General features: G+C 71.8%; 196 protein-coding genes, 4 pseudogenes and 2 riboswitches (1 of these 202 only partly in view). Of the genes and pseudogenes, 80 read left to right on the forward strand and 120 right to left on the reverse strand.

Annotated elements, in window-relative coordinates; genetic code table 11:
- Positions 1-90: 90 nt before the first annotated feature.
- On the reverse strand, positions 91-1,245 hold the full coding sequence (locus tag ACWD1U_RS20885; protein WP_451109436.1) for a cystathionine gamma-synthase: 1,155 nt from the start codon (positions 1,243-1,245) through the stop codon (positions 91-93).
- Positions 1,246-1,418: 173 nt separating this feature from the next.
- On the opposite strand from ACWD1U_RS20885, the gene ACWD1U_RS20890 reads away from it, so the two are divergent.
- From ACWD1U_RS20890 to ACWD1U_RS20900, 3 genes are all read left to right on the forward strand, one after another.
- Positions 1,419-2,537: a hypothetical protein gene (locus ACWD1U_RS20890; RefSeq protein ID WP_451109438.1), complete on the forward strand. Its 1,119-nt coding sequence runs from the start codon at positions 1,419-1,421 to the stop codon at positions 2,535-2,537.
- Between the two features lie 874 nt (positions 2,538-3,411).
- Positions 3,412-4,515, forward strand: coding sequence for an AI-2E family transporter (locus ACWD1U_RS20895; RefSeq protein WP_451109819.1), 1,104 nt, complete (start codon positions 3,412-3,414; stop codon positions 4,513-4,515).
- A 200-nt stretch (positions 4,516-4,715) separates the two neighbouring features.
- The gene (locus ACWD1U_RS20900) at positions 4,716-5,441 is read left to right on the forward strand and encodes a DUF4389 domain-containing protein (RefSeq protein WP_451109440.1); all 726 of its coding nucleotides are present in this window, start codon (positions 4,716-4,718) and stop codon (positions 5,439-5,441) included.
- Positions 5,442-5,660: 219 nt separating this feature from the next.
- Here the strand turns inward: ACWD1U_RS20900 and ACWD1U_RS20905 are convergent, their stop codons facing one another.
- Positions 5,661-6,044: a VOC family protein gene (locus ACWD1U_RS20905; protein ID WP_451109441.1), complete on the reverse strand. Its 384-nt coding sequence runs from the start codon at positions 6,042-6,044 to the stop codon at positions 5,661-5,663.
- 145 nt (positions 6,045-6,189) lie between these two features.
- Positions 6,190-7,230, reverse strand: a complete 1,041-nt coding sequence (locus ACWD1U_RS20910; RefSeq protein ID WP_451109443.1) for an NAD(P)-dependent alcohol dehydrogenase — start codon at positions 7,228-7,230, stop codon at positions 6,190-6,192.
- A gap of 176 nt (positions 7,231-7,406) precedes the next feature.
- Between ACWD1U_RS20910 and ACWD1U_RS20915 the strand changes: the two genes are divergently transcribed.
- Positions 7,407-8,318 (forward strand): helix-turn-helix domain-containing protein, encoded by a 912-nt coding sequence (locus ACWD1U_RS20915; RefSeq protein WP_451109444.1) that lies wholly within the window; start codon positions 7,407-7,409, stop codon positions 8,316-8,318.
- A gap of 13 nt (positions 8,319-8,331) precedes the next feature.
- Here ACWD1U_RS20915 and ACWD1U_RS20920 read toward each other — a convergent pair whose 3' ends face one another.
- From ACWD1U_RS20920 to ACWD1U_RS20940, 5 genes are all read right to left on the reverse strand, one after another.
- Positions 8,332-8,499 (reverse strand): hypothetical protein, encoded by a 168-nt coding sequence (locus tag ACWD1U_RS20920; protein WP_451109446.1) that lies wholly within the window; start codon positions 8,497-8,499, stop codon positions 8,332-8,334.
- 55 nt (positions 8,500-8,554) lie between these two features.
- Positions 8,555-8,902, reverse strand: a complete 348-nt coding sequence (locus ACWD1U_RS20925; protein WP_451109448.1) for a hypothetical protein — start codon at positions 8,900-8,902, stop codon at positions 8,555-8,557.
- Between the two features lie 77 nt (positions 8,903-8,979).
- Positions 8,980-12,234, reverse strand: a complete 3,255-nt coding sequence (locus ACWD1U_RS20930; RefSeq protein ID WP_451109821.1) for a S8 family peptidase — start codon at positions 12,232-12,234, stop codon at positions 8,980-8,982.
- A 509-nt stretch (positions 12,235-12,743) separates the two neighbouring features.
- Complete coding sequence (locus tag ACWD1U_RS20935; protein WP_451109449.1) at positions 12,744-14,009, reverse strand: L,D-transpeptidase; 1,266 nt, start codon at positions 14,007-14,009, stop codon at positions 12,744-12,746.
- 246 nt (positions 14,010-14,255) lie between these two features.
- Positions 14,256-14,588 carry a hypothetical protein gene (locus tag ACWD1U_RS20940; protein WP_451109450.1) on the reverse strand — a complete coding sequence of 111 codons (333 nt, stop codon included), beginning with the start codon at positions 14,586-14,588 and terminating at the stop codon, positions 14,256-14,258.
- Between the two features lie 109 nt (positions 14,589-14,697).
- Here ACWD1U_RS20940 and ACWD1U_RS20945 point away from each other — a divergent pair, with 109 nt between their 5' ends.
- Positions 14,698-15,012 (forward strand): hypothetical protein, encoded by a 315-nt coding sequence (locus tag ACWD1U_RS20945; RefSeq protein ID WP_451109452.1) that lies wholly within the window; start codon positions 14,698-14,700, stop codon positions 15,010-15,012.
- Positions 15,013-15,093: 81 nt separating this feature from the next.
- Here ACWD1U_RS20945 and hutH read toward each other — a convergent pair whose 3' ends face one another.
- From hutH to ACWD1U_RS20960, 3 genes are all read right to left on the reverse strand, one after another.
- Entirely contained in the window at positions 15,094-16,632 is a 1,539-nt protein-coding gene (hutH, locus tag ACWD1U_RS20950; protein WP_451109823.1) for a histidine ammonia-lyase, read from the reverse strand.
- A gap of 103 nt (positions 16,633-16,735) precedes the next feature.
- The gene (locus ACWD1U_RS20955; protein ID WP_451109454.1) at positions 16,736-17,884 is read right to left on the reverse strand and encodes a diguanylate cyclase domain-containing protein; all 1,149 of its coding nucleotides are present in this window, start codon (positions 17,882-17,884) and stop codon (positions 16,736-16,738) included.
- A gap of 133 nt (positions 17,885-18,017) precedes the next feature.
- Positions 18,018-18,818 (reverse strand): enoyl-CoA hydratase/isomerase family protein, encoded by an 801-nt coding sequence (locus ACWD1U_RS20960; RefSeq protein WP_451109456.1) that lies wholly within the window; start codon positions 18,816-18,818, stop codon positions 18,018-18,020.
- Positions 18,819-19,036: 218 nt separating this feature from the next.
- On the opposite strand from ACWD1U_RS20960, the gene ACWD1U_RS20965 reads away from it, so the two are divergent.
- Positions 19,037-19,732: a hypothetical protein gene (locus tag ACWD1U_RS20965; protein WP_451109458.1), complete on the forward strand. Its 696-nt coding sequence runs from the start codon at positions 19,037-19,039 to the stop codon at positions 19,730-19,732.
- A gap of 12 nt (positions 19,733-19,744) precedes the next feature.
- On the opposite strand, the gene ACWD1U_RS20970 is transcribed toward ACWD1U_RS20965, so the two are convergent.
- Both ACWD1U_RS20970 and ACWD1U_RS20975 read right to left on the reverse strand, forming a co-directional pair.
- Positions 19,745-20,851 (reverse strand): adenylate/guanylate cyclase domain-containing protein, encoded by a 1,107-nt coding sequence (locus ACWD1U_RS20970; RefSeq protein ID WP_451109460.1) that lies wholly within the window; start codon positions 20,849-20,851, stop codon positions 19,745-19,747.
- 316 nt (positions 20,852-21,167) lie between these two features.
- Complete coding sequence (locus tag ACWD1U_RS20975) at positions 21,168-22,034, reverse strand: biotin--[acetyl-CoA-carboxylase] ligase (RefSeq protein ID WP_451109462.1); 867 nt, start codon at positions 22,032-22,034, stop codon at positions 21,168-21,170.
- A gap of 110 nt (positions 22,035-22,144) precedes the next feature.
- On the opposite strand from ACWD1U_RS20975, the gene ACWD1U_RS20980 reads away from it, so the two are divergent.
- From ACWD1U_RS20980 to ACWD1U_RS20995, 4 genes are all read left to right on the forward strand, one after another.
- Positions 22,145-23,746 (forward strand): acyl-CoA carboxylase subunit beta, encoded by a 1,602-nt coding sequence (locus tag ACWD1U_RS20980; protein WP_451109464.1) that lies wholly within the window; start codon positions 22,145-22,147, stop codon positions 23,744-23,746.
- 24 nt (positions 23,747-23,770) lie between these two features.
- Complete coding sequence (locus ACWD1U_RS20985; protein ID WP_451109466.1) at positions 23,771-23,980, forward strand: acyl-CoA carboxylase epsilon subunit; 210 nt, start codon at positions 23,771-23,773, stop codon at positions 23,978-23,980.
- Between the two features lie 107 nt (positions 23,981-24,087).
- On the forward strand, positions 24,088-24,219 hold the full coding sequence (gene mmpB, locus ACWD1U_RS20990) for a morphogenic membrane protein MmpB (RefSeq protein WP_451109825.1): 132 nt from the start codon (positions 24,088-24,090) through the stop codon (positions 24,217-24,219).
- Positions 24,220-24,265: 46 nt separating this feature from the next.
- The gene (locus tag ACWD1U_RS20995; protein ID WP_451109467.1) at positions 24,266-24,886 is read left to right on the forward strand and encodes a Maf family protein; all 621 of its coding nucleotides are present in this window, start codon (positions 24,266-24,268) and stop codon (positions 24,884-24,886) included.
- On the opposite strand, the gene ACWD1U_RS21000 is transcribed toward ACWD1U_RS20995, so the two are convergent.
- Positions 24,855-25,331 carry a hypothetical protein gene (locus ACWD1U_RS21000; RefSeq protein ID WP_451109469.1) on the reverse strand — a complete coding sequence of 159 codons (477 nt, stop codon included), beginning with the start codon at positions 25,329-25,331 and terminating at the stop codon, positions 24,855-24,857. The two genes, ACWD1U_RS20995 and ACWD1U_RS21000, sit on opposite strands and share 32 nt — an antisense overlap.
- A gap of 374 nt (positions 25,332-25,705) precedes the next feature.
- Between ACWD1U_RS21000 and ACWD1U_RS21005 the strand changes: the two genes are divergently transcribed.
- Entirely contained in the window at positions 25,706-27,478 is a 1,773-nt protein-coding gene (locus ACWD1U_RS21005) for an acetyl/propionyl/methylcrotonyl-CoA carboxylase subunit alpha (RefSeq protein ID WP_451109471.1), read from the forward strand.
- Between the two features lie 626 nt (positions 27,479-28,104).
- Here ACWD1U_RS21005 and ACWD1U_RS21010 read toward each other — a convergent pair.
- Both ACWD1U_RS21010 and ACWD1U_RS21015 read right to left on the reverse strand, forming a co-directional pair.
- Complete coding sequence (locus ACWD1U_RS21010; RefSeq protein ID WP_451109472.1) at positions 28,105-29,079, reverse strand: DeoR/GlpR family DNA-binding transcription regulator; 975 nt, start codon at positions 29,077-29,079, stop codon at positions 28,105-28,107.
- A 165-nt stretch (positions 29,080-29,244) separates the two neighbouring features.
- Complete coding sequence (locus tag ACWD1U_RS21015) at positions 29,245-30,693, reverse strand: NAD(P)H-quinone dehydrogenase (RefSeq protein ID WP_451109473.1); 1,449 nt, start codon at positions 30,691-30,693, stop codon at positions 29,245-29,247.
- Between the two features lie 95 nt (positions 30,694-30,788).
- On the opposite strand from ACWD1U_RS21015, the gene ACWD1U_RS21020 reads away from it, so the two are divergent.
- The 3 genes from ACWD1U_RS21020 to ACWD1U_RS21030 all read left to right on the forward strand — a co-directional run bounded on the left by ACWD1U_RS21020 (position 30,789) and on the right by ACWD1U_RS21030 (position 34,114).
- Entirely contained in the window at positions 30,789-31,226 is a 438-nt protein-coding gene (locus tag ACWD1U_RS21020) for a gamma-glutamylcyclotransferase (protein ID WP_451109475.1), read from the forward strand.
- A 106-nt stretch (positions 31,227-31,332) separates the two neighbouring features.
- The gene (locus ACWD1U_RS21025) at positions 31,333-32,157 is read left to right on the forward strand and encodes a purine-nucleoside phosphorylase (protein WP_451109477.1); all 825 of its coding nucleotides are present in this window, start codon (positions 31,333-31,335) and stop codon (positions 32,155-32,157) included.
- 325 nt (positions 32,158-32,482) lie between these two features.
- On the forward strand, positions 32,483-34,114 hold the full coding sequence (locus ACWD1U_RS21030) for a phospho-sugar mutase (protein WP_451109478.1): 1,632 nt from the start codon (positions 32,483-32,485) through the stop codon (positions 34,112-34,114).
- A gap of 313 nt (positions 34,115-34,427) precedes the next feature.
- Here ACWD1U_RS21030 and ACWD1U_RS21035 read toward each other — a convergent pair whose 3' ends face one another.
- Positions 34,428-35,132, reverse strand: coding sequence for a PH domain-containing protein (locus ACWD1U_RS21035; protein WP_451109480.1), 705 nt, complete (start codon positions 35,130-35,132; stop codon positions 34,428-34,430).
- 144 nt (positions 35,133-35,276) lie between these two features.
- Here ACWD1U_RS21035 and deoC point away from each other — a divergent pair, with 144 nt between their 5' ends.
- From deoC to ACWD1U_RS21055, 4 genes are all read left to right on the forward strand, one after another.
- Positions 35,277-36,239, forward strand: a complete 963-nt coding sequence (gene deoC / locus ACWD1U_RS21040) for a deoxyribose-phosphate aldolase (RefSeq protein WP_451109481.1) — start codon at positions 35,277-35,279, stop codon at positions 36,237-36,239.
- 5 nt (positions 36,240-36,244) lie between these two features.
- Positions 36,245-37,681, forward strand: a complete 1,437-nt coding sequence (locus ACWD1U_RS21045) for an aldehyde dehydrogenase family protein (RefSeq protein ID WP_451109483.1) — start codon at positions 36,245-36,247, stop codon at positions 37,679-37,681.
- Complete coding sequence (locus tag ACWD1U_RS21050; RefSeq protein ID WP_451109484.1) at positions 37,674-38,561, forward strand: aldehyde dehydrogenase family protein; 888 nt, start codon at positions 37,674-37,676, stop codon at positions 38,559-38,561. The genes ACWD1U_RS21045 and ACWD1U_RS21050 overlap by 8 nt, the downstream gene beginning before the upstream one ends.
- A 336-nt stretch (positions 38,562-38,897) precedes the next feature.
- A complete protein-coding gene (locus ACWD1U_RS21055) occupies positions 38,898-39,602 on the forward strand; it encodes a uridine kinase family protein (RefSeq protein WP_451109485.1) in 705 nt (234 codons plus the stop codon).
- 168 nt (positions 39,603-39,770) lie between these two features.
- Here the strand turns inward: ACWD1U_RS21055 and ACWD1U_RS21060 are convergent, their stop codons facing one another.
- Positions 39,771-40,544, reverse strand: a complete 774-nt coding sequence (locus ACWD1U_RS21060) for a SigE family RNA polymerase sigma factor (protein WP_451109487.1) — start codon at positions 40,542-40,544, stop codon at positions 39,771-39,773.
- Between the two features lie 238 nt (positions 40,545-40,782).
- On the opposite strand from ACWD1U_RS21060, the gene afsQ1 reads away from it, so the two are divergent.
- The 5 genes from afsQ1 to ACWD1U_RS21085 all read left to right on the forward strand — a co-directional run bounded on the left by afsQ1 (position 40,783) and on the right by ACWD1U_RS21085 (position 44,745).
- Complete coding sequence (gene afsQ1 / locus ACWD1U_RS21065; protein WP_158101933.1) at positions 40,783-41,460, forward strand: two-component system response regulator AfsQ1; 678 nt, start codon at positions 40,783-40,785, stop codon at positions 41,458-41,460.
- Positions 41,358-43,061 (forward strand): ATP-binding protein, encoded by a 1,704-nt coding sequence (locus ACWD1U_RS21070; protein ID WP_451109827.1) that lies wholly within the window; start codon positions 41,358-41,360, stop codon positions 43,059-43,061. The genes afsQ1 and ACWD1U_RS21070 overlap by 103 nt, the downstream gene beginning before the upstream one ends.
- 95 nt (positions 43,062-43,156) lie before the next feature.
- Positions 43,157-43,789 (forward strand): hypothetical protein, encoded by a 633-nt coding sequence (locus tag ACWD1U_RS21075; protein WP_451109829.1) that lies wholly within the window; start codon positions 43,157-43,159, stop codon positions 43,787-43,789.
- Positions 43,790-43,884: 95 nt separating this feature from the next.
- Entirely contained in the window at positions 43,885-44,469 is a 585-nt protein-coding gene (locus tag ACWD1U_RS21080) for a VanZ family protein (RefSeq protein WP_451109488.1), read from the forward strand.
- Positions 44,470-44,532: 63 nt separating this feature from the next.
- Entirely contained in the window at positions 44,533-44,745 is a 213-nt protein-coding gene (locus ACWD1U_RS21085; protein ID WP_451109490.1) for a PspC domain-containing protein, read from the forward strand.
- 83 nt (positions 44,746-44,828) lie between these two features.
- On the opposite strand, the gene ACWD1U_RS21090 is transcribed toward ACWD1U_RS21085, so the two are convergent.
- Complete coding sequence (locus ACWD1U_RS21090) at positions 44,829-45,167, reverse strand: ATP-binding protein (RefSeq protein WP_451109492.1); 339 nt, start codon at positions 45,165-45,167, stop codon at positions 44,829-44,831.
- Positions 45,168-45,305: 138 nt separating this feature from the next.
- On the reverse strand, positions 45,306-46,463 hold the full coding sequence (locus ACWD1U_RS21095; RefSeq protein ID WP_451109493.1) for an adenosine deaminase: 1,158 nt from the start codon (positions 46,461-46,463) through the stop codon (positions 45,306-45,308).
- Between the two features lie 120 nt (positions 46,464-46,583).
- Here ACWD1U_RS21095 and ACWD1U_RS21100 point away from each other — a divergent pair, with 120 nt between their 5' ends.
- Positions 46,584-47,342, forward strand: a complete 759-nt coding sequence (locus ACWD1U_RS21100) for a prolyl oligopeptidase family serine peptidase (RefSeq protein WP_451109495.1) — start codon at positions 46,584-46,586, stop codon at positions 47,340-47,342.
- 41 nt (positions 47,343-47,383) lie between these two features.
- Here ACWD1U_RS21100 and ACWD1U_RS21105 read toward each other — a convergent pair whose 3' ends face one another.
- Both ACWD1U_RS21105 and ACWD1U_RS21110 read right to left on the reverse strand, forming a co-directional pair.
- On the reverse strand, positions 47,384-47,956 hold the full coding sequence (locus ACWD1U_RS21105) for a dihydrofolate reductase family protein (protein WP_451109497.1): 573 nt from the start codon (positions 47,954-47,956) through the stop codon (positions 47,384-47,386).
- 293 nt (positions 47,957-48,249) lie between these two features.
- Positions 48,250-49,212, reverse strand: coding sequence for a LysR family transcriptional regulator (locus ACWD1U_RS21110; RefSeq protein WP_451109498.1), 963 nt, complete (start codon positions 49,210-49,212; stop codon positions 48,250-48,252).
- A gap of 63 nt (positions 49,213-49,275) precedes the next feature.
- On the opposite strand from ACWD1U_RS21110, the gene ACWD1U_RS21115 reads away from it, so the two are divergent.
- From ACWD1U_RS21115 to ACWD1U_RS21125, 3 genes are all read left to right on the forward strand, one after another.
- Positions 49,276-50,547 carry an MFS transporter gene (locus tag ACWD1U_RS21115; protein WP_451109500.1) on the forward strand — a complete coding sequence of 424 codons (1,272 nt, stop codon included), beginning with the start codon at positions 49,276-49,278 and terminating at the stop codon, positions 50,545-50,547.
- Between the two features lie 101 nt (positions 50,548-50,648).
- Positions 50,649-51,797 (forward strand): DNA polymerase III subunit beta, encoded by a 1,149-nt coding sequence (gene dnaN / locus ACWD1U_RS21120; protein ID WP_451109501.1) that lies wholly within the window; start codon positions 50,649-50,651, stop codon positions 51,795-51,797.
- Positions 51,798-51,918: 121 nt separating this feature from the next.
- A complete protein-coding gene (locus tag ACWD1U_RS21125; protein WP_451109503.1) occupies positions 51,919-52,935 on the forward strand; it encodes a sigma-70 family RNA polymerase sigma factor in 1,017 nt (338 codons plus the stop codon).
- Here the strand turns inward: ACWD1U_RS21125 and ACWD1U_RS21130 are convergent.
- From ACWD1U_RS21130 to ACWD1U_RS21170, 9 genes are all read right to left on the reverse strand, one after another.
- The gene (locus ACWD1U_RS21130) at positions 52,819-53,205 is read right to left on the reverse strand and encodes an STAS domain-containing protein (RefSeq protein WP_451109831.1); all 387 of its coding nucleotides are present in this window, start codon (positions 53,203-53,205) and stop codon (positions 52,819-52,821) included. The genes ACWD1U_RS21125 and ACWD1U_RS21130 overlap by 117 nt on opposite strands.
- A 251-nt stretch (positions 53,206-53,456) precedes the next feature.
- On the reverse strand, positions 53,457-54,740 hold the full coding sequence (locus ACWD1U_RS21135) for a thymidine phosphorylase (protein ID WP_451109505.1): 1,284 nt from the start codon (positions 54,738-54,740) through the stop codon (positions 53,457-53,459).
- Positions 54,741-54,825: 85 nt separating this feature from the next.
- The gene (locus tag ACWD1U_RS21140; RefSeq protein ID WP_451109507.1) at positions 54,826-55,230 is read right to left on the reverse strand and encodes a cytidine deaminase; all 405 of its coding nucleotides are present in this window, start codon (positions 55,228-55,230) and stop codon (positions 54,826-54,828) included.
- The gene (locus ACWD1U_RS21145) at positions 55,227-56,492 is read right to left on the reverse strand and encodes an ABC transporter permease (protein ID WP_451109509.1); all 1,266 of its coding nucleotides are present in this window, start codon (positions 56,490-56,492) and stop codon (positions 55,227-55,229) included. Before ACWD1U_RS21145 ends, ACWD1U_RS21140 begins: the two co-directional genes overlap by 4 nt.
- On the reverse strand, positions 56,489-57,607 hold the full coding sequence (locus ACWD1U_RS21150; RefSeq protein WP_451109511.1) for an ABC transporter permease: 1,119 nt from the start codon (positions 57,605-57,607) through the stop codon (positions 56,489-56,491). The genes ACWD1U_RS21145 and ACWD1U_RS21150 overlap by 4 nt, the downstream gene beginning before the upstream one ends.
- Positions 57,607-59,178: an ABC transporter ATP-binding protein gene (locus tag ACWD1U_RS21155; protein ID WP_451109512.1), complete on the reverse strand. Its 1,572-nt coding sequence runs from the start codon at positions 59,176-59,178 to the stop codon at positions 57,607-57,609. Before ACWD1U_RS21155 ends, ACWD1U_RS21150 begins: the two co-directional genes overlap by 1 nt.
- Before the next feature lie 211 nt (positions 59,179-59,389).
- The gene (locus tag ACWD1U_RS21160) at positions 59,390-60,436 is read right to left on the reverse strand and encodes a BMP family lipoprotein (protein WP_451109513.1); all 1,047 of its coding nucleotides are present in this window, start codon (positions 60,434-60,436) and stop codon (positions 59,390-59,392) included.
- Between the two features lie 324 nt (positions 60,437-60,760).
- Positions 60,761-61,804 (reverse strand): BMP family lipoprotein, encoded by a 1,044-nt coding sequence (locus ACWD1U_RS21165; protein WP_451109515.1) that lies wholly within the window; start codon positions 61,802-61,804, stop codon positions 60,761-60,763.
- Between the two features lie 627 nt (positions 61,805-62,431).
- Positions 62,432-63,664, reverse strand: a complete 1,233-nt coding sequence (locus ACWD1U_RS21170; protein WP_451109832.1) for a M20 family metallopeptidase — start codon at positions 63,662-63,664, stop codon at positions 62,432-62,434.
- A gap of 299 nt (positions 63,665-63,963) precedes the next feature.
- On the opposite strand from ACWD1U_RS21170, the gene ACWD1U_RS21175 reads away from it, so the two are divergent.
- Entirely contained in the window at positions 63,964-64,656 is a 693-nt protein-coding gene (locus ACWD1U_RS21175) for a class I SAM-dependent DNA methyltransferase (RefSeq protein ID WP_451109517.1), read from the forward strand.
- A 571-nt stretch (positions 64,657-65,227) separates the two neighbouring features.
- Here ACWD1U_RS21175 and ACWD1U_RS21180 read toward each other — a convergent pair.
- The 4 genes and pseudogenes from ACWD1U_RS21180 to ACWD1U_RS21195 form a co-directional block, all read right to left on the reverse strand.
- Positions 65,228-66,283 (reverse strand): annotated as a pseudogene (locus tag ACWD1U_RS21180) (hypothetical protein); the annotation flags it as partial.
- A 47-nt stretch (positions 66,284-66,330) separates the two neighbouring features.
- Positions 66,331-67,269: an N-acetylneuraminate synthase family protein gene (locus tag ACWD1U_RS21185; RefSeq protein WP_451109519.1), complete on the reverse strand. Its 939-nt coding sequence runs from the start codon at positions 67,267-67,269 to the stop codon at positions 66,331-66,333.
- Between the two features lie 13 nt (positions 67,270-67,282).
- Positions 67,283-68,548 (reverse strand): cytidylyltransferase domain-containing protein, encoded by a 1,266-nt coding sequence (locus ACWD1U_RS21190; protein WP_451109521.1) that lies wholly within the window; start codon positions 68,546-68,548, stop codon positions 67,283-67,285.
- A gap of 44 nt (positions 68,549-68,592) precedes the next feature.
- The gene (locus ACWD1U_RS21195; protein WP_451109524.1) at positions 68,593-69,939 is read right to left on the reverse strand and encodes a DUF6716 putative glycosyltransferase; all 1,347 of its coding nucleotides are present in this window, start codon (positions 69,937-69,939) and stop codon (positions 68,593-68,595) included.
- Between the two features lie 198 nt (positions 69,940-70,137).
- On the opposite strand from ACWD1U_RS21195, the gene ACWD1U_RS21200 reads away from it, so the two are divergent.
- The 4 genes from ACWD1U_RS21200 (at position 70,138) to ACWD1U_RS21215 (ending at position 74,773) form a co-directional block, all read left to right on the forward strand.
- Positions 70,138-71,124: a glycosyltransferase family 2 protein gene (locus ACWD1U_RS21200; protein WP_451109525.1), complete on the forward strand. Its 987-nt coding sequence runs from the start codon at positions 70,138-70,140 to the stop codon at positions 71,122-71,124.
- Positions 71,124-72,455 (forward strand): alpha-2,8-polysialyltransferase family protein, encoded by a 1,332-nt coding sequence (locus ACWD1U_RS21205; protein WP_451109526.1) that lies wholly within the window; start codon positions 71,124-71,126, stop codon positions 72,453-72,455. Before ACWD1U_RS21200 ends, ACWD1U_RS21205 begins: the two co-directional genes overlap by 1 nt.
- A 179-nt stretch (positions 72,456-72,634) precedes the next feature.
- On the forward strand, positions 72,635-73,789 hold the full coding sequence (locus ACWD1U_RS21210) for an acyltransferase family protein (RefSeq protein ID WP_451109528.1): 1,155 nt from the start codon (positions 72,635-72,637) through the stop codon (positions 73,787-73,789).
- 63 nt (positions 73,790-73,852) lie between these two features.
- Positions 73,853-74,773 (forward strand): class I SAM-dependent methyltransferase, encoded by a 921-nt coding sequence (locus ACWD1U_RS21215; protein WP_451109529.1) that lies wholly within the window; start codon positions 73,853-73,855, stop codon positions 74,771-74,773.
- A gap of 9 nt (positions 74,774-74,782) precedes the next feature.
- Here ACWD1U_RS21215 and ACWD1U_RS21220 read toward each other — a convergent pair.
- From ACWD1U_RS21220 to ACWD1U_RS21230, 3 genes and pseudogenes are all read right to left on the reverse strand, one after another.
- Positions 74,783-74,971: pseudogene (locus ACWD1U_RS21220) on the reverse strand (TetR/AcrR family transcriptional regulator C-terminal domain-containing protein); the annotation flags it as partial.
- A 31-nt stretch (positions 74,972-75,002) separates the two neighbouring features.
- Entirely contained in the window at positions 75,003-75,650 is a 648-nt protein-coding gene (gene leuE, locus ACWD1U_RS21225) for a leucine efflux protein LeuE (protein WP_451109531.1), read from the reverse strand.
- A gap of 62 nt (positions 75,651-75,712) precedes the next feature.
- Complete coding sequence (locus tag ACWD1U_RS21230; protein WP_451109533.1) at positions 75,713-77,293, reverse strand: acyl-CoA mutase large subunit family protein; 1,581 nt, start codon at positions 77,291-77,293, stop codon at positions 75,713-75,715.
- 139 nt (positions 77,294-77,432) lie between these two features.
- On the opposite strand from ACWD1U_RS21230, the gene ACWD1U_RS21235 reads away from it, so the two are divergent.
- The gene (locus ACWD1U_RS21235) at positions 77,433-78,275 is read left to right on the forward strand and encodes a L,D-transpeptidase family protein (protein WP_451109534.1); all 843 of its coding nucleotides are present in this window, start codon (positions 77,433-77,435) and stop codon (positions 78,273-78,275) included.
- Between the two features lie 158 nt (positions 78,276-78,433).
- On the opposite strand, the gene ACWD1U_RS21240 is transcribed toward ACWD1U_RS21235, so the two are convergent.
- The 4 genes from ACWD1U_RS21240 to ACWD1U_RS21255 all read right to left on the reverse strand — a co-directional run bounded on the left by ACWD1U_RS21240 (position 78,434) and on the right by ACWD1U_RS21255 (position 82,005).
- Positions 78,434-79,456 carry a hypothetical protein gene (locus ACWD1U_RS21240; protein WP_451109536.1) on the reverse strand — a complete coding sequence of 341 codons (1,023 nt, stop codon included), beginning with the start codon at positions 79,454-79,456 and terminating at the stop codon, positions 78,434-78,436.
- On the reverse strand, positions 79,456-80,130 hold the full coding sequence (locus ACWD1U_RS21245; protein ID WP_451109538.1) for an RNA polymerase sigma factor: 675 nt from the start codon (positions 80,128-80,130) through the stop codon (positions 79,456-79,458). Before ACWD1U_RS21245 ends, ACWD1U_RS21240 begins: the two co-directional genes overlap by 1 nt.
- A 348-nt stretch (positions 80,131-80,478) precedes the next feature.
- Positions 80,479-81,252: a hypothetical protein gene (locus ACWD1U_RS21250; RefSeq protein ID WP_451109539.1), complete on the reverse strand. Its 774-nt coding sequence runs from the start codon at positions 81,250-81,252 to the stop codon at positions 80,479-80,481.
- Between the two features lie 135 nt (positions 81,253-81,387).
- Positions 81,388-82,005 (reverse strand): RNA polymerase sigma factor, encoded by a 618-nt coding sequence (locus ACWD1U_RS21255; RefSeq protein ID WP_451109541.1) that lies wholly within the window; start codon positions 82,003-82,005, stop codon positions 81,388-81,390.
- 216 nt (positions 82,006-82,221) lie between these two features.
- Here ACWD1U_RS21255 and ACWD1U_RS21260 point away from each other — a divergent pair, with 216 nt between their 5' ends.
- Entirely contained in the window at positions 82,222-83,388 is a 1,167-nt protein-coding gene (locus ACWD1U_RS21260) for an N-acetylmuramoyl-L-alanine amidase (protein WP_451109542.1), read from the forward strand.
- A gap of 2 nt (positions 83,389-83,390) precedes the next feature.
- Here ACWD1U_RS21260 and ACWD1U_RS21265 read toward each other — a convergent pair whose 3' ends face one another.
- From ACWD1U_RS21265 to ACWD1U_RS21275, 3 genes are all read right to left on the reverse strand, one after another.
- Positions 83,391-83,786: a hypothetical protein gene (locus tag ACWD1U_RS21265; RefSeq protein WP_451109544.1), complete on the reverse strand. Its 396-nt coding sequence runs from the start codon at positions 83,784-83,786 to the stop codon at positions 83,391-83,393.
- Between the two features lie 150 nt (positions 83,787-83,936).
- Positions 83,937-84,491 carry a hypothetical protein gene (locus ACWD1U_RS21270; protein ID WP_451109546.1) on the reverse strand — a complete coding sequence of 185 codons (555 nt, stop codon included), beginning with the start codon at positions 84,489-84,491 and terminating at the stop codon, positions 83,937-83,939.
- A 296-nt stretch (positions 84,492-84,787) separates the two neighbouring features.
- Positions 84,788-86,371, reverse strand: a complete 1,584-nt coding sequence (locus ACWD1U_RS21275) for a beta-N-acetylhexosaminidase (protein WP_451109834.1) — start codon at positions 86,369-86,371, stop codon at positions 84,788-84,790.
- A gap of 290 nt (positions 86,372-86,661) precedes the next feature.
- Between ACWD1U_RS21275 and ACWD1U_RS21280 the strand changes: the two genes are divergently transcribed.
- The 8 genes from ACWD1U_RS21280 (at position 86,662) to ACWD1U_RS21315 (ending at position 92,859) form a co-directional block, all read left to right on the forward strand.
- Entirely contained in the window at positions 86,662-87,135 is a 474-nt protein-coding gene (locus ACWD1U_RS21280; protein ID WP_451109547.1) for a 2-oxo-4-hydroxy-4-carboxy-5-ureidoimidazoline decarboxylase, read from the forward strand.
- A gap of 220 nt (positions 87,136-87,355) precedes the next feature.
- Complete coding sequence (gene sdhC / locus ACWD1U_RS21285) at positions 87,356-87,736, forward strand: succinate dehydrogenase, cytochrome b556 subunit (protein ID WP_037670267.1); 381 nt, start codon at positions 87,356-87,358, stop codon at positions 87,734-87,736.
- Positions 87,737-87,741: 5 nt separating this feature from the next.
- Positions 87,742-88,224, forward strand: a complete 483-nt coding sequence (locus ACWD1U_RS21290; protein ID WP_451109549.1) for a succinate dehydrogenase hydrophobic membrane anchor subunit — start codon at positions 87,742-87,744, stop codon at positions 88,222-88,224.
- Positions 88,225-88,243: 19 nt separating this feature from the next.
- Positions 88,244-89,998 carry a succinate dehydrogenase flavoprotein subunit gene (gene sdhA, locus ACWD1U_RS21295; protein ID WP_451109551.1) on the forward strand — a complete coding sequence of 585 codons (1,755 nt, stop codon included), beginning with the start codon at positions 88,244-88,246 and terminating at the stop codon, positions 89,996-89,998.
- Positions 89,998-90,777, forward strand: a complete 780-nt coding sequence (locus ACWD1U_RS21300; RefSeq protein ID WP_451109553.1) for a succinate dehydrogenase iron-sulfur subunit — start codon at positions 89,998-90,000, stop codon at positions 90,775-90,777. The genes sdhA and ACWD1U_RS21300 overlap by 1 nt, the downstream gene beginning before the upstream one ends.
- 391 nt (positions 90,778-91,168) lie before the next feature.
- Complete coding sequence (locus ACWD1U_RS21305; RefSeq protein ID WP_451109555.1) at positions 91,169-91,576, forward strand: hypothetical protein; 408 nt, start codon at positions 91,169-91,171, stop codon at positions 91,574-91,576.
- Positions 91,577-91,588: 12 nt separating this feature from the next.
- Entirely contained in the window at positions 91,589-92,098 is a 510-nt protein-coding gene (locus tag ACWD1U_RS21310) for a thiol-disulfide oxidoreductase DCC family protein (RefSeq protein ID WP_451109557.1), read from the forward strand.
- A gap of 17 nt (positions 92,099-92,115) precedes the next feature.
- Positions 92,116-92,859 carry a TetR family transcriptional regulator gene (locus ACWD1U_RS21315; RefSeq protein WP_451109558.1) on the forward strand — a complete coding sequence of 248 codons (744 nt, stop codon included), beginning with the start codon at positions 92,116-92,118 and terminating at the stop codon, positions 92,857-92,859.
- A 201-nt stretch (positions 92,860-93,060) separates the two neighbouring features.
- On the opposite strand, the gene ACWD1U_RS21320 is transcribed toward ACWD1U_RS21315, so the two are convergent.
- From ACWD1U_RS21320 to ACWD1U_RS21330, 3 genes are all read right to left on the reverse strand, one after another.
- The gene (locus tag ACWD1U_RS21320; RefSeq protein ID WP_451109559.1) at positions 93,061-94,617 is read right to left on the reverse strand and encodes an ABC transporter substrate-binding protein; all 1,557 of its coding nucleotides are present in this window, start codon (positions 94,615-94,617) and stop codon (positions 93,061-93,063) included.
- A 188-nt stretch (positions 94,618-94,805) separates the two neighbouring features.
- Complete coding sequence (locus tag ACWD1U_RS21325) at positions 94,806-96,353, reverse strand: metallophosphoesterase (protein ID WP_451109561.1); 1,548 nt, start codon at positions 96,351-96,353, stop codon at positions 94,806-94,808.
- Between the two features lie 22 nt (positions 96,354-96,375).
- Positions 96,376-96,615, reverse strand: coding sequence for an SCO4848 family membrane protein (locus tag ACWD1U_RS21330; RefSeq protein WP_451109562.1), 240 nt, complete (start codon positions 96,613-96,615; stop codon positions 96,376-96,378).
- Positions 96,616-96,706: 91 nt separating this feature from the next.
- Between ACWD1U_RS21330 and ACWD1U_RS21335 the strand changes: the two genes are divergently transcribed.
- Positions 96,707-98,014, forward strand: coding sequence for a D-alanyl-D-alanine carboxypeptidase family protein (locus ACWD1U_RS21335; RefSeq protein ID WP_451109564.1), 1,308 nt, complete (start codon positions 96,707-96,709; stop codon positions 98,012-98,014).
- Here ACWD1U_RS21335 and ACWD1U_RS21340 read toward each other — a convergent pair.
- From ACWD1U_RS21340 to ACWD1U_RS21355, 4 genes are read right to left on the reverse strand one after another with little or no spacing between them, the layout of a single operon-like run.
- Positions 97,962-98,879, reverse strand: coding sequence for a YihY/virulence factor BrkB family protein (locus tag ACWD1U_RS21340; protein WP_451109566.1), 918 nt, complete (start codon positions 98,877-98,879; stop codon positions 97,962-97,964). The genes ACWD1U_RS21335 and ACWD1U_RS21340 overlap by 53 nt on opposite strands.
- Complete coding sequence (locus tag ACWD1U_RS21345; RefSeq protein ID WP_451109568.1) at positions 98,867-99,319, reverse strand: GtrA family protein; 453 nt, start codon at positions 99,317-99,319, stop codon at positions 98,867-98,869. The genes ACWD1U_RS21340 and ACWD1U_RS21345 overlap by 13 nt, the downstream gene beginning before the upstream one ends.
- Positions 99,316-100,260, reverse strand: a complete 945-nt coding sequence (locus tag ACWD1U_RS21350; protein WP_451109569.1) for a decaprenyl-phosphate phosphoribosyltransferase — start codon at positions 100,258-100,260, stop codon at positions 99,316-99,318. The genes ACWD1U_RS21345 and ACWD1U_RS21350 overlap by 4 nt, the downstream gene beginning before the upstream one ends.
- Positions 100,253-100,774 carry a phosphatase PAP2 family protein gene (locus tag ACWD1U_RS21355; RefSeq protein WP_451109571.1) on the reverse strand — a complete coding sequence of 174 codons (522 nt, stop codon included), beginning with the start codon at positions 100,772-100,774 and terminating at the stop codon, positions 100,253-100,255. Before ACWD1U_RS21355 ends, ACWD1U_RS21350 begins: the two co-directional genes overlap by 8 nt.
- A gap of 133 nt (positions 100,775-100,907) precedes the next feature.
- On the opposite strand from ACWD1U_RS21355, the gene ACWD1U_RS21360 reads away from it, so the two are divergent.
- Positions 100,908-102,290, forward strand: a complete 1,383-nt coding sequence (locus ACWD1U_RS21360) for an FAD-binding protein (RefSeq protein WP_451109573.1) — start codon at positions 100,908-100,910, stop codon at positions 102,288-102,290.
- Between the two features lie 19 nt (positions 102,291-102,309).
- Positions 102,310-103,065, forward strand: a complete 756-nt coding sequence (locus ACWD1U_RS21365) for a decaprenylphospho-beta-D-erythro-pentofuranosid-2-ulose 2-reductase (RefSeq protein WP_451109575.1) — start codon at positions 102,310-102,312, stop codon at positions 103,063-103,065.
- Positions 103,066-103,077: 12 nt separating this feature from the next.
- On the opposite strand, the gene ACWD1U_RS21370 is transcribed toward ACWD1U_RS21365, so the two are convergent.
- Together ACWD1U_RS21370 and trpS are read right to left on the reverse strand one after the other, a co-directional pair.
- Positions 103,078-103,656: a 2'-5' RNA ligase family protein gene (locus tag ACWD1U_RS21370; RefSeq protein ID WP_451109577.1), complete on the reverse strand. Its 579-nt coding sequence runs from the start codon at positions 103,654-103,656 to the stop codon at positions 103,078-103,080.
- 187 nt (positions 103,657-103,843) lie between these two features.
- Positions 103,844-104,857 carry a tryptophan--tRNA ligase gene (trpS, locus tag ACWD1U_RS21375; RefSeq protein ID WP_451109578.1) on the reverse strand — a complete coding sequence of 338 codons (1,014 nt, stop codon included), beginning with the start codon at positions 104,855-104,857 and terminating at the stop codon, positions 103,844-103,846.
- Positions 104,858-105,086: 229 nt separating this feature from the next.
- Between trpS and ACWD1U_RS21380 the strand changes: the two genes are divergently transcribed.
- Positions 105,087-105,737: a hypothetical protein gene (locus ACWD1U_RS21380; RefSeq protein ID WP_451109836.1), complete on the forward strand. Its 651-nt coding sequence runs from the start codon at positions 105,087-105,089 to the stop codon at positions 105,735-105,737.
- A gap of 32 nt (positions 105,738-105,769) precedes the next feature.
- On the opposite strand, the gene ACWD1U_RS21385 is transcribed toward ACWD1U_RS21380, so the two are convergent.
- From ACWD1U_RS21385 to ACWD1U_RS21395, 3 genes are all read right to left on the reverse strand, one after another.
- Positions 105,770-107,251: a glycine hydroxymethyltransferase gene (locus ACWD1U_RS21385; protein ID WP_451109580.1), complete on the reverse strand. Its 1,482-nt coding sequence runs from the start codon at positions 107,249-107,251 to the stop codon at positions 105,770-105,772.
- Positions 107,251-107,360: riboswitch (ZMP/ZTP riboswitch) on the reverse strand. (Overlaps the previous gene by 1 nt.)
- A gap of 110 nt (positions 107,361-107,470) precedes the next feature.
- Positions 107,471-108,652 (reverse strand): glutathionylspermidine synthase family protein, encoded by a 1,182-nt coding sequence (locus ACWD1U_RS21390; protein WP_451109581.1) that lies wholly within the window; start codon positions 108,650-108,652, stop codon positions 107,471-107,473.
- 15 nt (positions 108,653-108,667) lie between these two features.
- Complete coding sequence (locus ACWD1U_RS21395) at positions 108,668-109,015, reverse strand: hypothetical protein (RefSeq protein WP_451109583.1); 348 nt, start codon at positions 109,013-109,015, stop codon at positions 108,668-108,670.
- A 123-nt stretch (positions 109,016-109,138) separates the two neighbouring features.
- On the opposite strand from ACWD1U_RS21395, the gene ACWD1U_RS21400 reads away from it, so the two are divergent.
- Positions 109,139-109,984, forward strand: a complete 846-nt coding sequence (locus tag ACWD1U_RS21400) for a hypothetical protein (protein ID WP_451109585.1) — start codon at positions 109,139-109,141, stop codon at positions 109,982-109,984.
- Between the two features lie 138 nt (positions 109,985-110,122).
- On the opposite strand, the gene pdxR is transcribed toward ACWD1U_RS21400, so the two are convergent.
- Positions 110,123-111,511, reverse strand: a complete 1,389-nt coding sequence (gene pdxR / locus ACWD1U_RS21405; protein ID WP_451109587.1) for a MocR-like pyridoxine biosynthesis transcription factor PdxR — start codon at positions 111,509-111,511, stop codon at positions 110,123-110,125.
- Positions 111,512-111,557: 46 nt separating this feature from the next.
- Between pdxR and ACWD1U_RS21410 the strand changes: the two genes are divergently transcribed.
- From ACWD1U_RS21410 to ACWD1U_RS21420, 3 genes are read left to right on the forward strand one after another with little or no spacing between them, the layout of a single operon-like run.
- Positions 111,558-112,079 carry a carboxymuconolactone decarboxylase family protein gene (locus ACWD1U_RS21410; RefSeq protein ID WP_451109589.1) on the forward strand — a complete coding sequence of 174 codons (522 nt, stop codon included), beginning with the start codon at positions 111,558-111,560 and terminating at the stop codon, positions 112,077-112,079.
- Positions 112,076-112,522, forward strand: a complete 447-nt coding sequence (locus ACWD1U_RS21415; RefSeq protein ID WP_451109591.1) for a carboxymuconolactone decarboxylase family protein — start codon at positions 112,076-112,078, stop codon at positions 112,520-112,522. The genes ACWD1U_RS21410 and ACWD1U_RS21415 overlap by 4 nt, the downstream gene beginning before the upstream one ends.
- Positions 112,519-113,238 (forward strand): isocitrate lyase/PEP mutase family protein, encoded by a 720-nt coding sequence (locus ACWD1U_RS21420; protein WP_451109592.1) that lies wholly within the window; start codon positions 112,519-112,521, stop codon positions 113,236-113,238. Before ACWD1U_RS21415 ends, ACWD1U_RS21420 begins: the two co-directional genes overlap by 4 nt.
- A gap of 6 nt (positions 113,239-113,244) precedes the next feature.
- On the opposite strand, the gene ACWD1U_RS21425 is transcribed toward ACWD1U_RS21420, so the two are convergent.
- From ACWD1U_RS21425 to ACWD1U_RS21465, 9 genes are all read right to left on the reverse strand, one after another.
- Entirely contained in the window at positions 113,245-114,201 is a 957-nt protein-coding gene (locus tag ACWD1U_RS21425; RefSeq protein WP_451109594.1) for an ABC transporter substrate-binding protein, read from the reverse strand.
- A gap of 1 nt (position 114,202) precedes the next feature.
- Positions 114,203-116,152: an ABC transporter permease gene (locus ACWD1U_RS21430; RefSeq protein WP_451109596.1), complete on the reverse strand. Its 1,950-nt coding sequence runs from the start codon at positions 116,150-116,152 to the stop codon at positions 114,203-114,205.
- Complete coding sequence (locus ACWD1U_RS21435; RefSeq protein ID WP_451109598.1) at positions 116,152-117,258, reverse strand: quaternary amine ABC transporter ATP-binding protein; 1,107 nt, start codon at positions 117,256-117,258, stop codon at positions 116,152-116,154. The genes ACWD1U_RS21430 and ACWD1U_RS21435 overlap by 1 nt, the downstream gene beginning before the upstream one ends.
- Positions 117,255-118,787 carry a GMC family oxidoreductase gene (locus tag ACWD1U_RS21440; RefSeq protein ID WP_451109600.1) on the reverse strand — a complete coding sequence of 511 codons (1,533 nt, stop codon included), beginning with the start codon at positions 118,785-118,787 and terminating at the stop codon, positions 117,255-117,257. The genes ACWD1U_RS21435 and ACWD1U_RS21440 overlap by 4 nt, the downstream gene beginning before the upstream one ends.
- Positions 118,788-118,934: 147 nt before the next feature.
- Positions 118,935-120,455 (reverse strand): aldehyde dehydrogenase family protein, encoded by a 1,521-nt coding sequence (locus ACWD1U_RS21445; protein WP_451109601.1) that lies wholly within the window; start codon positions 120,453-120,455, stop codon positions 118,935-118,937.
- 492 nt (positions 120,456-120,947) lie between these two features.
- Entirely contained in the window at positions 120,948-121,937 is a 990-nt protein-coding gene (locus ACWD1U_RS21450) for a malate dehydrogenase (protein WP_451109603.1), read from the reverse strand.
- 654 nt (positions 121,938-122,591) lie between these two features.
- Entirely contained in the window at positions 122,592-123,869 is a 1,278-nt protein-coding gene (locus ACWD1U_RS21455) for a DUF2690 domain-containing protein (RefSeq protein ID WP_451109605.1), read from the reverse strand.
- A gap of 369 nt (positions 123,870-124,238) precedes the next feature.
- Entirely contained in the window at positions 124,239-124,730 is a 492-nt protein-coding gene (locus tag ACWD1U_RS21460) for a DUF3017 domain-containing protein (RefSeq protein ID WP_451109607.1), read from the reverse strand.
- The gene (locus tag ACWD1U_RS21465; RefSeq protein ID WP_451109608.1) at positions 124,720-125,574 is read right to left on the reverse strand and encodes a bifunctional methylenetetrahydrofolate dehydrogenase/methenyltetrahydrofolate cyclohydrolase; all 855 of its coding nucleotides are present in this window, start codon (positions 125,572-125,574) and stop codon (positions 124,720-124,722) included. The genes ACWD1U_RS21460 and ACWD1U_RS21465 overlap by 11 nt, the downstream gene beginning before the upstream one ends.
- Before the next feature lie 265 nt (positions 125,575-125,839).
- Here ACWD1U_RS21465 and ACWD1U_RS21470 point away from each other — a divergent pair, with 265 nt between their 5' ends.
- Positions 125,840-126,556, forward strand: coding sequence for an RDD family protein (locus ACWD1U_RS21470; RefSeq protein WP_451109610.1), 717 nt, complete (start codon positions 125,840-125,842; stop codon positions 126,554-126,556).
- Between the two features lie 450 nt (positions 126,557-127,006).
- Positions 127,007-128,884 (forward strand): protein kinase domain-containing protein, encoded by a 1,878-nt coding sequence (locus ACWD1U_RS21475; RefSeq protein WP_451109612.1) that lies wholly within the window; start codon positions 127,007-127,009, stop codon positions 128,882-128,884.
- An 81-nt stretch (positions 128,885-128,965) separates the two neighbouring features.
- Here ACWD1U_RS21475 and purH read toward each other — a convergent pair whose 3' ends face one another.
- Positions 128,966-130,528, reverse strand: coding sequence for a bifunctional phosphoribosylaminoimidazolecarboxamide formyltransferase/IMP cyclohydrolase (purH, locus tag ACWD1U_RS21480; protein WP_451109613.1), 1,563 nt, complete (start codon positions 130,526-130,528; stop codon positions 128,966-128,968).
- The gene (purN, locus tag ACWD1U_RS21485) at positions 130,525-131,163 is read right to left on the reverse strand and encodes a phosphoribosylglycinamide formyltransferase (protein WP_451109614.1); all 639 of its coding nucleotides are present in this window, start codon (positions 131,161-131,163) and stop codon (positions 130,525-130,527) included. The genes purH and purN overlap by 4 nt, the downstream gene beginning before the upstream one ends.
- Positions 131,164-131,465: 302 nt before the next feature.
- Between purN and ACWD1U_RS21490 the strand changes: the two genes are divergently transcribed.
- Positions 131,466-132,242, forward strand: coding sequence for a hypothetical protein (locus ACWD1U_RS21490; protein WP_451109615.1), 777 nt, complete (start codon positions 131,466-131,468; stop codon positions 132,240-132,242).
- Positions 132,243-132,326: 84 nt separating this feature from the next.
- Here the strand turns inward: ACWD1U_RS21490 and ACWD1U_RS21495 are convergent, their stop codons facing one another.
- Entirely contained in the window at positions 132,327-133,973 is a 1,647-nt protein-coding gene (locus tag ACWD1U_RS21495) for a cell division protein PerM (RefSeq protein WP_451109617.1), read from the reverse strand.
- Positions 133,974-134,068: 95 nt separating this feature from the next.
- On the opposite strand from ACWD1U_RS21495, the gene ACWD1U_RS21500 reads away from it, so the two are divergent.
- The gene (locus ACWD1U_RS21500; RefSeq protein ID WP_451109618.1) at positions 134,069-135,532 is read left to right on the forward strand and encodes a helix-turn-helix domain-containing protein; all 1,464 of its coding nucleotides are present in this window, start codon (positions 134,069-134,071) and stop codon (positions 135,530-135,532) included.
- Positions 135,533-135,701: 169 nt separating this feature from the next.
- Here the strand turns inward: ACWD1U_RS21500 and sucD are convergent, their stop codons facing one another.
- From sucD to ACWD1U_RS21525, 5 genes are all read right to left on the reverse strand, one after another.
- On the reverse strand, positions 135,702-136,586 hold the full coding sequence (sucD, locus tag ACWD1U_RS21505) for a succinate--CoA ligase subunit alpha (RefSeq protein WP_451109620.1): 885 nt from the start codon (positions 136,584-136,586) through the stop codon (positions 135,702-135,704).
- Positions 136,587-136,607: 21 nt separating this feature from the next.
- Positions 136,608-137,786, reverse strand: a complete 1,179-nt coding sequence (gene sucC / locus ACWD1U_RS21510) for an ADP-forming succinate--CoA ligase subunit beta (RefSeq protein WP_451109622.1) — start codon at positions 137,784-137,786, stop codon at positions 136,608-136,610.
- Positions 137,787-139,105: 1,319 nt separating this feature from the next.
- Positions 139,106-140,272 carry a VWA domain-containing protein gene (locus tag ACWD1U_RS21515; protein ID WP_451109623.1) on the reverse strand — a complete coding sequence of 389 codons (1,167 nt, stop codon included), beginning with the start codon at positions 140,270-140,272 and terminating at the stop codon, positions 139,106-139,108.
- A gap of 136 nt (positions 140,273-140,408) precedes the next feature.
- A complete protein-coding gene (locus tag ACWD1U_RS21520) occupies positions 140,409-142,829 on the reverse strand; it encodes a DUF5682 family protein (RefSeq protein WP_451109625.1) in 2,421 nt (806 codons plus the stop codon).
- Between the two features lie 247 nt (positions 142,830-143,076).
- Positions 143,077-144,207, reverse strand: a complete 1,131-nt coding sequence (locus tag ACWD1U_RS21525) for an ATP-binding protein (protein ID WP_451109627.1) — start codon at positions 144,205-144,207, stop codon at positions 143,077-143,079.
- Positions 144,208-144,352: 145 nt separating this feature from the next.
- On the opposite strand from ACWD1U_RS21525, the gene ACWD1U_RS21530 reads away from it, so the two are divergent.
- Together ACWD1U_RS21530 and ACWD1U_RS21535 are read left to right on the forward strand one after the other, a co-directional pair.
- A complete protein-coding gene (locus ACWD1U_RS21530; protein ID WP_451109629.1) occupies positions 144,353-145,708 on the forward strand; it encodes an SWIM zinc finger family protein in 1,356 nt (451 codons plus the stop codon).
- Between the two features lie 151 nt (positions 145,709-145,859).
- On the forward strand, positions 145,860-147,536 hold the full coding sequence (locus ACWD1U_RS21535) for a DUF5691 domain-containing protein (RefSeq protein ID WP_451109631.1): 1,677 nt from the start codon (positions 145,860-145,862) through the stop codon (positions 147,534-147,536).
- A 239-nt stretch (positions 147,537-147,775) separates the two neighbouring features.
- Here the strand turns inward: ACWD1U_RS21535 and ACWD1U_RS21540 are convergent, their stop codons facing one another.
- On the reverse strand, positions 147,776-148,192 hold the full coding sequence (locus ACWD1U_RS21540) for a cobalamin B12-binding domain-containing protein (RefSeq protein ID WP_451109632.1): 417 nt from the start codon (positions 148,190-148,192) through the stop codon (positions 147,776-147,778).
- Positions 148,193-148,737: 545 nt separating this feature from the next.
- Between ACWD1U_RS21540 and ACWD1U_RS21545 the strand changes: the two genes are divergently transcribed.
- Both ACWD1U_RS21545 and ACWD1U_RS21550 read left to right on the forward strand, forming a co-directional pair.
- A complete protein-coding gene (locus ACWD1U_RS21545) occupies positions 148,738-149,592 on the forward strand; it encodes a lipase family alpha/beta hydrolase (RefSeq protein WP_451109634.1) in 855 nt (284 codons plus the stop codon).
- Positions 149,593-149,811: 219 nt separating this feature from the next.
- On the forward strand, positions 149,812-151,338 hold the full coding sequence (locus ACWD1U_RS21550; RefSeq protein ID WP_451109636.1) for a M23 family metallopeptidase: 1,527 nt from the start codon (positions 149,812-149,814) through the stop codon (positions 151,336-151,338).
- 71 nt (positions 151,339-151,409) lie between these two features.
- On the opposite strand, the gene pcrA is transcribed toward ACWD1U_RS21550, so the two are convergent.
- Complete coding sequence (gene pcrA, locus ACWD1U_RS21555) at positions 151,410-153,914, reverse strand: DNA helicase PcrA (protein WP_451109638.1); 2,505 nt, start codon at positions 153,912-153,914, stop codon at positions 151,410-151,412.
- 315 nt (positions 153,915-154,229) lie between these two features.
- Positions 154,230-154,402: riboswitch (cyclic di-AMP (ydaO/yuaA leader) on the forward strand.
- A gap of 8 nt (positions 154,403-154,410) precedes the next feature.
- Here pcrA and ACWD1U_RS21560 point away from each other — a divergent pair.
- Complete coding sequence (locus tag ACWD1U_RS21560) at positions 154,411-155,580, forward strand: NlpC/P60 family protein (protein WP_451109640.1); 1,170 nt, start codon at positions 154,411-154,413, stop codon at positions 155,578-155,580.
- A 76-nt stretch (positions 155,581-155,656) separates the two neighbouring features.
- Positions 155,657-156,586, forward strand: a complete 930-nt coding sequence (locus tag ACWD1U_RS21565) for an SLAC1 family transporter (protein ID WP_451109642.1) — start codon at positions 155,657-155,659, stop codon at positions 156,584-156,586.
- On the opposite strand, the gene ACWD1U_RS21570 is transcribed toward ACWD1U_RS21565, so the two are convergent.
- Positions 156,564-156,917 (reverse strand): hypothetical protein, encoded by a 354-nt coding sequence (locus ACWD1U_RS21570; RefSeq protein WP_451109643.1) that lies wholly within the window; start codon positions 156,915-156,917, stop codon positions 156,564-156,566. The genes ACWD1U_RS21565 and ACWD1U_RS21570 overlap by 23 nt on opposite strands.
- 422 nt (positions 156,918-157,339) lie before the next feature.
- Here ACWD1U_RS21570 and ACWD1U_RS21575 point away from each other — a divergent pair, with 422 nt between their 5' ends.
- Complete coding sequence (locus ACWD1U_RS21575; RefSeq protein WP_451109645.1) at positions 157,340-158,407, forward strand: NlpC/P60 family protein; 1,068 nt, start codon at positions 157,340-157,342, stop codon at positions 158,405-158,407.
- A gap of 9 nt (positions 158,408-158,416) precedes the next feature.
- Here the strand turns inward: ACWD1U_RS21575 and ACWD1U_RS21580 are convergent, their stop codons facing one another.
- Both ACWD1U_RS21580 and ACWD1U_RS21585 read right to left on the reverse strand, forming a co-directional pair.
- Positions 158,417-159,157, reverse strand: a complete 741-nt coding sequence (locus ACWD1U_RS21580; RefSeq protein WP_451109647.1) for a LuxR C-terminal-related transcriptional regulator — start codon at positions 159,155-159,157, stop codon at positions 158,417-158,419.
- Positions 159,154-160,446 (reverse strand): ATP-binding protein, encoded by a 1,293-nt coding sequence (locus ACWD1U_RS21585; protein WP_451109649.1) that lies wholly within the window; start codon positions 160,444-160,446, stop codon positions 159,154-159,156. The genes ACWD1U_RS21580 and ACWD1U_RS21585 overlap by 4 nt, the downstream gene beginning before the upstream one ends.
- Before the next feature lie 177 nt (positions 160,447-160,623).
- On the opposite strand from ACWD1U_RS21585, the gene ACWD1U_RS21590 reads away from it, so the two are divergent.
- Together ACWD1U_RS21590 and ACWD1U_RS21595 are read left to right on the forward strand one after the other, a co-directional pair.
- Positions 160,624-162,066 (forward strand): PspC domain-containing protein, encoded by a 1,443-nt coding sequence (locus ACWD1U_RS21590; RefSeq protein ID WP_451109651.1) that lies wholly within the window; start codon positions 160,624-160,626, stop codon positions 162,064-162,066.
- On the forward strand, positions 162,053-162,277 hold the full coding sequence (locus ACWD1U_RS21595) for a hypothetical protein (RefSeq protein ID WP_451109653.1): 225 nt from the start codon (positions 162,053-162,055) through the stop codon (positions 162,275-162,277). Before ACWD1U_RS21590 ends, ACWD1U_RS21595 begins: the two co-directional genes overlap by 14 nt.
- 30 nt (positions 162,278-162,307) lie before the next feature.
- Here ACWD1U_RS21595 and ACWD1U_RS21600 read toward each other — a convergent pair whose 3' ends face one another.
- The 3 genes from ACWD1U_RS21600 to ACWD1U_RS21610 form a co-directional block, all read right to left on the reverse strand.
- Entirely contained in the window at positions 162,308-162,841 is a 534-nt protein-coding gene (locus tag ACWD1U_RS21600; RefSeq protein ID WP_451109654.1) for a DoxX family protein, read from the reverse strand.
- A 262-nt stretch (positions 162,842-163,103) separates the two neighbouring features.
- A complete protein-coding gene (locus tag ACWD1U_RS21605) occupies positions 163,104-164,444 on the reverse strand; it encodes a hypothetical protein (RefSeq protein ID WP_451109655.1) in 1,341 nt (446 codons plus the stop codon).
- 454 nt (positions 164,445-164,898) lie between these two features.
- The gene (locus tag ACWD1U_RS21610) at positions 164,899-165,693 is read right to left on the reverse strand and encodes a class II aldolase/adducin family protein (protein ID WP_451109657.1); all 795 of its coding nucleotides are present in this window, start codon (positions 165,691-165,693) and stop codon (positions 164,899-164,901) included.
- A 190-nt stretch (positions 165,694-165,883) separates the two neighbouring features.
- On the opposite strand from ACWD1U_RS21610, the gene ACWD1U_RS21615 reads away from it, so the two are divergent.
- Positions 165,884-166,357 carry a pyridoxamine 5'-phosphate oxidase family protein gene (locus ACWD1U_RS21615; RefSeq protein WP_451109659.1) on the forward strand — a complete coding sequence of 158 codons (474 nt, stop codon included), beginning with the start codon at positions 165,884-165,886 and terminating at the stop codon, positions 166,355-166,357.
- Between the two features lie 3 nt (positions 166,358-166,360).
- Here ACWD1U_RS21615 and guaA read toward each other — a convergent pair whose 3' ends face one another.
- Entirely contained in the window at positions 166,361-167,941 is a 1,581-nt protein-coding gene (gene guaA, locus ACWD1U_RS21620; protein ID WP_451109660.1) for a glutamine-hydrolyzing GMP synthase, read from the reverse strand.
- A gap of 341 nt (positions 167,942-168,282) precedes the next feature.
- Between guaA and ACWD1U_RS21625 the strand changes: the two genes are divergently transcribed.
- Complete coding sequence (locus tag ACWD1U_RS21625) at positions 168,283-168,564, forward strand: chorismate mutase (protein WP_451109661.1); 282 nt, start codon at positions 168,283-168,285, stop codon at positions 168,562-168,564.
- 735 nt (positions 168,565-169,299) lie between these two features.
- Complete coding sequence (locus ACWD1U_RS21630) at positions 169,300-170,307, forward strand: LAETG motif-containing sortase-dependent surface protein (RefSeq protein ID WP_451109663.1); 1,008 nt, start codon at positions 169,300-169,302, stop codon at positions 170,305-170,307.
- Positions 170,308-170,398: 91 nt separating this feature from the next.
- Here the strand turns inward: ACWD1U_RS21630 and ACWD1U_RS21635 are convergent, their stop codons facing one another.
- The 7 genes from ACWD1U_RS21635 to ACWD1U_RS21665 all read right to left on the reverse strand — a co-directional run bounded on the left by ACWD1U_RS21635 (position 170,399) and on the right by ACWD1U_RS21665 (position 183,987).
- A complete protein-coding gene (locus ACWD1U_RS21635; protein WP_451109665.1) occupies positions 170,399-172,186 on the reverse strand; it encodes a GMC family oxidoreductase N-terminal domain-containing protein in 1,788 nt (595 codons plus the stop codon).
- A gap of 106 nt (positions 172,187-172,292) precedes the next feature.
- On the reverse strand, positions 172,293-173,930 hold the full coding sequence (locus ACWD1U_RS21640) for a succinic semialdehyde dehydrogenase (RefSeq protein ID WP_451109667.1): 1,638 nt from the start codon (positions 173,928-173,930) through the stop codon (positions 172,293-172,295).
- A 136-nt stretch (positions 173,931-174,066) separates the two neighbouring features.
- On the reverse strand, positions 174,067-175,743 hold the full coding sequence (locus ACWD1U_RS21645; protein ID WP_451109669.1) for a serine/threonine-protein kinase: 1,677 nt from the start codon (positions 175,741-175,743) through the stop codon (positions 174,067-174,069).
- A 375-nt stretch (positions 175,744-176,118) separates the two neighbouring features.
- Positions 176,119-177,288 (reverse strand): serine/threonine-protein kinase, encoded by a 1,170-nt coding sequence (locus ACWD1U_RS21650; protein ID WP_451109670.1) that lies wholly within the window; start codon positions 177,286-177,288, stop codon positions 176,119-176,121.
- Positions 177,289-177,380: 92 nt separating this feature from the next.
- Positions 177,381-179,096, reverse strand: coding sequence for a protein kinase domain-containing protein (locus ACWD1U_RS21655; RefSeq protein ID WP_451109672.1), 1,716 nt, complete (start codon positions 179,094-179,096; stop codon positions 177,381-177,383).
- 167 nt (positions 179,097-179,263) lie between these two features.
- Positions 179,264-181,798 carry a protein kinase gene (locus tag ACWD1U_RS21660; RefSeq protein WP_451109674.1) on the reverse strand — a complete coding sequence of 845 codons (2,535 nt, stop codon included), beginning with the start codon at positions 181,796-181,798 and terminating at the stop codon, positions 179,264-179,266.
- Between the two features lie 155 nt (positions 181,799-181,953).
- Entirely contained in the window at positions 181,954-183,987 is a 2,034-nt protein-coding gene (locus tag ACWD1U_RS21665) for a serine/threonine-protein kinase (protein ID WP_451109676.1), read from the reverse strand.
- A 171-nt stretch (positions 183,988-184,158) separates the two neighbouring features.
- Here ACWD1U_RS21665 and ACWD1U_RS21670 point away from each other — a divergent pair, with 171 nt between their 5' ends.
- A complete protein-coding gene (locus ACWD1U_RS21670) occupies positions 184,159-185,202 on the forward strand; it encodes a serine hydrolase domain-containing protein (RefSeq protein WP_451109678.1) in 1,044 nt (347 codons plus the stop codon).
- Between the two features lie 208 nt (positions 185,203-185,410).
- On the opposite strand, the gene ACWD1U_RS21675 is transcribed toward ACWD1U_RS21670, so the two are convergent.
- Positions 185,411-187,117: a glycerol-3-phosphate dehydrogenase/oxidase gene (locus tag ACWD1U_RS21675; RefSeq protein WP_451109679.1), complete on the reverse strand. Its 1,707-nt coding sequence runs from the start codon at positions 187,115-187,117 to the stop codon at positions 185,411-185,413.
- Between the two features lie 272 nt (positions 187,118-187,389).
- On the opposite strand from ACWD1U_RS21675, the gene ACWD1U_RS21680 reads away from it, so the two are divergent.
- Complete coding sequence (locus ACWD1U_RS21680) at positions 187,390-188,598, forward strand: nucleotide sugar dehydrogenase (RefSeq protein WP_451109681.1); 1,209 nt, start codon at positions 187,390-187,392, stop codon at positions 188,596-188,598.
- Between the two features lie 212 nt (positions 188,599-188,810).
- Here ACWD1U_RS21680 and ACWD1U_RS21685 read toward each other — a convergent pair whose 3' ends face one another.
- From ACWD1U_RS21685 to ACWD1U_RS21700, 4 genes are all read right to left on the reverse strand, one after another.
- Positions 188,811-189,935, reverse strand: coding sequence for a GuaB3 family IMP dehydrogenase-related protein (locus ACWD1U_RS21685; protein ID WP_451109683.1), 1,125 nt, complete (start codon positions 189,933-189,935; stop codon positions 188,811-188,813).
- Between the two features lie 105 nt (positions 189,936-190,040).
- On the reverse strand, positions 190,041-191,543 hold the full coding sequence (gene guaB / locus ACWD1U_RS21690; RefSeq protein ID WP_451109685.1) for an IMP dehydrogenase: 1,503 nt from the start codon (positions 191,541-191,543) through the stop codon (positions 190,041-190,043).
- A gap of 153 nt (positions 191,544-191,696) precedes the next feature.
- Positions 191,697-192,284, reverse strand: coding sequence for a sigma-70 family RNA polymerase sigma factor (locus tag ACWD1U_RS21695; RefSeq protein ID WP_451109687.1), 588 nt, complete (start codon positions 192,282-192,284; stop codon positions 191,697-191,699).
- A 469-nt stretch (positions 192,285-192,753) separates the two neighbouring features.
- Positions 192,754-193,365, reverse strand: coding sequence for a response regulator transcription factor (locus ACWD1U_RS21700; RefSeq protein WP_003948568.1), 612 nt, complete (start codon positions 193,363-193,365; stop codon positions 192,754-192,756).
- Between the two features lie 380 nt (positions 193,366-193,745).
- Between ACWD1U_RS21700 and ACWD1U_RS21705 the strand changes: the two genes are divergently transcribed.
- Entirely contained in the window at positions 193,746-194,075 is a 330-nt protein-coding gene (locus tag ACWD1U_RS21705; protein ID WP_451109689.1) for a WhiB family transcriptional regulator, read from the forward strand.
- Positions 194,076-194,141: 66 nt separating this feature from the next.
- Here ACWD1U_RS21705 and ACWD1U_RS21710 read toward each other — a convergent pair whose 3' ends face one another.
- On the reverse strand, positions 194,142-195,038 hold the full coding sequence (locus ACWD1U_RS21710) for a LysR family transcriptional regulator (protein WP_451109691.1): 897 nt from the start codon (positions 195,036-195,038) through the stop codon (positions 194,142-194,144).
- A gap of 80 nt (positions 195,039-195,118) precedes the next feature.
- Between ACWD1U_RS21710 and ACWD1U_RS21715 the strand changes: the two genes are divergently transcribed.
- The 3 genes from ACWD1U_RS21715 (at position 195,119) to ACWD1U_RS21725 (ending at position 197,501) form a co-directional block, all read left to right on the forward strand.
- A complete protein-coding gene (locus ACWD1U_RS21715) occupies positions 195,119-195,787 on the forward strand; it encodes an MOSC domain-containing protein (RefSeq protein ID WP_451109693.1) in 669 nt (222 codons plus the stop codon).
- 94 nt (positions 195,788-195,881) lie between these two features.
- Complete coding sequence (locus ACWD1U_RS21720; protein ID WP_451109695.1) at positions 195,882-196,655, forward strand: SDR family NAD(P)-dependent oxidoreductase; 774 nt, start codon at positions 195,882-195,884, stop codon at positions 196,653-196,655.
- A 138-nt stretch (positions 196,656-196,793) separates the two neighbouring features.
- Positions 196,794-197,501, forward strand: a complete 708-nt coding sequence (locus ACWD1U_RS21725; protein ID WP_451109696.1) for an ester cyclase — start codon at positions 196,794-196,796, stop codon at positions 197,499-197,501.
- Between the two features lie 72 nt (positions 197,502-197,573).
- On the opposite strand, the gene groL is transcribed toward ACWD1U_RS21725, so the two are convergent.
- From groL to ACWD1U_RS21745, 4 genes are all read right to left on the reverse strand, one after another.
- Positions 197,574-199,199 (reverse strand): chaperonin GroEL, encoded by a 1,626-nt coding sequence (gene groL, locus ACWD1U_RS21730; RefSeq protein ID WP_451109698.1) that lies wholly within the window; start codon positions 199,197-199,199, stop codon positions 197,574-197,576.
- Positions 199,200-199,314: 115 nt separating this feature from the next.
- Positions 199,315-199,623, reverse strand: a complete 309-nt coding sequence (gene groES, locus ACWD1U_RS21735) for a co-chaperone GroES (RefSeq protein ID WP_003974211.1) — start codon at positions 199,621-199,623, stop codon at positions 199,315-199,317.
- A gap of 343 nt (positions 199,624-199,966) precedes the next feature.
- The gene (locus ACWD1U_RS21740) at positions 199,967-200,692 is read right to left on the reverse strand and encodes a polysaccharide deacetylase family protein (RefSeq protein ID WP_451109701.1); all 726 of its coding nucleotides are present in this window, start codon (positions 200,690-200,692) and stop codon (positions 199,967-199,969) included.
- Positions 200,689-201,615 (reverse strand): polysaccharide deacetylase family protein, encoded by a 927-nt coding sequence (locus ACWD1U_RS21745; RefSeq protein WP_451109702.1) that lies wholly within the window; start codon positions 201,613-201,615, stop codon positions 200,689-200,691. The genes ACWD1U_RS21740 and ACWD1U_RS21745 overlap by 4 nt, the downstream gene beginning before the upstream one ends.
- Positions 201,616-201,731: 116 nt before the next feature.
- Between ACWD1U_RS21745 and ACWD1U_RS21750 the strand changes: the two genes are divergently transcribed.
- Positions 201,732-202,895: a class I SAM-dependent methyltransferase gene (locus ACWD1U_RS21750; protein ID WP_451109704.1), complete on the forward strand. Its 1,164-nt coding sequence runs from the start codon at positions 201,732-201,734 to the stop codon at positions 202,893-202,895.
- A gap of 3 nt (positions 202,896-202,898) precedes the next feature.
- Here ACWD1U_RS21750 and ACWD1U_RS21755 read toward each other — a convergent pair.
- The 4 genes and pseudogenes from ACWD1U_RS21755 to ACWD1U_RS21770 all read right to left on the reverse strand — a co-directional run.
- Positions 202,899-203,213 (reverse strand): annotated as a pseudogene (locus ACWD1U_RS21755) (RNA polymerase subunit sigma-24); the annotation flags it as partial.
- Between the two features lie 28 nt (positions 203,214-203,241).
- Positions 203,242-204,288, reverse strand: coding sequence for an LCP family protein (locus ACWD1U_RS21760; RefSeq protein WP_451109706.1), 1,047 nt, complete (start codon positions 204,286-204,288; stop codon positions 203,242-203,244).
- A gap of 72 nt (positions 204,289-204,360) precedes the next feature.
- Positions 204,361-205,713, reverse strand: coding sequence for an endo-1,4-beta-xylanase (locus tag ACWD1U_RS21765; protein ID WP_451109708.1), 1,353 nt, complete (start codon positions 205,711-205,713; stop codon positions 204,361-204,363).
- Positions 205,714-205,794: 81 nt separating this feature from the next.
- The gene (locus ACWD1U_RS21770) at positions 205,795-206,862 is read right to left on the reverse strand and encodes a LacI family DNA-binding transcriptional regulator (protein WP_451109710.1); all 1,068 of its coding nucleotides are present in this window, start codon (positions 206,860-206,862) and stop codon (positions 205,795-205,797) included.
- A 184-nt stretch (positions 206,863-207,046) separates the two neighbouring features.
- Between ACWD1U_RS21770 and ACWD1U_RS21775 the strand changes: the two genes are divergently transcribed.
- A complete protein-coding gene (locus ACWD1U_RS21775) occupies positions 207,047-209,356 on the forward strand; it encodes a beta-xylosidase/alpha-l-arabinosidase (RefSeq protein WP_451109712.1) in 2,310 nt (769 codons plus the stop codon).
- Between the two features lie 194 nt (positions 209,357-209,550).
- On the opposite strand, the gene ACWD1U_RS21780 is transcribed toward ACWD1U_RS21775, so the two are convergent.
- From ACWD1U_RS21780 to tsaB, 4 genes are read right to left on the reverse strand one after another with little or no spacing between them, the layout of a single operon-like run.
- Positions 209,551-209,808, reverse strand: coding sequence for a hypothetical protein (locus ACWD1U_RS21780; RefSeq protein ID WP_451109714.1), 258 nt, complete (start codon positions 209,806-209,808; stop codon positions 209,551-209,553).
- Positions 209,805-210,896: a tRNA (adenosine(37)-N6)-threonylcarbamoyltransferase complex transferase subunit TsaD gene (gene tsaD, locus ACWD1U_RS21785; RefSeq protein WP_451109715.1), complete on the reverse strand. Its 1,092-nt coding sequence runs from the start codon at positions 210,894-210,896 to the stop codon at positions 209,805-209,807. The genes ACWD1U_RS21780 and tsaD overlap by 4 nt, the downstream gene beginning before the upstream one ends.
- Positions 210,889-211,395 carry a ribosomal protein S18-alanine N-acetyltransferase gene (gene rimI, locus ACWD1U_RS21790; protein ID WP_451109717.1) on the reverse strand — a complete coding sequence of 169 codons (507 nt, stop codon included), beginning with the start codon at positions 211,393-211,395 and terminating at the stop codon, positions 210,889-210,891. Before rimI ends, tsaD begins: the two co-directional genes overlap by 8 nt.
- Positions 211,392-212,045, reverse strand: coding sequence for a tRNA (adenosine(37)-N6)-threonylcarbamoyltransferase complex dimerization subunit type 1 TsaB (gene tsaB / locus ACWD1U_RS21795; RefSeq protein WP_451109719.1), 654 nt, complete (start codon positions 212,043-212,045; stop codon positions 211,392-211,394). The genes rimI and tsaB overlap by 4 nt, the downstream gene beginning before the upstream one ends.
- A 113-nt stretch (positions 212,046-212,158) precedes the next feature.
- Here tsaB and ACWD1U_RS21800 point away from each other — a divergent pair, with 113 nt between their 5' ends.
- Positions 212,159-212,719, forward strand: a complete 561-nt coding sequence (locus ACWD1U_RS21800; RefSeq protein ID WP_451109721.1) for a hypothetical protein — start codon at positions 212,159-212,161, stop codon at positions 212,717-212,719.
- 24 nt (positions 212,720-212,743) lie between these two features.
- Here ACWD1U_RS21800 and ACWD1U_RS21805 read toward each other — a convergent pair whose 3' ends face one another.
- The 6 genes and pseudogenes from ACWD1U_RS21805 to ACWD1U_RS21830 all read right to left on the reverse strand — a co-directional run bounded on the left by ACWD1U_RS21805 (position 212,744) and on the right by ACWD1U_RS21830 (position 217,979).
- The gene (locus ACWD1U_RS21805) at positions 212,744-212,911 is read right to left on the reverse strand and encodes a hypothetical protein (protein WP_451109723.1); all 168 of its coding nucleotides are present in this window, start codon (positions 212,909-212,911) and stop codon (positions 212,744-212,746) included.
- A gap of 166 nt (positions 212,912-213,077) precedes the next feature.
- Complete coding sequence (tsaE, locus tag ACWD1U_RS21810) at positions 213,078-213,599, reverse strand: tRNA (adenosine(37)-N6)-threonylcarbamoyltransferase complex ATPase subunit type 1 TsaE (protein ID WP_451109725.1); 522 nt, start codon at positions 213,597-213,599, stop codon at positions 213,078-213,080.
- 89 nt (positions 213,600-213,688) lie between these two features.
- Positions 213,689-214,933, reverse strand: coding sequence for an alpha/beta fold hydrolase (locus tag ACWD1U_RS21815; RefSeq protein ID WP_451109727.1), 1,245 nt, complete (start codon positions 214,931-214,933; stop codon positions 213,689-213,691).
- Between the two features lie 147 nt (positions 214,934-215,080).
- Positions 215,081-216,250, reverse strand: a complete 1,170-nt coding sequence (gene alr / locus ACWD1U_RS21820) for an alanine racemase (RefSeq protein ID WP_451109729.1) — start codon at positions 216,248-216,250, stop codon at positions 215,081-215,083.
- A 13-nt stretch (positions 216,251-216,263) separates the two neighbouring features.
- Positions 216,264-216,524 (reverse strand): annotated as a pseudogene (locus tag ACWD1U_RS21825) (L,D-transpeptidase); the annotation flags it as partial.
- A 21-nt stretch (positions 216,525-216,545) separates the two neighbouring features.
- Complete coding sequence (locus ACWD1U_RS21830) at positions 216,546-217,979, reverse strand: NAD(P)H-hydrate dehydratase (protein WP_451109731.1); 1,434 nt, start codon at positions 217,977-217,979, stop codon at positions 216,546-216,548.
- A gap of 187 nt (positions 217,980-218,166) precedes the next feature.
- Here ACWD1U_RS21830 and ACWD1U_RS21835 point away from each other — a divergent pair, with 187 nt between their 5' ends.
- Complete coding sequence (locus ACWD1U_RS21835; protein ID WP_451109733.1) at positions 218,167-219,321, forward strand: hypothetical protein; 1,155 nt, start codon at positions 218,167-218,169, stop codon at positions 219,319-219,321.
- Here the strand turns inward: ACWD1U_RS21835 and ACWD1U_RS21840 are convergent.
- On the reverse strand, positions 219,306-219,578 hold the full coding sequence (locus tag ACWD1U_RS21840) for a hypothetical protein (RefSeq protein WP_451109735.1): 273 nt from the start codon (positions 219,576-219,578) through the stop codon (positions 219,306-219,308). The genes ACWD1U_RS21835 and ACWD1U_RS21840 overlap by 16 nt on opposite strands.
- Positions 219,579-219,597: 19 nt before the next feature.
- A complete protein-coding gene (locus ACWD1U_RS21845) occupies positions 219,598-219,969 on the reverse strand; it encodes a holo-ACP synthase (RefSeq protein WP_451109737.1) in 372 nt (123 codons plus the stop codon).
- 104 nt (positions 219,970-220,073) lie between these two features.
- On the opposite strand from ACWD1U_RS21845, the gene ACWD1U_RS21850 reads away from it, so the two are divergent.
- Genes ACWD1U_RS21850 through ACWD1U_RS21860 form a run of 3 tightly spaced genes read left to right on the forward strand, consistent with a single transcriptional unit; the run spans position 220,074 to position 221,199 of the window.
- Positions 220,074-220,256 carry a hypothetical protein gene (locus tag ACWD1U_RS21850; protein WP_451109739.1) on the forward strand — a complete coding sequence of 61 codons (183 nt, stop codon included), beginning with the start codon at positions 220,074-220,076 and terminating at the stop codon, positions 220,254-220,256.
- Positions 220,253-220,567, forward strand: a complete 315-nt coding sequence (locus ACWD1U_RS21855) for a hypothetical protein (protein ID WP_451109741.1) — start codon at positions 220,253-220,255, stop codon at positions 220,565-220,567. Before ACWD1U_RS21850 ends, ACWD1U_RS21855 begins: the two co-directional genes overlap by 4 nt.
- 14 nt (positions 220,568-220,581) lie before the next feature.
- Complete coding sequence (locus ACWD1U_RS21860; RefSeq protein ID WP_451109742.1) at positions 220,582-221,199, forward strand: hypothetical protein; 618 nt, start codon at positions 220,582-220,584, stop codon at positions 221,197-221,199.
- Between the two features lie 86 nt (positions 221,200-221,285).
- Here ACWD1U_RS21860 and glmS read toward each other — a convergent pair whose 3' ends face one another.
- The 3 genes from glmS to ACWD1U_RS21875 form a co-directional block, all read right to left on the reverse strand.
- Positions 221,286-223,133, reverse strand: coding sequence for a glutamine--fructose-6-phosphate transaminase (isomerizing) (gene glmS, locus ACWD1U_RS21865; RefSeq protein WP_451109743.1), 1,848 nt, complete (start codon positions 223,131-223,133; stop codon positions 221,286-221,288).
- 96 nt (positions 223,134-223,229) lie between these two features.
- Positions 223,230-224,039, reverse strand: coding sequence for an ABC transporter permease (locus ACWD1U_RS21870; RefSeq protein ID WP_451109745.1), 810 nt, complete (start codon positions 224,037-224,039; stop codon positions 223,230-223,232).
- Positions 224,036-225,040 carry an ATP-binding cassette domain-containing protein gene (locus ACWD1U_RS21875; RefSeq protein ID WP_451109747.1) on the reverse strand — a complete coding sequence of 335 codons (1,005 nt, stop codon included), beginning with the start codon at positions 225,038-225,040 and terminating at the stop codon, positions 224,036-224,038. The genes ACWD1U_RS21870 and ACWD1U_RS21875 overlap by 4 nt, the downstream gene beginning before the upstream one ends.
- Before the next feature lie 171 nt (positions 225,041-225,211).
- Here ACWD1U_RS21875 and coaA point away from each other — a divergent pair, with 171 nt between their 5' ends.
- Positions 225,212-225,663 carry the beginning of a type I pantothenate kinase gene (gene coaA, locus ACWD1U_RS21880; protein ID WP_451109749.1) on the forward strand. Its footprint extends 538 nt past the window's final position, so the window shows 452 of its 990 coding nt (coding positions 1-452); the start codon lies at positions 225,212-225,214; its stop codon lies off the right edge, out of view.

Raw genomic sequence — 225,663 nt, forward strand, 5'->3', positions numbered from 1 at the left:
TCGACACACCCGGCCTAACGCCGCCACCCCGGCCCGGGACACCCCCGGGCCGGTCACACCATACGAATCAGCGACCCGCGAAATACGGGTCTAGCCGAGCGCCTGCTGCAGGTCCTCCAGCAGGTCGTCGGCGTTCTCGATGCCGACGGACAGCCGCACCAGGTCGGCGGGGACCTCGAGGGCCGAGCCGGCCGCGGAGGCGTGCGTCATGCGGCCGGGGTGCTCGATCAGCGACTCGACGCCGCCCAGGGACTCGCCGAGCGTGAACACCTTCGCGCGGTTGCAGACCTCGACGGCCGCCCCCTCGCCGCCCTCGACCCGGAAGGAGACCATGCCTCCGAACGACTTCATCTGCTTGGCGGCGACCTCGTGGCCGGGGTGCTCGGGCAGGCCCGGGTAGAGCACGCTCGTCACGCGCGCGTGCCGCGTGAGCATGTCGGCGACCTTGGCGGCGTTCTCGCTGTGCCGGTCCATGCGCACGGCGAGCGTCTTGGTGCCGCGCAGCACCAGCCAGGAGTCGAAGGGCCCGGCGACCGCGCCCATCGCGTTCTGGTGGAAGGCCAGCTCCTCGCCCAGGTCGGCGTCGCCGGTGATCAGGGCGCCGCCGACGACGTCGGAGTGGCCGCCCATGTACTTGGTCAGCGAGTGCACGACGACGTCCGCGCCCAGGGACAGCGGCTGCTGGAGGTAGGGCGTGGCGAAGGTGTTGTCGACGACGAGGCGGGCGCCCGCGTCCCGGGCGACCTGGGCCACGGCGGCGATGTCGGTGATGCCGAGGAGCGGGTTGGAGGGGGTCTCCACCCAGACGACCTTGGTCTTCGGGGTGAGGGCGGCCCGTACGGCGGCCGGGTCGCTCGTGTCGGCGACCGACCACTCCACGCCCCAGCGGGCGACGACCTTGGCGAACAGGCGGAACGTGCCGCCGTAGGCGTCGTTGGGGATGACCACGTGGTCGCCGGGGCTGAGCAGCGCACGCAGCAGGCAGTCCTCGGCCGCCAGTCCGGACGCGAACGCGAGACCGCGGCGGCCGCCCTCCAGGGCGGCGAGGTTCTCCTCCAGCGCGGTCCTGGTCGGATTGGCGCTGCGACTGTACTCGTAGCCGCCGCGCAGGCCGCCGACGCCGTCCTGCTTGTAGGTGGAGACCTGGTAGATCGGCGGGACGACCGCGCCCGTCAGGGGGTCGGCGGTGTTGCCCGCGTGGATCGCGCGCGTCTCGAAGTGCTCACTGATGTGCCTGTCGCTCATGGGCACCGAGGGTAGTGCGCCGAAGCGAAGAGTGCCGGGGGACGGGACGACGCGGGCCACGGACCGGGCTTCCGGCGGGTTTCCACAGGGTTGAGGGGGCCGCGCGGCCGGGTTTTCCACAGGTTCGGGGAGCAGGTTGGCCAATTGTCGGCGTGGTCTGGTTCGCTTGTTGCATGGAGATTCTCTGGGTCCTGATCGCACTGGTCATGCTGGGCTTCGTGCTGCTCCCCTTCCTGCGGCGCGGGCGCGGTGCGGTCGGGCTGGTCTCACCGGGCCACCCGGACGCGGCGGACCCGGCGAACTACGGCTTCGTCCGCGAGGAGGAGCTCGACATCCGCATGCCCGGCCCCGACACGGACCTGCTGGACGTCCTGGACGTGGTGCAGCGCACGCAGGACTACCGCGCGGCCCAGCAGCTCCTCGCGGGCACGGAGACGGAGGGCGAGCGGCGCTGGCAGCGCGTGCAGGCCTTCGCGGGCGCGGCCTCGCTGGAGCTCGCGCAGCTGCCCGGCGGGGTGAGCGAGGCTCCGGGCGGGCAGTGGCTGCGGGTGTGGCGGGCCGAGGCGCCCAAGGACGCGGGCGGCGCGGCGGTGCACGCCGAGTTCCTGGTGCAGCAGGCGTGGCGGACGGCGACGCCCGGGACGGACGAGTTCCGGATCATCATGGAGGAGGCGAAGGCGGCGTGCGGCGACGCGGCGCTGCTGGCCCCCGGCGATCCGATCCCGTACATCGTCGAGTTGTCGGTGGCCCGTGGTCTGGGCTACTCCCAGAAGGACTTCGAGCAGCTGTGGCTGAAGATCCTGGACCGCGCCCCGGTCCACATGGGGGCGCATCTGGCCGCGCTGCACTACTGGTGCGAGAAGTGGCACGGCTCGCGGACAGAGGCGTACTCGTTCGCGGAGGCCGCGGCGGCCAGGGCCCCGCAGGGCTCCCTCCTGGCGGCCATGCCCCTCTTCGCGGTCTTCGAGCACCTTCCCGAGGTGACCCTGGTCAGCAGCTTCTGGCAGAGCGAGGTCGTCACGAAGGCGGTCCACGGTGCGCTGCACGCGGTGCACTCGGCCCGCCCCGACGACCCGATGCTGGCGCATGTGCGGCACATGCTGGTGTTCTTCCTGGTCCGCAGCGAGCGCTGGTCGGAGGCCATGAACCAGCTGGTGCACATCGACGGTCATGTGGGCGCCCTGCCCTGGACGCTGTCCGCCGACCCGGCGGCGGAGTTCGCGGTGTACCGGGCGCTGGCGGTGGCGGGCTACGAGGCGAACGGCGGCAGCCCGGCGAGCCTGCCGCACTGAGACGGGTCCGCGGCACGGAGGCGGGTCCGCGGGCGCCGAGGCGGGTCCGAGTCGCGCCCGCACCGGAGACTTGCGGAACAGTAGGTCTGCCAGTGCGGAGACATGGCGCCTTCCGGGATACGGAGCAGTCGGCTCGGCGGCTCAGGACAGCGGTGGGGGCGGAGGAGTGGGACAGACCGTGCAGGGCGAGGCACGAGGTCGTCTTCGTACTCACCCTCGCCAGGCGCGGGGACGTCATGCAGCAACCCCGCTGCAACCGTCTCGGCCTCGTTGCGCCAGTACAGGTTCGGCAGTACCGCTCCGGCTCGATCCTCCTCATGGATGAGGGCGCACCAGAGCAACTGCACCACATCCTTTCCCTGAGGAAATTCCAACCAGGGAACGTCACGGGCGAAGAGCTGGATCACCGGCACCATGGGCACCGCACCAGGCTTTGACTGCTCCCAGGAGGCACTGCCTGTGCCGTAGGCCCAATGCCCGGCCTGCGCACAGTACGGCCATGGTTCGTCAACCGGCCAGTGCAAGGGACCGCCCATGGAGCTGTGACGGAGGCCGAGCTCCCCACTCCTCGGATACAGCAGGATCGTCTCCCTGGCGAAGCTTGCAAACTCCGGTATCAGCTCCGCCATGTCGAAGGGTGGCGGGGCAAGCTTTCGGGGCACGGTGTGAATCCTCCAGGAACGAGCATGCCGGCGGGGCACTGGGCAACTTGCGCCCGAGCACTGACAGAGCACGATCACATGCCACAACAGGCTCGGCGGGACGGGCGCGTCCTGCCCGACGGTGCGGCACAGGCCGACCGCTGAGGACCGGTGGCGGTGCGAGGGCCCGCGGTGGGGCGGGCACCTAATAGGGTGCCTCCGTGACCGCGTCCCTGAGTTCCGACAAGTCCCGTGCCGCGTTGCGTATATCGGCGCGGGTTTCCGCCGAGTTGCTGCTGGTGTTCGCCGCGTCCGCCGTGGCTCTGTGGCTGCTGGGCCGGATGTGGGCCGTCGTGTGGCCGCTCGTCGTCGGGTTGTTGCTGACCACGCTCACCTGGCCCGCGGCCCGGTTCCTGCGTCGGCGCGGGTGGCCGCCCGCGCTCGCCGCGTCCGTGGTGACCGTGTTGTTCCTGCTGGTCGCCGCGGGGGTCGTGGCGTTGATCGCCGTGCCGGTGGCGTCGCAGTCCGGGGAGCTGACCGACGGTGTGGTGGAGGGGATCCAGCGGCTGCGGGAGTGGGCCGCCGGGCCGCCTCTGAACATCGGCGACGCGCAGATCAACAAGGCCTTCGACAGTGCCGTCGCCCGCGCCCAGGAGGGTCTCGGCAGCATGGTGGGAGCTGTCGTCACGGGCGTGAGCACCGTCGTGAACGGCGTCGTCACCGCGGTGCTGGCGCTGTTCTTGATGTTCTTCTTCCTCAAGGACGGGCCGCGGTTCCTGCCGTGGCTCGGCCGTCAGCTGCCCGGGCGGCTCGCCACCGACGTCCCGACCGTCTTCGCGCGCGGTTGGGCCACCCTCGGTGCCTTCGTGCGCTCCCAGGCGGCCGTCGGCCTGCTCGACGCCGTCCTGATCGGCCTGGGCCTGTGGATCCTGGGCGTGCCGCTGGTGCTGCCCTTGGCCGTGCTGACCTTCGTCTCCGCGTTCGTGCCGATCATCGGCGCGCTGTTCGCCGGTTTCGTAGCGGTCCTCATCGCGCTGGTCTACAACGGACTGGCGGACGCGCTGATCGTGCTGGCCATCATCGTCGTGGTGCAGCAGCTCGAGGGCAACGTCTTCCAGCCCATGATCCAGAGCCGGGGACTCGGTCTGCACGCGGCAGCAGTGCTGCTGGCGGTGACGCTGGGCGGCAGCCTCGCCGGCATCGTCGGCAGCCTGCTCGCCGTGCCCGCCGCCGCGCTGATCGCGGTGGTGTGGAACTACGTCCGCGAGCAACTCGTCGAGCCGGTGGGCGGACCGGACCCAGGCGACTCCGACACCACCGGCCCCGCCCCGTCGTAGCAGCCGCCGCCGTCGGGCACACCGCCGTGCACCCAGCAGGCCGCCGACACCACGGGGTGCGCCCGGCAGGCCGCCACCCCCGCACCGTGCGCGCGGCGGGCGGCCGGCCCCGCGCCAACGGACGCGCCGAGGTCGCGGAGCTCCACTCGGCGTGTGAGCCTGAACGCGCGGCCGGGGGGTGTGCGAAAGGAGTTCACCCCATGGTCCCCGTCACCGTGTCGCCCGTGCGCCTCGAGGCGTCCCTCGACGCCCGGCTGTCCCGGTGGATGTGGCTGGTGAAATGGCTGCTCGCCATCCCGCACTACATCGTGCTGGTGTTCCTCTGGGTCGCCTTCGTCGTCGTGACCTTGATCGCCTTCTTCGCCATTCTGTTCACCGGCCGGTATCCACGGTCCCTCTTCGGCTTCAACGTCGGCGTGCTGCGCTGGAACTGGCGGGTGAGCTACTACGCCCACACCGCGCTCGGCACCGACCGGTACCCGCCCTTCACCCTCGCCGACGTGCCCGACTACCCGGCCCGATTCGACGTCGCCTATCCGGAGCGGCTGTCGCGCGGACTGGTCCTGGTGAAGTGGTGGCTGCTGGCGATCCCGCAGTACATCGCCGTCGCGATCATCGCCGGTGGCGGTTGGGGCGGGGGCGGAGGAGACGACTGGCGGGGCGGCGGGCTGCTGCCCTATCTCACCCTGGTCGCCGTGGTCGTCCTGCTGTTCACCGCCCGATACCCACGGCACCTCTTCGACCTCCTGATCGGCCTCGCCCGCTGGGCGGCACGGGTGACGGCCTACGCCGCGCTGATGACCGACCAGTACCCGCCGTTCCGGCTCGACATGGGCGGGCAGGAGGCCCCACCGGCCTCGCCACCGGCGACCCCACCGCCGTCCCCGCCGACGTCCCCGCCGACGTCCCCGCTGAGCAAGGCCTGAGTCCAAGGCGTGCCGGAACCCGCGAAGACCTGAGCGGAAGCGATTCCTCCCGCCCCACGCTCCCTCGCATGGTTTCTCGGACGAGCGTTACGGGTGATCTCGGTCGTCGCCCTGGCCCTCGCGGGGACGGTCCAGGGCACGGCGCACGCCGCGGAGCCCGCACCGGCGGCCGGACGGCAGCTGCTGCTGCTCTACAACCATCGAGTGGGATGCCAGGATTCAGCCGCCGGTGCCGTACGGCCTCGTGATGATCTCCAGGCGGTGGCCGTCCGGGTCGTCGAAGTACACGCCCCGTCCGCCGTCGTGGTGGTTGATCTCGCCGGGACGGCTGTGGAACGGATCCGCCCAGTACGTCAGGCCGGCCTCCCGGATGCGGCCGAAGATCTCGTCGAACTCCTCCTCCGAGACGAGGAAGGCGTAGTGCTGCGGTGTGATGGCGCCGGGACTGTCCATGAAGTCGAGCGTCACGTCGTTGGATATCTCGACCGGGAGGAACGGACCGTAGGGCGGGCTGACCTCGAGTCCCAGGATGTCGGCGAGGAACCGGGCCGAGGCGCGCTTGTCGTGCGAGGCGACGATGGTGTGGTTCAGCTGCACGGTCATGGTGGGCCTCCCCTGACGAACGGCGCCCTCCTGATGCACTCCCCCTTGTGTACCCCGCATGCGACCCCTCGTGCACCACGAAATGCCCGGAGGGCTCCGGCGCGCGGCCGGGGCCCTCCGTGAGCAGATGCGAAACCGTCCGGTCTCAGATGGTCGCCGTGTCGATCACGAAGCGGTACCGCACGTCACTGGCGAGCACCCGCTCGTAGGCGTCGTTGATCTGCTCGCCGCGGATCAGCTCGATCTCGGCGCCGAGGCCGTGCTCGGCGCAGAAGTCCAGCATCTCCTGGGTCTCCGCGATGCCGCCGATCATGGACCCGGCGAGGGACTTGCCGCCGCCGATCACCGAGAAGAGGTTGAGGGAGACGGGCTCCTCGGGGGCGCCGACGTTCGCCAGCGTGCCCTCGGTGCTCAGCAGCGAGAGGTAGGCGCCGAAGTCCAGCGGGGCCGACACCGTGGACACGATCAGGTCGAACGTGCCGGCCAGTTCCTCGAAGGTCTTCGGGTCGCTGGTGGCGTAGTAGTGGTCGGCGCCGAGCTTCAAACCGTCCTCCCGCTTGCGCAGCGACTGCGACAGCACGGTCACCTCGGCGCCGAGCGCGTGCGCGATCTTCACGCCCATGTGGCCGAGGCCGCCCAGGCCGACGATCGCGACCTTCTTGCCGGGGCCGGCGCCGAAGCGCTTCAGCGGGGAGTACAGGGTGGTGCCGGCGCAGAGGAGGGGCGCGGCCTCGTCCAGGGCGAGCTCGTCGGGGATACGGAGGACGTAGTTCTCGTCGACGACGACCTTCTCGGAGTAGCCGCCGTAGGTGGGCTCGCCGTCCTTGCCGATGCCGTTGTACGTCGGGACGTTGCCCTTGACGCAGTACTGCTCACGGCCGGCCTTGCAGTTCTCGCACTCGCGGCAGGAGTCGACCATGCAGCCGACGCCCACGCGGTCGCCGACGGCGAACTCGGTGACGCCCGATCCGACCTCGGAGACGACACCGGCGATCTCGTGGCCGGGGACCATCGGGAAGATCGCCTCGCCCCAGCCCTCGCGGGCCTGGTGGATGTCGGAGTGGCAGATGCCGGCGAACTTGATGTCGATCAGGACGTCGTACTCGCCGACCGGGCGGCGTTCGATGGTGGTGCGCTCCAGCGGAGCCTTGGGGGCGGGAGCGGCGTAAGCGGCGACAGTGGTCATGCCGGGGGTTCTCCTAGCGACGTGATGTGCCCGGCTGCCTTCTGATCTTGCCCGGGCACACCACCAGCGTGCCCGGTCCACGCGCCTCTACCCAGACCACGGTTTTGCGTACGCACACGGTGCGTACCACTGGCGGGGTCAGGCTCATGGACGTACGACCGGGGATACTGGACGGCATGGACGAACAGCCCGAACCCACTCGGACAGCCGGCGGGGGCCTGGACCGGCGTGCCGAGCTCAGTGAGTTCCTGCGCACCCGGCGTGCCCGGCTGAAGCCGGAGGACGTGGGACTGCCCGACTTCGGGCGGCGGCGGGTGCCGGGACTGCGCCGTGAGGAGTTGGCACAGCTGGCCGGAGTGTCCGTGGCGTACTACACGCGGCTGGAGCAGGGCAACGGGCACAACGTCTCGGCGGAGGTGCTGGACGCCATCGCGCGCGCCCTGCGGCTGAGCGACGCCGAGCAAGCGCACCTGATGCACCTGGCGAAGCCGAAGCAGCACAAGAAGAAGCCGATGGAGCGCAGCCGGCAGGTGCGGCCGGCGTTGCGGCATCTGCTGGACTCGATCGACAGCGTCCCGGCGTTCGTCGTCGGGCGCCGTTCGGACATCCTGGCCTGGAACCGGATGGCCGCCGCCCTCTTCGGCGACTGGGCGGAGCTGCCGGCGTCGGAGCGGAACTGGGCGCGGCTGGTGTTCCTCAGACCCGACTACCGCGACCTGTTCGTCGAGTGGGACCAGAAGGCCCAGGACATGGTCGGCATCCTGCGCATGGACGCGGGCTGCCATCCGGACGACCCGCGGCTGTCGGCCCTGGTCGGCGAACTCTCGGTGAAGAGCGAGGAGTTCCGCCGTCTCTGGGCCGCCCACGACGTCAAGGAGAAGAGCTACGGCGTCAAGCGCCTGCGCCACCCCCTGGTCGGCGACCTGACCCTCTCCTTCGAGACGTTCCGCCTGGTCGACGACGAACAGTCCCTGATCACGTACCACGCGGAGCCGGATACCCCGTCGGCTGAGGCCCTGCGTCTGCTGGCGAGCTGGGGGGCGGACGCGACCCGCTCGGGCACCAGGGCTGCGACGGGGTCGGAGTGAGCGCGCCTCCGCCTCACTCGGCGACGCCGAGATCCTCCCGCATCAGCCTGCGCATGGCGAACAGCCGCGGCTCCGCCTCCTTCAGCCCGAGGAGGGCGCTCTCGGCGCTCTCGCCGTCCCGGGCCACGCCGCGATCGAGCCGTTTCACCGCCGCGTCGATGCCCGCGATGACCTCGTTCACGGACCGTGAGGCCTTTAAGGGGTCCTTGCACTATGCCCGCCCGGGTCGCGGACGCTCATAGTGCAAGGACCCCTGAAGTGCGCTCGGGCACGATCATCTGAGCCTCCGCGTACCGGTCACGGTGGTCGCGCCGCGTCTCTTCCAGCTGGTCTCGTTCGGCGTCGCCGTAGACCCCGTCGCGCAGGCGGTGCAGGGCGTCCTTCAGGAGCGTGTGGAACTGGCGTGAGGACCTGTTCATCGCCGTGCACGCGTCTCTGCGCTCCTCGAACCGCCGTCGCTCCTCGGCGGCCCAGGTCTCCTCGTCCCGCTGCCGTGCCGTCAGCCGCTGGCTGAGCACCGGTGCGAAGAGCGTGCCGAGGACACCCACGACGGCAGTGATCATGGCGGTGACTGCGGCGGTCATGCGAGGACCCTTCTGACGCGGCGGGCCCGCCGGAAGCCGAGGCTTCCGACGGGCCGCTCGAACGACGTGCTTACGGCCTACTTGCCGTAGTACGCGTTGTAGATCGAGACCGTCGACTTGTTGCCCTTCTTGTCGGCGATCTTGGCGTGGAAGGAGATGGCCTTCCCCTGCGCCGGGTTCTTGACGGTGATCTTGCCCTGCGTGACGGTGAGCTTCTTCCAGGTCTTGCCGTAGTCGTAGGACACGTACACCGTCAGCGACTTCAGGTTGCTGCCCTTGGCCGCGCCCTCGACGGTGACCGGGATGCTGACCGTCTTGCCGGCCGGGACCTTGCTGTCCAGGCCCGTGGCCGCGTTGAAGCGGGCGGTGGAGGCGGGCAGCTCCTTGATGCCGGTGGTCTGCTTGGAGCGGAACGTCCAGCTGGCGTCGATGCGGGTGGAGGCCGCCGCGACCTTGACGCTGCGCTTGACCGACGTCGTCAGCTTGTACTCGGCGTCGCCGGCCGGCACCTTGAACTGCTTCTCACCGAACAGCGGGTCCTCGTTGCTGCCGACCTTGGTGCCGTTGCGGTAGAGGGTCGTGTTGACCGAGGAGAACTTCGAGTAGCCCGGCGTGCCCTTGCCGTCGGCGAACAGCGGCAGGGAGCCGAAGATCTCGTTCCCCTCACGGAAGACGCCGAAGCCGGCGCCGATACGCGGTCCGAAGACGGCCGTGTTGACAGTCCTCGAGTAGCTCTTGCCGGCCGCGTACTTCTGCGTGGCCAGCGTGTAGGCGGCCTCGTCGACCGGGAAACCGTCCGCGTCGACATCACCGTCCTGGGTGAAGTGGAGGTCCCACTGCACTCCGCCCTGGGCGGACAGGTGCAGCGTCCGGGTGCCGGGCAGGGTCTGCCGGATGCCGATCGCGGAGGCGCTGTTGCTCCACGGCATCCAGCCCACCGCTTCGATCACGCCCTTCTTGCCGCTCGCCGCGGCACCGAGACCGGCCTTCACCGTGGCCAGCTCGCTCGCCTTGTAGTGCTTGGTGTAGCCCGTGGCGAGCTGCTTGACCGGACCGCCGGCGACGACGTCGTACTGCTCCTTGTCACCCTTGGTCCAGTGGCCGTCCCACTGCTGGGTCAGCGAGCCGTCGGTGATCTGCGGGCCGACGTGGGCGGTGCGGATGTCGGCGTACGAGTCCAGCCACCAGCCGAAGCTCCAGCCGCTGTTACCGGCCTCCACCGTGTAGCCGGGCGAGGCGAACTCCGACTTGACGCCTTCGGCGGGGACGGTGATGTCCACCGGCTTGGCCTTGCGGGCGTCCAGCGTGACCGTCGTGTTCTTGGTGACGTTCAGCTTGGGCTGCGCGAGCCAGTCGACGCCCTCGAACTTCTCCGGGTCGTCGCCGACGAAGACGTTCGTGTCGAGGATGTAGGTGCCCTTGGGGACACGGGCGGTGACGGTGCCGTCCTCGTCGTACGGCATCGCGTCCCTGCCCTTGCCCAGGCCCGCGATCCCGCTCAGGTTGGCGCTGTAGTTCTTCGTCGGCTTGCCGGCACGGTCGAGGAACTTCAGCGTGACGTCGTACGACTCGACCTCGCGCTGCACGGCGGCGGCCGTGCGGACGGTCTGGCCGCCGCCCGTCGCCGTCACGTACGACGAGTACGCGCCGTCGACCGTGCCGCCCAGCTTGGTGTTGACGGTGAACGGGACGGACGCCTTGCCGCCCGCCGGGACCGTCACCGAGGTGGCGCCGAGCTTGAAGAAGCCGGCCGGGGCGGCCTGGCCCTTGGGGTTGGTGGCGGTCGACGTCAGCTTCAGCGTGACGTCCTTCGTACCGAGGTTGCGGTACGTCAGTTCCTTGGTGACCGGCTTGTCGTCGGCGTGCGGCCACTGCTGCACGCCGAAGCTCACCGACACCGGCTCGGCGATCACGGACTGCTCGATGGCCTTGTCGACCTGGATCCGGCCCGAACCCTGCTGGTACGGCGTGTACTTGCCGCCCTTGGTGGAGCCGGTCAGGGCGCCCTTCAGCTCCGCGTACTTCCACTCGGGGTGCTGCTGCTTGAGGATCGCCGCCGCGCCCGCGACATGTGGGGTCGCCATCGACGTACCGGAGATCGTCATGTAGCCGGCCGGCTTCTCGCCGACCTCGTCGGCTATCAGGTTGCCCGCGGCGGAGGCCGCGGTGATGTCCACGCCGGGCGCGGTCACGTCGGGCTTGAGCGCGCCGTCCGTGCCGGGTCCGCGGCTGGAGAAGTCGGCCAGCGCGTCCTTGTCGTCGACCGCGCCGACGGTCAGGGCCGCGGCGGCGCTGCCCGGGGAACCGACGGTCTGCTCGCCGAAGTGGCCCTCGTTGCCGGCCGCGATGGCGAACAGGACGCCCTTCTCCTCGGAGAGCTTGTTCACCGCCGCTTCCAGCGGGTCGATCGCGGGCGTGTCGCCGCCGCCCAGGCTCATGTTGACGACGTCGGCGCCCTCGGCGACGGCCCACTCCATGCCTGCGAGGATCTCGGAGTCGCTGCCGAATCCGCCGTCGTCGAGGACCTTGCCGTTGAGGATCTTGGCGCCGGGCGCCACGCCCTTGTACTTGCCGCCGGACTTCTTGCCGGTGCCGGCCGCGATGGAGGCGACGTGAGTGCCGTGGCCGACCTTGTCGGAGGCGTCGGGCGAGGTGCTGAAGTTCTTGGCGCCGATCACCTGGCCCTTGAGGTCGTCATGGGTGGCGTCGACACCGGTGTCCAGGACGGCGATCTTGACGCCCTTGCCGTCGTATCCGGCGGACCAGGCCTTGGGCGCGCCGATCTGCGGGACGGACTTGTCGAGGCTGGCCTTGCGGATGCCGTCGAGCCAGACGTGCGCGATGCCGGAGGCGGTCTTGTCGCCGTTGGTGACCGCGTCCCAGAGTTCGGGCGTGTCCTCCCGCGGGGTCTGCACCGCGTCCGCGTTCAGGGACTTCAGCGAGTGGCGCAGGATGCCCGCGTCGCGGACGTCGGCCTTGGTGGCCGCGGCGCCGCCCCGGTAGCCGACGATGACCTTCAGGCCCTTCTTCTGGGCCTTGCGGGTCGCGGACTTGTTGAGCTCGGTGACGTCGAAGAGCCGCTGGTCGAGCTTGCCGGTGGCGACCAGACGGGCCGCGTCGGCCGGGATCACGAGGGTGTGGCCGTCGAGCTTGCGGATCTGGACCGGTACGTCCTCACGGCCCTTGGCCCGCTCCAGGCCGATGACACGGCCCTTCGCGTCGAGGACGACCCGGTCGCCGGTGATCAGTGTGATGCGGTGCTTGGCGGTCAGGGAGGCCGGCTTGGCGGCCGCGGCCGCCTGCTCGCCGTTCGCCGACGCCGGGCCGGTCATGCCCGCCGCCAAAGCCACGGCTGCCGCTGTGGCGACCGTGGCCGCGTACGCCCTTTTGACTTGTCTGTGCAAGTTTCCCCCTTGAGAAGAACCGGGTGAATTCCCCGTTCACCCGGCCGGGGGTGCTCTCGAATGCGTGCCCGTACACCCCCCGGAAGAGGCAGTATGCCGAGGGGTGATCAGGTGCTCAATAGATGAGAAGAAGGTGAGAGATCCGTCGGACGACTGTTACACGGCTGTCGGAACTCCGTTACAGAAGCCGACAGTTGCGTTCTTCGCCCGCTCTTTCACCGCTCCAAGCGCCTGGCCGTCCGCGGGGAGCGACGCCTCGACCCGCACGACGCCCTCGTCTCCCCGGCCTGCGGCCTCATCTGCTGGAGCGCCTCAAGAAGACCCGCCCGGTGATCTCGTCACGAGTGAAGAGCCGCCGGGGGGAAGACGAAAGCCGCCGCCCGTCCCCTGTTCCGGGGCGGGCGGCGGCCTTTCCTGAAGCGAAAGCTACCGCGGTGTCAGAGCTCCGAACCGGCCTTCCAGTCGGCCCAGCTCATGTTCCAGCCGTTGAGTCCGTTGTCCGGCGCGATGGTCTTGTCGCCGGTGTTCTCGACGACCACCACGTCACCGATCATCGAGTTGTTGTAGAACCACGCGCCCGGCGTGCTGGGGTCGTTCGCGCCCTTGGCGTCCTGGAGGCCGACGCAGCCGTGGCTGGTGTTCACACTGCCGAAGATGGACTTCGCGCCCCAGTAGTTGCCGTGGATGAACGTGCCGGAGCTGGAGAGGCGGATGGCGTGCGGCACGTCCTTGATGTCGTACTCACCCTTGCCGTCGTCGTCCGTGAAGCCCACGGTCGCGCCGTTCATGCGCGTCTCCTTGAACTTCTCGGACATCACCATGATGCCCTCGTAGGTCTTGTTCTCCGGCGAGCCGGCGGAGATCGGGATCGTGCGGACGACCTTGCCGTCCTGCGTGATCTTCATCTGCTTGGTCTTCGCGTCGACGTACGAGACCTGGTTGCGGCCGATCTTGAAGGTGACCGTCTTCTGCTGGACGCCGTAGACGCCCTCGGCACCCTGGACACCGTCGAGGGCGAGCTTCAGCGTGACGGTGGAGCCTTCCTTCCAGTAGTCCTCGGGGCGGCAGTCCATGCGGTTGGCGTTGAACCAGTGGCAGGCGACCTCCTGGCCGCTGGTCGTGCTGACCTTGATGCCCTTCTGGACGGCGGCCTTGTTGGTGATCGCCTTGTCGAAGTTGATCGAGACCGGCATGCCGACGCCCACGGTGGTGCCGTCGTCCGGGGTGTAGGTGCCGATGAAGCTGTTGGCCGGGGAGACCGTGGTGAACGAGGCGTTCTCGTGGGCGACGCGGCCCTCGGAGTCCTTCGCCTCCGCCGCCAGCTTGTAGGTGGTGGAGCGCTCCAGCTGCGTGCTGGGCTTCCAACTGGTCTTGTCGGCGGATATCTGGCCGCTGACCTCCGTGCCGTCGGACGTCGTCATCTTGACGCTCGTGAGGGTGCCCTTACTCACGGTGACGGCGGCGGAGTTGTTGATGGAGGCGTTGTCGGAGCCGTCCTCGGGTGTGATCTTGATCTGGGCCTCGGACGCCTTCTTCGCCGCGGCCTCGTCGACCTTCGACTGGGAAGTGTCGCCGCCGTCACCCCCGGAGGCGCTGCCACCACCGCCGGAACAGGCCGAGAGCATCAGCACTCCGCCGAGCAGTGCGGACGCGACCGTCAGGCCCTTGCGCCGCTTACTGACCGTCATCACACGCTTCTCCATCGTTGCCGATTTCCCCAAAACCCCGTTGCCCCCGTCGCCAACCAAGTGCCCCCGTCAGGACCCGTGAGTCCCCCAAGAACCTTCCACGCTACGACCGGTTCTCCCGGTTCCCCAGGTGGCGCAGGTGTGGGGATCACCACGTCCGTGACGGACGGTGCCGGCGAGACCGGTGCGATCGGTGCGCCGCTTGAGACGTGAAGACCCCGGGCGGCGGTTGCCGACCCGGGGTCATCTCTTCCCGGGCGGTCAGCCGTCGTTGTCGTCCTCGACATCATCCTCGTCGAGGTCCCACTCCGGCGAATCGGGGTCGTAGTCGATCCGCTCGGCGCTCCAGGAGGCCTGCTGGAGCTCCACCCCGGGCACCTCGCTGACCAGGTCGAACGGGTCTACGAGATACGCGAGGGCCTCCGCGGTGTCTTCCGTCACAGCGCCCTCGGCGTGGGCCCGCTCCGCCGCCGGCATGGCGGCGTCGTCGGCGATCCGGCGCATGGCGGACTTGGTGATCGCGTCGGCGTCGTCGACCTCGAGGACGAGTTCCACCCGAAGCCGTACAAAACGTGATGTCTCAGGAGTGCTCATGGCGCGAGCGTACGACGAGGTCCTCCCGTGACTTTCCCGTGACCCGCGACTTTCACTAACATCGCCCCACACGGCCAATTCGCCGACGTCACAAGGGGATCGATATTCCGTGTCATCCGCTCGCCGTCCGTTGCTGACCGCCACCGCCGCGGCCTCCCTGCTGGGCGCCCTGTGGTTCGTCCCGTCCGCCAACGCGACGTCGGACTCCCCGGTGAGAGACGCGGTCTCGACGAGTCCGTCGCCGCAGGTCACGGAGCAGGCGCGGATCGCCGCCACGGCCGTGGACGCCTCCGTTCCGGGCACCCGCCTCGCCGACACGGGCAGCTTCGACAGCACGCCGTACGTGATCGGCGGGACCTTCTGCCTCACGCTGGGCGCCGGGTTCGTCGTGTACTCGGTCCGCCGGGAACGGCTCGGTCTCTGACCGCACTTGAGAGGGGCTCAGCCCGACGGCGGAGCCCCCTCCCGTCCTGGCGGACCGGTCCGCCAGGTTTCTCGGACCTGTCTACTGAAGCGGCCCGGTGACCGACTCCACCGCGGCCAACAGTCGCCCGTCCCGCACGAACGCGTCCGCCGCGGCCAGGTCCGGCGCCAGGAACCGGTCCGGCCCGGGACCCTGAACTCCCGCCCCCCGTACGGCGTCGATGACCGCCTGCGTCGCGGGCGCCGGGGTCAGCCCAGCGCGCAGCTCGACGGCGCGCGTGGCGGCGTAGAGCTCGATGGCGAGGACGCGGGTGAGGTTGTCGACGGCCGTGCGCAGCTTGCGCGCCGCCGACCAGCCCATCGAGACGTGGTCCTCCTGCATGGCGGAGGACGGGATCGAGTCGGCGGACGCCGGCACGGCGAGCCGCTTCAGCTCGCTCACCAGCGCGGCCTGCGTGTACTGAGCGATCATCAGGCCCGAGTCCACACCGGCGTCGTCGGCGAGGAACGGCGGCAGCCCGTGGCTGCGGTTCTTGTCGAGCAGCCGGTCGGTGCGCCGCTCCGCGATGGAGCCGAGGTCGGCGGCGGCGACGGCGAGGAAGTCCAGGACGTAGGCGACCGGTGCCCCGTGGAAGTTGCCGTTGGACTCCACGCGGCCGTCGGGCAGCACGACCGGGTTGTCCACCGCTGAGGCCAGCTCGCGGTCGGCGACCAGCCGGGCGTGGGCCATGGTGTCCCGCCCCGCCCCGGCGACCTGCGGGGCGCAGCGCACCGAGTAGGCGTCCTGGACCCGCGGGGCGTCGTCCTGGTGGTGCCCGGTCAGACCCGAGCCCTTCAGTACGGCCAGCATGTTGGCGGCGCTGGCGGCCTGGCCCGGGTGCGGCCGGATGGCGTGCAGCTCGGGCGCGAGGACCTTGTCGGTGCCGAGCAGGGCCTCCAGCGACAGGGCGGCCGTGACGTCGGCGGACCGGTAGAGCGTCTCCAGATCGGCCAGGGCCATGATCAGCATGCCGAGCATGCCGTCGGTGCCGTTGAGGAGGGCGAGGCCCTCCTTCTCGCGCAGTTCGACCGGCTGGACGCCGTGCGCGGCGAGCAGTTCGGCGGCCGGGCGTACGACACCGTCGGGGCCCTCGGCGTCCCCCTCGCCCATGAGCGCGAGCGCGCAGTGGGACAGCGGCGCGAGGTCGCCGGAGCAGCCGAGGGAGCCGTACTCGTGCACGACCGGGGTGATACCGGCGTTGAGCAGGTCGGCCATGGTCTGCGCGACCTCGGGCCGCACGCCGGTGTGCCCGGAGCAGACGGTCTTCAGCCGCAGGAACATCAGGGCCCGGACGACTTCCCGCTCCACCCCGGGCCCCATGCCGGCGGCGTGCGAGCGGACGATGTTGCGCTGCAGTTGTGCGCGCAGCTCCGGGCTGATGTGCCGGGTCGCCAGGGCTCCGAAGCCGGTGCTCACGCCGTACACGGGGTCCGGTTTGGCCGCCAGCGCGTCCACGATCTCGCGGGCCGCGGCGAGGGCGGCCACGGCCTCCTCGGAGAGCTCGACGCGGGCTCCGGCGCGCGCCACGGCGAGCACGTCGGACACGGTCACCCCGGACGTCCCCACCACCACAGTATGCATATCCATATTCAGGAGCGTACGCAGTGAATTCGGCGATGTCACCACTGGGGGCCGGGTGCACCCCTTACCGGTGCGTCACACCGTTCGGGACCGTCCCGGTGGCTCAGGGCGCGTGCCGGCCCCGGAACCGCCGGCGCTCCCCGTCCGTCTCCCTGGACGACTCGTCCGCGAGCCGCAGCACGGGGTCGTCGGGCCCGGCCCGGCCGGCCACGACCGGCCGGGCCGCCCGCTCCGCCTTGGCCCGGTACTGGGCCGCGTCGGCGAGCCGGAAGAGCCGCCGGGCGGAGCGCACCGGCCCGATCGGATCCTCGGTGGACGCGACCCCGCAGGCCACCCCGTCCCCGAGCTCCAACTCCGCCGCCCGGCGGCACAGTTCACCAGCCGCCTTCACGACCTGATCGGCGGGCGGTCCGACCGCCAGCAGGCAGAACTCGTCCCCGCCGAGCCGCGCCGCGAGCGCCCCCGGCAGCATCGCCCCGCACAGCGACAGCACCGAGCCGAACCGCTCCAGGAGCCGGTCTCCGGCGGCGTGCCCGTGCGTGTCGTTGACCCGCTTGAGCCCGTTCAGGTCGCAGACGACGAGACTGACGACGGCCCCCTCCCGACGGTGCCGCTCGATCGCCTGCTCCAGCCGTACGTCCACGGCCCGGCGGTTGGCGAGTCCGGTGAGGGAGTCGGTGAAGGCCAGCCGCCGGGCCTCCTCCAGCCGCTCGGTCTGGGCGATGCCGGCGGCCACGACGGAGGCCAGGACGGTGGCGAAGTCGGCGTCGGCCCGCTCGAAGACGGGCTCGCCGACCGGCCGGGCGACGTACAGCTCTCCCCAGGCCCTCCCGTGCAACACGATGGGTGCGACCACGCAGCAGCCGCGTCCGCGGCGCCGCAGGGCGGCGACGCGCTGGTGGCAGTACCCGGGCTGCCCGGTGGCGGGCCCCTCGGCGGTCTCCACCCAGGCGTCCGGCTCCCCGCCACCGGCCCACCGCTCGTGCAGGAACTCGGTGATCTCCGCGAACTGGTGCACCGGGTAGGCCTCGTCCTCGGGAAACTCCTCCTCCCCCTCGGCGAGCTCCCCGACGTTCACCAGGACCCTCAGCCGCCCGAGCTCCCGCTCCCACACCGACAGCGCGGCGAAACTCCCGCCCAGCGCCCGGCACGCCCCGGCAGCCGCGGCACGCCACGCCTCACGCGACCCGTGCGCGGCCGCCATCCCCTGAGCCAACGCGACGACGGCCACCAGCCGTCTGTCCTCACCCATCACTCCAGGCTAGGGAGTTTTCAGCCAAACCGACCTGTTCATGGCGCGAAAGAGGAGGGTTGGGCGTCGTGCCCCGCTCGCGGAGCCGAGAGCAGGGGAGTACCCCCGGCCCCGCAGCAAAGCCGTGCGCCGTTCACTCCCCCGGCCACTCCGGCTTGCGTCGCTCATTGAACGCAGCCACACCCTCCGCCCGGTCTCCCGAGAACGCCACAGCCCGCCACGCCGCGTCCTCGACCTCCAGCCCGGCCCGCAAATCCAGTCCCTGCCCGAGCCGCAACGCCCGCTTGGCCGCCCGCAACCCCACCGGCGAGTTCCCGGCGATCCGCGCGGCCAGCGCCAACGCCTCGTCCCGGTCCCGCCCGGCCTCCACCACCTGGTCGACCAGCCCCAGCTCCGCCGCCTCGTCGGCCTCCACCCGCCGCGCGGAGAAGATCAGCTCGGCCGCCCGGGCCGCCCCCACCCGCCGCGGCAGCAGCTGCGTGCCCCCGCCCCCCGGAATCACCCCGACGGACACCTCCGGCAGCCCCACCACCGCCGTCCGGTCCGCCACGATCACGTCACACGCCAGGGCCAGCTCGAACCCGCCCCCGAGCGCGAAGCCGTGCACCGCCGCCACGGTCGGCACCGGCAGCTCCAGCACCCCGGTGTACGCCCCCCGCGTCACCGGCCGCTGCCGCAGCAGATCCGCGTCACTGAACGAGTTCCGCTCCTTCAAATCGGCCCCGACACAGAACGCCCGCTCGTGGGTGGAGGTCAGTACGACCACCCGGACGTCCCGGTCCTCCCCCAGCGCCGCACACGCCCCGGCGACGGACCGCGCCATCTCGGTCGACACGGCGTTCATGGCCTTGGGCCGGTCGAGGACGAGCTCCGCGACATGCCCCTGCCCATGCCGCCGCACCAGCACGAACTCCCCGAACCGTTCCACACTCATGACACCCTCCGGTTAACGCGGGTTAACAACGACACCGCTCAGATCATCGCAGCCCCACCCCACCTTCGAAAGGGCGGACGCGTCCGGTTCACGCACCACCGCCCCGCCCACCCGTTCGAGTGAAGTCCTCCGAACCCCGGGCCGATCGCCCATGCCAGCGCATAACGTGCGTCAGCCACGGCGCACAGGGGGCTTGGACGCATCGGGGGAGGGACCGCATGACGACGAGGACACCGGCGGCAGGGCAGCCACGGCGGAGCACGGGGGCTGGAACGGCGCTCCGCCGCCCGGAACCGACCGCGCCCCACGAGCCCGCCCCGGCCGAAAGCGGCCCCTTCGCCCCGCGCCTGCGCGGACGCCACCGCAGACCCCGCCCCCGCAAGGCCCTGCTCGCCGCCGGCGGCCTCGCCCTGGTCGCGGGCGCCCTGAGTCTGCTGCGCCTGTCCTCCGGCCCGGGCACCGACGGGGTGGGCCCCGTCGAGGCCCGCCCCCGCCCGGGCCCGGTCACCACCGGCACGGACGAGGCCGCCGACCCAGCCGCCACCACCCGGGCCGTCCCCGAGGCGAGCCCCTCGTCGCTGACCGCCCTGGGCGGCCCGACCCCGTCACCGGTCACCAAGGGCGCACGACCGGCCCTGCCCGCCACGACCGGCCCGCACGGCGTCTCGGCCCTCCCGGGCGCCCCCGAGGCCGCCGCTCCCGCGCCCACGACCACCCCCGACACGCCGAACACCCCGGCACCGACGGCCTCGGACGACACCCCGCCCCCGGCTCGGGCCGCGCCCGCCGCACCACCGAGCCGGACCACGCCTGCTCCGCCGCCCGAGCGGGACGAGCCGAAGAAGCCGGACGCCCCCCGCCTGTGCGTGCCGGTCATCGGCCTGTGTGTGGACTCGCCGATCGACCGCCGCTGACGATCCGGGCCCCTACGGTGCCCCGTCCCGTCGCGTGAGCAGCCACGGCTCCACGACGCCCAGACCGCGCACCGGCCGCTGCCACATCGGCTGCAGCCCGAACCGGTACGCCGGCGGCTCCTCGCCCTCCTTCTCCGCCGCCGCGGCCTCCTCGGCCGCCTCCGCCTCGGAAGTCGGGGCGTCCTGCGTACGGATCAGCTCCTCCGCGAAGGCGGTGTCGACGAGGACGGCGTCCTTGGGAGCTATCGAGGTGAGCCGGGAGGCGAGATTCACGGTCGTACCGAAGACATCGCCCATACGGGTGGTGACCGTGCCGAACGCCATGCCGACGCGCAGCTCCGGCATCGTCTCGTCGTGCGCCATCGTCTCGATCAGGCGCAGGGCGATCTCGGCGGCGGTGCCCGCGTCGTCGGCGGCGTACAGCACCTCGTCGCCGAGGGTCTTGATCAGCCGTCCGCCGTTCGCGGCCACCAGATCGGCGGCGGTGGTCTCGAAGGCCTCGACCAGCTCGCCGAGCTCCTCCTCCTCCATCCGGCGGGTCAGCCGCGTGAACCCGACGAGGTCGGCGAAGCCGACGGCGAGCCGCCGGTCGACCATCTCCTCGTCGTCGGCGGCCTGCACGACCCGGCCGGCCGAGGCGGCGAGCTGGCGGCGCCAGACGTAGACGAGGAACTCCTCCAGCTCGGGCAGGAGCAGCTCGACGATCGGGTACGTCACCTCGGTGCGCGTCATACCCGGCTCGGGCGGCTCGGTCAGCCCCTCCAGGAAGGAGTCGATCTGCCACTCGGCGAGCCGCGCCGTGGTCTGCCCGGTGGACCGGGCCACCTGCACGGCCATCGCCTCGCTCAGCAGTCCCGCCTCGACGAGACCGGCGAGGCGCCGCAGCGCGAGGACGTCCGCCTCCGTGAGGGCCTTGGCCTGCCCTATGTCGGCGAAACCCATGGCCCGCCAGAAGCGGGAGGCCAGCTCCATGGAGACGCCGGCGCTGCGGGCCGCCTGGAACGGGGTGTAGCGGCGCTCGGCGCCCAGGATGAGCCCTTCGAGGCGCAGGGCGAGCGGATCCTCGCCGGAGTCGGCGCCCTGCGCGTCCTCGCCGGAACCCGAGTCGTCGACGGTCACGCGTGCTGCCCTTCCGATCTGTCACGGTCATGTATCGACCGGCCTCAACTCTACGGCAGGTGTGCGCCAGCTCACTCCGTCAGGTCGGCCGAGGGGTGAGGTGCCCGGCGTTTGCCCGGCCCCCGGTGCTGTCCCACCGTCCCCAGGGGGCGCCGCCCCTTGGCCCCCCGATCGGCCTGAACGGTCTCGTCCTCGATCGCCGGACGGGCTGAAACCCGCAGTCGCTGCCGCTGGTGCGGCGGCGTCGCAGCCGCCGGCCTCCCGGCCGAGCTACGGGCCAGAGTGCCGTCGGGCTGCGGACCCACCCGACCGCGGTTCAGGCAGGCCTCAGATGCACGATGTCGCCGGCGCCGACAGGCTCCTGCACCCCCTCCTCCGTCGCCAGGACCAACCGCCCGTCCCCGTCCACCGCCACCGCTTCGCCGACCACCGCCCGGTCCCCCGGCAGCTCGGCCCGTACCACGCGCCCGAGCGTCGCGCATCCGGCCGCATACGCCTCCTGCAACCCGCTCACCCCCGGGTCACCGCCCGCAGCGCGCCACTTCCCGTACCACTCCTCCAGAGAACGCAGCACCCCTCGCAGCAAGGGATCCCGGTCCGTGCTCACCGCGCCGGCCAGCCCCAGCGACCCCGCCGTGGGCACGGGCAGCTCGTCCGCCTTCAGTGACACGTTGATCCCGACGCCGATGACGACCCCGCCGTCACCGGCCCGCTCGGCCAGAATGCCCCCGGCCTTGCGCTCCTCCTCCCCCACCGTGACCAGCACGTCGTTCGGCCACTTCAGCGCCGTGTCGACTCCCGCCGCCCGCGACAACCCCGTCGCCACCGCGACACCCGTGAGCAGCGGCAGCCACCCCCACCGCGCCACCGGCACCTCGCCCGGCGTGAGCAGCACGGAGAAGAAGAGGCCGGAGCGCGGCGGCGCCGTCCACTCCCGGTCGAGGCGGCCCCGTCCGGCCGTCTGCTCCTCGGCGACCAGCACCGCGCCCTCGACGGCCTTCCCCTCGGCCGCCCGGGTCACCAGGTCGGAGTTGGTGGAGCCGGTGCGCTGCACCACGTCCACCTGCGACCACAGCCCTCCCTCGCGTACCAGCCCCCGGCGCAGGGCGGTGACATTGAGGGGCGGCCGGTCCAGGTCGGACCAACGGCTCCTGTTCGGCTCTGGTGCATCGTGCGGCGTCATGCAAGCCACCCTAGGTGTGGTAAACGCCGCACTGCCGATGCGGAGGCACCCCACTACTCTACGGATGAGTAACCGTCCCCCCTTTTGAGCAGGCAGGGAGCCGCATCCCGATGTCCGAGCCGGAAGAGCAGCAGCCCGACATTCACACGACCGCGGGCAAGCTCGCGGATCTGAAGCGCCGCATCGAGGAAGCGACACACGCCGGCTCCGCCCGCGCGGTCGAGAAGCAGCACGCCAAGGGCAAACTGACGGCCCGTGAGCGGATCGGACTCCTGCTGGACGAGGGCTCCTTCGTCGAGCTCGACGAGTTCGCCCGGCACCGCTCCACCAACTTCGGCCTCGACAAGAACCGCCCGTACGGCGACGGGGTCGTCACCGGCTACGGCACCGTCGACGGACGCCCGGTCGCGGTGTTCTCGCAGGACTTCACCGTCTTCGGCGGTGCGCTGGGCGAGGTCTACGGCCAGAAGATCGTCAAGGTGATGGACTTCGCCCTGAAGACCGGCTGCCCGGTCATCGGCATCAACGACTCCGGCGGCGCCCGCATCCAGGAGGGCGTGGCCTCGCTCGGCGCGTACGGCGAGATCTTCCGCCGCAACACCCACGCCTCCGGCGTGATCCCGCAGATCAGCCTGGTCGTCGGGCCGTGCGCGGGCGGCGCTGTCTACTCACCCGCCATCACCGACTTCACGGTCATGGTCGACCAGACGTCGCACATGTTCATCACCGGCCCCGACGTCATCAAGACCGTCACCGGCGAGGACGTCGGCTTCGAGGAGCTGGGCGGCGCCCGGACCCACAACGCGACCTCCGGAGTCGCCCACCACATGGCGGGCGACGAGAAGGACGCGATCGAGTACATCAAGCAGCTGCTGTCGTACCTGCCGTCCAACAACCTGTCCGAGCCGCCGGCCTTCCCGGAGGAGGCCGACCTCGAGGTCACCGACGAGGACCGCGAGCTGGACACGATCGTCCCGGACAGCGCGAACCAGCCGTACGACATGCACGCCGTGATCGAGCACGTCCTGGACGACGCCGAGTTCTTCGAGACGCAGCCGCTGTACGCGCCGAACATCGTCACCGGCTTCGGCCGCGTCGAGGGCCGACCGGTCGGCATCGTCGCCAATCAGCCGATGCAGTTCGCCGGGTGCCTGGACATCAAGGCCAGCGAGAAGGCCGCCCGCTTCGTGCGGACCTGCGACGCCTTCAACGTCCCGGTGCTCACCTTCGTCGACGTCCCCGGCTTCCTGCCCGGCGTCGACCAGGAGCACGACGGCATCATCCGCCGCGGCGCCAAGCTGATCTACGCCTACGCCGAGGCGACCGTCCCGCTCATCACGGTCATCACCCGCAAGGCCTTCGGCGGCGCCTACGACGTCATGGGCTCCAAGCACCTCGGCGCCGACCTCAACCTCGCCTGGCCCACCGCCCAGATCGCCGTCATGGGCGCCCAGGGAGCGGTCAACATCCTGCACCGCCGCACGATCGCCGAGGCCGAGGCCGACGGGGAGGACCTGGAGGCGGTCCGTGCCCGGCTGATCCAGGAGTACGAGGACGCCCTCCTCAACCCCTACGTCGCGGCCGAGCGCGGTTACGTCGACGCCGTGATCCTGCCGTCCGAAACGCGCCGGCACGTCGTACGGGGCCTGCGTCAACTGCGTACGAAGCGGGAATCCCTGCCTCCGAAGAAGCACGGCAACATCCCCCTCTAGTCCCGGCGAGCCCAGGAGGACCACATGACGATCAAGGTCGTACGGGGCAACCCGACCCCGGAGGAGCTGGCCGCCGCCCTGGCGGTGGTCAGAGCCCGCGCCGCGGCGGCAGCGGCAACGCCGCCCGGCGCGCCGACGCCCCGCGATTCCTGGTCCGACCCGTCCCGCATCGCGACCCACCGCCTGCCCCAGCCGGGGCCGACAGCATGGGGCCGCACCTACTGGCCGGGGTGAGGACGACCCCCACCGGCCCGCGGCCGGACAACGAACCGGCTGCGGGCCGCAGGACTTGAGTACGCGTACTCAGGCGCCGTCTCCACCCCCGTCCGACCATGGAAGGCATGCTGTGGTCCGACCCTGAGAACGAGCCGCCGAAAGAACTGCGCGACATGCAGGACATGCTTCGGCGACTGAGCGTTCTCATGGCATCGGCCATGGTGCTGGCGATGATCGTGATCGGCGTGCGGTGGTGAGGAGCCGGAGGCGAGACACAGCCGGTGCCGCCGATACGCTGAACGCATGACAGATCAGCCGCGCCGCCGACTCGTCCTCGCCTCCCAGTCCCCCGCCCGGCTCGGCCTGCTCCGCCAGGCCGGCCTCGCCCCCGAGGTGATCGTGAGCGGCGTCGACGAGGACGCCGTCACCGCCCCCACCCCCGCCGAGCTGGCGCTCGCCCTCGCCGAGGCGAAGGCCTCCGTCGTGGCGGCCCGGCCGGAGGCCAAGGGCGCGCTCGTGATCGGCTGCGACTCCGTGCTCGACCTGGACGGCCGGGCCCTGGGCAAGCCCGCCGACGCCGAGGATGCCACCGCCCGCTGGAAGTCGATGCGCGGCCGGGCCGGCACCCTCCAGACGGGCCACTGCGTCTACGACACGCTCACCGGCCGCTATGTCTCCGCCACCGCGTCCACGGTCGTCCACTTCGGCGAGCCCACCGACGAGGAGATCGCGGCCTACGTCGCCTCCGGCGAACCCCTCTACGTCGCCGGGGCGTTCACGCTGGACGGCCGCTCGGCCCCGTTCATCGACGGCATCGACGGCGACCACGGCAACGTCATCGGCATCAGTCTGCCCCTCGTCCGGCGGCTGCTGGCCGAACTGGGCGTCGGCATCACGGAGTTGTGGGCGCCGGCGGAGACGTGACCGGGGGCCCGCCGTCGCCCGTACCCACCCCGGGCGCGGCGCCGGCGGGCGCGGCCGGACGGTCGTACGTCATCAGCAGCAGCACGAGCAGGGCGAGCACCAGCACCATGAACAGGAAGGCCGGCCAGCCGACCAGGCCCCAGGTGAACGCGCCCAGCACCGCGTGCACGACCGCCGCGCTGATCAGCAGCACGCGGCCGAAGCCCGCCGGGGGCCGGTCCCTCAGCGCCACCAGCAGGGCGACCAGGCCGCAGAGCGCGAAGTAGAGGCCGAAGGCGATCCCGCCGATCTTCGACGACACCGACATCATGTGCGGGTCGAGCCCGGCAAGGGACATGTCCTGGCGGTCGACGACGACCCCCAGGAACCAATTGAGCGCCGCGATTCCTGTCGCCTCGGCGAACAGCACCACCGCCACGACCCACGCCACCGGCCTGCGCACCACCGGGCCCACCCACTTACCCCTAGTACGTTCGAGAGGTCATGAACGCTACATGGGGGTCCTCCCCGCTCGTCAGATGGTGGGGAGGTAAACCCTGGGACAAGCGTTCGGCGGTGGGCAAAGAATCATTGGGCCATTCGTAGGGACTCCACAAAGAAACGGAGTGGCCCGCAGCACGTGATGACAGAGACCTTGACCACAGCGGACGGCTAGGGTTTGCCGAAGGAGTACTGCATACCGCGGTGCGACAAGGGATTTCGCGGGTCGAGCGAGCCTCGCATCACGCTCCGTGTGGGCAAGCTCACCACTGGGGACGGGTCGAAGTGCCGTGTCGGCAGTCCCTAAACTCGGCTTGTTTCAAGGAGGGAGCCTCAATCGTGCGCAAGGTGCTCATCGCCAACCGTGGCGAAATCGCTGTCCGCGTGGCCCGGGCCTGCCGGGACGCCGGGATCGCGAGCGTGGCCGTCTACGCCGACCCGGACCGGGACGCTCTGCATGTCCGCGTCGCGGATGAGGCGTTCGCCCTGGGCGGTGACACCCCGGGAACCAGCTACCTCGACATCGAGAAGGTGTTGAAGGCCGCGCGCGAATCGGGCGCGGACGCCATCCACCCCGGCTACGGCTTCCTTTCCGAGAACGCCGAGTTCGCCCAGGCGGTCCTGGACGCGGGCCTGATCTGGATCGGCCCGCCGCCGCAGGCGATCCGCGACCTCGGTGACAAGGTCGCCGCCCGGCACATCGCCCAGCGCGCGGGGGCGCCGCTGGTGGCCGGCACGCCCGACCCGGTCTCCGGCGCCGACGAGGTCGTCGCCTTCGCCGAGGAGCACGGGCTGCCGATCGCCATCAAGGCGGCGTTCGGTGGCGGTGGCCGCGGTCTGAAGGTCGCGCGGACGCTGGAAGAGGTCCCGGAGCTGTACGACTCGGCGGTGCGCGAGGCCGTGGCCGCCTTCGGGCGCGGCGAGTGCTTCGTCGAGCGCTACCTCGACAAGCCCCGCCACGTCGAGACGCAGTGCCTGGCCGACCAGCACGGCAACGTGGTCGTCGTCTCCACCCGTGACTGTTCCCTCCAGCGCCGGCACCAGAAGCTGGTCGAGGAGGCCCCCGCGCCCTTCCTGTCCGACGCGCAGGTGGAGGAGCTGTACCGCGCGTCGAAGGCCATCCTGAAGGAGGCCGGCTACGTCGGCGCCGGCACGGTCGAGTTCCTCGTCGGCCTCGACGGCACGATCTCCTTCCTGGAGGTCAACACGCGTCTCCAGGTGGAGCACCCGGTCACCGAGGAGGTCGCGGGCATCGACCTCGTGCGGGAGATGTTCCGCATCGCCGACGGCGAGGAGCTCGGCTACGGCGACCCGGTGCTGCGCGGTCACTCCTTCGAGTTCCGCATCAACGGCGAGGACCCGGGCCGCAACTTCCTGCCCGCCCCCGGCACGGTCACGACGTTCGCGCCGCCGTCCGGCCCGGGTGTGCGTCTGGACGCGGGCGTGGAGTCCGGGTCGGTCATCGGCCCGGCGTGGGACTCCCTGCTGGCCAAGCTGATCGTCTCCGGCCGCACCCGCAAGGAGGCGCTGCAGCGGGCCGCCCGTGCGCTGGAGGAGTTCCAGGTCGAGGGCATGGCGACGGCGATCCCGTTCCACCGCGCGGTGGTGAGGGACCCGGCGTTCGCGCCCGAGCTCACCGGCTCGTCCGACCCGTTCACGGTCCACACCCGCTGGATCGAGACGGAGTTCGTCAACGAGATCAAGCCGTTCGCCGCGCCGGCCGATGCCGAGGCGGACGAGGAGCCGGGGCGCGAGACGGTCGTCGTCGAGGTCGGCGGCAAGCGTCTTGAGGTCTCCCTGCCGTCCTCGCTGGGCATGTCCCTGGCCCGTACGGGCCTGGCGGCGGGCGCCAAGCCGAAGCGCCGCGCGGCGAAGAAGTCGGGCCCCACCGCCTCGGGCGACACCCTCGCCTCCCCGATGCAGGGCACGATCGTCAAGGTCGCGGTCGAGGAGGGCCAGGAGGTCAAGGAGGGCGACCTGGTCGTCGTCCTCGAGGCGATGAAGATGGAGCAGCCCCTCAACGCCCACCGGTCCGGCACGATCAAGGGCCTGAGCGCGGAGATCGGCGCGTCGGTGACGTCTGGCGCGGCGATCTGCGAGATCAAGGACTGAGGCGGCAGGACACGCCGCACGCCGCCTACGGCGCGGCCCGGAGCCGGGCCGCGCCGGGGGTGTCCGTCCTCGGAACGGCGCTTCGGAACGGCGCGATGGGGTTCCGTACCGACTGACCGTCGGTTGACGCGCCAACCGCTGCGAACGGAACCCCCGGCACCTCCCCCTTCCGTCGTCCGACGGCTGCGGGCGCGTCGGCTGATCTCGCTGCGCGTGCCCGTCCGCCGGACCAACGGGCACGTCGTGGCCGGGTCAGCTGCACGTACCCGTCCGCCCGGCTGCCACAGGCGCGCGGCTGCGGGCCGCAGCAGCTGTCCTGGGTACGGGCGATCGCGCCACCGGGGCGACGGGGCCCCTGGTCGAGCGCAACACGAGAGCTTGCGGGAGGTTGGGCGCAGCGGCACCCCTCAACGCCGGGCAGCGAAACCCCGGCCCAGCCGCCGACGGGCCCCGACCGCGCGCCATCGCACCCCTGGGGCAGCACGGGCGGGCGTGGGGGTCCCCCTGGTCGAGCGAAGCCGAGTGCTCGGGGAGGCGCCCCGCTCCGCCGGGCTGTGGAACGTCCCGGCCTGGGCGACAAAGCCGGGTGTCCTGGAGCCGGCAGCGGCGGAACCCGCCGCCGGTTTTCAGCGTCGCCGCAGATCCGCCACCCGCGCCCGCTCAGCCCCGGGCCCCTGCTCTCCCAGCATCGTGGTGGGCCGCAACCCACCCCCGGCCCCCGGCACCTGCCGCCGAGGCCCCGGCAACGGCACATCCCGGCGCTGCTGACGCGCCGGGACGGCATCACCCCCGGGGCCGGCCGCCCCCGCAGAACCCCCCTGCCCCCCGGCCACGGCGATCTGCACACCCTGGTCGGCGAGCGCCTGGAGTTCCGTCGCGGCGCGGTCGTCGTGGGCGGGCGGCTCGTCCGTCACGAGGCGCGTGATGAGATCCGTCGGCACGGTCTGGAACATGGTGTCCGTCCCGAGCTTGGTGTGGTCCGCGAGGACCACGACCTCCGCGGCGGCCTGCACCAGCGCCCGGTCGACGGACGCCGACAGCATGTTGGACGTGGACAGCCCCCGCTCGGCGGTGAGCCCGCTCCCGGACAGGAACGCCCGGGACACCCGCAGCCCGTGCAGGGACTGCTCGGCCCCGCTGCCGACCAGGGCGTAGTTCGAACCGCGGAGCGTACCGCCGGTCATCACGACCTCGACGCGGTTGGCATGGGCCAGCGCCTGGGCCACCAGAAGTGAGTTGGTGACGACGGTCAGACCGGGCACCCGGGCGAGCCGGCGGGCCAGCTCCTGGGTCGTCGTACCCGCCCCGACCACGATCGCCTCCCCCTCTTCCACGAGGTTCGCGGCGAGGTCGGCGATGGCGGTCTTCTCGGCGGTCGCGAGATGAGACTTTTGCGGAAAGCCGGACTCCCGCGTGAAACCGCCCGGCAGTACCGCACCGCCGTGCCGGCGGTCGAGGAGTCCTTCTGCCTCCAGCGCGCGCACGTCCCGCCGTACGGTCACTTCGGAGGTCTGGACGACGCGGGCGAGCTCACGGAGCGACACGGCCCCGTTCGCTCGCACCATTTCGAGGATCAATTGGCGACGTTCTGCAGCGAACACGAAACTGACAGTAACGCCAGCGACCGTCTGCTTTCAGCAGTTTGCGCTGAATAGCAGAAGATGTTCGCACGGACCTGCGGGAAGTGGTATAAGGCCTAGTCCCGCCGCCTATGCCGTACGAATGGTCGAACACTCCCCGTGACCGGCGAGGAATCGAAATCGGCCTCAGCCCTCGCCCATCTCCTTGCGCGTGTGCAACTGCCGTGCCACCTCGGCGATCGAGCCCGACAGGGAGGGGTAGACGGTGAAGGCGTTCGCGATCTGTTCGACCGTCAGATTGTTGTCGACCGCGATCGAGATGGGGTGGATCAGTTCCGAGGCGCGCGGGGCGACGACGACACCGCCGACCACGATGCCCGTGCCCGGCCGGCAGAAGATCTTGACGAAGCCGTCGCGGATGCCCTGCATCTTCGCGCGCGGGTTGCGCAGCAGCGGCAGCTTCACGACCCGGGCGTCGATCTTCCCGCCGTCGACGTCGGACTGGGTGTAGCCGACCGTGGCGATCTCGGGGTCCGTGAAGACGTTCGACGAGACGGTCTTCAGGTTCAGCGGGGCCACCGCGTCACCCAGGAAGTGGTACATGGCGATACGTCCCTGCATGGCGGCCACGGACGCGAGGGCGAACACGCCGGTGACGTCACCGGCCGCGTACACGCCGGGAGCGGTCGTGCGGGACACCTTGTCGGTCCAGATGTGGCCGGACTCGCGCAGCCTGACCCCCGCGTCCTCCAGCCCCATGCCCGCGCTGTTGGGCACGGCGCCGACGGCCATGAGGCAGTGCGAGCCGGTGATGACGCGCCCGTCGGCGAGGGTCACCTCGACCCGGTCGCCGACCCGCTTTGCGGACTGGGCGCGGGAGCGCGCCATGACGTTCATGCCGCGCCGCCGGAAGACGTCCTCCAGCACGGCGGCCGCGTCCGGGTCCTCACCGGGCAGCACCCGGTCCCGCGAGGACACGAGCGTCACCTTCGAGCCGAGCGCCTGGTAGGCACCGGCGAACTCGGCACCGGTCACACCGGACCCGACCACGATCAGTTCCTCGGGGAGTTCGTCGAGGTCGTAGACCTGGGTCCAGTTCAGGATCCGCTCGCCGTCCGGCCGGGCGTCGGCCAGCTCACGGGGGTGTCCGCCGGTGGCGATGAGCACCGCGTCGGCCGTGAGAGTCTCCTCGCTCCCGTCGGCGGTGCGCACCACGACCTTGCGCGACCCGTCGAGCGCCTGCATGCCCTCCAGCCGCCCGCGCCCGCGCATCACACGCGCCCCGGCACGCGTCACGGAGGCCGTGATGTCGTGCGACTGGGCGAGCGCGAGCCGCTTCACACGCCGGTTGACCTTGCCCAGGTCGACGCCCACCACCCGGGCGGACTGCTCCAGGGGCGGGGTGTCGTCGGCGACGATGATGCCCAGTTCCTCGTAGGAGGAGTCGAAGGTGGTCATCACCTCGGCCGTGGCGATCAGGGTCTTCGACGGCACGCAGTCGGTCAGCACCGACGCCCCGCCCAGACCGTCGCAGTCGACGACGGTCACCTCCGCACCGAGTTGTGCGGCCACCAGCGCCGCTTCGTATCCGCCGGGTCCGCCACCGATGATCACGATCCGAGTCACGTACTCCATTGTCCCGCACCCCTCAACGTGCCACCGCCCCGGGGCCCGCCCGATGCCGCTCCGTTACGCGAGTGACGCCGGACCACCTGCCGTACCCTTCCCCCATGTCGCTCTACGCCGCGTACGCCGGCAACCTCGACGCGCGGCTGATGTCCCGCCGCGCCCCGCACTCGCCGCTGCGCGCCACCGGCTGGCTGAACGGGTGGCGACTGACCTTCGGCGGCGAGCACCTGGGCTGGGAGGGCGCGCTGCCGACGATCGTGGAGGACCCGCTCTCCCAGGTCTTCGTCTCGCTGTACGACATCGCCCCGATGGACGAGGAGTCGCTGGACCGCTGGGAGGGCGTGGGCCTCGACATCTACCGCCGGACGCGCGTACGGGTGCACACCCTCGACGGTGAGGAGTCGGCCTGGTCCTTCGCCCTGAACGCGTACGAGGGGGGCCTGCCCTCCGCCCGCCACCTGGGCGAGATCGCCGACGCGGCGGAGTCGGCCGGCGCCCCCCACGACTACGTCATGGAACTCCGCAAACGCCCCTGCTGACGACCGCCTCCGGGCCCCTCTTCGTCGGAAACGACAAGACAACGATCGCCACCCCGTGACCTCCGCCATCTACGCGCGTAGGCATTCACCGGTTACCCTCATCGGCGTGAACGCATCTCTTCTTCCGGACGACATCCAGGGCGATCCTCACGCCGCCGCCGACGCCGCCGCGGCCCGCCTGCGTGAACTCACGGGCGCCGAGACCCACGACGTCGCCCTCGTGATGGGCTCCGGCTGGGCTCCGGCCGTGGACGCCCTCGGCGCTCCCGACGCCGAGTTCCAGGTCACCGAGCTGCCCGGCTTCCCGCCCCCGGCGGTCGAGGGCCACGGAGGCAAGATCCGCTCGTACAAGATCGGCGACAAGCGCGCCCTGGTCTTCCTCGGCCGTACGCACTACTACGAGGGTCGCGGCGTGGCAGCGGTCGCACACGGCGTGCGCACCGCCGTCTCGGCCGGCGTCAAGACGGTCGTCCTCACGAACGGCTGCGGCGGCCTGCGCGAGGGCATGCGCCCCGGCCAGCCGGTCCTGATCAGCGACCACATCAACCTCACGGCCACCTCGCCCATCGTCGGCGCGAACTTCGTCGACCTCACCGACCTCTACTCCCCGCGCCTGCGCGCCCTGTGCAAGGAGGTCGACCCCACGCTGGAGGAGGGCGTCTACGCCCAGTTCCCCGGCCCGCACTACGAGACTCCGGCCGAGATCCGCATGGCCCGGGTCATCGGTGCGGACCTGGTGGGCATGTCGACGGTCCTCGAGGCGATCGCCGCGCGTGAGGCGGGCGCCGAGGTTCTCGGCATCTCCCTCGTCACGAACCTGGCCGCGGGCATGACGGGCGAGCCCCTGAACCACGAAGAGGTTCTCCAGGCGGGCCGTGACTCGGCGACGCGCATGGGCTCGCTGCTGGCGCAGGTGCTCGGTCGGCTCTGAGCCCCATGATCGCCAGTCACCGGCTTTGAGCGGCAGGATTGCCCGCGGCCGAGCGGGACCGACGGCCCGCCGCGGCTGAGCGGGACCCGACGCGCCCGCACCCGCGTACGGCGAGAAGGGGTCGCGCCGGGGCGGTCCGCCCGCAGCGGTCGGCGCGTCGACGGGCGGTCAGTCGGTAAGCAACCCATCGCGCCGTTCCGAGGACGCCCCAGGCACGGCCCCGACCCACCACCCGGCGTCAGGCGCTGCGCGCACCACCACCCCACCCGCGCAGGCCGCCGCAGGCACCCCCGACCCCACCACAACGGAGAGGCTGACACCGACCGTGCACGACGCACTCATCGCACAGGCCCAGGCGTGGCTCACCGAGGACCCCGACCCGGACACCCGCACCGAGCTCGCCCGCCTCATCGACGCCCAGGACCACACCGAACTCGCCGCCCGCTTCTCCGGCACGCTCCAGTTCGGCACCGCCGGCCTCCGCGGCGAACTCGGTGCCGGCCCCATGCGCATGAACCGCACGGTCGTCATCCGCGCCGCCGCCGGCCTCGCCGCGTACCTGAAGAAGCAGGGCCACCACGACGGCCTCGTCGTCATCGGCTACGACGCCCGCCACAAGTCGGAGGACTTCGCCCGCGACACCGCCGCCGTCATGACGGGCGCCGGCCTCCGCGCGGCCGTGCTCCCCCGCCCCCTCCCCACCCCCGTCCTCGCCTTCGCGATAAGGCACCTCGGCGCGGTCGCCGGCGTGGAGGTCACCGCCAGCCACAACCCGCCCCGCGACAACGGCTACAAGGTGTACCTCGGCGACGGCTCCCAGATCGTCCCCCCGGCGGACATCGACATCGCGGCGGAGATCGCCGCCGTCCCGTCCCTCACCACCGTCCGACGCCCCACCGAAGGCTGGGACACCCTCGACGACAGCGTCCTCGACGCCTACCTCGCCCGCACCGACGCGGTCCTGGCCGAGGGATCCCCCCGCACCGCCCGCACGGTGTACACGGCGATGCACGGCGTCGGCAAGGACGTCCTCCTGGCCGCCTTCGCCCGCGCCGGCTTCCCGGAACCGGTCCTGGTGGAGGAGCAGGCGGACCCCGACCCGGACTTCCCGACCGTCGCGTTCCCCAACCCGGAGGAGCCCGGCGCGATGGACCTGGCGTTCGCCAAGGCCCGCGAGACCGGCCCCGACCTGATCATCGCCAACGACCCGGACGCGGACCGCTGCGCCGTCGCCGTGCGGGACGACACCGACTGGCGCATGCTCCGCGGCGACGAGGTCGGCGCCCTGCTCGCCGCCCACCTGGTCCGCCGCGGAGCGACCGGCGTCTTCGCGGAGTCGATCGTCTCGTCCTCCCTCCTCGGCCGTATCGCCGGGAAGGCGGGCCTCCCGCACGTCGAGACCCTCACCGGCTTCAAGTGGATCGCCCGCGTCGAGGGCCTGCGCTACGGCTACGAGGAGGCGCTGGGCTACTGCGTGGACCCCGACGGCGTACGCGACAAGGACGGCATCACGGCCGCGCTCCTGATCACGGAACTGGCTTCGCAGCTCAAGGAGGAGGGCCGTACCCTCCTGGACCTCCTGGACGACCTGGCGGTGGAGCACGGCCTGCACGCGACGGACCAGCTGTCGGTCCGGGTCGAGGACCTCTCCGTCATCGCGGCCGCGATGACCCGCCTGCGCGAGCAGCCCCCGACCGAACTCGCCGGCCTGCCGGTCACCCGCACCGACGACCTCACCCAGGGCACGGAGGACCTCCCGCCCACGGACGGGTTGCGCTACACGCTCGACGGCGCCCGGGTGATCGTCCGCCCGAGCGGGACGGAGCCGAAGCTGAAGTGCTACCTGGAGGTCGTGGTCCCGGTCGCCACCGACACCGACCTCCCCGAGGCCCGCGCGAAGGCGACGGACGTCCTGGAGTCGATCAAACGCGACCTGTCGACGGCCGCGGGCATCTGAGGACAACGGGCCGCGCCCCGGACCGAGGAAGGGGTGCCCACCCACGGGCACCCCACGAGGTACGACGCGTCACGCGCTCCCGCGCGGCCTCCCGCCGCTGCCGCTCCCCTGCGGCGCCCGGGAGACGAGATCCTCAGCCGAGGACCTGAAGTTCTTGCAGGGACCACCGCCACGCACGACGCGCAGCACACCCGCCCCACCGCCCTCACAACGCGGAGCGTTCACGCCGGGATCCACACCGACCCGACCCCACCGCATCCCGCCCCGGAAAGCGCCGGTCCAGCCGCCAGCCGCCAGTGCGCGGCCGTTCCCGTCACCCCACCACCAGCAGAATCAGCACCAGCACGGCCCCGGCAGCCGCCGGCCCCATGATCTCGTAGGCCCATCGCACGGTCACCTCGCCCTGTGCCGACTGCGCCTCGTGCCGCGCCTCGTGCAGCCCGCGCAGTTCGTCCACGATCCGGTCGGTCTCCGCCCGCACGGGCCCGTCGGGCACGGGCCCCGGGCCGAGGCCGCCCATCGGCCCGGACCGCATGCCGAGCCTGCTGCCGCGCCCCTCGTCCCGTCCCGTCTCCCGCCGTGCCTGCGCCGTCGCCCGCATCTCGCGCCGCGCGGCCCTCTTGCGGGCGCGCAGCGAGACGGGCACGGCCCACAGCTGGTATTTCGCGCCGGACTCGGTGAGGACCTCGTTCGAGTAGGCGGACTTCAGTGAGGCGACCTGTCCCCAGGGCACCACGATGACGCGGAAGGGGTTGCGGACGCGCAGTCGGTCGTCGTCGGCGTACACGGCGGGCCGCAGCGTGAAGGCGACGACCAGCGGCACGACGAGGATCAGCACGGCGAGTGCCAGCCACGGCGTGCGCCCCTCCCCGGAGACCACCGCGTCGATGCCGAACCACCCGGCGATGGCGAGCAGCATCACGCCACCGGCGATGGCCGGAACCGACCGGTAGACCCGGTCCTTGGACTGGGGCTCCGGGGGCTGCGGCGCGGGCGACTGGGACTCGGGGCTCGTCATGCCTCGATTCTGCCGGACACCCCGGGGACAGGCCCCCCGCACCCTCCCGCGTACGACAGACCGCACCGCCGCCTCCCGAAGGCCCGCAAGACAACCAGGGGTCTGTACAGCCGCTACGCGCGTAGATATGCTCGTCTGGTGACCATGCCCAGTTCTGCACTCACCGCAGCTCACCCCCTCAAGGACGTCACCTCGTCCGACAGCGCGCTGCGCCGCTTCCTCCACGGGCTCCCGGGCGTCGACGCGGTCGGACTCGAGGGGCGCGCGGCCTCTCTCGGCACGCGTTCGATCAAGACGACCGCGAAGGCGTACGCCATCGACCTCGCCATCTCGATGGTCGACCTGACGACCCTGGAAGGCGCGGACACCCCGGGCAAGGTCCGGGCGCTCGGCGCGAAGGCGGTCAAGCCCGACCCGACCGACCGTACGACGCCCAGCACGGCAGCGGTCTGTGTCTACCCCGACATGGTGGCCGTGGCCAAGGATGCCGTCGCCGGCAGCGGCGTGAAGGTCGCCTCGGTGGCCACGGCGTTCCCGGCCGGCCGCGCCTCGCTCGACGTCAAGCTGGCCGACGTCCGTGAGGCCGTCGCCGCGGGCGCCGACGAGATCGACATGGTCATCGACCGCGGGGCGTTCCTCGCGGGCCGATACTTGAAGGTGTACGACGAGATCACCGCCGTGAAGGAGGCCTGCGGCACCTCGGCGCGCCTGAAGGTCATCTTCGAGACGGGCGAGCTCTCGACGTACGACAACATCCGCCGCGCGAGCTGGCTCGGCATGCTGGCGGGCGCGGACTTCATCAAGACGTCCACCGGAAAGGTCGCCGTCAACGCGACCCCGGCGAACACGCTCCTCATGCTGGAGGCGGTACGTGACTTCCGGGCGCAGACCGGCATCCAGGTCGGTGTGAAGCCGGCCGGCGGCATCCGCACCTCCAAGGACGCCATCAAGTTCCTGGTGCTGGTCAACGAGACGGCGGGCGAGGACTGGCTGGACAACCACTGGTTCCGCTTCGGCGCCTCCTCGCTGCTGAACGACCTGTTGATGCAGCGCCAGAAGCTGGCCACCGGCCGCTACTCCGGTCCCGACTACGTGACGGTGGACTGATCACCATGGCATCGGTATTCGAATACGCCCCGGCCCCCGAGTCGCGCGCGATCGTCGACATCGCGCCCTCCTACGGCCTGTTCATCGACGGCGAGTTCACGGAGTCGGCCGACGGCCGGGTCTTCAAGACGGTCTCGCCCGCGACCGAGGAGGTCCTCTCCGAGATCGCCCAGGCCGGTTCCGAGGACGTCGACCGTGCGGTGAAGGCCGCGCGCGGGGCGTTCGAGAAGTGGTCGGCGCTGCCCGGCTCGGAGCGCGCCAAGTACCTGTTCCGCATCGCGCGGATCGTCCAGGAGCGCAGCCGGGAGCTCGCCGTCCTGGAGACGCTGGACAACGGCAAGCCGATCAAGGAGACGCGCGACGCCGACCTCCCCCTGGTCGCCGCGCACTTCTTCTACTACGCGGGCTGGGCGGACAAGCTCGACCACGCGGGCTTCGGCGCGAACCCCCGGCCGTTGGGTGTCGCGGGCCAGGTCATCCCCTGGAACTTCCCCCTGCTCATGCTGGCGTGGAAGATCGCCCCGGCGCTCGCGACCGGTAACACGGTCGTGCTGAAGCCGGCCGAGACCACCCCGCTCTCGGCGCTGTTCTTCGCGGACATCTGCCGCCAGGCCGGCCTGCCGAGGGGCGTCGTCAACATCCTCCCGGGCTACGGCGACGCGGGCGCGGCGCTGGTCGCCCACCCGGACGTGAACAAGGTCGCCTTCACCGGCTCCACCGCCGTCGGCAAGGAGATCGCCCGCACGATCGCCGGGACCCGTAAGAAGGTCACGCTCGAACTGGGCGGCAAGGGCGCCAACATCGTCTTCGACGACGCACCCGTGGACCAGGCCGTCGAGGGCATCGTCAACGGCATCTTCTTCAACCAGGGCCAGGTCTGCTGCGCCGGCAGCCGCCTGCTGGTCCAGGAGTCGATCCAGGAGGAGCTCCTGGAGTCCCTGAAGCGCCGGCTGTCCACGCTGCGCCTCGGCGACCCGCTGGACAAGAACACGGACATCGGCGCGATCAACTCCGAGGAGCAGCTCACGCGCATCACCTCCCTCGTCGAGCAGGGCGAGGCGGAGGGCGCCGAGCGCTGGTCCCCGGCGTGTGAACTGCCGGAGAGCGGCTACTGGTTCGCTCCGACGCTGTTCACGAACGTCACCCAGGCGCACACCATCGCCCGGGACGAGATCTTCGGCCCGGTGCTGTCCGTGCTGACCTTCCGCACGCCGGACGAGGCGGTCGCCAAGGCCAACAACACGCCGTACGGCCTGTCCGCCGGCATCTGGACGGAGAAGGGCTCGCGCATCCTGGCGGTCGCGAACAAGCTCCGCGCGGGCGTCGTCTGGTCCAACACGTTCAACAAGTTCGACCCGACCTCGCCGTTCGGCGGATACAAGGAGTCGGGCTTCGGCCGCGAGGGCGGCCGCCACGGCCTGGAGGCGTACCTCGATGTCTGACGCGCGACTGAGTGTCCTCAAGACCTACAAGCTGTACGTGGGCGGCAAGTTCCCGCGTTCCGAGAGCGGCCGGGTGTACGAGGTGACCGACTCGAAGGACAAGTGGCTGGCGAACGCCCCGCTGGCGAGCCGCAAGGACGCCCGTGACGCGGTAGTCGCCGCCCGCAAGGCGTTCGGCGGCTGGTCCGGCGCGACGGCGTACAACCGCGGCCAGGTCCTCTACCGCGTGGCCGAGATGCTGGAGGGCCGCCGCGGCCAGTTCACGCGTGAGGTGGCCGACGCGGAGGGCCTGTCGAAGTCCAGGGCGGCGGCGGTCGTGGACGCCACGATCGACCGCTGGGTCTGGTACGCGGGCTGGACCGACAAGATCGCCCAGGTGGTCGGCGGCGGCAACCCGGTCGCGGGCCCGTTCTTCAACCTCTCCAGTCCCGAGCCCACGGGCGTGGTCGCGGTGCTGGCGCCCCAGGAGTCGTCCTTCCTGGGCCTGGTGTCGGTGCTCGCCCCGGTGATCGCCACCGGCAACACGGCGGTCGTGGTGGCGAGTGAGAAGTCCCCGCTTCCCGCCCTGTCCCTGGCCGAGGTGCTGGCCACCTCGGACGTCCCGGGCGGCGTGGTCAACGTCCTGTCGGGCCGCACGGCGGAGATCGCGGCCCCGCTGGCAGCCCACCAGGACGTCAACGCGATCGACCTCGCGGGCGCCGACGAGGTCCTGGCGAAGGAGCTGGAGATCGCGGCGGCCGACAACCTCAAGCGCGTTCTGCGTCCACAGCCTGTGGATTACGCGGAGACTCCCGGCATCGACCGCATGACGGCGTTCCTGGAGACCAAGACGGTCTGGCACCCCACGGGGTCACTGGGCGCGTCGGGTTCCTCGTACTAGGCGCCCCCCGGAGCCGAAGCCCCGGCCCTCCTCCGTCCAGGAGGCCCGGGGCTTCTCTCTTACGCTCACACCTCCCGGTCAGATGCCGGGCCGCTGCGCGATGCCGTCGAGCACGCAGTCGAGGCCGAACACGAATTCCCAGGCCCGGTTCGTCCAGGACCGAACCGGTGGCCGCCGCGGCCGTCGTCGTACCCACCGCCGGTGCCGCTCCCCCGGCCGCGAGGACGCCCAGGGCGCGCCGGGCGGTCGGCTTCCCGGGAGAGTCGTGCCGGGCCATCGCTGCCGCGCCCTTCCGAAGCACTGGGTCATTGATCCGGCACAAAGGGTGGTTGAGGTGTGACGCGCGCATCAAAGGCGACCCGAGGGGTCGTACGGTCCCCGGTGGATGCCTCACACTGGTGTCCCGTGAGTTCCCCTGTGCCCATACCGACGCGAGTCGTGCTGCTCTGCGGCCCCTCCGGCTCCGGCAAGTCCCTCCTCGCGGCCCGCTCCGGCCTTCCGGTGCTGCGGCTCGACGACTTCTACAAGGAGGGCGACGACCCGACTCTGCCCCTGGTGGCGGGGAGTTCCGACATCGACTGGGACCATCCGGACTCCTGGGACGCCGACACGGCCGTCGCCGCGATCACCGAGCTGTGCCGCACGGGCCGTACGGACGTTCCCGTCTACGACATCGCGCTGAGCGCCCGTACCGGCGCGGAGACGGTGGAGATCGGGCCGGCCCCGCTGTTCATCGCGGAGGGCGTCTTCGCCGCGGAGATCGTCACGCGCTGCCGGGACCTCGGTGTCCTCGCCGACGCGGTGTGCCTGAGCCGCGGCGCGGTGAAGACGTTCCGCCGCCGCTTCCTGCGGGATCTGAAGGAGGGCCGCAAGTCGGTGCCGTTCCTGCTGCGTCGCGGCTGGCGCCTGATGCGGCAGGAGCGATCCATCGTCGCCCGCCAGACGGCGCTCGGCGCTCACGCCTGCGACCGTGACGAGGCGCTGGGCCGGCTGGCGGCCGCGGCGGCCGGCGGGTGCACGACTCTGGGGACTGCGGCCTAGTCAGCGAGGCACACACGAAGCGGGACTGGACGGACCCCCCGGCCCTCCAGTCCCGCTTCTGTGCCTCCCCCGTGGTCCTCCCCCGTGTCTCCCACTCCCGAGGAGACGCCCCCCAGCGTCTCCGCAGTTCCCCCGTGGGCCCCCTTTGTGGTGCTCCCCCCCGGACCTTCAGGCGACGAGCTCGCCGAAGGCGTCCTCCTCGTCACGGCCGAAGCTGAGGACCTCGTCCTCGCGCAGCCGGCGGAGCGACCGCCAGATGCTGGACTTCACCGTGCCGACACTGATGTCGAGGATCTCCGCGATCTCCGGGTCCGTGCGGCCCTCGTAGTAGCGCAGGACCAGCATGGTGCGCTGGAGCTCGGGCAGCCGGGCCAGCGCCTGCCACAGGACCGCGCGCAGCTCGGTGCCGCGCATCGCGTCCGTGTCGCCGGGCGTCTCCGGCAGTTCCTCGGTCGGGTACTCGTTGAGCTTGCGGCGCCGCCAGGCGCTGATGTGCAGGTTGGTCATGGTGCGGCGGAGGTATCCGCCGACGGCCGCCTTGTCACTGATCCGGTCCCACGCCCGGTAGGTGGAGAACAGCGCGCTCTGCAGCAGGTCCTCGGCCTCGAAGCGGTCGCCGGTGAGGTGGTAGGCGGTGGCGTACAGGGAGGCGCGGCGCTCCCGGACGTAGGCGGTGAACTCCGCCTCCGTCAGCGAGCGGCGCTCCCCCGAGTCCTCCCTGTGCGCGGCTCCCCCGACGGAGCCCGCGGCGGCCGGCGCCGCGGACCCCTTGTGGATCTCCCCCGTGGGTGCGTCGACCACCGTCATGAACGCGGTGTGCTGACGCCCGGTGCCGCGAGCGCACCCCCGCCCGCTCACAGCACCGGACTTCTCGGAACCCCGGTGCACGTCGTGCAGACGCGTGACAACCGCGCTGGTGCTGATGCCGTGCAGCGTGTTCATCTCGCGCCCCCCGTCGTGGACTTCCGATGTGCGGCCCGCCGCTCGGGCGGGCTTCCTCGCCTGTGCCGAGAAGCTTGCCGCGGCACTTTCATGGCCGTGTCCGCCGACTGTCACAGACCTGTCACAGGGGTCGGCCACAGGACGAGCACGGCTCGTTCACAGGCGTCGGCGGTACCGGCGCCATCGTCTCCGCCCCTACCGGTCGTACCCCGACCCCTCCATGGGCCAGAATGAGCCCGTGCCTTCCCTGTTGCTGATCGAGGACGACGACGCCATCCGGACGGCCCTGGAGCTCTCTCTGACGCGCCAGGGTCACCGCGTGGCGACCGCTGCCAGCGGTGAGGACGGTCTGAAGCTCCTGCGCGAGCAGCGGCCGGATCTGATCGTGCTGGACGTGATGCTGCCCGGCATCGACGGGTTCGAGGTGTGCCGGCGCATCCGGCGCACGGACCAGTTGCCGATCATCCTGCTGACCGCGCGCAACGATGACATCGACGTGGTCGTCGGGCTGGAGTCCGGAGCCGACGACTACGTGGTGAAACCGGTGCAGGGGCGGGTGCTCGACGCCCGGATCCGGGCGGTGCTGCGGCGCGGCGAGCGGGAGTCCAACGACGCGGCGACGTTCGGCAGCCTCGTCATCGACCGCTCGGCGATGACCGTGACGAAGAACGGCGAGGACCTCCAGCTGACGCCGACCGAGCTGCGGCTGCTGCTGGAGCTGAGCCGGCGGCCGGGGCAGGCGCTGTCCCGGCAGCAGTTGCTGCGGCTGGTGTGGGAGCACGACTACCTCGGCGACTCGCGGCTGGTGGACGCCTGTGTCCAGCGGCTGCGCGCCAAGGTCGAGGACGTGCCGTCGTCCCCGACGCTGATCCGTACCGTCCGGGGTGTCGGCTACCGGCTGGATCCGCCTCAGTGAGACAGCCGCACCAAGGGGGGGACCGCGCCTGGACCGCGGCCCGCAAGGGAGTTCTGTCGCGGCTGCGCTTCACCAGCCTGCGGCTGAGGCTGGTCGTCGTCTTCGGCCTGGTGGCCCTGACGGCGGCCGTGTCCGCGTCCGGCATCGCGTACTGGCTCAACCGCGAGGCCGTGCTGACCCGCACCCAGGACGCCGTGCTGCGCGACTTCGAGCAGGAGATGCAGAACCGGGCGGGCGCGCTGCCCGAGCGTCCGACGCAGGACGAACTGCAGTACACCGCGGGCCAGATGGCGGGCAGCGACCAGCGCTTCAGCGTGCTGCTGGTCGCCGAGAACCCCGACGGCCGGACCGTCTACGGCAGCTCCGGCGGGCTGAGCGGCTTCTCGCTGCGGGACGTGCCGGTCTCGCTGCGCACGGCGGTGAACAAGACGCAGAAGATCGACGGGGCCAACAAGCACCCGTACCACCTGTACTGGCAACGGGTCGTCGATCACGACACCCCGTACCTGGTGGCCGGGACCCGCGTGATCGGCGGCGGCCCGACCGGGTACATGCTCAAGTCGCTGGAGCCGGAGGCCAAGGACCTCAACTCGCTGGCCTGGTCGCTGGGGATCTCCACCGGGCTCGCGCTGATCGGCTCGGCCCTGCTCGCGCAGGCCGCGGCGACGACCGTGCTGAAGCCGGTACAGCGGCTCGGGGCGGCCGCGCGGCGGCTCGGCGAGGGCAGGCTGGACACCCGGCTGCGAGTGTCCGGGACCGACGAACTCGCCGACCTGTCGCGGACGTTCAACAACGCGGCCGAGGCGCTGGAGAAACGGGTCGCCGACATGGCCGCGCGGGACGAGGCCTCCCGGCGGTTCGTGGCGGACATGAGCCATGAGCTGCGGACGCCGCTCACCGCCATCACCGCCGTGACGGAGGTGCTGGAGGAGGAGCTGGAGGCGGAGACCGGCAGCATGGACCCGATGATCGAGCCGGCCGTCCGGCTGGTGGTCAGCGAGACGCGGCGGCTGAACGACCTGGTCGAGAACCTGATGGAGGTCACCCGCTTCGACGCGGGCACCGCCCGGCTCGTCCTGGACGACGTCGACATCGCCGACCAGATCACCGCGTGCATCGACGCCCGCGCCTGGCTGGACGCGGTCGAGCTGGACGCCGAGCGCGGCATCCACGCCCGCCTGGACCCCCGCCGCCTGGACGTCATCCTGGCCAACCTCATCGGCAACGCGCTCAAGCACGGCGGCTCCCCGGTGCGGGTCTCCGTCCGCGAGGAGGCCGACTCGCTCGTCATCCAGGTGCAGGACCACGGGCCGGGCATCCCCGAGGAGGTCCTGCCGCACGTCTTCGACCGCTTCTACAAGGCCAGCGCGTCCCGGCCGCGCTCGGAGGGCAGCGGCCTGGGCCTGTCCATCGCCCTGGAGAACGCCCACATCCACGGTGGCGAGATCACCGCGGCCAACTCTCCCGATTCGGGCGCGGTGTTCACGCTGCGGCTCCCGCGCGACACGTCCGAGGCGGGGGAACAGCCGGCCGAGGGCGAGCAGCAGCCCGGGGACGACGCCGACCGTACCAAGGGCGAGGACTCCAAGGGGGACGCCTGATGCACCTACGACGCCCACGGGCCGCGGCCGGCACACGCCTCCGCCGCGACGGCCCCGCGCCCCGCGCCGAAGCCCCCGCGACCTCGCCGGCAGGCATGGCGCCGAGCGGCCGGCGGAAGCGTCCGAGGGCCGTGTCCCGTACGGTCGCCCTCGCGGCACTCGCCCTGCTGCTCGCCGGCTGCGGGATCCGGGCCACCGAGGTGCCGACGAACTTCGGGCCCGCGCCCTCGCGGGTGCAGTGTTCACTCAGCGAGCCGGACGTGTCGACGCAGGCCGCCCATGGGCTGCCGGTTCAGGTGTTCCTGCTGTGCGGGTCCTCCCTGGTGACCGTCGACCGGACCGTACGGGTCCCGGACGGCGCGGCCGACTCCGAGCGGCGCCTGCTGGTGGCGCAGGGTCTGCTGGACCAGCTCGCCACGCCGCCGTCGCCCGCCGAGAAGGAGGCCGGCTACAGCACGGACGTCCGCGAGGGCATCGCCGTGGGCGGGCCCCGGCCCGGCGACCCGGAGGACACACTGCGGCTGAGCACGGCGCCGGACAGCCTCACCTCGTACGCCCTCGCGCAGATCGTCTGCACCTTCTCCGACTCGGCGGCCGCCCAGGGCGACGGCTCCGTGGTCCTCGGCGGCCCCGGCGCCGGCTCCCCGCGCCGCTACGAGTGCACGGACGAGGTGCGGGCCCGGCCGGGCAGCAAGGAACCGCCGTCCAAGAACGCGGACGGGGAGTAGCACGGCCGGGCTCCGCCGGGCTGTGGCGCATGCCTCACGGGCGTACCGGGGCCCCTTCCGGAACCGATCCTGCCGAAGGCCGCGTCTAGGGGGTCGTGCAGCGTCAAGGCTCCATCGGCGGCAGCGCCGCGTACCGCATCCGTGTGACGGGAGGTGTCCTCCTCGTCGCACACCTCGCGTTCGTCGCCTGGCTCACGCTGCGGCCGCTGGACGTGCCCTGGGTGATGCCCCCCAATCTGCGGCCGCTCGCCGGCATCCGGGCCGATCTGGCGCTGGGCTGGCCCGAGGCGGCCCGGCACATCGGCGAGAAGCTGGCTCTGTTCGCCCCGCTGGGCGTGCTGCTGCCGGTAGCGGGCGGCAGGCTGGTCGTCTCGCCGCTGGCGTCGCTGCTGCGCACCGTCGCGGCGGGCGTGCTGCTGTCGATGGGCGTCGAGCTGCTGCAGACCGGCGTTCCCGGTCAGGTCGTCGATGTCGACTCGCTGTTCCTGAACACCGCGGGAGTGGCCCTCGCGCATCTCGTGCTGGTTCCGGCCGGCCGCTCCTGGCTGCGCCGCCGCACCGTCGGCGGCCCGTCCCTCACGCCCCTCCCCGCGGAGGAGCCGGCTCGGGGTCGGACCCCGACGATTCCCAGGGTCGGGATCGCCCCGTGGAGCGACGCTTTGCCCCCTTCGTCTCCGTAGTGTGGAGTGCAGATGGGGTACTCGGACGAGAGGCCTCACACCCCGACGCTGAAGGAGACGCACATGTCCCGCCTCGCCCGCCCCACCCAAGACCGCATGATCGGCGGAGTGTGCGCCGCACTGGCACGGCGCTTCGGCACGTCCGCGACGACGATGCGGGTGATCTTCCTCGTCTCGTGCCTGCTGCCGGGCCCGCAGTTCCTGCTCTACATCGCGCTGTGGATCCTGCTGCCCTCGGAGAGCAAGGCGCAGAGCAAGGCGCAGACGGCCTGGTAACGCCGCGTATGTGAACGCCGATGGGGCGCACCCTGTGTCCAGGGGTGCGCCCCATCGGCGTGTGGTGTCCGCCTCGGGAGGGGTCAGCCGACCGGAACGCCGTTCACCGGCAGGCCGTGCACCGGGAGCCCGCCCAGCAGGCTGGCGGCCGGGCCGGTCGGCCCCTCGGCGAGCAGCTGCCCGGCAGCCGGCTGGGCGGCGGCGAGGCCGGTACCGGCCGCCGTCTGCCCCTGGCCCAGTGCCTCGCCCGAGCCCGGCAGCGTCTGGGAGAGCTGCTCCGCCGGGAGCGCCGCGGTGACGGTCTCCAGCGTCTGGGTGGTGTCCGGGAGGGCCGGGGCGGCGTTGGCGGCGCCCGCACCGGCGGCGGCGAAGGCGGCACCGAGAGCGGCGACACCGAGAGACTTGGCAGCAGACTGCTTCATGAAATGCGTCCTTGAAATGGGATGACGGGGTGTGAGCGGTTCAGCGACCGTAAACACCCGGCGCCACCGGCCGCAAACGTCGAAATGCGGGCGGATGGTGAACGCCGCCCGCATCCGTTGCGCGCCGATAACCGCGGATCAGCTCCCAGAAGGCGAAGAAGCGCTGGTGGAGGCGGTCTGCCGGAACAGCCATTCGGATTTCAGCTCGGCGTAACCGGGCTTGATCACGTCATTGATCATGGCCAGCCGTTCATCGAAAGGAATGAACGATGATTTCATCGCATTGACGGAGAACCACTGCATGTCGTCGAGCGTGTAACCGAATGCCTCGACAAGATGCTCGAATTCCCGGCTCATGCTGGTGTGGGACATGAGGCGGTTGTCCGTGTTGACCGTGGCACGGAAATGCAGCCGGCGCAGCAGCCCGATGGGGTGCTCGGCGTACGAGGACGCGGCCCCGGTCTGGAGGTTGGAGCTCGGGCACAGCTCCAGCGGGATCCGCTTGTCCCGGACGTACGACGCGAGCCGCCCGAGTTCGACGCTGCCGTCCTCGTGGACCTGGATGTCGTCGATGATCCGCACCCCGTGCCCGAGCCGGTCGGCGCCGCACCACTGGAGGGCCTGCCAGATGGAGGGCAGCCCGAAGGCCTCGCCGGCGTGGATGGTGAAGTGGTTGTTCTCGCGCTTGAGGTACTCGAAGGCGTCCAGATGCCGGGTGGGCGGGTAGCCGGCCTCGGCCCCGGCGATGTCGAACCCCACCACTCCCAGGTCGCGGTGGCGGTTGGCGAGTTCGGCGATCTCCAGGGCACGGGCCGCGTGCCGCATGGCGGTGAGCAGGGCGCCGACGCGGATGCGCAGCCCCGCCTCCCGGGCGCGCCGCTCCCCTTCCCGGAAGCCCTCGTTGACGGCCTCGACGACCTCTTCGAGGCTCAGCCCGCCCTCCAGGTGCTGCTCGGGGGCGTAGCGCACCTCGGCGTAGACGACACCGTCCTCGGCGAGGTCCTCGGCGCACTCGGCGGCCACCCGGACCAGGGCGTCGCGGGTCTGCATGACGCCGACCGTGTGGGAGAACGTCTCCAGGTACCGTTCCAGGGAACCGGAGTCGGCGGCCTCGCGGAACCAGACGCCGAGCTTCTCCGGGTCGGTTTCGGGCAGCTGGGTGTATCCGGTCTCGCGGGCGAGTTCGACGATCGTGGCGGGGCGCAGGCCCCCGTCGAGGTGATCGTGCAGCAGGACCTTGGGCGCCCGGCGGATCTGGTCCGGTGTGGGGGTGTTCGCGATGGTCTGGCTCGTCATTTCCGCACTCTAACTCCTACGCGCGTAGATGGCGCGCTCGGTGCTTTACGTTTCCGTCGATACGTAACGGTGACCCCGAGGACGGGTTGAGTACACCTACCCTTCTGACACTGTTCTGTCATGGCACACCAAGCGACGCCGGCTCGTAGGGCCCGGCTGGGCAGGGCACTCGGGCCGGAGCCGACGGCGGTGAGCGGCGCGGTGCTGTTGCTGCCCGACGGGGACGAGGTCTCCAGCCGCAGACGGTCGTCCATGCTGGCGACCGCCTCCGTACGCGCCCTGGGGCGCCGGCTGGCCCGCGCCGGGCGCGAGGAGGGTCTCGCCGCGCACGTGGTGCACTACCGCTGCCGCGGGTGGAACGGCAGTGAGGCCGGCCTCGCGCAGGACGCGACGTGGGCGGCGGACGAGGTCGTACGGCGGTACGGGGACGTCCCCGTGTGTCTCGTGGGGCTCGGCATGGGCGGGCGGGCCGGGCTGCGGGCAGGCGGGCACGAGGCCGTCAACTCCGTGGTCGCGCTTGCTCCGTGGCTGCCGGAGGAGGATGTGGCGGCGCCACCCGAACCGGTGAAGCAACTGGTGGGGCGCCAGGTGTTGGTCGTGCACGGCACGAACGACGGGCGGACGGACCCCGAGTTGTCGTTCCGGCTGGCGGCGCGGATGAAGAAGGCGAACCGGAATGTGTGCCGGTTCGAAGTGCACGCGGACGGACACGGGTTGCGTCAGTACCGGGACGAAGTGCTCGCGCTGACCGAGGACTTCGTGATGGGGGCCTTGTTCCAGAAGGACGTGTCCCGGCCCGTGCGGGATGCCCTTGCCGCGCCGCCGCCGTTGGGGTTGCGGATGCCGCTGGCTGCGGGGTTCGGTCCGTCGAGGCGGTAGCGCCGCGGGGGCGCTTGCGGCAGGGCGAGGGCGGTGCCTTGTCAGCGGACGACGTCGAAGACGTTCTTCTGCAGACCGTTGGCGTAGGCCTCGTGCTCGACGAGCTTCAGCTTCTGGGTGTCCTTGTCCGTGGCGCTGAAGAGACGCTTGCCCGCCCCGAGCAGGAGCGGGAAGACGAGCAGGTGGTAACGGTCGATCAGGCCGGCGTCCGAAAGGGCCTGGTTCAGGGAGGCGCTGCCGTGGACGATGATCGGACCGCCCTCGGTCTCCTTCAGCGCGGCGACGTCGTCGAGCGAGCGCAGGATCGTCGTCTCGCCCCAGTTCGACACCAGGTTCTCCTCGGTGAGCGTGGTGGAGACGACGAACTTCGGCATGACCTTGTAGTCGGCGAAGTCCTCCATGTCGGGCCACACCGCGCTGAACGCCTCGTAGCTGGTCCGGCCCATCAGCATCGCGGTGGCTTCCTTCTGCTCCCGGCCCTTGATCTCGAATGCCTCGGGGAGGAACTCGATGTCCTTGAAGGTCCACCCGGAGTTCCGGTAACCGGGCTCGCCGCCCGGGGCCTCCACGACGCCGTCGAGCGAGATGAAAGCGGTGCTGATCAGGGTACGCATCTAAGGTTCCTCGGTGTCTTGTGTCCGGTTCTCAGCAGATTCAGTCGGTGCAGGCTTGACCGTATTCACGGCTGCGGCGCACCAACCATGGTCTCTGACTGCGGATCACGGAGAAACTCATCGGTGTCGCCCGTCCTTCTCGGCGGCCTCGGCCATCCGGATCATCCAGGGGACCCACTCGTGCCCGGCTGCGGCCTACCAGCAGCGCGACAGCGAGGAGCGGTACATGACCCGCCACAACCGGTGACACGGCATCTTGATGCAGTCGGGCTCGGTGATCCGAACCAAGACGCCTAGGTGGGCAGCAAGCTGCCTCTCCTCGAGAGCAGGAACTTCTTGAAGGCTGCCACCGGGGGTGTGTCCGGGTGCCCCTCCAGCCAGGCCACGCCGATCTCGCGTACCGCCCGCGGGGCCGTCACCGTCAGTTCCACCACTCCGGGGCGGGGAACGGCGGGCGGCGGCAGGAGGGCTACTCCCAGGCCCGCGGCCACCAGGCCGCGCAGGGTTTCCGCCTCCTCTCCCTCGAAGGCGATGCGGGGCTTGAAGCCGGCCTCCTTGCAGAGATCGTCGGTGATGCGGCGCAGGCCGTAGCCGGGCTCCAGGGTGACGAAGGTCTCGTCGGCCGCCTCGGCGAGGCGGACGCGGCGGCGGCCGGCGAGGGAGTGGTCGGCGGGGACGACCAGGCGGAGCTTCTGCTCGTCCAGACGGCGGGCCACCAGGTCGGGGGCGTCGGGGACCGGGGACGTCAGGCACAGGTCGAGTTCGCCGGCACGGAGGCGTTCGAGCATGGCCTCGCCGTAGTTCTGGACGAGGCTGAAGCGGACGCGCGGGTGGTCGGCGCGGAAGGCGTGCAGGAGGCCGGGGACGGTCTCGGCGCCCATGGTGTGCAGGAAGCCGAAGGCGACCTTGCCGGTGGTGGGGTCGGCGTCGGCGCGCACCTCCTCGGCGGCGCGCTCGATCTCGGCCAGGGCGCGTTCGACGGAGGTGAGGAACGTGCGGCCGGCCGGAGTGAGCGAGACCGTGCGGCCGTGCCGGGCGAACAGGTCGACGCCCAGGTCCTGCTCCAGGCGGACCATGGACCGGGAGAGGGTCGACTGGGGGACGTTCATCTCCTGGGCGGCGCGGGTGACGTGCTCGGTGCGGGCCACGCCGGCGAAGTACGCGAGGCGGGGGGCCAGCACCTTCGACATCTCCGCCATGTCTTGTGTGTCACCGGACGGCGACAGGCGAGACTCTGAGCTCGGTTGATGCACCATGGGAACGATTATGGCGGTTCCATGCATTGGACGGATCAGTGGGAGCGTACGTAGTTTCGAGGCATGTCTCCCGCCAGTACCGGGGCGTCCACCGTCGTGGGCGCCGATGCCTCTGTCCCTGCCGCCGACTCCCGTATGTCCCCGGGCGGGCCCGGCTACCGCCGGATGAGCTTCGCCCTCTTCCTCGCGGGCGTCGCGACCTTCGCGCTGCTGTACTCCACCCAGGCGCTGCTCCCGCTGATCTCCGGCGAGTTCGGGGTGGCGGCGAGCGACGCGAGCTGGACGGTGGCCGCCGCGACGGGCGGGCTTGCGCTGTTCGTACTGCCGATGAGCGCCCTGTCGGAGCACTTCGGACGGCGTACGGTCATGACGGCCTCCCTGGCCGTGGCGGTGACCGTCGGCGTGCTGGTTCCCCTCGCCCCCTCGCTCGGTGCGCTGATCGCGCTGCGGGCCCTGCAGGGCGCGGCGCTGGCCGGGCTGCCGGCGTCGGCGACCGCGTACCTCGCGGAGGAGGTCAGCCCCAAGGCGCTGGTCACCGCGATCGGGCTGTTCGTCGCGGGCAACAGCGTCGGCGGGATGAGCGGCCGGGTCATCACCGGATGGGTCGCGCAGGAGTGGGGCTGGCGGGTCGCCGTCGGTGTCATCGGCGCGATCGCGGTGGCGTGTGCCGTGGCCTTCCGGCTGCTGCTCCCCGCCCCCAGGAACTTCAAGGCCGGCTCCCTGCGGCCGCGTGTCCTGGCCCGGACGGTGCGCGGCCACCTGTCGAACCCGCTGCTGTGCCGGCTGTACGCGATCGGCGCGCTGTTCATGACGGTGTTCGGCGGTGTGTACACGGTCATCGGCTACCGCCTGACCGAGGCCCCGTTCTCGCTGCCCCAGGGCGTCATCGGCTCGATCTTCCTCGTGTACCTCGTCGGTACGGCGTCGGCGTCGACGGCCGGACGCCTGGTGGGCCGGCTGGGCCGCCGGGGCGCGCTGTACGCGGGCGGCGGTACGACGGCGGCGGGCCTGCTGCTGTCCCTGGCGGACTCGCTCCCGTCGGTCCTGCTGGGCCTGGTCCTCATCACGGCGGGCTTCTTCGCGGGCCACGCGGTGGCCTCCTCGGCGGTCAGCAAGACGGCCTCCCACGGCCGCGCCCAGGCTTCGGCGCTCTACCAGTCGGCGTACTACGTCGGTTCCAGCGCGGGCAGCACGGCCGGCGCGATCGCCTTCCACGCGGGCGGCTGGGCCGGGACGGTCGGTGTCGGGCTGCTGGCGGTCCTGGGCGTGGTGACGATCACCGTGTTCGGGACGCGGGCGGCGCGGACGCAGCGCAGGCTCGCCACGGCCGCCTGAGCCTCGCAGCCGTACTGTTCCCCCTGGTCGGGGGCCGGTTGTCAGTGGGTGCGGATAACGTCCGCATCCGCTGACCACCGGACCGAGCAGGGGGATTTCTCATGGACTTCCGAGTCGACCGTACGGCGCTCGCCGAGGCCGTGGGCCAGGCCGTGCGCGCCTTGCCCGCGCGGACGCCGGTGCCGGTGCTGGGCGGGCTGCTGCTGGAGGCGGACGCGGGGCGGCTCACCGTGACGGGGTTCGACTTCGAGGCGGCGGTACGGGTGGAGGCCGAGGCGGAGGTCGCGGTGCCCGGGCGGGTGCTCGTCCCGGGGCGGCGGTTGCTGGACGTGTGCAAGGTGCTGCCGGAGGGGCCGGTGAGCTGCGCGCTGGAGGGCTCGCGGTTCGCGGTGGAGGCGGACGGTACGCGGTTCGGGCTGTCGACCCTGCCGCTCGCCGAGTACCCGGCCCTGCCGGTGCCGCCCGCGCCCTACGGCACGGTGGACGCCACCGCGTTCGCGGCCGCCGTCGCCCAGGTCGCGGTCGCCGCCGGCCGCGACGACACGCTGCCCCTGCTGACGGGCATCCAACTTCGCCTCGAGGACGGGGAGATCACGCTGGCCGCCTCGGACCGCTACCGGTATGCGGTGCGGCGGCTGGAGTGGAAGCCGGGGACGGCGGCGTCCGACGGTGCCGTGGAGGCCCTGCTGCCCGCGAGGCGGCTGCTGGACCTCGCGCGGTCGCTGGGGCGCTGCGGGGACGTGGTCATCGGGTGGGAGCAGGGTGGTCGCGGTGGGCTGATCGGGTTCGAGGGTGGGCGGACACGGACCGCGCTGCGGCTGCTGGACGGGCGGCTGCCCACGTACAAGTCGCTGTTCGACATGGGCGGGGCGGCGGTGGCCGAGGTGGACCGCGAGGGGCTCGCGGAGGCGGTGCGGCGGGTCGCGGTGGTGGCCGAGGCGAACAGTCCCGTACGGCTGGACTTCTCGCCCGAGGGATCCGTGCTGCTGCGTGCCGGCTTCGGGGACGACGTGGCGGCCCAGCGGCTGCCGGCGGCGCTGACCGGTGCCGAGGAGGTGCCGGTGGCGTTCAACCCGGCCTATCTGCTGGACGCGCTGACGACCTTCGAGAGCCCGCGCGTACGGCTGGAGCTGCTGGGGGCGGGGCAGCGGGCGCTGCTGCACGCCGTGCCGGACGACGGGGCGGCGGGGGCGAGCGGGGTGGCCGCGGAGCACCGGCATCTGCTCATGTCCGTGAAGCAACTGGTGTGAAGCCCCTGCCTCGACCTGCGCCTTTGTGTGCTCGGGGGGCCGTTGTCAGTGGGCTGCGGTAGCTTCCGAAGTGCTGGGGCGCGATGGCGCGTGAACAGGACTTCCACAGGGGTGGGTGGAGATGGCGAACGGCACGGCGACACCGACAGACCTGGACACCAGGTTGGAGGCACACCGGACCGAGCTGACGGGGTACTGCTATCGGATGCTCGGCTCCTCGTTCGAGGCCGAGGACGCGGTGCAGGACACGATGATCCGCGCCTGGCGCAGCTACGACAAGTTCGAGGGCCGCTCCAGCCTGCGCTCCTGGCTCTACCGCATCGCGACCAACGTGTGCCTGGACATGCTGACCGCGGGCAACAAGCGCGCCAGGCCCATGGATCTGACCGAGTCCACCCCCCTGGCCCAGGCGGCCCTCTCCCCCCGCCCGGACAACACCTGGCTGGAGCCCATGCCGGACGCCCGTGTGCTGCCCACGACCGACGACCCGGCGGAGGCGGCCGTCGCCAAGGAGTCCGTGCGGCTCGCCTTCATGGCCGCCCTGCAGCGGCTCCCGGCGAAGCAGCGGGCCGTGCTGATCCTGCGCGAGGTGCTGGCCTGGAAGGCGAGCGAGGTCGCCGAGCTGCTGGACACGTCCGTGGCGTCGGTCAACAGCGCCCTCCAGCGGGCCCGCGCCACCCTCGCCGAGCGGCCGGAGCCGGGCGCCGACGCGGCCCTCTCCGACCCGCTGGACGAGGACCAGCAGAAGCTGCTCAACCGCTACGTCGCCGCTTTCGAGGGGTACGACATGTCGGCGCTGACGGCTCTGCTGCACGAGGACGCGGTCATGACGATGCCGCCGTTCGACCTGTGGCTGACCGGTGTGCAGGACATCACCGGCTTCATGACCACCCTCGGCGCGCCCTGCGCGGGCTCCCGTCTGGTGCCGGTTCAGGTCAACGGCCTGCCGGGGTTCGCCCAGTACAAGCCGGACCCGGAGAAGGGCGGCTTCACTCCGTGGGCGGTGCAGGTGCTGGAGATCTCAGACGGCCGGATCACCGGTTTCCACTGCTTCCTCGACACCCAGCGCTGGTTCCCGCTCTTCGACCTGCCCCTCCACCTCGAAGCGGAGACCGACCAGGTCGAGCAGGGCGCATAGGGCCGGGTCCGGGTCGCGCAGCCGTATCCGTCCTCCGGCCCGCCGGGCGGCCAGCTGGAGCCGCGCCAGCAGGTCGACGGTGGCGAGGCCCGGCGGCCCGACGCCTCCGACGTCGCACACCACGACCTGGGCACGGCCGGTCTGCAGCAGTGCCCGTACGTCGTCGCTCAGCCCTCTCACCTCGTCCCGGGTGACGGGGCCGGGCAGTACGAGCACGGGCGGTGTCATGGCGTCCACGATCGGTAGACCGGGCGGGCTGGCGTAACTCATCGCGGTAGCCCGTCCCGTCGGCACCGCGAAGATCACATCGACCTCGGGACGGCCTTCCCCGGAGGGCCGGCTGCATGCCATACATCTGCCCCTCCGCCTCGTGCGACTCCGTCTTCACCGGTCGGACGGCGCCGTACAGGGGGTGCTGAGCTGGTTCGCGGTCATCGCCGTCGTCCATCGAGTGGGCAGCATGCCGAACGGGACCGGCGGTGGTCCACCGATCCCGTTCACCTGAAAGGGAAACCGCCTGGTCAGGCGATACGTTCCAGCACCACCGGCGACGGCGTGAAGTGAGTGCCCGTCGCCGCGATGTCGTAGGAGCCCTCGACCGCCTGGAGCGCGTACTCGAACCGCTCCGGGGTGTCCGTGTGGAGGGTGAGGAGCGGCTGGCCCTCCGTCACCGTGTCGCCCGGCTTGGCGTGCATCTCGACGCCCGCGCCCGCCTGGACCGGGTCCTCCTTGCGGGCGCGTCCCGCGCCGAGGCGCCAGGCGGCGACGCCGATGTCGTAGGCATCGAGACGGGTGAGGACGCCCGAGGCCGGGGCCTTGATCACGTGCTGCTCGCGCGCCACCGGCAGCTCCGCGTCCGGGTCGCCGCCCTGGGCCGCGATCATGCGGCGCCAGACGTCCATCGCCGAGCCATCGGCCAGGGCCTTCGCCGGGTCGGCGTCCTTGATCCCGGCGGCGTCGAGCATCTCGCGGGCCAGGGCGATCGTCAGCTCGACCACGTCCGCGGGGCCGCCGCCCGCCAGGACCTCCACCGACTCGCGGACCTCCAGGGCGTTGCCGGCCGTGAGGCCGAGGGGCGTGGCCATGTCGGTGAGGAGCGCGACCGTCTTCACGCCGTGGTCGGTGCCCAGGCCGACCATCGTGGACGCGAGTTCGCGGGCGTCCTCCAGGGTCTTCATAAAGGCGCCCGTGCCCACCTTCACGTCCAGGACCAGCGAGCCCGTACCCTCGGCGATCTTCTTCGACATGATCGAGGAGGCGATCAGCGGGATCGCCTCGACCGTCCCCGTCACGTCCCGCAGCGCGTACAGCTTCTTGTCGGCGGGGGCGAGGCCGTCACCCGCCGCGCAGATCACCGCGCCGGTGCCGTCCAGTACGGACAGCATCTCCTCGTTCGACAGCAGGGCCCGCCAGCCGGGGATCGACTCCAGCTTGTCCAGGGTGCCGCCGGTGTGGCCGAGGCCGCGGCCCGACAGCTGGGGGACGGCCGCGCCGCAGGCGGCGACCAGGGGGGCCAGCGGGAGGGTGATCTTGTCGCCGACACCGCCCGTGGAGTGCTTGTCGGCCGTCGGGCGGGACAGTGACGAGAAGTCCATGCGCTCGCCGGAGGCGATCATCGCGGCGGTCCAGCGGGCGATCTCACGGCGGTTCATGCCGTTGAGCAGGATGGCCATCGCGAGGGAGGACATCTGCTCGTCGGCCACCTCCCCGCGGGTGTACGCGTCGATGACCCAGTCGATCTGCTCGTCGCTGAGCTCGCCGCGGTCCCGCTTGGTGCGGATGACGGAGATGGCGTCCATGGCCATGGCTTGGCTTCCTTCCGAGGGTTCCAGAAGCCGTACGGCCCCCCTGAGCCGGTCGCGTGAGCAACTCAGGGGGGCCGCACGGGGGTTACTTGCTGAGGTGGTCCGGGCCGAAGGCCTGGGGCAGCATCTCCGACAGCGGCAGGATGCCCGCCGGGGTGTCCAGCAGGAGGTCCGGGCCGCCGAACTCGTAGAGCAGCTGGCGGCAGCGGCCGCACGGCACGAGCGTGACGCTGTCGCGGTCGACGCAGGTGAAGTGCGTCAGCCGGCCGCCGCCGGTGTTGTGCAGCTCGGAGACCAGACCGCACTCGGCGCACAGGCCGAGGCCGTACGAGGCGTTCTCGACGTTGCAGCCGGAGATGACCCGGCCGTCGTCGACCAGGGCCGCCACCCCCACCGGGTAGCCGGAGTACGGGGCGTACGCCCGGGACATGGCGTCCCGGGCCACCGCGCGCAGCTTCTCCCAGTCGACGGCCGGGCCGGTGTCGGTCACTTGCCCTGCCCCTTCCGGTACGGCAACCCGTCCGCCTTCGGCATGCGCAGCCGCTGGGCGGAGAGTGCGAGGACGACGAGGGTGATGACGTACGGCGTGGCGGAGACGACCTGGTTCGGGACCTCGTCGGTGGACGCGTACCAGGCGAACACCAGGGCGCCGGCGATCAGGGTGATCACGGCCGGGACGTACTTCTTGCGGACCACCAGCCAGATGGCGCCGATGACCAGCAGCAGCGCGCCGAGCAGCAGCAGGGCGTGGACGTTGGCGGAGCCGCCGCGCAGGTTGAGGCTGTCGGTGTAGCCGAACAGGCCTGCGCCGAGGGCGAGACCGCCCGGCATCCAGTTACCGAAGATCATCGCCGCGAGGCCGATGAAGCCGCGGCCGCTGACCTGCCCCTCCAGGTAGAAGGGGTTGGCGACGATGGACAGGAAGACACCGCCGAGGCCGGCCAGACCGCCGGAGATGACGACGGCGATGTACTTGTACTTGTAGACGTTGACGCCGAGGGACTCGGCGGCGACCGGGTTCTCACCGCAGGAGCGCAGCCGCAGGCCGAACGCGGTGCGCCACAGGATCCACCAGGTGGCGGGGATCAGCGCGACGGCGATCAGGGTCAGCCAGGAGACGTTGGTGACCAGCCCGCCGAGCAGGCCGGCGATGTCCGAGATCAGGAACCAGCCCTTGTCGTTGAGGTCCCTGAGGGCGTCGGACAGTCCCGGCACCGTGAAGTTGCCGAGGGAGTCCACCGCCGGGGACTGCTTGGCCGAGCCGCCCGTGTGGCCCTCGAAGGCGAGGGGCGCGAGGTAGCGGGTGGCGCCGAGGGCGAGGATGTTGATGGCCACACCGGAGACGATGTGGTTGACGTTGAAGGTGACGGTGACGAAGGCGTGCAGCAGGCCGCCGATCGCGCCGCCGAGGATGCCGACGAGGACGCCGGTCCACGGGCCCCACTGGAAACCGGCCCAGGCGCCGAACCAGGTGCCGAGGATCATCATGCCCTCGAGGCCGATGTTGACCACGCCCGCCCGCTCGGCCCACAGACCGCCGAGACCGGCGAGGCCGATCGGCACGGCGAGCTGGAGCGCGGTGGACATCTGGCTGACGTTGGTGATGCCGTCGGCGCCGGTGATGAGGCGGACGATCGAGGTGAGCGCCAGTCCCCCGGCGATGATCAGCAGCAGGACGGGCCACGACAGGCGGCGGCCGGTCGGCGCCGCGGGCTGCAGCGTGGGCTGGTTGACGTCGGTCGCGGTGGTCATCGGCCAGCCACCTCCTTCGAGTTCTGGGCGCCGAGGACGTGGCCCGCGGCGAGTTCTGCGCCGACGCGGCGCTGCTGGCGGCGCAGACCCCATTCGCGGACGGCCTCGTAGGAGACGACGACCGAGAGCACGATCAGGCCCTGCATGATGACCGCGATCTCCTTGTCGTAACCGTGGAAGTCCAGCTCGGGCGAGGCCTTGTCGAGCCAGGCCCACAGCAGGGCGGCGAAGGCGATGCCGACGGGGCTGTTGCGGCCGAGCAGGGCGATGCCGATACCGAGGAAGCCGATGCCGGTGGGGAAGTTCAGGCTGTAGGTGTGGGTGTCGCCGAGAAGGATCGGCAGGCCGGCGAGGCCCGCGATGCCGCCGGAGATCAGCATGGCGCTGAGCACCATGCGCTTGGGGTCAACGCCGCTGGCCGCGGCGGCGGTCTGCGACGCGCCGGAGGCGCGCAGGTCGAAGCCGAAGCGGGTGCGGTTGAGGACGACCCAGTAGCCGATGCCGAGCAGGACGGCGAGCAGCACCAGGCCGTAGATCTCGCCGGCCGCGCCCATGGGGATGCCGGGGATCCAGCCGGACTCGTGCATCTCGCCGGTGGTGTTGTTGTTGCCGACCTTCACGCCGAAGACGTTCGGCAGCCACAGGTAGGCGATCACGGAGGTGGCGATCGCGTTGAGCATGATCGTGGCGACGACCTCGCTGACGCCGCGGGTGACCTTGAGGACACCGGCGATGCCGGACCAGAAGGCGCCGGTGAGGACGGCCGTCAGGAGCAGCAGCGGGATCTGCAGGGCGGCGGGCAGATTCATGTGGGCGCCGACGACGGCGGCCATCATGGCGCCGAGCTGGTACTGGCCGTCGACGCCGATGTTGAACAGGTTCATCCGGAAGCCGATGGCCACCGCGAGGGCCGCGATGTAGTACATCGAGGCCTGGTTGATGATCAGGACCTGGATGTCGGAGAAGCCGATCTGCTCAAACATCAGGGCGAACGGCTCGACGGGGTTCTTCGCTGACGCGATCAGCACGATCGCGCTCAGGACGAAGGCCACGGCGAGCGCGATGACCGGCCCGGCCACCGCGAGGAGCACGCGCTCCTTGTCGAACTTCTTCATCAGCGGGCCTCGTCTTCCGGAGACTCGGGGGCGTCTGCCTTCGAGGTCTCGGGTGTCTCGTCGTGCTCGAGGTGCCCGGTGACGGCACCGGTCATGGCCGAGCCGAGCTCCTCGGGGGTGATGGCGGCCGGGTCGGCGTCCGCGACCAGCTTGCCGTTGTAGATCACGCGCAGCGTGTCGGACAGGCCGATCAGCTCGTCCAGGTCGGCCGAGATCAACAGCACGGCCAGACCCTCGCGGCGGGCCTCGCGGATGTGGTCCCAGATGGCGGCCTGGGCGCCGACGTCCACACCGCGGGTCGGGTGGGCGGCGATGAGGAAGCGCGGCTTGTGGCTCATCTCCCGGCCGACGATCAGCTTCTGCTGGTTGCCGCCGGACAGGGAGGCGGCGGTGACGTCGATGCCGGGGGTGCGCACGTCGTACGCCTCGACGATGCGGCGCGTGTCCTCCTGCGCCGCCTTCGGGTCCAGCCAGACGCCCTTGGCGAGGGGCTTCTCCGTGACGTGGCCGAGGATGCGGTTCTCCCAGAGGGGTGCCTCCAGGAGAAGGCCGTGGCGGTGCCGGTCCTCGGGGATGTAGCCGATGCCCTGCTCGCGGCGCCTGCGCGTGGGCCAGGCGGTGATCTCCTCGTCGGCGAGCCGGATGGTGCCGGTGTCGGGGGACCTCAGGCCGATGAGGGCGTCGACCAGCTCGGTCTGGCCGTTGCCCTCCACGCCGGCGATGCCGAGGACCTCGCCCGCGTGGATGGTGAAGCTGATGTCGTCGAGGAGGGCCCTGCCGCCGGGGGCCGCCAGGCGCAGCTTGTCGACGCTGATGACCGGACGGTCGGTGACCGTGGACTCGGCCGTCTCGGGCGTGGGCAGTTCGCTGCCGACCATCATCTCCGCGAGCTGGCGCGGGGTGGTCTCGGCGGGGACGGCCGTGCCGACGGTGGTGCCGCGGCGGATGACCGTGATCTCGTCGGCGACGGAGAGGACCTCGCCGAGCTTGTGCGAGATGAAGATGACCGAGAGGCCCTCGGACTTCAGTTCGCGCAGGTTGGCGAAGAGGGCGTCGACCTCCTGCGGCACGAGCACGGCGGTCGGCTCGTCCAGGATGAGGGTGGTGGCGCCGCGGTAGAGGACCTTGAGGATCTCCACGCGCTGGCGGGCGGCGACGCCGAGCTCCTCGACGAGGAGGTCGGGCCTGACGCCGAGGCCATAGCGGTCGGAGAGCTCCTTGATCTTGCGGCGGGCCTTGGCGCCGATGCCGTAGAGCTTCTCGCTGCCGAGGACGACGTTCTCGAGGACCGTGAGGTTGTCGGCGAGCATGAAGTGCTGGTGGACCATGCCGATGCCGCGGGCGATGGCGTCGGCCGGAGAGGAGAAGCTGACCTTTTCCCCGTCGACGGCGATGGTGCCCTCGTCCGGCTTCTGCATGCCGTAGAGGATTTTCATCAGCGTCGACTTGCCGGCACCGTTCTCACCGACGAGGGCGTGCACGGTGCCCTTGCGGACGCTGAGGTGGATGTCGTGGTTGGCCACGACACCGGGGAAACGCTTGGTGATCCCGGCGAGTTCGACGGCGGTCACCGATTCGTTGACCGCCGCTCCGGCCGGAGGGCTGCTGGACGCGTTGATGGCGCACTCTCCTGGGGACGGGGGTCGTCTACGCGCGTAGCGCCCCTACGGCATGCAAAGGGGCCGGCGCCCCGCGACAACGGGGTACGAGGAGCGGCTCCCCGTACCCCGTCAAGCGGAGGCAACCCCTGGGGGTTACCGCCTGCTTCGAGGCAGTCGCTCGTCAGCTGCTCTTGACCTTGATCTCGCCGCTGATGATCTTCTCCTTGGCCGTCTTGATGGCTGCCTGGAGCTCGGCGTCATCCGCGAACTTCGGGTTGGAGTTCGACAGGCCGACCTCGCCGGTCTTCAGATCGCCACGAACGATACCGGTCTCGGGCTTGCCGCCCTCGACCGACTTCGCCAGGTTGTACACCGCCTTGGCGACGTCCTTCATCGCCGAGGTGAGGATGTGGTCCTTGTACTTCGCGAGGGCTTCCTGCTTGTACTGGTCGGAGTCGACACCGATGGCCCACACCTTCTTGGTGGCCGCGGCCTCGATCACGCCCTGACCGGACAGGCCGGCGGCCGCGTAGACCACGTCGGCCTTCTTCTCGATCTGGCCCTCAGCGGCCGTCTTGCCCTTGTCGGGGCTGGAGAAACCGCCCTCCTCGGCCGTCTGGGTGAGGTACTGGGAGAGGACCTTGACCTTCGGGTCGGTGTCCTTGACGCCCTGCTCGAAGCCCGCCTGGAACTTGTGGATCAGCGGAATGTCCACACCGCCGACGAAGCCGACGACCTTCGACTTGGTGCTCCTGGCGGCGGCGACACCGGCCAGGTAGGAGGCCTGCTCCTCGTTGAAGACCAGGTCGGCGACGTTCTTGGTGTTGATCGTGGCGTCGTCGACGATGCCGAAGGTGGTGTTCGGGAACTTCTCCGCGGCACCCTTCACGGCCGAGGCGTACGCGTAGCCGACGCCGATGACCGGGTTGTAGCCCTGCTTCGCCAGCGAGGCGAGGCGCTGCTCCTTGTCGGCGTCCGTCTCGCCCTCGGTGGGCTCCAGGTCAGCCGTCTGGTACCCGAACTCCTTCTTCGCCTGCTCCAGGCCCGCGTACGCCGCGTCGTTGAAGGACTGGTCGCCCTTGCCGCCGACGTCGTACGCGATGGCGAGGCCCTTGTCACCCTTCGAGTCGGACGACCCGGAGGTCGAGGTGCTGCCGCAGGCGGAGAGGGCGAGGGCCAGGGAGGCGGTCGCTGCGCCTGCGACCGTGATCCGGGAAATCCGGCGCATGTGTGGGTGCTCCTGTCGTACTGGCGGGGCCGCGGCAGCGCGAGTGCGTTCACGCGTCGTTCGATGCGTGTCGTACTGCCCCGGGGTCGCTCAACGCCGTGACGTTCAGCTTCGGCGCTGGCTTCGCCGCAGATTAACGCGCGTAGACCTGCCTGAAAACCCCTTCTGTCCACCTTGTTATGCGCCCGTGGCCAAGCCATCACCGGCACCGGGCCCGGTGCGTGCAGAACCGGGGAGTGGCGCTGGGTGATCCGGTCCCCGGGAAGCGCGGAGCGGGCGGACACCTGGGGTGTCCGCCCGCTCCGTCGCCCTGCGACCGCGGCTCTACTCGGTCTTCACCTTGATGGAGCCGTCGTCGATACCCTGCTTGGCCTTGTCCACGGCCTCCTTGAGGCCCGGGACCTTGGCGTACTCGGGGTTCGCCTCGGAGAGGCCGACGCCGTCGACCTTGAGGTCGAAGGTCTGCGTGCCGGTCAGCGGCTTGTCGTCCTTGACCGACTTGGCCAGCGCGTAGACCGCGCCGCCGACGTCCTTGAGCGCGGACGTGAGGATGTACTTCTTGTACGGGGCGAGGGCCGCCTGCTTGTACTGGTCGGAGTCGACGCCGATCGCCCAGACCTTCGCCTTGGCTGCGGCCTCGATCACGCCCTGGCCGGACAGGCCGGCGGCCGCGTAGACCACGTCGGCCTTCTTCTCGATCTGGCCCTCAGCGGCGGCCTTGCCCTTGTCGGGGCTGGAGAAACCGCCCTCCTCGGCCGTCTGGGTGAGGTACTGCGACAGGACCTGCACCCCGGGCTTGGTGTCCTCGACACCCTGCTTGTAGCCGGCCTCGAACTTGTGGATCAGGGGGATGTCCACACCGCCCACGAAGCCGACGACATCGGACTTCGTGGCCTTGGCGGCGGCGACACCGGCGAGGTACGAGGCCTGCTCCTCGGCGAAGACGAGGGAGGCGACGTTCTTGCCCTCGACCACGGAGTCGACGATGCCGAAGGTGGTGTCCGGGTACTTGGCGGCCGCGGCCTTCATCGCCGGGCCGTAGACGAAACCGACGCCGATGACCGGGTTGTAGCCCTGCTTGGCCAGCGACTCCAGACGCTGCTCCTTGTCGGCGTCCGTCTCGCCCTCGGTGGGCTCGATGTCGGCCGTCTTGTAGCCGTACTCGTCCTTGGCCTTCGTCAGACCGGCGAAGGCGGCGTCGTTGAAGGACTGGTCGCCCTTGCCGCCGACGTCGTACGCGATGGCGACTCCGCGGTCGCTGCTGTCGCTGCCGCCGCTGTCACCGCTGGTGCCGCCACACGCCGTGGCGACGAGCCCGAGCGACGCGACCCCCACCGCGACGCGGGTCAGTTTGGAAATCCGACGCATCTTGAAGTTCCCCATTCTCCAAAGCCCCGCAGCGGGTGCTCGGTTCGGCGCACATTAACGCGCGTAGACACTCCTGGGAACGGTTCGCCGCGGGGCCGTTATCCATTCGTGCCGATGGCCGGTTACGCCCTTGTGAACCACGGGATCGAACGGGGTCGAAAGGTGTACTCGGGCACACGGCGCGTGCCTGCTCGTCACGCGCACCAGGCTGCCCCTGGGGCGGGCCGGGCGCAACCGGAGGGGGCGCTCGGGAGATGAGACCGGGCGTGAGCGGAGGCCGGCCCGCGGCGGACGGGCCTCGTGGGGGGCGCGTCGGACGCGGCCTCCGGGACCGACGGGCGGCCTGGAAGCGGGGCCGGACACGGCCTTCGGGGCCGGGTGGGCAAGCCTGGCGGCCGCGCCGGGCCCGGCCGTCGGATCGTGGGGGCAGTGCGACAAGGGGGGTGGCCCCGGAGGCAGCCGCCCGGCATGCCGCAGGCCCCGCCGCCCCGGCGCGTGTGGCGTGTGACGGCCGGCACCGGGGCCCGAAGCGCTTTCACGCCCTTCGGGTCAGCCGCCGCGCCGGCTCTTCGAGCCGAACGGGGGCCGGCCCACCCGGACCTTCAGCGGGGATGCGGTCGGCCGGCGTCAGCGCAGGCCGTCGACCAGGGCCGCGGCCGTGAAGAGCTCCACGCCGACCGTGATGGCCGACTCGTCGACGTCGAAGTCGCCCTGATGGAGGTCGCGGACGTGGCGTTCGCCGGGCGTGCGGACGCCCAGACGGGCCATCGCGCCGGGGACGTGCTCCAGGTACCAGGAGAAGTCCTCGCCGCCGAGGCTCTGCTGGGTGCCCTCGACGGACTCGACTCCGCGCCGGGCGATCATGGCGTCGCGCAGCAGTTCGGTGACGCCGGGCTCGTTGACGACGGGCGGGACGCCGCGCACGTAGTTGATCTCCGACTTGGCCCGGTGCAGATTGGCGATCTCGTCGATCGCGCCGACCACGATGTCGGGGGCCTGCCGCCACGCCTCGATGTCGAGGCACCGGACGGTGCCGGAGAGCTCGGCGTGCTGCGGGATCACGTTCGGCGCGTGCCCCGACTCGATGCGGCCCCAGGTGATGGCGAGCCCGCTGCGGCTGTCGAAGCGCCGGCCGACCAGGGCGGGCACGTCGGTGACGACGCGGGCGGCGGCGGTGACCAGGTCGGTCGTCAGATGGGGACGTGCGGTGTGGCCGCCCGGGCCCTCGAGGCCGATCTCCAGCCGGTCGCAGGCGGACGTGATGGGACCCTCCCGGAGCCCGATCCTGCCCGCGTCCACCCGGGGGTCGCAGTGCACGGCGATGATCGCGCCGACCCCTTCCAGGGCCCCGCCCTTGATGGCATCGGCGGCACCCCCGGGCAGCACCTCCTCGGCGGGCTGGAAGATCAGCCGGACCGGGCGGGGCAGCAGGCCCTGCCTGTGCAGTTCCGCGAGGACGAGACCGGCGCCGAGGACGACGGTGGTGTGCACGTCGTGGCCGCAGGCGTGCGCACGGTCGGGCACGGTCGAACGGTACGGGCACTCCGTCTTGGTGTCCGGGATGGGCAGGCCGTCGATGTCGGCCCGCATGGCGAGCATGCTGGGGCCGCCCTCCCACTGCTCCGCCTCCAGACCGATGTCACAGACGAGTCCGGTCCCGACGGTGAGGACACGCGGCTTCAGGCCGGCCCGCTCGAGCCGCTCCTTGATCGCGGCCGTCGTGCGGAACTCCTGGTTGCCCAGCTCCGGGTGCATGTGCAGGTCGCGTCGGAACGCGATGAGCTCGGCGCGCAGAGCGTCGGGCAGCACGCCGGGAAGCGCGGCTCCCCCGGGAAGATCGGCCTCGGACTCCAGTGACATCAGTTGCTTCACCCTCTGAAGGGTAGGGCGCCAGGGCGGTCGGCTGACCCTCGATCAACAAAACTTCAACCCGTTAGGGGAAGAAAATATGACCGCCGGACGCATAGCTATCAACTGAGACGGGTAAGCTGCCACGCCTTTTGGGCCGGGACGGCCACCTCGTCTCACGGAGTGTGACTCCAATCACACCAGTGTCACGCCTCCGGTATCCATCCGTCCTCTTCACGGATACCACGCCTTGCTCCGCGGACACGGGGCTTGTTCATCTGGCGGACGCGCACCCCGCTAGTGTGCGCCCCGTGGCCGGCCCCGAGTTCCTTCAGAGCACGCAGGATTCCTACGACGTCATCGCCGAGGCCTATGCGGCCGAGCACCCCGACAGTCTGGCCGGGAGACCGCTGGAGAGTGCGCTGCTCACGGCCTTCGTGCAGCTGGCCCGGGCACCCGGTGGGTCGTCGCAGCCCCCGGTCGCCGACCTCGGCAGCGGCCCCGGGTACGTGGCGGCACGGCTGTACGGCCTCGGGCTGCCGGTGTTCGGGGTCGACGTCTCGCCCCGCATGGTGGCGCTGGCCCGCCGGGAGCATCCGGAGCTGCGCTTCCACGTCGGTTCGATGACCGCCCTGGACCTGCCGGACGAGGCGCTCGGCGGCATCGTCGCGCTCTACTCGATCATCCACGTCCCGGACGATCACCTGCCGTCGGCCTTCGCCGAGTTCCGCCGCGTCCTGCTGCCGGGCGCGCCCGTCCTGCTCGGCTTCCAGTCCGGCGCGGAGAACGGCCATGCGCGCCTGTCCGAGCGCTACGACCAGGAGATCTCGCTCGACTACTACTGGCGCACACCGGAGTCCGTCGCGGCCGTGCTGAGGGAGGCTGGGCTGGAGGTGTGCGCCCGGGTGCTGCGGGAGCCCCAGGGCGAGGAGAAGATGCCGCGCGCGTTCCTGCTGGCACGCAGGCCGGAACCGGCCGGGGAGCCGGGCTCCCGGGCTGTCTGAACGGGCCGTGTCACACGACGGGGCGCCAGGCGGCCGGGCGTGCCCCTGGACTGTCCGCCGCGGCCGTGGCCGCGGCTCTGTGGCGGCCCGTCCGGCGAGGCTGCGACGCGCCTTCGCGCCGGTGTGACCGCGGAGCAGCTCACCAGGCTCTGCGAAGCACTTTCCCCAGCCGGCATGACTGCCCGGGCAGCTCACCGGTGAGCTCTGCGGGGCCTTCCCGGCAGCCACGCGACCGTCGGCCCGACGGGCTCTACCCCGCAGCCACCGCCCCCGCGGCACCCGCCGCCCCGGCGGGGCCGACCAGGCCCGTGGAACCCGGTGTGGTCGGTGTGGTCGGTGCGACCGGCGTCGGTGTGATCGGTGTGACCGGTGTTGGTGTGACCGGTATGACCGGTGTGACCTGTGTCGTCGTGGATGTTTTGACCGTCGTGGCCGGTGTGGCCGACTGGGCCGGCGTGGCCGTGAAGCTGGCCGGGTCCGTGTCCGTGGGGTCGGCCGGAGGCTTCGTCTCGGCGGGGTCGGCCGGGTCGCCCGGGCCCTTCGGGGCCGTCTGGGGCGCCGGACCCGTCGGATCCGCCGTCGACAGGCGGTGGACGTCTCGGGCCGTGCCCGTCACCCCGGACAGGAAACCCTGTGCCCGCGGGGACGCGGTACTGGTCAGCCAGGCCGGATCGATGTCGCAGACCGCTACACGGACCTCCGTGCCCGACAGGGCGAGGGGGAGGGTGTGGACGACCGTGGAGGGGAAACTGAGGATCGTACGGCCGATGGGGCCGCGGCGGGCGATCAGTTCGAGAGGCAGCTCCGGGCGGACGATCTCCAGGCCGGTCTCGACCGCCAGGCGGCGGAGCTTGTCCGTGCTCTCGCGGCGGTGGGCGAAGTAGCGCGCCGCTCCATGGGCCTTGGCCAGGGCTCGGACGGCCTCGAGGTAGTGGTCGTCGTCCACCACACCGGTCTCCACCAGGGACGTGCCCACCATGTCCGCTCCCTTGGTGATGCGGGGCGGGCCGAAGCGGGAGCGGGTCCAGGCGAAGGTGTGGGCGCTGACCGTGACGCCCGCGGGGGTCTCCTCCATCGGCATGGAGGAGAAGATCTCGACCCGGCGCTTACCGCCGGGGGTCAGGCGGCGGCGGGCCGAGGACGACACCGGCGCGAAGATCACGTCCCGGGGGCCGATCCGGCCGCCCTTGCGGTGCCAGCGCACCAGCCGCTCGCCGCGGGCCAGCTGCCCGACGAACTCCATCGTCGCCGTGCCGTCGTCGACGACGACCAGGTCACGGGCGCGGGTGATCGTCAGCAGCAGCTGGACGTAGCGGGAGAAGGGATCCCCCAGCACGATCCGGCGCGCCCTGCGGAGCAGGCCGGCCAGGCCGCCGATGGTCTGGAAGGGCGCCAGGGGCCCGCCGCGGGCTTCCTCCCAGCGGACCTCGTGCCCCTCGTCGCGGGCCAGGTCGGACATCCGCCGCAGCTGGCCGCGCGTCATCGGGTCGACGGGCGACAGCACCACGAGGGTGAGCCCCACGCCGGGCGCGTGCGCGTGCGCCCACTCCAGCACGTTCAACAGCTGTACCGGACTCTCGACGAAGGCGAGGGTGTGGGGGCCGGCGTTCCCGGCGCGGGGGCTCATCGACGTACGACCGTCCCGTCGTAAGGGGGTTGTGGGGGGTGGTGCGCTCAGACGCCGACCGGCTCGCCCGCCGCCGTGGCGATCTCCGCCTCGGCGACCACACCGGCGACGCGGCGCAGCTTCTTCATCGGGGCCAGCTCGGACTCGTAGACCTTCTTGACGCCGTCGCCGAGGGAGGCCTCGATGGTGCGGATGTCGCGGACGAGGCGGGTGAGGCCCTGCGGCTCCACGGAGGCGGCCTGGTCCGAGCCCCACATGGCGCGGTCGAGGGTGATGTGGCGCTCGACGAAGGTGGCGCCCAGGGCGACCGCGGCGAGGGTGGTCTGCAGGCCGGTCTCGTGGCCGGAGTAGCCGATCGGGACGTTCGGGAACTCCTGCTGCAGGGTGTTGATGACGCGCAGGTTGAGCTCCTCGGCCTTGGCCGGGTAGGTCGACGTGGCGTGGCACATCAGGATGTTGTCGGAACCGAGGACCTCGACCGCGTGGCGGATCTGCTTCGGCGTCGACATGCCGGTGGAGAGGATCACCGCGCGGCCGGTGGCACGCAGGGCGCGCAGCAGTTCGTCGTCCGTGAGGGAGGCGGAGGCGACCTTGTGGGCGGGGACGTCGAACTTCTCCAGGAAGGCGACGGCCTCGGTGTCCCACGGGGAGGCGAACCAGTCGATGTTCTTGGTCTTGCAGTACTCGTCGATCTGGCGGTACTCGTCCTCACCGAACTCCACGCGGTGGCGGTAGTCGATGTAGGTCATCCGGCCCCAGGGCGTGTCGCGCTCGATGTCCCACTGGTCGCGCGGGGTGCAGATCTCCGGGGTGCGCTTCTGGAACTTGACCGCGTCGCAGCCGGCCTCGGCGGCCGCGTCGATCAGCTTGAAGGCGTTCTCGAGCTCGCCGTTGTGGTTGATGCCGATCTCGCCGCAGACGTAGACGGGCTTGCCCGGGCCGACCTCGCGCGAACCGAACTGACGGATACGGGAGTTGGTGCTCATCGCAGAGATGTCCTTACTTGGTGAGGGAATCGAGAGAGGGGCCGAGGATCCAGCTGGCGATCTCTCGGATCGCGCCGTCGCCACCGGGGACGGTGGTGACCGCGCGTGCGGCGCCGCGCACGACGTCGTGGGCGCTCGCGACCGCCACGGGCCAGCCGACGAGGGCGAAGCACGGGAGGTCATTGACGTCGTTGCCGACGTAGAGCACGCGCTCCGGCGCGATGCCCTGCTCCTCGCACCACTGCTTCAGCGCGAGGTCCTTGCGGTCGATGCCGTGCAGCACCGGGAGCTTGAGCTTCCGGGCTCGGGCGGCGACCACAGGGTTCTGTTCCGTGGACAGGATCAGCATCTTCAGGCCGCTCCTGCGGAGAGCCGCGATGCCGAGTCCGTCTCCGCGGTGCACGGAGACGAACTCCCGTCCGTCGGAGTCGACGAGCACCCGGTCATCGGTCTGGGTGCCGTCGAAGTCGAGGACGACCGCGTCGATGTCGTCGGCGGTCGGGAGCGCGCCGGGCCGGTCCGCGTCGAAGAGCGGAGCGAGGGCCCGGGCGCGGGCGAGGTCGTGCGGGTCGTCGATCTCCAGCACGCGGGCGGGGTCGGTGCGGACCAGTTCGGTGCGGCCGAAGAAGCGGTGCTGGTGCTTGCGGAAGCCGACCGCCTCCATGGCGTAGGCGGCGCCGGTCTCCAGCAGGTCCTGGGGGCGGTCCTGGCGGCGGGGGCGGAAGGACTTGTCGTGGTTGACGCCGTAGCCGCCGCCGACGGCCGCGTCGGCCTCCGCGACGGTGCCGGCGGCGACCTCGTCCTCGGCGTCCCGCCAGATGAACCCGTGGAAGGGCGCCACGGTCACCGCGGTGTCGGCGCCGTTCTCGGCGATCGCGCCGGCGACCCCGTCGATGTCCTCGCGGAGGATGAACGGGCTGGTGCACTGCACGAGCAGGACCACGTCCACCGGCGCCCCGTGCAGGGCCTCGTGGGCGTCCATGGCGTGCAGGACGGCGGCCTCGGAGGTGGCCGTGTCGCCGGCGATGGCGGCGGGGCGCAGCACGACCTCGGCGCCGGCCTCGCGGGCGGCGGCCGCGATGGCCTGGTCGTCGGTGGAGACCACGACGTCCGTCACGAGCCGGGCGCCCCGGCACTCGCGCACCGCCCGTGCCACCAGCGGGACGCCGCCGACGGGGAGGAGGTTCTTGGCGGGCACGCCCTTGGAGCCGCCGCGCGCGGGGATCACCGCGAGCACGCGGCGCACCGAGGGGCCTCGGCCCGCTTCCGGTTGGGACATGGGGTGTACTCCTTGGGCTCCTTGGGCGGAGGGCTCGGGGCGGCTCACAGCTCCCCCATCCGCCGGATGACGGGCGCCACGCGCTGCACGCCGTGCCGGTAGGCGCCGCGCGCCGCCCGGCGCACGATCTGCCGGACCGGTCCGGGTTCCCTGTCGGCGGCGGGCGCCCCGGGCAGCGGGGTGCCGTCCGGGCCGAGGTGGTGGCGGGCGAGGATCCCGGGCAGATAGCCGGGCGCGGTGACGGGTGTGTAGTACGGGGTCAGCGGGGGCAGGCCGCCGGGCCGGTCGAGCAGCTTCGCGATGCGTTCGCGCGCCGTGTCGAAGGCGGACGCGTAGGAACCATCCGCGGCGACGCCCTGTCGGGAGACCCACTCCTCGTCGGGTACCGGCCGGTGCCCGGCGTCGAGCTGGTCCCAGGAGGCGAGGCAGCCGGAGCCGACGAAGTGGTGGTTGCCGAGCGACTCGCGGACGCCGAGGTCGGTCAGCACGACCGTGGGGATCCGGCGGTGCAGGGACTCCAGGGCGGCCGTGGAGCTGACCGTCACCAGCAGGTCGGTGCGGTCGAGGACCTCGCCCATGTTTCCGTACACCAGGCGGAAGTTGCTCGGCGGAGCGAGTCGCTGCACCAGCTTCTGGTACGGCAACTCCTCGATGTGGGTGGTGTGTTCGCCCGGCTTGGAGCGCAGCTTCAGCAGCACCTCGCGCTCGGGGTGCTTGCGGGCGTGCTGCACCAGCCGGTTCAGCAGGTACGTACGGTCCTTACGGCTCTCCGGGACCGAGGGCTGGGCGGCGAAGACGACCGTGTACGGGTCGTGCTCGCCGGTGTAGGGGGCACCGCCGAGGAACGGCAGGGCCACCTCGGTGACCGACGAGGAGTCGGCGCCGACCCCTTCGTAGACGGCCCGGAAACGGTCCGCGTCCTGACGGGAGTTGGCGAGGACCAGGTCCGCGCCGTGCCGCAGCAACAGGCCGTCGGCGAGCTTCTCGTAGACCACACCGACGTAGCCGGTGACGACGACGGGCCGCGAGGCGCGGTCCTCCCAGACACGCTTGAGGCCGTGCAGCATCGCCTGCACACCGCCGCCGACCAGGGCGAGGACCAGGAGGTCGTAGGACTCCTCGGTCATGGCGCGCAGGAACTCGACCGCGGTGACCTCCCGCAGCGAGTCGGCGCGTACGCCCACCTCCTGGAGCTGGCGCGGGGTGGGCGTGGCCCGGCCGCGCAGCAGGAATCCGTCGAGGACGGGGCCGACTTGCGCGCCCTCGACCGCCCCGGTTTCCATGGACGGTCCCGGGGCGATGCGGTTCGCGGTCAGCGCACCCCATTTCCATCGGGTGTCTGAGTCCGCGAGGACGGCGATTCGCGGGCGCTTCGGTGTACTTGCTGGCACGTCGAAGACGCTAGGAAGCGAATCCTAGGTATGGCGGAACCGCGACTCAACGAAAAGTTAACAACACCCCACCGAGAGCCGAACTGGCCCGCTGGAAGGCGGGAAGTACACGGGGTGCACCGTTCTGACACATTGAGTTCACCCGGTGTACGTTCCTCGGAAAGTTCCGCTGCCGGGCGGCCTCCTAACGTTTTGCGGGTGCCTAAGCTTTCCGTGATCGTGCCGTTCTACAACGTGCAGCAATATGCCCCGGACACCCTCAGAAGTCTTCGGCTGAACGCCGACCGGGATTTTGAGTTCATCCTGGTCGACGACCATTCGAAGGACGAAACCCCGGCCATTCTCGAACGGGCGGCCGAGGAGCTTTCGGATGTCGCACAGGTGCGCTACATCCGACACGAGCAGAACGGCGGTCTCGCCACCGCCCGCAACACCGGCCTGGACGCGGCCCAGGGCGAGTACCTGACGTTCCTGGACGGCGACGACTGGCTCGCCCCCGGTTACCTCAGCGAACTGGTGTCCGCGATGGACCGGTTGGGCTGCGACTTCGTGCGCACCGACCATGTGCAGGCCACGGCCCGCGCCCGGTCGGTGCACCGGGTCCCGGTGGGCCGCCGCTGGGAGGCCTTCGACCCGCGCGAGGCGATCCTGCCCGCCCACCGCTCCACCTCGGTCGACTACGCCTACGCCTGGGCCGGCGCCTACCACCGGCGCCTCGTGGACAAGGGCGTGCTCCACTTCACCGACGGGCTGCGCACGGCCGAGGACCGGCCGTGGATCTGGAAGTTGCACCGTGAGGCGGAGTCGTTCGCCGTGGTGAGCCTGCTGGGCGTGTTCTACCGGCGCGGGGTCGCCTCGTCCCTGACCCAGATCGGCGATGTCCGCCAGCTCGACTTCATCCGCGCCTTCGACCAGGTGATCGAGGAGACGGCCGCGGACCGCGAGGCCGACCGGCTGCTGCCCAAGGCGGTGCGGACCTACTGCGCGATCATCGCCCACCACCTCTCCAACGAAGACAGGTTCGAACCGGCCGTGGCCAGGCAGCTGCGGTCGATGAGCGCGGCGGCCATCAAGCGCATGCCGCAGGACGCGCTCCGTGACGCACTGGAGGCCATGGACATGGACCGCTCGGCCAAGCTGCGGCGGCTGCGGCGCCGGGTCACCACGACAGGAGCGGCCGCCTGATGCCCGGGACCACACAGATCTTCTGCGCCTCGACGCTGTACGGCGTCGCCACCCTGGCGGCCGCGATCGACTCCGACCTCTTCGAGGAGCCGGACCGCCGCGTGCTGCTGGTGTTCAACAACACCGCGACCCCGGAGACCACTCCGGCGCTCGACGAGATGCCGGGCTTCGCGCCGCTGCGCTCGTACTTCGACGACGTCCTGTCCTGGAACGAGGCCATCCGCCCCTTCCACCCCGGGGCGTGGACGCCGCGCGCTGACGACGTCCCCCTCTTCGAGCGCTATCTGCGGATGCTGTGGGGCCTCGGCGACGACCGCCTCAGCCTGGTCCTGGAGTCCCTCCAGGTCGCGCCCGCGCTCACGGTGGCCCAGCTGTTCACCGACGCGCCCGTCGACGTCTACGCCGACGGGCTGATGAGCTACGGCCCCACCCGCAACAAGCTCGACCCGCTGGTCGGCACGCGCGTGCGGCGGCTGCTGCACCTCGATCTGGTGCCGGGGCTCACGCCGATGCTGCTCACCGAGTTCGACGTGCCGGCGCGACTGGTGCCGACGCCCGCGTTCCTGAAGGTGCTGGGCGAGGTCACCGAGACCGTGCCCGAACTTCCCGATCTGCCCGGCGAATCGGCGCTGCTGCTCGGCCAGTACCTGTCGGCGCTGAACATCCTCTCCCCCGAGGAGGAAGAGGACCTGCACGTGCGGATGATGCGGGGTGCCGTCGCCCGCGGCCACCGCACGGTCGTCTTCAAGCCGCACCCGACGGCGCCGGCCCGCTACAGCCGCGCCCTGGAGACCGAGGCCGAGAAACTCGGCGTGCACCTCACCGTGCTGGACACCCCCGTGCTAGCCGAGGTGATGTTCGACCGCACCCGGCCCGCGCTGGTCGTCGGCTGCTTCTCGACCGCGCTGTTCACCGCCTCGGCCTTCTACGACCTGCCGGTCGCGCGCATCGGCACCGAGCTGCTCCTGGAGCGGCTGACGCCCTACCAGAACAGCAACCGGATCCCCACCACGCTGGCGGACGCGCTGCTGCCCGACCTGGAGAGCGGCAGGGACCGCGACGAACTGCCGGCCGAGCGGCTGTCCGACCTGGTCACCGCCGTCGGCTTCACCATGCAGCCGCAGATCTACCCGGAACTGCGCTCGCAAGCCGAACAGTTCCTTTCCCGCCATCTCGGCCCGCGCACCCGGCACTACTTCAAGAAGCGCCGGCTCACCTCGCTCGGACTGCCCGGCGGTATTCCGCAGCGGTTGGCATTCCTGCCCCGCAATTCCACGGCACGCCGGGTGGTCCGGCGGGCTCGGGCGCTGCGCAAGGCGGTACGCCGCTGAAGAAGGTGTGCCCGGCGGCCCGTCTCGGCGACATCGAGATGAACCCATGGAAACCGGCAGGCGAAGCCTGTTGCCATCGAACGTAATTGCGTCAATACACGTCCTAGGGTGACAGGCGCCCTGCCCGCCCACAGGCGGCTCAGGTAAAGGACATTTCGAGCCACACAGAGGTTTTCAGCGTGACCGAGACGGTCGTCAGCACCCGCAAGCCCCGGCCCGGTGTCGCCGTGCTGGTCGAACCCCCGGGCGCCACGACCGTCCCACGGCGCCGGGAGAAGCCCGGAGGCCGGCTGCGCGCCCTGGACGGACTGCGGCTGGTGGCCGCGCTGATGGTGGCGGCGTACCACTACGGCGGGCGCGACGGCGAGGTCTCCCAGGCCTGGGGCACCTCGCCCAAGGAGCAGTTCCCCACCCTGCACGAGTTCTTCGCCTACGGCTGCCTCGGCGTCCAGGTCTTCTTCGTGATCAGCGGGTTCGTGATCTGCATGAGCGGCTGGGGCCGGCCGCTGAAGTCGTTCTTCGCCTCCCGCGCCTCCCGGCTGCTGCCCGCCTACTGGGTGGCGGTCCTGATCGTCACGGCGGTGTTCGCGCTGCCGGTGGTCGCCTACAAGGCGGTGTCGCCGAGCGACGCGCTGGTGAACCTGACCATGCTGCAGATGCCGCTGGGCGTGGACCGGGTGCTCGGGGTGTGCTGGACGCTGTGGGCGGAGGTCCGCTTCTACGCCCTGTTCGCGCTGTGCGTCGTGCTGCCCGGTGCCACGCGCCGCCGGGTCATCATGTTCTGCGCCGGCTGGACGCTGGCGGCGGTGATCGCCGAGAACGCGCACATGCCGCTGCTCGACATCGTGCTGATGCCCGAGTACGCCCCCTTCTTCATCGGCGGTGTCGGCCTCTACCTCGTCCACCTCGACCGCCGGGACGTCTACGGCTGGGCCATCGTCGCCGTGAGCTGGCTGATCGGGCAGCACTACGCCGTGCAGGGGCTGTGGCACGCGCCCGACGCGGGCGGCTTCTCGTACCGCTCCTCGCTCGGCATCGTCCTCGTCGTCACCTTCGGCTTCCTCGCGGTCGCCGCGATAGCGCTGGGCCTGCTGAGCCGGGTGAACTGGCGCTGGCTGACCGTGGCGGGGGCACTGACGTATCCGTTCTACCTGGTCCACGAACACCTCGGCTGGGTGGTGATCCACGCCCTGCACCGCGGCCTGCATCTGCCATCAGGGGTGACCTTCGCGCTGACGGTGGCCTCAATGCTGCTGCTGGCCTGGCTGCTCAACAAGTATGTGGAGAAACCGCTGACACCTCGGCTGCGGGCCGCGCTGGCCAAGGCACGCTGAGCTGTTCACTGGACGTTCAACCATCCGTCGGTTCGGGCAACGCTCAGGGAGAAGGCTCGTCTCATGACCAACGCACAAGCGACCGACACGTATCCCGGCGAACTCGCCGACGTCCCGGGCTGGTTCCCGCCCCTGGACCAGATGCTGTTCACCTGGTTCCTGGAGCGGCAGCAGAAGCAGGGGATGCGCGGAGACCTGCTGGAGCTCGGCGTCTACATGGGCAAGAGCGCGATCCTCCTCGGCCACCACCTCCAGGCCGGCGAGACGTTCACGGTCTGCGACCTGTTCGAGGGTGACGCCCCCGACGGGGCCAACCAGGCGGAGGCGACGAAGTCGTACGCCTCGCTCACCCAGCAGGCCTTCGAGCGGAACTACCTCTCCTTCCACGACGCCCTGCCGACGGTGATCGCGGCCCCCAGCTCGGTGGTGTCCGAGAAGGTGGCCCCTGGTTCCTGCCGCTTCGTCCACATCGACGCCTCACACCTGTACGAGCATGTGCACGGCGACATCGGCGCGGCCCGCGACATCCTCCAGCCCGGGGGCGTCGTGGTCCTCGACGACTTCCGCTCCGAGCACACGCCGGGCGTCTCGGTCGCCGCCTGGGAGGCCGTCCTCAACCGGGGCCTGCGCCCGATCTGCCTCAGCACGCAGAAGCTGTACGGCACCTGGGGCGACCCCGAGCCGCTCCAGGACGAGCTGCTCGACATGCTCCGGCAGCGAACGGACTGCGGGCTGAGCGTGCAGCAGGCGGCCGGGCACCGGCTGGTCCGGGCCCGGTCCCGGGGCATGAAGCCGCCGGCGTTCCCGACCTCCCGGCACTATGTGGCACCCGTACCGGTGCAGGCCCCGGCCGCCGAGGTCGCCGAGTCCCGGGCCGCGCTCCCGGCCCGGCCCGCCCCGTCCCGGGCGCGCCGGCTCGCCAAGGACCTGCTGCCGCCCCTGGTCACCCGGGCCGTACGGCGGGCCCGCGCGAGCCGGTCCTGACGCCTGACGTCATAAGACGCCGTAGCGCGTCGCGATCCCCTCGATCACGAGGGCCGGCCCCTCCTCGACGTGCTGCTCGCAGTCCTCGGAGATCTCCGCGCCCGCCTGGGCCGACAGCGGGAAGTCGGCCATCAGGCGGGCGCGTTCGTCCATGTCGTAGCCCTCGCGGCGCTCGCCCGGCAGGGGATGCACGCCCTGGCCCGCTTCGGCCGGTACCGGCGAGTCCGCCCTACGAACTCGCCAGGGACAACTTCACCGCGAAGCCCAGGAACAGCGCGCCCGCCGCCGAGGTCGCCCCCGCCGACAGGCGCCTGCGGCGGCGGAAGGCGGCGGCCAGCCGGGTGCCGCCGAAGATCAGCGCGCTCAGGTAGAGCACGCTGGCCAGCTGGGCGAGAGTGCCGAGGACGACGAACGACAAGGCGGGATAGGCGTACTGCGGATCCACGAACTGCACGAAGAAGGCGACGAAGAACAGGATCGCCTTGGGGTTGAACAGGCTGACGACGAAGGCGCGGCGGAAGGGCCGCTCCTCGGCGGGCGCGGGAGCCTCACCGTCGGCGGTCCGCTCGGCACGCGTCCGCCACATGCCCCACGCGGCCCGCAGCATGCCGATGGCCAGCCACGTCAGATATCCGGCCCCCGCGTACTTCACCACGGCGAACAGCACGGCGTTCGCCTGCAACAGCGAGGCGACTCCGGCCGCGGACAGCGTCATCAGCACCGCGTCACCGCACCAGACCCCGGCGGAGGCGGTGTACCCGGCACGCACGCCGCGCCGCGCGGCCACGGACAGCACGTACAGCGAGTTGGGCCCGGGCAGCAGAATGATCAGGACGAGGCCCGCCAGGTAGGTGGGCAGATCGACGACACCGAACATGCGAAGGAGTGTCGCACGCGGGTCCGACGGTCGGGTAGGACGTGCGGCACGCTCCCCGCCGGTCAGAAGGCGTCCGACGGAACGTGCGTCCCCCACACCTCCCGCAGCGCGTCGCAGACCTCGCCGACGGTGGCCCGGGCGCGCAGGGCGTCTTTCATCGGGTAGAGGACGTTGTCGGCGCCTTCGGCGGCTTTCTTCATCGCGGCCAGTGCGGTGTCGACGGCCGGCTGGTCGCGTTGAGCGCGCAGTGTGGCCAGGCGTTCGGCCTGGCGGGCTTCGATGGCGGGGTCGACGCGCAGGGGTTCGTAGGGTTCTGCCTCGTCGAGGCGGAAGCGGTTGACGCCGACCACGACCCGCTCGCCGGAGTCGGTCTGCTGGGCGATGCGGTAGGCGTTGCGTTCGATCTCGTTCTTCTGGAAGCCCCGCTCGATGGCCTCGACGGCGCCGCCCAGTTCCTCGACCTTCGTCATCAGCTCCACGGCGGCGGCCTCGACGTCGTCGGTCATCTTCTCGACGGCGTAGGACCCGGCGAACGGGTCGACGGTGGCGGTGACGTCCGTCTCGTGGGCGAGGACCTGCTGGGTGCGCAGGGCCAGGCGGGCGGACTTGTCGGTGGGCAGGGCGATGGCCTCGTCGAAGGAGTTGGTGTGCAGCGACTGCGTGCCGCCCAGCACCGCCGCCAGGCCCTGCACCGCCACCCGGACCAGATTGACCTCCGGCTGCTGGGCCGTCAGCTGCACCCCGGCCGTCTGCGTGTGGAAACGCAGCATCAGCGACTTCGGGTTCGTCGCGCCGAACTCCTCGCGCATCACCCGCGCCCAGATACGGCGCGCGGCACGGAACTTGGCGACCTCCTCCAGGATCGTGGTGCGGGCCACGAAGAAGAACGACAACCGCGGCGCGAAGTCGTCGACGTCCATGCCGGCCGCGACCGCCGTGCGCACGTACTCGATGCCGTCGGCGAGGGTGAAAGCGATCTCCTGCACGGGCGAGGCCCCCGCCTCGGCCATGTGATAGCCGGAGATCGAGATGGTGTTCCACTTCGGGATCTCGGCCCGGCAGTACTTGAAGATGTCCGCGGTCAGCCGCAGCGACGGCTTGGGCGGGAAGATGTACGTCCCGCGAGCGATGTACTCCTTCAGCACATCGTTCTGGATCGTCCCGGTCAGCTGGTCCGCGCTGACGCCCTGCTCCTCGGCGACCAGCTGGTACATCAGCAGCAGCAGGGCCGCCGGGGCGTTGATCGTCATCGACGTCGAGACCTGGTCCAGCGGAATCCCGCCGAACAGCACCCGCATGTCCTCGACGGAATCGACCGCCACCCCCACCTTGCCGACCTCACCGTGCGCGATCACCGCATCGGAGTCATGACCCATCTGTGTCGGCAGATCGAACGCCACCGACAGGCCGGTCGTGCCGTGGGCGATCAGCTGCCGGTAGCGGGCGTTGGACTCCGCCGCCGTACCGAAACCGGCGTACTGGCGCATCGTCCACGCACGGCCCGTGTACATCGACGGATACACACCCCGTGTGAACGGGAACGCCCCCGGCTCCCCCAGCCTCTCCACCGGATCCCAGCCCTCGATGGCCCCCGGCCCGTAGACCGGCTCGATGGGCAGTCCGGACTCCGACTCGCGCGCCATGGTGCATTGCCTCCCGCAGAGCAGTGACCTCGCTCACCACCATGCCCCCTGGTTCGCGACGGGTCACGTCCGGGGAACATCTCAGGTGACATCCGGGCACACCGGTGAGACGACGGGGGGCCGTGTGCGTACCACGGGCATGGGACGAGCGATGGCGGCGGCACTCGTCGCGCTGACCGCACTCACCGGCTGCACCGTGCAGCCGCCCGACGGCGACGGGAAGCGCCGCCCGCCGGTGCGCATCGAGCTGCCCAGCGGCACCCCGTCCCCGGCCCGCACGCCCACCGGCGGCGACGGCGGACCGGACTCGCCGGCGGCCCCGCCCGGTGGCGACAAGCCGCGCGCCGCACCCCGCGTGCTCTGGTCCCGCGGCGACCATGGCCGGGACGTCCGTGAACTCCAGGCGCGGCTGCGGCAGGTCGCCTGGCTGTTCGACGGGCCGACCGGGAGATACGACGAGCGGACGGAGAAGGCGGTCGGCGGCTTCCAGGGCAAGCGCGGGTTGCCGCGCACCGGGAAGACCGACACCGTCACCTGGCAGCGGCTGCTGCGGATGACCCGCGAGCCGGGCCGGTGGGACCTGTACCTGATGGGCGGCCAGCCCGCCGACCCGCCGGACCCGCGCTGCACGACCGGCCGGGTGCTGTGCATCGACAAGACCAGCCGGACACTGCGCTGGATGATCGACGGGCGGACGCTGTCGACGATGGCCGTCCGCTTCGGCTCGGAGTACACCCCGACCCGGGAAGGTGTGTTCTCCGTCTACTGGAAGTCCCGCGACCATGTGTCGACGCTCTACGACTCCCCCATGCCCTACGCCATGTTCTTCAGCGGCGGCCAGGCCGTGCACTACTCGGCGGACTTCGCCGCCCGGGGCTACGCGGGCGCCTCGCACGGCTGCGTCAACGTACGGGACGAGTCGGCGATCTCCGAGCTGTACGCACAGGTCCGCGACGGCGACAAGGTCGTCGTGTCCTGGTGAGCGGCGGGGAGAGGAAGATGGGGCGCGGGCGGGACCGGGGGAACGTGTCCCGCCCGCGCACAGGTGCACGAGCCGTAGGTACGGGGGGAACCCCGGCTCCGTGCGACAGCCGATGACCAGTCGGCTCACTCATTACTGCGCCGGGGCGGCCGAAAACGTCACACCCTCGGCCAGAAATTTTTCACGGAGTGCGAAACCGCAGGTCGCAGGGGTACGAGCGACTGCCGGGACCAGCCACGGTCCTCGTCGTCGTCCGTCTTACCCGCCCGCTTCCCGGCATTCCGGCCGGCCTTGTCCTGCTTGCTGCCCTGCGTCCGGTCCCAGTTCTTGTGCCTGGCGTTGCCCGAGCTCTCGCCGTTCCGCTCCGCGGAGCGGGGGTCGGTCCCGGACCGGACGCCCTTGCAGTACTTCCACACGCGGGTGCCGCCCGCCGCGTCCCGCAGAGCGCGCCTGCGGTCGTCGTCCAGCCGCTTGCCCTCGCGCAGGTCGCGGCAGGCGGAGACGATCTTCTCGCGGTCGTCGTCGGGCCGGCCGGTGGAGTCGGGCTTCGGCGTCGTGTCGCCGCGCGCCTCGTCGCGTCCCGCGCCACCGGTTCCGCCCGCCGAGGTGTCGCCCTCGGTGTCGTCGCCGGGAGCGCGCCCGCCCGGCACGGCGTCGCTCGGTGAGGGCGACACCAGCGGGCGCTCGGTAGGAGTGACGGCTGCCGAGACCGAGGCGCCGGGGTCGGGCTCGTCACCGCCGAACGGTGCTCCCAGGACTCCGGTTCCGGCCGCGACGGCGACGCCGCCGACCATGCCGACGGCGACCGCGGCGGCCAGAGCGAGGCGGGCGGGACGGGCCCAGCGGGACTTGCCGACAACCGCGGAGCCGCTGCCGCGTGGCGTTCCGATCCGGACCAGCCCGGCGTCGCCGGCCTCGGACACGTCCTCGCCGCCGATGACCGCACGGGTGGCAACGGTGTCGGCGCCCTCCGCGCGGGCCTTACGGAAAGCGGCCACCGCCGCGGCCTCACCGGGGAGTTCCTCACTGGTCGGCGGGGGTGAGGCGGACAGCGCGCCGAGTGTCCTGGCAAGCCGTTCGGCCTGGCCCCGGCCATCGCCGTCGACAGCTTCCAGTGGCTCTCCGCTCAGCAAACGCTCCGCCGTTTCGCGGTCCAGCCACCTGTACTGCTCGTCGGCCATCACACATCCTTCTGCGTCCGCGCGACGCCGTGCGTCACACCTGCGGACGTCACCGCGCCGCCGCGCGGTTCTCGCTGGGGCGGCAGGGCGTCGAGCACCCCGGCCGATTCCGGATCGCCCTGCGGGGCGTCGCCGAGCAGCTCGGCGAGCCGCTTCAGGCCCCGGTGCGCCGCCGTGCGGACGGCGCCCGGGCGCTTGCCGAGCGTCTCGGCGGCGCTCTTGGCGTCGAGGCCCACGACCACGCGCAGCACGACCGCCTCGGCCTGGTCCTGCGGCAGCCGGGATATCAGGGAGAACGTTCCGTCGGTGGCGAGCGCCTCGATGGCCTCGCCGGCCGTGTCGGACTCGGCGGCCCGACCGGTCAGTTCGGTCTCGTCCCCGCCGATCGCGGGCCGGCGCCCGCGCATGCGTATGTGGTCCAGCGCGCGATTGCGGGCGATGCGTGCGGCCCAGCCGCGGAACCGGTCCGCGTCGCCGGTGAACCGCTCCAGGTCACGGGCTATCTGCAGCCACGCCTCGGACGTCACGTCCTCGGCGTCGGGGTCGCCGACCAGCGTCCGTACGTATCCGAGCAACCGCGGGTGCACGGCGCGGTACACAGTCCGGAACGCGGTCTCATCTCCGTCCTGTGCCGCGCGCACCGCGGCGGTCAGCTCCGCGTCGTCCCCCAGCACCGCACCCCTTATGCGCCTAAACCGGCGCCGCTCTCGCGGACCGGGTTCTCGCCGTCGTGGTTCCTCGATTGTTGGTCGCGGTATCAAGACCGCAGGTGGTTGCGGTGGTCTTGCCGCCTCCGCGTCGGCGCGAAAGGCACGTTACGACCTGAAACCGCTCCCCGTCCATGTCCGCCCGAGATTCAACTAAGCCGTGACACGGGGGGGTGTGACAGAAAACGCACTCAGGGCGCTGTAGGGAGTACGGGCCGCCGCGCGGCCCGTACCGCGCGACGGCCGGGGCCTCTCCTGTGGGGGGTGGCGGCCCCGGCCGTTGCCATGGCGGCACCGGCGGGTTCGCGGAGTCCCCTACGGGTTACGGCCGTTGGGCTGTGAGCGCTTGCCGTCGGACCGGCTCTTGCCGGTGCTCTCGTCCTTGCCCTGGTCCGCGCCCTTGTTCGTGGCCGAGGAGCCTTCGTTCCCGGCGGGACGCCCCTGCTCCGCGCCCCCGCCCTGGCCCTGCTTCGATTCGGCCAGTTCCTCGGCGCAGTACGCCGTGACGTTCCTCTCACCGCCCGCGGCGCTCACGAGACGCTGCCAGGCCGTGGCGTCCATGGCCCGGCCGCGCCCGTCGACCTGCTCGTAGGCGCGGCAGTACGCCTCGGTGTCCTGGGCGTCCTGAGTGGGGGCCGGGCGAGCAGGGGCCGAGCCCTCGCCGGTGCCCGGGGTGGGGGTGCCGTGGGGCGGCTTCGTCCCCGGTTCGCGCGGGGCGCCGCTCGACGCGGGCGGCTGCTCGGGGACGTCCTCGGTGCCGCCGTCCGTCGACGAACCGGCCGCGCCGATCGCCGCCACGGCGACGCCGCCCAGCGTGAGACTGGCGAGCAGCACGGAGAGCGTCGTCTTCAGGGACCGCCCGAGGAAACGCCGCTCGCGGGGACGCCAGTCGTCCCGGTGGTGGCCGCGCCTGTGCAGGGCCCCGGCGGCCCGGGCGGCCCGGAAGGCGGCCACGGCCCGCTGCTCGGCCTCGGCGTCGACCCCGTCCCGGACGAGACAGGCGACGATCAGCGCCTCGATGTCGGCGTCGAGGCGGGGGTGACGGAAACCACGGCCGGGAAGTCCGCCGTCGCTCTGCCGTTCACCCATGTCCGTTTCCGCCTCTGCTCGATCCGCTCGTCCCGGCCCGCCGGGTCCCACCAGTACGTTCCGCCGGTCCGCCGTGTTCAGCGGCGTCGGGCCGGTGTGGCCCCGCCGGCCGGCCGCCGGAGCCGCCGGCTCCGGTCACGTCGACTCACCCAGCGTCCGTGGCGCCTCATCCGTCACACTCGCCGCGCCCAACTGCCCGGCGAGGCGTTTCAGTCCCCGATGGGCGGCCGTGCGTACGGCGCCCGGCCGCTTGCCCAGGACGCGTGCGGCGGCCGGGCCGTCAAGGCCGACCACCACGCGCAGCAGCACGGCCTCGGCCTGGTCGCGCGGCAGCCCGCGGACCAGCTCCAGGGCCCGCTCGGTGGACATGGCCTCCAGCGCCTGGTCGTGGGTGCTCTGCGACCCGGGCAGGTCCAGGACGTCCTGCTCCAGCGCGGACGACCGGGGCCTTACCCGCTGCCGGCGCAGATGGTCCAGGGCCCGGTGCCGGGCGATGGTCGCCGTCCAGCCGCGGAAGCCGGCCCCGTCGCCCCGGAACCGCCCGAGGTCCCGGGCGATCTCCAGCCAGGCGTCGGACGCCACGTCCTCCGCGTCGTCCCCGACCAGACCGCGCAGATACCCGAGCAGCCCCGGCTGCACGATCCGGTAGGCGACCGCGAACGCCGCCTCGTCACCCTGCTGGGCCCGCGCGACGGCCGCGCCCAGTTCCCCGTCGTACGCCTGCACGCGCCGGGGTTCCGCTCCCTGACCCAAGTACCGTCCTCGTCCGTGCCGAGTGCGCGCCCTCACGGTGATCAGCGCCGTCGCGCGCGGAAGTGTCACAGCGCGTCAGGAGCCCGGCCGTCGGCGACCGTTCGGGTCAACCCGACCGGCCGTCCTCAGGAGTGCGAGCCCAGGCAGGTTTGGTCCGAGTGACGCACCGGGGAGTGCTGCTCGCGATGCAACCGCCCGACGAAAGGCGAGCGCCGTATGACACCCCGCCTCCTGCGCACCGCCGTCGCCACCGTCCTGGCCCTCGGTGCCGTCGGCCTGACCCAGCCCGCCCAGGCCGACTCCTCGGACGGCGTGCACACCGTCCGGGTGCCCGACGGGGACGCGCACGAGCGGTCCCTCGCCCCGCGCACCACTGAGCCGTTCAGTCTGCTCGGTGTCACCTGGGACGACCCGGACCAGGCCCTGTACGGCTCCGTGCGGGTGCGCACCCGCTCCCGCGAGAGCGGCGAGTGGAGCGTGTGGCGCTCGCTGGACTCCGACATCCGTACGCCCGAGGCCGGACCCGAACGCCACCGTGGCGGGATGCGCGGCGGCACCCAGCCGCTGTGGACCGGGCCCGCGGACGGCGTCCAGGTGCGGGTCTGGGGAGCACGGCTGCCCGAGGGGCTGCGCGTCGAACTGGTCGACCCCGAGGGCGGGTCGGACGCCGTGCACACCGCGGTCGTCGACCCGGTCGTCGTCGGGCCGGCCGTCCAAGCGCCCTCGGCCCAGCGTCCCGCCGTGACGTCCCGCTCCGCCTGGGGCGCCGACGAGTCCCTGGTGAAGGACCCGCCCACCCACACCTCCGGCACCAAGGCGATGTTCGTCCACCACACGGCGGGCACCAACGACTACAGGTGCTCCGAGTCGGCGTCGATCGTGCGCGGCGTGTTCCTCTACCACGTGAAGAGCAACGGCTGGAACGACATCGGCTACCACTTCCTGGTCGACAAGTGCGGCACCGTCTTCGAGGGCCGCGCGGGCGGCATCGACAAGCCCGTCCTCGGCGCGCACACCTACGGTTTCAACACCGCCACCAGCAGCGTCTCGGTCCTCGGCGACTACTCGACGGCGGCCGCCAACGCCGCGGTGCGCGCGTCGGTCGCCAAGGTCGCGGCCTGGAAGCTCGGTCTGTACGGCATCGCCCCGACCGGGACGGTCGTGCTGACCGCCGGGGCGGACAACGGCAAGTACAAGCTGGGCGAGAAGGTCACGATGCATCGCGTCTCCGGGCACCGCGACGGCTACCCGACCGAGTGCCCGGGGCAGAACCTGTACGACGACCTGCCCGAGATCCGCACCCTGGCCGCGGACGCCCGCCAGCTCAAGGAGCCGGCACCGGAACCGGCCGGGCCCGGGGCGGGTGTCGTGCCCGGCCGCTGAACCTACCCACGGGGCTCGGCGGTCACCGCGTCCCGGCACAGCAGGCGCAGCGAACCGTGCCCGGCGTAGCAGCGCCGGGCCTCGTCGATCGGGTCCCACAGGCGCCCGTCGGGCGTGCGGATCCAGTGGTCACCGCCGGTCGCCCACCACTCGGCACCTGTCTGACGCGCCATCACCTCGCCGGCGTAGGCGCCGAAGCCGCGCAGCACCTCCTGGACGGCGGCGTAGGGCGCCCCTTCCCGCCGTATCCCCTCGATCATCCGGTCGATGCTCCACAGGCTCTGCGCCGAGTAGTCGAGGCGCAGCCGTGCTCCCTCGCGCATCGTCGCCACTGTGTCCGCAGCCCACCGCACCGGCTTGGCCGCCGCGGACGGCCTGGTCTCCGCTTGAGTCGTCACATCCGGAAAAGCGCTGCGGCGAAGCGTTTCGTCACCCGGAATCGGCGGCTTCGCCGAAGCGGCGCAGGACCGCCCCACCTCGCCCAACGGACGGTCACAGGACTCTCCCAGGAACGGGGGTTTAGGTCGGTCGGAAGCGCCGGCGACCCGTCAGCCCTGGTGCCGGTTCCGGCGCGACACCACCGCGCGCAGCACCCGGCGGCCCTCCGTCGACACCTCCAGGACGCGGCGCAGCCCGGCCGGGCCGTGTCCGGCGAGGACCTCCAGTACGACGACCTGGCGGCGCAGTTCGGCGGCGACGAGCGGCGACATGCCGTCCGTGCGGCCCTCACGGCGTACGTGCACCGACGAGGCCTCGTCCTCGGCGGTGTCGAGGAGGCGGTGGATCTGGAGGGAGGCGACCGAGCAGGCGTCGGCCCACACCCGGACCTGGCGGGCGGACGGCTCGGCGGGGGCGGCCTCGAGCATCCGGTGGGCGAGCAGGGCCGCCTCGTCCCCGGCGCCCGGGGCGTCCAGCTTGCCGCGCGTCCGCTCCAGTCGCTCGCCCCACTCACCGGCTGCGGCGGCGTCGGCGAGGCTCGCCCACACCGGCCGCAGGGTCTCGTCGTCGCCGCCCAACAGGGGCACGCACCGATCCAAACAAGCCAGCCCGCTCGCGGCCAGCCCGCGCTCGTCGGCCTGTGCGATCAACTCCACCAGGCTCATCCACGTCTCCCTCCGCGGGCCTTCCAGGGGCCCTACCAGGCCGCTTCCGGCCCCACCCCTCACGGAACCCGCACTTCCCCTTACTGCGTGCAACGGCCCCGCAGTGTCACAGCGGCAGCACGCCCAGTCGGTCGAGGAAGCGGAAGAAGAGATTTTCGGCCAGTGGGTCAGGGTCTGAAGTCAGTACGTCCGCAAGAGCGTCGGCGTTCACCTCGTACCCGGTCTTCGATTCGGCCCGCCTCAGAACCACCACAGCCGTACCGGCGTTCGCAGCCGTAGGTCCCGTTCGCGCCGAGTCAGTCGAGCCTGTCCGCCAGCGCCCGGAACTGCGCCCAGGACAGATCGGGCTTGTCCGGGTCCCACAGCTTTTGCACGGTCGCCCGCAGCGGCATCCGGATCCCGGCCGCCACCTGGGCTTGCGTCTGCGAGTTCGCGAGGTCGCACCAGACGGCGAAGGACCCGCCGAGGATCTGCCCGTCGTAGCGCTCCGGCACGGCCTCGGTGCCGCGCAGCACCCGTGGCGTCCACTGCTCGTAGATCCGCTGCCCCGTCGGGTAGACGAAGGTCTGCGGCTCGCCGAGCACGTAGTACAGGAACTCGTCGTTGTAGTTGATCACCTTGCGGCCGGCGCTCAGATACTCGGCCGGCGGCCGGGCGCCGATCTCCTTGCCCGTCCAGTAGGCGACCTGGATGTCCTCGTCCGCCTCGACGGAGGTGTCCCGGAAGAAGCCGTCGTTCCACGCGCGCGGGGTGCGCTGATGCTCGCGGACGGTGGCGGCCCGGTCGTTCAGCCAGCCGGTGGCGAGGTCGGCGACGGTCGCCCCGGAGCCGTACTTCTCCCGCGCGGCGGCGGCCAGCTGCGGGAACGACGCCTCGGGGTCGGAGCGGACCAGCGCCTGGTACTCGTCGCCGCCCAGGTGCCAGGGCTTGCCCGGGAAGAGGTCCGCGTACTCGTTCAGCAGGTCGTCGACGATGTCGGCGCTCTCGGGCTCGGAGATGTCGATGGCCCCCTGCACCGCCGACCCCTGCGCGGTGCGCAGCTGGAGGTCGGGGTGTGCGTCGATGACCGCGCCGAGGTGCCCGGGCGAGTCGATCTCGGGCACGACCGTGATGTGCCGGCTCTCCGCGAGGTCGATGATCTTCCGCACCTGCGCCTTGGTCAGGTGCTGCCGGGACACGATCTCGGGATGCGTGTCGGACTGGATCCGGAAGCCCTGGTCGTCGGAGAAGTGCAGCCCCAACTGGTTGAACTTCAGATCGCCCAGCTCCCGGATGCGGTCCTCGATCCAGCCGGCCGTGAAGTTCTTGCGCGCGATGTCCAGCATGAACCCCCGCTGCGCCTTGGCCGGTTCGTCCTTCACCACGCCCTCCGGGGCCGTGCCGCCGTCGTGCGTCTCCTGCTTGAGCGTGCGGGTGCCGTAGAAGACTCCGGCGTCGGCGGGCCCGCTGATCTCCACGCGCCCGTCGCGCACGGTCATCACGTACGACTCCGGGTTCGCGCCCTTGTCGTCGTTCAGCGTCAGCCGCAGGTCCCCGGCCCGCTTGTCATCCTTCTCGCCCGCGTACGACAGCCCCAGCTCACCGGCGACCAGTCGCCCCTCGTCGGCCAGCGCCGGGTCGTCCACGACCACGCGGTTGCCCTTCTCGGGCCGCCAGCCCGGCCCGCGCGCCGGGGTGTGGTCACGTACGGCTGGGATCGTGCGGGGCGCCTCGGACAGGGCGTAGGAGCGGCTCGGACTCGCGTCCGGCGAGGTGGTGGGTGCGGCCGCCCCGCCCTGCGAGGATCTCGCCGCCGGCCCGGTGGACCCGCCGTCGTCGCCCGAGGCCGCCCAGAGCCCGAGACTCACGCCGGCCGCGATCACGACCAGGGCTACCGCCATGGTCACGACCAGCGCCTGCCGCTGTTTTTCCTTCTTCGCCGAGGCCCGGCGCCTGTGCTGACTCACACGGCCAACCTAAAACCCCCTGGCGTGGGGCGCGCGTCCACCACGCGTTCCGAAACTCTCTCTCCCGGGTGATATTCGTGCATCCGTCGGACACGTCTTGGTCGTACTCGATAGCCTGAGGTCACAACTCTCACAACATGCCCTGCCGACACACGTGACGCCCACAAGGACCCACGCTGCCCGCGCACCGTCTCCCAGATCTCCCCGGTCGGCTCGCCATACCGGTGGAGCACTTCAACGCAGCCTCCGCCGAGGATCTGCAGCAGACCCTCCTCTCGTGCCTGCGCAGCCTCCGCTGGTCCCGGCGGGTCGCGGCTCACCGCCCCTACCCGGACCTGGACTCCCTGCTGGCCGCCGCGGACGAGGCGGCCTACGACCTGACCTGGGCCGACCTGACCGAGGCCCTGGCGGCCGAGTCCCTGCCGCCCCTCCCCGCGGACACGTACGCGGCGGCCCACACCGCCCTGAACGCGGCTCACGCCGCCTATGAGGCCCGCTTCGGACACGCGTTCGTCATCTGTCTGGCCGGAGTGGCGCCGGCGGAGACCCTGGACCGCCTTCTGGAAGCCATCCGATCACGATTGGCCAACGATCCGGAGGAGGAGCGGGTGGTGGCGGCGGACGAACTGCGCCGCCTTGCGAGGGGGCGTCTGCTGAAGGCCCTGAGGGACGCGGGGAACCGCGCGATCAGCCACTGACGACCCGCGCTCGGCACCCCACGGACACCGTCAACCCCCTCAGCCGCACTAGCCCACCCGTACCTCTTTGCGTGCCAGTTTGATCACACCATGGGACCCCCGCTCAGCCCAGCGGCAGCACATCGCTACGATGCTGGGGGCCGGTGGACCGTACCCGGCCGGGCCCGACCGACAAGGAAAGCCGGCGCGGCCCCAATCACCGCTCCCGGAGGAAACTTCCGTGCCGGCTGGAACGCTGTACCGCGGCCGGGAAGGAATGTGGTCCTGGGTGGCTCACCGAGTCACCGGCGTCCTCATCTTCTTCTTCCTGTTCGTTCACGTGCTGGACACCGCCCTCGTCCGTGTGTCCCCGGAGGCCTACGACAAGGTCGTGGCCACGTACAAGACGCCGATCGTCGCGCTGCTGGAGTACGGCCTCGTCGCCGCCATCCTCTTCCACGCGCTCAACGGCCTGCGTGTCATCGCCGTCGACTTCTGGATCAAGGGTGCCCGCTACCAGAAGCAGATGCTCTGGACCGTCGTCGCCCTGTGGGTCGTGCTGATGCTCGGGGCGATCTACCCCGTCCTCGGCCACGCCGCTCGTGAACTGTTCGGGAGCTGACGCCAATGTCCACGACTGAGAAGACCGCAGCCGGCGTGGGCCCCGTCGAGGGCGGCACCGTCTACACCGTCGACAACCCTGCGCCCTTCATCGAGGCCCCGCGCAAGCGCACCAAGAAGACCCCGAAGACCACCCGGGGCAACTTCGAGCTCGCCGCCTGGCTCTTCATGCGCCTGTCGGGCATCGTGCTGGTCGTGCTGGTCCTCGGCCACCTGCTGATCCAGCTCGTGCTGGACGGCGGCGTCTCCAAGATCGGCTTCGCCTTCGTGGCCGGCCGCTGGGCGTCCCCGTTCTGGCAGGTCTGGGACCTGCTGATGCTGTGGCTGGCGATGCTGCACGGCGCCAACGGCCTGCGCACGGTCATCAACGACTACGCGGAGCGCGCGAACACCCGGCTGTGGCTGAAGGCTCTGCTCTACACCGCCACGGTGTTCACCATCCTGCTGGGCACGCTGGTGATCTTCACCTTCGACCCGAACATCCGCTAGGCACGGGGCTGCGAGAATCATGAAGATCCACAAGTACGACACCGTCATCGTCGGCGCCGGTGGCGCGGGCATGCGCGCGGCCATCGAGTCGACGAAGCGCAGCCGCACCGCCGTGCTCACCAAGCTCTACCCCACCCGCTCCCACACGGGCGCCGCGCAGGGCGGCATGGCCGCCGCGCTGGCCAACGTGGAGGAGGACAACTGGGAGTGGCACACCTTCGACACGGTCAAGGGCGGTGACTACCTGGTCGACCAGGACGCCGCCGAGATCCTCGCGAAGGAGGCCATCGACTCCGTCCTCGACCTGGAGAAGATGGGCCTGCCGTTCAACCGCACCCCGAACGGCACCATCGACCAGCGCCGCTTCGGCGGTCACAGCCGCAACCACGGCGAGGCCCCGGTCCGCCGCTCCTGCTATGCGGCCGACCGCACCGGCCACATGATCCTCCAGACGCTGTACCAGAACTGCGTCAAGGAGGGCGTGGAGTTCTACAACGAGTTCTACGTCCTGGACCAGCTGATCACCGAGGTCGACGGCGTCAAGAAGTCGGCCGGTGTCGTGGCGTACGAGCTGGCCACCGGTGAGATCCACGTCTTCCACGCGAAGTCCGTGATCTACGCCTCCGGCGGCTGCGGCAAGTTCTTCAAGGTGACGTCCAACGCGCACACCCTGACCGGTGACGGCCAGGCGGCGGTCTACCGCCGGGGTCTGCCGCTGGAGGACATGGAGTTCTTCCAGTTCCACCCGACCGGCATCTGGCGCATGGGCATCCTGCTGACGGAGGGCGCCCGTGGTGAGGGCGGCATCCTCCGCAACAAGGACGGCGAGCGCTTCATGGAGAAGTACGCGCCGGTCATGAAGGACCTCGCGTCCCGTGACGTCGTGTCCCGCTCCATCTACACGGAGATCCGTGAGGGCCGCGGCTGCGGCCCCGAGGGCGACCACGTCTACCTCGACCTCACGCACCTCCCGCCGGAGCAGCTGGACGCCAAGCTGCCCGACATCACGGAGTTCGCGCGTACGTACCTGGGCATCGAGCCCTACACGGACCCGATCCCGATCCAGCCCACCGCGCACTACGCGATGGGCGGCATCCCGACGAACGTCGAGGGTGAGGTCCTGGCGGACAACACCACGGTCGTCCCGGGCCTGTACGCGGCCGGCGAGGTCGCCTGCGTGTCCGTGCACGGCGCCAACCGCCTCGGCACCAACTCGCTGCTGGACATCAACGTCTTCGGCAAGCGCGCGGGCATCGCCGCCGCGGAGTACGCCCAGAAGGCGGACTTCGTCGAGCTGCCGGAGAACCCCGCGGAGCTCGTTCTCGAACAGGTGGAGCGTCTGCGCAACTCCACCGGCGCCGAGCGGGTGTCGGTCCTGCGCCGTGAGCTGCAGGAGACCATGGACGCCAACGTCATGGTGTTCCGCACCGAGCAGACCATCAAGACGGCGGTCGAGAAGATCGCGGAGCTGCGCGAGCGCTACAAGAACGTGGCGATCCAGGACAAGGGCAGGCGGTTCAACACGGACCTGCTGGAGGCCGTCGAGCTGGGCAACCTGCTCGACCTCGCCGAGGTCATGGCGGTCTCCGCGCTCGCCCGCAAGGAGTCCCGCGGCGGTCACTACCGCGAGGACTACCCGAACCGCGACGACGTCAACTTCATGCGGCACACCATGGCGTACCGCGAGGTCGGCGCCGACGGCTCCGAAACCGTCCGTCTCGACTACAAGCCGGTCGTCCAGACCCGCTACCAGCCGATGGAGCGTAAGTACTGATGGCTACCCCTGTTCTGGACAAGGAAGACGCGGCCGGCAAGCCCGAGCCCGGGTTCGCCGACTCCCCCTACATCACGGTCACCTTCCGGGTCCGCCGCTTCAACCCGGAGGTCGCGGCGGACGCGACCTGGGAGGACTTCCAGGTCGAGATCGACCCGAAGGAGCGCGTTCTCGACGCCCTCCACAAGATCAAGTGGGAGCTCGACGGCACGCTGACGTTCCGCCGCTCCTGCGCGCACGGCATCTGCGGCTCGGACGCCATGCGGATCAACGGCAAGAACCGCCTGGCGTGCAAGACGCTGATCAAGGACATCAACCCGGAGAAGCCGATCACGGTCGAGGCCATAAAGGGCCTGACGGTGCTGAAGGACCTCGTGGTCGACATGGAGCCGTTCTTCCAGGCGTACCGGGACGTCATGCCCTTCCTCATCACGAAGGACACGAACGAGCCCACGCGCGAGCGTCTCCAGTCCGCCGAGGACCGCGAGCGCTTCGACGACACGACGAAGTGCATCCTCTGCGCGGCCTGCACCACGTCGTGCCCGGTCTTCTGGAACGACGGCCAGTACTTCGGCCCGGCCGCCATCGTCAACGCGCACCGCTTCATCTTCGACTCGCGTGACGAGGCGGGCGAGCAGCGTCTGGAGATCCTCAACGACCGCGACGGCGTCTGGCGCTGCCGCACGACCTTCAACTGCACGGACGCCTGCCCGCGCGGTATCGAGGTCACGAAGGCGATCGCAGAGGTGAAGCGGGCGCTGATCACGCGCCGCTACTGAGGTCGACCGCTTGCTCATGAGGGCCCTGTCTCCCCTGGAGACGGGGCCCTCTGGCATATGCCACACCGTCGGGTGAACGCGGCTGCGAGCGACTCATGGAGCACGGTCCCCGGAACACCTCCCGCGTCCGGGCGTCGAACTCGGCGACCTCCCGGAACACCCGGCGCCGGATCAACTCCCCCACGCTCAGCCGTTCCTCGGCGATCTCCAGCCCCCAGGCCGCCCGCACGCTCCCCCGCCGTCGTCTCGTCGACGAACGTCACGACGACCATGCCGCCGACCGTACGAGGCGCCACCGACCATCACCCGAACGCACGTGTTGAACATGTTCAAAAAGAAGTCTAGAGTCATCCCCGACAGCGTTTTGAACGTGTTCAAGAAGGGTGGGGCAATGGACCGCACGGTCATCGCCTACGTCATCTACCTGTTGGTCAGCATCAGTTTGACCGTCTGGGTGGCCCGCACGCTCAGCACGAACGGCAGGGTCTTCCTCGCCGACGTGCTGCACGGCAACGAGAAGCTCGCCGACGCCGTCAACCACCTCCTGGTGGTCGGCTTCTACCTCGTCAACCTCGGGTTCGTCGCGCTGTACCTGAGCGGGGACGAGACCATCACCGACACACGCGGCGTCTTCGAGGCTCTGTCGACCAAGCTCGGCGTGGTGCTGCTCGTGCTCGGCGTGATGCACCTGGCCAACGTCTACGTGCTCAACCGGATCCGCCGACGCGGCGCCATGGAGCGCGAGCAGGTGCCGCCGGTACCGCCGCAGGGCTGGGCCGCCCCGCAGGCCCAGGCCTGAACGGAGACCGGCATGAACGCCACGGCACCGGTCCGCCGGCTCACCGTCCTCTACGACGCCGAGTGCTCCCTGTGCGCGTTCCTGCGCGACTGGCTCCTGCGGCAGCCGCAGTTGGTGCCGCTGGAGCTGGTCCCGGCCGCCTCCGAGGAGGCCCGGCGGCGCTTTCCCGGACTCGACCACGGCGCCACCCTCGACGAGATCACCGTCGTCGGCGACGCCGGGCAGGTCTACCGGGGCCCCGCCGCCTGGATCGTCACCCTGTGGGCGCTGCGCGAGCACCGGCCGCTGGCCCACCGGCTCAGCACCCCGTCCGGCGCCCGGCTCGCCAAGGGCGCGGTGCTCGCCGCCGCCAAGTGGCGCGGGGCGCAGTGGAACCGGGGGCAGCGGGGCGGGGCACAGTGGGGCGGCCGGGTGTACCGGCGGGCGGACGGATGGGCGTACGACCCGGACGGTGGCTGGACCTACACCACGCCGGGCTGCGCCGACGGTGCCTGCGCCCCTCGTCGGGCGCCCGGGCGCTGACGTTAGGCTCTCTTCCCGTGTCCGCGAAGAACGACGGCCCCGACGACGGCGCCACCCCGACCAAGTCCGAGCAGACCCGCGCCCTGATCCTCGAGACGGCCATGCGGCTGTTCCAGGAGCGCGGCTACGACAAGACGACGATGCGGGCCATCGCCAAGGAGGCCGGGGTCTCCGTCGGTAACGCGTACTACTACTTCGCGGGCAAGGAGCACCTGATCCAGGGCTTCTACGACCGGATCGCCGCCGAGCACCAGGTGGCGGTCCGGGAGATCCTGGAGCGGGAGGCCGATCTGGAGGCCCGGCTCGCGGGCGTCCTGCGGGCGTGGCTGGACATCGCCGCGCCCTACCACGAGTTCGCGGTGCAGTTCTTCAAGAACGCCGCCGACCCGGACAGCCCGCTCAGCCCCTTCTCCCCGGAGTCGGAGCACGCGCGCCTGGAGGCCATCAGCGTCCACCGGGAGGTGCTGGCCGGGGCGACGAAGACGAAGGTGCCCGAGGAACTGCGGGACATCCTGCCCGAGTTGATGTGGCTGTCCCAGATGGGGCTCGTCCTGTACTGGATCTTCGACCGGACCGAGGGGCGGGAACGCAGCTACCGGCTGGCCGAGCGCGGCGCCCGGCTCACCTCGCGGGGCGTGGCCCTGGCCCGCTTCCGCGTGCTGCGGCCGCTCGTGCGCGAGGTGCACGAGCTGTTCACGGACTTCCTGCCGGGCATGACACGGGCGATCCCGGACCCGGCGGCGCGCCGGACCGACTCCTAGGACACCGGCGCCCCGGGCGGGCACAGTGCAAGGACCCTAAGGGGTCCTTGCACTGTGAGCGTCCGATCAGGTCGCGTGGTCCGGCGCCGTGCATCGCAAGGCGCCTAAGTGCCCTGGTAGCGGAGCTACCCGGGCGCTTCGGCCACGCGGCGAGGCGCGGTGCCGGACCACGCGACCCGGGCGGGCACAGTGCAAGGACCCCTAAAGCTGCGTGAGGCTCCAGAGGCGGAACACGCCCGTGCCGTCCGACAGGTACTGGCCGCCGCCGATGTCCTCGGTGGTGACGACGTACTCCTCCGCCTGCCACAGCGGCAGCACCGGCACGTCCTGAGCGACGGTCTGCTGCACCGCGCGGAAGTCCTGGTCGGTCTCGGAGCGGTCGGGGTAACGCCGGCTGTCCGCGATGAACCGGTCGACGGTCTTGCTGCTGTAGCCGGTGTTCATGACGCTGTCCGTGCCGACGAGCGCGGTGCCGAAGGTGTCCGGGTCGGGATAGTCGGCGGCCCAGCCGACGGCGTACGCGTCGAGCTCGCCGGCCGCCCAGCGCTTCTGGAAGGCGGTCCACTCATAGCCCTTGAGGGTGACCTTGAACAGGCCGCTCGCCTCCAGCTCCCGTTTGATCTCGGCGGCCTCCTGCGCATCGGCGCCGCGGCCCTCGGCGTAGCCGTAGGTGAAGCGCACCGGCAGGGTCACGCCGGCCTCGGTGAGCAGCTGCCGCGCCTTCTTCGGGTCCTGCCGGGGGTAGTCGTCGAAGAACGAGGCGGTGTGCCCGGTGAGGCCCGCCGGGATCAGCGAGTACAACGGCTCGACCGTGCCGTCGTACACCGTGGCGGCCAGCCGCTCGCGGTCGATCAGCCAGGCTATGGCCTGCCGGACCTTCGGGTCGTGCAGGGGCTTGCCCGCGCGGGTGTTGAAGTACAGGTTCCGGGTCTCGGCGGTGTCCGCCTCGAAAACGCGCTGGTCGGGGTCGCTGGGGTTCAGGCCGGCGAGGACGTCGGGCGGCAGCTGGTCGGTCGCGACCTCGACGCGCCGGTCCTTCCAGGCGGTCTCCAGGGCGTCGGGACTGGCGTAGTAGCGCAGGTCCACCCTCCGGCCCGCACCGCCCTTGACGGCGCCCCGGTAGTGCCCGTTGGGCGCGAGGACCGCCTCATGGTTCTTCGTGTACGAGGCGAGGGTGTACGGGCCGGTGCCGTCCACCCCGTCGCCGGTGCGCAGCTTGTCCGCCGGGTACGCGGTGCGGTCGACGATCGAGCCGGCGCCGGTGGCCACCTTGAACGGGAAGGTCGCGTCGGGCGAGGTCAGGTGGAAGAGGACGGTCGTCCCGTCGGCGTCCACGGAAGCCAGGGTGCTGAACAGGGGCGCCGGGCCGACCGGTGACTTGATCTTCAGGATGCGGTCGAAGGAGAACTTCACGTCCTCGGCGGTCATCGTCCGGCCGCTCGGGAAGGTGAGGCCCGAACGCAGCTCGCAGCGGTACGTGGTCAGGTCGCCCCGGACGAACGCGCAACTCCTGGCCGCGTCCGGCACGGGGGTGGTGCCGCCCGGCGGGAAGGTGAGCAGCGACTGGAAGACGCTGCTGTACAGCGCCCAGGAGCCCGCGTCGTAGCCGCCGGCCGGGTCGAGCGAGGTGGCGGCGTCGGTCGTGCCGACGGTGATCGTCCTGCCGTCGCTCTTCGACGGCAGGAGCCGCCAGGCGCCGACGCCCACGGCCGCCAGCACGAGCAGTCCCGCGAGTATCCGTATGCGAACCGATCGCATCGGCTTTGCCTCCCCAGGCCCCTTGGGGCCCTTGCGCCCCCATGTGCGAGTGCCACGCCCCTTCGTGGCGGGTTCACCCAATCACAGGTGTTTGACCAGGGGGAAGGAAGATCTGACGAGTTGGGAAAGAACTTACCGATGGGCGTTTCGGACCGGTTTCACGGCGCCCTCACAAGGTGGTGCGGGCGTCAGGCCCGCTGCGACGCCAGCTCGATCAGCGTGATGTCCGACGGTGCGCCCACCCGGGTGGGCGGGCCCCAGGCGCCGGCGCCGCGCGAGACGTAGAGCTGGGTGTCGCCGTACCGGTCCAGGCCGGCGAGGGTGGGGTTGGCGCCGGAGGCGATGAGGTTGCCGGGCCAGAGCTGGCCGCCGTGGGTGTGGCCGGAGAGCTGGAGGTCGACGCCGTGCTCGACGGCGTCGTGAATCTGCACGGGCTGGTGGGCGAGCAGCACGCAGGCGCGGGCCGTGTCCCGGTCGCCGAGCGCCTTCGCGAAGTCGGGGCCCTGGCCCTCGTCCTCGCCGGCGATGTCGTTGACTCCGGCCAGGTCGAAGTACGGCATCTCCCTGCGGGCGTTCTCCAGGGGGTTCAGGCCGAGCCGCCGGACCTCCTCGACCCACTGCTGGGCGCCGGAGAAGTACTCGTGGTTGCCGGTGACGAAGTAGGACCCGTGACGGGCTCTCAACTGCGCGAGTGGTGCGACCGCGCGGCCGAGGTCCTTCACGCTGCCGTCGACCAGGTCCCCGACGACCGCGATCAGGTCGGGCTGGGTCGCGTTGATCGTGTCGACGACCTTCTGTGCGAAGCCGCGCCCCAGGACCGGCCCGAGGTGCACGTCACTGACCACGGCGATCCGATACCCGTGTGCGGCGCGCGGCAGCTTGGCCAGGGGGACGGTGACGCGCTTCACCTTCGGACCGCTCAGCACGCCGTACGTCCCGTACCCGACGGTCCCGACGGCAGCGGCGGCGGCGGCCCCGGCCACGACCCGGGAGACGAAGAGGCGGCGGGAGGGGGCGGGCGCGGGCGCGACGCCGTCCGTCTGCGGACCGGCCGCCGCCGCGGAGGCAGACGCGCCGCCGGACGCGCCGGCACCGCCGTCCGCCTGCGGCCCGGCGGTCCCGGCAGCGGCCACCCCGTCGCCCCGGTCGGCCCGCGAGGTGGCCGCCACCGCGGACACGGGTGCGCCGGCGGGCGTTGCGGTGACGCTGCCTCCCTGCGGGGTGGCTGCCGTCGTGGAGCCGGACGCGCCCGCGCCGCCGCCCGCCTGTGGGCCGGCGGTCGCCCTGGCAGCAGTCGCCGCTCCGCCCCGGTCCGCCCGCGCCGTGGCTGCCCTCGCGCCGACGGGCGCGCCCGCGCCGCCGTCCCCCCGCGAGTCGGCTGCCGTGCCGGGTGCACCGGACTGCGCGCCCGCCGCCCGCCGGGCCAGGAACCACCGCAGCAGTGGTCGTACGGCCTCCCCCGCCAGCACCGCCAGGAACAGGTAGATCGACAGGGCCAGCCACAGGAAGCCCGGCCAGGCGAGGACCTGCTGGAGCCGGAAGGGGGCGCCCGAGCGTTCGGCGACCAGGGCCGCGATCGCGAGGATCCACCCGCCGGCGATCAGGACCGCGCCCGCGCGGCGAGTGGGGCCCGGTCCGCGGGTCGTGTCGCGGAACAGGCGGCGCCACACGTACCAGTTGGCCGTCACCACGACGGCCAGGACCAGCAGTGCGACGAGGACGAAGACGATGGCCACGGTGTCGTGTCTCCCGATTGAACTATGGCGTCCGGCGCAGTGCGCGCAGACCACGCAACCCGATGGCCCCGATGACCGTCCCCAATACGAAGGAAACGACGGCGAGCAGCAGGTGCACCCAGAAGTAGGCCGTGGGACGACCGTCGTCGAAGGCGAGCCCGCTGCCGTCCTTGACCAGGTTCTTGACGAAAGTGATCCAGATGACCCAGCTCCATACCCCGAAGGCGAGCAGGAACCAGGAGACGGGGCGGCTGAGCTTCATGCACCCAGTATCGCCACCGCGTGTCCGGTTCCGTCCCCGGGGTGGGGCCGCAGGCGGGACTTCCCTCCGTACGGCATGTACGTTTCCGACCGTGCCCGCACCGAAGAAGACCGCCAGGCGATCCCTGCTGGTCACCTCCGCCGTCCTGTCGTCCCTCGCGCTGACCGCACCAGCCGCCGTCGCCGCCCCGAGGCCCTCGGGCAGTCCGTCGGCGAGCCCGTCGGCCACTCCCCCGGCGTCGATGTCGACCGTGGGTGGCGCCCGGCTCGGGCAGCCGGGCACGCAGGTGAACCTGGCGAGCGGCGTGCCGGTGCTGCCGAAGGACCTGAGCGCCCGCTCCTGGATCGTCGCCGACGCCGAGACCGGGGACGTGCTGGCCGCGCACAACGCGCACTGGCGCCTCGCCCCGGCCAGCACCCTGAAGATGCTGTTCGCGGACACGCTGCTGCCGAAGTTCCCGAGGACCACCAAGCACAAGGTCGTGCCGTCCGACCTGGCCGGGATCGGCTCGGGCTCCAGCATGGTCGGGATAAAGGAGGACGAGACGTACACCGTCCACGACCTGTGGCTGGGCGTCTTCCTTCAGTCGGGCAACGACGCCGTGCACGTGCTGTCCGCGATGAACAAGGGCGTCGAGAACACCGTCAAGGAGATGAACGAGCACGCCGAGGAGCTCCAGGCCCTCGACACGCACGTCGTCAGCCCGGACGGCTACGACGCCGAGGGGCAGGTCTCCTCCGCGTACGACCTGACGCTGATCGCCCGGTCGGGGCTGCAGAAGAAGGACTTCCGGGAGTACTGCTCGACGGTCACCGCGAAGTTCCCCGGCGAGACGAAGAAGGACAAGAAGGGCAAGCCGGTCCGCGAGCCCTTCGAGATCCGGAACACCAACCGGCTGCTGGCCGGCGACTTGGACGTGCCCGTCTACCAGGGCATCGCGGGCGTCAAGAACGGCAACACCACCAACGCCGGCGCCACCTTCACCGGTGTCGCCGAGCGGAACGGCAGGGTGCTGCTGGTCACGGTGATGAACCCGGAGAAGGCCGAGCACAACGAGGTCTACAAGGAGACGGCCCGGCTGTTCGACTGGGGCTTCAAGGCGGCCGGGAAGGTGCAGCCGGTGGGCGAGCTGGTGCCGCCGAAGAGCGCCGCGCAGGCCGGCGCCCAGCCCGGCGCGAACCCCTCCGGTGAGGCCGGCGGTTCCGGGGACGGCGTCAGCGGCACGACCCGGTCAGGCGCCGAGCCGGTGGCCGGCGCCCCGGCCGCGGACGGCTCCAGCGGCATCGGGACCGCGTTCGGCATCACCGGCGGTGTGCTGGTGCTGCTCGCGGGCGGCGCGTTCCTGGTCAACCGCCGCTGGCCGCTGCCGGATCTGGTGCGCCGCCGGACTCGCCCATGAGGCCCGGGGCTTCGGCCTCCTTGCTCTGCGTCGCCGTCCAGGAGGCGCAGAACAGGACCAGCTTCGAGGTGAAGTTGATCCACAGCAGCAGTGCGACGGGCACGCCGAACGCGCCGTACATGCTCTTCGCCGCCACGCCCTGCAGGTAGCCGCTGAGCAGCAGCTTGAGCAGCTCGAAGCCGACCGCGCCGGTCAGCGCCGCCACGAACAGGCGGTGACGGGTGGGCTCCACGCCGGGCAGCAGCGTCAGGACGTAGAGCAGCAGCAGGAAGTCGGCGAGGACGGCGAGCAGGAACGCGGCGATGTGCAGCAGGACTCCGCTCCAGCCGCCCTCGTCGATGCCCAGGTGCCGGGTGATCCAGCCGATCATCGCGGAGGCCACGGCGGAGGCGGCGATGGTGGCCAGGAGCGCGCCGCCGAGGCCGATCAGGACGCCCGCGTCCTTGGCGTAGCGCAGGACCGGGTTCTCCTCCCCCTCGGGCAGCTCCCACACCGCCCGCAGGCACTCGCGCATCGAGCCGGCCCAGCTGATGCCGGTGAAGAGCAGCAGGGCACCCGCGATGAGGCCGATCGTGCCGGCGTTGTCCACGAGGCCGGCGATGTCCAGCTGGTCGGAGATGCCGGGCACCTGCTCGGCGATCTTGTCCTGCAGCCTGTCCTGCTGCCCGGTGCTGAGCGTGGCGGCGGCGATGGTGGCGGACACCGTCAGCAGCGGGAACAGCGCGACGAAACTCGTGAAGGTCATCGCGGCGGCCAGTCGCGTCCACCTCACGCGGTCCAGCCGCTCGTACGACCGCCACGCGTGAGTGATCATCAGCCGCTCCGCCCGCGGCCCGACCACCGGGAGCTTTTTCAGCCAGTCCATGATCCGACTCTGCCCTCCGCCCGGAACACCCATGTACGGGTACCCCAGAACCGCAGGACTGTGGCCAGCGTCATGCCGACGACCGCGCCGGAGACGGTGTCCGCGCGCTGCGAGGTGAGCCCGAGGCCGTAGTGACTGACGGCGAGGCAGAGCAGCTGTACGGCGGCCCCGGCGAGGTTCACCGCGCAGAAGACGGCGTACGGACGCAGACCCCCGGTCCGCCTGTCCCGGTAGGTGCCGAGGGCGTTGCCCGCGTAGGCGACCGTGCAGGCGGCCACGAAGGACAGGGCCTTGGCGGTGAGCGGGCCGAGTCCGGCGGGGCCGCGCAGGTACGTGAAGAGGGCGAGGTCGACGGCGTAGGCGAGGAGTCCGACCGTGGCGAAGCCCAGGAGTTCCCGGCGGAGCGGGGCCCTGGGGCCGGACCAGGCGCGCTCGGTCACCAATTCGCCACCGCTAGGCCGTACATCGCCACCCACACCACGCCGATGAGGGCGAGGGCCCGGTCGCGCAGGACGACGTCCTCGGGCTCGCCGGCCGTGCCGCGGTCGGCGAAGACGGCGTACCTCAGAACGGCGAGGATGAAGGCGACCATGGACAGCTGCCGCCAGGGCAGCACGCTGGTGTGCGGCACGCCGCCCTCCTCCATCGCCCACAGGCAGTAACCGAGGACGGCGACACCGGCCGCGAGCTGCCATACGAAACGGAGGTAGCCGGTGGTGTACTCGGTGAGCAACGCGCGTGTGGCACCGGCCTGTCCGGCCATCTGCACGGCTTCGGAGTAGCGCTTGGCCGACACCATGAACAGCGCGCCGAACCCGGTCGTGATCAGGAACCAGCGCGACAGCGGGATGCCGAAGGCGAGTCCGCCGACCATGGCCCGCATCAGGAACCCGGTCGTGACGACGGCGAGGTCGACGACGAGGACGTGCTTGAGGCTGATGCAGTAGGCCACTTGCATGCCGAGGTACGCGGTCAGCAGGGCGGCGACGGCCGGCCCGCACAGCCAGGCCGCGGCGACGGGCGCGAGCAGGCCGAGGCAGCTTCCGACGGCGTAGGCGACGCGCACGGGGACCTGCCCGGCGGCGACCGGCCGGTGCCGCTTGGTGGGATGGGCGCGGTCGGCGGCGGCGTCCCGGGCGTCGTTGACGAGGTAGACGGCGGCGGCGCAGGCAGTGAAGAGGGCGAAGATCAGGACGAGTTGGACCAGGGCGTGCCGGGAGAAGAGCTCACCGGCGGCCGCCGGGGCGGCGATGACGAGGACGTTCTTGACCCACTGCCGGGGGCGGGCGGTCCTGACGAGACCGGCCAGGAGACCGCCCTTGCGGGGCGGTGCGGGCCGCTCCTGGGGGGTGCGCTGCCGCAGGATCGCCGTCTCAGTCATGGTGGGCGCCGCCCTTCATCCAGCGGGCGCCGAGCCGGGCCGTGAGGGCGCCGAGGGCCGCGCCGGCCGCGACGTCGGAGGGGTAGTGGACGCCGGCCACCAGGCGGGAGACGCACACGGCGGCGGCGAGCGGCGGGACCGCACGGGCCCCGAGGGCGCCGAAGGCGACGGCGGCGGCCGCCGCGGAGGTGGCGTGCGAGCTGGGGAAGGAGTGCCGGCCTGCGGTGCGCACCAGGGGCTCGACGTGCGCGGGGCGCGGGCGGCGCACGACCCGTTTCACCCCCATGCTGATGAGGTGCGCCCCGGCGGTGAGGGCCGTGCCGCGCAGCCAGGCGCCGCGTCTGCTGTGGTCCACGGCGGCTCCGGCGAGCCCCGCCGCGAGCCACAGCGCCGCGTGCTCCCCCGCCGAGGACAGGGCACGCGCGGCGCCCGCCACGCGCGGGTCGGTGCCGCACGCCCTGAGCGTCGAAACGATCCGGTGGTCCATGTCGTGCAGGTCGTCGAGGTCGTCCATGTGGACTCACTGTTCACGCCAACCTGGCCTGAACTACGGCAATATTGAGCGACATCCCATTAATCACCCATTTCGGGGAGGGGTGCCATGTTCTCGAACTGATCGCCCACACCAGGGCGATACGGTCACGGGCATGTCTGCCGACACCGATTTCGTCCCGGACGTCACGGGCCTGGACCACACCACCGTCACCGGCTGGGGCCGCACCGCTCCCACCGCCGCCCTGCTGATCCGCCCGCGGACGTACGAGGAGGCCGCGGCAGCCGTCCGGGAGTGCGGGGCACGCGGCGGGATCCCCCGGGGGCTGGGACGGGCGTACGGGGACGCGGCGCAGAACGCGGGCGGGGCCGTGCTCGACATGACGGGCCTGGACCGCGTCCACGCCATCGACGCCGACGGCGGCACCGTGCTGTGCGACGCGGGGGTCTCCCTGCACCGGCTGATGCAGGTGCTGCTGCCGCTCGGCTGGTTCGTGCCGGTCACCCCCGGCACCCGCTACGTCACCGTCGGCGGGGCGATCGGCGCCGACATCCACGGCAAGAACCACCACGTCTCGGGCTCCTTCGCGCGGCACGTGCTCGCCCTCGAACTGCTCACCGCCGACGGCGAGATCCGCACGGTGATCCCCGGCACGCCGCTCTTCGACGCGACGGCGGGCGGCATGGGACTGACCGGGGTGATCCTCACCGCGACGATCCGGCTCCAGCCGGTCGAGACCTCGCTGATGTCCGTCGACACCGAACGCGCCACGGACCTCGACGACCTGATGGCCCGGCTGGCCGCCACCGACCACCGCTACCGCTACTCGGTCGCCTGGATCGACCTGCTGGCCCGGGGAGCCTCGACCGGCCGCGCCGTCCTCACCCGCGGCGACCACGCGCCCCTGGACGCGCTCCCCGCCCGCATGCGCCGGGACCCGCTGTCCTTCCGCACCTCGCGCCTCCCGGCCGCCCCCTCCGTCCTCCCCGAGGGCCTGCTCAGCCGGACGACCGTGGGCCTCTTCAACGAGCTCTGGTACCGCAAGGCCCCCCGCGCGCGCACCGGCCGGCTCCAGCGGATCTCCGCCTTCTTCCACCCCCTGGACGGCGTGCCCCACTGGAACCGCGTCTACGGCCGCGGGGGCTTCGTGCAGTACCAGTTCGTCGTCGGCTACGGCCAGGAGGGCGCCCTGCGGCGCATCGTGCGCCGCATCTCCGAACGCCGCTGCCCGTCCTTCCTGGCCGTCCTCAAGCGCTTCGGGGAGTCCGACCCGGGCTGGCTGTCCTTCCCCGTGCCGGGCTGGACGCTGGCGCTGGACATCCCGGCGGGCCTGCCCGGCCTCGGCGCGTTCCTCGACGAACTCGACGAGGAGGTCGCCGCCGCGGGCGGCCGCGTCTATCTCGCCAAGGACGCCCGGCTGAGCCCGGAACTGCTCCCCGCCATGTACCCGCGCCTCGACGACTTCCGCGCCCTGCGCGCCGAGCTGGACCCGCACGGGGTGTTCGTGTCCGACCTGGCCCGCCGCCTCCATCTCTAGGCAACCACTAGGAGCTGTCATGAAGGACGCCTTCGGCCTCCCCCAGTCCCTGCTCGTCCTCGGCGGTACGTCCGAGATCGCGCTGGCCACCGCCCGCCGGCTGATCGCCCGCCGCACCCGCACGGTCTGGCTGGCGGGCCGCCCCTCGCCCGCCCTGGAGGAGGCCGCCGGCCGGCTGCGCGGGCTCGGGGCCGAGGTGCACACCGTCGCGTTCGACGCGCTCGACCCGGCCTCGCACGAGGCCGTGCTCGGGAAGATCTTCGCCGAGGGCGACATCGACATGGTGCTGCTCGCCTTCGGGCTCCTGGGCGACCAGGCGCGTGACGAGCGGGACCCGCAGGCCGCGGTGCGGGTCGCGCAGACCAACTACACCGGCGCGGTCTCGGCGGGCCTGGTGTGCGCCCGCTCACTCCAGTCCCAGGGGCACGGCTCGCTGGTCGTGATGTCGTCCGTCGCGGGTGAGCGCGCGCGCCGGGCCAACTTCATCTACGGCTCCAGCAAGGCCGGCCTCGACGCCTTCACACAGGGCCTCGGTGACGCGCTGCACGGCACGGGCGTGCACGTCATGGTCGTACGCCCCGGGTTCGTGCGGACGCGGATGACCGCGGGCCTGCCCGAGGCGCCGCTGGCGACCACGCCCGAGGCGGTCGCGTCGGCCGTGGAGCTGGGGCTGCGGCGCCGCTCGGAGACGGTGTGGGTGCCGGGCGCACTGCGCGTGGTGATGGCGGCGCTGCGGCACCTGCCGCGCGGGGTGTTCCGGCGGCTGCCGATCTGACGGGCGCGCCGGTCAGCGCATGGGGATCGAGCCGTGCTCCACACGGCCGGCCTGCGGGGGGACCACCGCGCCGCCGAAGGGGAACTCGCACAGCTTGCGCCAGACGCCGTCGGCGCCCTGCTCGTAGAGGGCGAAGCCGGTGCAGGGCCACTCGGCCTCGTAACCGGCGAGTTCCTCGAAGGCGCGGTCCATCGCCGCCTCGTCGATGCCGTGTGCCACGGTGACATGCGGGTGGTAAGGGAACTGCAGTTCGCGTGCGACCGGGCCGGCGGGGTCCCGGACCTGCTCCTGGAGCCGGGTGCAGGCCTCCGCACCCGCGACGACCCGGACGAAGACGACCGGGGACAGGGGCCGGAAGGTGCCGGTGCCCGACAGCCGCATCGGGAACGGCCGGCCGGCCGCGGCGACCTCGGTCAGATGCGCCTCGACGGCCGGCAGGGCCGCCTCGTCGACCTCGGTCGGCGGGAGCAGGGTGACGTGCGTGGGGATGCCGTGAGCCGCGGCGTCGCCGAAGCCCGCGCGCAGCTGCTGAAGCCGGCTGCCGTGAGGCTCCGGGACCGCGATCGAGACACCGATCGTTACGGTCCCCACGTCGTCTCCTGTCGTTTCAGTTGGTGAGACCCGTCCTGCCGGGAGCGCGTCCCGCCGGATCGAGCGGGAGTGGCCGCTGATACGACCACCCGGTTATCGACTGTACGGCCACGGCCGGGTTACGGGCAGGCGCAACGGAAGTGATGTACAGCGCTGTTCGGTGGTGCGGCTGTGCGCGGGAGCGGTTTCAGTGCTTGGCGGGCAGGAAGCCGACCTTGTCGTAGGCCTGCGCGAGGGTCTCCGCGGCGACCGCGCGGGCCTTCTCGGCACCCTTGGCCAGGATCGAGTCGAGCGTCTCCGGGTCGTCCAGGTACTGCTGGGTGCGCTCCCGGAACGGCGTCACGAAGTCGACCATGACCTCGGCGAGGTCCGTCTTGAGCGCGCCGTAGCCCTTGCCCTCGTACTTCTCCTCCAGCTCGGCGATGCCGGCCCCGGTGAGGGTGGAGTAGATGGTGAGGAGGTTGCTGATCCCCGGCTTCTCCGCCACGTCGTAGCGGATCACCGTGTCCGTGTCGGTGACGGCGCTCTTGACCTTCTTGGCCGTGGCCTTCGGCTCCTCGAGCAGGTTGATGAGGCCCTTCGGCGTGGACGCCGACTTGCTCATCTTGATCGACGGGTCCTGCAGGTCGTAGATCTTCGCCGTCTCCTTGAGGATGTACGGCCTGGGGACGGTGAAGGTCGGGCCGAAGCGGCCGTTGAAACGCTCGGCGAGGTCGCGGGTGAGCTCGATGTGCTGGCGCTGGTCCTCGCCGACCGGGACCTCGTTCGCCTGGTAGAGCAGGATGTCCGCCACCTGCAGGACCGGGTACGTGAACAGGCCGACCGACGCGCGCTCGGCGCCCTGCTTGGCGGACTTGTCCTTGAACTGGGTCATGCGGCTCGCCTCGCCGAAGCCGGTGAGGCAGTTCATGACCCAGGCGAGCTGGGCGTGCTCGGGGACGTGGCTCTGGACGAAGAGCGTGCAGCGGTCCGGGTCCAGGCCCGCGGCCAGCAGCTGGGCGACGGCCAGGCGGGTGTTGGCGCGCAGGTCCTTCGGGTCCTGCGGGATGGTGATCGCGTGCAGGTCGACGACCATGTAGAACGCGTCGTGGGTCTCCTGGAGGGCCACCCACTGGCGGACGGCGCCGAGGTAGTTGCCGAGGTGGAACGAGCCGGCGGTGGGCTGGATACCGGAGAGCACGCGAGGTCGGTCAGAGGCCATGCTCACCATTCTCTCAGGTCCCGGGGACCGATCAGGAACAGGTCGGGAACAGGTGGGGCCCCGTTTCTCCCCCGCGGGGTAACAAGGGTGTGAGGACGCGGCAGGGCATCCGGCCCGGGCCGCGGAAGGGGGTCCTGTGAGCGAGCGAGGCGGGGCGGGAAGAGGGCGGGGCCGGAGCGGGGCTGTGCGGCGCGCGCTGCTCGTGACGGCGGCGGCCGTCCTGGCCGTGATGTCGGCCGTGGGTGCGACGGGGACGGCCGCCGCGGCCCTCCCGGCGCGCGGGCCGGACGTCCCGGACGTGGCGATGGTCGTGGCGGGCGGCACGGGACGGACGACGGCGGTGCGCTCGGGCGAGCCGGTCTTCGCCCGCCTGTGGCAGCTGCTGCAGCCGCTGCACACGGAGACCGAGCGGGTGCCGGAGGACTGGGTGGAGGGACGGTTCCCGCCGGTACGGTTCACGGTGGTCTGGGCACTGTCGGGGGTCGGTGGCCGGCCCGCGACGAACCGGCCGCCGGGCGGAGACGTGGCCGTCGAACGCCAGGACCAGCTGTTGGTCGCCGAGGACGGCACGCCCTGGGTGCGCTCGGACCTCGCGCCCGCCGTGGAGGACGACGACATCCGCTGGCATCGGGCGCCGCGCTCACACTTCGAGCGGCTGGACCAGGCGCGGCTGCTCGGCGACACGGCGGGCGGGCCCGTCGAGAGCACTGCCGCGGGGGACCTGCCGGGCGGCCCGGTGCGGGGGGACCTCCGGTGGGCGGTGGCGGGGCTCGCGGCCGGCGTCGGCGGCACGCTGCTGATACGCCGCGCGGCGGCCCGGCGTGCTGCCGGACCGCCGCGGGAGGAGCCGCGCCAGGTGCTGATCGACCTCGACGAGTGAGACCGCGGCGCCCGGTACCGCCGCCACGGGCGTCAGCCCAGGTCGATCTCCGGGTACAGCGGGAAACCGGCCACGAGGTCGGTGGCGCGGCGGGAGATCTCGTCGGCGACCTTCGGGTCCAGGACGTGCGCCGCCTTGGAGGGGGCGCCCGACTTGGTGGTGCCCGGCTCGGTGGTGGTGAGGACGCGGTCGATGAGGCCGGCGACCTCGTCCATCTCCGCCGTGCCGAGGCCGCGGGTGGTCAGGGCCGGGGTGCCGATGCGGATGCCGGAGGTGTACCAGGCGCCGTTCGGGTCGGCGGGGATCGCGTTGCGGTTGGTGACGATGCCCGACTCCAGCAGGGCGGCCTCGGCCTGGCGGCCCGTGAGGCCGTAGGAGGAGGCGACGTCGATCAGGTTCAGGTGGTTGTCCGTGCCGCCCGTGACCAGCGTCGCGCCGCGGCGCATCAGGCCCTCGGCGAGGGCGCGGGAGTTGTCGACGATGCGCTGGGCGTAGTCGCGGAAGGACTCCTGGCGGGCCTCCGCGAGAGCGACGGCCTTGGCGGCCATGACGTGCGGGAGCGGGCCGCCGAGGACCATCGGGCAGCCGCGGTCGACCTGGTCCTTCAGGGAGTCGTCGCACAGGACCATGCCGCCGCGGGGGCCGCGCAGCGACTTGTGGGTGGTCGTCGTCACGATCTGGGCGTGCGGGACCGGGTCGAAGTCGCCGGTCAGGACCTTGCCCGCGACCAGGCCGGCGAAGTGCGCCATGTCGACCATGAGCGTCGCGCCGACCTCGTCGGCGATCTCGCGCATGATCCGGAAGTTCACCAGGCGGGGGTAGGCCGAGTAGCCCGCGACGATGATCAGCGGCTTGAACTCGCGGGCCTGGGCGCGCAGCGCCTCGTAGTCGATGAGGCCGGTCGACGGGTCGGTGCCGTAGGAGCGCTGGTCGAACATCTTGCCCGAGATGTTCGGGCGGAAGCCGTGGGTGAGGTGGCCGCCGGCGTCCAGGGACATGCCGAGCATGCGCTGGTTGCCGAAGGCCTGGCGCAGCTCGGCCCAGTCGGCGTCGGTCAGGTCGTTGACCTGCCGGACGCCGGTCTTCTCCAGGAAGGGCACCTCGACGCGGGCGCCGAGGACGGCCCAGAAGGCGACGAGGTTGGCGTCGATGCCGGAGTGCGGCTGGACGTAGGCGTGGCGGGCGCCGAACAGCTCCTTGGCGTGCTCGGCGGCCAGGGACTCGACGGTGTCGACGTTGCGGCAGCCGGCGTAGAAGCGGCGGCCGACGGTGCCCTCGGCGTACTTGTCGCTGAACCAGTTGCCCATCGTCAGGAGCGTGGCCGGGGAGGCGTAGTTCTCGGAGGCGATCAGCTTGAGCATCTCGCGCTGGTCGGCGACCTCCTGGCCGATGGCGTCGGCGACGCGGGGCTCCACGGCGCGGATCACGTCGAGTGCGGCGCGGTAGGCGGTGGAAGCGGTGGAGAGGGGCTCGGCTGGCATGTGGGACCTCCGGACGTTGCGTTCAGCGTTCACGGTACGGCCCAGGCGCACGGCACGATTCCGGCCCCCCGGGGTCAACCGGGTCCGGGGGCCGCTTCCCGATGGTCGGTCCCATCCCAGCACGCCAGTCACGGCCCTCGGCCAGCCTACCCGGTGGGGTGGGGGTGAACGGCGGGGGAGCATCGCCGGGTCGCGTCCGCGGAGCCCCGCGCCCCGCCCTTCGGGCGGAGGACGGGACGTCGCGGACCCGGCCTAGAGGATCACGTGCGGCAGGAAACGGGCGTACTCGTCCGTGATCAAGCCCGCCGACTCGCGGATGCCGAGGCCCGCCGACTCGTTTTCCACCACCCACGCTCCCAGGACCACTCGGTTGCCGTCGAAATCGGGCAGCGGCGCCAGTTGCTGGTAGACGCACGGTTCGTCGCGGAGGTGGCGAGGGGATCCGGGCTCGTGGATGGTGACGCCCGCGCCCTCCCGGCCGAGGAGGGGCTTGGCGACCCAGCCCGTGGTGGTCAGGTCCCGGGGACCGTCCAGGTACGCGGGGAGGAGGTTGGGGTGGTCCGGGTACAGCTCCCAGAGGATCGCCAGGAGGGCCTTGTTGCTGAGGAGCATCTTCCAGGCCGGCTCGATCCAGAGGGTGGAGCCGGTGCCGCCGCCGTTGTCCAGGGTGTCGAGGACGTGGCCGGCGAAGCGGTCGGTGGTGAGCCACTCCCAGGGGTAGAGCTTGAAGACGCTGCGGATGAAGCGCAGGCGCTGGTCGACGAAACGACCGGAGAGGCGGTCCCAGCCGATCTCCTCCATGGAGATCCAGTCGGTGGCCAGGCCCGCCTGCTCGGCGGTCTCCTTGAGGTAGGCGACCGTCATCATGTCCTCGCCGAGTTCGTCGGCGGCGGAGTACGCGAAGTACAGGGGGCTGCCCGGCGGGAGCCGGGCGGCCTGGTTCTTCCAGGCGTCGATCAGGCGTTCGTGGAGGGAGTTCCACTGGTCCGCGCCGGGGAAGCGTTCCTCCATCCAGAACCACTGGGGGGACGCGGCCTCGACCAGTGAGGTGGGGGTGTCGGCGTTGTACTCCAGGAGCGCGGCCGGGCCGGTGCCGTCGTAGCGGAGGTCGAAGCGGCCGTAGACCGAGGGGAGTTCGGCGCGGCGCTGCCAGGCCTCGGCGACCGCACTGGCCACGCGGGGGTCGGTGATGCCCAGATCCGCGAAACGGTCCTCGGCGACGATGTGCCCGGCCGCCGCCAGGCACATGCGGTGGAGTTCCTCCACGACCTCTTCCAGGGCCTCGATCTCCGGGAGGCTGAAGACGTAGTGGGCGCTCTCGTCCCAGTAGGGGCGCAGGGAGCCGTCGGGGTAACGGGTCAGGGGGTAGATCAGGCCCTGCTCCTCGACGGTCTGCTGCCAGCCGGGACGGGGTTCGACGGTGCGGCGTTCCATCTGCGTACGGCCCGGTCAGCCGCCGCCGGAGCCCGAGCAGCCGAAGCCGCCCCGGTCGACGGCCTCGCTGCGGCTGAAGGTGCCGTGCTCGGCGCGACCGCCGCTGACGTCGGCGTCGTAGTACCAGTCGGCGTCCGTGACCTTGGTCTTGCCGGTCGTCTTGCGGCCGTTGCCGTAGGAGGAAGAGGAGCCCGACTTGCAGTTCTTGTCGGCGACGATCTTGTAGCCGTTGTAGTCGTAGCTGTCGCGGTCCACGCAGCGGCGGTCCGGGTCGGAACCGCACGCGGACAGGGCCGCCGCGAGGACACCCATGCCGCCCAGCACCACCGTGCTCGAGCGCAACCGTCGTCGTGTTTCGGCCATGTGCGTCTCCCCGTGTTCTCCCCTTGGGCACTGACAGGCGGTCAGCCTAGAGAACGGTGTGAACCTGCGCGCATGCCCCCCTCCCCCCGGCCGCTCCCCTACTGTCGATTTGTGATTTTTGGAATGGTGTGTGCCCTTGGCGCGGCGGTCTGTTTCGGCACGGCGACGGTGCTGCAGGCGATCGCCGCGCGGGCCGCGGCGGCCACCGGGCCGGGCGGGGACGTGGCGCTGCTGTGGCGGGCGCTGCGGCAGTGGCGGTATCTGGCCGGGCTCGCGCTCGACGGGCTGGGTTTCGTGCTGCAGATCCTCGCGCTGCGGTCGGTACCGATCTATGCCGTGGGGGCGGCGCTGGCGGCGAGCCTCGCGGTGACGGCCGTGGTCGCGGCGCGGCTGCTGAAGGTGCGGCTGAGCCGTACGGAGTGGGCGGCGGTGGGGGTGGTGTGCGCCGGGCTCGCGCTGCTGGGGCTGGCGTCCGGGGCGGAGGGAGACGAGGCCGGGCCGGTCTGGCTGAAGTGGGCGATGCTCGGTGCGGCGGCCGGAGTGCTGTTGCTCGGCGCGGCGGGCGGGCGGCTTCCGGAGCGGGGCCGGGCTCTGGCGCTCGGGCTCGGTGCCGGGCTGGGGTTCGGGGTGGTGGAGGTGGCGGTGCGGCTCATCGACGGGCTGACACCCGCCGCGCTCTTCACGAACCCGGCGTCGTACGCGCTGCTGCTCGGCGGCGGGGCCGCGTTCCTGTTGCTGACCTCCGCCCTGCAGCGCGGGTCGGTGACCACGGCGACCGCGGGGCTGGTGCTCGGGGAGACGGTCGGGCCCGCGCTGATCGGCGTGGTGTGGCTCGGGGACCGCACACGGTCGGGGCTGGGGTGGCTGGCGGTGCTCGGTTTCGCGGTGGCGGTCGCCGGCGCGCTGGCGTTGTCGCGGTTCGGTGAGGCACCGGTGGAAGCGGAGGAGAGCGCGGTCGTGTCGAGGTGACCCACGTGCTGTCCCGTGGGACGGCGTGACCGGTGATCCCGCCACGGTCACCGCGCCTGTCGCGTGACGCCGGGCCGTGCGGCCGGCTTCCACTCCCGGGGTGGGCGATGCCGGGCGCGGGCGGTGCGGCGAACGCGGTCACCCGGGCAGTACCGCGCACAGTGCGTCCAGCGCCCCCGACCAGGCGTGGTCGGGGGGTGTGCCGTATCCGACGACCAGGGCGTCGACCGGCTCCACCGTCGCCGCGGGGTTGCCGTAGCGGGCGAGTCCGTGGAGCGCGAGGCCCCGCCAGTGGGCGGACTGGACGACCGACTGCTCGGTGCCGGACGGCAGCCGCAGCAGGACGTGCAGACCGGCCGCGATGCCGGTGACGCGGACCTCGGGGGCCCGGGCCGCGACGGCGGCGACCAGGGCGTCCCGGCGGCGCCGGTAGCGCAGGCGGGTCGCGCGCACATGGCGGTCGTAGGCACCGGACGTGAGGAACTCGGCCAGGGTCAGCTGGTCCAGCGCCCCGCAGGAGTCGATGTCGCCCTTGGCCGCCGCGACCTCCTCGGCGAGGTCCGGCGGCAGCACCATCCAGGCCAGCCGCAGCCCGGGGGCGAGGGACTTGCTCGCGGTGCCCAGGTAGACCACCCGGTCGGGGTCCAGGCCCTGGAGCGCGCCGACGGGCTGCCGGTCGTAGCGGAACTCGCCGTCGTAGTCGTCCTCCAGCACCAGGCCGCCGGTGCGCCGCGCCCAGTCGACGACGGCCGCCCGGCGGTCGCGGTGCAGGGGAACGCCCATCGGGAACTGGTGGGCGGGGGTGATCAGGACAGCGTCGGCTCCGGCCGGCTCGCCCGGGTCGGTCCCCAGCCGGTCGAAGGGCAGCGGGGTGGTACGCAGGCCCGAGGAGGTCAGGAGCCTCCGGTGCTCGTCGAGGCCGTACGACTCGACCGCGACCGTCGCGGCCCCGCGTGCCCGCAGGACCGTGCCCAGCAGGTTGAGCCCGTGCGCGAACCCGGCGCACACCACGATCCGTTCGGGGTCGGCGCGGACGCCCCGGACCCGGGAGAGGTAGCCGGCGAGCGCTGCCCGCAACTCCGGACGGCCACGGGGGTCGCCGTAGTCCAGCGCGTGGTACGGGGCGGTGTTCAGGGCGCGCCGGGCGGCCTTGAGCCACTGCGCGCGCGGGAAGGACGCGAGGTCGGGGCTGCCGGGGCGCAGGTCGTAGGCGGGACGGGTGCGGACCCGGGGGTGGGATGCCGTGCCGGCCGGCGGGACGACCCTTCGCTCGGCCACCCGGGTCCCGGACCCCTGCCGGGCCGTGAGCCAGCCTTCGGCGACCAGGTCGGCGTAGGCGTCGGCGACCGTGTTGCGGGCGATGCCCAGGTCGGCGGCGAGCGCGCGGGAGGAGGGCAGCCGGCTGCCGGGGGCGAGGCGGCCGGAGCGCACCGCCTGGCGCAGGGCGTCGGTCAGCCCCCGGCGCAGGCCCGGGCCGGTCGGCTCCACGTGCAGATCGATGCCCAGAGTGGCCCAAGGTTCAGACATGGAAATGGACCATATCCCTGGGCTGCTTCCTCCTAGGATCGAGGGCATGACGACGCATCCCGACGACACGACGGCCACGACGACGACCGTGGAGTATGCCGCCGAGCGGCCCGCCCGCCTGGAGTGGGCCAAGCACGCGCCCGAGGTCTACCGGGCGATGGTCCGGCTGGAGACCGCCGCCCGGCAGGGCCTGGACCACCAGCTGTACGAGCTGGTGAAGATCCGCGCCTCGCAGATCAACCACTGCGCCTTCTGCATCGACATGCACACCAAGGACGCCCTCGCGTCGGGCGAGAGCGTCGAGCGGATCGTGCAGCTCAGCGCCTGGGACGAGTCACGGCACTTCTACACCGCGAAGGAGCTCGCGGCCCTGGAGCTGACGGAGGCCGTGACGGTTCTGACGGACGGTTTCGTGCCGGACGAGGTGTACGAGAACGCCGCCAGGCACTTCGAGGAGTCGGAGCTGGCGCAGCTGATCGCCGCGATCACGGTGATCAACGCCTGGAACCGGTTCGGGGTGACCTGCCGCATGGCGCCCGGGCACTACCAGCCGGGCCAGTACAAGTGACGGCACGGACCGGGCTGCTGGACCCGGCGGTCGGGCGGGCCCTGTCCGCGCTCAGCAAGGTCGCCAAGCAGGGCCTGGGCGACCCGGCCCTGGCCGAACTCGTCGTGATCCGCGCCTCGCAGCTCAACCACTGCGCGTTCTGCCTCGACATGCATCTCACGATCGCCCGACAGTACGGGGTGAGCGAGAAGCAGCTCGATCTGCTGGCGGCGTGGGAGGAGGCCGAGGACGTCTTCGACGAGCGGGAGCGGGCGGCGCTGGCCCTGACGGAGGCGGTGACGGTTCTGACGGACGGTTTCGTGCCGGACGAGGTGTACGAGAACGCCGCCAAGCACTTCGACGAGGCCCGGCTCGCCCACCTGATCGGTCTGGTCGTCGCCGTCAACAACTGGAACCGGGTGATGGTCAGCCGCCGGATCCCGCCGGGGGGTCACACGCCATGAGCAAGGTGGAGACGTTCCGCGCCCTGCACCACCACCGGGCGCCCGGTGATCCCCTCGTGCTGCCGGGGCCGTGGGACGCGGCCAGTGCCCGGGTGTTCGCCGAGGCCGGGTTCCCGGCGCTCGCCACGCCCAGTGCCGGGGTCGCCGCATCCCTCGGGTACGAGGACGGGCAGGTCCCGGCCGACGAGATGTTCGCGGCGGTCACCCGGATCGTCCGGGCCGTCGACGTGCCCGTGTCGGCGGACGTGGAGGGCGGGTACGGGCTCGCGCCGAAGGTGCTGGTGGAGCGGCTGCTGGAGGCGGGGGCGGTGGGCTGCAACCTGGAGGACTCCGAGAGTGGAGTGCTCAAGGACCCGCACGCGCATGCCGACTGGCTGGCCGAGGTGCGGGACGCGGCCGGTGAGCGGCTCTTCGTCAACGCCCGCGTGGACACCTTTGCCCGCGGGGTCACCGATCCCGAACGGGCCGTCGAGCGGGCCGCGTTGTACGTCGCCGCGGGGGCCGACTGCGTGTACCCGATCGGGGCGCCGCCGGACGTTCTGCCGCTGCTGCGGGCCGGAATCCAGGGGCCGATCAACGTGGGTGCCCCGGCCGAGGGCGGCCCCACGCCCGCCGAACTCGGCGCGCGAGGGGCCACCCGGATCACCTTCGGGCCGGGACTCCAGCGGCGGGCCGCTCGGGCCCTGCGGGAGATCGCCGCCGGCCTGCGACCGTAGGGGCGCTCAGGACAGCCACTTCTTCCACGTGGACTTGTGGCTGTCCACCCACTTCTTCGCCGCGTCCTCGGGTGTCATCTTCTGGTCGGCGATCATCAGGGAGACCTCGTTCTGGTCCTCGGTCGTCCACTTGAACTTCTTCAGGAAGGCCGCCGCCTTGCCGCCGTTCTTCGCGAAGCCCGAGTTCAGGTACTTCTGGAGCGGGGTGTGCGGATAGGCGCAGGCGACCTTCTCCGGGTCGGCGTCGCAGCCCTCCTTGTACGGCGGCAGCTTCACCTCGGTCATCGGGACCTTCTTGAAGAGCCACTGCGGCGAGTACCAGTACGTGAGGAAGGGCTTCTTCTCCTTGGCGAACTGCCTCATCTGCGTGATCTGCGCCGCCTCGGACCCCGCGAACACCACCTGGTAGTCCAGCTTCAGGTTCTTCACCAGCGCCTTGTCGTTGGTGACGTAGGACGGCGAACCGTCCATCAGCTGGCCCTTGTCGCCGCTCTCCGGAGTGCGGAACAGGTGGGAGTACTTGTTGAGGTTCTTCCAGTTCGTGATGTCCGGGTGCTGCTTGGCGAGGTACGTCGGGACGAACCAGCCGATGTGACCGGTGACGCCGAGTCCGCCGCCGCGGGCGATCGTCTTCTTGTCGTCGACGTACCGCTTCTCCTGCTCGGGGTGGCCCCAGTCCTCCAGGATGGCGTCGACGCGGCCCTGGCTGAGGGCGTCCCAGGCGGGCACCTCGTCGACCTGGACGGTGTCGACCCTGTAGCCCAGCTCGTGCTCCAGGATGTACTGGGCGACGGCCACGTTGGCCTGCGCGCCCACCCAGGACTGCACGGACAGGGTCACGGACTTGGCGCCCTGCGCGTTGGCGAAGGGCGAGGCCTGCTTGGTCATGTCGGCGGCACCGCAGCCGGTGAGCAGCGCCAGGGAGCTCACCGCGGCGATCACGGCCGTCTTGCGGACTCGCATGTCACGCTCCCTTCTTCGCGCGGCGTTCGGTGGGCTGCGTCACCCGGTCGAGCATCAGGCCGAGGCAGACGATCGCCCCGCCGGCCACCAGACCGGTCGCCAGGTCGCCCTGAGCGAGGCCGAAGACGACGTCGTAGCCGAGTGCGCCACCGCCGACCAGGCCGCCGATGACGACGACGGCGAGGACCAGGACGAGGCCCTGGTTGACGGCGAGCAGCAACGCCGGGCGGGCCAGCGGGAGCTGGACCTGCTTCAGCTGCTGCCAGCTGGTCGCACCCAGCGAGCTGGAGGACTCCAGCGCGGCCGGGTCGACCTGGCGCAGACCCTGGGTGGTGATCCGTACGACGGCGGGCAGCGCGTAGACGATCGCGGCCGCGACGGCCGGGGCGCGGCCGACGCCGAACAGGGCGACGACCGGGATCAGATACACGAACTGCGGCATCGTCTGGAACACGTCGAGGACGGGGCGCAGCGCCCGCTCCAGGCGGTCGCTGCGGGCCGCCGCGATCCCGGTGGCGAAGCCGACGATGAGGGTGACGGCGACGGCCGCCAGGACCTGCGACAGCGTGTCGAGCGACGGCTGCCAGACGCCGAGGACGCCGATCGCGGCCATGGCGAGGACGGCGGTCAGCGCGGTGCGCCAGGTGCCGATCACCCAGGCAAGGGCGGCGACGATCAGCAGGACCGACCACCAGGGCAGCCACTGGAGGCCGTCGCGCACCGGGTCGAGGACCCAGGTGGTGAAGTGGCCGGCCCAGTCGGCGGTGCCGCCGATGACGGGGACGCCGGAGTACAGGTGCGCGGTCATCCAGTCGACGGCGCGGTTGACGGGCTCGGCGATGCCGACGATCCAGGCTTCGGGCCAGTCGAGCCGGCCCGCGAGCCGCCCGGCGACCGCCACGGCGACGACGCCGGCGAGCGCGTAGAGCCAGCCGAGGCCACTGCGGGGTTCGGGATCGGCGCCGAGCCGCTCCCCCGCAGCGCCCGTGACCCGGTCCAGGACGACGGCCAGCAGCACGATCGGGATACCGGCGGCGAGCGCGGCACCGACGTCGACCGAGGCCAGCGCCTGGTAGACGCGGTCGCCGAGACCGCCCGCGCCGATCACGGACGCGATGACGGCCATGGACAGCGCCATCATGATCGTCTGGTTGAGGCCGAGGAGGAGTTCCTTGCGGGCCAGCGGGATACGGGCCGTCAGCAGTCGCTGGCGGGCGGTCGAGCCGAGGGACTCGACGGCCTCCAGCACCTCCTTGTCGGCGCCGCGCAGGCCGAGTGAGGTGAGCCGGGCCATGGGCGGGGCGGCGTAGACGACGGTGGCCAGGACGGCCGCCGGGACGCCGATGCCGAAGATCAGCACGACCGGCAGCAGGTAGGCGAAGGCGGGCAGCACCTGCATGGTGTCCAGGATCGGGCGCAGGACGCGGTCCATCCGGTCGGACAGCCCCGCGGCGAGCCCGAGCAGCGCGCCCACCGCGACCGATGCGAGGACCGCGACGACCATCAGGGCGAGCGTCTGCATGGTCGGCACCCACATGCCGAGCAGCCCGCAGGCGAGGAACGCGGTGGCCGTGCCGAGCGCCAGCTTCACACCCGCCACGCGCCAGGCGACCAGGGCGCCCAGGGCCGTGACCCCGGCCCAGCCGAGGGCCAGGAGGGTGAGGTAGACGGCTCGTACGGCGATGACGACGACGTTGCTGACGTAGCCGAAGAAGTACAGGAACAGCGGGTGGCTGTCGCGGTTGTCGATGATCCAGTCGCTGGTCCTGGTGAGCGGCCCGGAGAGGTCGACGGTCAGCGCGGTCGGCCAGCTGCCGCTCGTCCAGCGGGCGCCGGCCAGCGGCACGAGGATCGCGGCGGCCAGGGCGAGCAGCAGCAGCTTGCGCACGGCCCGGTGCTTGAGGAATCCGGGCAGACCGAAGCGCGGCGGGGACGCGGTGATGGTCGCCATCACACCGCCTCCTTGGGCTGCTGCGTCCCCGGCGGAGCGGGCTGCTCCGTGCCGGCGACGACGCCGAGCAGCGTGTCGGAGTCGACCACGCCCACGCACCTGCCCTTGTCGACGACCCGGGCCGGTGAGCCGGCGCGGGCGACCGCCTCGATCGCCTCGGACACCGTCGCGTCGGGCCGGACCGCCGGTCCGCTGCCGTCCTGGCCGGCCGACGGGCGGCGCATGGCCGTGCGGACGGTCATGACCTGCTCGCGCGGGACGTCCCGGACGAACTCGCGGACGTAGTCGTCGGCGGGCGAGCCCACGATCTCCTCGGGTGTGCCGAGTTGCACGACCCGGCCGTCGCGCATCAGGGCGATGCGGTCGCCCAGCTTGAGGGCCTCGTTGAGGTCGTGGGTGATGAAGACCATCGTGCGGCCTTCCTCCTGGTGCAGCCGGACGACCTCGTCCTGCATGTCGCGCCGGATCATCGGGTCCAGGGCGCTGAAGGGTTCGTCGAACAGCAGGACTTCGGGGTCGGCGGCGAGCGCGCGGGCAAGCCCGACGCGCTGCTGCTGGCCGCCGGAGAGCTGGCCGGGGCGGCGGTGCTCCATGCCCTCCAGGCCGACCTTGGCGACGACCTCGGCGGCCCGCTCGCGCCGCTCGGCCTTGCCCATGCCCTGGATCTCCAGGCCGTAGGCGACGTTGTCGAGGACCGAGCGGTGCGGCAGCAGGCCGAAGTGCTGGAAGACCATGGCGGCGCGGTGGCGGCGCAGTTCGCGCAGCCGGGAGCGGTCCATGGCGCGGACGTCCTCGCCGTCGATGGCGATGGTGCCGGCCGTCGGCTCGATCAGCCGGGTCAGACAGCGCACCAGCGTGGACTTGCCGGAGCCGGACAGGCCCATGACGACGAAGACCTCGCCCTTGCGCACGTCGAAGGTGACGTCGCGGACGGCGGCCGTGCAGCCGGTGCGGGAGCGCAGCTCGGCGGGGTCGAGGGCGGTGAGCTCGGGGTCGGCGGGAACGCGGTCGGCCTTGGGGCCGAACACCTTCCACAGGCCCTCCACCGAGAAGACGGGCGTGGTGTCCATGATCTGCTCCGTGGGGGGTTCGAGGGTCGCGGTCATCGGGAACCACCACCGATCAGCTCGGCGGCCTTCTCCCCGACCATGAGCACGCCGATCATCGGGTTCACGGTGGTCATGGTGGGGAACACGGAGGCGTCGGCGATGCGGATGCCTTCCAGGCCGCGGATGCGCAGCTCGGGGTCGACGACGGCCAGCTGGTCGTCAACGTCGCCCATCTTGCAGGTGCCGGCCGGGTGGTAGACGGTGTGCGCGACCTTTCGGGCGTACTCGCTGAGCTCCTCGTCGTTCGTCACGTCCGGACCCGGGCACACCTCGCGCTTGAGCCACCCGGCCAGCGGCTCGGTCTTGGCGATCTCGCGGGCGATCTTGATGCCGTCGACGAGGGTGCGGCCGTCGTAGTCGTCCTCGTCGGTGAAGTAGCGGAAGTCGAGGGCCGGCTTGGCCTCGGGGTCGGCGCTGGTGAGGTACAGCCGGCCGCGGCTCTTCGGCTTGGGGATGTTCGGGGTCATCGAGACGCCGAAATCGGGCCGCTGGTAGCCCAGTCGCTCCGGGTTGTCCGTGAACGGGACCTGGTAGAAGTGGAACATCAGGTCGGGGTGCGCCAGTTCGGGGTCGCGGCGCACGAACAGGCCCGCGTCGGAGTCCATCGCCGAGTTCTCCGGGATGGGGCCGTTGGTCTCCCAGACGATGACCGACTCGGGGTGGTCGAGCAGGTTCTCACCGACGCCCGGCAGGTCGTGCGTGACGGGGATGCCGAGCTTCTCCAGGTCGGCCTTGGGGCCGATGCCGGAGTGCATCAGCAACCGGGGCGAGTCGACCGCCCCGGCGCACAGCAGGACCTCGTTGCGTGCCTTGACGAGGATCTCCTCGCCGTCCTTGGTGCGCACGTGGACGCCCTCGGCCCGGTTGCCGTCGAGTTCCAGCTTGTACGCCCAGGTCTCCAGCAGGATCGTCAGGTTGGGACGCTCGTCCATCACCGGGTGCAGGTACGCCACCGACGCCGAGGAACGCTTGTTGTTCTCGGGGTGGTAGGCGAGGTCGAAGAAGCCGACGCCCTCGGTGAACGGCTTCTTGTTGAAGCCGTCGACACGCGGGACGCCGAGCGCCTCCTGCGCCGCGTCGACGAAGTCGCGGGCGATGGCGTTCCGGTCCTTCTCGTCGACCGGGACGATGTTGTTGAGCAGGCGCGCGAAGTACGCCTCCATCTGCACCGCGCCCCAGCCCTTGGCGCCCGCGGCCTCCCACTCGTCCCAGTCGGCCGGCAGCGGCTTGAAGGCGATCAGGGTGTTGTGCGAGGAGCAGCCGCCCAGGACGCGGGCCCGGCTGTGCCGGATGTGCGAGTTTCCGCGTGGCTGTTCGGTGGTGGGGTAGTCGTAGTCGAGCTCGCCGCCGAGCAGGCCCATCCAGCGGCGCAGGGTCAGCACGTCGTCGCGGCCGACGTCGCTGGGGCCGCCCTCGATGACGGCGACGGTGACGTCGGGGTTCTCGGTGAGACGGGAGGCGATGACGGAACCTGCGGTTCCGCCGCCTATGACGACATAGTCGAATTCACGGGTGTTGTGGGACATGGGAGTGGTACTCCAGGGGGACCGGGATCTGTGGGGGAGTCTGGGGACGGGGGTCGCCGTTGGCGGCCGACGGTCGTGGGGCGACGGTCGTGGGGCCGACGGTCATGGGGCCGACCGCCGGGCGGGGCGACGGCCGCGGGGGTCTGGTCAGCCCGCGAACCAGCGCACCGGCTTGGGTGCGAGGTTCTGGTACACGTGCTTGGTCTCTCGGTATTCGGCGAGTCCGGCCGGGCCGAGTTCGCGGCCCACTCCGCTCTTGCCGAAGCCGCCCCACTCCGCCTGCGGCAGGTAGGGGTGGAAGTCGTTGATCCAGATCGTGCCGTGGCGCAGCCGGCCGGCGACACGGCGGGCGCGGCCCTGGTCGGCGGTCCAGACGCCGCCCGCGAGCCCGTACTCGGTGTCGTTGGCGAGGGCCACGGCCTCGTCCTCGGTACGGAAGGTCTCGACGGTGACGACCGGCCCGAAGACCTCCTCCCGTACGACGCGCATCTCGCGGTGGCAGTGGTCGAGGACGGTCGGCTCGTAGAAGTAACCGTTCTCCGGGCGCTGCGGGGACGGTTCGGGGCGCTTGCCGCCGGAGCGCAGCACCGCGCCCTCCGCGAGGGCGGACTCGACGTACATCTCGACCTTGGCGCGTTGCTGTTCGGAGACCAGCGGGCCGCACTCGACGCCGTCCTCGGTGCCGCGGCCGAGGCGGATCTTCTCGGCGCGCCGGGCGAGTTCGGCGACGAAGCGGTCCCGGACGGACTCCTCGATGATGAGGCGGGCGCCGGCCGAGCAGACCTGGCCGCTGTGGATGAAGGCGGCGTTGAGGGCCTGGTCGACGGCGGTGTCGAAGCCCTCCTCGGTGGCGCAGGCGTCGGCGAAGACGACGTTGGGGTTCTTGCCGCCGAGTTCGAGGGCGACCTTCTTGACGGTGGGCGCGGCGGCCTGGGCGACCTTGGTGCCGCTGATCAGGCCACCGGTGAAGGAGACCAGGTCGACGTCGGGGTGCTCGGAGAGGCGGGCGCCGACGGTGTGACCGGGGCCGGTGACGATGTTGGCGACCCCCGCGGGAAGTCCGGCCTCGACGAGCAGGTCGATCAGCGCGATCGTCGTCATCGGGGTGATCTCGCTCGGCTTGACGACGAAGGTGTTGCCGGCGGCCAGGGCCGGGGCGATCTTCCAGCTGGCCTGGAGCAGCGGGTAGTTCCAGGGCGTGATCATCGCGCAGACGCCGATGGGCTCGTGCACGACGACGCTGTGGATGTCGGGCGAACCCGCGTCCACGACCCGGCCGGGGGCCTCGCCGGCGACCAGGTCCGCGAAGTAGCGGAAGGCGTCGGCGACGCAGTCGATGTCGACGCGGCCCTCCTCGACGGTCTTGCCCGCGTCCCGGGCCTCCAGCAGCCCGAGCTTCTCGCGGTCCCGCACGAGGAGATCGGCGACGCGGCGCAGCAGTGCGGCACGCTCGGTGACGGGCGTGTGCGGCCACTCGCCCTCGTCGAACGCCCGCCGGGCCGCGGCGATCGCGAGATCGGTGTCCTTCTCGTCACCCTCCGCGACAACGGCGAAGGGCAGGGCGTCCGCGGGGTCGATGATCTCGCGCGTGGCCCCGGAGGCGGCGGCCCGCCACTCTCCTCCCGCATGGATGGTTTCACGCGCCTGAAGTTCGGTACTTTCCGCCATGATCGCTCTTCGCCTTCCGTTCCTGATCAGCGCCCCTGTGTCACACACGTGTCACTAAGAGACCGAGTTCGCCTGCCCGACTCCCCCGGATGCATGCGCGTCCGTGGCCGAAAGTGCGCTGTGTCACTGGAGATGCGGTCAAATCACCGCAAACCGCCCGCTCATACGCGCACAACACGCCAGGTCACCCCGGGTCGGAAGCCTTCCGGCGGGTGCCGCGCCGGGGACGAGGGCCCGGGACCGGCGACGCGCCCAGGGCCTGTCGCGGAAAATCTCCCGTACCGCTCGTCACAACCAGGCATGCGCACGTCATGACGGGTGCCGGGTCATGGCGCGGATGCCACGCCGGCGCGACCTCGACCGGCGGCAGCCGGGCATCCTTCTCATCGCCCTGTTCACGGCCCGGTCCCTGCGCGATCTCGGAAAAGCCCGCAGGCCCCGCACCGGAAGCAACCGGTACGGGGCCTGCGCGAAAACGCGGAGAGGCTCCGGTCAGATGAGGCCGAGGCCGCGGACCGCCTCGCGCTCCTCCTCAAGCTCCTTGACGGAGGCGTCGATGCGGGCGCGGGAGAACTCGTTGACCTCCAGGCCCTGGACGATCTCGTACTTGCCGTCCTTGCAGGTGACCGGGAAGGAGGAGATCAGGCCCTCCGGGACCTCGTAGGAGCCGTCCGACGGGATGCCCATGGACACCCAGTCGCCGTCGGCGGTGCCGTTGACCCAGGAGTACACGTGGTCGATCGCGGCGTTGGCGGCGGACGCGGCCGACGAGGCGCCACGGGCCTCGATGATGGCGGCGCCGCGCTTGGCGACGGTCGGGATGAAGTCCTCGGCCAGCCACTTCTCGTCGTTCACGACCTCGGCGGCGTTCTTGCCGGCGACCGTGGCGTGGAAGATGTCGGGGTACTGGGTGGCGGAGTGGTTGCCCCAGATGGTCAGCCGCTTGATGTCGGCGACCGTCGAGCCTGTCTTCTTCGCGAGCTGGGTCAGCGCGCGGTTGTGGTCCAGACGGGTCATCGCGGTGAACCGCTCGGCCGGTACGTCCGGCGCGGCGGCCTGGGCGATCAGGGCGTTGGTGTTGGCCGGGTTGCCGACGACCAGGACTTTGATGTCGTCCGCGGCGTGGGCGTTGATGGCCTGGCCCTGCGGCTTGAAGATGCCGCCGTTGGCCTCCAGCAGGTCGCCGCGCTCCATGCCCTTGGTGCGGGGGCGGGCGCCGACGAGCAGGGCGACGTTCGCGCCGTCGAAGGCGACGTTCGGGTCGTCCGAGATGTCGATGCCCTGCAGGAGCGGGAACGCGCAGTCGTCCAGCTCCATGGCCGTGCCCTCGGCTGCCTTCAGCGCCGGCGTGATCTCGAGGAGGCGCAGCTTCACCGGCACGTCCGCGCCGAGCAGCTGACCGGAGGCGATGCGGAAGAGCAGGGCGTAACCGATCTGGCCGGCCGCGCCGGTGACGGTGACGTTCACGGGAGTGCGGGTCATGGCGTTCTCCGTATGACAGCTGGCGGTGGGGCGGGGTCCCTGCCCCGGACGTTTGATCGATCTCTTGGCGTCAAGAGATCCATCCAGCCGTCAGGCTATCGCGCATCCGGGATCCCGGACGGCCGCGTCGGTGTGGCCCGGCCCACAACTCGCCCTGGTGCCCATGCAAGAGGCGGCCGCCCGTCCGGGAGAGAGGGACGAAGGCGGCCGCCTGAGGGGGATACCGACCATGCCGGATTCCCGTGGGGGTACGGTTCGCGTGCCCCCGGATCGGGCGGGCATTCCTCCCTCGCCGAAATTCCTCACCCGGCCCGGACACACCGCGTTCGAGCAGGCCGGGCGCATCCGGCTGCCCGAGGGGTCCGGCTGCCGGGGGGCCGGTTGCCGTGGGGCGGTTGCCCCGGGGGCCGGCTGCCCCGGGGCCGGCCACACGGACGTAGCCGGCAACTCTGGCGTGACCGGCCACTCGGACGTAGCCGGCAACTCCGGCGCGAGCGGCCACTCGGACGGGTCCGGCTACTTCACCGCATCATGGCCTGCTCCTCGGGCAGGTCGGGCCACTCGGACGTGACCGGCAGCTCCGCCGACCGGCCACTCTGGCGTGACCGGCCACTCGGGGCGGGTCCGGCTACCCGGCCGTCCGGGCGCGTCCGCCTACTCGGTGCAGCCCTGCTTCCCGGCCGCCAGCGTCACGCAGGCCTTCGCGTCGGCGGCGCTCTTCACGGCCACCATCGGGGTGTACGCGATCGTGTCCCCGGCGACGGTGATGCTTCCGTCCTGCTTCGCCTTGCCCGCGCTGATCTGGACCTCGTCGCCCTGTGCCGCCTGGGTGATACGCCCCCAGGCCGCCTGGCAGGTCTCGCTGTGACGGACCTCGACGACGGTCGTGCCGACGGTCGCGGTCCGGGCCGTGGTCACCAGGTCACCACTGCATCCCATGCTCTCCGCGTCCTTGCCGGTACAGCTGTCGCCGCTGCACTTCACGCCGGGCGGCAGCTCGGTTTGGGTGCCGGCGGTAGGCGAGGGCGACTTGGTGCCCCCCTTGGCCTCGTCGTCGCCACCGCCGCCCGTGAGGTGGAACGCGCCGGCGATCACCACGAGCACGCCCACGACCCCCACGACGAAGGTCGCGGTCCGCCGCTTGCCGGCCGCGGAACCGGGGCCGGAGCCGCCGGCCCGCGGGAAGCGGGCGGGAGCGGCGTCCCGCGGGGATTGGTCATACGCGCCGGGACCGGGCGGGCGGTCGCCGGGAGCCCCGGCGGGGCTTCCCGTGCCGGAGCCGGGCCGGGAGCCGGCACCGCTGCCGGCGTGGCGTCCGCCCGTCGGCGACGGGCCCTTGTACCCGGCCATCCCCCACGAGTTGACCTCACTCGTACCTTCCCGGCCGCCGTCCTCGCGCACGCCGGCGCCGGTGGAGTCCTGGACCTCGGGGGCCGTGGGCTGCGCCGGCACGGTCGGGACGACACCCGCGGGGCCCGCGATGCCCGGCGTGACCGTCGCGCTGCCGCTCCGGCGGGCCGGCTTGCCGCCCGAGGAGGCCGCCCTGCCGCTGTCGGCGGAACCGCGCGAGGGGTCGCCGAAGTCCTGCCCGCCGAACTCCCCGAGCGCGGCGCGCGCCTGGGAGATCCGGATGGCCTCCATCGTCATGTCGTGCCGCATCTCCGAGCGGCTCCAGGCGCGCTCGGCGAGCTCCCACATGGTGGTCAGGTGCACCGGATTGGTGCCGGTGACCTCCGCCAGAGCCACGATCGCGCCCTTCGGCGCGAGCAGTCTGCCGTTCAGATAACGCTCCCACGACGTCTTGCTGTAGCCCGTGCGGTCCGCCACCGACGCGAGGCTCAGACCGCTGCGGTCCACGAGCCTGCGCAGCTGGCTGGTGAACTCCCTGATCTGCGGATCGAGCTCATCCGGCAAGGCCTTCCAACGAGGCATTGCGTCCCCCTCTTCCCCCCGGTTCGTGCTGATATTTCTCGCGCTGTACGCCCCGCGCGCGGCGGCCTTGACCGAGTCCCCGATGTGGCTTACCCACAGGGATGCGCCCACTCAGGATCTCAGTTCCCTGACAGGGGGCGCACAGGAGCGTGGAGACCGCGCGCGATACACCCTGGACCGTCCCGATTGTCCACGCCGACCCCGGTGTCGCACCACTTCGTGCAGTATCGGAGGCCGGACGTAGCGGAACCGTCACTTCCGTGCCACAGCGCGCTGACAGGCGTTGAACAGGCCGTTCGCCGTGCAGGAGGGTGGGTCGCGGACGGCGGCCCGTCCTTCCTCGGGGGAGAGGACGGACCGCCGTCCTCGTCACTCGCTGGTGACCGTGAAGTGCAGGGTGTCCTTCAGGAACGGGATCTGCAGCCACGGTTTCGGCTGGGCCATCAGCGCCAGCAGCACGATCACCGAGCCCAGCACGGCGTACGTGACGATGTCGGTGAAGCGGGAGCGGACCGCGAGCATGCCGACGTCAGGCAGCAGCCAGCGCAGCACGCCCCCGCCCAGCAGGGCGACGCCGACCATCAGTGTCCCGAGCCGGAACTGGTCGAACGCCGTCACCAGCAGACCCACGCCGACCAGACCGAGCACGGCGAGGACGGGCCACTGCCGGGCCGGCGCGGGGGCGCCCCCGGACGCCGCCCGGCCACCGCCCTCGGGCCGCGCGGTGTCCTTGGTGAACAAGGGGAACCGCCTGGTGACCCGCCGCGGCCGCCCCTCGGCGTCGGGCGCGCTGACGGGGTCCCGGACGGTGATTTCCTCGGACGGGTCCTGCTCGCTCGGAGTCCGGTGCTCAGCCGACACTGCGCTCCGCCGCCTCGACCACGTTGACGAGCAGCTGGGCGCGGGTCATCGGGCCGACTCCGCCCGGGTTCGGGGAGATCCAGCCCGCGACCTCGGCCACGTCCGGGTGGACGTCGCCGACGATCTTGCCCTCGGCACTGCGGGAGACGCCGACGTCGAGGACGGCCGCGCCCGGCTTGACGTCCTCGGCGCGGATCAGATGGGCGGAACCGGCCGCGGCGACGATGACGTCCGCGCGCTTCAGGTGCGCCGACAGGTCGCGCGTGCCGGTGTGGCACTGGGTCACGGTGGCGTTCTCGCTGCGGCGGGTGAGCAGCAGCGGCATCGGCCGGCCGATGGTGACGCCGCGCCCCACGACCACGACCTCGGCGCCCTTGATCTCCACGCCGTACCGGCGCAGCAGGGTGAGCACACCGTTCGGCGTGCAGGGCAGCGGGGCCGGCTCGTTGAGAACGAGGCGCCCGAGGTTCATCGGGTGCAGCCCGTCCGCGTCCTTGTCCGGGTCCATCAGTTCGAGGATGCGGTTCTCGTCGATGCCCTTGGGCAGCGGCAGTTGCACGATGTACCCGGTGCAGGCCGGGTCCTCGTTCAGCTCGCGCACGACCGCCTCGATCTCCCCCTGCGTGGCGGTGGCGGGCAGATGACGCTGGATGGAGGCGATGCCGACCTGCGCGCAGTCGCGGTGCTTGCCGGCGACGTACTTCTGACTGCCGGGGTCGTCCCCGACCAGGATCGTGCCGAGGCCGGGCGTGACGCCCTTCTCCTTCAGCGCCGCCACGCGGGCGGTCAGATCGGACTTGATCGCGGCTGCGGTGGCCTTGCCATCGAGAATCTGGGCGGTCATGGCCCCATCCTCGCGGATGACCCCGCCACGGTTCCAATCCGGCCGCAATACGGGCACCGGAGGGCCCGTCCTCCCGTATCCGCCCATGATCAGTGATGTTGCACTTGCACAACACATACGGATTGCGGCTGGACAACAACTCGCCCCTCGGAGAACGATGTATGGCGCAGTATCGCGGTTGATGTTCGGGGGGCATACCGCTCAGACAGTGACGTTCCTCCGCACGATCCGCATCGTCCCCATTGTGCAACGGAGGAATCCCGCCATGAGTTTCGGCTCACCCAACAACCCCTACGAGCAGCCGCAGCAGCCCCAGCAGCCGGGCCAGCCCGGTTACGGCTACCCCCAGCAGGGCCAGCAGCCGCCCGGCTACGGCTACCCGCAGGGGGCCCAGGCCCCGCAGGGCATCCCGCCGCAGCAGGGCTACGGTTACCCGCAGGCGCCCCAGTACCCGGGTTACCCGGGCGGGGCGGACTATCCGGGCGGCGCCGGACCCCGCGTCTCCTCGATGGGCCGCCGCCTCGGCGCCCGCCTGATCGACACGGTGATCCTCTCCGTCATCTACATGGTCTTCGCCTTCGCCGGCGTCGCCGGTTCCGTCGGTGCGGCCCAGGACTGCGACCCGAACGCCGCCGACTACAACTCCTGCATCAACGACGCCAGCGGCAGCATGGTGGCCTCGATGGGCGCGATGTTCGGCGTCCTGGCGATCGCCGGTCTGCTCTACGAGTGGCTGATGACCGGCCTGGTGGGCGCGACCCTGGGCAAGATGGCCGTCGGCATCCGCGTGGTGAAGGCCGACACAGGCCAGAAGCCGGGCCTGGGCTCCGCGTTCATCCGGTGGATCATCCCGGTCGTCGGCAGCTTCGCCTGCGGTATCGGCCAGCTCGTCGTCTACCTGTCCCCGTTCTGGGACAAGTCGGGCCGTCAGCAGGGCTGGCACGACAAGGCCGCCAGCACGATGGTCGTCCAGAAGAACTGACCCGGACGAGCCGATCCGGAAGAACGATCCGGAAAAGCTGACCCGGAGGAGCCGACTCGGAAGAGCCGACCTCCGTCCGCCCGCGGGCCGTGCCCACCGGCCCTTCGCCGGACGTAGCGTCTGCGCTGTTCACCGCCCAGGGCAGTGTCTCACCCGTACGAGGGGGACACGGCCCTGGCGCGTCGCCCTACTCCGGCCCCTGTAGCCGTCAGGCACGGGGGGCGCACCTTGTACAGCATCATCGTGGTACCTCCGTCTACCCCGGAGGACGAGCCGCACCGCACGCAAGTGCGGCTCGCGCCCGGCGAGCGGCTCCCAGGGCACGGTCCAGCAGCCCTACGGCGGCCCTCTACCCGACACCTCCTGGGTCTCCCCCGTCCCGACGCGATAGCCTCCGTCAACTGGCATGGCACAAACGCAGGTTGTGGCAGTACAGCATCCGGGGGATCCATGACAGACCAACGGCATCCCGAGCCGTCGTACGATCCGGCGTCCGGTGACGCCGCGCTGAAGCAGGCCGGGGCGACCCCGTTGCGGCCCGCCGACCCCGGGCGTATCGGACCGTATGTGCCACTGGGGCTGCTCGGCAGCGGCGGCATGGGCCGGGTCTACCTGGCGCGCCCGGCGGACGGGACGCCCGGGCTCGCCGCGGTGAAGGTGATCCGCCCCGAGTACGCCGAGGACACGCACTTCCGGCGGCGGTTCGAGCGGGAGGCCACCGTGCACGCGCGCGTGGGCGCGCCGTACACGCCGGAGCTGCTGGGCACGGGGTTCGAGCCCGACACGGAGCTGCTGTGGATGGCGACCGTGTACTTACCCGGTCTCAACCTGGCGCAGGCGGTGCGTGAGTGCGGCGTCCTGCGCCCGGCCGGGGCCTGGCGGCTGGTCGTTGATCTCGGGCGGGCGCTCGGTGTGCTGGCCGCGACCGGGATCGTGCACCGGGACTTCAAGCCGTCCAACGTGCTGCTGACCCGGCAGGGCGCCCACGTCGTCGACTTCGGCATCGCGCAGGCCGTCGACGGCAGCGCGATCACCACGACCGGGAACCGCGTCGGCACGCCCGCCTTCATGTCCCCCGAGTACCTCCGGGACGGCCGCTGTGACACGGCCTCGGACGTGTTCTGCTTCGCCGGCACGGTCGTCCACGCGGTCACCGGGCACGCCCCCTTCGGCGACGGCACCGGTGTGGACGTCCTGCACCGCATCGCGTCGGAGGAGCCCAACGCGGAGGTCATGGCCGACCTGGAGGCGGCCGACCCGGACCTCGCCGCCCTCATGGCAGCCTGCCTCTCCAAGAACCCCGCCCTGCGCCCCGGCCCTCAGGACCTGGTCGACACGGCCGGCGCCCACACCCCGGCCACCACGTGGCAGGAGCCCCTGGCCGGCCTCCTCCTCACCCGGCAGCGGGCGTACGAGACGGTGAGGGACAGCAAGTTACCGCCGCAGCGGATGCGGAGCGTGCGGCGGGCGGGGCGTCCGGCCGCGGGGGCCGGGTTTCCCGCTGCCGGGGTGGGATTCCCGGCTGTGGGGCAGGGGCATCCGGCCGCGTACCGGGGTTTCGGGGCGCAGCGGAACACGCCCACGCCCCCCGCGCCGGCGGCGGGCCCGGGCTTCGGGCCGCCCGCAGCCGCTCCCTCTTCCGTGCCGGCGACGGCGACGGCGACGGCGACGGCGACGGCGACGGCGACGACGGTCGCCGGTCCCGCCCGGCGGCGCGTGAAACCGTACGCCGCCCTCGCCGTCTTCCTCGTCGTGTGCGGCCTGGCCGTGACCGGCTTCCTCGTCAACCGCCCGTCGCCGGCCGACGACACCGGCTCGACCGCCACCGAGCCCAGTGCCTCCGTCGGACGTCACGTCCACACGGGCCTGCCGGGCGTCGACGGTCCGAGTTCCTCCCCATCGTCCCGGAAGCCACAGGTCCCCGAGACCGAGGGGAACGCGGGCACCTCGCCCAGCCCTTCCGACACCGGAGCCGAGGACGACACCCGTACCACCGCCACCGCTCCCCCGCCGGAGACGACGAAGCCCCGGCCCTCCGGCGCGGCCCCCTCGAAGACCCCGCCCGCCGAAGCGCAGCCGCCGTGGCTCACCGACTGCACGTACTACTCCGGCACCGAGCTCACCCGGCGCGGCGACCGTGGCCGGCGCGTCGTACAGGTGCAGTGCATGCTGGCCAAGCGCGGCTACGACATCGGCGGCTCGGGCGTGGACGGCCAGTTCGGCAAGGACACGGCCGCGACGGTACGGGAGTTCCAGCGCGCGAGGGGGCTGAGCGCCGACGGCAAGGTCGGGCCGGAGACGTGGGCGGCCCTGCGCGGTCCGAGCTGACGCGGCGCTCGACGGCACCACGGTGGAGGCCGGGTCGCGCGCAGCGGGCCGGCGGTCCGCCGGCCCGCTGCGGCGCGGGGGTCAGTGGAAGAAGTGCCGCGTCCCGGTGAAGTACATCGTGATGCCCGCCTTCTGCGCGGCCTCGACGACCAGTTCGTCACGGACCGAACCGCCGGGCTGGACGATGGCCTTGACGCCGGCGGCGCCCAGGACGTCGATGTTGTCGGGGAACGGGAAGAACGCGTCCGAGGCGGCGTACGAGCCCCGGGCCCGCTCGGCCCCGGCCCGCTCCACCGCCAGCTTGCAGGAGTCGACGCGGTTGACCTGCCCCATGCCGACGCCCACCGAGGCGCCGTCCTTCGAGAGCAGGATCGCGTTGGACTTCACCGCGCGGCAGGCCTTCCAGGCGAACGCCAGCTCGGCCAGCTCCTCGGCGCTCAGGGCGTCGCCGGTCGCCAGGGTCCAGTGGGCCGGGTCGTCGCCGTCGGCCTGGAGGCGGTCCGTGACCTGGAGCAGCGCGCCGCCGTCGATCGGCTTGACCTCGACGGGCGCGGAGGGACCGTCGGGGCAGCGCAGCACGCGGATGTTCTTCTTCTTGGTGAGGGCCTCCAGGGCGCCGTCCTCGTAGTCCGGCGCCACGATGACCTCGGTGAAGATCTCCGCGACCTGCTCGGCCATCTCCTTGCTGACCGGGCGGTTGACCGCGATCACGCCGCCGAACGCCGACAGCGGGTCACAGGCGTGCGCCTTGCGGTGCGCCTCGGCGACGTCCGCGCCGATCGCGATGCCGCAGGGGTTGGCGTGCTTGATGATCGCGACGCACGGCTCGGCGTGGTCGTACGCGGCACGGCGGGCGGCGTCCGTGTCCGTGTAGTTGTTGTACGACATCTCCTTGCCGTGCAGCTGCTCGGCCTCGGCGAGGCCGCCGCTGCCCGAGACGTACAGGGCGGCGGGCTGGTGCGGGTTCTCGCCGTAGCGCAGGGTGTGCTCGCGCTCCCAGGTGGCGCCGAGGAAGTCGGGGAACTGCGACTCGTCGACGGGCGCGTAGGAGGAGGCGAACCAGGAGGCCACGGCGACGTCGTACGCGGCCGTGTGCTGGAAGGCCTCGGCGGCGAGGCGCTTGCGGGTGGCGAGGTCGAAGCCGCCGTTCTGCACGGCCTTCAGCACGTCGGCGTAGCGCGCGGGGCTGGTGACGACCGCGACCGACGGGTGGTTCTTGGCGGCGGCGCGGACCATCGAGGGACCGCCGATGTCGATCTGCTCCACGCACTCGTCCGGGGAGGCGCCCGAGGCGACGGTCTCGCGGAACGGGTAGAGGTTGACGACGACGAGGTCGAACGGCTCGACACCCAGCTCGGCGAGCTGCCGCTGGTGGTCCTCCAGGCGCAGGTCGGCGAGGATGCCCGCGTGCACGCGCGGGTGCAGGGTCTTGACGCGGCCGTCCAGGCACTCGGGGAAGCCGGTGAGCTCCTCGACCTTGGTGACGGGGACGCCGGCAGCGGCGATCTTCGCGGCGGTGGAGCCGGTGGAGACGAGCTCGACCCCGGCCTCGTGGAGCCCGCGCGCGAGGTCCTCGAGCCCGGTCTTGTCGTAGACGCTGACGAGCGCCCGGCGAAGGGGCCGCTTGTTGCTCTCGGCGGTCACTGGATAACTACCTTTCGTCCCTCGATGCGATAGCCGTTGCGGGCGAGGCGCCCCACGACCTCGACGAGCAGCCTTCGCTCGACTTCCTTGATGCGCTCGTGCAGAGCGCTCTCGTCGTCCTCGTCCCGGATCTCCACCACGCCCTGCGCGATGATCGGCCCGGTGTCGACGCCGTCGTCGACGAAGTGGACGGTGCAGCCGGTGACCTTGGCGCCGTACGCGAGCGCGTCCCGTACGCCGTGGGCTCCCGGGAAACTGGGCAGCAGGGCGGGGTGGGTGTTGACGAACCGCCCGCCGAACCGTGCCAGGAACTCCTTGCCGACGATCTTCATGAATCCGGCGGAGACGACGAGGTCGGGCTCGAAGGCGGCGACGGCCTCGGCGAGGGCGGCGTCCCACTCCTCGCGGGTCCCGTGATCCTTGACCTTGCGGACGAAGGTCGGCAGCCCGGCACGCTCGGCCCGGGCCAGCCCCTCGATCCCCTCGCGGTCGGCGCCGACGGCCACGACTTCGGCCCCGTACGCCTGCGCCCCGGTGGCCGCGATCTCGTCGAGCAGCGCCTGCAGGTTGGTGCCGGATCCGGAGACCAGCACGACGAGGCGCTTGGCGCGCGGGGCCACGGGCTTGGCGGCCACGGTGGTGGGCCTTTCTCGGGGAAGCGTCTGTCCAGGCGGCCGGCCTGGCGTTTGTGCATTCATACGAATGCTTCGCGCCCCCTGATACGGGGAAGCCTACGAACCGGCCGACCGTCAGCAACGATACCGGCACACCCGACGGCCCCCACGGGACGGGGGCCGGGCCGGGAGGTAGCGTCTGGGCGGAAGCCGGTTCGGGAACGCCGTCCGGATGTGACGCGTTCACGAGGTGACGGACCCGGTTCCGTCACCGCTCGGTTTGTCCACCCATTCCTCCTCACCAACGGGAAGACGCTCACTTGATGCCGGACCGCAGCCTGCGACTCCACACGTTCCCCCAGCTGTCGCCGCAGGGAGGGGAGCGCGGCGCCGTGCTGCTGCGGGAGCGCCCCAGCTCACCGCCCGACGCACCCTCGGGCGGCGACGGCGGGGACGGGCGGGGGCGCGGCTCTCAGGAGGACAACCCCTTCGCCCCGCCGCCCGAGGGCGCACCGGACCGGCCCTGGCAGCCGCGGCGCCCGTCGGGCGACGGCTCGCAGGACGGCGGGGAGCGTGACCGCTCACCGTGGGGCAGCCAGTGGAGCGACCAGCAGCCCGGCCGCTCCCCCGGCGGCTTCGGCGAGCGCCCGCGCGGCGGCCCCGACGGCCAGGGCGGCCCCAAGGGCGACCCGAACATGCGCTGGGACCCGACGGACCCGGCCCAGCGCCGTGCGCGCTACGCCCTGCTGTCGGGCATGTGGGCCTTCTTCTTCGCCCTCTTCAGCTGGCCGTACGTGGCGCTGCTGCTCGGCGCGCTCGCCCTCTACTGGGCCATCAGCTCCCTGCGCGCCAAGCCCCGCAGGGCCGACCCGGACGCCCCGGCCCCCGAGCAGCACGGCCGTCCCCAGACCACGGCGGCGGTGAGCGGCCTGGTCACGGCGTCCCTCGCGATCGCCCTGGTCGCCGCGTCCTTCACGGCTCAGCTGGTCTACCGGGACTACTACACGTGCACCACCGACGCCCTGACGAACGACGCGAAGCAGTCGTGCACGAAGCTGCTGCCGGAGGAGCTGCGGGGACTGCTGGGGACCAACGGCTGACGGCCGTCCGGCAACGGCACCTCGGCGGGCGGATCGCCTTCCGGATTTCGCCGCCGTTTCGGCTGACGGCCGTCGCGCACCGCGTCAGCGGGTGTCCGGCTCGTGGGGCGGGTCGGACGGTGGCGTGCTGTCGTGGGGCTGCGGCCCGTCGTCCGGCCGGGAGACAGGGTTCCTCGGCGGGTCGTAGTACGGCCCGGGGTTCCGGTCGGGCGACAGGAAGTCGTAGGGCCCGAAATCCCCGGCGTTCCGGTCCCGGAGGCCGTACAGGGCGTCGTGGTCGAAGGGGTCGGGGAGCGGCGTCTTCGGACCGGTTCCGCCGGCGCTCTCGGCCGTCTCCTCCCGCTGCCTGCCGATCCTCGGTTCCTCGGTGCGTGGCGTCCGGCACCGCCAGGCCCGTACCCCCACCGCCGTCGGGACGGCCAGCAGCCCCAGCCACACCAGGGCCGCGGCGGCCACCTGCCACCACACCGGTCCGAAGCGGGTCAGTACGGCAGCCCCGAGCGGGCCGCCCGCCAGCGCGGCGAGCCCCGCCAGCGCGGTCGCGCACAGCACCGCGGCCAAGGCCGCGGCACCGGCCGTGCGCCCGGCCGGCCAGACCACGGCCTGCCCGCCGCCCGGCCTCGTCCCGCCGCGTTCCCCGGTGGTCGCCGCCTTCGCCACCAGCCATCCCACGACCACCCCGGCGACCGCCGGCACCGCCCCGGCCGCCCAGTGCACCGGCGCCCCCTCCCCCGCCTCCGGCACCGCCGCCAGCAGCGGGAACGGGGGCAGGGCGGGAGCCGGAGCGGAGGCCAGCGGGCTGACGACGTGGCCCGTGCCGAGGGCGAAGCCGGGACCGAGGGCGTAGGCGGCGCCCCACACTGCCGCGTTCGGCACCAGGGCCGCGCACAGCAGCAGTACCGCGAACCGCCCCGACCACCCCTCGGTCAGCCGGAGCAGCGACGCCTGGGCCGCCGCGCCGTGGCCCGCCAGCGACACCGCCACCAGCAGCGCACCGCCCCCGAGCAGCACCGCCAGCCCGGCCGCCGCGGCCAGGGCAGCGCCCCCCGGACGCCCGTCCGGGTCGAGCAGCAGCGGCCGTACTCTCCTGGGCAGCACATCCAGCAGCCGCCGCAGCGGCCCGGCCGGACGGCCGTACGCCGACCACACGCCCACCCCGGCCGCCATGACGGCGACGACCGGCACGCACACACCCGCCCACACCCACGACGGCCGCAGCGCACCCCCGGCGGCGTACAGGGCGGCGGGTGCGGCGACAGCGAGGTAGCCGAGGACGACTCCCGTCCATGCCGTACGGGCGGAGACCAGCGGCGGCGGCGCGTCCGCCCGGGCGTCCGCGCCGAAGCCGTCGCCCCCGTCCCGCGCTCCGCCGTACGCGGCGTCCCGCCCGGCCCGGTGCAGCAGCCACGCCGGCAGCGCGAGCAGCAGCAGCGGCGCGATGCCCACGGGCGCGGGGACGCCGGAGAGCGTGTCGGTGCGGACCAGCTCGGCGCCGTGCGCCAGCAGCCACAGCGCCGCCGCCACGTGCAGCGCCCCGCGGGGCCCGCTGTCGGGGTACGGCGAGCTGATCCACAGCAGCATCACGAGCGCGGCGAACGAAGCGAGCCCCAGGCCCGCCGCGACCGCGCCGCCCAAGAGGCCGCCGCCCAGTCCCGGGGAGCGGTCGCGCATCCGGAGGAGCAGAGGCGACGACGGACGTCGGCGGGCGGTCATCTCGATCACGCCGGCCATGCTCCCAACGACACGCGCTTTCCCGTCGTAACAGGCGAACCACCGCCGTGTCGCTCAAAATACGTTTATGTTCTTTTCTGGACGGAGGGCGTCCTGTGACGCAGAGGCCTGCCATCCCGCTGCCGCCGCCCAAGGAACGCCGACGCCTGCGCGAGGCCGCTTCGCTGACGCGGGCTCAGCTGGCCGCCCGGGTGGGCGTCACCAGCGAGACGGTGCGCGCGTGGGAGACCGGCCGCTCCACGCCGCGCGGACGGAAAGGGGAGAAGTACGCGAAGCTGCTGAACTCATTGGGAGCGGAAGCGGAAGTGACACCTCCTCAGGAGGGCGCCGGTGCCTTTGACCGGGCGGCGGCCGGTGGGGTGACGTCCCCCTCCCGGCGCACGGGGCGCGAGGCCGCCGCGACCGACGATCGCAGCCGGGCCTCCACCACGGACGCCACACGCACGTCCACCGGGGACGCCACACGCACGTCCACCGCGGAGCGGAATCGTGCGTCCGCGACCGACCGGGGCCGGCCCTCCCTCAGGGGCCGCCGCCGCGCCTCGGCCGCCGACCGGTCCCGCGGGCCCGTCCCGGACCACCCTCACACCCCGGCCCACGACCGGGGCCCCTCTCCGTCTTCCGCTGCCGACCGAGGCCACCCTCCCGTCCCAGGCCGAGGCCACCCCACGGTTCTGGACCGGGGCCGCCCACCGGTTCTCGACCGGAGCCCCGCTCACGGCCGCGCCTCGGGACAGCGCCGGCCGGACGGCGCGACCGACGCCCTCACCCCCGACCAGGCCTTCGACGCGCTGTACGCCTTCTGCGCACCCGCGCTCGTCCGGCAGACCTATCTGCTGACCGGCCGCCGTGAGCTGGCCCGGGAGTCGGTCGAGCGGGCGTTCCAGATCGCCTGGCAGCGCTGGCCCGAGGTGGCCCGGGACCGCGACCCGGCGGGCTGGGTGCGCGCGGCGGCGTACGAGTGCGCGCTCTCCCCGTGGCACCGGTTCCGGCCACGCTACCGGCACCCCGAGCCGCCTCCCCCCGCCGCGCTCGACCGGGCGCTGATGGACACCCTGCTGAAGCTGCCTCCGCCGTACCGCCGCACGCTGGTGCTGTACGACGGGGTCGGCCTCGGTCTGCCGGAGACGGCGGCGGAGACGGAGGCGAGCACTCGGGCGACGGTGAACCGGCTGACACACGCGCGCGAGGCGGTGGCCGAGCGGCTGCCGGAACTGGCGGACCCGGAGGTGCTGCACTGGCGGCTGGTCGAACTGGCCTCCACAGAGCGACTGCGGGCCGCCAAACCGCTGGTCGTGCGACAGGGCGGGGAACGTCGGGCCCGCTTCTGGACCCGGGCCGCCATCGCCTTCACGGTCGCCCTGATCGGCACCACCGCCCTCACCCTCCGAACCGCCCCCACGCGCTACGAGCCGCCCGTACCGCCCGGGGAGACGGTCCAGGGGGTTCCGCCCCCGGTCGCGCCCGGGCCGCTGTCGGAGTCGGAGCGGGAGCTGCGGGCGAAGCTGCGCAAGGAGGCGCAGAAGGGGCCGGAGCGGTTGATGCCGCAGCCCCGATAGCACCGGTGGGGCCGGTGGGGCCGCGGTAGGACCGGTAGGGCCGCGGTAGGACCGGTAGGGCCGCGGTAGGACCGGTAGGACCGGTAGGGCCGCGGTAGGACCGGTAGAACAAGAGTGGGCCCGGCCCCCGTGCGGGGAGCGGGCCCACCAGTGCGCGCTAGGGCGTTGTTCAGCCGGCGAGGATCTCGCGCGCCAGCTTGGCCGTCTCGGTCGGCGTCTTGCCGACCTTGACGCCGGCGGCCTCGAGGGCCTCCTTCTTCGCGGCGGCCGTGCCGGAGGAGCCGGAGACGATGGCGCCGGCGTGGCCCATGGTCTTGCCCTCGGGCGCGGTGAAGCCCGCCACGTAGCCGACGACCGGCTTCTTCACGTTCTCCTTGATGAAGGCCGCGGCCCGCTCCTCGGCGTCGCCGCCGATCTCACCGATCATCACGATCAGGTCGGTGTCGGGGTCGGCCTCGAACGCGGCGAGGGCGTCGATGTGGGTCGTCCCGATGACCGGGTCGCCACCGATGCCGACGGCGGAGGAGAAGCCGATGTCCCGCAGCTCGTACATCATCTGGTACGTCAGCGTGCCGGACTTCGAGACCAGGCCGATGCGGCCCGGCTTGGTGATGTCGCCCGGGATGATGCCGGCGTTCGACTGGCCCGGGGTGATGAGACCGGGGCAGTTCGGGCCGATGATCCGGGTCTTGTTGCCCTTGGTCACGGCGTACGCGTAGAACGCGGCCGAGTCGTGGACCGCGATGCCCTCGGTGATGACGACCGCGAGCGGGATCTCGGCGTCGATGGCCTCGACGACGGCGGCCTTGGCGAAGGCGGGCGGGACGAAGAGGACGGATACGTTCGCGCCCGTCTTCTCGATCGCCTCGGCGACCGTGCCGAAGACCGGGATCTCGGTGCCGTCGACGTCGACGGTCGTGCCCGCCTTGCGCGGGTTCACGCCACCGACGATGTTCGTGCCGTCGGCCAGCATGAGCTTGGTGTGCTTCATGCCCGTGGCACCGGTCATGCCCTGGACGATGACCTTGGAGTCCTTGTTGAGGAAGATAGCCATGGCTGTTCTGTCCCTCGTCCCTTACTTCGCAGCCGCGAGCTCGGCGGCCTTGTCGGCCGCGCCGTCCATGGTGTCCACGCGCTGGACCAGCGGGTGGTTGGCGTCGGAGAGGATCTTGCGACCCAGCTCGGCGTTGTTGCCGTCCAGACGGACGACGAGGGGCTTGGTGACTTCCTCGCCCTTGTCCGCGAGCAGCTGCAGCGCCTGGACGATGCCGTTGGCGACCTCGTCACAGGCGGTGATGCCACCGAAGACGTTGACGAAGACGGACTTGACGTCCGGGTCGCCGAGGATGATCTCCAGGCCGTTCGCCATGACGGCGGCGGAGGCGCCACCGCCGATGTCGAGGAAGTTGGCCGGCTTGACGCCACCGTGCGCCTCACCGGCGTACGCGACGACGTCCAGGGTGCTCATGACGAGACCCGCGCCGTTGCCGATGATGCCGACCTCGCCGTCGAGCTTGACGTAGTTGAGGTTCTTCGCCTTGGCGGCGGCCTCGAGCGGGTTTGCCGCGTCCTTGTCCTGGAGGGCCTCGTGCTCCGGCTGACGGAACTCGGCGTTCTCGTCCAGGGAGACCTTGCCGTCCAGGGCGATGACGTCACCGGAGGCGACCTTGGCCAGCGGGTTGACCTCGACCAGGAGGGCGTCCTCCTTGATGAAGGTGTCCCACAGCTTGACCAGGACGTTCACGACCTTGTCGGCGACCTCGGCCGGGAACTTGGCGGCCGCGACGATCTCGCGGGCCTTCTCCTCGGTCACGCCCTCGTTGGCGTCGATCGGCGTCTTGGCGACGGCCTCGGGGCGGGTGGCCGCCACCTCCTCGATCTCCACGCCGCCCTCGACGGACGCGATGGAGAGGAAGGTGCGGTTGGCACGGTCCAGGAGGAAGGAGACGTAGTACTCCTCGACGATCTCCGGGGCCGTCTCGGCGATCATCACCTTGTGGACCGTGTGGCCCTTGATGTCCATGCCGAGGATGTTGGTCGCGTGCTCGACCGCCTCGTCGGGGGTGGCGGCGAGCTTCACGCCGCCGGCCTTGCCACGGCCGCCGACCTTCACCTGGGCCTTGACGACGGACTTGCCACCGAGGCGCTCGGTGGCTGCGCGGGCCGCCTCAGGCGTGTCGATGACTTCACCGGCCAGCACCGGTACATCGTGCTTGGCGAAGAGGTCCCTCGCCTGGTACTCGAACAGGTCCACGCGCTTCCGTCCCTATCAGTGATCTCGCGGTTCGTTGTCTGCGTGGGCGTGCCGCGAGGGCAACGTGACGTCCGCTGTCAGTCACAAGGGAGGCGCACACGGTGTCCGAGCGCGCGGCATGTCCGTCTCGCAGGTTATCGCTGCTTGCGGGGGGCCTCTAAATCGAGGGTCACACCTGAGCGGTGATACCTGTCACATGATGCCGCGCTCTCCGGCACGGCGTGCCTGAGGTGAGGGGCCTCACCGGGCTGGGGTTGACCCGGTGAGGCCCGCCGAACACCCCCGAAGGATGACGAGGCCCTGTTCAGGAGCCTCCTCTCACTTCCGGGGCGCGGGGTAGTGGTCCCCACCCCGATGGGGACCACCCGCCCCATCCACGAGATGTCGGCCTCCGGCGACCGACGGTTTTCGACCGTCCGGAGACCAAGGCCTCGTGGAGTCGGTGGGGTGCGGGAGATGGTGAGAGACCGAGGGCCGCCGTGCCGGTGGAGCTGCCTCCGGAGAGCGACGGCCCCCCGTGCCAACCGGGGAAGACGGAAAGTCCTGGTGGCTGCTGTCCCGGGTACCGGCCGCGCAGAAGCGGGCCGCGACACCGGGCAGGAGTCTCAGCCGGGCCCGATGACTCAGGGTGACGGCGTGCGGGTCGCCATGTCGCGGGCTGCTGTTGTCGGACGTGGACCGGTCGCCGAGCGTGCCGTCGGGCCGGCCTGCGGCCCCCTGCCCGCCCGGGCCGTGTCCGAGGTGGGCGGACGACGGACCGACGCGGTCTGCGCGTCTGGTGTGGGTTACGTGGTCTCCCACCTCTGATGTGGCTCAGGTGCTCTGCGCTGCTGGTGTGGCTCACGGGCTTTGCGCTGCCGGTGCGGCTCACGGCCTCTGCGCTGCTGACGGCGCGGTGCTGGGCGCCGCGCACGACGGTGTCCGCCTTTGAGCCCGATGACGAGCCCCCCGCCCACCAGCAGCGCCACTTGGAGCGCACGCCACCCTGCCGCCGTACGCGGCACGCGCACAGCGGCACCGGGCAGGGCTGCTGACCAGGACAAGAGGGGGAGCTTCCTCCCGTGCTACGGAACAAGTGCGGAACGCATCACGCGTGACGAGCATCGAGTCGGCACAACGCGGTACTGCCCGGCGCGGCGCGGCACACCGCCGAGCAGGCGCCGATCCTCGCACGGGAGTGCGGAGGTTGTGCAAGCCCTGCCCCGCTGATGGTCAGTCATGTCCGTTGTGCCGACCGCGGTCCGGCGGCGATGCATCGATCCGAGGTCGAAGCCTCGGTAGCCGTCCGACCGTCCTTCACCACCGCGGCCCTCGGCAGGTCACACGGCGTCCGGTATCGGCAGCGGCCGCTTCTCGATCGCCGCCGCCATCACCTCCGGGAACAGATCGGGCGTGCACGCGAACGCCGGTGCCCCCAGCGCGGCGAGTGCGGCCGCGTGCTCCCGGTCGTACGCCGGTGCCCCCTCGTCCGAGAGCGCCAGCAGCGTCACGAACTGCACTCCCGACGCCTTCATCGCCGAGACCCGCTTGAGCATCTCGTTCCGTATGCCGCCTTCGTAGAGGTCACTGATCAGCACGACCACCGTCTCCGCGGGCCGGGTGATCTGCGACTGGCAGTAGGCGAGCGCCCGGTTGATGTCCGTACCGCCGCCCAGTTGCGTGCCGAACAGGACGTCGACCGGGTCGTCGAGCTGGTCCGTGAGGTCGACGACCGCCGTGTCGAAGACGACGAGTCGCGTGGAGATCGTCCGCATCGAGGCGAGCACCGCCCCGAACACCGATGCGTACACGACCGATGCCGCCATGGATCCCGACTGGTCGATACAGAGGATGACCTCCTTCTTCGTGGTCCGGGACGCCCGCCCGTACCCGATGAGCCGCTCCGGCACGATCGTCCGGTGCTGGGGCAGGTAGTGCTTGAGGTTGGCCGCGATCGTGCGGTTCCAGTCGATGTCGTGGTGGCGGGGCCGGTTGATGCGGGCGCTGCGGTCGAGTGCGCCGGTGAGGGTGGCCCGGGTGCGGGTGGCGAGCCGCTTCTCCAGGTCCTCGACGACCTTGCGCACGACGGCCCGTGCCGTCTCCTTCGTCGTCTCGGGCATCGCCTTGTTGAGCGACAGCAGGGTGCCGACGAGATGCACGTCGGCCTCCACCGCTTCCAGCATCTCCGGCTCCAGCAGCAGCGTGGCGAGACCGAGCCGGTCGATGGCGTCGCGCTGCATGACCTGCACGACGGAGGACGGGAAGTACGTCCGGATGTCCCCGAGCCAGCGGGCCACGGACGGCGCCGACGCCCCGAGCCCCGCCGAACGGTCCCGGCCGCTGCGCGACGCGCCGTCCTTCTTGCCGTAGAGCGCGGTGAGCGCCCCGTCCATCGCCGCGTCCTGCCCGGACAGCGCATGCCCGGTGCCGTCCGCCGCGTCGCCCCCGAGCACCAGCCGCCACCGCCGCAGCCGCTCCTGCGCCGGGCCCGTCACCTCGGCCGTCATCCGCGTCCTCCTGTGCGCAGCCGTTCCCACAGCGGGATCACCGGCACGGTCGTCGCCGGCCGGCCGTCCGCCCGGGGCCCGTGGCCGGCCGTGTGCCCCGCTGTCGCCGTCGTCGGCTTGCTCGGTCCGCCGGTCGTCATCCCGTCACTCCCACCAGGTTCTTCTCCGCCTCTTCTTCGCCCGCTTCGTCCAGTCCGAGCAGCAGCCGCACGACCGGCAGCACGGCGTCCGCACGCGCCACGTCGAGTTCGGCCGCGAAGCCGGGTATGCCGGAGCCGGCGGCCGCCGCCCTGCCCGTGGCTCCCGGGCCGCGCCGGACCAGTTCGCCGAGGGTGCGGCGCACCCCGGGTTCATACGCCGAGAACGTCCGCCGCAGGAGAGGCAGCACGTCCGTGAACGCCTCTGCCGGTACCCCGGTCAGCCACGCGTCGACGAGCCCGAGCAGCCGCTCGTCGTGCACCAGGAGCATCCCGCCCCCGGAGCCTCCACCGACGAAGCCCTCGATCCACGCTGCCGCGTCCGCCGGCGGTGTGCCCGGTGACAGGACGAGTCCTATGAGCCGCGCCGCCTCGTCCTGCGCCAGCTCGCCGTCGTCGAGCAGAAGCCGCACGGCCCGCCCCCGGATCACCCCGGGCACGGTGTCCCGCCCGGACAACACCCGCAGCACCCACTGCCAACGGCCTCTCAGGTGGCCGTGTCCCGCCGCGGGCGCGTCGCCGAGGAGTCCCACGGCCCCGTGCACCGCGTCCACATGGCGCCGCATCTCCTCGGCGGCGTCCGCGTCGAGTGCGGCACATGCCGGGGGAAGACCGACGAAGACCCGCTCTGCCAGGCCCGCGGCGACCTCCCCCAGAGCCCCTGTGTCCGTGCCGCGCACATCGCCGTAGCGCAGGGATCGGACCAGGGCCGGCAGCGCTTGGGCGAGATGCCCGACGTCCGAGTCGAGGGCCGCCCGGTCGGCCAGGATCCGCATCACCGCGGGGAGAGCGTCGGGCAGTTCGGCCAGCAGGCAGCGCTCGGCGAGTGCGGTGACGTCGGCGAGCCCCTGGGCGGCGACGGCGTCGGCCTCGGCCTTGGCGGTCGCGGCGGACAGGACGGTCGTCCCCCACACCCCGGCCTCGGCGACCCGCACGGACAGCTCGGGCTCCCAGCGCAGCCGCCATGTCTCCCGGAACGTGCCTGTGCTGCCCCGGGACGCGGCCGGTTCGCCCCACGCGACGCCGAGCAACCGCAGCCGGTGCAGCAGCCTGCCGCGGGCGGCATCGGTCTCCTTGCGCAGGTCGAGCTCCAACTCCCGCTCCAATGCCTCCGGTTTCAGCCGCAGCCGGCGCTGGAGCCGGGCGAGGTCCCGCTGCAGCGGAACCGCCGGTGCCGTCGACGGCACCTCCCCCAGCACGTCCCCCACGACCAGCCGGTCGTGCACCAGCGCCAGCGGCACGTCCGAGCCCTCGCACATCACGGCCCGCACCGCGTCGGTCGTCTCGCTCAGGCCGGGCAGCGGCCGGCCGCGCATCGCGGCGAGCGTCTCGGCCAGCCGCACCGCCTCGATGACATGGGCGGAGGAGACGATCCGGTCCTCCTCGCGCAACAGCCCCGCCACCTTGGTCATCCACCGCTCGACCGGCCGGTCCGGTGCGCTGAACAAGTGCCCGTACCAGCCCGGCGAGTCGATGCCGGCCCCGTACCCGCTGACCCGGGACAGCCTGCGATGGGTCCACGGCACCCAGGTCATGTCCGTCTTGACCTTGGGCAGACCCTTCAGCAGCGCCTTGTCGGCGGCGACCGTGGTCTTCCGCAGCAGCGCGGGCACGTGCCAGGCCCCGCAGACGACGGCCATGCCGTCCTCGAACTCCCGCTGCGCTGCCCGCACCTGGAGCCGCATGTACGCCTCCCGCACCAGGTCCCGGTCGTGTCCCCCGCTGCCGTAGGTCTCCCGCAGCGCCCCCATGGCCTCCTCGAGCACGGTGAACGGCGCGAGCGGATCGCCCTTCCCGGCGCCCCGGTGCTCGACGACGTCCTCCCACCACCGCTCCGGGTCGTCGTAGCCGGCGGTCTCGGCGAGCACCCCGAGCGGATCTATCCGCACGTCGGCGGGGCCGGGATTGGGACCGGGGCCGGGGCCGGAGTCACCCTCACTGTCCGCCGTCTCGGCGTCCAGAGGGGATTTCCCCTCCACTCCGGCCCCGTCCCCCTGCCTCCCCCAGGCCAGCGTGTGCGTGGCCGGCAGGTCGATGAAGCGGGCCGGGACGCCGTGCTCCAGGGCCCAGCGGATGGCGACCCACTCCGGGGAGAACTCGGCCAGCGGCCAGAACACCGAACGGCCGGGCTCGTCCACGGCGTGGGCGAGCAGCGCGACCGGCGGCCGCATCTCCTCGTCGGCGGCGAGCGGGATCAGCGCGTCGGCCTCGGGTGGCCCCTCGATCAGCACGACCCGCGGCCGGGCCTCCTCCAGCGCCGCCCGCACCGCCCGCGCCGACCCCGGCCCGTGATGCCGCACCCCGAGCAGCAGCGGCCCCGCCACGGCTGCCCGGCCCGCGGTCCTTTCCCCAGCTGTCACGCCGACCCCCTCCCGATCCACGCGCACCTTTGACGCCCCCGCCCCGTGCAGCCGCCGCACACCCCGCGGTGCCGGCCGGCCGGTTCCCGCGCGAGACCCGGGACCGCTTCCCGAGGCTGACCGACGTCAAGGCCCGGCTGGCCGCGATGGACGCCTCCGGGATCGACGTCCGGCTGGTCTCGCCGTCTCCGCCTCCGGCGTGCATCGCCCACCGCCGTCCGGCCCGGCAGGCCACGCCCCCTGTCCCTCACGCGCTCACCTCACGGCAGGCCCGGTAGAAGTCCTTCCAGCCGTCCCGCTCGCGGACGACCGTCTCGAGGTACTCCTGCCAGATGACGCGGTCCGCCGCCGGGTCGCGGACCACCGCGCCGAGGATGCCCGCGGCGACATCGCCGGGCCGCAGCACGCCGTCGCCGAAGTGTGCTGCCAGGGCGAGTCCGTTGGTGACGACGGAGATCGCCTCGGCCGTGGACAGCGTGCCGCTGGGCGACTTCAGCTTCGTGCGGCCGTCGGCCGTGACTCCGTCGCGCAGCTCGCGGAAGACCGTCACGACCCGGCGGATCTCGTCGAGGCCGTCGGGTGCGGCGGGCAGGTCGAGGGAGCGGCCGATCTGGTCGACGCGCCGCGAGACGATGTCGACCTCGGCCTCGGGGCTCTCCGGCAGCGGCAGCACCACCGTGTTGAAGCGGCGACGCAGGGCGCTGGACAGGTCGTTGACCCCGCGGTCGCGGTCGTTGGCCGTGGCGATCAGGTTGAAGCCGCCGACCGCCTGCACCTCCTGGCCCAGTTCCGGTATCGGCAGCGTCTTCTCCGACAGGATCGTGATGAGCGTGTCCTGCACGTCCGCCGGGATACGGGTCAGCTCCTCGACACGGGCCGTCATGCCTTCGGCCATGGCCCGCATGACCGGGCTGGGCACGAGGGCGTCGCGGCTCGGGCCGTGGGCGAGCAGCTGCGCGTAGTTCCAGCCGTAGCGGATGGCCTCCTCCGGGGTGCCGGCGGTGCCCTGCACGAGCAGCGTGGAGTCGCCGCTGACGGCCGCGGCCAGGTGCTCGGACACCCAGGTCTTCGCCGTGCCCGGCACGCCGAGCAGGAGCAGGGCTCGGTCGGTGGCGAGCGTGGTGACGGCGACCTCGACGATGCGGCGCGGCCCGACGTACTTGGGCGTGATCACCGTGCCGTCCGGCAGTGTGCCGCCGAGCAGGTAGGTCGCGACGGCCCACGGCGACAGCTTCCAGCGGGTCGGGCGCGGACGGTCGTCCTGCGCGGCCAGTGCGGCGAGTTCATGGGCGAAGGCGTCCTCGGCATGCGGTCGCAACGCCTGGGTCGGTTCCGTCTCCCCCGCTTCGACGGACGTCGGCTCAACGGACGCAGTCATGGCAAAGTCCCCCTCCAGCTCGGCCGGTTCGGATCTGGCACCCACGTTGCACCACACCACTGACAATGCGTTCTGACCTGCACAAACGCTGAGCCTCCGCCGCTGGTGGACCCCATTGTCAGTGGCGGGTTCTACCTTCGGTGGCATGACTCAGCAGGGGGTGCGCTGGACCGCGGACCAGGTGCTGGCACTGGCGCCTGACGCCGCATCACGCAAAGCGGGAAGCAAACTCGGCGCGGCAGGGCCGTGGTCCGAGGCGGGGAGTTCCGACGAGGGGACGGTGTGGGGGCTGTGCAAGGGCAGCGGAAGCAGGCCGTATCAGACGGTCGTGGACATCGCGGACGCCTCCGGGCCCGCCTACAAGTGCAGTTGTCCGAGCCGCAAGGTCCCGTGCAAGCACGCTCTCGGACTGCTGCTGCTCTGGGCGGGGGGCGACGGTGCGGTGCCGGCGGGAGAGCCACCGGAGTGGGCCGGGCAGTGGACAGCGGGGCGGCGCGGGCGCGTGGAGGAGGAGAAGACCGGGCACGGCTCGGAGTCAGCGTCCGGGCCCGCTGATCCGGAGGCGGCGCGACGTCGGGCGGAGCGCCGGGCCGAGCGGGTCACGGCGGGCGCGGTGGAGTTGGAGCAGCGTCTCGCGGATCTGCTGCGGAGCGGCCTGGCGACGGCGGAGCAGTCCGGTTACGGCCTGTGGGAGGAGACGGCGGCCCGCATGGTCGACGCTCAGGCGCAGGGCCTTGCCGCGCGCGTCCGGGAGCTCGGGGCGATCCCGTCGACCGGACCGGGCTGGCCGGTGCGTCTGCTGGAGGAGTGCGCGCTGCTGCATCTCCTCGGCCAGGGCTGGCGGCGACGCGAGCGTCTTCCGGACGGCCTCGCCGCCACGGTCCGCTCCCGGATCGGCCTGCCGGCCTCCGCGGACGGCCCGCCGCTGCGGGACAGCTGGCTGGTCCTCGCCCAGTACGACACGACGGACCCGCGTCTGACGACCCGCCGCACCTGGCTGTACGGCACCGCCTCGAAGCGCACGGTGCTGCTCCTTTCGTACGGTGCCGCCGGCCGCGCCCCGGAGCCGGCGCTGCCGACGGGGCTGTCGCTGGAGGCCGAGGTGTCCGCGTACCCGGGCGCCGGGCAGCCGCGGGTGGCCCTGGGCGAACGGTTCGCCCCACCTGCGCCGACGGCGATACGTCCGCCGGGCGTGACGGCGTCCCAGGCGGCCGCCCGCTACGGCGACGCCCTGCGCGACGACCCGTGGCTGGATTCCGTCCCGGTGACGCTGGGCCGGGTGGTCCCGGCCCGGGACGGCGACTCCTGGCAGCTGGTGGACACCGACGAGGACGCCGGGTTGCCGCTCACCCCTGCCGCGCGCTCCAGGCCGGGCCTGTGGCGGCTCGTCGCCCTGTCGGGCGGGGCCCCGGTCCGGGTCTTCGGCGAATGCGGCCACCAGGGCTTCACGCCGCTGACGGCCTGGCCCGAGGGCCCTGGCGATCCGGTCGTCCTGTGCTGAGCCGGCCCCACCACCCGGCCACCGGCCCCGCCCGCAGCCGGTGCGGTCCGCCCCACCCCTCCCACAGATCCACGAATCTTTCAGGCATCACGGGACAACCGGTAAGGGTGACCCTTCAACCACCCCCGGGCGTCCCGCAGAAGGGAAGCTCATGACCAGGACCTCCGCTCCTGTGGACGCGCCCGTCACGGGCACCTGGGAGGGGCTCGTCACCACCGCGCTGCTCGGCACCGACCGGCGTACCCCGCCGGGCACCGCCCCGGGCCAGGACGCGGCGACGGCCCTGCTGGACGCCGCGGCCGTGGAGACCGTACGGCGACGGGCCGGTCTGCGTGCGGCCCGGGCGACGGAGCGTCCGCAACCTGCCCCAAAGGACCCGCGTCCGACGCTGCCGCCGGCGGCCGCCCGCAGGCTCGCCGTGCTGCTGGCCGACCGCCCCGGCCCGTCCGGCGGCGGCCGCCGGGGCACCGCGCCCGACCTGAGGGAACTGCTGCCGCAGTGGCTCGCGGTGGCGAACGCCCGTGGTTTCGCACCGCCTCCGCAGGCGCTTCCCGCGCTGCTGGACGCGGCCCGGGGGCGTACCGACCTGCGTCCGGCGGCACTGGAGTTCGCCGGGCCGCGGGCCCTGTGGCTGGCGCGACTGAACCCGGACTGGCGGTTCGCCCTGCGCTCGACACCTGGCGGCGGAGCGGCCCTGCCGCACCTCGAGGACGACGACAGGATCCAGCAACTGTGGCAGGAGGGCCTGTTCGCCGAACGGGTCGCCCTCCTGTCCGCGCTGCGCTCCCGCGACCCCGCCGCCGCCCGCGACCTGCTCGCGACGACCTGGGCGACGGAACGGGCCGAGGACCGGCTGATGTTCCTCGACTCCCTGCGCGCGGGCCTGGGCCCGCACGACGAACCGTTCCTGGAGCAGGCCCTGGCCGACCGCAGCCGCAACGTCCGGGCGACGGCGGCGGAGCTGCTGTCGGCCCTGCCGGGGTCGGCACTCGCCGCGCGGATGGCGGTCCGGGCGTCGGCGTGCGTGGCCATCGACCACACGCGGGCCGCGCGGGCCGCGGAAATCCCGACCACCGCCCAGCCCCCGGGGACCACCGGGACGGCACCGACGATCGTCGTCGAAGCGCCGCACGAGTGCGACACGAGCATGGAGCGCGACGGTGTCGTGGCGAAGGCGCCGACGGGACGGGGTGAACGGTCTTGGTGGTTCGGCCAGTTGGTGGAGGCGGCACCGCTCGGCAGCTGGTCGCGGCGGCTGGGCGGCCGGACGCCCGGGGAGATCGTGGCGCTGCCGGTGGCGGACGACTGGCAGGGCGAACTGCACGCGGCCTGGTGCCGGGCGGCGGTGCGTCAGCGGGATGCCGAGTGGTCACGGGCGCTGCTCGGCGAGCCCTCGGCACCGGAGGCGGGCGGCCCCGGCGCGGTCTCCCTGGCCGAACGCGCCAAGCTGCTCGGCACGCTGGGCGCCGCCGAACGGGCCGAGTGGGTGGCCGGCTTCATAGCCGCGCACGGCCTGTCCGAGGCCTTCCAGTTGCTCGGGGTGTGTGCGGTCCCCTGGGCTCCTCCGCTCGGCCGGGCGGTGGTGGACGCGCTCAACATCGCTCGGGACGCGGGGAGTTATCCATGGAGTTTCAGCGGAGTCATGGGCCTGGCCGAGCGCTGCCTCGACCCGTCCGAGGCGAGCCGTCTCGACGCCCTGCTGGCCGTCCCGGACGAACCGGAGAACGCGTCACCCGGGGCGGGTGGCTACTGGGCGGAGGCCTTTCAGCGCCTGGTCACGACCCTGCGCCTGCGCGCGGCGATGACGGAGGAACTGGGAGCGGCGTAGGGCCCGCCCACGCCACGCAGCCGACAGCAACCGGCGCCGAGCCGGCCGCCGCCACCATCGACACAGGCACAGGCACAGGCACAGGCACCGAGCCGACCACAGGGCGAGACGCCCACCCTCACAGCTCCGTCGGCACAGGCCGCACAGCACCCCCGACCACGACGGCCCCGGTCGGCCGAAGGGGCCCTGCGGCACACCTCTCAGCCGGCCGAAACCACCCCGGCCAGGCCGCCGGAGGCCTACGCCCCGGCCGGCTGGCGGACGTTCGCCCGGACCCAGTCCACGATCGACTGCGTCGTCGCGCCGGGCGTGAAGATCTCGGCGACGCCCTTCTCCTTCAGCAGGGGAATGTCCGCTTCGGGGATGATCCCGCCGCCGAAGACCAGGATGTCCTCCGCGTCCCGCTCCCGGAGCAGGTCGATCACCGCAGCGAAGAGCGTGTTGTGCGCGCCGGAGAGGATGGACAGCCCGATCGCGTCGGCGTCCTCCTGGAGCGCCGTGTCGACGATCTGTTCGGGGGTCTGATGGAGCCCGGTGTAGATGACCTCCATACCGGCGTCGCGCAGGGCACGCGCGATCACCTTGGCCCCGCGATCGTGGCCGTCGAGCCCCGGCTTGGCCACCACCACGCGGATCGGACCGGCTGCCACACCCATCACTGCCTCCATGAAGCGACTACATCCATCCGTACCGACAAGTACCGCACAGATCCTTCGCGTAGTACACGCCGAACACACCGCTCGGGCCGCCGCCCACCGCACCTGCTGCGGCGCCACGGCACGGACGCCCCGCCCCGAACCGCCCGGGCAAGTGAACGAACGTTATCTCCAGCATCCCGCAACCGGCAGTTTCACGGCGCAGACCGAGGGGGAAATCACACGATGGGACAAGCGCGAGGGGAGCCGCTGCGAAGTCGCCCGATCGCCGCACCACCCACCACACCCGGCGGCGGTACGGCACTTCGGCGAAGTCACGCAGGGCCGGTACAGCAGGCAGGACACGCACGGCGCGTCAGCGAGGAGCCTCGTCACCCCACCGACCGGGGACCTCGCCGCACCACCGGCGTCACATACGCCTCACGCCACGCACTGTCCCCGCAGCTCACACCGCTCACCCGGTTGTCGGCCGTCTTCGCAGTTGCTTTCCACGAGGGCACACGGGGGGCGGAGCCGTCCTGCCGCGTGTCGACAGGAGGTCGGCCATGAAGGTCACCAGGGCTGCTCTGCCCTTTCTTCCGGTCTGCCGGCGCCTGCTGCCGGGCAGGCTCTCGACGGCGCTGCTGAAGGCAACCGCCCTCGAGTTCGCGATCCTGGCCGGGCATCTCCTCCTCTATCCCTCCGGCATCACTCAGGAGCGCCGCGCCCCCGCCCCCGCTCTGCCCACGGACGGCGCCCCCCAACTGCCGACGGAGGCCAAGCCCCCGGTCGTTCTGCTGCACGGCTTCATCGACAACCGCTCGGTGTTCGTACTGCTGCGCCGCAGCCTCGCCCAGCACGGCAGGCAGCAGATCGAGTCCCTCAACTACTCGCCGCTGACCTGTGACATACGGGCCGCGGCCGAGCGTCTCGGCCGGCACATCGAGGAGGTCTGCGAGCGCACCGGGGCCCCGCAGGTCGATGTCGTGGGGCACAGCCTCGGCGGCCTGATAGCGCGTTACTACGTCCAGCGGCTCGGCGGCGACACGCGCGTGCGGACCCTCGTGACGCTCGGCACGCCGCACTCGGGCACCCGAGTGGTGCCCCTCGCCGACGCACACCCCATCGTGCGCCAGATGCGCCCCGGCTCACCGGTGCTCGAGGAGCTCACTCTGCCCGCCCGTGACTGCCGTACGCACTTCGTCAGCTTCTGGAGCGACCTGGACCATGTGATGGACCCGCCGGAGACGGCCTGCATCGACCATCCCGATCTGTCGGCGCAGAACGTGCGGGTGACCGGCATCGGTCATCTCGCCCTGCCTGTGCACCCCGCCGTCGCCAACGGAATACGGCAGGTTCTCGACACGGCCCGCCCGGGCGAACCGTCCGCCGGCCGGACCGGCGGACTGACGGTGGCCTGAGACTCGTCATACAGCCGACGCACCGCCTCGGCGCCCCCATCGGCCTCGAACAAACTTCGAACACAGGGCCAAACCCGCGCCCGCAGTCCGCCAAAACACGGCCGAATGCCCGTTTCCTGCGCGCGTGAAACCTGCCGAAGATTGTCGTGCCCGCGTACCGCCGGGTACAGTCGCCGCACTGCTCTGGCAGCCCCTGTTGTCGAGGCGAAAGAGAAGTTGGTGAACGACCGTCACCCGTCGGGGACCATGACCCCGGCCCCGGCTTCCGACGCCGACTCGGCGCACTACGCGTCGTACGGCACCCAGGAAGCCCAGTACGGCGACCTCACCACGTACGGCGACTACGCCGCCACAGGTTTTGCCTCCACCGGTACCGACGGCGGAAATTTTGAAGCCAACGGGCACGCCACCACGAGTTTCGCCACGGACCCCCTCTTCGGCGACATGCCGGGCAGCGGCCACGGCACGGGCGCGTACGACACCGGCAACTGGCATACGGGTACCCACGAGAACCCGAACTACGACGCGTACGCGGCCCAGCACCACGCCGCCTACGACACCGGCGTCTACGACACGACCGCGTGGACGGCCGAGCAGCAGCCGATGTCGGTCATCCCGTCGCAGGCCGCGGCTCCGGACGCCACCGGGCAGTGGGAGTCCGGCGCTTGGTCCCAGCCCGACCAGTCCGGCAACCCCGCCGACCACACCCAGCAGTGGGAGTGGGGCACGCAGGCCTTCGACACGGGCGCCTACGACGCCACACAGTGGAACTCCGACGGCGCCGCCCCCGCACCGGCCCCCGACGGGTACGAGCAGGGGGCCGAGACCTTCGAGCAGCACGAGACGGTGACGTTCGACCAGCTCGAGACCGCCACGTTCGAGCAGATCGGCTCCGACGGCCACGACGACCCCGCCGCCACCGGTGAACTGGCCGCCGTGGGACCGCTCCTGGACGGCCAGGAAGAGGTCGCGCCCCCCGCTTCCCGGGCGGCCTCGCGCGCCGGGTCCCGCTCCCGCCGCCGTACGCCCCCCAAGCGCTCGGCGCTGATGAGCATCGCGGTGCCCTCTGCGTGCGTGATGGGTGTCGCCGGGATCGCGGCCGCCTCCGTGGGCAGCCTCACCGAGGACAGCGCCGCCGAGGCGCAGACCACCGCGGCGGACGCGCAGCCCGTGAAACCGGCCGCCGCCAACAACAAGTTGGACACGCAGCTGCAGAGCCTCGCCGCCGGCGCCGACGATTTCGCCGACCGGGCCAGCCGTACGCAGGAGCGCATCGACCTCAAGGCCCAGCAGGTCGCCGAGAAGAAGCGGGCGGCGGAGGAGGCGGCCCGCAAGGAGCGGTTGCGCCCGAAGTTCGCCCTGCCGGTGGCGGAGCACGGACTCAGCGCCTACTACGGCCAGTCCGGTATCAACTGGATGTCCCTGCACACCGGCATCGACTTCCCCGTCTCGTACGGCACGACCGTGATGGCCGCGACCGACGGCACCGTGCGCACCCAGTGGAACAGCGCGTACGGCAACATGATGATCGTGACCGCGAAGGACGGCACAGAGACGTGGTACTGCCACCTCTCCACCTACACGGTCCCCTCGGGTACGACCGTGAAGGCCGGCGATCCGATCGCGCGCTCCGGCAACTCCGGCAACTCCACCGGCCCGCACCTGCACTTCGAGGTGCGTCCGGCCGGCGGCTCGGCGATCGACCCGCTTCCGTGGCTGCGCAGCCACGGCATCAACCCGACGTAACGTCCCGGCAGTCTCCGGCCGCCGGGCGCGAGGCCCCCGCCGGCCCGGCCGACCGGGGGCAGCTCACCGTGCTACAGCTTCTCCACCGGCGCGTACCGCAGCAGCAGCCGCTTCGGCTTGGTCTCGCCGAAGTCGATGGTCGCCTCGGCGTTCGCGCCGGTGCCCTTGACCCCGACGACGGTGCCGAGCCCGAACTGGTCGTGGGTGACCCGGTCTCCGACCGCCAGTGAGACCACCGGCTTCTCGGAGGTGCGGCGCGTGGCGAACCCGGACGCGCCCGAGGCCGACGAACGCGAGCGGGAGGAGGACAGCGAGGACGCCACCGCCGAGACGGGCCCGGAGGACGCGGGCGCGGTCGCACCCGTGCGCTTCCACTCCATGTGAGCCGGCGGGATCTCCTCCAGGAACCGGGAGGGCGGGTTGTAGGACGGCTGGCCCCAGGCGCTGCGCAGCGTGGACCGTGTCAGGTACAGCCGCTCCCGCGCGCGCGTGATGCCGACGTAGGCCAGGCGGCGCTCCTCCTCCAGCTCCTTGGTCTGGCCGAGGGCGCGCATGTGCGGGAAGACGCCGTCCTCCATGCCGGTCAGGAAGACGACCGGGAACTCCAGGCCCTTGGCGGTGTGCAGGGTCATCAGCGTGATGACGCCGTCGCCGTCCTCCTCGTCGGGGATCTGGTCGGAGTCGGCGACCAGGGCGACCTGCTCGAGGAACTCGGACAGCGTGCCCCCCGGGGCGGCGGCCCCTGAGGTCTCCGCGCCCTCGCCGCGCTCCTGCTCGAACTCCATGGCGACGGCGGCGAGTTCCTGGAGGTTCTCGATCCGGGTCTCGTCCTGCGGGTCCGTGGAGGCCTGCAACTCGGCGAGGTACCCGGTGCGTTCCAGGATCGCCTCCAGCACGGTGGCCGGTCCGGCGCCGGACTCGACGATCGTACGGAGGTCCTCCATCAGCGTGTTGAACCGCTTGACGGCGTTGGTGGAGCGCGCGGCCATGCCGTACGCCTCGTCCACGCGCTTGAGCGCCTGCGAGAAGCTGATCTTCTCCCGCTGGGCCAGGGCGTCGATCATCGCCTCGGCGCGGTCGCCGATGCCCCGCTTGGGGACGTTGAGGATCCGGCGCAGCGGGACCGAGTCCTCGGGGTTGGCCAGCACGCGCAGGTAGGCCAGGACGTCCCGGACCTCCTTGCGCTCGTAGAAGCGGACGCCGCCGACGACCTTGTAGGGCAGGCCTACGCGGATGAAGATTTCTTCGAAGACACGGGACTGGGCGTTGGTGCGGTAGAAGACGGCGACGTCGCCGGCCTTCGCCTCACCCGCGTCCGTGAGGCGGTCTATCTCGTCGGCGACGAACTGCGCCTCGTCGTGCTCGGTGTCGGCGACATAGCCGGTGATCCGCGCGCCCTCGCCGGCGTTGGTCCACAGGTTCTTGGGGCGGCGGGACTCGTTGCGCTCGATGACCGCGTTGGCCGCGCTGAGGATGGTCTGGGTGGAGCGGTAGTTCTGCTCCAGCAGGATCGTCGTCGCGTCCGGGTAGTCCTCCTCGAACTGGAGGATGTTGCGGATCGTCGCGCCGCGGAAGGCGTAGATCGACTGGTCTGCGTCGCCCACCACGCACAGCTCGGCGGGCGGGACGTCGTCCGGGCCCGGCGGTACGTCGACGGGGTGCTCGGAGGTGCCGACGAGCTCCCGGACGAGGGCGTACTGGGCGTGGTTGGTGTCCTGGTACTCGTCCACCAGCACGTGCCGGAAGCGGCGGCGGTAGTGCTCGGCGACGTCCGGGAAGGCGCGCAGCAGGTTGACCGTCGTCATGATCAGGTCGTCGAAGTCGAGGGCGTTCGCCTCGCGCAGCCGCGACTGGTACATCGCGTAGGCCTGGGCGAGGGTCTTCTCGAAGCCGTCGGTGGCCTGGGCGGCGAAGTCCTCCTCGTCGATCAGCTCGTTCTTCAGGTTGCTGATCTTGGCGCTGAAGGACTTGGGCGGGAAGCGCTTGGGGTCGAGGTCCAGGTCGCGGCAGACCAGGGCCATCAGGCGCTTGGAGTCGGCGGCGTCGTAGATCGAGAAGGAGGATGTGAAGCCGAGTTTCTTGCTCTCCCGCCGCAGGATGCGGACGCACGCACTGTGGAACGTCATGACCCACATGGCGTTCGCCCGCGGGCCGACGAGCTGCTCGACGCGCTCCTTCATCTCACCGGCGGCCTTGTTGGTGAAGGTGATCGCGAGGATCTGGCCCGGGTGCACGCCCCGCTCGGCGAGCAGGTGGGCGATGCGGTGCGTGAGCACGCGGGTCTTGCCGGAGCCGGCGCCGGCCACGATGAGCAGCGGGGAGCCGGAGTGGACGACGGCGGCGCGCTGGTTGTCGTTCAGCCCCTCCAGGAGGGCGGCGGTGTCCACCACCGGGCGCGGGGCGCCGTCGCGGTAGTAGGCGTCCCGGTCCGGCGGCGCGTCGAACTTCCCGCCGAACAGATCGTCCGGAAGCGGCTCCGGAGCGTGATCGTCCTCGGGCGGCGGCGGGGGCTCGTCCGCGGGGCCGCGCTGGGCCTGGAGGTCCGCCAGGAAGCTGTCGTCAAAGAGGCTGCTCATCGCTCTCCGAGTCTAGGGCGCCCCACTGACAGCCCGCCGCCACCCCGGAGACATCACCCGCTCATGCGGGCCCCGCCGATCGGACGCCTGGCGCGTTATCACCCTCAAGAACCGCATGATCACGCCTCGCTACTCCCGCCGCAAATGCGGACGACTCGCAATCAACCCTCCGCGATTACTCACTCTCAGCAAGGCCCTGGACTGAGGTCACGAAAATGTATCGGGCATATCACCCACCAACCTTCACAAGGACCACACGAGTTGGCTACGGTGCGACCGGGCCGCATGACCCTCACCGGCGAACGTCGCCGGGCCGCGCGGCCTCCGCCGAGTCCGGCGTGCCGCAGCGGCAGCCGGAGCCGGGGACCCAACCGAGGACCTGGGGTGAATCGGCCCGGCTCCGCATCCGGAGAAGGCCGTAGGGCAACCCTTCCGAACCACCCGCCCGAACCCGACAGCTAACCCGGTAGGCGGACGATGGAAGGAGTCGCCTCCCTTGGCGTCGCACCGCAAGTCGCGTCCTACGGGTACGCGCGTGGCAGGCATACGGACCCCCGCCCTCGCAACGGCGGCCCTCACCTCCGTGGCCCTGCTGTCCCAGTCGGCCAACGCCGCCCCCGAGGCCGACGAGAAGCCCAGCCTGGAGGAAGTCGAGAAGAAGGTCGACGACCTGTACCGCCGGGCCGAGTCGGCGACCGACAAGTACAACGCGGCCAAGGAGAGGACCGCGAAGCAGCGCAAGCGCGTCGACACCCTCCTCGACGACGTCGCGCAGCGCGCCCAGAAGCTCAACGAGGCGCGGGACGAGCTGGGTTCCCTCGCCTCCGCCCAGTACCGCACCGGCGCCTCCGCCCCGGACACGGCGACGTTCCTGCTCGCGGACACCCCGCAGGACTACTTCGACCGGACCCAGCTGATGGACCGGATGACCGGCCGTCAGAAGGAAGCGGTCGACGACTACGTCACCCAGCAGTCCGAGACGATGAAGAAGCGTCAGGAGGCCACCGAGAGCCTTGAGGCGCTGACCGAGTCGCAGAGCGACCTGAAGACGGCCAAGGCGACCGTCCAGAGGAAGCTGGCCGACGCACGCGAGCTGATGTCGAAGCTGACCGCCGAGGAGAAGGCACGGCTCGCGGCGATCGAGAAGCAGAAGCAGGAGGAGGCCGCCCGCCAGGCCGCCGAGCTGGCCCGGCAGCAGGCCGCGCAGCACAAGGCGCAGGAGGAAACCACCCAGCAGCAGGGCAGCGACTCCGCGTCCGCGGGCTCCGGCTCGTCCTCCTCGATTGTCCCGGCCGACTCCTCGTACGCCACCAAGGCCGACAAGGCGCTCGCCTTCGCCCGCGCCCAGATCGGCAAGCCGTACGTCTGGGGCGCCGTCGGCCCCGGTTCCTACGACTGCTCCGGCCTCACGCAGGCCGCATGGAGGGCCGCGGGCGTGACCCTGCCCCGCACGACCTACGACCAGGTCGGCGCCGGCACCACGGTCCCGCTCTCCCAGGCCCAGCCCGGCGACCTGGTCTTCTTCTACGACGACCTCGCCCACGTCGGCATCTACATCGGCAACGGCATGATGATCCACGCCCCCAAGCCCGGCACCTATGTGCGCGAGGAGTCGGTCTACTACGACGGCGAGTCGGCGATCCACAGCGTGGTGCGGCCGGCCTGAGAGTCTCGTACGTTTTCGAGGGGCACGCGCGCGTGCCCCTCCCGTAACGCCCACGCCGCTCTCTAGCATCGGCGCTATGTCCGGTCCCTCCCCGTTTGCCACCTGGTGGGCGACGTATGCGCTGGCGACCGGCACCGTGTCGGTCGGTCTCGACTCGGCGGGGTACGGGATCCTCTCCCGCGTCGCCCTCGCCCTGGCCTGCGCGGCCTGGCCGGCGTCGGCCGCGAGCCTCGTCCAGCGGGCGCGCGGCGGGTGGAGAGCGGAGGTTCCGGCCGTGCTCACCACCGTGGCGGCGACCGCCGTGCTCGGCACCGGCTTCTCTGCGGCCGGAGCGCAGGCACCGGCCTGCGCCCTGCTGGTGCTCGCCGCACTGCCCTGGGCGGCGCTGCTCGCCGTGGAGGTCAGGGAGCGGCGCGGCACCGTGTTCCTGCGCTGTGTGGCCACCCAGGGCCTCGCCGTGCTCGCCGCCACGCTCGCCGCGGCCGAGTCGGCGGCCTGGCTCGCGCACGCGGCCCTGGTGCTGTTCTGGCTGGGCCTCGCGCTCTGCTGCTTCGCCCTGTTCCGCTTCCAGCCCCGGCAGGTGGAGGAGGGACGCGGGGACCAGTGGTTCGCGGCCGGCGCGCTCGCCGTCTCGGCGCTGGCCGGAGCGAAGCTCCTCGGCGCCGACAGCGCGCACCTGTACCTCTGGAACGAGGACGGCAGCAGTGCCCTGCGCACGACTACCGTCATCCTGCTCGTGCTCGCCCTGGTCTGCTGCGTCGCCCTGCTCGTCGCCGAGCTCTTCTGGCCCCGGCACCAGTACGACGTCCGGCGCTGGGCGACCGTGTTCTGCGTGGCCGTGACGGCGGCGGCGGCTCTCGCGACCGCCGCCGCGCTCGATGTCCCCTGGCTCGACGGCGCCGGGGAAGCACTGCTGTGGATCGCGGTGGCCGTGTGGCTCGGGTGCACGGCCTGGGCGGTCGCCGCCGCCCGGTCCGCCCGGGTCAGGTCCAGAGCACGGCGATGAAGATGTTCGCCGTGGTCAGCAGCCCCACCAGGCCGAAGAGGCCCTTGTCCACCTTCTCGTCGTCGCGTTTCACATAGACCAGGCCCAGGATCACGATCAGCAGCGCCAGCTTCACGCCGATCTTGATGTTGTTCACGGACTGGTCGTCGGCCTGGTTGAGGCCGACCAGGATCACACCGGTGACCAGCATCGTCAGCGCGCCGTGCAGCATCGCGGGGGTGTAGCGGGCGGTGCCCTCGCGCATCGCCTTCATCTGGGTGAGGAAGCCGCCCAGGAGCGAGGCGATGCCGATGATGTGGAGACCGACGAAGAGGTGGATGAGTACGTCCATGAGGCCGGAGCCTAATCAGGGCCTTCCAGGCCACCCGGCACCGGCCCACCGGTGCATATATGCGCCCCATAGCATCCGATCACCCTCATTCGCCCATGATTCGACACATCGGTCATCACGCTGAGTGAAGCCGATTGTGCCGAGGTGGGATCGCGGTCACATACGGTCACCACCAGTCCTCTCGGGACAGTTCCGCGCACCCGCCACCGGCCGGCCACCACTCGGTTTAGCGTCCTCCCCCAGGTGACCGGCTCCCCACCGCCGCCCGGGCCAGGGGCGGCAGTCGGGCACCACCGCCGAGAAGGTCCGGCGGCGGTCCGCTTCCCCTGTGCGGACCGTCGCCGGACGCGCGCAGGCCGCTGTCCGCTCCCCAGGCGGCCGTGCGCACTCACCGGCGGCCGAGGAAAGGACGTGGCCTCCAGTTGGCAGCGCACCGCAAGCCCCGACAGCGCTCGATGGGTGGCAGCAAGGCCCGTACGGCCGCCACGATCGCCCTCGCCGGCGCGGCGACGGCGACGGGCTTCGACGGAACCGGGCACGCCGAACCGCAGCTCACCCCGGGCCAGGTCAAAGCCAAGGTGGACAAGCTGTACCAGGAAGCGGAGGTCGCCACCGAGAAGTACAACGGCGCGAAGGAGGAGGCCGAGGCGGCCGGGCGGCGGCTGAAGGGCCTCCAGGACCAGGCGGCGCGCAAGGAGGAACGGCTCAACTCGGCCCGCGAGACGCTCGGTTCGGTCGCCGCCGCGCAGTACCGGGCCGGCGGCCTCGACCCCGCGATGCAACTCGCCCTGTCCGACGATCCCGAGCGGTACCTGGAGAACGCCGAGTTCGTCGAGCGGGCCGGCAACCGGCAGAACGCCGCCGTCACGCGCGTGCGCCGGCAGCTGAGGGAGATCGAGCAGCTGCGCGGGGCCGCCCACATCGAGCTGACGTCCCTGAAGTCGCGGCAGACGGATCTGCAGCGGCACAAGAAGACCGTCACCGGCAAGCTGGGTTCCGCGCGGCAGCTGCTGTCCCGGCTCAGCGCGCAGGAACGTTCCCGACTCGGCGAGGCACCGGGCACGGACCGCGCCTCACGCTCCTCAACGGGCCCGCGGGACACACTGGCCGCTCCGGGATCCACCGCGTCCCAGGCGCCCAACGCCCGCGCGGCCGCCGCCGTCTCCTACGCCTACCAGAAGCTCGGCAGCCCCTACGTCTGGGGCGCGACCGGCCCGAACGCCTTCGACTGCTCGGGCCTCGTCCAGGCCGCGTACCGCTCCGCGGGCGTCTCCCTGCCCCGCACGACGTACTCCCAGATCGCCGCCGGCCGCCGCGTCTCCCGCTCCGAACTCCTCCCCGGCGACCTAGTCTTCTTCTACGCCGGCATCAGTCACGTCGGCATCTACGTGGGCGACGGGCGCATGATCCACGCCCCGAACCCCTCGGCGCCGGTTCGCATCGCCCCGCTCGCCGAGATGCCGTACGCGGGGGCGACACGGGTGGTGTGACCGGGCCGGTCACACCAGCCGGCGAGCCGTCGCCCAGCGGGTCAGTTCGTGCCGGTTGGACAGCTGGAGCTTCCTGAGGACCGCCGAGACGTGCGACTCGACGGTCTTCACGGAGATGTACAGCTGCTTGGCGATCTCCTTGTACGCGTAGCCCCGGGCGATGAGCCGCAGCACCTCGCGCTCGCGCTGGGTGAGGCGGTCCAGGTCCTCGTCGACCGGCGGGGCGTCCGTGGAGGCGAAGGCGTCCAGGACGAACCCCGCGAGCCGCGGGGAGAAGACCGCGTCGCCTTCCTGGACGCGGAAGATGGAGTCCACGAGGTCCGTGCCGGTGATGGTCTTGGTGACGTATCCGCGGGCTCCGCCGCGGATCACGCCGATCACGTCCTCCGCCGCGTCCGAGACGGACAGCGCCAGGAAGCGGACGGGCTGTTCGGTGCCGCCCATCAACGGGGCGCAGCGGCGCAGCACTTCCACCCCGCCGCCGCCCGGGAGGTGCACGTCGAGGAGCACCACCTCGGGCCGGGTCGCGGTGATGACCGTGACCGCCTGGTCGACGTCCGCGGCCTCGCCGACGACCTCCACACCGGTCTGCTCGGTCTGCCCGATCTCGGCCTGGACCCCGGTGCGGAACATGCGGTGGTCGTCCACGAGGACCACGCGCACGTGACGCCCGGGGCCGCCGCCCGACTCCGCGGGTGCGGCCGCCTCCGCCGATCCCGCCGTACCGTTCGCCTCGGTCGGGTCGCTCATGACGTCTTCTCCGCCCTCTCCATCTCCAGCTCGACCTCCGTGCCGCCGTCGGGCACCGCGCGCAGTCGCGCCGTCCCGCCGTTGCGCTCCATGCGGCCGATGATCGATTCTCTGACACCCATCCGGTCGGCGGGTATCGAGTCGAGGTCGAAGCCGGGACCGCGGTCCCGGACGGACACGAAGACCGTCTTCCCCTCGACCTCGGCGTAGACCTGTACGGCTCCGCCCTCGCCACCGTACTTGGCGGCGTTCACCATTGCTTCGCGTGCGGCCTGCATCTGTGCGCCGATCCCCTCGTCCAGCGGGCAGTCGCCCACGACCACGACCTCGATGGGCACGCCGTGCTTGTCCTCCACCTCGGCCGCGTTGCGCCGCACGGCGTCGGCGAGCGTGGTGGGTTCGTCGGCCTCGTCCTTGCCGGTGCCCTCGGGCTTGTAGAGCCAGGTGCGCAGGTCGCGCTCCTGGGCGCGGGCGAGGCGGCGCACCTCGTTCGCGTTCTCCGCGTTGCGCTGGATCAGGGTGAGGGTGTGCAGCACCGAGTCGTGCACATGGGCGGCGACCTCCGCGCGCTCCTGGGCGCGGATGCGCATCAGACGCTCCTCGGAGAGGTCCTGCGTCATCCGCACCAGGTACGGCCCGGCGAGGAGCGTGATCCCGACGAGGACCGCGAGGGCCGCCTGCAGGACGGAGCCGAGGTGAGCGGCGGAGCCCTGCAGGACGAAGATGCCGGAGACGCCGGCCGTCACCAGCAGCACACCGCCCACCGAGCGCAGCAGTGTGACCGTGCGCCTGCGGCGGCCCACCTCGGCCCAGCGGGCGCGGCGGGCGTTGTCCGCCTGCCGCCAGACCAGGGCGACACCCGCGCCGACGAGCACCATCGGCCAGAGGTACACCCTGGCTCCGCCGCTGAGATTCACGTTGCCCACGAAGACCATGGCGACGACGACCATGAGGAGCAGCGCCACGATCTGGCCCTTGTCGGGCCTGCGCGTGACGAGTCTGCGCCGCCCGTCGGGCGAGGCCTCCGTGGCGACCAGCGACGGCGGCTTCTGCGCGTCGACCCCGCCGACCCCGAGCGGGACGAAGAACCAGAACGCGGCGTACAGCAGCGCACCGAGGCCGTCAGCCATGAACAGGCCCACGAATACGAGCCGTACCCAGATCACGGGCAGCCCGAGATGCCCCGCGAGCCCCCGCGCCACACCACCGAGCCAGCGTCCGTCGCTGCTGCGGTAGAGCTTGCGCGGCGGCCGCGGCTCGGCGAGGGGCGCTGCTGCGGCTTCCGACATGCCATTGATGGTCACATGGCCGGGAAGCCGGAGCATCAGGGTCGGTCCCGGATACTCCCCTGATCTCCGAAAGCCTCCCCTCGAGCGCTTCCCGAGCCGTGTCTCGGGGCCGATATCAGGGTCGGTCCAGGGTCGTTCCGACTGCCGTCGCGGCGCCGCGCCCGTCACCATGGACCCATGACCGATCACGAGCACGCCGCGACGGGTCCGGGACCCGGTCCCGGCCCGCGCCCCACGCCGGGCGCAGGGCCGCAGGGTGCCGCGCCCGCCGCGCCGGCCGGCCCCGCCGGGGAAGCCGTCCCGGCCGGGCCGGCCCACAGGTTCCGTCGCGACCGCCGCCACAAGACCCTGGCCGGTGTCTGCTCCGGGCTCGGGCGGCAGTGCGACATGGACCCGGTGATCTTCCGCATCACCCTCGCGGTGCTCTCCGCCACCGGCGGTATCGGCCTCCTCTTCTACGGCTTCGCCTGGCTCTTCGTCCCGTACGACGACGAGGACGAGAACGAGGTGCGCAAGCTGCTCACCGGCCGCGTCGACGGCCAGGCCCTCGCCGCCGTACTGTTCGCGCTGGTCGGCTGCGGAGTGTTCCTGACCATGCTGAACAACGGCGGGGTGCTGACCTTCGCCGTCGTCCTCTCCCTCCTCCTCGCGGGCTCCGGCCACTGGTCGCGCCAGCGGGGCACCCCCGGCCCCGACCCGTCCCCAAGCTCTCGGCTGCGCTCGGGCAGGGGAGCCCCCATCGCCGCCCAGGCCGCCGCCGACGCCCCGCCGGAGCCGAAGGCGCCGCCGGTGTTCACCACCTACCCCTCCTGGTGGCGCGACCCGATCGTCAAGGACGGCACCCACATCGGCGGCACGGGCTATCTGTGGGGCCCCCGCGACACCCGCGACCTGGACATCGCGGCGGCCGTCGACATCAGCCTCGGCACCCAGCCCGGCGCGCACGAGGACACACCCGCCCCGCGTCCCCAGCCGCCGAAGCCCCGCGGCCCCCGCTGGATCGGCGGCTGGGTCTTCCTCCTCGCCCTGCTCGCGGGGGCCCTGGGCACCAGCCTGACCTGGGACGGCCATCCGCTCGGCACCAGCCTGCAGACGGGCCTGTCCTGCGCCCTCGCCGTCCTGGGCCTGGGCATAGCGATCAGCGCCTTCCTGGGCCGCACGGGAGCGGGTTCGATCCTCCTGGCGATCGTCACGGCCGGCCTGCTCGCCGGCTCGGCGGCCCTGCCCAAGGACATCGACACGCACTGGGCCCGCACCACCTGGCAGCCCGCCACGGTGGCGGACGTACGGGGGCAGTACGAACTGGGCACCGGCGTCGGCACCCTGGACCTGACCGAGCTGGACCTGACCGGGAAGCAGACCGTGACCGTACGCGCCGATGTCGGCGTGGGCCGGGTGGAGGTGCTCGTGCCCGAGGAGGTGACCGTGCGGCTGAGCGTCGACGTGGGGATCGGCGACCTCCAGCTGCCCGGTGACGACCCGAAGGACGTGGACGTGCGGCCGGACCGGCACCAGGAGACCACCCTCTCCCCCGCCAAGGGCGTCGAGAAGTCAGGCACCATCGACCTGCATCTCCAGGTCGGCATGGGACAGGCGGAGGTGACCCGTGCTGCGGCATGAACTCCAGCCCGGAAAGCTGCTGGCCGGCACCGTCCTCACGGCTGCGGGGGTCCTGTACGCCGGTGACGCGGGCGGCGCCTGGGAGATCCCCTGGTTCGCGGTGATACCCCTCGTCACGGCCGGACTGTGCCTGGCGGGCGCGGTGGCGTTCCTGACGGGCCGGGCACGGCGACGCCGTGAGGCGGGCCGTGCGGGCACGGACATGGCTTGACGGCGAACGAGGGTGACGGCCGGAGGCCCGCTACCGGTACTCGCCGCTCCGCTGCCGTCGCCTCGCCCGTCGCGCGGCGTCCACGGACAGCAAGGGCGCGCCCGCCAGCACGAGGGGGATCCAGGACATGAGGTAGGCGAGGTCGTTGCCGTAGTAGTACGGGTCGGAGGCCCAGCTCACGGTGAGCCACAGGCTGAGGGAGATCAGCGCGCCGCCGAGTGCGGCCAGACGGGCGAACAGACCGAGCAGGGTACCGATGCCGACGGCCAGTTCTCCGAAGGCGATGGCGTAGCCGAAGCCGACCGGGCTCTTCAGGGAGAGGTCGACCAGGGCGGGGATGGCGGAGGAGTCGCGCACGGCCCGCATCATGTCGCCGAGCGACCCGGCGCCGGAGTCCCTCATGAAGGCGCTGTCGGTGAGTTTGTCCAGGCCGGCGTAGATGAAGGTGACCCCGAGGAAGACGCGCAGGGGGAGGAGGGCGTAGCGGGTGGCGGTGTCCCGCCAGTCTCCTCCGCCACCGAAGCGCCCGGTGGGGTGTGTGTCCGTTCGCATACCGTGAGTCATCACTGCTGGCCGCCTCTCGCCCGCCGGTGCCGGGACCCCCTCAGCTGACCATACGTACGTCAAACCGTCGTCGCTCAATCCTGTTGCGCGGGGCTTTCATCGCCCCAGCGGCACGACGGCCCAGCCAGGGCGCCCACAGCGGGAGTCACAACGCGCCGCCCGCACCCCCGGATGCACGCACGGGGCCGTGTCGGGGGGTGTGCCCGCAGCGGTTGGCGCGAGGCGCCGGCGCGCAACCCCACCGGAGCCGAAGGAACGACCCTCACTCGGTCACGTCCACCGCATACCGGTTCGTCTCCGCCCCCGCCGCCGTGACCACCTGCACCTCCACCCGCCCCGGCTCCACATCCGCCGGGACCGGCACCGTCAGCAGCGTGTCCGTCGGGTTGCGGAAGCCACCCGGCACCGGCACCAGCGGCACGTGGACGTGCACCGCACCCACCCGCACGACCATCCGCGCCAGCCGGTCGGCCCCCTGCGCACCCGGCGGCACGAACCCCGCGCCCCGGATCTCGATGTCGTCCCCCGTGCGGATCGGCGCGTCCAGATCGCCCGCCTCCCGGGCCCGCACCACGGAGTGGATGACCGGCCGGCCGCCCTCCGCGTACTTTCCGGCCAGATACGTCGCCGCCGACACCAGGACGACCACCGCCGGCCCCCACGGCAGATCGGGCAGCTGGTCCGGCCGCCTGGCCAGCCGTACCGCCGCGAAGACCAGGACGACGGCGCTGATCACGACGTACTGGATGTCGGCGAAGGTGCCCCGCCCCGCGTCGTCGGTCAGCAGGTCGGCCGCTCGCGGCCGGTCGGCGCGCACCTTCTGCAGCCGCTGCCCCAGCACGCGCACCCCGACGACGCGCCGCACGACCACGGCGATCCCGCACACCACGGCGAGCACGGTCACGACCCCGGCGCCCCGGGCGAGTTCCAGCCCGGAGATCAGCGCATCCCGCTCCGGGGGCCGCGAGGCGGCCGCGAGCCGCCCGGCGAGCACGAGCACCGAGTAGGCCACGAACAGCACCCACGCCGCGGCGACCGTACGGGACGTGGACAGCCGGTTGTCCTCGCCGATCACGGGCGCCAGCGCGCCGCCCTTGGCCCGGTGGAACCACGACGCGGCCGTCACCGTGGCGGCCACCACCAGCGCCGCGGCCAGTCCGGCCGTCCGCGCCGACGTCCAGCCCGCACCGATCGCGGTGAGGGCCTGTCCGAGCAGCAACACCACGACGGCCGCCCAGACCACACCGGCCGTGCGGCGCCACAGGCCCGTCAGCCAGGCCTGGCCTTCGGCCCGTCCCCGCTCGGCGACGAGTGCCGCGGACTGGGCGAGTTCCTCCGAGATCCACTGGCGGGAGGCCGAGGCGGAGTGGGCGACCGCGGCCGGCAGTCCCTGCCCGGCCGCGAACTCGTCGCGCCTGCGCACAAACGCGGCGACGGCCCGCCGATGCCCCTCCCGCGCCCCGTGCGGGCAGTCCCCGCAGGCGCACCCACCGCCGTGAGCACCGCCGGGCCCGCCCGGCTGACCACCCCCGTAAGGGCCGGCATGAGAACCCGCGTACGCACCCGCGTCCGCGCCGCCCTGTCCCGCCTCCCGCACCGCCACGCCCGACGCCCGCCTTCCCGCGACCCAACCACCGCCGGCCTTCCGGACCCCGGAAACACCGCTGTGCAACTCCCCTGCGACGACAGCGAATTGTGCCCTACGCCACCCGGTCCGCGTCCGCTCGGTCCGGTCAACCCGGGTGAAGTTCGGCGGGCCGTGTTGACCTGGCTGCGAGAATTCCGCCATAGCCGGGATCCAGCGGGATATCCAGCGTGACGGGACCTGGGCCTTCCACGGCACCACCGCCCCGCATCGAGCCCGGTCCGCACCGCTCCGTGCCGCTGTTCCGGCAGCCGTCGACGTCCACCGCCGGACGGTACGGATCGGCCGCGTCCGGTAACCGCCCGCCTGTCGTCCGGAGCAGGAGTGGCCGAGTACATCGCCGGGGAGATCCGCCGCGCGCTCCACCAGGTCCCCCGAGGAGCCGGCGAGGCCTCGCCTGACCCGACAGGCCCTAACCCAGCAGGTCCGGCTCGCTCCGGCTGATGTCCTGCCACATCGGCTGGTAGTTGATCCACGCCACCAGGTCGCCGCCCAGCTGCTCCCGCGTCGCCACCGCCATCCGGTGGTCGATGCGGACCGGCCGCCCGGCCGCCTGCGCGGTCAACTGGACCTGGCAGGACCGCTCCATCGACACGAACCACCAGGCCGCCGCGTCCACCGAGTCGCCGACGGTCAGCAGCCCGTGGTTGCGCAGCACGAGCGCCTTGCGGGAGCCGAGCGCGGCCGCGATCCGCCGGCCCTCCTCGGCGTCGACGGCGACGCCGATGTACGTGTCGTAGAGGGCGTGGTCCTCGTAGAAGGCGCAGCTCTCCTGCGTGATCGGCTCCAGCAGCTCGCCGAGGGCCGCGAGCGCCCGGCCGTGCACCGAGTGGCAGTGGGCGACGGCCACCACGTCGGGGCGGGCGGCGTGGACCTGGGCGTGCACGGTGAAGGCCGCCTGGTTGACGTGGTATCGGCCCTCGACGACCTGGCCGTCCTGGTTGGCCAGCACGAGGTCGTTGACGGTGACGTGCCGGAAGGGCATCCCGAACGGGTTGACCCAGAAGCAGTCGGTGTACTCCGGGTCTCGGGCGGTGATGTGCCCGGACACGCCGTCCTCGAAGCCGAGCCGCCCGAAGATCCTGAGGGCGCCCGCGAGCCGTTCCTTGCGGTGCCGGCGCTCGTCGTCGACCGACTCGTGCATCGGCGGCATCGCGAACCGCAACCGGTCGGTGGGCAGCGGCAGGGGCGGGGTGGGCCCGTGCATAGGTCCTCCAGCGCTGGTGCTCCGTACGGGGCGGAAGTTACCGCCGGGGAGGTAGGGCAGAACAGAACCGTTCTGTGAAGATGGAACGAGCGCCCCTGTGAGTACCCTGTGCGCACCTTTTCGCGCCCGGTCTCCCGGACCCCACGAATAGCCGACAGAAGATGTCGGATTTCGGCGCCACACTCTCCGTATGACAGCGAACTGGGCGGCTTTCGCCACCGCCGAACCGAATCTGGCCGGCACCGTCGAGAAGCGGTTCGGCGCCTACACGCACCACATCCTCGCCACCCTCCGCAAGGACGGTTCGCCCCGCACCAGCGGCCTGGAGGTGCGGTTCCTGAACGGCGAACTGTGGCTCGGCATGATGCCGGGCTCCCTCAAGGCGCTCGACCTGCGCCGCGACCCGCGCTTCGCGCTCCAGGCGAACCCCGGGGAGGGCACGGGCATGGGCGGCGGCGACGTCCGGATCAGCGGCCGGGCGATCGAGGTCGACGACGCGCCGGCCAAGGCCGGATACGTCGAAGAGGTGGAACCGCCGGGGTCGTTCCACCTCTTCCGGACCGAGCTGACGGAGGTCGTGAGGACCTCTGTCGAGGCCGACACCTACCTGGTCGTCCAGGTCTGGAAGCCCGGCGAGCCCCTGCGCACGATCAAGCGCACGTAGGGGTCACTCCCACTCGATCGTCCCCGGCGGCTTGGAGGTCACGTCGAGGACGACGCGGTTGACGTCCTTGACCTCGTTCGTGATGCGCGTGGAGATCCGGGCGAGGACCTCGTACGGCAGACGCGACCAGTCGGCCGTCATGGCGTCCTCGGAGGAGACGGGGCGCAGGACGATCGGGTGGCCGTAGGTGCGACCGTCGCCCTGGACGCCGACGCTGCGGACGTCGGCGAGCAGGACCACCGGGCACTGCCAGATGTCGCGGTCGAGGCCGGCCGCCGTCAGCTCCTCGCGGGCGATGGCGTCGGCCTCGCGCAGCAGGTCCAGGCGCTCCTTGGTGACCTCGCCGACGATCCGGATGCCGAGGCCGGGGCCGGGGAACGGCTGTCGCTGGACGATCTCCTCCGGCAGGCCGAGCTCCTGGCCGACCATGCGGACCTCGTCCTTGAACAGCTTGCGCAGCGGCTCGATCAGCTCGAACTCGAGGTCCTCGGGCAGGCCGCCCACGTTGTGGTGGGACTTGATGTTGGCCGTGCCGGTGCCGCCGCCGGACTCGACGACGTCCGGGTAGAGCGTGCCCTGGACCAGGAACTCGACCGCGGGGCCCTCGTCGGCGATGATCTCCGCCTGCGCCTGCTCGAAGACCCGGATGAACTCACGGCCGATGATCTTCCGCTTCTCCTCGGGGTCGGAGACCCCGGCGAGCGCCTTGAGGAACCGCTCCTCGGCGTCCACGACCTTCAGCTGCACGCCGGTCGCGGCCACGAAGTCCTTCTCGACCTGCTCGGTCTCGTCCTTGCGCATCAGGCCGTGGTCGACGTACACGCAGGTCAGCTGGGAGCCGATGGCCTTCTGCACGAGGGCGGCGGCGACGGCGGAGTCCACACCGCCGGACAGACCGCAGATGGCGCGCCTGTCGCCGACCTGCTCGCGGATGGCGGCGACCTGCTCCTCGATCACGTTGCCCGTGGTCCAGGACGGGGTCAGGCCCGCACCCCGGTAGAGGAAGTGCTCCAGCACCTGCTGCCCGTGCGTGGAGTGCATCACCTCGGGGTGGTACTGGACGCCGTAGAGCTTCTTCTCGTCGTTCTCGAAGGCGGCGACCGGCACGACGTCCGTGGAGGCCGTGACGGAGAAGCCCTCGGGGGCGGCGGAACAGGCGTCGCCGTGGGACATCCAGACGGCCTGCTCGGCGGGGGTGCCCTCGAACAGGGTGGAGGACACCTTGGAGACGTGCAGGTCGGTGCGGCCGTACTCGCGGGCGCCGGTGTTGTCGACAGTGCCGCCGAGAGTCTGCGCCATCAGCTGGAAGCCGTAGCACATGCCGAAGACGGGGACGCCGGCCTCGAAGAGTGCGCGGTCCAGGCGCGGGGCGCCTTCCTCGTAGACCGAGGAGGGGCCGCCGGAGAGGATGATCGCCGCGGGGTTCTTGGCGAGGATCTCCTGGACCGGCATGGTGCTCGGCACGATCTCGCTGTAGACCCGCGCCTCGCGGACGCGACGGGCGATGAGCTGGGCGTACTGCGCGCCGAAGTCGACGACCAGGACGGTGTCGGCGGCGTTGGCAGCGGGAGTCGCTGATGACACGGGGTGCCTTCCGGCGGTGGGGCGGGGGTCTTGTGCCACCCGATTCTACCGAGGTGCTCGTGGGGAGCGTCCCGCCCACGGACCGCCCGGGCTCCGGGCCCCGCATCTCACGATGCGAACCCGTTTGGACACCGCATCGGCCCGGGGCATACTGGCGCCATGTTCACGCACCCGACCTTCCGCTTTACCTATGGCATCCGGCCCGCCGGCTGCCGTGGTCGTGCTGCTTGAGCAACTGACAAGCGACTTCCCAGGCGCCCCGGGCCGACAAGGCCCGGGGCGCCTGTCGTCGTCCGGGCCCTGCCGCCCCGGGGCACCCCTTGACGACGAGGAGCCCCTCCATGACCGCCATCGACGTGACCGGCGCCCGTACCCCCGAGGCCGCCGACGTGATCACCGGTGCTCGTGAGCGCATCGACGCGCTCGACGACCGGATCATCGGCCTGATCCAGGAACGGGTGGCCGTCTCCGCCGTCATCCAGGAGGCACGGATCAACTCCGGCGGCCGGCGCGTGAACCTCTCCCGCGAGATGGAGGTCCTCGGCCACTACAGGGAGGCGCTGGGCAGGCCGGGCACGGCCCTCGCGATGACCTTGCTGGAGCTGTGCCGCGGCAAGATCTGAATTTGCGTTCCCGGGACAGACGTACGCATCGCCCTCACCCGCAGGGCGCGTGACCGTCCTGCGCTCCGCCTCGTTGGTCCCGGTGCCCGTGTCGGCCAGGGGCGGGCCCGAAAGAACCACGCGTGGCTCACTGGGGCGATGAGACGCACGGATCGTGCCGTGTGTCGTGGGACCTCGCTCCAGGGAAGTGACCGGACGGCAGGGGACAGCAGCCCGGTCACCCAAGAGAACGGTCGGCTCCGGGGACGCCCGGAGCCGGCCGACAGACCTGCCGAAAATGCGCAAGCCCGGGTCAAACGGTTGCGGGCGCCGCGTCCAGCACGATGCGTACCCAGTCGAAGTCCCCCTGCGGGCACCCGCATTGCCCCGTTGCCAGAGGGCGAGACCAGCGGCGCACCCCCCGGCGCCGCTTCCAGGCACCGGCGCCGCCCTGACGTCGGTGCTTCGAGAAGAAGGGCCCCGCGGCTCCACCCGGCGGGGCCCTTCGCTCTGCCTGGTGACCGTCGGACGGCTTTTCAGACACAAAGCACAGATCCGAGCCGGTGGTGAGCGCCTTCACGAGAAGGTCCGGTGTGACGCAGCCCACATAAGGATTCTGTGAACGTCAGCGCAACCATTCACAGGTTTCACGGATCAAACCTGCCGAACCAAGGGCCACACCCGCGCCCCACACGCGGAGGCCTCCCCCAACGTTCGTACCGCGTCTCGTGGTACGCCGGACTCTCCGAGGTCTTCATGAAGCTTCGCCGCGCCATGGCAGCAGCGGCCGCTACGGCGGTCATAGCCCCGGTGGCACTGCTCGCGGCACCGGCCGCGTACGCGACCCCCGAAACGTCGCCCGGCCCGAGCACCTCGGTGAGCGAGTCCGCTCCCGAGACGTCGCCCTCGCCGTCGGCGAGCGAGTCCACGCCCGAGACGACGCCGGCTCCGAGCGAGTCCGTGAGCGCGTCGGCTCCCGAGGCGACCGCGACCACGTCGGCCAGCGCGTCGACGTCGGCCAGCCCTTCTGCGTCTGCCTCCGCCAAGCCGAGCGAGCCCGCCGGCGGTGACGACGAGGAACTCCCGGACTGCAAGGAGGCCAGCATCTCCGTGGGCCTCTCCGGCTTCCCGGAGAAGATCGTCGCGGGCAGCGGCTGGAAGACGTTCAAGTTCAACGTCAAGAACACCGGCAAGACGGACATCGAGAGCCTCCAGGTCATGGCCACCGCGCTTTCCGCGTCGGACCTGGACTCGGAGGAGAACCAGCTCTTCGACAAGTACGCGCACTTCGAGTACCGCAACCCGAGCACCGGCAAGTGGACCAACGACTTCGCGGACACGGGCATCAACAACGGCTTCTTCTTCGGTGAGTTCCCGCTCGACGCCGGTCAGAAGGTCACCATCGATCTGCGTGTGAAGATCGACGCCGGCGCACCCGTGGGCGACAGCCTGGCGATCGCCGCCGGTGGCTATGACACCAGTGATGGTGACTGCTTCGAGAACGGTGACGTCTACCCGTTCCAGATCCTCAAGCCGGGCTCGAACCCAGGCGGGGTCGACGACGCCAAGCCGTCCGGTCAGAAGCCGCCGAAGGACCTCAAGCCGCAGGGTGAGGCCAAGCCGATCGAGGTCGAGGGCAACCTGGCCGAGACCGGCTCCAGCTCCGCCCTGCCGATGATCAGCCTCGTCGGCGGTGCCGCGGTGGTCGCCGGTGCCGGTGCGATCTTCGTCGTGCGTCGCCGCAAGGCCGGCGTGGAGGCGTAAGCCGGCGCGGCCGGCAGGCCGTGGCACCACACAGCAGAGGGACCTGCGCTCGGAGGGGGGCGCAGGTCCCTCTGCTGCTGTCCGCTGTCGGTCAGTTCTTCGGCGGTACGGCCGGCATGCCCAGGAACGGCAGCCGCAGCGCGCCGAACGCCTCCGCCGGGACCGCCGGGGACTTCGGCTCGACCGGCTGGAGACGCGCGTAGGCCGTGCCCTGCTCGGGGCGCGGGTCGGGCTCGCCCTTGTTGGGCCAGAACGACATCGCCCGTTCGGCCTGGGCGGTGATGGTCAGGGACGGGTTGACGCCCAGGTTGGCGGAGACCGCGGCGCCGTCGACGACGGAGATGCCGGGGTGGCCGTAGAGGCGGTGGTACGGGTCGATCACGCCGCTCTCGCGGGAGTCGCCGATGGGGCAGCCGCCCAGGAAGTGGGCCGTGAGCGGGGTGCCCATCAGTTCGCCGACGTTGGAGCCGGCGAAGCCGTTGATCTCGGCGGCCAGGGCCGAGGCGCTCTCCGTCGCGGCCTCGATCTGCTTCGGGTTGGGGGCACCGTGGCCCTGGCGGGCGGTGAGCAGGCCACGGCCGACGCCCGACGGTTTCAGGTACGTCGTCAGGGAGTTGTCCAGCGACTGCATCACCAGGCCGATGATGGTCCGCTCCGACCAGCGGCGGTTGGACAGGGAACGCAGCACCAGCAAGGGGTGCTTGGCCGCGTGCGCGAGGAAGCCCAGGACCCGTGAGGTGCCCGAGTTCCGCCCGGCGTAGGGGACCTGGAGGATGGACAGGCTGCCCATCGAGTTGGAGCCCTTGCCGTAGCGGACCGGCTCGATGTGGGTGTTCGCGTCGGGGTGGATCGAGGACGTGATGGCCACGCCCCGCGTGAAGTCGGCCTTCGGCGCGCCGTGCGCCTTGCGGTAGCGCCGGTCGTCGGTCTGGGCGCCGACCAGGGCTTCGGAGTTGGTGCGGGTCAGCTCGCCCAGTCGGTCCGAGAGGTACGGCAACTGGCCGCCCGCCTTCATGCGGTGCAGCAGGGTCTGGGTGCCGTACGTGCCCGCGGCGAGGACCACCCGGCGGGCCGTGAAGGTGCGGCCCTTCGCCTTGCGGCGGTCGTCGGTGGGCAGGGCGGCGACCGCGTACCCGCCGCGCGAGTCGTCGGTGACCGAGACGACCGTCGTCAGGGGGTGGACCACCGCGCCGGCCTTCTCGGCGAGGTGCAGGTAGTTCTCGTTGAGGGTGTTCTTCGCGCCGTGGCGGCAGCCGGTCATGCACTCGCCGCACTCCGCGCAGGCCCTGCGGGCCGGGCCCGCCCCGCCGAAGTACGGGTCGGGCACCTCCTGGCCCGGCTTCGCCTTCACCGTGCCGTCGGCGTCCTCGCCGTCGCCGAAGAAGACGCCGACCGGGGCGAGGTGGAAGGAGTCGCCGCAGCCCATCCGCTCCGCGGCGGCCTTCAGATGGACGTCGGAGGGGGTCATGGTCGGGTTGAGCCGGACACCGAGCATGCGCCGCGCCTGGTCGTAGTACGGCCGCAACTCCTCCTGCCAGTCCGTGATGTCACGCCACTGGGGGTCCTCGAAGAACGGCTTCGGCGGGACGTAGAGGGTGTTGGCGTAGTTGAGGGAGCCGCCGCCCACGCCCGCGCCCGCCAGGACCATGACGTTGCCCAGCAGGTGGATGCGCTGGATGCCGTACATGCCGAGTTTCGGGGCCCAGAGGTAGTTCTTGAGGTCCCAGGAGTTCTTGGGCAGGGTCTCGCGGGTGAAGCGGCGGCCGGCTTCCAGGACGCCTACGCGGTAGCCCTTCTCGGTGAGGCGAAGGGCGGTCACCGAGCCGCCGAATCCCGAACCCACGACGATGACGTCGTAGTCGTAAGCGTCCTGAGGCACGTGTTCTCCTCGTCGAGTGTCGTGTGCGGGCCGTCAGTGGTTGATCACGCTCACGCGGCGGAGCCGCACATCGATACAGCCCCGCGCCCCTGAAAGCGAAGGGCGGTCACCGGAACCTCAGTGCCTTCATCAGGCGCAGGCTCCTGCTCATGAACTGGGCGTACTTCTCGTCGTCCATGCCCAGCGACGGAGCCATCGGAAGCACCCGCTGGTGAGCGACCGTCTGGGCTTCCGTGTACTTGAGGATGCCCTCGGAGCCGTGGCGGCGGCCGAGGCCGGAGTCCTTCATGCCGCCCATGGGGGACTGGACGCTGCCGTAGGCGGGGGCGTAGCCCTCGTTGATGTTGACCGTGCCGGTGCGCAGGCGGGCGGCGACCTCCCGGCCGCGGCGGGCGTTCTTCGTCCAGACCGAGGAGTTGAGGCCGTACGCCGTGGCGTTGGCGCGCTCGATGGCCTCGTCCTCATCCGTGAAGCGGTAGACCGAGACGACGGGGCCGAAGGTCTCCTCCGCGCAGACGGCCATGTCCGTGGCGACCCCGTCGAGGATCGTGGGCTCGAAGAAGTACGGGCCGATGTCCGGGCGCGCCACACCGCCCGCGACGACCGTGGCGCCCTTGGCGACGGCCTCCTCGACGTGCCGTGTGACGGTTTCGAGCTGGCGTTCCCCGACCAGGGAGCCCATGTCGGCGCCGTACGCCAGGGACTTGCCGAGGCGCATCCCCTTCGTGCGGGTGGCGAAGCGCTCCAGGAAGGCGTCCGCGACCGACTCGTGGACGTAGAGCCGCTCGATGGAGATGCAGAGCTGGCCGGCGGAGGAGAAGCAGGCGCGGACGGCACCTGCCGCGGCCTTCTCGATGTCGGCGTCCTCCAGCACCAGCATGGCGTTCTTGCCGCCGAGTTCGAGGGAGACGCCGACCAGCCGGGCGGCGGCGCCCTGCGCGACCTGGCGGCCGGTGCGGGTGGATCCGGTGAAGGAGACGTAGTCGGCGTGCCGGACGACCTCGGGGCCGACGACCGGGCCGTCGCCGAGGACGACCTGGAAGACGTCGGCGGGCAGTCCTGCCTCGACGAGCAGGTCGCGGGCCCACAGGGCGGTCAGGCAGGTCTCGGTGTCGGGCTTCATGACGACCGCGTTGCCCGCGACGAAGGCGGGGAGCGCGTCGCCGACCGACAGTTCCAAGGGGTAGTTCCAAGGGGCGATCTGGCCGATGACACCGCGCGGATGGCGCAGTTCGGTGACCTTCGTCAGAGTCGGCATGGCGCCGGCGTGCCGCTTCGGACGGAGGTACGCGCCGGCTCTGCGGCCGTAGTGCCGGGCGGCGACCGCGACGGCCTGCACCTCCTCGTGGGCGTGCAGGCGGGCCTTGCCGGTCTCCAGCTGGATCAGGTCGAGCACCTCGGCCTGGCGCTCCAGCACCAGGTCGTGGAAGCGGAGCAGGACGACGGCACGCTGCCGTACGGGGGTCCGCGCCCACACGGCCTGGGCGGCGCGGGCCAGTTCGTAGGCCTCGGCCACGTCCTCGGGCGTCGATTCGGGGAGGTCGGCCAGCTTCTCGCCGGTGAACGGCGTGTGGTTGGCGGTACGACCGGAGCCGACCACGCCCTTGGTGAGCTGGGCGACCAGCTCCGGCGTGACCACGTCGGCGGCGGTGCGGGCGCCCGCCGGGGCGGGGGCGAGGGGGTTCCTACCGGTCTGTGCCGTGCCGGTCTCTGCCGTCTTCTCGGCGGCCTGCGCGTCCGTCATGAGGCGCAGGGTATGCCGCGGCGGAGCCTTTGGGTACCCGCCGGTAATACGGCTTCACCGAGTGCGCACATGACGCCAGTGCCTGCTGGCAACAAACGTGCTGATCAGGGCGTTGGCGATGACCGGTGAGGGTGATTCAGCCTTTTACGATCCCGAGCCGGTCTCGGGCGCCCTGGAACACCGAGGTGCCCTCCTGCTCGTCCGGCGTGCCCCTGGGCATGTCGACGCGCAGTTCGTACATGCGGTCGTCGTCGGTGCGGATCAGCGCCCGCAGGGTCCGCCGGGGGGTCTCGTCCCGGGTGTAGGCGGTGTCGGCGAGGGCGGCGTCGTAGCCCTGGACGCTGGTGCGGGTGTACCGCGTGTGCGCCCTCTCCCCCCAGGTGACGTGGGCCTCGCGGGCCTCGTCCAGCGGGGAGCCCGGTGCCTTGTCCCAGTGGAAGAGGCGGATCCGGATCGTGCCGCCCCGTTCGTCGCCGTAGAGCGTCATGCGGGGCTGGTCGGTCGCGCTTCCGGTCGTGTCGAGCGCGCGGTAGTGACGCGGGAGGTGGAGCACGGCCGCCATGTCCGTCTCGCGGTGCGGGATCCAGGCATCGGCGGCGCTCGGGGCGGGGCCGGTGGGGGCGGCTTGTCCGGTGGTCTCGGCGCTGCTGGTGTCGGCGAGCTGCGTGGCCGTTCCTATGGCGCCGGCGAGCAGCGCGCCGAGGAGGGCGAGGGGGGCGGGCCGAAGGAGGGTGTGCCGTTTGAGCGGCTCCGGCGCCAGGGCGGCCGCGTCTGCGGGTGCTCCGGTGCCGGGGTCGTCCGCAGACAGGGCGGTCGCGTCTGCGGGTGCTCCGGTGCCGGGGTCGTCCGCCGGGTCCTGTCGGTCCTCGGTCTCCTGATCCCGTGCCGGTGTCTCCTGCGCGAAGGGGTGGCGTCCGGCCACCGCCGCCAGGTCCTTCTCGACCTCCTCCGCGTCCGGCCGCTGTTCGGGGTCCGGCACCAGCAGTCGGGCGATCAGGGGCCCCAGCGGTCCGGCCCGCTTCGGTTCGGGCCGCTGAGCGGCGAGGATCGCGGTGAGGGTCGACTCGGGCGTGCTCCGGCGGAACGGGGACGAGCCCTCGACGGCGGTGTACAGCAGGACGCCCAGGGACCACAGGTCGGAGGCGGGCCCGGCGATACGGCCGGACATCGGCTCGGGTGCGACGAACTCCAGCGCGTTCTCGAACTGCCCGCCCGCGGTGAGGGATTCCTCGCCCTGTGGATGGGCGATGCCGAAGTCGGTGAGGACGACGCGCTCGCGCGGGCCGAGCAGGACGTTGGCCGGTTTGACGCCCCGGTGCACGATGCCGACGGAGTGCGCGGCGCGCAGGGCACCGAGGACGGCGAGGCCGATCCGGGCCGCCTCCCGCGCCTCGACCGGCCCGCGCCGGAGCAACTCGTGCAGGGACTCGCCCCGCACCAACTCCATGACGATCCAGGGGAGTCCGTCGAGCATCTCGGTCGCGTCGAGCTCATCGGGGCCTATGGGGCCGGGGCGTTCGTCCTGCTGCTCCGCCTCGACCACCACGTCGTGGATGGTGACGGCGGCGGGATGGTCGACCCGGGCGGCGGCACGGGCCTCGCGGTGGAGCCGGTGGGCCGCCCGCCGGTGGCTCTCGTCCTCGGGGGCACCCGGCAACCGGGGCTGCTTCACGGCGACGTCGCGCTGCACGAGCTCGTCGTGGGCTCGCCAGACGGTGCCCGCCCCTCCGGAGCCGATGCGCTCGATCAGCCGGTACCGCCCGCCGACCAGCCGGCCCTGGGCGCCGCCCGTCCCACCCCCGTCGTTGCTCATGCCCCATCAGTACCCCGTGAAGCGGGCGCTTGTCGACGCGGGGCAGTGGCCGGGCGCCGGTTCAGGTCCCGTCGATGTCCGAGTTCGCGATCGCCGTGCTCGCCACGTCACGCCCGCGGTCGGTGAAGTCGCCCTTGCCCGGGTAGCTGACGGGGAGCTCGTACCTGTCGCCGCCGGAGGTTCCGGAGTAGAGGATGACGGTGTGGCGGGCGCTCGCTGGCTCGCCGGCTCCGGGTCGGGCTCCCCCGTCGTTGCTCGCGGGTTCAGCCCTGTCGCGCCGAGCGCTTCCGTATCCACCACGAACGCGAGCCGGTCACAGACCCGTGACTTCGGGTTGCACCTCACGCCCCCTTCACGGCGCTACGGGCACAGCCGTCAGGGAGTGGCGGTGTGCGCCGTACTGCTCGGAGAGACGGGCCGGGTCGTGGACGTCTGCGGTGCCGAACTCCTCGGCGCGGGGCCGCCCTCCCCGTTGCCCTCCCCCGTGAGCAGCGCCGCCGCGGACACCCCCACCCCCGCCATCGCGGCGACCAGCAGCGCGGCCACGAGCACCCGCCGGGCGGGCTGCCGCAGGAACGGCTCCTCCCGCTGCTCGGGGCCGGGCGGCAGGTCCGCCGGCGGCACGGGCGGTTGCCCGGTCACGTCCGGCGGCTGATTCCGGGGCACGTCCCGCACCGTCGGCGCGTACCCGGGCGGCGGCGACAGGGGCGTTCGCCCCGTGTCACGGAAGGCCCGCAGCATCCGCTCGGCCCGGTCCGCGTCCAGGCGCCGGTCGGGGTCGCGTTCCAGCAGGCCGTGTACGACGGGCAGGAGCGGCCCGGCTTGCGCGGGCGGCTGGATGTCACCGACGACCACCGCGTGCAGGACGCCGCCCAGCGAGTCGCGGTGGAACGGCGATTCCCCGCTGAGGGCCGCGCACAGCAGTGCGCCCAGCGACCACAGGTCGGACTCGGGGCCGGTCCTGACCCCGGACATCCGCTCGGGCGCGGTGTACTCGGGCGAGCCGACGAAGGAGCCGTTCTCGGTGAGTGTGGGGGCGCCCTGGACCTGGGCGATGCCGAAGTCGGTGAGGACGACCCGGTCCGTACCAGCCTCCAGCAGCACATTGTCCGGTTTGAGGTCCCGGTGCAGCACCCCGGAGGCGTGCGCCGCGCGCAGCGCGCCGAGCAGGGCGATGCCGATGCGGGCGGCCTCGGCGGCGTCGACCGGTCCGCGGGTGGCGAGACGGTCGGCCAGCGAGCCGCCCTCGATCAACTCCATGACGATGTAGAGCCGTTCGTCGTCCTCGACGACATCGTGGACGACGATGATGTGCGGGTGGCTGAGCTGGGCGACGGCCCGGGCCTCGCGCAGCGTCCGGTCCCGCCGGCGGCGCGCGTCCGCCGCGGGCAGCGTCTCGTCGCAGGGGAGTTCCTTGACGGCCACACCCCGGCCGAGCAGCTGGTCGGTCGCCCGCCAGACCACGCCCATGCCACCGCGCCCGAGCCTCTCCTCGAGCCGGTACCGGCCCGCGATGACACGCGTGTTGTGCCCCTCGGTCCCCATGCGGCCATCATGCCCCACCGGACGGGACCGCTCCGGGACGCGGAGGCGCGGGTGGCCGAAACAGGCAGCCCGGGGTCAGAAGCCCCGCCCTGTCAGGAGGTCTTCTCCTGCCAGCCCTGCAGCACCGAGGTGAACTGCTTGCGCGCTTTCGCCCAGTCCGCCGCGGGCGCCGACATGTAGAGCGCGTACTCCGTGCCGTCCCGGGCGACGTACGTCTCCTCGATGGCCCGGCGCGGGCCGGGGAAGTCCGTGTCCTTCGGCTGCGCGGTCCAGGTGTACTCCCACAACGCGCCCTCCCGGTCCCGGTAGACGTTGCGCTCCAGGCTGACCCGCTTGTAGGCGACCAGCTGCTGCAACTGCTGTTCCAGGTCGAGCTGGTGGGCGTACGGGTCGGCGAAGTCCGGGGAGGTGTCGACGGCGATCCTGACGAAGTGCCGGCCGCCGTCCGGCGTGTAGTCGATCTGCGTGAGCCCGCCCTGCGGCTTGCCGAAGACCTGGCGCTTCCAGCCCTTGGGCAGGTAGAGGCTGAACCCGGCGGGGTCGTCACGGCGGGTCCAGCCGGCGAAGACCGATCCCCCCGGCTGCTCCGTGCTCGTGGGGCTGGGGGAGCCGGATGTGCCGCCCCGCGTCTGCCGGCTGTCGTTCCACTGCTGGAGCGCCACGGCCGTGCCCCCGCCGATGATGGCCGCCAGCGCGACGACGAGGGCCAGGGTGCGCAGCCGGCGACGCCGGCCCGGGCCGGTGGGCCGCGCGCCGGACGGCTGCGGACCCGTCACCGCCGGGACGTTCGTGGTGGGACCGGTCACCGGAGTACCGGCCGTGGGGGCGGCGGCCGTCGGCGTCCCGGTGGCCGGGGTGCCCGCCAGCGGCGGGAGCGGCGTCCGGGTGTGCGAGGCCGAAGCGGTGCCGGCCGGGTCGGCGCCGCCGCGGGCCTCCCGGTACGGCGACGTCCCCCCGTACTGCGTCGGCACATACGCCTGCGCCCAGCTCGGCCGCCGCCCCTCCGCCGCCTCGGCGAGCATCTGCTCGGCCTCGGACGGGTCGGGCCGGGTGGCCGGATCCTTGCGCAGCAGGGCGGTGATGACGGGTGCGAGCGGGCCGGCGTGCCGGAGTTCGGCGGCCTCCTCCTCGACCACGGCCTGCATGGTGCTCAATGGTGTGGTCCGGCGGAACGGCGACCGGCCCTCCACCGCCGTGTAGAGCGTCGCGCCGAGCGCCCACAGGTCCGAGGAGGGGCCCGGGTCTTGGCCGCGTACGCGCTCCGGTGCCAGGTAGTCGACCGAGCCGACGACCTCTCCCGTGCGCGTGATGGTCGTGTCGCCCTCGATCTGGGCGATGCCGAAGTCGGTGAGCAGGACGCGTCCGTCGCGGCCGAGGAGGACGTTGCCCGGCTTGACGTCGCGGTGCAGGACGCCGGCGGTGTGCGCGGCGCGCAGGGCCCGCAGCACCCAGAGCCCGATGCGCGCCGCCTCGCGCGGCTCGACACGCCCCTCCTCCCTGACCGCGTCGGCCAGGGAGCGGCCCTCGACCAGCTCCATCACGATCCAGGGGCGTCCGTCGTGCTCCAGCACGTCGTGCACGGTGACGACCGCGGTGTGGCTGATCCGCGCGGCCGCTCTGGCCTCCGCCCGGGTGCGTGCCAGCAGGATCGCCTGCTCGCTCTCGGAGACGTAGAGGGCGGCCGTCAACTCCTTGATGGCGACGGACCGGTGCAGCACCTCGTCATGTGCGCGCCAAACCCGGCCCATGCCGCCCCTGCCGATGGAGTCGGCCAGCCGGTAGCGGCCCGCGACGAGCAGGCCCTGCATCTGATTCACGTTGCCCCGCAATGGTCTTGACAGGGTCAGAGTAAGGACCGGCCCTCCCCCAGGGAACAAGCGGGGTACCACGGTGACCGCACTGTGACGGTTGTGGCCGCCGAGGACAGGAGGGAAACCCGAGGTGAACGCGGCCGGACGACCGGCGGGTCAAGACATCACTTCGTCGCCCGGTACGTCGCCGCCGCCTGCTCGAACAGCCGAGTCACCTCGTCCCGCTCGGCCTCGGGGCCGCGCACCTGGACCACGTGGTACCGACCGTCGACCAGCATGGCCAGGTTGCGTACGTACAGCTCGCCCCTGTCGCCGGTCCAGGTGAACTGCCCCTCGGCCATCGTCCGGCCCCCCACGTCGATCCTCTTCAGCCCCGTGGAGGTGGCCCAGCTGGAGTCGCGGTACGGCTGCAACTCGCGCTCCCGCTCCCGCTGATAGGCCATCGGATCGCTGCCGTACTCCGAGGCGCTGTCCCGGCCCGGCACGACGATGAGCTCGAAATCCCCCTCGGAGTAGACGACCTGGCCGCTGCCGTTGCGCGGCGTGCGGTCCCAGCCCTTGGCGACGGCGACCTGGAAACCGGCCGAGTCCTTGCGCAGCGTGAAGCCGTCGGCGGCATCGGGGCCGGTGGTCTGCGTCTCACTGGAACCGGTCGATGTCGACGGGCTCTTCTCCGGCTTGGGCGACGTCTGGTCGGGCCGCGGCTCGCTGCTGGCGTCCGGCTCGGGCGCCCGGCCGACCTCCCCGGCGGCACCGGTGCGGTCCGTGCCCTGCCCTGCCTCGGCGTCCGACTTGGGCATGAAGAGCATGGCGTAGGCGATCGCCGCGGCCATGGCCAGCAGGACCAGAAGAAGCAGGGTCCGGCCGAGCCGGTGCGGTGACCGGGACGACTCCTTCCTGGCCCGCTTGTGCCGCCCGTGGTGCGCGGGCAGCCCGGCCCGACGCCTGCGCACGAGCTCGCCGCGGCGGCGTACGACGGGCAGCCGGCCGGCGTCGACGGGCGGCGCCGGCACGACGTGCACACCGGCCTCCGGCTCGGGCGCCGAGCGCACCAGCGAGCGCAGCCAGCCCCGCAGCTCCTCGAAGTCCAGCCGCTCGGTCGGGTCCTGACGCAGCAGCGATTCCACCACCGGCCGGAGCGGCCCGCACTCCTCGGCGTACGCGGGCGGTTCCGCGCACACCATCTGCACCAGCTCGGCCGTGGACTCCTCCGGGTAGGGCGCATGCCCCTGTACGGCCCTGAAGAGCAGCGCGCCGAGCGCCCACAGGTCGGTCGCGGGACCGATCGGCGCGGCCAGCTGCCAGTTCTCGTGCACGGGTCCGGCCTGCTCCGGCGCCCAGCGCTCCGTCACGGGGCCGACCACGGCCATCCGCGCCTGCCGCGCCCGCTCGGCGGCCAGCGCCGTGGCCGGACCGCGCCGGGGGGCCGGGGTGTGGGCGGCCAGGTCGTCCCACCGGGTGGGTTCGCCGTGGGCCGCGGTGGCAGAGGCCGGAGGGAGTGCCGGCTGTTCCTGGCCCTGCGGCGCCGTCGCGCCGCCGGTCGAGCCGCGGGGCGTCGCGCCGTGCCAGGCGGCCGTCCGTGGGTTGCCGCCCACGCCGTAGGGGTCGGCGATCCGCCCGGGCGGTGCGGCCCCCGGGGCGGTGCCCTGCCCGGGGATGAACGGCGACTGCGCCGATCCGCTGGTGTAGGGCGCGTCCCCGCCGTCCGGGGCGGGGCGGGCTCCGGGCAGTGCCGTCCGCCCGCCCTGCTGCGCCTCCTGCACCCGTGCGGCGGCCCGGGCACCGGCCCGGTAGGCCGCGATCGCCCCGGCCCGCGCCGCCCGCGGGTCCGCGCTCTCCTCCACCGGCCTGCGGGCCGCCACGGCCGAGCCACCGCCCGCCGTCTCACCCCCGGCCGAGCGCAGTCCCTTGGCCTCCCGGGCCTCTATGGCGGCCCGCCGCGCGGCCTCGGGATCACCCGGGCCACCGACTCCACCCGGGCCACCGATGCCACTGCCCGGTCCGGAGGCCCCCTTGACGCCCTTGAGCGGCCCGGCGCCTCCGCCCTCCTGCCCCGGCGCCTGCCCGGACTCCTCGAAGTCCGGTTCCGGCACCGGGTCGTACCCGCACAGCGCCTCTTCCGCCGCGCCCACCGCCAGCCCGGTCAGCATCACCCGGCCGTCGTCGCAGACGAGCACCGTGCGCGCGGTGACGTTCCGGTGCACCCAGCCATGCGCGTGCAGCACCCGCAGCGCCGTGAGGACGTCGGAGGCCACCTCGGCCGCCCGGTACGGCGTCAGCGGCTTCTCGGCGAGCAGCGCGGCCAGCGGACGCGCGGCCACCAACTCGCTGACGATCCACAGCGAACCGCCCTCGGCGAACACGTCGAAGACCTGATCGAGCCGCGGATGGTCGGGGATGGCCGCGGCTGCCTGCGCGGCCTCGACCGCGCGGCGCACCGCCGGGTCCGTGGGCCGCCGGGTGCCCGGACGCGCCCCGGACCGCCGCGCACCACCGTCACGTGCGGTGAAACCGTCGGGCAGTCCGTCCGCGTCGAGGACCTCCGCCTCGACGACCTCCGGCAACGGCACCTGCCGGACCAGGACTTCCTGTCCGCTGTAGGTATCGAAGGCCCGGGTCTCGGTGAGTTCGTACTCGTCGGACGGCGGCAGCGGCAGGCGGTAGCGGTCGGCGAGTACCCGGCCCGCATAGTCGTCCACGTTTGCCTCCCCCGGCAGCCCGGTCGGTCACATCCGTTCGCCCCACGGTCCGTTCCGGCTGCGCAGGGTCCGCAAACATTCACGATACGTGCCGCAGGCAACCCGCATTGTGGGGATGCCCAGATCTGCCTCCCCAAACCCGGGGCGGCTCATGCTCAGGACTTGGGTTCGAAGGTCCGGGTCAGCGTCCGCCAGGTCTCCTTGCGCGACTCGCTGTCCCAGTCGGCCGCCTTCGCCGTGTACATCAGCGCGTACCCCTGCCGGTCGTCGACGACGAATCCGCGGTCGATCGTCCGGTACTTGGTGCCGCCCTCCGTGTAGGTGAACTCCCAGTCGGCGGTGTTCCAGCCGCGGTAGTCCACCTTCTCTATGCGGATCTTCCGGTACTGGGCGCGCTGCATGTAGCGCTCCTGGCTCTGCCAGTCCGCCACCGGATCGCCTTTGGGCGAGGACGTCCAGGCGATGAGCAGCTTCTGCCCGTCGGGCCCGGTGAACCGGTCACCGGCGGCACCCGTGGACTGGTACTTCCACCCCTTCGGCAACCCGATCGAATACCCCTGGCTCCCCTGGTGCGTGGACACCGCCGCGGTTCCCTCGCCCCCGGAGCCCTCCGACCCCGCACCGGCGCCGGCAGAGCCGCTCGGTGCGTTCGAGGCGGGTCCCGAGGGCGCGGGCCGCGTCTGCGCGCTGTCCGTGCTGGTGCCGCCCTTCCCGTCGTCCTTGGTGCCGGGACTGCCCGACGCGGTGGCGACGGTCTTGCCGCCGCTCTCCCCGAAGGACCCCTTCGAGCCCTTGTCGTCGCCGCTGAGCGCGATGGCCAGCACCGTGCCGATCACGGCGAGCACCACGGCCACCGCGATGATCGCCAGAGTCCGCCGCGGTACGACGTCGGTGAGCGGCGCCCGGGGCGCGGGCCGCGGCGGCAGGTCCGGCGGCGGCACCACGGGCCACCCCGAACTCCGGGCACCCCGCGACGACTTCGCCCCCTGCGCACCCCGCTCGCCGATCCCGGCAGCCGTACCCGGGCCCGACGCGGGACCCGATCGCGCCGCGGCCGCACCAGCACCCGCGCCACCCGCCTCGGACGTGGCCGCACCGCTGTCCGATGCGGAAGAGGCCGTGGCGGTCTCGGAATCGGCGGACGTCGCGGCCGGCCCCGCGGCGGCCTTGCGCACGGAACGCAGCGCCCCGCGCAGCCGCTCCCCGGCCTCCTCGCCCCGCTTGCCGCCGGCACCGGACGAACTCCCCTTGCCCGCGGACCTGTCCGGCTGCGCCGGCAGCGGCACGACCTTCGTCGCGTCCATCGGCTCCGGCTCGGCGGTCGGGGGCGCGTGGATGACCGAGTTGAGCATCGCCCGGGCACCCGTGTCGTCGAGCCGCTTGGCCGGGTCCTTGGTGAGCAGCCCGTGGATGACGTCCTTCAGCGGGCCCGCGTTCTTCGGCTCCTCCAGCGGCTCGGTCATCACGGCCGTGAGAGTCGCTATGGCCGACCCCTTGTCGTACGGCGGGGCGCCCTCCACCGCCGCGTACAGCAGTCCGCCGAGCGACCACAGGTCGGCCGCCGGGCCCGGCTTGTGCCCGCGCGCCCGCTCCGGGGAGATGTAGGAGGGCGCGCCGACGAGCATGCCGGTCGAGGTGATGGACGGGTCGCCCTCCACCTGGGCGATGCCGAAGTCGGTGAGCACGACCCGGCCGTCCTCGGAGATCAGCACGTTCGACGGTTTCACGTCGCGGTGCAGGATGCCCTCGCGGTGCGCGGACCGCAGCACGTCGAGGACCGCGAGCCCGACCTCCGCGGCCCGCTTCGGCTCCAGGAGGCCGTCCTCCCGGATGACCTCGGCGAGCGACTTGCCCTCGACGAGCTCCATCACGATCCAGGGCCGGTCGTCCTCCTGGACCACGTCGTAGACCGTCACGGCGCTGTTGTTGCGGATCCGCGCGATCGCCTTGGCCTCGCGCAGCGTCCGCGTGATCAGCCGCCGCTTCTCCTCCTCGTCGATGTTCGACGGGAACCGCAGCTCCTTGACGGCGACCGTCCGCCCGAGGGTCTCGTCCTGGGCCCGCCAGACGGTGCCCATGCCCCCACGACCCAGCACCTTGCCCAGCCGGTAACGCCCCGCGAGGAGACGCTCCCTGTTGTCCTGACGAGTGTCCTGACGAGATGTGCCCGCCCGCTCCGCCTCCGACATGCGTCCCCTCATACAACCCGCCCTGACAGAGCCTCCATTGTCTCTCACCCGACAAGTGCCCAGTGCCCAGGGGCCCCCTGCCCGTGGCGCGGCTGCCCGCCCATCACGCACCCGGGTGCGGCGCACGGCCCGCCGCCTTGCATGATGGCCCCCGACCAGTGAGGAGCCCGCATGCCGCCGTTTCGGACATTGCTGGTGCTGCCGGTGTCCGTCGCCCTCCTCGGCCTGCCCCCTGCCGACTCCTCGGCCCTCACCGCGCCGCCCACGGACACGGTGCTGCCGCTGCTGGTGACCCGGGGCGGAGCACCCGCCGCGGCCCTGCTGGCCCAGGAGGGAACCACCACCCGCTATGCCCAGGCCGGGGCCGGTATCGCCCGGTCGGACCATTTCCGCGCCGGCAGCATCACCAAGACGTTCATCGCGACGGTCGTGCTGCAACTGGCCGCCGAGCACCGCCTGGCGCTGTCCGACACCGTGGAGCAGCACCTGCCCGGCCTGGTGCGAGGAGCGGGCAACGACGGCCGCGCGCTGACCCTGCGCTCCCTGCTCACCCACACCAGCGGCCTGTACGACTTCACCGCGGAGACCGACGGAACCACCCCCGTCACGCCCCGTCAGGCGCTGGACATCGCCCTCACCCACCCTCCGGCCGAGCGCGGCCGCTTCTCCTATTCGAACACCAACTACGTCCTGCTCGGCCTGGTCATCGACCAGGTCACCGGCGGCTCGTACGCCGACGAGGCCGAGCGCCGCATCATCACTCCCCTGCGCCTGACGGGCACCTCCTTCCCCGGATCCCGCTCCTCGCTGCCCTCTCCGCACGGCCGCTCCTACGCCGCCGACGGAACAGACGTCACCGACCTCGACCCGCGGGTGGCCGGAGCCGCGGGTGAGCTGGTGACCACGCTCGCCGATCTGAACCGCTTCTACACGGCCCTGCTCGGCGGCCGGCTGCTTCCCCCGCGCTGGCTGCGCGAGATGCTCGACACCCGAGCCGCACACGGCGCGTACGGCATGGGCCTGTTTCCCGAGAGGCTTCCGTGCGGCACCACGGTGTGGGGGCACAACGGGCACATATCCGGCAGCTACGTGCGCAGCGCAGCCACCGCCGACGGCCGACGGGTCCTCACCTTCCGCGTGAACACGGACGCGATAGCCGATCCCGGTCTCGAACCCGCGGTGCTCGCGGCCGAGTTCTGCCCCCGCACCTCGTAGAACGACCGGGTTCCGAACGAAGATCCCACTTCCCGACGCTCGTTCGGGTGACATCGAGGCCCGCCCCGCCACCGAACGGGAACCGGCCCCCGAACGGGGACAAGAACGAGGGAAGGGAACGGGGGCCGGGAACGGAAACAGGAACCGAAGAACGCGAAGAACGCGAAGAACGCGAACGACAAACGGGAAACGGGAAACGGGACAGCGTCTACAACGGCACGATGTCGGGCGCCCCCAACCGCGCCGCGTCCGCCGTCAGGTCGTCCGGCTGCCGCTGCGACTCCCGTTCGGCCTCCACCCGCTTCTCGTAGTGCTGCACCTCGCGCTCGATCTGGTCCTTGTCCCAGCCGAGGACCGGCGCCATCAGCTCGGCGGCGTCGCGCGCGCTGCGCGTCCCCCGGTCGAAGGTCTCGATCGAGATGCGTGTCCGCCGGGTCAGCACGTCGTCCAGATGCCGCGCCCCCTCGTGGGAGGCCGCGTAGACGATCTCGGCGCGCAGATAGTCGTCGGCCGCCGGCAGGGGCTCGCCCAGGGACGGGTCCTCGGCAATGAGCTCGAGGAGCTCCTCGGCCAGCGTCCCGTACCGGTTCAGCAGGTGCTCCACCCGCACCACATGGAGTCCGGTCCGGGCAGCGATCCGGGCTCGCGCGTTCCACAGCGCCCGGTAGCCCTCGGCGCCCAGCAGCGGCACGTCCTCGGTGACGCACTCGGCGACCCGCATGTCGAGCCCGTGCACGGCCGCGTCCACCGCGTCCTTGGCCATGACCCGGTAGGTGGTGTACTTGCCGCCCGCCACGACGACCAGCCCGGGCACCGGATGCGCCACAGTGTGCTCGCGTGACAGCTTGCTGGTGGCCTCCGACTCGCCGGCGAGCAGGGGCCGCAGCCCCGCGTACACGCCTTCGACGTCGTCCCTGGTGAGCGGCACCGCGAGCACCGAGTTCACATGCTCCAGCAGGTAGTCGATGTCCGCGCTGGACGCGGCCGGGTGGGCCTTGTCGAGGTCCCAGTCGGTGTCCGTGGTGCCGACGATCCAGTGCCGGCCCCAGGGGATGACGAACAGTACGGACTTCTCCGTGCGCAGGATCAGGCCGGTCGTGGAGTGGATCCGGTCGCGCGGCACGACCAGGTGGATGCCCTTGGACGCCCGGACGTGGAACCGGCCGCGCTCCCCGACCATCCCCTGCGTGTCGTCCGTCCACACGCCGGTGGCGTTGACGACCTGCTTGGCGCGGATCTCGTACTCGCCGCCGCCCTCGACGTCCTGCACCTTCGCTCCGACGACCCGCTCGCCCTCGCGCAGGAAGCCCGTCACCCGTGCGCGGTTGGCGGCCTTCGCGCCGTACGCCACCGCCGTGCGCACCAGGTTCGCCACGTACCGGGCGTCGTCCATCTGGGCGTCGTAGTACTGCAGCGCGCCGACCAGGGCGTCCTTCTTCAAGCAGGGGGCCACGCGCAGGGCGTGACTGCGCGTCAGGTGGCGGTGCATCGGCAGGCCACGGCCGTGTCCGCGAGCCATGGACATGGCGTCGTACATCGCGACGCCCGAGCCGGCGTACAGCCGCTCCCAGCCCTTGTGCTGCAAGGGGTACAGGAACGGCACCGGCTTCACCAGATGCGGGGCCAGCCGCTCCAGCAGCAGGCCGCGCTCCTTCAGGGCCTCCCTGACCAGCGCGAAATCGAGCATCTCCAGATAGCGCAGGCCGCCGTGGATCAGTTTGCTGGACCGGCTGGAGGTGCCGGACGCCCAGTCCCGGGCCTCGACCAGGCCCGTGGACAGGCCCCGGGTCACGGCGTCGAGCGCGGTGCCCGCACCGACCACGCCTGCGCCCACGACCAGCACGTCCAGCTCGCGCTCGGCCATAGATGCGAGGGACTCGACGCGCTGCGCCGGTCCGAGTGTCGCTGTCCTCACCGCTGCCTCCCGCTCATCGGTCGCGCCGGCCGCACCCGTCGGGCGCAGCCCCGTCCGTATCCCCCCTGCCCAAATTCTGACCGGGTTGCCCGACTTCAGCCACCACGGGCCCTCAGCCTGTGGACAACGCTCACGGGACACTCACCGAAACTCGGCCGAGCAATCCCGCATAACGGTCATATTTACTCCTAGTCTGACATTGCGCTCGCCCGTCCTGTCCACAGGGCTTGCGCACCTGTCCCACTTCGGCTATCGGGAAGGACGGCCACGCCATGCCCGCAGATCTCGCCGTCATCGGACTCGGCCCGTACGGCCTGCCCCTGGCCCAGGCCGCCGTCGCAGCCGGCGTCCCCACCATCGGATACCGGACCGGCCCCGAGGCCGGCTCCCTCAGCCCTGCCGAACTGCGCCGGATGCTCTCGGGGGGTTTCCGGCCCATCACCGACCCGGCGGAGCTGGGACGGGTGCGCACCGCGGTCATCTGCGCACCGACCCCGCGGGGTGCGGACGGCGGGCTCGATCTCAGCCAGCTGGCGGCCGCCGCCCGTAACCTGGCCGCCCACCTGCGACCGCACACCACGGTGATCCTGGAGTCCCCGGTGGCGCCGGGGACGACAGAGGAATTCCTGCGTCCGCTCCTCGAAGAGGGCTCCGGCCTGCGCGCGGGCCGCGATTTCCACCTCGCGTACTCCCCCAGCCGCGTCGACCCCGGCAACCGTGACGCCATGCCCGCCACCACCCCGAAGGTCATCGGCGGCCTCACCCCGGCCTGCACCGAGTCCGCCGCCGCCTTCTACGGACGGCTGACCGACAAGGTGGTACGCGCGCGTGGACCCCGCGAAGCGGAGACCGTGCAGCTGCTGGAGACCAACTTCCGGCATGTGAACATCGCCCTCGTCAACGAGATGGCCGTCCTCTGCCACGACCTGGGCGTGGACCTGTGGGACGTCATCCGCTGCGCGGAAACCAAACCGTTCGGCTTCCATGCCTTCCGCCCGGGCCCCGGCGTCGGCGGCCATTCCGTCCCTCAGGATCTGACCGCCCACGGCGGTCGCGGCCTGCGCATGGTGGAACTGGCCCAGCAGGTCAACAGCCGCATGCCCGGCTACGTCGTCCAGCGCGCCGCCACACTCCTCAACGAACACGGCAAGTCGGCCCGGGGCGCCCGGGTGCTCCTCCTCGGCGTCACCTACAAGCCCGACCTCGCGGACCTCCAGGGCACCCCGGCCCGGGAGATCGCCCTGCGCCTGATGGATCTGGGCGCGTCGGTCAGCTACCACGACCCGCACGTCCCCGCGTGGCGCGTCCTCGACCGCCCCATCCCCAAGGCGGACTCCCTCTACGAGGCAGTAGCCGACGCCGACCTGACCATCCTGCTCCAGCAGCACCGCACGTACGACCTCCAGGGCCTGTCGGTGAAGGCGCAGCTGCTGCTGGACACACGCGGGGCGGCGCCCACGGGGGCGGCGCATCGGTTGTGAAGGGGGGCGCGTGAGGTGAGACGGAGTCGGTCAGAAGGACCTGGGCGCCGATCACGGACACCAGCGCCTCGAAACCGCCCTTTCCCGGGGCCGAACGGCCCGAAGGCCACCGTGCCCCCCCTACGCCGGCACGCGCCCCATCAAGACCGGTCGGGCACGCAAAAGGGCCCAGTCACTCACCCGAGTGACTGGACCCTTCTCCGTGCTGCGGCCTACCGCCGGTGCTGCGAGTCCGCCACCGTCACCTCGACGCGCTGGAACTCCTTCAGCTCGCTGTAGCCGGTCGTCGACATGGCCCGGCGCAGCGCGCCGAAGAGGTTCATCGAGCCGTCGGGCGTGTGCGACGGGCCCGTGAGGATCTCCTCCAGGGTGCCGACCGTGCCGAGGGCGACCTTCTTGCCGCGCGGAAGCTCCTCGTTCACCGCCTCCATGCCCCAGTGGTGACCCTTGCCCGGGCCGTCGGTCGCGCGGGCGAGCGGGGAGCCCATCATGACCGCGTCCGCGCCGCAGGCGATCGCCTTGGGCAGGTCGCCGGACCAGCCGACACCGCCGTCCGCGATCACGTGCACGTACCGGCCGCCCGACTCGTCCATGTAGTCACGGCGCGCCGCGGCCACGTCGGCGACCGCCGTCGCCATGGGGACCTGGATGCCGAGCACATTGCGCGTGGTGTGCGCGGCGCCGCCGCCGAAGCCGACCAGCACGCCGGCCGCGCCGGTGCGCATCAGGTGCAGGGCCGCCGTGTAGGTGGCGCAGCCGCCGACGATCACCGGGACGTCGAGCTCGTAGATGAACTGCTTCAGGTTCAGCGGCTCGTGCGCACCGGAGACGTGCTCCGCCGAGACCGTCGTACCGCGGATGACGAAGATGTCCACGCCCGCGTCCACGACCGCCTTGGAGAACTGGGCGGTGCGCTGCGGGGAGAGCGCCGCGGCGGTGACGACGCCGGAGTCGCGCACCTCCTTGATGCGCTGCCCGATCAGCTCCTCCTTGATGGGAGCCGCGTAGATCTCCTGCAGGCGCCGGGTCGCGGTCTCCGCGTCCAGCTCGGCGATCTCGTCGAGCAGCGGCTGCGGGTCCTCGTAGCGCGTCCACAGGCCCTCGAGGTTCAGCACGCCGAGGCCGCCGAGCTCGCCGATGCGGATGGCGGTGGCCGGGGAGACGACCGAGTCCATGGGGGCGGCCAGGAAGGGCAGCTCGAAGCGGTAGGCGTCGATCTGCCAGGCGATCGAGACCTCCTTCGGGTCCCGCGTACGGCGGCTGGGGACGACGGCGATGTCGTCGAAGGCGTACGCCCGGCGGCCGCGCTTGCCGCGCCCGATCTCGATCTCAGTCACGTCTGTGGCCTTTCCCTGTTGCGTTTCAGCGTCTTCCAGTATCGCCGACGGGTACGGCAAGGGCGGCCCCGGATCTTCCGGAGCCGCCCTCGGGAGGCCTGTCCGCTACTTGCGGCTGTAGTTCGGCGCCTCGACGGTCATCTGGATGTCGTGCGGGTGGCTCTCCTTGAGGCCGGCCGACGTGATGCGGACGAAGCGGCCCTTGCTCTCCATCTCCTCGATGGTGGCGGCACCCACGTAGCCCATGGTCTGGCGCAGACCGCCGACGAGCTGGTGCAGCACGTTGGCCAGCGGGCCGCGGTAGGGCACCTGGCCCTCGATGCCCTCCGGCACGAGCTTGTCGTCCGAGGCGACCTCGGCCTGGAAGTAGCGGTCTTTGGAGTACGACCTGCCCTGGCCGCGCGACTGCATCGCACCGAGCGAGCCCATGCCGCGGTACGACTTGAACTGCTTGCCGTTGATGAACTGGAGCTCGCCCGGGGACTCCTCACAGCCCGCGAGCAGGCTGCCCAGCATGACGGTGTCGGCACCCGCGGCGAGCGCCTTGCCGATGTCGCCCGAGTACTGCAGACCGCCGTCGCCGATCAGCGGCACGCCGGCCGGACGGGCGGCGAGGGACGCCTCGTAAATGGCGGTGACCTGCGGAACGCCGATGCCGGCGACCACCCGGGTGGTGCAGATCGAGCCGGGTCCGACGCCCACCTTGATGCCGTCGACACCGGCGTCGATCAGCGCCTGCGCGCCGTCGCGCGTGGCGACGTTGCCGCCGATCACGTCGACGCCGACACTCGACTTGATCTTCGACATCCAGCTGAGGGCGTTGTTGTTGTGGCCGTGCGAGGTGTCGACGACCAGGAAGTCCACACCGGCCTCGGCGAGGGCCTGGGCCCGCTCCAGGGCCTCGGGGCTGGCGCCCACGGCGGCGCCGACGATCAGGCGGCCCTCCGCGTCCTTGGCCGCGTGGGGGTACTGCTCGGCCTTGACGAAGTCCTTGACCGTGATGAGGCCCTTGAGGACACCCGCGTCGTCCACCAGCGGAAGCTTCTCGATCTTGTGGCGGCGCAGCAGCTCCATGGCGTCGGGCCCGGAGATGCCGACCTTGCCGGTGACCAGCGGCATCGGCGTCATGACCTCGCGCACCTGACGGGAGCGGTCCGTCTCGAAGGCCATGTCGCGGTTGGTGACGATGCCGAGCAGCTTGCCGTTGCCGTCGGTGACGGGGACCCCGCTGATGCGGAACTTGGCGCACAGGGCGTCGGCCTCGGCGAGCGTCGCGTCCGGGTGCACCGTGATCGGGTCGGTGACCATCCCGGACTCGGACCGCTTCACCAGGTCGACCTGGTTGACCTGGTCCTCGATGGACAGGTTGCGGTGCAGTACGCCGACGCCGCCCTGGCGGGCCATGGCGATCGCCATGCGCGACTCGGTGACCTTGTCCATGGCGGCGGACAGCAGCGGGATGTTGACCCGGACGTTGCGGGAGATGCGGGACGAGGTGTCGACCGCGTTGGGGAGCACCTCGGATGCACCCGGCAGCAGCAGCACGTCGTCGTAGGTCAGCCCGAGTGTCGCGAATTTACCGGGCACTCCGTCGACGTTGGCAGTCATGACACCTTCCCCAAATGGCCTTGATCGGTGCGGATGTCCATGCTAACGGGAAGCACAGCTGTCTCATTCCACGGTTCCGCCTGGCTCCGGGCTTCGTATGTTCGTACGGAAGCGGTGCACCGCCTGTTCAACGCAGGGGTTGTGCAAGCAGGGCTACTGCTCGGCCAGCGCCCGGAGCCGGCTCAGTGCCCTGTGCTGCGCCACCCGGACCGCGCCGGGTGACATTCCCAACATCTGGCCGGTCTCCTCGGCCGTGAGCCCCACCGCGATCCGCAGCAGCAGCAGCTCCCGCTGGTTCTCGGGCAGGTTGGCCAGGAGTTCCTTGGCCCATTCCGCGTCGCTGCTGAGAAGGGCGCGCTCCTCCGGCCCCAGGGAGTCGTCCGGGCGCTCGGGCATCTCGTCGGACGGGACGGCCGTCGAGCCGGGGTGGCGCATCGCCGCGCGCTGCAGGTCGGCGACCTTGTGGGCGGCGATGGCGAAGACGAACGCCTCGAAGGGACGCCCGGTGTCCCGGTAGCGGGGCAGTGCGAGGAGCACCGCCACGCAGACCTCCTGGGCGAGGTCCTCCACGAAGTGCCGGGCGTCGCCCGGGAGGCGGGACAGCCGGGTGCGGCAGTAGCGCAGGGCCAGCGGGTGGACATGGGCGAGCAAGTCGTGCGTGGCCTGCTCGTCTCCGTCGACGGCGCGGTGGACGAGCGCACCGATCGCCCCTTGGGCATGGGCCGCCTCGTCGTCGCGCATCGGTCCATGGTGCCCTGCGGCCGCCGGGTCCGCGGCACCGCGCCCGTTGTTGTGCACCGAAGCGTTATGAGCAGGTGCGCCGGAACTCATCCCCTGCGCCCTCCCCTTCCGCTCGACCGACTCGTCCCCGAGGAACTCCACACCCTCAAGGATGCGGCATCCGCGGCGAAACGAGCAGCGGGCACCCGGCGGACCCCGGGCCCACCCCCGCCGACCTGGCCTTCCGTGCCCGCACCGCGACCGCGGTGACCTGCGCGGTGGCTGCTGGGACCTGCCGTTCGGATCATCCCGGGAACGTGGGTCCCCGCCTGCGCGCTCCCGAGCTCTCGACCTCGCTCGGACAGGGGGAGGAAACCCCCACCGGCGTCGCCGTCGGCCGCCGGCTCGCGCGGGGGCATCCTCGTGCCCCCGCTCACCGGCACTGACACGTTGCCGTCGGATTCCTGCGACTTGATCCGAACGACGGGTCCTAGCGCACCAGACCCCACCGGAAGCCGAGCGCCACGGCGTGGGCCCGGTCCGAGGCGCCGAGCTTCTTGAACAGGCGCCGGGCGTGCGTCTTGACGGTGTCCTCGGAGAGGAACAGCTCGCGGCCGATCTCCGCGTTGGAGCGGCCGTGGCTCATGCCTTCGAGGACCTGGATCTCACGCGCTGTGAGCGTGGGAGCGGCGCCCATCTCGGCCGAACGCAGCCGACGCGGGGCGAGCCGCCAGGTCGGGTCGGCCAGGGCCTGGGTCACCGTCGCGCGCAGCTCTGCGCGCGAGGCGTCCTTGTGCAGATAACCGCGGGCGCCGGCGGCGACCGCGAGCGCGACACCGTCCAGGTCCTCGGCGACGGTGAGCATGATGATGCGCGCACCGGGGTCGGCGGACAGCAGCCGCCGTACCGTCTCGACGCCGCCCAGGCCGGGCATGCGTACGTCCATCAGAATCAGGTCCGAGCGGTCGGCCCCCCAGCGGCGGAGGACTTCCTCGCCGTTGGCCGCCGTCGTCACGCGCTCTACGCCGGGCACGGTCGCGACCGCACGACGGAGCGCCTCTCGGGCAAGCGGGGAGTCGTCGCAGACGAGGACGGAAGTCATGGCCGCCCTCCGCAGCTGATGCACGTCACCTTGAGCCTCCAGGCTGGTACGAAATCGTCACCTGTGCGGTCGACCGTCTCGGACACCTGCCCGAGCGCTTGTTCCTTCAACCGCCTCGCACTCTCAACGACGGTCACTCGAAAGAGTTACGGGGACGGCTGCCATCTTCGGCACTCTACGTGAGGGGACGGACACGGTGCAGACATGCGCAACGGACCCTCGAACTTTCATCACAACCTATGCCCCATTCAGACCCATTTCTTCCGCTTTGCCAGTGTCTGGAGCTAGATTCGCAATGAGTCATATTTTCATCTCCTTAGATGGTAGTTGTACGGTCGTAGACACCGGATCCGCCCAGAACGGCAACAAGGGGTCACGCAATGGCAGATTTCTCCCGCCTTCCCGGACCGAACGCGGACCTGTGGGACTGGCAGCTGCTGGCCGCCTGTCGCGGGGTGGACAGCTCGCTCTTCTTCCATCCGGAGGGCGAGCGCGGTGCGGCGCGGAGTGCTCGCGAGAACTCGGCCAAAGAGGTCTGCATGAGGTGCCCCGTACGCGCCGAGTGCGCCGCCCACGCGCTGGCGGTGCGTGAGCCGTACGGCGTGTGGGGCGGGCTGACCGAGGACGAGCGCGAAGAGCTGATGGGGCGGGCGCGCAACCGGCTGGTGTCGGCGTCGACGCCCGGCGGGCACGCCGCCTCGAACAACTGAAGGAACGTTTCTGCGAACAGGCACGCGCACGCGTGCCGTTGGTTTTTTGAAGCGGGTGAGCCGTTGCTAGCGGTGGGCGGCCCGTGCCAGCTGGTCGAGTGTCGCCGCCACCGCCGGGACCTGCGCGAGGTCGGGCAGGGTGAGCGCGACGATCTCCCGCCGCACCGCCGGTTCCAGCGTCACGCTGCGCACCCCCCGGGGCCGTACCGACTCGACGGCCAGCTGGGGCAGCACGGCCACGCCCAGTCCGGCGCCGACGAGGCCGACCACCGCCGGGTAGTCGTCGGTGGCGAAGTCGATGCGCGGGGTGAAACCGGCCGCCGCGCACACCTCGGTCAGCTGGCCGCGACAGCGCGGGCAGCCCGCGATCCACGGCTCCTCGGCGAGCTCGCCGATGGCGACGGACTCCGCACCGGCGAGCCGGTGCCGCTCCGGTACGAGCGCGACGAGCCGGTCCGACAGCAGCGGCCGTACGACGAGGTCGTCCCACTCCTCGGCGCCCGCGGCCCCCTCGTAGCGGAAGGCGAGCGCCACGTCGCAGTCGCCCTCGCGCAGCAGGCCGACGGACGCGGGGGGCTCGGCCTCCTCCAGGGAGACGCGGGTGCCGGGGTGCGCCGCGCGCAGGGCGGCGAGGGCCGTGGGGACGAGCGTGGAGCTGCCGCTGGGGAAGGAGACGAGCCGGACCCGGCCCGCGCGCAGACCGGCGATGGCGGCGACCTCCTCCTCCGCGGCCGTGAGCCCGGCGAGGATCCCGGCGGCGTGCCGTACCAGCGCCTCACCGGCCTGGGTCAGGCGCATCTCCCGACCGGTGCGGATCAGCAGAGGGGTGCCGACGGACGTTTCCAGGGCCTTCATCTGCTGGCTGACGGCGGGCTGGGTGCAGCCCAGTTCCCGCCCTGCGGCGGAGAAGGAGCCGGTGGCCGCGACGGCGCGCAGGACGCGGAGATGGCGAGCTTCGATCACGCCATGAGAATAAGCGACCCTTTGGCCGCACCGCGAATAATGCGTCGACACTTTGGGATCGGCTCCCTTACCGTGCGGGCATGAAGCTTCTGTCAGTGAACCTGGGCCGGGCCAAGGCTGTGGCGTACACGGACAACCCGGAGGGCGTGACCGGGATCGACAAGCGGCCGGTGGAGGGGCCGGTGCGGGTCTCCGCGCCGGGGCCCAAGGGCGTCGGTGGGAGCGGGCTGGCCGGGGACGCGGTGTGCAAGCTGGAACACCACGGCGGCGATGACCAGGCGGTGTACGCGATGGCCCGCGAGGACCTGGACGAGTGGGAGCGCGAGCTGGGGCGGACGCTGGCCGACGGCGCGTTCGGCGAGAACCTCACGACCCAGGGCCTCGACGTGTCGGGCGCGCTCATCGGGGAGCGCTGGCGCATCGGCCCCGAGGTGGTGCTGGAGATCACCTCCGGGCGGATCCCGTGCCGCACGTTCCAGGGCCACATGGACGAGAAGGGCTGGGTGAAGCGGTTCACGCAGCGGGGTGCGCCGGGGGCGTATCTGCGGGTGATCGAGCCCGGCGAGATCCGCGCGGGCGATGCCGTCGAGATCGTGCACCGGCCCGGCCACGACGTCACGGTGGCCCTGCTGTTCCGGGCGGTGACGACCGAGCGGACGCTGCTGCCGCGGCTGCTGGCGGCGGGTGAGGCGCTGCACCCCGAACTGCTGAGGACGGCGCGGGAGTACCAGGAGAAGCACGGGCACTGACGGCGGCTCACCACGCCCGTCTCCACCGACCCTTCACCTCCGACGGCCCTGAGGGGAAGCGGATGCACGCAGTCCAGGTCACTACCCTTCTGCCATGACAACGGCTCTGATTACGGGATCGACGGCAGGCATCGGGGCCGCGTTCGCGCGGCGGCTGGCGGCGGACGGGCACAACCTGGTGCTGGTGGCCCGCGACACCCAGCGGCTTCGGGAGCAGGCGACCGAGTTGCACGACCGGCACGGCATCGAGGCGGAGGTGCTGACGGCCGACCTGGCCGAGGACGAGGGCATCGAGGCGGTGGCCGACCGCCTCGGCGACCGCAGGAACCCCGTCGACCTGCTGATCAACAACGCCGGATTCGGCAACAAGGGCCGCTTCCTCGACGTCTCCATGGCCGACGAGCTGCGGATGCTGAAGGTGCACTGCGAGGCGGTGCTGCGGCTGACGTCGGCGGCGACTCAGGCCATGCGGGAGCGCGGCCGCGGCGGCGTCGTCAACGTCGCGTCGGTGGCCGCTTTCGTGCCCCGGGGCACCTACGGCGCGTCCAAGGCCTGGGTCGTGCAGTTCACGCAGGGCGCGGCGCGCGACCTGGACGGCAGCGGCGTACGGCTGATGGCACTGTGCCCCGGCTTCGTCCGCACCGAGTTCCACGAGCGGGCGGGCATGGGCACGGACAACATCCCGGGCTGGATGTGGCTCGACGCGGACAAGCTGGTGGCGGCGGCACTGCACGACCTGGCCCGCGGCAAGACGCTGTCCGTCCCGGACCCGCGCTACAAGGCGCTGATGGGTGCGGCGAAGCTGGTGCCGCGGGGGATGCTGGGGGCGGTTTCGTCCAGGACGGGGCGGAAGTACGGGCCTCAGTAGCGGGAACCTCGCCGGTCCGGCCTTGCGCCGCGCGGTCGGCTCGGCCGGCTCCTCCTCACCGGGGCCGGGAGGCACCCGGGCGCCCCGCTTGGGACAATGAAGCTGTTCCACCGCCCCAGGGGGGCCGGAGGCGAGGCCATGACCTTCGTACAGCTCATCGAATGCAGGACCAGCCGGCTCGACGAGATGAACCGGCTGATGGACAGGTGGGTCGAGCAGACCAAGGGGAAGCGGACCGCGACGCACAGCGTGCTGGCGAAGGACCGGGCCGACGCGTCGCACATCGTCGAGATCGTGGAGTTCCCCTCGTACGAGGAGGCGATGCGGAACTCCGGGCTTCCGGAGACCGACCGCGTCTTCCAGGACATGGTGGCGCTCTGCGACGAGACGCCGACGTTCACGGACCTGGACGTGGTGCGGGACGAGCAGCTGAACGCGGCCACCGCGCGCAGGTTCTTCGAGCTGGCCCCCGGCCAGGGTGACGCGCCCCCGTTCAACGACGTGTTCATCGAGGACTACCACGACCACGATCCCGCCAATGCGCAGGACGTCATCGGACTGGACGCGGTGCGGCGCGAGGTGGAGGTGTGGCGGGGCGGGTTCGACGCCTCGTTCACCATCGAGGACCAGATGGCCCAGGGCGACCGGGTCTGCACCCGGTGGACCTTCCACGGCCGGCACAAGGGCGACTTCCTCGGGATTCCGCCGACCGGGCAGGAGGTCACCATCACCGGGACGACCGTCCACCGCTGCACGCCGGACGGGAAGATCGCCGAGGGCTGGTGGCAGTACGACCGGCTGGGGCTGATGCAGCAGCTCGGGGCGCTGGATCCGCTGGAGCTGTGACAGGAGCCCGGTACGGGAGAAGCCCCCGTTCCGCGCGAGGCGGGACGGGGGCTCCTCTCAGAGGTCGGTGCCTCAGTGGGAGTGGCCGTGGCTGTGGCCTCCGGCGGCCGGCTCCTCCTCTTCCTTCTTCTCGACGACCAGGGTCTCGGTCGTGAGGAGGAGGGAGGCGATGGAGGCGGCGTTCTCCAGGGCGGAGCGGGTGACCTTCACCGGGTCGATGACGCCGGCCTTGACCAGGTCGCCGTACTCGCCGGTGGCGGCGTTGAAGCCCTGGCCCTTGTCGAGCTCGGCGACCTTGGAGGTGATGACGTAACCCTCCAGGCCGGCGTTCTCGGCGATCCAGCGCAGCGGCTCGACGGCGGCCTTGCGCACGACGGCGACACCGGTGGCCTCGTCGCCGGTCTTGCCGAGGTTGCCCTCGAGGACCTTGACGGCGTGGACCAGCGCGGAGCCACCACCGGAGACGATGCCCTCCTCGACCGCGGCGCGGGTCGCGGAGATGGCGTCCTCCAGACGGTGCTTGCGCTCCTTGAGCTCGACCTCGGTGGCGGCACCCACGCGGATGACGCACACGCCGCCGGCCAGCTTCGCGAGGCGCTCCTGGAGCTTCTCGCGGTCCCAGTCGGAGTCGGTGGACTCGATCTCGGCCTTGATCTGGGCGACGCGGCCCTGCACGTCGTCCTTGTTGCCGGCGCCGTCGACAACCGTGGTGTCGTCCTTGGTGACGGTGACGCGGCGGGCGGAGCCGAGGACGTCCAGACCGACCTGGTCGAGCTTGAGGCCGACCTCCTCGGAGACGACCGTGGCGCCGGTGAGGACCGCCAGGTCCTGCAGCATCGCCTTGCGGCGGTCGCCGAAGCCGGGGGCCTTCACCGCGACGGCGTTGAAGGTGCCGCGGATCTTGTTCACGACGAGGGTGGACAGGGCCTCGCCCTCGACGTCCTCGGCGATGATCAGCAGCGGCTTGGAGGCGTTGGACTGGATGACCTTCTCCAGCAGCGGCAGGAGGTCCGCGATGGCGGAGATCTTGCCCTGCGTGATGAGGATGTACGGGTCGTCCAGGACGGCTTCCATGCGCTCCTGGTCCGTCACGAAGTACGGCGACAGGTAGCCCTTGTCGAAGGCCATGCCCTCGGTGAAGTCCAGCTCCAGACCGAAGGTGTTGGACTCCTCGACGGTGATCACACCGTCCTTGCCGACCTTGTCCATCGCCTCGGCGATGAGCTCGCCGACCTGGCTGTCCTGGGCGGACAGACCGGCGACGGCGGCGATGTCGGACTTCTCGTCGATCGGCCGGGCGGTCGCGAGGAGTTCCTCGGACACAGCGGCGACGGCGGCGTCGATGCCCTTCTTCAGGGCGGCCGGGGAAGCACCGGCGGCGACGTTCTTCAGGCCCTCGCGCACGAGCGCCTGGGCGAGCACGGTCGCGGTGGTCGTACCGTCACCCGCGATGTCGTTGGTCTTGGTCGCCACCTCCTTGACCAGCTGGGCACCGAGGTTCTCGTACGGGTCCTCGATCTCGACCTCGCGGGCGATCGTGACACCGTCGTTGGTGATGGTGGGAGCGCCGAACTTCTTGTCGATGACGACGTTGCGGCCCTTGGGGCCGATCGTCACCTTGACCGTGTCGGCAAGCTTGTTGACGCCGCGCTCGAGGGCGCGACGGGCGTCCTCGTCGAACTTCAGGATCTTCGCCATGGGAGCGTGAGCCCTCTTCCGGAATCTGGGGTAACGGCACTGCGCCCCGGGCGCCCGGCTTGTTGTCGCTCGCGGGGGCCAGGGGCGCAGTTCAAAGCAATGTGCTTGGGGTGAACTACTTCTCGACGATCGCGAGCACGTCGCGGGCCGAGAGGACGAGGTACTCCTCGCCGTTGTACTTCACCTCGGTGCCGCCGTACTTGCTGTAGAGCACGACGTCGCCGACGGAGACGTCGAGCGGAAGACGGTTGCCGTCCTCGAAGCGGCCCGGGCCCACGGCCAGGACGACGCCCTCCTGGGGCTTCTCCTTGGCGGTGTCCGGGATGACCAGGCCAGAGGCGGTGGTCTGCTCGGCGTCGAGCGGCTGGACCACAATGCGGTCCTCGAGCGGCTTGATGGCAACCTTGGAGCTGGTGGTCGTCACGATCCGACCTCCCCCTTCGGAGATCTCACGGGGTTAACTGTCTGAGGTGGCGACCAGGTCGATCCGTCGTCGCGGGTGCCGGACCTGCCCGTCGCTGTGTTGGCACTCTCCTGTGTCGAGTGCCAGAGCTGAGACTATGACCGCGATTAGCACTCGGTCAAGCGGAGTGCCAATTGCGGGCGGCGCGTCGGCCAACGCCTTCGCTGTCGGCCTACCTTCGCGCGGTGCTCGGCGACGGCGTCCCGGCTCACCGGGGCTGCCGCCCCCAGGCCCCGGCTCCGGCCTGAACGGCCTCGCCCTCGAGCGCCGGACCGGCTGAGATTCGCCGCTCGGCGCCGGGACGTCAGAGGTGGTCCTCCAGCCGTCCCACCCGCAGACCCCGGCGCTCGATCTCCCTCAGCAGGCGCTCGGTCCGTTCCGTGAGGGTCAGGGACCCGGTCTCGCCCGTCGGCACCGAGACGATGTCGCCGGGACGCAGGCCGGGCCTGCCGCGCGTGTACGTCAGTTCGCCGTCGGCCGCCAGGGACGCCCGCCAGAGGACGACCGCCCGGATGCCGCAGTCGGCGGCGGCGCGCAGGGTCGTGGTGTCGTACGTGCCGTAGGGCGGGCGGAAGAGGCTGGGGCGGATGCCGAAGCGGGAGTGGAGCTTGTGCTGCTGGCCGCAGATCTCGGCGCGCTGGCCGGCGTAGGGCAGGCCGCGCAGGGCGGGGTGGTCGAGGGTGTGGTTCTGGATGGACGCGCCGACCGCGCGCAGCCGGGCGAAGTGGCCGTAGCCGGGGCCCACGACGCTGTCCGTGAGGAACATGCTGACCGGGAGCCGCCGTTCGCGGACGAGGCCGACGAAGCGGGGGTCGCGTTCGGCGCCGTCGTCGTAGGTGAGGAAGACGACCGGGTCCCGGGTGGGGACGTGGTCGACGACGGGCGGGAGGTGGTGGGGGCGGCTCGCCGCGTGCGCCGGGTCCTGGGCCCGGCCGTCGGCGGTGCCCGGACGCTCCCCCGCCGCCCCGGCGCATCCGGTCAGCAGGAGCACGCCCGTACACAGCGCGGCGGCGGCCGCCCGCCGCCTCACAGGTAGTCCTCCAGCCGTCCCACCGCGTACCCCTCGGCCGTGACCTTGTCCAGGAAGCGGCGGATCATGTCCGGCATCGTGCCCTTCCACTGGTCGCGGCCCCGGAAGTGGGTGAGGACGATGTCGCCCGGGCGCAGCTCGCGGTCCGACTCGCGGTACTCCCAGCGGTCGGCGAAGACCTCCTCGTTCCAGAGGGGGGCGTACCTGATGCCGCAGGCCTTGGCGGCGCGCAGGGTCGCCCGGTTGTAACTGCCGTAGGGCGGGCGGAAGAGAGTGGGGCGCTTGCCGAAGCGCCTCTCCATGTAGCGCTGCATGCCGCAGATCTCTCGTTCCTGCTGCCGGTACGACAGGCCCGGCAGGTAGGGGTGGTGCAGGGTGTGGTTGTTCAGGACCACGCCTTGGGCCTGCATCCTCCGGAAGTAGCGGGCGTCGTCCTTCACCAGGTAGCCGCTGAGGAACGCGCTGTAGGGGACGTCCAGGTCGCTCATCATCCGCAGGAACGCCGGGTCCTTCTCGGCGCCGTCGTCGATGGTGAGGAAGACGACCTTGTCCCGGGTCGGGATCGTGGTGAAGACGGGCGGGAGGTTCAGTTCCCGGTGGCCGTCCACCTGGAAGCCCTTGCGGGTCTTGATCCTTGGCTTCTCCTCGGGGGCCGGCGGGGCGGACAGCGGAACCTTCCTGAGCCCCCAGCGATGCGCGGCGGCGGCCCGGGCGGCGTGCGCGGCGCGCAGTTTGGAGGCGTAGGAGTCGAGGGCGCGGGCCGGGGGCGCGTCGAGGGGCTGCTGGCCGCCGGCCGGGGTGACCCGGCCGGTACCGCCGCCCTGCGCGCAGCCTGCGGCGATGGCGGCGAGGGTGAGCACGGCGAGGCCGGTCCGCACACCGCCAGATACCCGACTTTTGTCGTTTTGTACGACTGCTCGCATGATGCCGGATCCTCGCAGCCGGTCTCCGCGAACCGGCCCCGACACCGCGGCCGGGGGCGCACCATCCACCGACTGGCCCACACACCTCCCTCGGCGCCGTGGCGGACAATGATCGGGTGAACGACCTCGCTCTCCTCCTGACCTCCGAAGGCCGCGCCCTCCTCGACGAGGTGCGGGACACCGACCCGGCGCGGGAGCTGGCCGTCGCGACCCGGCTGCGCCGCGAGCACCCGGCAGAGCTGGTGTCGGCGGCGCTGGGTCAGGCGCGGCTGCGGCAGCGGGCGGCCGTGAAGTTGGGAGCCGAGGACGCGGGGCGGATGTTCTTCACGCCGAACGGGGTGGAGCAGTCGACCCGGGCGAGCGTGGCGGCCTACCGGGCCGGGCGGATGGCCGAGCTCGGTGTGACCTCGGTCGCCGACCTGTGCTGCGGCATCGGCGGTGACGCGATCGCGCTGGCCCGTGCCGGGATCCGGGTCCTGGCCGTGGACCGGGACCCGCAGACGGCCGCGGCGGCCCGGGCGAACGCTGACGCGCTGGGGCTGGCCGACCTGATCGAGGTGCGGGAGGCGGACGTCACGGACGTGGACACGGCGGGGTACGACGCCGTCTTCGTCGACCCGGCCAGGCGTGGCGGCCGGGGCCGGATCTTCGACCCCGAGGCCTACTCACCACCCCTGTCCTGGGCGGTCCGTGCCGCCCGCCGGGCGCCTGGCGCCGCCGCGCTGAAGATCGCCCCCGGCATCCCGCACGAGTCGGTCCCGGACGATGCCGAGGCCGAGTGGATCTCCGACGGCGGGGACGTCAAGGAGGCGGTGCTGTGGTTCGGCACCGAGCCGGGCGCGGTACGGGCCACCCTGCTGCCGGGCCCCCGCACCCTGCTCTCGCGCGGCCTGCCCGACCCGCGGGTCCGCCCGCCCGGCCGCTATCTCTACGAGCCCGACGGCGCCGTCATCCGCGCCCATCTGGTCGCCGAGGTGGCCGACCAGGTCGACGGCGGACTGCTCGACGCGACCATCGCGTACGTCACGTCCGACGCACTCCGGCCGACCCCGTACGCCACCGCCTACGAGCTCACCGACCACCTCCCCTTCAACGTCAAGAAGCTGAAGGCCCTGCTGCGGGAGCGTCAGGTCGGCACGCTGACCGTGAAGAAGCGCGGCTCGGCGGTCGAGCCGGAGGAGCTCCGCAGGAAGGTCAAGCCGCAGGGCCCGCACGCGGCCACGGTGTTTCTGACCCGGGTCGCCGGAGCACCGGCGATGCTGATCGGGCGCCCCGCCTGACGTTCAGGACTCCTCCGCCGCCCGCCGCAGCTCCCTCTCCCGCGCGTTGCTCGTCAGGGCCGCCGCCCGTTCGAACTCGGCCCGGGCCTGAGTCGTCCGGCCGAGGCGGGACAGGAGGTCGCCGCGGACGCTGGGCACCAGGTGGTCGTCGCGCAGGGCGGGGTCACCGGCCAGGGCGTCGACGAGGGGCAGGGCGGTTGCCGGGCCCTCGGGCATCGAGCCTGGCCACCGCGCGGTTCAGCTCCACGACCGGCGACGGCAAGCGGCGGCCAGGGGGCCGTAGAGGGTGGCGATGCGGGACCAGCCGGTCTCCGGGTACGGGCCGGGGTGCCGGAGTTTCCGCAGGTCAGCGCAGCGACTTCCACAGCTTCCGCGCCTGAGGCTCCTCCGCCACCACCCGGTTGGGGTCCGACGGTGCCCGCACCACCGGCATCGTCACCGTCCGGACCCCGCCCGGCGCAAGGCCCTGCAGGCTCTGGCCGAGCCCGGCCAGTTCGGTGAGGGAGTCGAGGCCGGTGTCCGTGGTCAGGCCGGTGGTCACCGTGTCGGCGACGCGGTAGAGCTTCGCCGGGTCGGAGAGCAGGTTCTGGGAGTCGATCTGCTCCAGCAGGGCCTTCACCAGTTTCTGCTGGAGGCCTATGCGGCCGAGGTCGCTGCCGTCGCCTATGCCGTGCCGGGTGCGGGCCAGGGCGAGGGCCCGGACGCCGTCCAGGTGGTGGGTGCCCGCCTTCAGGTGCAGATGGCTGTCGTCGTCGGAGATGTCCTCGTCCGTGGTGACGGTGACACCGCCGAGCGCGTCCACCAGCTCGGCGAAGCCGGAGAAGTCGATCTCGACGTAGTGGTCCATGCGCACGTTCGTCATCGACTCGACCGTCTTCACCGCGCAGACCGGACCGCCCACGGCGTACGCGCTGTTGAACATCGAGCGGTACGCGACCGCCGTCGACCCGCCGGACGGGCGTGGACAGGACGGGCGGGTGACCAGGGTGTCACGCGGGATGCTCACCACCGTGGCGGTGGTCCGCCCGGCGTCGAGATGCACGACCATCGCCGTGTCGGAGCGGGCACCGGAGCTGTCGCCGCCGCCGAGCTTGCGGTTCTCCTTGCCGCTGCGCGAGTCCGAGCCCAGCACGAGGATGTTGAGCGCCTCGCCGGGCGGGGCGGACGCCGCGGGCGACGGCGCGCTCAGCGGCTTCGGCGGGCGGTCGCCGCCGAGCGCGTTGTCGATGTCGACGCTTTTGATGTTGCTGTCGAGATGCCAATAGGCCCAGCCCGCCGCGCCGGTGCCCAGCACCAGCGCGCCTGCCAGGGTGAGGCCGGCGATCCTCAGTGCTCTCCATCGCCGGCCCGCTGCTCTGCCGACCCCGTCACGTCCCGTCACGGGCAGGAACATAAGTCCGAATTATTACGGGCAGGGAGCCCAGGGCGCCTTTTCTTCGGAAATTCTCAGATTTCAGGGCCCGACTCACCCCAGGGCCACCACCGGCACCGGATTGCTCCCGCTCCACGAGCCGTTGAACCCGAACGTCACCGAACCGCCGTCCGCCACCGACCCGTTGTACGGGGCGTTCGCGCAACTGACCGCCGAGCCGGTCTGCGTGCAGCTCGCGTTCCAGGCCTGGGTGATCCGCTGCCCCGCCCCGAACGTCCAGTTCGCCTTCCAGGAGGACAGCGAGGCGCCCGAGCAGGCGATCCGCACCTGGCCCGTGTAGCCGGTGCTCCACTGGCTGGTGACGCTGTACGTCGCCGTGCAGGCACCGGTCGGCGGCGGGGTCGCCGTCCCGCCCAGCGCCTCCGCGATGGCGTGGTACGCCGGTTTGGGCTGGTAGTTCTCGTCGTACGGGGTCGCCGCGCCCTGACCCGGGAAGGTGTCCGGGATCCAGGAGTCGGAGTCGGTGAAGCCCCAGACGGTGACGCCGGTACAGCGGGCGACCGCGACACAGGCGTCCATGACGGCCTTGTAGTCGGCGGCCTGCTGGGTCAGCTTCGCCTGTGTCGCCGGGAGCTGCATCCGGATGTCCAGCTCGGTGATCGCCACGTCGACGCCGAGGTCTGCGAAGCGCTGGATGTTCTGCCGCAGCGTCGAGGGCACCTGGCCGACGATGAGATGGGCCTGCAGCCCCACCCCGTCGATCGGGACCCCGCGCTCCTTCAGGGACTTGACCAGGTCGTACAGGGCGGTGCTCTTCGCGTTGACCCCCTCGACGTTGTAGTCGTTGATGTACAGCTTCGCGCTCGGGTCGGCGGCCCGGGCCCAGGTCAGGGCCTGCGCGATGTAGTCCTGGCCGAGGGTGTCGTGGAAGAGGGTCCGGCGGTAGGTGCCGTCCTCGTTGAACGGCTCGTTGACCACGTCCCAGGCGGCCAGCCGGCCCTTGTAACGGCCGACCTCGGTGGCGATGTGGTCCTGGACGATCGCGCTGAGCTGGTCACGGGTCCAGCTGCCGTTGGTCAGCCAGTCCGGGTTCTGCTGGTGCCAGAGCAAGGTGTGCCCGCGCACCTGCTGGCCGTGCGCCTCGGCGAAGTCCACGATCCGGTCGGCCTCGGCCCAGTTGTAGCTGCCCCGGCCGGGCTCGACCGAGCCCCACTTCATGGCGTTGCCGGGGGTGAGCCAGTTGAACTCGCGCCCGGCGATCTCGCCGTAGACGCCGGTGAGCTTGGACCCGGTGACGGCCGTGCCCATGACCTTGCCCTTGGCCGCGGCGAGGTCGCGCAGGGGCCCGTCGGCGGCCTGCGCGGCGGGGGCCGCGAGCAGCAGGGAACCTGCCGCGACCACTCCGGCCAGCAGGGATGCGAAGGAGCGCGATCTGGAGGATCTCATTGCGGTACCTCCGAAAGTTTCGGTGGTGTAACCGATTGGCTTCGGAGGAGTGTGGAGACGCCTGCCCCACCCGTCAATACGTCAACTTCCGGCCACGGGCGCGGCCGTACTGCTGCGCACCACCAGGCTCGTCGCCAGCTCCACGCGGGTCGCGGCCACAGTCCCCTCCTGCCGCCCGAGGTCGAGGACCAGCTTGGCCGCCGCCTCCGCCATCTCCGTCAGCGGCTGCCGCACGGTCGTCAGCGGCGGCCCCACCCAGGGCGCCACGGGCAGGTCGTCGAACCCGACCACGCTCAGGTCCTCGGGGATGCGCAGCCCCAGCTCGCGGGCGGCCTCGTAGAGCCCGAGCGCCTGGAGGTCGTTCCCGGCGAAGACGGCGGTCGGCCGGTCCGGGCGGCGCAGCAGCGCCAGGCCCTCGCGGTAGCCGGCCTCGTGGTGGAAGTCCCCCTCCGCGATCAGGGACGGGTCCACCGGCAGCCCGGCCGTCTCCAGCGCCGCCCGGTACCCGTCGACACGGGCCCGGCTGCACATCATCCGCGACGGTCCGCTGATCGCCCCGATCCTGCGGTGCCCCAGCTCGACCAGGTGCCGGGTGGCCGCGAGCCCGCCCTGCCAGTTGGTCGCGCCGACCGACGGCACGTCGGCCCCGGGGTCGCCGGCCGGGTCCATCACCACGAACGGGATGGAACGGCTGGTCAGCAGCGCCCGCTGCGACTCGTCGAGGCCGGACAGGACCAGGATCACCCCGTGCGGGCGGCGGGCCGCGACCTGGTCGGCCCAGGTCCGCCCGGGGGTGAGCCGCCCCGCGCTCTCCGACAGCACGACGCTGAGCCCGGCGTCCCGGGCCACGTTCTCCACACCCCGGATGACCTCCATCGCCCAGGCGCTCTCCAACTCGTGGAAGACCAGGTCGAGCAAGGGGGAACGGGTCGCCTCGGCCCGCCGGCGCCGGTAGCCGTGTACGCGCAGCAGCTCCTCGACCCGGGCCCGGGTGGCGGGGGCGACGTCGGCCCGGCCGTTCAGGACCTTCGAAACAGTCGGCGCCGACACACCGGCCTCACGGGCGATCTCGGCGAGCGTCGCGGTCTGCGCGGTGCGCACCCGCGTCCGCGTTGGCGTCCGGCTTTCAACGGGCTCCGGGGATGTCATGGCGGCGATCGTATCCCCGCGGGCCCCCTTGACGAAGCCCTCGGGGCGCCATAGGTTCCCGGAACATTCGTTGTCCAGATCGAAACATTCGGGAAGCGGGTGCGGGAAGAGGTCGGCAGTACCGTTCACGCGCTCGTGAGCACCGTTCGTGAGAGGGCCGTCCCGTCCACCCGACAGGAGCTTCATGACCACCGTGCCCTGGCGTGACCCCGCCCTGCCCGCCGCCGCCCGCGTCGACGACCTGCTCTCCCGGATGACCCTGGAGGAGAAGACCGCCCAGCTGTACGGCGTGTGGGTGGGCGCCGAGACGGACGGCGAGGGGGTCGCTCCGCACCAGCACGACATGACCGTCGACTACGACTGGGACGAGCTGATCGCCCACGGCCTCGGCCAGCTCACGCGCTCCTTCGGCACCGCCCCGGTGGACCCGGCGCTCGCCGCGCGGGCCCTGGCCCGGGCCCAGCGCCGGATCGCCGCGGCCGGCCGCTTCGGCATTCCGGCGATCGCGCACGAGGAGTGCCTCGCCGGTTTCACCGCCTGGCGGGCCACGGCCTACCCGGTCCCGCTGGCGTGGGGCGCGACCTGGGATCCCCCGCTGGTCGAGGAGATGGCCCGCCGGATCGGCGAGGACCTGCGCTCGGCGGGCGTGCACCAGGGTCTCGCGCCCGTACTGGACGTCGTACGCGATCCGCGCTGGGGCCGCGTGGAGGAGACCATCGGCGAGGACCCGTACCTGGTCGGCACGGTCGGCTCGGCCTATGTGCGGGGCCTGGAGTCGGCCGGGGTGGTCGCCACGCTCAAGCACTTCGCCGGGTACGCCTCCTCGGCCGGGGCCCGCAACCTCGCCCCGGTCCGGGCCGGCCTCCGCGAGCTCGCGGACATCACCCTCCCGCCTTTCGAGATGGCGCTGCGCGAGGGCGGGGCCCGCTCGGTGATGGCCGCCTACACCGAGACGGACGGCGTCCCGGCCTCCGCGGACCCCGAACTGCTCACCCGGCTGCTGCGCGAGGAATGGGGGTTCACCGGTACGGTCGTCGCCGACTACTTCGGCATCGGCTTCCTGCAGACCCTCCACCGGGTCGCCGGCACCCCTGGCGAGGCGGCCCACGCGGCCCTCGCGGCCGGCATCGACGTCGAACTGCCCACGATCAGGTGTTACGGCCGGCCCCTGCTGGACGCCGTCCGGTCCGGCCGGGTCCCGGAGGAGTTCGTGGACCGCGCGGCCCGCCGCGTCCTGCTCCAGAAGTGCGAACTGGGTCTGCTCGACGAGGACTGGACCCCCGAACCGGCCGCCACGGTCGACCTCGACTCGACGGGCAACCGGATCCTGGCCCGCCGCCTGGCCGAGGAGTCGGTGGTGCTGCTCGACAACCCCGACGGCCTGCTCCCGCTCGCCCCCGACACCCGGATCACGGTGATCGGCCCCCGGGCGGCCGACGCCCTGGCCATGCTGGGCTGCTACTCCTTCCCGTCCCACGTCCTCACCCACCATCCCGGCGTGCCGATCGGCATCGAGATCCCCACCGTCCTCGACGCCCTGCGCACCGAACTCCCCGACGCCAAGGTGACCTACGCCGAGGGCTGCGAGGTGACGGACCCGGACACCTCGGGCTTCGAGGAGGCCATCGCCCGCACCGCCGAGGCGGACGTGTGCGTGGCGGTGCTCGGCGACCGGGCGGGCCTGTTCGGCCGCGGCACCTCCGGCGAGGGCTGCGACGCGACGGACCTCGGCCTGCCGGGCGTCCAGGGCGAACTGCTGGACGCGCTGGTCGCCACAGGCGTCCCCGTGGTGCTGGTCCTGCTGACCGGCCGCCCTTACGCCCTGGGCCGCTGGCACGGCCGTCTGGGAGCCGTCGTCCAGGCCTTCTTCCCCGGCGAGGAGGGCGGCCCGGCGGTCGCGGGCGTCCTGTCGGGCCGCGTGAACCCCTCGGGCCGGCTCCCCGTCAGCGTCCCCCGGGACCCCGGCGGTCAGCCCTGGACCTACCTCCAGCCGCCCCTCGGCCTCGCGGGAGAGGTCAGCAACCTCGACCCGACCCCGCTGTACGCCTTCGGCCACGGCCGCTCGTACACGGCGTTCACCTGGGAGGACGGCCCCGCGACCGAACCGGCCGAGCTCGGCACGGACGGCTCCCGCGACCTGTCCGTGACCGTCCGCAACACCGGCGACCGAGAGGGCACGGAGGTCGTGCAGCTGTACCTGCACGACCCGGTGGCGTCGGTGACCCGCCCGGACATCCGGCTGATCGGCTACCAGCGGGTGGAACTGGCCGCGGGCGAGGCGGCCCGGGTGACGTTCCGTTTCCACACGGACCTCTCGGCGTTCACCGACCGCTCGGGCCGCCGGGTGGTCGAACCGGGCGCCCTGGAACTACGGTTCGCGGCGTCCAGCACGGACGTACGCCACACGGCACACCTCACCCTCACGGGCCCGGTCCGGGTCACCGGAACCGGCCGGCGGCTGCGCTGCGAGACGGAGGTGACGGGGGTGCGGTGACTCCGTGCCGGGGGGACGCGGGGGGCGCGGGGGACGCGTGGACAGGCTGGTGCACCACGAACTACGGACGGTCGTCCCGGCCCTGGCCGCCACGGCCGTCGCCCTGACGACCGTGGTCCCGGTGCGCGGCTTCTCCCCGCCGTCCGACCGGGCCCGGCGCGGTCGCGTCGAGGGCAGGCCCTGGGAACTCTCGGTCAGCCGACGGCCACCGACTCGAACCGCCACCGGTGCACCGCCCGCGTGACCAGCCCGCCGTCCGGCTCCGGCAGTTCGGGCAGCTCGGCGTCGTACGGGGCGTCCCACCAGGTGATGACGAGGACCCGGTCCTGGGGAGCGCGCAGAACCTCCCGGCGCAGCGGCTCGCGGGGCAGCCCCTGGGCTTTCGCCCAGGCCAGCAGCTCCTCGCCCCGCCCGGGAACGGCCCGCGCCTCCCACATCAAGGCGACCGTCACGAGTAGAGGTTCTCCTTGCTGACCTCGTGCACATGGTCATGGTCGTGACCCGGGACGTGCGGCTCCGTCACCGGCAGCGAGGAGTCGGCCGACAGGTCCCAGCTCGACGCGGCGCGGTTCCTGGCCACCATCTCGGCACCGAGCGCGGCGACCATCGCGCCGTTGTCCGTGCACAGCTTGGGCCGCGGCACCCGCAGCCGGATCCCGGCGGCCTCGCAGCGCTCCTGGGCCAGGGCGCGCAGACGGGAGTTGGCGGCCACGCCGCCGCCGATCATCAGGTGGTCGACGCCCTCCTCCTTGCAGGCCCGGACGGCTTTGCGGGTCAGCACGTCCACGACCGCCTCCTGGAAGGAGGCCGCCACGTCCCGCACCGGGACCTCCTCCCCCGCCGCCCGCTTGGCCTCGATCCAGCGCGCCACGGCCGTCTTCAGACCCGAGAAGGAGAAGTCGTAGGCCGGGTCGCGCGGGCCGGTCAGCCCGCGCGGGAAGGCGATCGCGTCCGGGTCGCCCTCCTTCGCGTACCGGTCGATGACCGGGCCGCCCGGGAAGCCGAGGTTCAGCACACGGGCGATCTTGTCGAAGGCCTCGCCGGCCGCGTCGTCGATGGTCGCGCCCATCGGGCGGACGTCGGAGGTGATGTCCGAGGACAGCAGCAGCGAGGAGTGGCCGCCGGAGACCAGCAGCGCCATCGTCGGCTCGGGCAACGCGCCGTGCTCCAGCTGGTCCACGCAGATGTGCGAGGCGAGGTGGTTCACGCCGTAGAGGGGCTTGCCGAGGGCGTACGCGTACGCCTTGGCCGCCGAGACCCCGACCAGCAGGGCACCGGCGAGACCGGGACCGGCGGTGACGGCGATGCCGTCGAGGTCGCGGGCGCTGACGCCCGCCTCCTTCAGCGCACGGTCGATGGTGGGGACCATCGCCTCCAGGTGGGCGCGGCTCGCGACCTCCGGGACGACCCCGCCGAAGCGGGCGTGCTCGTCGACACTGGAGGCGACGGCGTCGGCCAGCAGGGTGGTGCCGCGGACGATGCCGACGCCGGTCTCGTCGCAGGAGGTCTCGATTCCCAGTACGAGGGGTTCGTCAGCCATGGATCTCGGTTCCTTGTACGGAGTTCTCGGGGGCGGTCAGGCGCATCACCAGGGCGTCCACGTTCCCCGGCTGGTAGTAGCCGCGCCGGACACCGATGGGCTCGAAGCCGAAGCGCTCGTACAGCTTCTGCGCGCGGACGTTGTCGACGCGGCACTCCAGCATGACCTCGGCGCACTCGAAAGCGGTGGCCGCGCGCAGCAGTTCGGCGAGCAGCCGCCCGCCGAGGCCGGTGCCCCACAGCTCGCGGGCCACGGCGATGGTCTGCACGTCGGCCTGCTCACCGGAGGTGACCAGACCGGCGTACCCGACGATGCGGGAGCCGGTCTCGGCGACCACGTACCGCCGGTTGGCCTCCGGCCCGCGGGCGTGGGCCAGCTCGGACCAGAACATGCCCCGGGACCAGGCGTCCTCGGGGAACAGGTCCCGCTCCAGCTCCAGCACGGGGTCGATGTCCCACCAGCGCATCTCGCGCAGCGCGCACGTCACGGGTTCGGTCACTTGGGGGTGACCACCTTGTAGTTCTTCGGGACCTGGGCGTCGGGGCGGCGCAGGTACAGCGGCCGGGGCGCGGGGAGCTCCTCGCCCGCCGCGAGCTTCTCGGCGGCCAGCCGGGCCAGGGCGGCGGCGGAGACGTGCTCCGGCTCGTGCGCCTCGGGGAAGGTGTCCGGGTAGAGCAGCGCGCCCGCACCGACCGCGGGGAGGCCCTTCACCTGCTCGGCGATGTCGGCGGGCCGGTCGACGGCCGGGTCGGTGACGCGGGTGCGGGAGTCGGCGTAGCGCGCCCAGTACACCTCCTTGCGGCGGGCGTCCGTCGCGACGACGAACGGGCCGTCGAGGTCGGCGGCGCGGGCGAGGCCGTCCAGCGTGCACACGCCGTGCACGGGGACGCCGAGCGCGAGACCGAAGGTGTCCGCGGTCATCAGACCGACGCGGAGCCCGGTGTACGGTCCCGGACCGATCCCGACGACGATCCCGGTGACGGCGTCGAGCCGCAGGCCGGCCTCGGCGAGCACGCGGTCGATCGCCGGCAGCAGCAGTTCCCCGTGCCGCCGCGCGTCCACCTGACTCGACGAGGCGACGACATCGCGCCCGTCGTGCAGCGCGACGGTGACAGCGGGTGTGGCGGTATCCAGAGCGAGCAAGAGCACGCAAACAGCCTACGGCTCCCCGGCGCCCGTGTCGGACGTACCTGCCGGGCCGTCACCTGCTGCTACCGTCACCTACCGTCACGACAGGGACGTACGACGTGAGGTGAGCACCGGTGGCAGCCAGCAGCTCGGGAATCGTGGCCGGGCTCACCGCCGCGGCCCTCGCGACGGTGGGCTACCTCGCCCACCAGGCGGCGGAGACCGTCCCGGCCGGCCTGGGCAGGGCGGCACCGGCGGGCGCCGCACCGGCGGCCGGTACGTCGAAGGCGGCCCAGGTCAGGAAGGACCCCACCGCACTGCCGCGCGAGTCCGGCGAGGGCGCCCGGGTCGTCTACTCGCTGCGCGCCGACCGGGTGTGGCTGGTCGGCGCGAACGGAAAGGTCGCCCGCACCTTCGGGGTCGACCCCAGTGCGGTGGATCCGGCCCCGGGCAGCTACGCGGTGACCTCCCGCTCGAACGCGGTCACCGGCTCGGACGGCATCCCCGTCGAGCACGTCGTGCGCTTCACCAGCGTGGACGGCGTGGTCATCGGCTTCAGCGCGGCCGTGGCCGGCTCGACCGCCCCCGCGCCGGACCCCAAGGTCCGGACGGGCGGCATCCGCGAGTCCCGCGCGGACGGCGCGGCGATGTGGACCTTCGCGACGATCGGCCGCAAGGTCGTGGTCGTTCGCTAGCAGGCCGCAGGCCCCGAGCAGGTTCTAGGCGGCCTCGCGGTGGTCCGCCACCGGTTCGGAGAATTCCGGCTCGGGAGCACGCGGCGGCGTGGAGACCAGTGCCGCCGCCTCGCCCGCCGCCAGCAGGTCGCGCATGGATACCCCGGCGACCGCGAACGGCAGCGGCCGCCCCGTGCTCTCTGTAGCCGACATGGACGCCTCCTGAAGGGCGGGGGCGGACGTAGTTAGGTACGCCTAACTACGGACTGGGTACCATGTGACCACGCACAAGACGCCGAACGCAACATCTTGCCGACGTCTTGTCGGAACGTTCATCAAAAGACCGCAAGACCCCGGCCGGGCCGCTTCCCGTACGGACCTACGCCGCGAGCACGCTCAGGTCGACCAGGGCCCAGCGTTCCCCCACACCGGTGATCGTCATCTGCCGGACCTCGTCGGTCGTGTCGCCCACCGCCCGGTGGATGACGACCTGGAGCCGGTCCTCGGTCAGCTCCTCGACCTTGCCCTCGCCCCACTCCACGACCACCACGGACTCGGGCAGCGACACGTCGAGGTCGAGGTCCTCCATCTCGTCCAGCCCGCCGGAGAGCCGGTAGGCGTCGACGTGGACCAAGGGCGGACCGTCGACCAGCGAGGGGTGCACCCGGGCGATCACGAAGGTCGGGGAGGTGACGGCCCCGCGCACGCCGAGCCCCTCGCCCAGCCCGCGGGTCAGCGTCGTCTTGCCCGCCCCGAGCTCCCCGCTCAGCATCACCAGATCGCCCGCGCGCAGCAATTTCGCGAGTCGGCGGCCCAGCTCCCGCATCTGCTCGGGGGAGGCGACGGTGATCTCCACGGAGCGGGAACTCCCGGAGGCGTGCGATGTTGCGGTTACTTCCATCGTCACTCACTTGCAGTAGTACATTTGTCACGCCCCGCGAGGGGCCGGTCCGGGCTGGACCGCAGCCGAAGGGCCGCAAGCCACCTCCGTCAGGAGGAGGCGGAATCACAGCCCTTCACGGTAGCCGTGGTGGGCACCGCCCCTGTACGGGCGAGCAGATCGGCGAGGCGGTCGGTGACGGCTGCCGGGTGCTCCAGCATGACAAGATGCCCGGCATCCGGCACCAGCACGAGTTCCGCACCCGGCAGGACGTCGGCGATCGCCTCGCTGTGCTCACTGGGCGTGACCAGGTCCTGCACCCCGGTCAGCACCAGCACCGGCAGGTCCGCGAAATGGACGAGCGCCTCGGTCTTGTCGTGGTCGTTGAACGCCGGGTAGTACTCGGCGACCACGTCGATCGGCGTGCTCTCGATCATGCGCTCGGCGAACCGGACGACCGCCGGGTCGACGTCCCGGGACGCGAACGAGTACCGCTTGATGACCCCCGCGAACAGGTCCGCGGTCGCCCGGCGCCCCTTCTCCACCAGCTCGGCCCGCTGTCCCAGAGCCTTCAGCACCCCGGGCAGCACCCGCCGCACGGCGTTCACGCCGGCCACCGGAAGCCCGTAGTTGACCTCGCCGAGCCGCCCCGACGACGTTCCCACGAAGGCTACGCCGACGACCCGCTCGCGGATCAGCTCGGGGTACTGGTCGGCCAGTGCCATGACCGTCATGCCGCCCATCGAGTGCCCGACCAGCACGATCGGCCCCTCGGGCACGGCCGCGTCGATGACGGCCTTCAGATCGCGGCCCAGCTGCTCGATGGTGACCGGCTCGTCGTCCCGCCCCTGCGCGACGCCCCGCCCGGACCGGCCGTGGCTGCGCTGGTCCCAGTGCACGGTCCGGACGACGCCCCTGAGCGCGGCCCGCTGGAAGTGCCAGGAGTCCTGGCTGAGGCAGTAGCCGTGGCTGAAGACGACGGTGACGGGCGCGGGGGCCTTGCGGCCGAAGAGCCTGCGGCGGCGTGAGCCCGTGGCCGGGGCGGCCTCCGCCTCGACGTCGTCGACCTCGTAGTACAGCTCCGTGCCGTCGTCGGCGAACGCCTTGCCGGGCATGCCGCGCAGCGCGCCGTACGGTCCCGCCGAGTCCAGGGCGAGCCGGGCCTTCTGGCGCATGCCGCGGCCGACCGTCATCCGCTCCAGGGCGACGCCGGCGGCCGCGCCCGCGGCCACCACGCCTATCGCCACGCCGGCGATACCGGTCGCCCGGCGCCAGCCTCCCGCCGCCCCCGCGGCGGAGGCCGCGACGGCCGCGGAGGCGACGTCCACGACGACCTCCGCACTGCTCTCGCTCACGTACCGCTCCTCCTCGCCGGGCTGCTGACGGGCGACCCGCTGGGTGATGTCACCTGTGCCGCCTGTGGTGCCTGTGGTGCCTGTGTCGTGTTGCCCGTGTTGCCGGACATGCCTGTCGTTCCTCGCGTGACCGGTCCTCTGTGCGAGTTACCCGTCCTGTTCCTCATTCACATAGACGCGAGGAACACGCGTTCCGATCCGGGTCACGATCTCGTAGGCGATGGTTCCGGCCGCCTGCGCCCAGTCCTCGGCGGTGGGCTCGCCGCGGCCCCCGGGCCCGAAGAGGATCGCCTCGGCGCCCGGCGCGGGCTCGTCGCCGCCCAGATCCACCACGAACTGGTCCATGGCGACCCGCCCGGCGATCGTGCGCCACTTGTCCTCGACCAGGACCGGCCCGGCCGAGGAGGCGTGCCGCGGGATGCCGTCCGCGTAGCCCAGCGGCACGAGGCCGAGGGTGGTCTCGCCGGGCGTCACGTACCGGTGGCCGTAGCTGACGCCGTGCCCGCCCGGGACGTGCTTGACCAGGGCCAGCGAGGCCGACAGCGTCATCACCGGGCGCAGCCCGAAGTCGGCCGGGGTGCCCAGCTCGGGGCTGGGCGAGATGCCGTAGGTGGCGATGCCGGCGCGGACCAGGTCGAAGTGGCTCTCGGGGAGCGTGAGCGTGGCCGGCGAGTTGGCGATGTGCCGGACCTCGGGCCGCACGCCCTGCTCCTCGGCGTACGCGGTCATCTCCCGGAACACGCCCAGCTGGGCGGCGATGGAAGGATGCCCGGGCTCGTCGGCGCAGGCGAAGTGCGACCACAGGCCGGTGACGCGCAGCAGCCCCTCGGCCTCGGCCCGCAGCGCCTCCCGGACCAGGTCGGCCCAGTCCTGCCCGGGCTGGCACCCGTTGCGCCCGAGCCCGCTGTCGGCCTTGAGCTGCACCCGCGCGGGCCGGTCCGCCCGCCGGGCGGCCTCGGTGACCTCCCGCAGGGCCCACATCCCGCTGACCGACACGTCGAGGTCGGCCTCGATCGCCTCGCGCCACGGCCCGCCCGGCGTCCACAGCCAGCACATGATGCGCCCCGGCAGCCCGGCGGCGCGCAGGGCGAGGGCCTCCTCGGGCGTGGCAGTGCCCAGCCAGCTCGCCCCGGCGGCGACGGCCGCACGGGCGCACGGCACAGCGCCGTGGCCGTACGCCTCGGACTTCACCACGGCCATCACGGCCGCGCCCGGCGCATGGGCACGCAGGGCCCGCACATTGGCCCGCAGGGCGGCCAGGTCGATCTCGGCGCGGGCCCGCAGGGGCGCGGTCCGCGGGGATGTTCTCTCGCTCATCGCGCCCAGTGTCTCAGAGGGGCCCGACACCCCTGCGGCAGCGGCCCCGCCAGCAGGTCGGCTGCGTACCCGGCCGCCGCCCCCGCACGAACACCCGGTCGCCCTTCTTCAGCACGCCCCACAACCTCCGGGCGTCACCCACGGTGAGATTCACGCAGCCCATCGAGCCGACAGTGGTGCGGAGACTGCCGTAGACGCCGTGGAAGGCCTGCCCGCCGCTGAAGAACCGGGAGTACGGCATGGGCGTGTTGTACAGCGTCGACCAGTGGTTCCGTCAGTCCACGGTCCGCAGCCCTCAGCTCCCCAGTACATTCCGCCAGGCCTCCGGAATGGCCGCGGCCACGTCATGCGCCCCCACCGGCGCCCCCTCCGCCGCCAGCCTCCCGGCCAGCCCATGCACATACGCCCCCGCGCTCCCCGCGTCCACCGCGCAGAGCCCCGCCGCCAGCAACGACCCGGCGAGCCCCGACAGCACGTCCCCGCTCCCCGCCGTGGCCAGCCACCCCGTCCCCGTCGGATTCACCCGCACCGCCCCGCCCCCCGAGTCGGCGATCAGCGTCGTGGACCCCTTCAACAGCACGGTCGCCCCGTACCGCCGCGCCAACTCCCGCACCGCGGCCAGCCGGGCCCCCTCGACCTCCCCCCGCTGCACGCCCAGCAGCGCCGCCGCCTCCCCGGCATGCGGCGTCATCAACGTCGGCGCCCGACGCCCCCGCACGGCGTCCGCGTCCGCCAGCCGCAGCCCGTCCGCATCGATCAGCACCGGCACATCAGCCGCCAGCACCTCCCCCACCGTCGCCGCGTCGTCCCCGGCCCCCGGCCCGACGACCCACGCCTGCACCCGCCCGGCGTGCTTCGGCCCCCGATCCGACACGAGCGTCTCGGGAAACCGCGCGATGACCGCGTCCCCGGCCGGCCCGACGTACCGCACGGCCCCGGCCCCGCCCCGCAACGCCCCGGCGACGGCGAGCACGGCGGCCCCCGGATACCGCGCCGACCCGGCGGCGATCCCGACGACCCCCCGCCGGTACTTGTCGCTCTCGGCCCGCGGCACCGGCAGCAGTTCCGCGACGTCCGCGTGCTGCAACGCCTCCAGCTCCGGCTCGGCCGGCAACTGCAGCCCGAGGTCGACCAGCCGCACCGACCCCGCGTACTCCCGCGCCGGGTCGATCAGCAGCCCCGGCTTGTGCGTCCCGAACGTCACGGTCAGATCGGCCCGGACCGCGGCGCCCCGCACCTCTCCGGTGCCGACGTCCACGCCGCTCGGCAGATCGACGGCGACGACGGCGCCGCGCGACCGCTCGGCGGCTGCGGCCAGCGGCGCCGCCTCCGGGCGCAGCCCGCCCTTCCCGCCGATCCCGACGATGCCGTCGACGACGAGGTCGGCCCTCTCGACCAGCTCCTCGGCCCCACCGGCCCCCACGGCCCGCCCGCCGGCCCGGCGCAACGCCGCGAGCCCCGTCGCGTGGGCCCGCTCGGGCGCGAGCAGCACCGCCGTGACCCCTGCCCCGCGCCGGGCCAGCCGGGCCCCGGCGAACAGCGCGTCACCGCCGTTGTCGCCGCTGCCGACCAGCAGCACGACCCTGCTCCCGTACACCCGCCCCAGCAGGTCGGCGCAGGCCGCGGCGAGCCCGGCGGCGGCGCGTTGCATCAGCGCCCCCTCCGGCAGCCGCGCCATGAGCTGCCGTTCGGCGTTCCTGACCGTCTCCACGCTGTACGCAGTACGCATGCGGTCGAGTTTCCCGTACGACCCCCGGACCACTCCCGCCCATGCCGTGCTCCTGCGATCCGTGTCGCATCGACCGCAACTCCCCGACCTGCCACACCCATTGACGCTTTGCCTGCCCTTTGCCAGACTCACCGGCCGCGCAGAAAGCGCTTGCGCGCCCCCCACGTTCGACGAAACCGAGGCCCCCATGGGAAGCAGAGCCGCATTACTGGCCGCCGCCGGTGCCACCGCCCTCCTCACCGCCGTCGGCACCCTGACCGCCCCCGCCACCGCCGCCCCCACCCGAGCGAAGGCCTGCGGAGACGGCTCCTACCAGGCCGAAGCCGTGCAGAGCGGCAGCAACTGGACCGCCCGGCGCGGCGGCAGCACGGTCTACACCGGCACCGACATGCGCGCCGCCGTGCAGGCGGCCGTCAACAGCCTCAGCACCGGGCGCACGTCGAAGGAACGGGTCGTGGTCCGCGGCTCGGGTTCGGTCTCGGCGGGCTCACGCATCTCGCTCCCGAGCTACACCGTCCTCGACGTCTGCGGCACGATCAACGTCACCGGCAGCGGCTCGGGCGACCAGGCGCCGGTCTACTCGCGCGGCACCCGCGACGTCGAGGTCCAGAACCTCAAGCTGACCGGCACCCCGCTGTACGGCGTCTTCCTGCGCAACGTCCAGAACGTCGTGCTCGGCCAGATCGACATGCGCCTCTCGCGCGGCCTGGGCGTCCGCATCGACAACCGCGGCGACACCAGCCAGTGGACGCGCAACGTCCGCATCGACAACGTGTACGTCTCCGGCGCGTCCAGCCACGCGGTCGAGACCTACGGCGTCGACGGCCTCACCATCGGCACGGTGACGGCCCGCAACGTCGGCGAGTCGGGCCTCCTTCTCAACCAGACCATCAACGCCCAAGTCACCAAGGTCGACGCGGAGAACGCGGGCACGGGCACCGGCTACGCCGCCTTCCGCATGGCCAACCGCAACGGCCGGGTCGGCAGCGGCTACCCCACCAACATCCGCGTCGGCGAGGTCATCGCCCGCGGTGGCGGACGCGGTGTGTTCTGCGTCTCGGAGAGCGGCGGAGCCGTCATCAACAAGGTGACGCTCTCCCACACCGGCAACAACTCGGTCCTGATCGAGAACTGCTACAACGTCAGCCTCGCGGCGCAGAGCGGCACGATCACCGGCGGCGGCGAACTGCGCCTGGCCGCCCGCTCGGAGTTCCCGAACAACAAGGACATCACCATTCAGAACCTGACGGTCACCAACTCGTCCATCAGGGAGAGCCCGTGCGGTGATAACACGACGTTCCGCAACATCACGCGGGTGAACAGCAGTCAGTCGATCTGCTGACGTCCCCGCGCCTCCGCGAAGCCCTCGCCGCTCATCCGGCGGGGGCTTTCGCCGCGCAGACGGCTCAGCGCCTGCATGGCCTCACGCTCGATGCCGCGATGTCGGACAGGACGGCACGGCCCGTACGAGGCTCCGGCCATCACCTTCGGCGTGATGGGCATGCACGACGCCCGAAAGGGCACGGGCCGGCTGTGGACGGCGGCGGGTACGGTGCCGGGCGCCGCGGGCGTCATCGGCAGGACCACACTCCGGTCCATGTGGTGACTCCCCCGGGGGTCAACCTTCCGCGATGACCACGGCCGAGGCCACCCCGGCGTCATGACTCAGGGACACGTGCCAGGACCGCACGCCGAGCCCTGCGGCCCGCGCGGCCACGGTCCCGGTCACACGCAGCCGGGGCTGTCCACTGTCCTCGACATACACCTCGGCGTCGGTCCAGAGCAGCCCGGCCGGGGCACCCAGCGCCTTGGCCAGGGCCTCCTTGGCGGCGAACCGGGCGGCCAGGGAGGCGACACCCCGGCGTTCCCCGCTGGGCAGCAACAACTCCCGCTCCACGAACAGCCGCTCGGCCAGCGCGGGCGTACGCTCCAAAGACGCCGCGAACCGCTCGATCTCGGCGACGTCGATCCCGACCCCGATGATGCTCATGCCGAGCACCCTACGGCGGGTTCTGTGCCACCAGGCGGTGTGCTTGCCCTTCCATGGCATGATCGGCCCGTTCGACTGACAGTTGTCGCCGGTGTCGTTTGTCGATGCGCCTGTCGATACGCGAATTGGAGGCCCGTGTGGGAGACCACTTCAAGACCGATATCGATCAGCTCGCCACTTTCACCAGAGACCTCAAGGGAGCCAACGACTGCCTCGAGCAGGTGCGGACCGCGCTGCAGCATGTGCGGGCCGACCAGATCGGGACGCCGGAGCTGCGGGGCTCTTGACGCTGCCGGGCGGCCGTCCGGCGTCGGTCTCCGACACGGTGGTCACCATGCCCGCCCTGGCGGGGATGCCAAGCCAAGAGCTCTACCAGTGCAATCTCTACATCCCGGCCCCCGCAGGCACGCAGCTGGGTGTTCTGACGCTGAGCAGTACGGCCGTGGGCTCCCGCAAGCACTACCGCGACATGATGGAAGGCATCGCGCACACGGTGTCGTTCCACGATCCGCTGCCGGAGATCGAGCGCGCCGTCCGCGACGACGCAGCCGACGGCACGAGCAGTATCGCGGACGACATCGCGTCCGACTTCGGCTGAACCAGGATGTGCGAATGACCACGAACTTCGACGCACAGGGCTTCGACGGCCCGGCGGCGTGGGACACGCCGGGCACCCGACGCGCTTTCCACCTCCGGACGGCGCGTCACCTGGCAAAGTCGCTCGGCTGGGTGGCGCTCTGGTGGGCGACGTTGTTCGTCACCCTCCTGCTGCCCGTGGAAGCGTCAATTCCCATGGCCATGGTCCTTCTGGTGATCGTGGTCATGGCGTGGATAGCCCTCGGCCGACTCGCGTTGGGGTGGCGAATGCGGCGCATCCTCACCGTCTACCCCTGGCGTCAGCAGTCCGGTGCTGTCCGGGTCACCAAAGGTAAGGATGCGGTCTTCGTGCTGCCCGACCCTGACAACCCGGAGAAGACGGTATCGCTGAAGGTGTCTGCCGGGCTGTTCCGGGCCTGGAGCCACGAGGCTCTCAAGGGGTACGACGAGGAACTCTGGTATGCAGGTGACCCGCGCTTCGCCTGCGTGGTGGCCAAGCCTCCTGGTCTGAGTGGCCTTGGCTACCTTGCCCAGCCGACCGCCTACAACCACCGCACCTCCCCCCGCCGCAAAGGCCTCAGCCACGAGGCCCGGCGCCGCGCCCGGGCCATCGGTGCGCGCGTCGCCGACTGACGCGCTGAAACCGCAGACCTGCTTCAACTGGTAGCCGCCAGCCGCACAGGGGGGAAGCGCTGTCGCCGTTCGCCCCCCCTGTTCCCCTATTCCACCGTCACCGACTTCGCCAGGTTCCGGGGCTGATCCACCTCGTTGCCCCGGGCCGTGGCCAACTCACAGGCGAACACCTGCAGCGGCACGGTCGCCACCATCGGCTGAAGCAGCGTCGGAGTGACCGGGATCCGGACCAGATGGTCGGCATACGGAACCACCGCCTCGTCACCCTCCTCCGCAATCACGATCGTCCGCGCACCCCGCGCCCGGATCTCCTGGATGTTGGACACGATCTTGTCGTGCAGCAAGGACCGCCCACGCGGCGACGGCACCACGACGACCACGGGCAGGTCCTCCTCGATCAGGGCGATCGGCCCGTGCTTCAACTCCCCCGCCGCGAACCCCTCGGCGTGCATGTAGGCCAGCTCCTTGAGCTTCAGCGCACCCTCGAGGGCCACGGGATACCCCACATGCCGCCCCAGGAACAGCACCGTGTTCTTGGAGGCGAGCGAACGGGCCAGCTCCCGCACCGGTTCCATGGTGCCGAGGACCTGCTCCACCGCACCGGCGATCGAGGACAGGTCGCGGATCACCGCCCGGATCTCGTCGCCCCACTTGGTGCCCCGGACCTGTCCCAGGTACAGGGCGACCAGGTAGCACGCCACGAGCTGCGTCAGGAACGCCTTGGTCGAGGCGACGGCCACCTCCGGCCCCGCGTGCGTGTACAGCACCGCGTCCGACTCGCGCGGGATGGTCGAACCGTTGGTGTTGCAGATCGCGAGCACCTTGGCGCCCTGCTCGCGGGCGTGCCGCAGCGCCATGAGCGTGTCCATGGTCTCGCCGGACTGCGAGATGGCGATGACCAGGGTCTGCGCGTCCAGGATCGGGTCCCGGTAGCGGAACTCGCTGGCCAGCTCCACCTCGCACGGGATGCGCGTCCAGTGCTCGATGGCGTACTTGGCGATCATCCCGGCGTGGAAGGCCGTACCGCACGCGATGATCACGATCTTGTCGATCTCCCGCACCGCCCGCGGGGGGATCCGCACCTCGTCCAGGGTCAGCGAACCGGAGCCGTCGATCCGGCCCAGCAGCGTGTCGGCGACCGCCTTGGGCTGCTCGGCGATCTCCTTGAGCATGAAGTAGTCGTAGCCACCCTTCTCCGCGGCCGACGCGTCCCAGTCGACGTGGTAAGAGCGCACGTCGGCCGGGCGGCCGTCGAAGCCCGTCACCGTCACGCCGTCCCGGCGCAGCTCCACCACCTGGTCCTGCCCCAGCTCGATCGCCGAGCGCGTGTGGGCGATGAACGCGGCGACGTCCGAGGCGAGGAAGGCCTCGCCTTCTCCGAGGCCCACCACCAGCGGTGAGTTCCGCCGGGCGCCGACCACCACCCCGGGCTCGTCGGCGTGCACCGCGACCAGCGTGAACGCGCCCTCCAGGCGCCGGCACACCAGCCGCATCGCCTCGGCGAGATCGGCGCAGGAGGAGAACTCCTCGGCGAGCAGATGCGCCACCACCTCGGTGTCGGTCTCGGAGGTCAGCTCGTGGCCGCGCTCGCGCAGTTCGTCCCGCAGCAGGGCGAAGTTCTCGATGATGCCGTTGTGGACGACCGCGACCCGTCCCGCGTTGTCGATGTGCGGGTGGGCGTTGGCGTCGGTCGGTCCGCCGTGCGTGGCCCACCGGGTGTGGCCGATGCCCGTCGTGCCCGTCGGCAGCGGCCTGCCGTCCAGTTCCTTCTCCAGGTTGAGGAGCTTGCCGGCCCTCTTGGCCGCCGCCAGCCCGCCGTCGGCCAGGACGGCGACGCCCGCCGAGTCATAGCCCCGGTACTCCAGCCGCTTCAGCCCGGCCATCACGACATCGAGCGCCGACTGCGGCCCCACGTATCCCACGATTCCACACATGGGCGGCAGCTTAAGGTCGATCAGCGCGCCGAACCGGCCGTAGCGTGCCCGAAATCGGAAATTCCCACCGGGGTACGAAGAGCTGAGCCACCGCTCTCAGGCCTTCGCGCGATACGCCCTCATGGCCAGCGGGTAGAAGACGAGCGCGATCCCCGCGGCCCACACCAGCGACCACAGCACCGGTTCCGCAACCGGCCCGCCGAGCAGCAGCCCGCGGAACGCGTCGGACAGATGCGTGACCGGGTTGACGTCGCTCCACGCCTGGAGCCAGCCGGGCATGGTGTCGACGACGACGAAGGCGCTGCTGGTGAAGGTGATCGGGAAGATGAGGGTGAAGGCGAACGCCTGCACCTTCTCCGCGTCGCCTGCCAGCATCCCGATCAGCACCGCGCTCCAGGAGACGGCCGCGGCGAACACCACCACCAGCAGCAGTCCGAGCAGGAGCCCGCCGAGGCCGCCGGTGATACGGAAGCCGAGGGCGAGTCCGAGGCCGATCATCAGCAGCATCGCCCACACGTGCTTGGCGAGGTCCGCGGTGATCCGCCCGATGAGCGGCGCCGAACGCGCGATGGGCAGGCTGCGCAGCCGGTCGAAGACTCCCTTGGTGAGGTCGGTGTTGAGCGCCATCGCCGTGTACATCGTCATGAACAGGGTGTTCTGCACGATGATCCCGGGCAGCGCGTACTTCAGATACGCGTCGGGCGAGCCGGCCATCTGCCCGCCCAGCACGTAGGTGAACAGGAACACGAACATGATCGGCGTGATGCTGTAGTCGACCAGTTCGAGCGGGTTGTGCTTGACGGCGACCAGGCTCCGCCAGGCCATGGTGAAGGTCTGCCGCACTCCGGCGAGGGCCGGCACCCGGCCCGACGAAGTGACCGGTGCCGTGAGCGTGGTGGCGGTCATGAGCGGCTCACCGCCTTCTCCAGCTCGTCGTCCCGGACGGCCGCGTCACCGTCTTCCTCGGCCTTGCCCGGCTCGGCGCGGTGGCCCGTCAGCGCGAGGAAGACCTCGTCGAGCGAGGACCGGCGCAGGGCCAGCTCCCCCACCGCTATCCCCTCCCGGTCGAGCGCGCGGACGACGGCCGGCATCAGCTCGGGATCCTTCACCGGCGCGGTGACCGTCTCGCCCTCGATCCGTGCCTCCGGTCCGGCGGCCCCCGCCACCAGCGCGTGCGCCCGTACGAGGTCCTCGCCGAGGATCGGCCGCAGCTCCAGCACCTGCCCGCCGACCTGCGCCTTCAGCCGGTCCGGCGTGCCCTCGGCGATCACCCGGCCCTTGTCGATCACCACGATGTCGTCGGCGAGCACATCCGCCTCGTTCAGGTACTGCGTGGTCAGCAGGGCGGTCGCCCCGTCCGCGACCAGGCCGCGCAGAAGATCCCACAGCTCACCGCGGCTGTGCGGGTCGAGGCCGGTGGTCGGCTCGTCGAGGAAGAGGATGCTGGGCCGTCCGACGAGGCTTGCCGCGAGGTCCAGCCGCCGCCGCATGCCGCCCGAGAAGGTCTTCGCGGCCCGTCCGGCCGCGTGCGTCAGCTGGAAACGCTCCAGCAGCTCACCCGCCCGCACCTTGGCCTCGCGCCGCGGCAGACCCAGCAGCCGGCCGATGAGCAGCAGGTTCTCCGTGCCGGTCAGGTTCTCGTCGACCGCCGCGTACTGCCCGGTCAGCCCCACGAGGGAGCGTACGACCCCGGCCTCCCGGACCACGTCGTGGCCGGCCACCCGGGCCCTGCCTCCGTCGGGCCGGAGCAGCGTCGCGAAGATCCGCACCGCCGTCGTCTTGCCCGCGCCGTTGGGACCCAGCAGCCCGAGCACCGTGCCCTTGCGGGCCGCCAGGTCGACACCGGCCAGCGCCTCGGTCTCCTTGAACCGTTTGACCAGGCCTTCCGCCTCTATCGCATACGTCATGGGTCACCCCTGGGGTTCGTGGACCCCGGCCTGGGCCCACCCTTCCCACAACTGTGACGCACACCACTGACATTCCTCCCCTTGGCCGGTTCTCTCCCCATGAGGAGGCCTGAAGGACGTGCGTGACGGATCCCACCTCACGGTCCGTTCGCCCGCCCGTCACAATGGACTGTGATCTCTCCGGTCTCCTCGATACCCCGGAGCGCCCACCGGCCCCGCCCGGAGGCGACTCCCTACGTCGACCTCACCCGAGCCGAGTGGAGCGCGCTGCGCGACAAGACGCCGCTGCCGCTGACGGCCGAGGAGGTGGAGAAGCTGCGCGGTCTCGGCGACGTGATCGACCTGGACGAGGTGCGGGACATCTACCTCCCGCTGTCCCGGCTCCTCAACCTCTACGTCGGCGCCACGGACGGCCTCAGAGGCGCCCTCAACACGTTCCTGGGCGAGCAGGGCTCGCAGTCCGGCACCCCGTTCGTCATAGGGGTCGCCGGATCGGTCGCCGTGGGCAAGTCGACGGTCGCCCGCCTCCTGCAGGCCCTGCTCTCCCGCTGGCCCGAGCACCCGCGCGTCGAGCTGGTCACCACCGACGGCTTCCTGCTCCCCACCCGGGAGCTCCAGGCCCG

It is taken from the genome of Streptomyces sp. NPDC002788, from assembly GCF_053592115.1.

What these genes read in the sequence shown, in the direction of transcription:
- ACWD1U_RS20885 (WP_451109436.1), bottom strand. Translation starts at nt 1,245, where the DNA reads ATGAGCGACAGGCACATCAGTGAGCACTTCGAGACGCGCGCGATCCAC.
- ACWD1U_RS20890 (WP_451109438.1), top strand. Translation starts at nt 1,419, where the DNA reads ATGGAGATTCTCTGGGTCCTGATCGCACTGGTCATGCTGGGCTTCGTG.
- ACWD1U_RS20900 (WP_451109440.1), top strand. Translation starts at nt 4,716, where the DNA reads ATGGTCCCCGTCACCGTGTCGCCCGTGCGCCTCGAGGCGTCCCTCGAC.
- ACWD1U_RS20905 (WP_451109441.1), bottom strand. Translation starts at nt 6,044, where the DNA reads ATGACCGTGCAGCTGAACCACACCATCGTCGCCTCGCACGACAAGCGC.
- ACWD1U_RS20910 (WP_451109443.1), bottom strand. Translation starts at nt 7,230, where the DNA reads ATGACCACTGTCGCCGCTTACGCCGCTCCCGCCCCCAAGGCTCCGCTG.
- ACWD1U_RS20915 (WP_451109444.1), top strand. Translation starts at nt 7,407, where the DNA reads ATGGACGAACAGCCCGAACCCACTCGGACAGCCGGCGGGGGCCTGGAC.
- ACWD1U_RS20925 (WP_451109448.1), bottom strand. Translation starts at nt 8,902, where the DNA reads ATGACCGCCGCAGTCACCGCCATGATCACTGCCGTCGTGGGTGTCCTC.
- ACWD1U_RS20930 (WP_451109821.1), bottom strand. Translation starts at nt 12,234, where the DNA reads ATGACCGGCCCGGCGTCGGCGAACGGCGAGCAGGCGGCCGCGGCCGCC.
- ACWD1U_RS20935 (WP_451109449.1), bottom strand. Translation starts at nt 14,009, where the DNA reads ATGGAGAAGCGTGTGATGACGGTCAGTAAGCGGCGCAAGGGCCTGACG.
- ACWD1U_RS20940 (WP_451109450.1), bottom strand. Translation starts at nt 14,588, where the DNA reads ATGAGCACTCCTGAGACATCACGTTTTGTACGGCTTCGGGTGGAACTC.
- hutH (WP_451109823.1), bottom strand. Translation starts at nt 16,632, where the DNA reads ATGCATACTGTGGTGGTGGGGACGTCCGGGGTGACCGTGTCCGACGTG.
- ACWD1U_RS20955 (WP_451109454.1), bottom strand. Translation starts at nt 17,884, where the DNA reads ATGGGTGAGGACAGACGGCTGGTGGCCGTCGTCGCGTTGGCTCAGGGG.
- ACWD1U_RS20960 (WP_451109456.1), bottom strand. Translation starts at nt 18,818, where the DNA reads ATGAGTGTGGAACGGTTCGGGGAGTTCGTGCTGGTGCGGCGGCATGGG.
- ACWD1U_RS20965 (WP_451109458.1), top strand. Translation starts at nt 19,037, where the DNA reads ATGACGACGAGGACACCGGCGGCAGGGCAGCCACGGCGGAGCACGGGG.
- ACWD1U_RS20975 (WP_451109462.1), bottom strand. Translation starts at nt 22,034, where the DNA reads ATGACGCCGCACGATGCACCAGAGCCGAACAGGAGCCGTTGGTCCGAC.
- ACWD1U_RS20980 (WP_451109464.1), top strand. Translation starts at nt 22,145, where the DNA reads ATGTCCGAGCCGGAAGAGCAGCAGCCCGACATTCACACGACCGCGGGC.
- ACWD1U_RS20985 (WP_451109466.1), top strand. Translation starts at nt 23,771, where the DNA reads ATGACGATCAAGGTCGTACGGGGCAACCCGACCCCGGAGGAGCTGGCC.
- mmpB (WP_451109825.1), top strand. Translation starts at nt 24,088, where the DNA reads ATGCTGTGGTCCGACCCTGAGAACGAGCCGCCGAAAGAACTGCGCGAC.
- ACWD1U_RS20995 (WP_451109467.1), top strand. Translation starts at nt 24,266, where the DNA reads ATGACAGATCAGCCGCGCCGCCGACTCGTCCTCGCCTCCCAGTCCCCC.
- ACWD1U_RS21015 (WP_451109473.1), bottom strand. Translation starts at nt 30,693, where the DNA reads ATGGAGTACGTGACTCGGATCGTGATCATCGGTGGCGGACCCGGCGGA.
- ACWD1U_RS21020 (WP_451109475.1), top strand. Translation starts at nt 30,789, where the DNA reads ATGTCGCTCTACGCCGCGTACGCCGGCAACCTCGACGCGCGGCTGATG.
- ACWD1U_RS21035 (WP_451109480.1), bottom strand. Translation starts at nt 35,132, where the DNA reads ATGACGAGCCCCGAGTCCCAGTCGCCCGCGCCGCAGCCCCCGGAGCCC.
- deoC (WP_451109481.1), top strand. Translation starts at nt 35,277, where the DNA reads ATGCCCAGTTCTGCACTCACCGCAGCTCACCCCCTCAAGGACGTCACC.
- ACWD1U_RS21045 (WP_451109483.1), top strand. Translation starts at nt 36,245, where the DNA reads ATGGCATCGGTATTCGAATACGCCCCGGCCCCCGAGTCGCGCGCGATC.
- ACWD1U_RS21050 (WP_451109484.1), top strand. Translation starts at nt 37,674, where the DNA reads ATGTCTGACGCGCGACTGAGTGTCCTCAAGACCTACAAGCTGTACGTG.
- ACWD1U_RS21060 (WP_451109487.1), bottom strand. Translation starts at nt 40,544, where the DNA reads ATGAACACGCTGCACGGCATCAGCACCAGCGCGGTTGTCACGCGTCTG.
- ACWD1U_RS21075 (WP_451109829.1), top strand. Translation starts at nt 43,157, where the DNA reads ATGGCGCCGAGCGGCCGGCGGAAGCGTCCGAGGGCCGTGTCCCGTACG.
- ACWD1U_RS21085 (WP_451109490.1), top strand. Translation starts at nt 44,533, where the DNA reads ATGTCCCGCCTCGCCCGCCCCACCCAAGACCGCATGATCGGCGGAGTG.
- ACWD1U_RS21090 (WP_451109492.1), bottom strand. Translation starts at nt 45,167, where the DNA reads ATGAAGCAGTCTGCTGCCAAGTCTCTCGGTGTCGCCGCTCTCGGTGCC.
- ACWD1U_RS21095 (WP_451109493.1), bottom strand. Translation starts at nt 46,463, where the DNA reads ATGACGAGCCAGACCATCGCGAACACCCCCACACCGGACCAGATCCGC.
- ACWD1U_RS21100 (WP_451109495.1), top strand. Translation starts at nt 46,584, where the DNA reads ATGGCACACCAAGCGACGCCGGCTCGTAGGGCCCGGCTGGGCAGGGCA.
- ACWD1U_RS21105 (WP_451109497.1), bottom strand. Translation starts at nt 47,956, where the DNA reads ATGCGTACCCTGATCAGCACCGCTTTCATCTCGCTCGACGGCGTCGTG.
- ACWD1U_RS21110 (WP_451109498.1), bottom strand. Translation starts at nt 49,212, where the DNA reads ATGGTGCATCAACCGAGCTCAGAGTCTCGCCTGTCGCCGTCCGGTGAC.
- ACWD1U_RS21115 (WP_451109500.1), top strand. Translation starts at nt 49,276, where the DNA reads ATGTCTCCCGCCAGTACCGGGGCGTCCACCGTCGTGGGCGCCGATGCC.
- dnaN (WP_451109501.1), top strand. Translation starts at nt 50,649, where the DNA reads ATGGACTTCCGAGTCGACCGTACGGCGCTCGCCGAGGCCGTGGGCCAG.
- ACWD1U_RS21125 (WP_451109503.1), top strand. Translation starts at nt 51,919, where the DNA reads ATGGCGAACGGCACGGCGACACCGACAGACCTGGACACCAGGTTGGAG.
- ACWD1U_RS21130 (WP_451109831.1), bottom strand. Translation starts at nt 53,205, where the DNA reads ATGAGTTACGCCAGCCCGCCCGGTCTACCGATCGTGGACGCCATGACA.
- ACWD1U_RS21135 (WP_451109505.1), bottom strand. Translation starts at nt 54,740, where the DNA reads ATGGCCATGGACGCCATCTCCGTCATCCGCACCAAGCGGGACCGCGGC.
- ACWD1U_RS21145 (WP_451109509.1), bottom strand. Translation starts at nt 56,492, where the DNA reads ATGACCACCGCGACCGACGTCAACCAGCCCACGCTGCAGCCCGCGGCG.
- ACWD1U_RS21150 (WP_451109511.1), bottom strand. Translation starts at nt 57,607, where the DNA reads ATGAAGAAGTTCGACAAGGAGCGCGTGCTCCTCGCGGTGGCCGGGCCG.
- ACWD1U_RS21160 (WP_451109513.1), bottom strand. Translation starts at nt 60,436, where the DNA reads ATGCGCCGGATTTCCCGGATCACGGTCGCAGGCGCAGCGACCGCCTCC.
- ACWD1U_RS21165 (WP_451109515.1), bottom strand. Translation starts at nt 61,804, where the DNA reads ATGCGTCGGATTTCCAAACTGACCCGCGTCGCGGTGGGGGTCGCGTCG.
- ACWD1U_RS21170 (WP_451109832.1), bottom strand. Translation starts at nt 63,664, where the DNA reads ATGTCACTGGAGTCCGAGGCCGATCTTCCCGGGGGAGCCGCGCTTCCC.
- ACWD1U_RS21185 (WP_451109519.1), bottom strand. Translation starts at nt 67,269, where the DNA reads ATGAGCACCAACTCCCGTATCCGTCAGTTCGGTTCGCGCGAGGTCGGC.
- ACWD1U_RS21190 (WP_451109521.1), bottom strand. Translation starts at nt 68,548, where the DNA reads ATGTCCCAACCGGAAGCGGGCCGAGGCCCCTCGGTGCGCCGCGTGCTC.
- ACWD1U_RS21205 (WP_451109526.1), top strand. Translation starts at nt 71,124, where the DNA reads ATGCCCGGGACCACACAGATCTTCTGCGCCTCGACGCTGTACGGCGTC.
- ACWD1U_RS21215 (WP_451109529.1), top strand. Translation starts at nt 73,853, where the DNA reads ATGACCAACGCACAAGCGACCGACACGTATCCCGGCGAACTCGCCGAC.
- leuE (WP_451109531.1), bottom strand. Translation starts at nt 75,650, where the DNA reads ATGTTCGGTGTCGTCGATCTGCCCACCTACCTGGCGGGCCTCGTCCTG.
- ACWD1U_RS21230 (WP_451109533.1), bottom strand. Translation starts at nt 77,293, where the DNA reads ATGGCGCGCGAGTCGGAGTCCGGACTGCCCATCGAGCCGGTCTACGGG.
- ACWD1U_RS21235 (WP_451109534.1), top strand. Translation starts at nt 77,433, where the DNA reads ATGGGACGAGCGATGGCGGCGGCACTCGTCGCGCTGACCGCACTCACC.
- ACWD1U_RS21240 (WP_451109536.1), bottom strand. Translation starts at nt 79,456, where the DNA reads ATGGCCGACGAGCAGTACAGGTGGCTGGACCGCGAAACGGCGGAGCGT.
- ACWD1U_RS21250 (WP_451109539.1), bottom strand. Translation starts at nt 81,252, where the DNA reads ATGGGTGAACGGCAGAGCGACGGCGGACTTCCCGGCCGTGGTTTCCGT.
- ACWD1U_RS21260 (WP_451109542.1), top strand. Translation starts at nt 82,222, where the DNA reads ATGACACCCCGCCTCCTGCGCACCGCCGTCGCCACCGTCCTGGCCCTC.
- ACWD1U_RS21270 (WP_451109546.1), bottom strand. Translation starts at nt 84,491, where the DNA reads ATGAGCCTGGTGGAGTTGATCGCACAGGCCGACGAGCGCGGGCTGGCC.
- ACWD1U_RS21275 (WP_451109834.1), bottom strand. Translation starts at nt 86,371, where the DNA reads ATGGCGGTAGCCCTGGTCGTGATCGCGGCCGGCGTGAGTCTCGGGCTC.
- ACWD1U_RS21290 (WP_451109549.1), top strand. Translation starts at nt 87,742, where the DNA reads ATGTCCACGACTGAGAAGACCGCAGCCGGCGTGGGCCCCGTCGAGGGC.
- sdhA (WP_451109551.1), top strand. Translation starts at nt 88,244, where the DNA reads ATGAAGATCCACAAGTACGACACCGTCATCGTCGGCGCCGGTGGCGCG.
- ACWD1U_RS21300 (WP_451109553.1), top strand. Translation starts at nt 89,998, where the DNA reads ATGGCTACCCCTGTTCTGGACAAGGAAGACGCGGCCGGCAAGCCCGAG.
- ACWD1U_RS21305 (WP_451109555.1), top strand. Translation starts at nt 91,169, where the DNA reads ATGGACCGCACGGTCATCGCCTACGTCATCTACCTGTTGGTCAGCATC.
- ACWD1U_RS21310 (WP_451109557.1), top strand. Translation starts at nt 91,589, where the DNA reads ATGAACGCCACGGCACCGGTCCGCCGGCTCACCGTCCTCTACGACGCC.
- ACWD1U_RS21320 (WP_451109559.1), bottom strand. Translation starts at nt 94,617, where the DNA reads ATGCGATCGGTTCGCATACGGATACTCGCGGGACTGCTCGTGCTGGCG.
- ACWD1U_RS21330 (WP_451109562.1), bottom strand. Translation starts at nt 96,615, where the DNA reads ATGAAGCTCAGCCGCCCCGTCTCCTGGTTCCTGCTCGCCTTCGGGGTA.
- ACWD1U_RS21340 (WP_451109566.1), bottom strand. Translation starts at nt 98,879, where the DNA reads ATGGACTGGCTGAAAAAGCTCCCGGTGGTCGGGCCGCGGGCGGAGCGG.
- ACWD1U_RS21350 (WP_451109569.1), bottom strand. Translation starts at nt 100,260, where the DNA reads ATGACTGAGACGGCGATCCTGCGGCAGCGCACCCCCCAGGAGCGGCCC.
- ACWD1U_RS21355 (WP_451109571.1), bottom strand. Translation starts at nt 100,774, where the DNA reads ATGGACGACCTCGACGACCTGCACGACATGGACCACCGGATCGTTTCG.
- ACWD1U_RS21360 (WP_451109573.1), top strand. Translation starts at nt 100,908, where the DNA reads ATGTCTGCCGACACCGATTTCGTCCCGGACGTCACGGGCCTGGACCAC.
- ACWD1U_RS21365 (WP_451109575.1), top strand. Translation starts at nt 102,310, where the DNA reads ATGAAGGACGCCTTCGGCCTCCCCCAGTCCCTGCTCGTCCTCGGCGGT.
- trpS (WP_451109578.1), bottom strand. Translation starts at nt 104,857, where the DNA reads ATGGCCTCTGACCGACCTCGCGTGCTCTCCGGTATCCAGCCCACCGCC.
- ACWD1U_RS21380 (WP_451109836.1), top strand. Translation starts at nt 105,087, where the DNA reads ATGTCGGCCGTGGGTGCGACGGGGACGGCCGCCGCGGCCCTCCCGGCG.
- ACWD1U_RS21390 (WP_451109581.1), bottom strand. Translation starts at nt 108,652, where the DNA reads ATGGAACGCCGCACCGTCGAACCCCGTCCCGGCTGGCAGCAGACCGTC.
- ACWD1U_RS21395 (WP_451109583.1), bottom strand. Translation starts at nt 109,015, where the DNA reads ATGGCCGAAACACGACGACGGTTGCGCTCGAGCACGGTGGTGCTGGGC.
- ACWD1U_RS21400 (WP_451109585.1), top strand. Translation starts at nt 109,139, where the DNA reads ATGGTGTGTGCCCTTGGCGCGGCGGTCTGTTTCGGCACGGCGACGGTG.
- pdxR (WP_451109587.1), bottom strand. Translation starts at nt 111,511, where the DNA reads ATGTCTGAACCTTGGGCCACTCTGGGCATCGATCTGCACGTGGAGCCG.
- ACWD1U_RS21410 (WP_451109589.1), top strand. Translation starts at nt 111,558, where the DNA reads ATGACGACGCATCCCGACGACACGACGGCCACGACGACGACCGTGGAG.
- ACWD1U_RS21420 (WP_451109592.1), top strand. Translation starts at nt 112,519, where the DNA reads ATGAGCAAGGTGGAGACGTTCCGCGCCCTGCACCACCACCGGGCGCCC.
- ACWD1U_RS21425 (WP_451109594.1), bottom strand. Translation starts at nt 114,201, where the DNA reads ATGCGAGTCCGCAAGACGGCCGTGATCGCCGCGGTGAGCTCCCTGGCG.
- ACWD1U_RS21430 (WP_451109596.1), bottom strand. Translation starts at nt 116,152, where the DNA reads ATGGCGACCATCACCGCGTCCCCGCCGCGCTTCGGTCTGCCCGGATTC.
- ACWD1U_RS21435 (WP_451109598.1), bottom strand. Translation starts at nt 117,258, where the DNA reads ATGACCGCGACCCTCGAACCCCCCACGGAGCAGATCATGGACACCACG.
- ACWD1U_RS21440 (WP_451109600.1), bottom strand. Translation starts at nt 118,787, where the DNA reads ATGTCCCACAACACCCGTGAATTCGACTATGTCGTCATAGGCGGCGGA.
- ACWD1U_RS21445 (WP_451109601.1), bottom strand. Translation starts at nt 120,455, where the DNA reads ATGGCGGAAAGTACCGAACTTCAGGCGCGTGAAACCATCCATGCGGGA.
- ACWD1U_RS21450 (WP_451109603.1), bottom strand. Translation starts at nt 121,937, where the DNA reads ATGACCCGCACTCCCGTGAACGTCACCGTCACCGGCGCGGCCGGCCAG.
- ACWD1U_RS21455 (WP_451109605.1), bottom strand. Translation starts at nt 123,869, where the DNA reads ATGCCTCGTTGGAAGGCCTTGCCGGATGAGCTCGATCCGCAGATCAGG.
- ACWD1U_RS21465 (WP_451109608.1), bottom strand. Translation starts at nt 125,574, where the DNA reads ATGACCGCCCAGATTCTCGATGGCAAGGCCACCGCAGCCGCGATCAAG.
- ACWD1U_RS21470 (WP_451109610.1), top strand. Translation starts at nt 125,840, where the DNA reads ATGAGTTTCGGCTCACCCAACAACCCCTACGAGCAGCCGCAGCAGCCC.
- ACWD1U_RS21475 (WP_451109612.1), top strand. Translation starts at nt 127,007, where the DNA reads ATGACAGACCAACGGCATCCCGAGCCGTCGTACGATCCGGCGTCCGGT.
- ACWD1U_RS21490 (WP_451109615.1), top strand. Translation starts at nt 131,466, where the DNA reads ATGCCGGACCGCAGCCTGCGACTCCACACGTTCCCCCAGCTGTCGCCG.
- ACWD1U_RS21495 (WP_451109617.1), bottom strand. Translation starts at nt 133,973, where the DNA reads ATGGCCGGCGTGATCGAGATGACCGCCCGCCGACGTCCGTCGTCGCCT.
- sucD (WP_451109620.1), bottom strand. Translation starts at nt 136,586, where the DNA reads ATGGCTATCTTCCTCAACAAGGACTCCAAGGTCATCGTCCAGGGCATG.
- ACWD1U_RS21515 (WP_451109623.1), bottom strand. Translation starts at nt 140,272, where the DNA reads ATGACGGCCGAGGTGACGGGCCCGGCGCAGGAGCGGCTGCGGCGGTGG.
- ACWD1U_RS21525 (WP_451109627.1), bottom strand. Translation starts at nt 144,207, where the DNA reads ATGACTGCGTCCGTTGAGCCGACGTCCGTCGAAGCGGGGGAGACGGAA.
- ACWD1U_RS21530 (WP_451109629.1), top strand. Translation starts at nt 144,353, where the DNA reads ATGACTCAGCAGGGGGTGCGCTGGACCGCGGACCAGGTGCTGGCACTG.
- ACWD1U_RS21535 (WP_451109631.1), top strand. Translation starts at nt 145,860, where the DNA reads ATGACCAGGACCTCCGCTCCTGTGGACGCGCCCGTCACGGGCACCTGG.
- ACWD1U_RS21540 (WP_451109632.1), bottom strand. Translation starts at nt 148,192, where the DNA reads ATGGGTGTGGCAGCCGGTCCGATCCGCGTGGTGGTGGCCAAGCCGGGG.
- ACWD1U_RS21545 (WP_451109634.1), top strand. Translation starts at nt 148,738, where the DNA reads ATGAAGGTCACCAGGGCTGCTCTGCCCTTTCTTCCGGTCTGCCGGCGC.
- pcrA (WP_451109638.1), bottom strand. Translation starts at nt 153,914, where the DNA reads ATGAGCAGCCTCTTTGACGACAGCTTCCTGGCGGACCTCCAGGCCCAG.
- ACWD1U_RS21565 (WP_451109642.1), top strand. Translation starts at nt 155,657, where the DNA reads ATGTCCGGTCCCTCCCCGTTTGCCACCTGGTGGGCGACGTATGCGCTG.
- ACWD1U_RS21570 (WP_451109643.1), bottom strand. Translation starts at nt 156,917, where the DNA reads ATGGACGTACTCATCCACCTCTTCGTCGGTCTCCACATCATCGGCATC.
- ACWD1U_RS21580 (WP_451109647.1), bottom strand. Translation starts at nt 159,157, where the DNA reads ATGAGCGACCCGACCGAGGCGAACGGTACGGCGGGATCGGCGGAGGCG.
- ACWD1U_RS21585 (WP_451109649.1), bottom strand. Translation starts at nt 160,446, where the DNA reads ATGTCGGAAGCCGCAGCAGCGCCCCTCGCCGAGCCGCGGCCGCCGCGC.
- ACWD1U_RS21590 (WP_451109651.1), top strand. Translation starts at nt 160,624, where the DNA reads ATGACCGATCACGAGCACGCCGCGACGGGTCCGGGACCCGGTCCCGGC.
- ACWD1U_RS21600 (WP_451109654.1), bottom strand. Translation starts at nt 162,841, where the DNA reads ATGACTCACGGTATGCGAACGGACACACACCCCACCGGGCGCTTCGGT.
- ACWD1U_RS21610 (WP_451109657.1), bottom strand. Translation starts at nt 165,693, where the DNA reads ATGCACGGGCCCACCCCGCCCCTGCCGCTGCCCACCGACCGGTTGCGG.
- ACWD1U_RS21615 (WP_451109659.1), top strand. Translation starts at nt 165,884, where the DNA reads ATGACAGCGAACTGGGCGGCTTTCGCCACCGCCGAACCGAATCTGGCC.
- ACWD1U_RS21625 (WP_451109661.1), top strand. Translation starts at nt 168,283, where the DNA reads ATGACCGCCATCGACGTGACCGGCGCCCGTACCCCCGAGGCCGCCGAC.
- ACWD1U_RS21630 (WP_451109663.1), top strand. Translation starts at nt 169,300, where the DNA reads ATGAAGCTTCGCCGCGCCATGGCAGCAGCGGCCGCTACGGCGGTCATA.
- ACWD1U_RS21640 (WP_451109667.1), bottom strand. Translation starts at nt 173,930, where the DNA reads ATGACGGACGCGCAGGCCGCCGAGAAGACGGCAGAGACCGGCACGGCA.
- ACWD1U_RS21645 (WP_451109669.1), bottom strand. Translation starts at nt 175,743, where the DNA reads ATGAGCAACGACGGGGGTGGGACGGGCGGCGCCCAGGGCCGGCTGGTC.
- ACWD1U_RS21650 (WP_451109670.1), bottom strand. Translation starts at nt 177,288, where the DNA reads ATGGGGACCGAGGGGCACAACACGCGTGTCATCGCGGGCCGGTACCGG.
- ACWD1U_RS21655 (WP_451109672.1), bottom strand. Translation starts at nt 179,096, where the DNA reads ATGCAGGGCCTGCTCGTCGCGGGCCGCTACCGGCTGGCCGACTCCATC.
- ACWD1U_RS21665 (WP_451109676.1), bottom strand. Translation starts at nt 183,987, where the DNA reads ATGTCGGAGGCGGAGCGGGCGGGCACATCTCGTCAGGACACTCGTCAG.
- ACWD1U_RS21670 (WP_451109678.1), top strand. Translation starts at nt 184,159, where the DNA reads ATGCCGCCGTTTCGGACATTGCTGGTGCTGCCGGTGTCCGTCGCCCTC.
- ACWD1U_RS21680 (WP_451109681.1), top strand. Translation starts at nt 187,390, where the DNA reads ATGCCCGCAGATCTCGCCGTCATCGGACTCGGCCCGTACGGCCTGCCC.
- guaB (WP_451109685.1), bottom strand. Translation starts at nt 191,543, where the DNA reads ATGACTGCCAACGTCGACGGAGTGCCCGGTAAATTCGCGACACTCGGG.
- ACWD1U_RS21695 (WP_451109687.1), bottom strand. Translation starts at nt 192,284, where the DNA reads ATGCGCGACGACGAGGCGGCCCATGCCCAAGGGGCGATCGGTGCGCTC.
- ACWD1U_RS21700 (WP_003948568.1), bottom strand. Translation starts at nt 193,365, where the DNA reads ATGACTTCCGTCCTCGTCTGCGACGACTCCCCGCTTGCCCGAGAGGCG.
- ACWD1U_RS21705 (WP_451109689.1), top strand. Translation starts at nt 193,746, where the DNA reads ATGGCAGATTTCTCCCGCCTTCCCGGACCGAACGCGGACCTGTGGGAC.
- ACWD1U_RS21715 (WP_451109693.1), top strand. Translation starts at nt 195,119, where the DNA reads ATGAAGCTTCTGTCAGTGAACCTGGGCCGGGCCAAGGCTGTGGCGTAC.
- ACWD1U_RS21720 (WP_451109695.1), top strand. Translation starts at nt 195,882, where the DNA reads ATGACAACGGCTCTGATTACGGGATCGACGGCAGGCATCGGGGCCGCG.
- ACWD1U_RS21725 (WP_451109696.1), top strand. Translation starts at nt 196,794, where the DNA reads ATGACCTTCGTACAGCTCATCGAATGCAGGACCAGCCGGCTCGACGAG.
- groL (WP_451109698.1), bottom strand. Translation starts at nt 199,199, where the DNA reads ATGGCGAAGATCCTGAAGTTCGACGAGGACGCCCGTCGCGCCCTCGAG.
- ACWD1U_RS21745 (WP_451109702.1), bottom strand. Translation starts at nt 201,615, where the DNA reads ATGCGAGCAGTCGTACAAAACGACAAAAGTCGGGTATCTGGCGGTGTG.
- ACWD1U_RS21760 (WP_451109706.1), bottom strand. Translation starts at nt 204,288, where the DNA reads ATGTTCCTGCCCGTGACGGGACGTGACGGGGTCGGCAGAGCAGCGGGC.
- ACWD1U_RS21765 (WP_451109708.1), bottom strand. Translation starts at nt 205,713, where the DNA reads ATGAGATCCTCCAGATCGCGCTCCTTCGCATCCCTGCTGGCCGGAGTG.
- ACWD1U_RS21770 (WP_451109710.1), bottom strand. Translation starts at nt 206,862, where the DNA reads ATGACATCCCCGGAGCCCGTTGAAAGCCGGACGCCAACGCGGACGCGG.
- ACWD1U_RS21775 (WP_451109712.1), top strand. Translation starts at nt 207,047, where the DNA reads ATGACCACCGTGCCCTGGCGTGACCCCGCCCTGCCCGCCGCCGCCCGC.
- tsaD (WP_451109715.1), bottom strand. Translation starts at nt 210,896, where the DNA reads ATGGCTGACGAACCCCTCGTACTGGGAATCGAGACCTCCTGCGACGAG.
- ACWD1U_RS21805 (WP_451109723.1), bottom strand. Translation starts at nt 212,911, where the DNA reads ATGTCGGCTACAGAGAGCACGGGGCGGCCGCTGCCGTTCGCGGTCGCC.
- tsaE (WP_451109725.1), bottom strand. Translation starts at nt 213,599, where the DNA reads ATGGAAGTAACCGCAACATCGCACGCCTCCGGGAGTTCCCGCTCCGTG.
- alr (WP_451109729.1), bottom strand. Translation starts at nt 216,250, where the DNA reads ATGAGCGAGAGAACATCCCCGCGGACCGCGCCCCTGCGGGCCCGCGCC.
- ACWD1U_RS21830 (WP_451109731.1), bottom strand. Translation starts at nt 217,979, where the DNA reads ATGCGTACTGCGTACAGCGTGGAGACGGTCAGGAACGCCGAACGGCAG.
- ACWD1U_RS21835 (WP_451109733.1), top strand. Translation starts at nt 218,167, where the DNA reads ATGGGAAGCAGAGCCGCATTACTGGCCGCCGCCGGTGCCACCGCCCTC.
- ACWD1U_RS21840 (WP_451109735.1), bottom strand. Translation starts at nt 219,578, where the DNA reads ATGGACCGGAGTGTGGTCCTGCCGATGACGCCCGCGGCGCCCGGCACC.
- ACWD1U_RS21845 (WP_451109737.1), bottom strand. Translation starts at nt 219,969, where the DNA reads ATGAGCATCATCGGGGTCGGGATCGACGTCGCCGAGATCGAGCGGTTC.
- ACWD1U_RS21850 (WP_451109739.1), top strand. Translation starts at nt 220,074, where the DNA reads ATGCGCCTGTCGATACGCGAATTGGAGGCCCGTGTGGGAGACCACTTC.
- ACWD1U_RS21860 (WP_451109742.1), top strand. Translation starts at nt 220,582, where the DNA reads ATGACCACGAACTTCGACGCACAGGGCTTCGACGGCCCGGCGGCGTGG.
- glmS (WP_451109743.1), bottom strand. Translation starts at nt 223,133, where the DNA reads ATGTGTGGAATCGTGGGATACGTGGGGCCGCAGTCGGCGCTCGATGTC.
- ACWD1U_RS21870 (WP_451109745.1), bottom strand. Translation starts at nt 224,039, where the DNA reads ATGACCGCCACCACGCTCACGGCACCGGTCACTTCGTCGGGCCGGGTG.
- ACWD1U_RS21875 (WP_451109747.1), bottom strand. Translation starts at nt 225,040, where the DNA reads ATGACGTATGCGATAGAGGCGGAAGGCCTGGTCAAACGGTTCAAGGAG.